Below are 230,686 nucleotides of genomic sequence, written 5' to 3' on the forward strand. Positions count from 1 at the left end.
ACCCGGCGACATCTGGCGCGCCTGCCAGACCAAGGACGCCGCCATCCTCGACTGGGTGAAGCTCGCGGTCAACCGCGCCCGCGCCTCGGCGACGCCGGCCGTCTTCTGGCTCGACGAGGGCCGGGCCCACGACGCGAACCTGATCGCCAAGGTCAAGGAGTACCTGGCCGAGCACGGCACGGACGACGTCTCGCTCGAGATCATGACGCCCGTCGACGCCACGGCCTTCACGCTCAAGCGCATCCGCGAGGGCGACGACACCATCTCGGTGACCGGCAACGTGCTGCGTGACTACCTGACCGACCTGTTCCCCATCCTCGAACTCGGCACCAGCGCCAAGATGCTCTCGGTGGTGCCCTTGATGAACGGTGGCGGACTCTTCGAGACGGGTGCCGGTGGCTCCGCTCCGAAGCACGTGCAGCAGCTCGTGAAGGAGAACCACCTGCGCTGGGACAGCCTGGGTGAGTTCCTCGCCCTCGCCGTCAGCTTCGAACACCTGGCGACGTCGACCGGAAACGCCCGTGCGCAGATCCTCGCCGACACGCTCGACCGCGCCACGGGAACGTTCCTGCTCGAGAACAAATCGCCCAGCCGTCGCGTCGGGGAGATCGACAACCGCGGCAGCCACTACTTCCTCGCCCGCTACTGGGCGGAGGAGCTTGCCAAGCAGGAGCAGGACGTCGAGCTCGCGCAGAGCTTCTCCCGTGTCGCCGAGGCCCTGACCGGGAACGAGGACACCATCGTGTCCGAGCTGCTGGCCGTCCAGGGTTCGCCCGTCGACATCGGCGGCTACTACCACCCCGACGTCACCAAGGTCACCCAGGTGATGCGTCCGTCGGCGAAGCTGTCCGAGGTCCTCGCGATCCTCGCCAAGTAGGCGCTTCCCACCTTTTCATCAGCCGGTGGACCGTTACGGTCCACCGGCTGATGAATTTAAGGCGATGCTATTTACAGTCCGCCCGACGCCGGTTTATGGTTGCCTCAGGTCTCAGCCTGGGGGGTACGTGCGATGAGGATGCAAAAGCGTCGGTCTCTCGCTACGTCCGTGCGTCTGACCCTCCTCACAGGAGCCGGGGCGCTGGGCTGGATGGCTCTGGGCGCCAGTGGAGCGTCGGCCGCCGAAGTCCCTTCCGATGCCGGGCTGCTCGGCTCGGTGACAGAGGCTGTCGAGAGCAGTTCTCCGGTGTCGTCGACGCTGTCCGCCGTTGTGGACCCTCTGCAGGCGGCGACGGCCGAGGCGTTACCGGCGGCGGGTCCATCCACCAGCCTCTCCGGTGCCGCTTCGCTGGTTTCCGATCTCGCGGCACAGGTGCCTCAGCTCACCTCCCAGCCGACCGGCACGATCCTGGTCCCGGTGACGTCCCTCGTCGACGAGGTGGTCGCCGAGGTGCCCATCGTGCAGTCGGTGTTACCTGCCGGGGCGCTCACGGAGGCTACCGCGCCGATCGTGGGTGCCGTCGACGGGACGGTCGGTGGCGTCACGGAACCGGTGCTCGAGGTGGTGGCTCCTGTCGTGGGCGTCATCGATCCGGTGGTCGACGTCGTAGTACCCGTTCCCGGGATCGACGCAGCCGTTCCGGTGGTGCCCCTCCCGTCGCCGGCGGCCGACGTCCTGCCCGATGTGCCGGGTGCCGGTGTGCCGGGTGCCGGTGCGTCGAATGATCCGGCTCCAGCAGCCGCTTCTGCTGCTGCCATTGCCGAACCGACTGCTGCCGGCGGAGCGACTGCCGGTCCCGTGGTCCCGGCGCTCTCCGACGGGGTGGTGACCGACGCGGGTAAGGGCGTTGCCACCAGGAGCGCCGGTCCCGGGTTCGCGGTGCAGGCGTCCACGACCTTTGCCGATGCCTCGGTCGACGTCGTCGTGCCGGCTGTTCTGGCGGGCGTCGCCCGGATGGCGCACGATCTTCCCGAACTCCCCGCGGCGCCCCTTGCGTCGTGGGCCGGAGCCCTGTCCTCCATCACGGGTGCCGGGACGGCGGGCCCTTTCGCCGCCATCGGCGGCGCAGCCCTCCTGGTCCTCCTGGGGCTTGTCGGCCCGGGTCACCGGGGGGCGGCGGCTGGTCTGCCCGCGGGCCCGGCGTTGGAGCCCGGTTCATCTCCTGATTAGTGGTTGCCCCGCCGCGCCTTCGTGCGTGGCCGACGGCTCATGGTGCCCCGGGCACCTCCAACCCACTTTGATCTACAGGAGAACATCATGCGTACATGCGTGCAGCGAGGGCTCTACGGCGTCCTCCTAGCCGGGGGCCTCGTAGTCCTCGGAGCAGGGGCGGCGACAGCTGCGGACCTGTCAACGACATCGGATGCAGAGGCTGCTTCGGGCCTCGGCGCCATCATCACCGCGCCCCTTGCGTCCGGAACGACGAGCGGGTCGAGCATTGAGGAGGCCGTTGTCTCCCTCGACGCCTCGCTCGATCTCGTCGCCGGAACTGGTTCCGGCGACGGCCTGCTGGGCGGTTCCCCCACCCTCGGCCTGCTCGACGGCGGAGTGGCGAATGCTGATCACGTCGCACCGCAAATCGCCGTACCGGTGAACGTGTCCGGGAACTCGGTGTCGGTGATAGGGGACTCGTCCTCCACCGGAACATCGGGTGCTACGGGCACGACCGCCGCCGATCCGAGCGGCACCGTGCCGGCATCGACCGATGGCGGGGCACTCGACGGGAACGTGGTCTCGCCCGAAGTCGTGGTTCCGGTGAACGTCTCCGGGAACTCGGTGTCGGTGGTGGGGGATTCGTCCTCGACTGGTGATTCGGGTGTGACCGGTGAAGCCACCGGTGGCAGCACGGGTGGTTCGACCGCAGGTTCCACCGACGGTTCCACAGGCGGCGTGCTGGACGGCGACATCCTCGACGGGAACGTGGTCTCACCCGAAGTCGTGGCTCCGGTGAACCTCTCCGGGAACTCGGTGTCGGTGGTGGGGGATTCGTCCTCGACGGGTGATTCGGGTGCGACCGGTGAAGCCACCGGTGGCAGCACGGGTGGTTCGACCGCAGGCTCTTCTGATGGCGGGCTGCTGGACGGCGGCATCCTCGACAGGAACGTGGTCTCGCCTGAGGTCGTGGCTCCGGTGAACGTCTCCGGGAACTCGGTGTCGGTGGTGGGGGATTCGTCCTCGACGGGTGATTCGGGTGCGACCGGTGAAGCCACCGGTGGCAGCACGGGCGGTTCGACCACAGGTTCCACCGACGGTTCCACAGGCGGCGTGCTGGACGGCGACATCCTGGGCGGGAACGTGGTCTCGCCGGAGGTCGTGGTGCCGGTGAATGTCGGCTGCAACACCGTGGCCCTGATCGGTGACAGCGCGTCGGATTGCACGACGGGTGCGACCGGTGGAACGAGCGGTGGCAGCGCGGGCGGTTCGACCGACGGCGACACCAACGGTTCCGTCGAGGGCGGCGTCCTCGACGGCGGCGTGCTGGACGGTGGCATCCTGGACGGGAACGTGGTCTCGCCTGAGATCGTGGTTCCGGTGACCGTCGGCTGCAACGGAGTCGCCCTGATCGGCGGCACCAGCACCGACTGTGCCGCCGCAAATCCTGCGGCTCCGACCGATCCTGCGGCTCCGACCGATCCTGCGACGCCGACTACGCCTGCGACGCCGACTACGCCTGCGACGCCGACTACGCCTGCGACGCCGACTACGCCTGCGACGCCGACTACGCCTGCGACGCCGACTACGCCTGCGACGCCGACTACGCCTGCGACGCCGACTACGCCTGCGACGCCTGCGACGCCGACTACGCCGACTACGCCTGCGACGCCGACTACGCCTGGGACGCCTGCGACCCCGACCGGTCCTGAGGCGCCTGCCTCGGGCGGTAACGGCGGGGCGGACACCGATGGATCCAACGTTGGTGGCTCGGACAATGGTGGTTTGGCGGGCACGCCCATCGGCACATCCGTCGGTATCAACCCGGCCGGCAACCCCGGCCTCAGCACCGGCGCAAGCACCGGCGTCAGCGCCGACATCAGCACCGGTAGGGTCTCGCTCGCAATCACGACGGTGAAGGCGGCCGCTCCCGCAGCGGTTCCTGCTGCCTCCGGGTCATCGACGCCGAGCACACTCGCCTCCACGGGCTTCGACCAGCAGCAGGTCCTGCTGTCCGGTGTACTCCTGGTCCTCAGCGGAGCGGTTGGCCTGCTGGTCGCCCGCCGGCCGAAGGCAGTCGCCTAGCCCTGTAGCCTCCCGGAAACGGAAAAGGACGGGTCTCCCGCGGCAGAAGCCGCGGGGGACCCGTCCTTCAGCACGGGACGAACCGGGGGAGGAGCTGGGAGGTGGAGGGGAACCGGTCAGGCGGCGGCGTCGTCGTTCGCGTAGCGCAGGCCGATCTGCCCCCGCACGCCGTCGAGCAACTGCATGGTCTTGACGGTGTCGCCGACCGGCATGGTGGGGCTCTCGGTCAGTCCCTGCTGGATGCAGCGCGTGACCTCGCGCAATTCGTAGGTGTACCCCTCGCCGACCTGCTCGAAACGCTCCACCCGGGCGTCGTCCTGGCCGATCCTGATGGTCAGTTCCTTCGGATTGTGGAGGTTGCCGCCTCCGGTCTTCAGCCAGCCCTTCGAACCGCTGACCGTCGCCTGGCCCGGGCATGAGGCGATGAGCGACGACGACAGCTGGGCGTATGCGCCGCCCTCATAGCTCAGGGTCACTGCGTTCTGCAGGTCGACGCCGTCGCTGTTGAGCGTTCCGACGGCAACGACGGAGTCCGGGAACCCGAGGGAGCCCAGGGCCCAGGTGAGCGGGTAGACGGTAAGGTCCATCAGGGCACCGCCACCGGCCTTCGGGTCCCAGAGACGGCTCGCGGGGTCTTCCGGCGCAGGGAATCCCAGGTCGCCCTGCACCCATCGGATGTCTCCTAGTTCGCCGGAGTGGATGATCTCCCACGCACGGTTGATGCTCGGCAAGAAGCGCGTCCACACTGCTTCCATGAGGAACAGGTCACGCTCACCCGCCAGCCCCGCGAGTTCTTCCGCCTCGGCGGCATTGATGGTGAACGGCTTCTCGCACAGCACGTGCTTGCCGCCGGTCAGCGCCGCCTTGGCCACGTCGTAGTGCTGGGCGTGCGGCGTCGTGATGTAGACGACGTCCACTTCGGGATCGTCCACGAGCTGCTGGTAGCCGGTCACACCGCCGTCGTTCCCGTAGCTCGTGGCGAATCCGAAGCGCTCGGCGAAGGCGGCGGCACTGTCCGCGCTGCGGGAACTGACCGCGTGGAGGACGGCGTCCTCGAGCAGGGCGATGTCCTGCGTGACCTTTGCGGCGATGCCGCCCGTGGCGATCACGCCCCACTTCAGTGGACGGCCTGTGGCCACGATCGGGCTGGGAGCTCCTGCTTCGGCGCAGGGGGGAACGGCAATGCGGTTCGGGAGGTTCATGATCCCATCCTTGCCGCTGTGGAGTCCCGCGTCCATCGCGTGCACGAGCGTTACACCGAACCCTGCAGCTGAACGACGAAGCGCCCCGGCCGGAGCCGGGGCGCTTCTGGTCCTGCTGCCGGAGGAGTCCGGCGTGGTGCTACTTGGTGAGAGCGGACAGCGTGGGGTCGTTCGCGTACGCTTCCGCTGCATTCTCCTTGGTCACGATCTGCGGATCGAGGAGGTAGGCGGGAACGGTCTTCACGCCGTTGTTGTAGGAGTCGGGATCGTTGATCTCGGGCTCCTCGCCGGCCTGGAGGTTGCCGACCATCTCGATGACGTGCTCGACGAGCGCGCGCGTGTCCTTGTTGATCGTGGAGTACTGCTTGCCCGCCATGATGGACTTCACGGACTCGACCTCGGAATCCTGGCCGGTGACGACCGGGATGGCCTTACCGGCACCCTCGACCGACGTCAGGATCGCACGGGCGAGTGTGTCGTTGGGGGAGAGGACGCCGTCGAGTTCTTCGGAGCTGTAGTTGCCGGAGAGCAGGGTGTCCATGCGCTTCTGGGCGTTCTCGGCCTTCCAGCCCTGGGTGACGGCCTGGTCGAAGGTCTTCTGGCCGGAGACGACGACGAGGTTGCCGTTGTCGATCTCGGGCTGGAGGATGCTCATGGCGCCGTCGAAGAAGACCTTCGCGTTGGCGTCGTCAGGCGATCCTGCGAAGAGCTCGACGTTGTACGGGCCCTCGGGCTTGGCGGCCTTCATGCCGTCGAGGAGGGCCTGGCCCTGGAGCTCGCCGACCTGGAAGTTGTCGTACGCCACGTAGTAGTCGACGTTCTCCGTGTTGGTCAGGAGGCGGTCGTAGGCGATGATCGTGATGCCGGCGTCGGCAGCCTGCTGCAGCTGGGTGCCGAGCTGCGCGCTGTCGATGGCGCCCACGACGAGGACCTTCACGCCGTTGGTGATCATCGAGCTGATCTGGTTCTGCTGCTCGGAGACGCCGCCGTTGGCGAACTGCACGTCCGGCTCGTAGCCGGCCTCGGTCAGGTCGTCGTTGAAGAGCTTTTCGGCGAGTACCCAGTTCTCCGACGTCTTCTGCGGCAGTGCGACGCCGATGGCCGACCCTTTCTCGAAACCGGAGGTGGCAGCGCCGCTGCCCTCGGCTGCGGGGGTCGCTTCTTCGCGACCGCATCCTGTCAGCGCCAGCGCTGATATCGCAGCGATGGCTGCGAAGGACTTTGCGAACTTACGCATTCTCGTTCTCTTTCTGTTGCTCTTGCTTCGGGGTGGTGTGGGGCGTTGGAGCCGGGGTGTCCCGGCTGTCAGACTTCGTGGGAGATGACTTCCTTCGTCCCGACAGCCTGCTCGGTGGGAGCGGGTTGCGGGGTGGGAGTGGGCGTCTTGCCGCCGCCACTGCCTCCGCCGAAGTTCCGGGTGAGCATGCCTATGATTGACGGCTTGCCCTGGCTCTTGTTGTAGACATCGAAGGCGACGGCGACGAGCAGGACGACTCCCTTGATGATCTGGGTGTCGTCGGCGCCGGCGCCGAGCAGCTGGAGGCCGTTGTTGAGGACGGCCATGACGAGGCCGCCGATGATGGATCCGACCACGGTGCCGACGCCACCGGTGACGGCTGCGCCACCGATGAAGACGGCCGCGATGGCGTCCAGTTCCCAGCCGACGCCGTCGGAAGGGCCCGACGCCGTCGAGCGGCCGACGAAGATCATGCCGGCGAGGGCGGCGAGGATGGACATGTTCATCATGACCATGAAGTTCACGCGCTTGCTCTGCACACCGGACAGCTCGGCCGCGTGGCGGTTGCCGCCAACGGCATAGACATGGCGTCCGAGGATCGTCTTGTTCGAGATGAACGCGTAGATGATCACGAGGATGCCGAGGATCAGGCCGGGAACGGGGAACGAGGTGCCGGGGCGGCCGGTCGCGAACAGGTAGGTCGCGTAGAGGATGACGGCGGAGAGCAGGACGACCTTGGTGACCGGAACCCAGGTGGGGGGCAGGTCGGCGTTGATCCTGGCCAGCTTGCGGCGGTTGCGGAATTCGCTGTAGATCACGAACGCCACCAGGGCCAGGCCCATCAGCAGCGTGATGTTGTTGTAGCCGGTGTTGGGGCCGACCTCGGGGAGGTAGCCGGCGCCGAGGTAGCGGAATCCTTCGGGCACCGGGACGGTAAGGGAGTTGCCGACGGACTGGTTGGCGCCGCGGAACAGGAGCATGCCGGCCAGGGTGACGATGAAGGCCGGTATGCCCACGTACGCGACCCAGAAACCGTGCCAGGCCCCGATGAGCGCACCGAGGACGAGGCCGAGCAGTGCGCCGAGGTACCAGGGGATGCCCCAGTCCCGCATGGCGATCGCGACCACGATGCCGACGAACGCCGCGACCGAACCGACCGAGAGGTCGATGTGGCCGGCGATGATCACGAGCACCATGCCGATGGCCAGGATCAGGATGTACGAGTTGCCGTTGAAGAGGTTCATCATGTTCACGGACGTGAGCGTCTTGCCGCCCGTGCGCCACTGGAAGAACACGACAAGCGCGACCAGGGCGAAGATCATCCCGAACTGGCGGGTGTCTCCGCCGAAGATTTGTTTGAGGGAATTCATGGTGTCTTTCCTAGGGAGCTACGGTCAGGCAGATTTCCTGCTGGCGGTCATGAGTTTCATCAGGGATTCCTGGTTCGCGTCGTCGCGGGTGACTTCTCCCGTGATCGCGCCCTCGAAGATCGTGTAGATCCGATCCGAGAGGCCGAGCAGTTCGGGCAGTTCCGAGGAGATGACGATGACGCCCTTCCCCTGGTCTGCGAGCTTCTGGATGATGCCGTAGATCTCGTACTTCGCACCGACGTCGATGCCGCGCGTGGGCTCGTCGAGGATCAGGAGTTCGGGATCGGTGAACATCCACTTGGACAGGACCACCTTCTGCTGGTTGCCGCCGGAGAGCTTCGCTACGCCCTCGTTGACGCTCGGCGTCTTGGTGCGCAGCGACTTCCGGTACTCCTCCGCGACGCGGAACTCCTCGTCCTTGTCGACGACGAGTCCGCGGGTGATCTTCTTCAGGTCGGCGGACACCGTGGTGGACTTGATGTCGTCGAGCAGGTTCAGCCCGAGCGACTTGCGGTCCTCGGTCACGTACGCGAGGCCGGCGCTGATCGCCTGCGGCACCGAGCGGAGCGTGACCTCCTTGCCGTTGATGAAGATCTGCCCGGACTTGAAGTTGCCGTAGGACCGGCCGAACACGGAGCGCGCAAGTTCCGTCCGCCCCGCCCCCATGAGGCCGGCGAAACCGACGATCTCACCCCGGCGCACGTGGAAGCTCGAGTTCTTGCAGACGAGGCGGTCGGAGACCGTGGGGTGGCCGACCGTCCAGTTGCGGACCTCGAAGAACGTCTCGCCGATCTTCGGCGTGTGCTCGGGGAAACGCGATTCGAGCGACCGGCCCACCATGCCGCGGATGATGCGGTCCTCGTCGACGCCGTCGTTCTTGACGTGCAGCGTCTCGATCGATTTGCCGTCGCGGATGATGGTGATCGAGTCGGCGATCTGCTCGATCTCGTTGAGCTTGTGCGAGATCATGATGCACGAGATTCCCTTGGAGCGCAGGCCCGACATCAGGTCCAGCAGGTGCTGGGAGTCGGATTCGTTGAGCGCCGCCGTGGGCTCGTCGAGGATCAGCAGCTTCACGGACTTGTTGAGCGCCTTCGCGATCTCGACGAGCTGCTGCTTGCCGACGCCGATGTCCTTGACCTTGGTGATCGGGTCCTCGCTGAGGCCCACGCGGGCCATGAGCTCCAGCGTGGTGCGGTTGACGTAGTCCCAGTCGATGACGCCGAAGCGGGTGGGCTCGTTGCCGAGGAAGATGTTCTCGGCGATCGAGAGTTCCGGGATGAGCGCGAGTTCCTGGTGGATGATGACGATGCCCGCCGCCTCGCTGGACCGGATGTCCTTGAACTGGACCTCCTTGCCCTGGAAGAAGATCTGGCCGGTGTAGTCACCGTGGGGGTAGAGCCCCGAGAGGACCTTCATGAGCGTGGACTTGCCGGCGCCGTTCTCCCCGCAGATGGCGTGGATCTCGCCCGCCTGGACTTCGAGGGATACGTCGGAGAGGGCTTTGACTCCCGGGAATTCCTTGGTGATGGAACGCATCTCGAGGATGGTGTGGTTATTCATGGAGCCTCCCGCGGTGACGGCGTTGTCTTGGTGCAGGCCCAACCACGGCCCGAAAGAATTGAACACGCTATATCGCCTTGTCGTCAACTGTTGAACGCAAAGCGCATGAAATAGAGACGCGAACGTTACGCGGAACTGGCCAGTCGCGGGGACAAACCGGGCTGGGCGAGGACGACGGCGGCGGCCCCCAGGGCCTCGGCGCGGTCGCCGAGGGATGACATGCACACGTTCGTCGTCTCGCCGATGATGGGCACGGCGTGGCGGGCCAGTCCGCGGCGGATGGGCTCAAGGAGGATGTCCCCGAGGCTGGTGAGCGGGCCCCCGATGACGATGGTCTCCGGGTTGATGAGGTTGGCCGTGTGGGCCAGCGCCCGGCCGATGGCGACGCCGGCGTCGTCGATCACGCGCAGAGCGGCCGTATCGCCGGCCAGGGCCCAGTCGATGATGCGCTGGGTGTCGACGGTCTCGTTGCTGCCGCGGCTGAGCAGCTCGATCATCGTCGACGTCGACGCGACCGTCTCGAGGCAACCGCGGTTTCCGCACCGGCAGACCACCCCGTGCTCGTTGATGGTCGTGTGGCCCAGTTCTCCGGTGACGCCGACGTTGCCGTAGTAGAGCGCTCCGTTGAGCACGAGGCCGGACCCGATGCCGGAGCCCACCTTCATGAACATCAGGTTGTCGACCGAACTGTGCGGACCCCAGGTCACCTGCGCCAGCGCCCCCAGATTGGCGTCGTTGTCGATGAAGACGGGCACCTGGAGCCGTTCGCTGAAGGTCTCGTGGATGTTGATGCCCACCCACTCGGGCAGGATGGCGCCCTGGACCACCGTCCCGGTCCGGCGGTCGATGGGCCCCGGGATGCCGATGCCCGCGCCGAGGAGCGCGCGCCGGCTGATGCCGCCGTTCTCGAGCAGCGAGTCGAGGAGGTCCGAGGCCGCCGTCAGTCCCTCCATGGCACTGTGTCCGAGGGGGAGTGCGACGGAGGCTTCCTGGACGACCCGGTAGTTGGGGCTCGCAAGGACGACACGGAGGTGCCGGCGGCCGATGTCGATGCCGGCCGCGACCTGTCCGTTGTCATTGAGGATCACCGAGAGGGCGCGCCGGCCCGAACTCGTGGTCGGCGCCGTGCTGACGATGCCCGTGGTCGCCATGACCTTGACGATGTTGGAGACCGTGGCGGTCGACAGCCCGGTCTGCCGCGACAATTCGGCCTGCGTCTGAGGGCCGCCGCTCATCAGTGCCGCGATGACCCGCTGCTGGTTCTGCTCGCGCAGGGCGGATTGGGAGCCCGGCTTCGGGAGCGCGGCGCTCAAGCGTGTCCTCGCCGTCGAGGTGGAGTCTACGGGCATGATCTCAAGGGTGCCGTAGGGCTCCCTTGTAGTCAAGAAGTTAACGCTTGACGATGTTCCTGTGCGAGGGTCCGATAGCGATCGGCGTTCGCCTTCACGGCAGCGACCTCGTCGTCGTCGAGTTCCCGGCGCACTTTCGCGGGCACTCCTGCGACGAGTGAACGGGGAGGAACGACCATGCCTTCGAGGACCACGGCCCCCGCGGCGACGAGGGAGCCGGAGCCGACGACGGCGCCGTTCAGCACCGTCGCGCCCATGCCGATGAGGCAGTCGTCCTCGATGGTGCACCCGTGGACGACGGCGCCGTGCCCCACGCTCACGCGGTCGCCGATCCTCGCCGGGTGACCCGGGTCCGCGTGCACCACCACGTTGTCCTGCAGGTTGGTGCCCTCGCCGATGGTGATGGGAGCGGTGTCCGCGCGGACGGTGGCGCCGTAGAAGACGCTGGCGAAGGGCCCCAGCGCCACCTCACCGATGAGGGAGGCCGTCGGGGCCGTGAATGCGGAATCGCTGATGTCGGGGGTGTTGCCCCGGAAGGGGATCAGGTGTGCCATGGCGCCAGCCTAGGCGACGCCCTCTCAGTTGAAGACGATGGTGCGGCGCCCGTCGAGGAGGACGCGGTGCTCCGCGTACCACTGCACGGCCTGTACCAGTGCGCGTCCCTCGAGCTCGCGTCCGATCGACGCCAGCTGGTCGGCGGTGCGGGCGTGGTCCACGCGGATGACCTCCTGCTCGATGATCGGTCCTTCGTCGAGGGCCGCCGTGACGTAGTGGGCGGTCGCGCCGATCAGTTTGACGCCGCGTGCGTGGGCCTGGTGGTACGGCCGGGCGCCCTTGAAGGACGGCAGGAACGAGTGGTGGATGTTGATGGCCCGGCCCCGCAGGTCCTCGCAGAGCGTGTCACTGAGGATCTGCATGTAGCGGGCGAGCACCACCAGTTCGATGTCGTGCTGGTCCATGAGGGCGCGCAGGGCGTCCTCGGCGTCGTCCTTGGTCTCCGGGGTCACGGGGATGTAGTGGAACTCGACGCCGTAGAAGGCGGCGAGGTCCTCGAGGTCGCGGTGGTTGGAGACGATGACGGGGATGTCGATGGCGAGCGTACCCGAACGGTGCTGGAACAGGAGGTCGTTGAGGCAGTGCGCGGCCTTCGACACCATGATGAGCGTCCGGGTGCGACGCTCGGACTCGACCAGCGACCACTCCATCCCGTACTCAGCGGCGACGGGCTCGAGTGCCGAGTGCAGGGCCTGCTCCGGGGAGGCCGTGCTCAGCGCCACCCGCATGAAGAACGAGCCCGTATCCGGGCTGCCGTACTGCTGCGATTCGGTGATGTTGGCCCCCACCGCGACCAGTGCTCCGCTCACGCCGTGGACGATGCCGGGCCGGTCGGGGCAGGACAGCGTCAGGGAATAGGAGCGGGGCGCATCGGGGGAAGTCACCCGGCAAGATTACCGGTAGCCCCGCTGTCCGCGATGCTCCGGAGTCTGCCGAGGGCCGCGGTTGCGGCGGCGCGGCCGGCCCGGGAGGCGCCGAGCGTCGACGCGGACGCGCCGTAGCCGACGAGCAGGAGGCGCGGCTCCTTCAGCACGTGCACGCCGTCCATCCGGATGCCGCCGCCCGGCTCCCGGAGGTGCAACGGAGCCAGGTGGTCCAGGGCGGCCCGGAAGCCGGTGGCCCACAGGACCGCGTCGACCGGCTCCTCGGAGCCGTCGGCGAAGACCGCGGACCGCTCGCGCAGCTCGGCCAGGGGGCCCCGGGACACCAGGATGCCGGCATCGATGCCCGCCTGGTACTGCGGGGTCAGGGACAGGCCGGTGACCGACACGACACTGGCCGGCGGGAGTCCCGCACTCGTCCTGGCATTCACCTCCGCCTCGACCTCCCGGCCCCATTCGGGGTCGAAGGGCCGGCGGGTGAATTCCGGAGGACGCCGTGTCGACCAGAGGGGCCTGGCGCCTGCTGCGTGGAGCTGGAGCAGGAACTGCACCGCGGACGTCCCGCCGCCGACGACGAGGACGCTCTGGCCCGGAAACTCGTCGGCCGAGCGGTAGTTCTGTGTGTGCAGCTGGCGGCCCGCGAAGACGTCGCGGCCGCGGTAGTAGGGCCAGTACGGGCGGTCCCACGTCCCGGTCGCGTTGATGACGACGTCCGCCACCCAGGTGCCGCCCGTGGTGGTCACGTGCAGGGGACCGCGGTCCCCGCCGTGCAGGTCCCGGGCGTGCAGGTCTTCGCGGTCCGGCGCCTCGTCGGATCCGGAGCCCACGCGGACCACGGAGACCGGGCGGACCACCGGGAGGTCGAACTCCCGCTCGAATGCCCCGTAGTAGCGGTTCACCACGGAGGACGCCGGCTCCTTGGGGTCCGGCGTACCGAGCGGGAAGCCCGGGAGGTCGTGCAGTGCGTGGGCGGCGTCGAAGGTGAGGGCGGGCCAGCGGTGCAGCCAGGCACCCCCCGGGGCGGGATTCGCATCGAGGACCACGAAGTCGCGGTGCGGCTCGAGCCCCCGGCGCCTCAGGTGGTACGCGCTGCTCAGCCCCGCCTGACCGGCGCCGATCACGACGACGCGAACACGGCGCACCGGTCCGTCCAGAACCTGTCCGGTCTGCCCTGCTGACAACCCGCGCATCTTCCGACCTTCCCCGGCCCTGATCCCGACTCTCGGAGCTGCGGCCCACCTGTTCCGAACACGTCGCGCGAACGCCGTATTCCGCCCTCCCGTCCGTCGCTGCCCGGGCAGGGCGGACGGGTGGATGTCCACGGGTCCGGATGCCGCGGCGTCGGTGGCGGCCCGGCCAGCGGTACGGCTAGCATGGGAGCGTCGCGACTGGCGTAGGGTGGGCAACCACCAGGAAGCGGCGTGGGGCCAGGGCTCTCCTTCGGGGCGTCCTGTGCTTCCGGTGCAGACCACGGATAGCACGCCTGGGCCGCGGGTCACGTTTCACGAGCGGCCGGGCGCGGACAGTCGATCCGCATCCTGCCCGCGACTCAAGCTGACCTCGACGCGAGACCCAGAGAAGGATCAACCGATGACAACGTCGCCCATGGCTCCATCCCACGCTGCCGCAGATTCCGTCACCAACGCCCCGCTGTCCGAGGTGGACCCGGAGATCGCCGCCGTCCTCCGGGACGAACTCGCACGGCAGCGCGACACCCTCGAGATGATCGCCTCGGAGAACTTCGCACCCCGCGCCGTCCTCGAGGCGCAGGGCAGCGTGCTGACCAACAAGTACGCCGAGGGCTACCCCGGACGCCGGTACTACGGCGGGTGCGAACACGTCGACGTCGCGGAGAACCTCGCGATCGAGCGCGTCAAGGCACTGTTCGGCGCCGAGTTCGCGAACGTCCAGCCCCACTCCGGCGCCCAGGCCAACGCCGCGGCGCTCGCCGCCATGATCAAGCCGGGCGACAAGATCATGGGCCTGTCCCTCGCGCACGGCGGACACCTGACGCACGGCATGAAGCTCAACTTCTCCGGTAAGCTGTACGAGGTCGCCGCCTACGGCGTCGAGGAGGACACGCACCGCCTGGACATGGAGCGCGTCCGCGAGCAGGCCCTGGCCGAGAAGCCGCAGGTGATCATCGCCGGCTGGTCGGCCTACCCGCGCCAGCTCGATTTCGCTGCCTTCCGGTCCATCGCCGACGAGGTCGGCGCCCTCCTGTGGACGGACATGGCCCACTTCGCGGGCCTCGTCGCCGCCGGCGTGCACCCCAGCCCCGTCCCGCACTCCGACGTCGTCACGTCCACCGTGCACAAGACCCTCGCAGGACCCCGCTCCGGCGTCATCCTCGCCAAGCAGGAGTGGGCCAAGAAGCTCAACTCGAGTGTCTTCCCCGGGCAGCAGGGCGGACCGCTGATGCATGTCATCGCGGGCAAGGCCACGGCGTTCAAGATCGCCGGATCGCCCGAGTTCAAGGAACGCCAGGAGCGCGTCCTCGAGGGTGCCCGCATCATCGCCGAGCGACTGACCGCGTCCGACGTCGCCGAGCACGGCGTCTCTGTCCTCACCGGGGGCACCGACGTGCACCTCGTCCTGGTGGACCTGCGCCACTCGTCACTGGACGGCCAGCAGGCCGAGGACGTCCTGCACTCCGTGGGCATCACGGTCAACCGCAATGCCGTGCCGTTCGACCCCCGTCCGCCGATGGTCACCTCCGGTCTCCGTATCGGTACCCCGGCGCTCGCCACCCGCGGTTTCGGCGCCGCCGAGTTCACGGAGGTCGCCGAGATCATCGCCGCAGCGCTCAAGCCGTCGCCCGACGTGGAGGCACTGCGCGCCCGCGTCTCCGCGCTCGCGGCGAACTTCCCGCTCTACCCGGGCCAGGAGGAGTGGTAGGGCCGTTGCCGCCAGGCGCCCTTCGATCGAAGGCTGCGGCGTCGACCGGCTTCGACATCCCCACCGAGGAGTGCTGCTTCACCGGCTGCTGCGACCGCGGCAAGGCATTCCTGCTCGAGCAACTGGACAAGCACTCCGAGAAGGACGAATCGCATGAGCACGACCACAGCCCGCATTCTTGACGGGAAGGCAACCGCCGCGCAGATCAAGGCCGAGCTCGCCGAACGCGTGACGGCACTGCGCGAGCGAGGCGTGACACCGGGCCTCGGGACGGTCCTCGTCGGGGACGATCCCGGCAGTCATTCCTACGTCGCCGGCAAGCACCGCGACTGCGCGCAGGTCGGCATCACGTCCGTGCGCCGGGACCTGCCGGACACGATCACGCAGGAGGAGCTCGAAGCGGTCCTCGACGAACTGAACGACGACGCCACCACCACGGGCTACATCGTGCAGCTCCCGCTTCCAGCGCATATCGACACGAACGCCATCCTGGGCCGCATCGACCCGGCGAAGGACGCCGACGGCCTGCATCCCACCAACCTGGGCAAGCTGGTCCTGAACGTCAACGCGCCGATGGATTCGCCCCTGCCCTGCACCCCGCACGGCATCGTGGAGCTCCTGCTCCGCCACGACGTCGACCTCAAGGGCCGGAACGTGCTCGTCGTGGGACGCGGCGTGACGGTCGGGCGTCCGCTGGGCCTGCTGCTGACCCGCAAGCAGATCAACGCGACCGTGACCCTCGCGCACACCGGGACGGTCGACCTCGCCGACCACCTCGGCCGGGCCGACGTCGTCGTCGCCGCTGCCGGCATCGCCCACATGATCAAGGCCGAGCAGCTCAAGCCCGGCGCGATCGTGCTCGACGTCGGTGTCAGCCGGGTCGAGGATCCGGCCACCGGCAAGGCGAAGCTCACGGGCGACGTCGACCCGGGGGCAGCGTCGGTGGCGAGCTGGCTCTCGCCCAATCCCGGAGGAGTGGGGCCGATGACGCGCGCCATGCTCCTGGCCAATGTCGTCGAGGCGGCCGAGCGCCAGGCGGCGCGCGCCTAGCCGTACCCCGTCCGAGAACTCCCGGTGGATTCTCCCACCGGGAGTTCTCGCCTAGGCTGGGCGGGTGTCGATAATTCCCGCCGGACCACCGGTGATCTCCGCCCGGAAGCTGAGCAAGCACTACGGTGATTTCCGGGCTGTCGACAAGATCTCCTTCGAGGTGCCGGCGGGCGAATCCTTCGGACTCCTGGGCCCGAACGGCGCCGGCAAGTCGACGACCATGCGCATGATCGGTGGCGTCTCGCAGCGCACCTCCGGCGAGCTCACCATCATGGGCCTGGACCCGGAGCAGCACGGCCCCGAAGTGCGCGCCCACCTCGGTGTCGTTCCGCAGCAGGACAACCTCGACGAGGAACTCCGGGTGCGGGACAACCTCCTCGTCTACGGCCGCTACTTCGGCCTGCCGATGAGCTACCTGAAGCCCAAGGCCGACGAGTTGCTCGAGTTCGCCCAGCTCACGGACAAGGCGGCGGCGAAGGTGGATGCGCTCTCGGGCGGCATGAAGCGACGCCTGACCATCGCGCGCTCCCTCATCAACGAGCCCAAGATCCTCCTGCTCGACGAGCCCACCACCGGCCTCGATCCACAGGCCCGCCACATCCTGTGGGACCGCCTGTTCCGCCTCAAGGAATCGGGCGTGACGCTCATCCTCACCACGCACTACATGGACGAGGCGGAGCAGCTCTGCGACCGCCTCGTGGTCGTCGACAAGGGCCGGATCATGGCCGAGGGGTCGCCGGCACAGCTCATCCGCGAACACTCGACGCGCGAGGTGCTCGAGCTGCGCTTCGGATCCGAACGCAACACCACCGTCGCCGCCGAGCTGCAGGGCATCGGAGAGCGCCTCGAACCGCTGCCCGACCGCATCCTGATCTACGCGCACGACGGCGAGGCGGCGCTGGAGGAGGTCAACTCCCGCGGGCTCCGGCCGATCACGTCCCTCGTGCGGCGGTCCTCCCTCGAGGACGTCTTCCTGCGCCTGACCGGACGGAGCCTCGTTGACTGACGAACCCGGCACTCGCCTGCAGGAGTCCACCCCGCCGTACCGCCTCTCCGCGCACCGGCCCGAGGTGTCCGCGCGTCGCGCCCGGAGGTTCGGCTCCTGGTACTACGCCGAGCACGTCCTGCGCGCCATGAACAGCTACCGCTGGACCCTGCTCGCCTCCAGCGTTGGTACGCCGGTCATGTACCTCTTCGCGATGGGGGTGGGCCTCGCCACGCTCGTCGACCAGAACTCCGCCGGTGCCTTCGGCGGCGTCAGCTACCTCGCGTTCATCGCCCCGGCCCTGCTGGCATCGGCGACCATCATGACCGCGGCGACCGAGTTCACCTACCCCGTGATGGACGGCTTCAAGTGGCGGCGGGTCTACTACGGTCCGCACGCCTCGCCCCTCAGCACCGACCAGATCGTCCACGGGCACATCATCGCCATCACCGCCCGGCTGACAGCCACCACCCTGATCTACTTCCTCATCGTCGCGGCATTCGGCGCATCCCCGTCGGCCACCGGCGTGGTCGCCGTCCCGGTGGCCGTGCTCAGCGGACTCGCCTTCGGCCTCCCGCTGATGGCCTATTCGGCCGGGATCGAGGAGGACAGGGGACAGTTCGCGCTCGTGATGCGCTTTCTCGTGACGCCCCTGTTCCTCTTCTCGGGGACCTTCTTCCCGCTCGACACCCTTCCGCTGTTCCTGCGCTGGATCGGCTGGATCTCACCGTTGTGGCACGGGACCGAACTCGGCCGCGCGCTGACCTACGGGTACGACATCCCGCCGGGGCTCGCCGTCGTCCACGTGCTGTTCCTGGTGGTCCTCGCCGTCGTCGGCCTGCGCAGGGCCCGCACCGTCTACGCGAGGAGGCTGGGCCGATGAGCGTCCAGCTGACCGCGAAGGACTACGCACTCAGCGGATCGAAGCGGCCGATGGCCGCGCTGTACTCGCGCAACGCGAGGGCCGTCATAGCGCGCGGACTCCTGGCCACCCGCAGCAGCAACTGGCTGATCATGGTGTCCGGCTTCTTCGAACCGGTCCTCTATCTCCTGTCCATGGGAGTGGGACTCGGTGCGCTGGTCGGCACGGTCACGGGACCGAACGGCGAGGAGATCAGCTACGCGGCCTATATCGCGCCCGCACTGCTCGCCGTGTCGGCCATGAACGGCGCCGTGTACGACAGCACGTGGAACGTGTTCTTCAAGATGAACTTCGCGAAGCTGTACCAGGGCATGCTCTACACCTCGCTCGGCCCGCTGGACGTCGCCATCGGGGAGATCTTCCTGGCCCTCCTGCGCGGCGCCCTGTACGCCACGGGCTTCACCGCGGTGATGGCGCTGATGGGGCTCATCACCACGCCGGTGGCCCTGCTCGTGATCCCGGCGTCGGTGGTGATCGCGTTCGGCTTCGCGTCCTTCGGCATGGGGATCACCAGCTTCATGAAGACCTTCCAGCAGATGGAGTGGGTCAACTTCGTGCTGCTGCCGATGTTCCTGTTCTCCGCCACCTTCTACCCCCTCAGCGTCTATCCGCAGGGCATCCAGTGGTTCATCCAGGCACTGCCGCTGTGGCACGGCGTCGAGCTGCTGCGCCAGATCAGCGTCGCCTCGTTCACGCCGGCTGCCGTCCTCCACCTCAGCTACTTCCTCGTCATGATCGCCGTGGGGATGCTGCTGACGACCCTGCGCCTGCGGAAGCTCTTCCTCAGATAGGGCCTCAGGAACAGGCCTCAGGAACAGGCCTCGTGAGTAGGCCTCGTGAGTAGGCCTCAGGGCACCAGGGTCGCGTAGACCACGTAGTTGTCGTCGAACAGCCCGGTGTCCGGGTTGTAGCCGTCGCAGGTGATGAGGCGCAGTTCCGATCCGGGCGTGTTCCCGTACACCGTCAGGGTGGGGAACCCGTCCTTCCGGTAGGCTTCGCCGCGCTGGAACTCGAACACCGCCGTCGTGCCGTCCTCGCGGGTCACGTTCATGCGGTCGCCGGACTTGAGGGCGCGGAGGTCGGCGAAGACGCCCTTGCCGCCGTCGGTGGCGTTGACGTGGCCGAGCATCACGGCCGGCCCGCGGTCACCGGGGGTGGGGGACCGGTTGTACCAGCCGGCGGGTGCACCGGGGCCGTCCGGCGGTACCTCGAGGCTGCGGTTCTCGCGCAGGCCCAGGCTGACCAGGTCGGTGCGCACGCCGATGGACGGGATCTCCAGGGTGACCGGTGCCGATGCGGGAAGCACTGCCGGCTGTGCCGGGGCCGCCGCGGGAGCGGATGGGGTTGCGGCGGGCGCGGCGGGCGCCGACGGCGCAGCCGCACTTGGGGCAACGGCAGAAGGGGTGGGGGCTGCCGTGGCGACCGAGGTGCCGGCAATGGCCGACGACTCCGGCGTCGCCGCCGGGGATGCCCCGCAGCCGGCGAGGAGGAAAAGGGCGGCCACCGCCGGAGCCGTGAGGCCCCAGCGGTGGCCGGTTACTTCACTGATCATCAGCTCAGTATTATGCGTTGGTCGCGCGGCGGCGCACTGCGTAGGTTCCACCGGCTGCAGCTGCCAGGACCAGGCCGCCACCGAGGGCGATCATGCCTGCAGTGTTGGAGGACGACTCCGTGGCGACACCGGTGTCGGCTCCGCCGGACGGCATGGCACCCATCTGGGTCGCGACGAGCGTGCCGCACAGTGCGGGCGAGGTCGCGCCGAGGGGCAGGTCGGGGGCGATCTCCGACGGGCTGGCGAAGACTTCCTCGGAGACACCGGCGGTGGCGGGATCCAGGCCGTGCACGACGACGACGGCGGTGCCGGCTTCGAGGGAGGCCTTTGTCGCGGCATCCAGGGTGATGGTGCGCTGGATGGAGTAGGTCCCGCCCTGGCCGCCGAGGGCGAGGTTCAGGCCCTCCGCGGGGGTCGTCGCACCGGAGGTGGTGAGCGTGGTCTGGATGTCGCCGTAGCCCGGGACGCCTTCGGCCACGTTGATGATGCCGTCGCCGTTGGCGTCATCGGCAGGCGTGGGGCACTTGCCCTGGGCGCCACCGTGGATGTGCTGGACGTGCGGGTACGGAGCGTCCATGAAGGTCTGCGCGAGGCCGGACACCTGGAGGTTGACCATCGCCTGGTCGCCGGTGACGTCGACGGTGATCGTGCCGGTACCCGTGGTGCCATTGAGCTGGCCCAGCGTGGACGAGTAGGAGCCGTCGGCTGCCATGGCGGGGGAGCCGGCGAGGGCGACGGCGCTGATGGCGAGGGCTGGTACTGCGAGGAGACGCATCTTCTTGTTCATTGGAAATTCCTCCGTTGTGCGAATGAGGCGCCGTGTGGGGCGCGTGACAGTACTTCGGGGTGAGCCCAGTCACGGATGGGAGGAGATGGGAGGAATCTTTGAGAACCCTGACAGTTCGCCCGCGGTGGAAGGAACGGAGGTAGTCCTGGGCATACGGAAGAATGGTCGGATGCAGTCACTAGGAAGTAATGGGCGGCCGGCGGGCCGGGGTTTGAGCATGCGCATGGGCAGTGCCGGGATGGGCATCATGCTCGTCGTGTTCCTGGTCGCCGTCGTCTTCGCGGCGAACCAGAACGACGTCGTCGGCTGGCTGGTGGTGATCATCTCCCTCGGCTGGCTCCTGGTCTTCAGCTTCGTGGTCATCAGCCTCCGCTCGGCGGCCCGGAAGGCCGCCGCACGTCTCCAGGGCAGCGGGTTCGGTGGGTCGGGGCAGTCCTCGACCGCGCCCATCGCCGCCGACCGGGCACGGGACATGAAGCTCGACCACAGCTTCAAGATCGTCCAGGTGCAGGTCGGCGTGGTCCGGGAGTACCTCGGCAAGGACGAGGGCATGGTGGAGCGCGCGCTCGAGACCATCGAGATCACCTCGCACAACGCCCGCTCGATGATGAAGGGCTCGACGGAAGGCCCCGTCGAGGGCACAGTCGTCGACTGACGCGCCCGCGTCCGGGATGAATCGGAAAACCCTCCGGGGTAAGGTGGATCGAGTGAGTCCGGCATCGAATCCTCCGCAGAAATCCCTGCGCATCGCGTCCGTCAACGTCAACGGAATCCGCGCCGCCTACAAGCGCGGCATGCAGGAATGGCTGGACGGCCGGGACGTCGACATCCTCTGCCTGCAGGAGGTCCGGGCGCCCGACGCCGTCGTCCGCAGCCTCCTGGGCGACGACTGGCACATCCTGCACACCGAGGCGGAGGCGAAGGGCCGGGCGGGTGTGGCGATCGCCTCACGCCAGGAGCCCACGGCGACGCGCACGACCATCGGTGACAGCTACTTCGACACGGCCGGCCGCTGGGTGGAGGCCGACTTCACCGTGGAGGGCTCGACCCTGACGGTCGTGAGCGCGTACGTCCATTCGGGCGACGTGGGCACCCCGAAGCAGGACGACAAGTACCGCTTCCTCGACGCCATGATCACCCGGCTGCCTCAGCTCCGGGACGGCGCGGACCACGCCGTCGTGGTCGGCGACCTGAACGTCGGCCACACCCAGCTCGATATCCGGAACTGGAAGGGCAACGTCAAGAACGCCGGCTTCCTGCCCGAGGAACGGGCGTATTTCGACCGGTTCTTCTCGGACGAGTGCGGATTCCTGGACGTGGCCCGCCTCCTCGCCGGCGACGTCGACGGTCCCTACACCTGGTGGTCCTGGCGGGGCAAGGCGTTCGACAACGACACCGGCTGGCGCATCGACTACCAGATGGCCACGCAGGCCCTCGCGAAGAGTGCGGTGACCGCCGACGTCGACAGGGCGCCGAGCTGGGACACGCGGTTCTCGGACCACGCGCCGCTCGTCGTCGACTACCAGATCTAGAGTGCAGGACAGCTTCCATGACAATCCCCCCGACTCCGGGTCCGAACCGGCGCCAGCGCATCCTCTCCGGGATGCAGCCGTCCGCGGGTTCCCTGCACCTCGGCAACTACCTGGGTGCCCTGGTGCACTGGGTACGCCTGCAGGACACGTACGACGCCGTCTTCTTCATCCCCGACCTGCACGCGATCACCGTGCCACAGGACCCGCAGGAACTGGCACACCGCACGCGGATCACGGCCGCCCAGTACATCGCGGGCGGCGTCGACCCCGACAGGGCGACCCTCTTCGTGCAGTCCCACGTCCCGGAGCACGCCCAGCTCGCGTGGGTGCTGAACTGCCTCACCGGGTTCGGCGAAGCATCGCGCATGACCCAGTTCAAGGACAAGGCGTCGAAGCAGGGTACGGACGCCGCCAGCGTGGGCCTCTTCACGTACCCGGTCCTCCAGGCCGCGGACATCCTCCTCTACCAGCCCGACGGCGTCCCCGTCGGCGAGGACCAGCGGCAGCACGTCGAACTGAGCCGTGACCTGGCCCAGCGCTTCAACTCGCGCTTCGGCGAGACCTTCGTGGTGCCGAAACCCTTCATCCAGAAGGAGTCCGCCAAGATCTACGACCTGCAGAACCCGACGGCGAAGATGTCGAAGTCAGCCTCGTCGGCCGCCGGGCTGATCAACCTGCTCGATGACCCCAAGGTCACGGCCAAGCGGATCAAGTCCGCGGTCACCGACGCCGGCACGGAGATCCGCTTCGACACCGCGGAGAAGCCGGGCATCTCGAACCTGCTGGCGATCTACTCGGCCCTGTCCGGCAAGGGCATCGCCGAACTCGAGGCGGACTACGCGGGCCGCATGTACGGGCACCTCAAGGTGGATCTCGCCGACGTCGTCGTGGAGGCCCTCACGCCGGTCCGGAACCGTGCGGAGGAACTGCTGTCCGACCCGGCCGAACTCGATCGCCTGCTGGCGAAGGGTGCCGCGAAGGCGCGCGAGCTGGCGGCTCCCACCCTCGCCGACGTCTATGCCCGTGTGGGTTTCCTCCCTGCCGCGGGAGCCCGCTGACCCATGTGTGCACCCACCGGTCAGACCAGCGGAGCGGCACCAGCCACGTCCCGTTCCGGCCTGAGCGGTAGCTGCGTGGGGATCACCATACCCATCCCGGAGCCCCTCGCCGGCGACCTGGAGGCGTGGAGGGCGTCCTTCGGCGACCCCCTGGCGGCGGTCGTCCCGCCCCACATCACCCTCATCACGACGACGCCGGCGTCGGACTGGGACGCGACCATCGACCATGTGCGGGCCGTCGCCCGGCAGCAACGGCCCTTCGAGGTGCGCCTGCGCAGCACCGGGTCCTTCCGCCCGGTGTCACCGGTGGTGTTCCTGAACCTCGTCGAGGGTTTCGACGAGTGCGTCGACCTGCACGCGAAGCTCCAGAGGGGCCCCCTCGAACGCGACCTGGATTTCCCCTTCCATCCGCACGTCACCGTGGCGCACGATGTCTCCGAGGCCGGAATGGACGCGGCGGTCGAAGAGCTCCACGCCTTCGAGGCCTCGTTCGAGGTGCGGTCCATGGGCCTGTACGAGCACGTGCCGTCGGGGCTCTGGAAGCTGAGGGAGGAGCTGCACTTTGGCCAAGTCGCTGACGGCTCCGAAGCCGCCGCAGGTTGAGCAGCCGTCCCCGGCCAGCCTGCCCGACCTCCGCCGCAAGGTCATCGACGCGCAGGTGCGCGTCGGACGGCTGACCCGTTCCGGAAGCGGGGGCACCGAGCTCCTGCTGGCTCGGCTCGATCTTGCGATCTGCCGTTTCTACACCCTGCGACCCATGAGAGTCGTCCTGCTGTACAACGAGCGGCGGGGCCCGCTGATGGCGGCCGGGCTGGCCTACCGCTTGTTCTTCGCCATCGCGGCGCTGCTCGTCGTGGGATTCGCCGCGCTCGGCATCGTCGTCGCGGGGGACGAAAACCTCCGTGAGCTCGCCGTGGACGCCCTCGACCGGGCGGTGCCCGGCCTGATCGACAGAGGGGAGGACGGCCGGGGCCTCGTGACCCCTGCCCGTCTCTTCGATGCGACCAGTGGGCTGGGCTGGACGATCGTCGTCTCGTCGGCCGTGATGCTCGTGACGGCACTCGGCTGGATCGGCGGGATGCGCCAGGCGATGCGCGGGATCTTCGCGCTCCAGCCCGTTGCGGCGCCTCCCGTCGTGCTCTGGCTGAAGGACCTGGGCACGCTCGCGGTGCTCGGCGTCATCATGCTCGTGACCACGGGACTGGGTATCGTCGCCACCAACTCGCTGGGCGCACTCCTGGCCCTCCTCGAGCTGGCGGCAGTGAGCCCGGTGCTGACGCAGGTGGCAGGCTTCGCCGTGATGATCCTGCTGGACATCCTCGTGGCCGTGGTGCTGTTCCACTCGGCGTCGGCCATCGAGATGCCGCGCAGGATCCTGCTGCAGGGGGCGGTCATCGCAGGGATCGGGACGACGCTGTTACGCACCTTCTCAGCCCAGATCCTCGGCACCTTCGGCAACAACCCGCTGCTGCTGTCCTTCGCCGTGATCCTCGCGCTGTTCATCTGGTTCTTCCTCCTCAGCCAGGTGTACCTGCTGGCCACGGCCTGGTGTGCCGTGGGTTCGGCCGACGCCGAAAACCGGGCGGAGCGCGAGCGTTCCGCGAAGGGCGGCACCCTGCGCCAGCGACGCCGCCGGAAGCCGGGCACCGGGAACCCTCCCACCTGACTCACCCGTCCTGCTGCTCGGCGGATTGCTCCTGGCACCGACGTGCAGGACTCCGGGAACCGGGAAGGGCGGCCCGCTGGTGCGGACCGCCCTTCCTGGCACATCGACGTGCGTGGTGTTCCTTATGGCGCCGGATCTTCTGCCTACGTCAGACCTTGCGGGTCAGGATGGCCTGCTTGACCTCGGAGATGGCCTTGGTGACCTGGATGCCTCGCGGGCAGGCCTCCGAGCAGTTGAAGGTGGTCCGGCAGCGCCAGACGCCTTCCTTGTCGTTGAGGATCTCGAGGCGCATGTCCCCGGCATCGTCGCGCGAGTCGAAGATGAAGCGGTGCGCGTTCACGATCGCGGCCGGACCGAAGTACTGGCCGTCGGTCCAGAACACGGGGCAGGAGGACGTGCACGCGGCGCACAGGATGCACTTGGTGGTGTCGTCGTAGCGGTCGCGCTCCTCGGAGGACTGCAGGCGCTCCTTCGCGGGCTCGTGGCCCTTGCTGATCAGGAACGGCATGATCTCGCGGTAGGACTGGAAGAAGGGCTCCATGTCCACGATCAGGTCCTTCTCCACGGGCAGGCCCTTGATGGGCTCCACGAGGATGGGCTTGGACGTGTCGAGGTCCTTCAGCAGCGTCTTGCAGGCCAGGCGGTTGCGGCCGTTGATGCGCATGGCATCGGAGCCGCACACGCCGTGGGCGCAGGACCGGCGGAAGGACACCGAGCCGTCATGCTCCCACTTGACCTTGTGCAGGGCGTCCAGCACGCGGTCCGTGCCGTACATGGTCAGCTGCCACTCGTCCCAGTGGGCCTCGTCCGAGACCTCCGGGTTGTAGCGCCGGACCTTGAGGGTGACGTCGAAGGTGGGGATCTCTCCGCCGGCGACGTCCTTGCTGAGCTCGATCTTCGAGGCCGGCTCTTTTTCCATCGTTTCGGTGCTCATCAGTACTTACGCTCCATGGGCTGGTATCGGGTGAAGATAACCGGTTTGGTCTCAAGGCGGACGCCGCTCGTCTCGGTGGCGCTCGGGTCCTTGTAGGCCATGGAATGGGTCATGAAATTCTCGTCGTCACGCTCAGGATAGTCCTCACGGAAGTGACCCCCGCGGGATTCCTTGCGGTGCAGGGCCGCCGCGGTCATGACCTTCGCCATGTCAAGGAGGAATCCGAGTTCGACGGCCTCGAGCAGGTCGAGGTTGAACCGCTTGCCCTTGTCCTGGACGGTGATGCGGGTGTACCGCTCCTCCAGCGTATCGATCACGCGCAGCGCCTCGAGCAGAGTCTGCTCGGTGCGGAACACCTGGACATTCGCGTCCATGACGTCCTGCAGCTCCTTGCGGATCTGCGCGACGCGCTCCCCGCCTTCCGAGCTGCGTGCCCGGTTGAGGAGCAGCTCGGTCTCGGCCGCGGGGTTCTCGGGGATCTCGACGAAGTCGGCCGTCAGGGCGTACTGCGCGGCGGCGATGCCGGCGCGCTTGCCGAAGACGTTGATGTCGAGGAGCGAGTTGGTGCCCAGGCGGTTCGAGCCGTGCACGGAGACGCACGCGACCTCGCCTGCAGCGTACAGCCCGGGGACCACGGTGTCGTTGTCGGCCAGGACCTCGGCCTGGATGTTGGTCGGGATGCCGCCCATGGCGTAGTGCGCCGTCGGGAAGACGGGGACGGGCTCCGTGTAGGGCTCGACACCGAGGTAGGTGCGGGCGAACTCGGTGATGTCGGGGAGCTTCGCATCGATGTGCGCGGGCTCGAGGTGCGTCAGGTCGAGGAGGACGTAGTCCTTGTTCGGCCCGGCGCCACGGCCCTCGCGGACCTCGTTCGCCATGGAACGCGCCACGATGTCACGCGGAGCGAGGTCCTTGATGGTGGGGGCGTAGCGCTCCATGAAGCGCTCTCCCTCCGAGTTCCGCAGGATCGCGCCTTCGCCGCGCGCCGCCTCGGACAGCAGGATGCCCAGGCCGGCGAGGCCGGTCGGGTGGAACTGGAAGAATTCCATGTCCTCGAGGGGGATGCCGCGGCGGAAGGCGATGCCCATGCCGTCGCCCGTCAGCGTGTGGGCGTTCGACGTCGTCTTGTAGACCTTGCCGACGCCGCCCGAGGCGAACACGACGGACTTCGCCTGGAAGATGTGCAGTTCACCCGAGGCGAGGTCGTAGGAGACGACGCCGGCCACGCGCTTCTGGATGCGGGTCACGCCGTCGACGGTGACTTCCTGGTCCACCATCAGCAGGTCGAGCACGTAGTACTCGTTGTAGAACTCCACGTTGTGCTTGACGCAGTTTTGGTACAGCGTCTGCAGGATCATGTGGCCCGTGCGGTCCGCCGCGTAGCAGGACCGGCGGACAGGGGCCTTGCCGTGGTCGCGGGTGTGGCCGCCGAAGCGTCGCTGGTCGATACGACCCTCGGGCGTGCGGTTGAACGGCAGGCCCATCCTCTCGAGGTCGAGGACCGCCTCGATGGCCTCCTTGGCCATGACCTCGGCGGCGTCCTGGTCGACGAGGTAGTCACCACCCTTGACGGTGTCGAAGGTGTGCCACTCCCAGTTGTCCTCTTCGACGTTGGCGAGTGCAGCGCACATGCCACCCTGTGCCGCACCCGTGTGCGAACGGGTGGGGTAGAGCTTCGTCAGGACGGCGGTGTGGGCGCGCTGCCCCGACTCGATGGCTGCGCGCATCCCTGCGCCACCGGCGCCGACGATGACGACGTCGTACTTGTGGACCTGCATGCTGGTCGCTCTTTCTGTTGAAACCGGTCGTGCATGAAGGGGCCCCGCGGGGCCGGTCATGCGGGAACTGCCGAGGTCCGGCAGGGCTTACGATGCGGGGCAGTAGTCCGCCACGTGCGCGACTCCGTCGATGACGGGGCACGGATCGAAGGTGAAGATCACGAGGGTGCCGAGGACCACGATGACGACGGTCGCCGTGTAGAGGACTCCCTTGAGCCACATCCGCGTGCTGTTCTTGTCGGCGTAGTCGTTGATGATCACGCGGACGCCGTTGGTGCCGTGGAGCATGGACAGCCACAGCAGTACCAGGTCCCAGACCTGCCAGATCGGATTGGCCCACTTGCCGGCGACGAAGCCGAAGTCCACACCGGTGATGCCGTCCCCGGCGACGAGGTTCACGTAGAGGTGGACGGTGATCATCACGAGGAGGATGGCGCCCGAGAGGCGCATGAACAGCCAGGCGACCATCTCGAAGTTGCCGCGCGACCCCGGCGTGCGCGAGTAGCCCGGGGTGACGCGGCCGGAACGGGGGCTATCGATGGTTGGGGTAGCCATGGTGTTAACCTCCGAAGACGTGCGTGAGATGGCGGATCGAGAAGGCGATCATGACGACCGCCCAGAGGCCTACGACGCCCCAGAGCATCTGGCGGTGGTACTTGGGGCCGTCCTTCCAGAAGTCCACGAGGATCAGGCGGATCCCGTTGAAGGCGTGGAACATGACGGCGGCGACGAGACCGAGTTCCCCGAGACCCATGATCGGGTTCTTGTACGACGCGATGACGGCGTCGTAGGCTTCGGGCGAAACGCGGACGAGGGATGTGTCCAGGACGTGCACGAGGAGGAAGAAGAAAATCACTACCCCGGTGATGCGGTGGGCCACCCAGGACCATTGGCCTTCCCGGCCACGGTAGAGGGTGCCTGCTGGTGTCAGTGTCTTCGGCATTGAAATTACCTCCCTGCATCGCATGGGCGTTAGCGCGTTATACGCAGGGATTACGCCGGTGCGACAGCACTCTTCCGATAAGAATAATCTAGGCCGGTGACACTTCCGGTTCAATTTAGGGGCCCCTCACATGTGACCTCGCACACCCGTCACCAGCAGTGTCGATAACTTATGTCGATACCCGCCGCGATGCCCGCGACTACCCGTCTTGACACCCGCGGATCCCCCTGATTCCGGGTCTTCACAGGCCGTGGGCAGGGAAAATCCGGGAGTCGCACTACCTGCGGCAGCAGGGGAGCGCGGGGACAGGACGCCGGTCTGGACGAATCCGGGGCGTGCAGGGTATGCCGTCTCCCGCCGGTCGTCGGTTACCGTGGATCGATGAGTACCGAGAGGGCGGCTGCCCGGACCCCTGACAACGTGCTGGACCGCTTCCATGCCGTCATCCCCGCCGGAGGCACGGGCACGCGCCTCTGGCCGCTCTCGCGTGCGGCGGCGCCGAAGTTCCTCCACGACCTCACTGGATCGGGCAGCACCCTGATCCGCGCGACCTACGAACGCCTCCGTCCGCTGTGCGACGGCCGCATCATGGTCGTCACCGGCATCGTGCACCGGCGCGCCGTCCTCGCGCAGCTTCCCGAGATCGAGGACCTGAACCTGGTGCTCGAGGCCGAGCCGAAGGATTCCGGGGCTGCGATCGGACTCGCCGCAGCGATCCTGCACCAGCGGGACCCGGGCATCATCATGGGGTCCTTCGCCGCCGACCATGTGATCGCGCCGGTCGAGGAGTTCCAGGATGTGGTGCGCGAGGCCATCCACACGGCCGCGCAGGGTTACATCGTGACCATCGGCATCAAGCCGACGCATGCCTCCACGGGCTTCGGCTACATCCGGGCGGGTGAGTCCCTCGCGGTCCAGGGGGCGCCCAGTGCCCACGCCGTCGTCGAGTTCGTGGAGAAGCCCTCGCAGGAGGTCGCCGACAGCTACCTCCAGGGCGGCAACTACTCATGGAACGCCGGGATGTTCGTCGCCCCGGTCGACCTGATGCTGAAGCACCTGTCCATCAACGAGCCTGAGCTCTACAGCGGGCTCATGGAGATCGCGGAGGCCTGGGACACGCCCCGCCGCGTCGAGGTCGCCCGCCGGGTCTGGCCCACCCTGCCCAAGATCGCCATCGACTACGCCGTCGCCGAGCCCGCAGCGGCTTCCGGCGACGTCGCGATGATCCCCGGCGACTTCAACTGGGACGACGTCGGGGACTTCGCCGCCATCGGCCGCCTGAACCCGGCGGAGGAGAACAGCGAGCTCAGGGTGATGGGGGAGGGCGCCCGCGTGTTCTCCGAGAACGCCTCCGGCATCGTCGTCTCCGACACCAAGCGGGTCATCGCACTGATCGGCATCGACGACGTCGTCATCGTCGACACCCCGGACGCACTGCTCGTCACCACCAAGGAGCACGCCCAGGAAGTCAAGAAGGCCGTGGAACGGCTGCGCGCCAGCGGCGACACCGATGTCCTCTAGCGCGCGTCCCTAGCACAATGACGTGTCGGCGTAGCGGTGGAAAGGCGACGGGCCCGCGGTCGGTACGCTGAGGGAGTGGAAACGTCCAGCAACCAGAGTCCGCCGGTCTCCCGTATCGGGGCAGCCCTCGCGCCGCTGCTCGGTGAGCTGACCGGGATCCGGCGCGAGATCCACCGGCACCCGGAACTGTCCTACAAGGAACACCGCACGACGGACCTGATCGTCGACAGGCTCGAGCGTGCGGGCCTCGCTCCCAAGCGCCTCGAGGGTACCGGTGCGTTCGTGGACATCGGCCAGGGGCCCCTCCGGATCGGCCTGCGCGCCGACATCGACGCCCTGCCCATCATCGAGGAGACGGGGCTTCCCTACGCGTCGGAGTCGACGGGCATCACCCACGCGTGCGGCCACGACATCCACACGACCGTCATGCTCGGCGTCGCGCTCGTGCTCGCGGACCTGAACTCCGACCTGCCGCTTCCCGGGACGGTGCGGATCATCTTCCAGCCCGCCGAGGAGATGATGCCCGGCGGAGCCATCGACGTCATCGCGCAGGGGGTCCTCACCGGCATCCCGAGGATCCTGGCACTGCACTGCGACCCGAGGATCGACGTCGGGCTCGTCGGCACGCGCATCGGAGCCATCACCTCGGCATCCGACACCATCCGGGTCGAGCTCAGCGGACGCGGCGGCCACACCTCGCGCCCGCACCTGACCGAGGACCTCGTGTTCGCGCTCGCCGCCATCGCCGTGAACGTCCCGGCCGTCCTCTCACGCCGTATCGACGTCCGCAGCGCGGTGTCCGTGGTGTGGGGGCAGATCCATTCCGGCTCCGCGCCCAACGCCATTCCCGCCCACGGCTTCATGTCGGGGACGCTCCGCTGCCTGGACGGGGAGGCCTGGGAATCTGCGGGCGAGATGCTCGACCGCGCCGTGCGCGAGGTAGCGGCCCCCTTCGGTGTCGACGTGAAGCTGGAGCATATCCGCGGGGTACCGCCGGTGGTGAACCAGGAGGCCGAGACGGGACTCCTCGAGGCCGCCGCACGCGCGGAACTCGGGTCGGAGGCCGTGGTCCTGACCCCGCAGTCGATGGGCGGCGAGGACTTCGCCTGGATGACGCAGGAGGTGCCCGGCGCCATGATGCGGCTCGGGACACGCGCGCCCGGCGGGGAGACGTACGACCTCCACCGCGGCGACTACGCGCCGGACGAGCGCGCCATCGAGAGCGGGATCCGCGTGATGACAGCCGCCGCACTGCAGGCCGTGCTCGGACGCCACTCCTGAACCGGCCCGTCCGCCACCGGGGGTCGGTGCGGCTCGGGGAGGGTGCACCGGAGGATAACGAAATCCGAACGATCGGGCCGGGCCGGACCTCCGTGTAGTGCTCCCCGTCACCTAACCTCTAGGATGTTCGCATACGTGCTGCACCGACGGTGTCGCGGCGCCACGGTCTTCCAGTGAAAACAGAGCCTCGGATCCATCTGACCCGTGTTGGACACTCACTGGCATTCGTCCCCGTGGCGTATTTCTCTCCTGGAGGCATTTTGAAGAACTCACTGCGCAAATTTTCGCGCGGAACAGGCCTGTCCGCCGCCGTTCTCGGCGTATCGGCCCTCGTCCTCTCCGGCTGCGGTGCGCCGCCTGCCGAGGATTCGGCCGGAGGTGGCGCGAGCGCCGAGGCGAACAGCGACTACCTGGGCTGCATCGTCTCCGACTCCGGTGGATTCGACGACCGCTCGTTCAACCAGTCCAGCTACGAGGGACTGAAGAAGGCCGAGGCGGACCTCGGCATCAAGATCAACCAGGCCGAGTCGCAGGCCGAGACCGACTTCGGCCCGAACGTCGACACGATGGTCCAGGGCGGCTGCAACCTGACGGTCACCGTCGGCTTCCTGCTCGCCGACACCACGAAGGCCGCCGCGGAGGCGAACCCGGAGTCCCACTTCGCGATCATCGACGACAACTCGATCGACCTGCCCAACGTCAAGCCGATCATCTACGACACGGCACAGGCCGCATTCCTCGCGGGCTACGCAGCCGCAGCGACCAGCGAGACCGGCAAGGTTGCCACCTACGGCGGTATCAACATCCCGACCGTCACCATCTTCATGGACGGCTTCGCCGAGGGTGTCGACCACTTCAACGAGGAGACCGGCGGCGACGTGCAGCTCCTCGGCTGGGACAAGGAGAGCCAGAACGGCACCTTCGTCGGCAACTTCGAGGACGCAGCCGCAGGCAAGACCAACACCCAGAACTTCATCAACGAGGGCGCCGACGTCATCATGCCGGTGGCCGGCCCGGTCGGGTCCGGAACGCTCGACGCCGTCACCGAGGCCAACGCCGCCGGCAAGGACGTCAAGGCCGTCTGGGTCGACTCCGACGGATACGAGACCGCCGGCAAGGCCGAGGAGTTCATCCTCACCTCCGTCATGAAGCTCATGGGCGGTGCCGTCGAGGACGTCGTCAGCGCCGATGTCGAGGGCACCTTCGACAGCACCCCGTACGTCGGCACCCTGGAGAACGGCGGTGTCGCACTGGCTCCGTTCCACGACCAGGAAGCCAACGTCCCCGCCGACCTGCAGACGAAGCTCGACGAGCTGAAGGACCAGATCATCTCCGGCGAGATCACGGTCGAATCCGCGGCCAGCCCGAAGTAGGCACCGCAGCACCACCGAACCGCCTTTCTCCTGCGGATCCCCGCGGGAGGAAGGCGGTTCGCGTTCGTCCCGGCTGCGTGCCCCGAAGCCGCAGCCGGTATCCTTGCCGGTGACTTCCACCGAAGACAACAGAACAGAACAGGCTGGGTTGTGAAACTCGAACTGATCGGCATCACGAAGCGCTTCGGATCGCTCGTTGCCAACGACTCCATCGACCTCGTCGTGGAACCGGGACAGGTCCACAGCCTGCTCGGTGAGAACGGGGCGGGCAAGTCCACCCTCATGAACGTGCTGTACGGACTGTACGACCCCACCGAGGGTGAGATCCGCGTCAACGACAAGCCGGTGACCTTCCGGGGCCCGGGGGACGCGATGGCCGCCGGGATCGGCATGGTGCACCAGCACTTCATGCTCGTGCCGGTCTTCACCGTCGCGGAGAACGTCGCCCTCGGCAATGAAGCCGTGAGGGGCGGCGGCATGCTGAACCTGCAGGAAACCCGCACCCGCATCCGCCGCATCTCGGACCAGTACGGGTTCGACGTCGACCCCGACGCCGTGGTCGAGGACCTCCCGGTCGGTGTGCAGCAGCGCGTCGAGATCATCAAGGCCCTCGTGCGCGACGCCGAGGTGCTGATCCTCGACGAGCCGACGGCCGTGCTGACGCCCAAGGAGACCGACGAACTGCTCGGGATCATGGCGCAGCTCACGGCGGACGGCAAGTCCATCGTCTTCATCTCGCACAAGCTCCGCGAGGTCAAGGCCGTGTCCGACGTCATCACGGTGATCCGTCGCGGCAAGGTCGTGGGGACCGCCGATCCCAGCGCGTCCACCACCGAACTCGCGTCCCTCATGGTGGGGCGCTCGGTCAGCCTGACGCTCGACAAGAAGCCGGCGACGCCGGGTGAGGTCACCTTCCGGGTCCGCGACCTCACCGTGCAGGCGGACAACGGCCAGCGCGTGGTGGACGGCCTGAGTTTCGACGTCGCGGAAGGCGAGATCCTCGCCGTCGCCGGTGTGCAGGGCAACGGCCAGACCGAACTGACCGAAGCCATCATGGGACTGCAGGACCACGTGACCGGATCGATCACCCTGGGCGGGAACGAGCTCGTCGGCCGCAAGGTCAAGGACGTCATCCGCGCCGGTGTCGGGTTCGTCCCCGAGGACCGCAGCGTCGAGGGTCTCGTCGGCACGTTCTCCGTGGCCGAGAACCTCATCCTGAACCGTTACGACGACGCCCCCTTCGCCCGGGGCCTGTCGATGTCCCAGGCGGCCATCGGGAAGAACGCCGACGAGAAGATCGCCGAGTACGACGTGCGCACGCAGTCGGCCTCCGCCGCCGCCGGCACGCTCTCGGGCGGCAACCAGCAGAAGGTCGTCATGGCCCGCGAGTTCTCGCGGCCGCTCAAGCTGTTCATCGCGTCGCAGCCCACGCGCGGTGTCGACGTCGGATCCATCGAATTCCTGCACCGCCGCATCGTCGCCGAGCGCGACGGCGGGACGCCGGTCATCATCGTCTCCACGGAACTCGACGAGGTCCTGGAACTGGCCGACCGCATCGCAGTGCTCTACCGCGGGCGCCTCATGGGCATCGTGCCCGGCACGGTCTCGCGCGATGTCCTCGGCCTCATGATGGCCGGCATGCCCGCCGACGAAGCGCTGGCGCAGGCCCACGACGTTCAAGGAGGAAACCTGTGACCCCGCAGGACGACCGGCCGGTACTCCCGGCTCCCGACGGCGGAGCTCCGCTGACCCGTCGGCAGGCGAAGGACACCGCGCGCCAGGACGAGGTACGCCTCGAGAACGCGGTGGAGACGGCCGGAGGGGAGCTCCCGCCGCCCGCCGTTCCGGCCTCGGCCGGCGCCGGCCCCGCGCCGGAATCGACGCTCCTGCAGCGCATCATGACGGGGAACGCGCTCGTCGCCTTCCTGTCCGTGGTGCTGTCCCTGGTCCTCGGCGGACTGCTCATCGCCCTGACCGATCCGAACGTCGCGCGGGCGTCGTCGTACTTCTTCGGCCGCCCCCAGGACACGCTCGGCGCGGCCTGGACAGCGGCGTCGGGTGCGTACATCGCGCTCTTCCAGGGCTCCGTCTTCAACGTCCGCGGGGGGTCCTTCTCCCAGATGATCTACCCGCTGACGCAGACCCTGACCGTCGCGACCCCGCTCATCTGCGCGGGCCTCGGCGTGGCACTGGCCTTCCGGGCGGGCCTGTTCAACATCGGCGCGCAGGGCCAGATCCTGATCGGCGCCACCTTCGCCGGCTGGGTCGGCTTCACGCTGCACCTCCCGGCCGGCATCCACCTGCTGCTCGTGATCCTCGCGGGCATGGTGGGCGGCGCGGTGTGGGCCGGACTCGTAGGACTCCTCAAGGCCCGCACCGGCGCCCACGAGGTCATCCTCACGATCATGTTCAACTACATCGCGACCAACCTGGTCCTGTACTTCCTGAGCACCCCCGCGTTCCAGCGCCCGGGCTCCACGAACCCGATCAGCCCCCAGCTCGACGCGTCGGCCCTGTATCCGCCGCTCCTGGGGTCCGGCTTCCGCCTGCACTGGGGCTTCGTCGTCGCCGTCCTGGCCACCGTCTTCGTGTGGTGGCTGCTCAACCGCTCGACGGTGGGCTTCGAACTCCGGGCCGTCGGTGCCAACGCCAGTGCGGCCCGCACCGCGGGCGTGAACGTCAGCAAGGGCTACATCCTCGCCATGGCCATCGCGGGGGCGCTCGCAGGACTCGCCGGGGTCGCCCAGGTGTCGGGCACCGAGAAGGTCCTCACCTCGGGCGTGGCCGCGAGCTTCGGCTTCGACGCCATCACGGTCGCGCTCCTCGGGCGTTCCTCGCCCTGGGGCACGTTCGCGGCAGGCATCCTCTTCGGCGCGTTCCGGGCCGGGGGCGTCGCGATGCAGGCCTCAACGGGTACCAGCATCGACATCGTCCTCGTGGTCCAGTCGCTCATCGTCCTCTTCATCGCAGCGCCGCCGCTCGTCCGCGCGCTGTTCCGCCTCCCGGCGCCCGGAGCCCCGCGCGCCGGCAAGGGCGGCACCACCACCCGCACGCCAGCCTCGACCGGAGCAGCAGCATGAGCACAGCAACCACCGCGCCCGCCCGCGGCACCGGCGACGCCACCGTGCGGAGCTGGAAGAACCCGATCATCCTCTCCGTCGTCGCCCTCTTCGCGCTCCTCGTGTTCGCGCTCGGGGCACCGGGCAACGACGTCACCTTCCGGCTGTCCGAGGAGAACGATCCGATCGTCCTGCCGTCGATCGTGGTGTCCGCACCGCTGATCGGGTGGCTCGCGGCGATCGCCATGATCGCCCTCGCCGTCCTCGCGATCCTGCGTACCCGCGCCGGGCGGAAGGTCCCCACCTGGGTACCGGCCGTCTTCGCGGTCCTGTTCCTCATCGCGTTCCTGACCTGGGTCGTGGGCAGCGCCCGCACTCCGAACGTCGCCCTCTACGGGCTGCTCGCGGGCTCCGTCACGCTGGCCGTACCGCTGATCTTCGGCTCGCTCTCGGGCGTCCTCTGCGAGCGGTCCGGCGTCGTCAACATCGCCATCGAGGGCCAGCTGCTCTTCGGCGCCTTCGCGGCGGCCGTCGCGGCGTCGCTGTCCGGCAGTGCGTTCGTCGGCCTGCTCGCCGCCGCCGTCGCGGGTGTCCTGGTGTCGCTCGTCCTCGCCGTCTTCAGCATCCGCTACGTCGTGAACCAGGTGATCGTCGGCGTCGTGCTCAACGTGCTGGTCTCCGGCCTCACGGGCTTCCTGTTCTCCGCCGTCCTCAGCGAGGACTCCGAGCGCTGGAACTCGCCGCCGCGGCTGCCCGTGATCGAGATCCCGCTCCTCGCGGACATCCCGGTGATCGGCCCGATCCTCTTCCAGCAGACCATCGTGGGCTACCTCATGTACGTCGCGGTCGCCGTCATCTACGTGGCCCTGTACCACTCACGCTGGGGCCTGCGGACCCGCGCCGTCGGCGAGCACCCGAAGGCCGCCGACACCCTCGGTGTGAACGTCAACCGGATGCGCTTCCTCAACGTGCTCCTCGCGGGAGTCGTGGCAGGCGTCGGAGGGTCCTTCTTCACGCTCGTGGCCGTCTCGGGCTTCGGCCGGGACATGACGGCGGGCCAGGGCTACATCGCGCTGGCGGCACTCATCTTCGGCCGCTGGAACCCCATCGGAGCGTTTTTCGCGGCACTGCTGTTCGGCTTCGCGACGAACCTCTCGAACGTGCTGAGCCTCCTCGGCACGCCGGTGCCGGACCAGTTCCTGCGCATGCTGCCCTACGTGGTCACGGTCTTCGCGGTCGCCGGCCTCGTGGGCCGGTCGAGGGCACCGGGAGCCAGCGGCATCCCGTACATCAAGGGTTAGGACCATCATGAGCGAGAACGACATCCCCTGGGACGACCTCACCGCCACGGCGAGGGAGGCCATGACCAGGGCCTACGTGCCCTATTCGAAGTTCCCCGTCGGGGTGGCGGCGCTGATCGACGACGGCCGGATCATCTCCGGCTGCAACGTCGAGAACGCCTCCTACGGCCTGACGCTGTGCGCCGAGTGCGCCCTCGTCAGCGCCCTGGCGATGAGCGGAGGCGGGCGCATCCGTGCCTTCGCCTGCGTCGACGGTGAGGGCAACGCCCTCATGCCGTGCGGCCGGTGCCGCCAGCTGCTGTACGAGTTCCGGGCGCCGGACATGGTGCTTCTGACCGTCAGCGGCATCCGCACCATGGACGAGGTCCTGCCGGACGCCTTCGGCCCGCAGCACCTCGCCTGATCCGGCGCGGCCCATCCCGCCGCGCCTTCCCATCCGGCTCCCACAAGGATCCGGACACCCCATCCGAACAACCCGAGGATCCTCCATGACCGAAGCCTTCGACGCCGTCGACATCATCCGGACCAAGCGCGACAGGGGAACGCTCTCGCCCGAGCAGATCGACTGGACCATCGACGCCTACACGCGCGGCGTCATCGCCGACGAGCAGATGGCCGCCCTCAACATGGCGATCCTGCTCAACGGCATGGACCGCGCGGAGATCTCCCGCTGGACGGCCGCGATGATCGCCTCCGGAGAGCGCATGGACTTCTCGTCCCTCGAGCGTCCGACGAGCGACAAGCATTCCACCGGCGGCGTCGGGGACAAGATCACCCTGCCGCTGGCCCCGCTCGTCGCCGTGTTCGGCGTCGCCGTGCCGCAGCTCTCCGGGCGCGGCCTCGGGCACACCGGGGGAACCCTGGACAAGCTGGAATCCATCCCCGGCTGGCAGGCGCACCTCAGCAACGAGGACATGCTGCGCCAGCTCGCCGAGGTCGGCGCCGTCATCTGCGCCGCCGGCACGGGACTGGCTCCCGCCGACAAGAAGCTCTACGCGCTGCGCGACGTCACCGGCACGGTGGAGGCCATCCCGCTCATCGCGTCCTCGATCATGAGCAAGAAGATCGCCGAGGGAACCGGGTCGCTCGTCCTGGACGTCAAGGTGGGCAACGGCGCCTTCATGAAGGACGTCGACCAGGCGCGGGAACTCGCGGAGACCATGGTCGCGCTCGGCAAGGACGCCGGGGTGAACACCGTGGCCCTGCTCACCGACATGAGCACTCCGCTCGGCCTCACGGCGGGCAACGCCATCGAGGTCGAGGAATCCGTGGAGGTCCTCGCGGGTGGCGGGCCGGCCGACGTCGTCGAGCTCACCGTCCGCCTCGCGGAGGAGATGCTCGCCTGTGCGGGCGTGCACGACGCCGACCCGGCCGCCGCCCTGAAGGACGGCCGCGCGATGGACGTCTGGAACCGGATGATCGAGGCACAGGGTGGGGACCCCCGAGCCACGCTGCCCGTCGCCCGGGAGTCGGACGTTCTCCTCGCGCCGGCCGACGGCGTGCTCGTGGGACTGGACGCCCTCTCGGTCGGAGTCGCGGCATGGCGCCTCGGTGCGGGCCGTGCACGCAAGGAGGACCAGGTGCAGGCGGGAGCCGGCGTGCGGATGCATGCGAAGCCGGGCGCCCTGGTGCGGGCGGGCGAGCCGCTGATGACGCTGCTGACCGACACCCCGGACAGGTTCGAGCGCGCGCGGGAGGCCCTGGCCGACGCCGTGGTCATCGCCCCCGAGGGCTCACGCCCGGCTCAGCAGCTCATCATCGACCGCATCGCCTAGGCGCCACCGGGCCCCTCACAGGGTCGACCCCTAGGGGATCCGCGGCCGGCCTCATCCCGAGGGGTGACGCCGGCCGCGGCGTAGATCGCCCTCAGGGGCGACGACCCGCGTGCGGCCGGCCGGTAGCGTCGTATGCAGACGCAGGCAGCGCATCGCGGCTCGACCCGAACCGCAGCACCCCGCGTCCGGCCCCGTGCCGGCCCTCGCCACCCCGGCGGCCGCCCGCACGGAGCGACGGCGGAGGAGCCCAGGATGGACGCGATCACCAGCGCACTCGGAGGCATCAGCGACTTCGTCCTCGCTGCCGCCGAACAGCCCTGGGTATACCTCCTCGTCCTCGTGTGCTGCGTGGTGGACGGGTTCTTCCCGCCGTTCCCCAGCGAGTCCGTCGTGGTCGGCCTCGCGTCCCTCGTCCTCACCCAGGGTGTGCTGAACCCCTGGCTGCTGATCCTGGTCGCGGCACTCGGCGCCTTCCTCGGCGACAACATCGCGTACGGCATCGGCAGGGGTATCGGCACCACGCGCTTCCGGTGGATGCGGCGCCCCCGGATGCAGCGGTCGTTCGGATGGGCAGGCGACGAGCTCGCGAAACGGGCGGCGTCGCTCATCCTCGTGGCACGCTTCATCCCGATCGGCCGCGTGGCCGTCAACCTCACCGCCGGCGCCACCGGCTACTCCCAGCGCCGCTTCGTCGCACTGACAGCACTCTCCGGAACGGTGTGGGCCGGCTACTCGGTGGGTATCGGCGCTGTCGCCGGTACCTGGTTCCAGCACAACCACCTGCTGGGCGTCGCGGTGGCCGTCGGGATCGCGGTCGTCATCGGCATTCTCGTGGACCGTGGAACCGCCTTCGTCCGGGGCGCCACCCCGCTCGAGGCTCCTGCCCTGCAGCTCCGGGACGAGCTCGAACCGGCCCGCGGGACGAACCCGTCCTGAGGCGCATCGCGTAGGCTTGGCAGCGTGACCCAGATCCCGAACGACCTCGTTTCAGACGCTGCCATCGACATCCAGACCCTGCCGAAGGTCTCCCTCCACGACCACCTCGACGGCGGCCTGCGGCCGGCCACCATCCTCGAACTCGCGGCCGCGATCGGGCACGAGCTGCCGGCGTCCGACCCCGAGTCGCTCGGTGCCTGGTTCCGCGAGTCCGCGGACTCCGGCTCGCTCGAGCGGTACCTCGAGACCTTCGACCACACCATAGCCGTCATGCAGACGCGCGAGGGCCTGATCCGGGTCGCCCGGGAATTCGTCGAGGACCTCGCGCTGGACGGCGTCGTGTACGGGGAGGTCCGCTGGGCCCCTGAGCAGCACACGCAGAGGGGCCTGACGCTCGACGAAGCCGTCGAGGCCGTGCAGGAGGGGCTCGATGCGGGCGCCGCCGCGGCCATCGCCGCCGGCCGGGTCGTCCAGGTGGGCCAGCTGATCACCGCCATGCGTCACGCCGACCGCGGCCAGGAGATCGCAGAGCTCGCCGTCCGCCACCGTGACCGGGGCGCGGTCGGGTTCGACATCGCCGGGGCGGAGAACGGCTTTCCGCCCTCACGCTTCACGGAGGCCTTCACCTACCTCGCGTCCGAGCAGTTCCCCGTGACGATCCACGCGGGCGAGGCCGCCGGCCTGGACAGCATCCAGGACGCGCTCGTCGCCGGACGGGCCCTTCGCCTCGGCCACGGGGTCCGCATCGCCGAGGACATCGAGATCGAGGAGTCCGCCGACGAGGAATCTCCCGACGGCGAGGAGGTCGGCATCGCGAACCTCGGCCGCATCGCCTCGTGGGTCCGCGACCGCGGCATCCCGCTCGAGCTGTGCCCGTCGTCGAACCTCCAGACCGGGGCGATCGAGTCCTTCGGGAACACCATCGACGCCCACCCCTTCGACCTGCTGTACCAGCTGGGGTTCAAGGTCACCGTCAACACTGACAACCGGCTCATGAGCGGTGTGACCCTGACGGACGAGTTCGAGCTGCTCGTCGACACGTTCGGCTACGACCTCGGCGACCTGCTCGAGCTCACCCTCAACGCGGTCGACGCCGCCTTCCTGCCGCTCGAGGACCGCGAAGCCCTGGCCGAGCACATCACGTCCACCTTCGACAGGGTCGCCCGCCAGGCGTCCTAGTGGACGCTCCCGCCCAGCGGCCCTCCGCCGTGCCCGGCCGCCCGCCGGGCTCGTCGGTCGAGCGCCTCGCCGAGGTGGTCGGCCTCCTCCGCCGGCACTGTCCCTGGACCGCGGCGCTGGACCACGCGGCCCTGCTCGAATACCTCGTCGAGGAGACCTACGAGCTCTACGAGGCCGTCGACGACGTCGCGAGGACGGACCACCCCGGCGCCGGCCTCCTCGACGCGCTGCGGGGCGAGCTCGGGGACGTGCTGTTCCAGGTGGTGCTCCACGCGCAGCTGCAGGCCGAGCGCGGGTCCTTCGGGCTCGCCGAGGTGGCGGACGGGCTGACCGCCAAGCTGGTCCGCCGCAATCCGCACGTCTTCTCGCCCGACGGCGCCCTCCTCGGGAGCTTCCCCGCCTCCGTGGAGGAGATCGTCGCCACCTGGCATGCGGTGAAGGCGCAGGAGCGGCCCGGGCGCACCTCGCCTTTCGAGGGGATACCGCACCACCTGCCCGCGCTCGCCCTGGCCGCCAAGACCCTCAAGCGCGCGGGGGAGGGCAGCGGCCCGGCCGCGGCCGCCCAGCCCGTCGGCGCAATCGACGTCCCCGGTTCCTCGGACGCCCCAGGGTCCTCGGACGCCCCCGGATCCTCCGACGCCCCCGAGGCAGCCGATGCAGCCGATGCCGAGGGAGCTCCGGACGCCGAGGCGCGTGTCGGCAGGGAACTGCTGGAGCTGACCCGGCGTGCGCTGGCGTCCGGGGTGGACCCCGAGCGTGCCCTCCGACGTGCGGTGCTGGACTACCAGCAGGACGTCGCCGGCGACTAGGGGCCGGCGGGATCCAAGCGCCGGCGTCACAACCGGGTGATCCAGCGCACGTCCGGACGCACGTGAACTAGGCTGTGAGCAACACCTCCGTTGCTCTGACAAAGACGTCCCAACAAGATGTGAACCCCTACACTCCAACGAAGAGGAGCAAATCCATGGCCATCATCGATGCCATCCACGCGAGGGAAATCCTCGATTCCCGCGGCAATCCCACGGTCGAGGTCGAGGTCCTGCTCGACGACGACACCTTCGGCCGCGCGGCCGTCCCCTCCGGTGCCTCCACCGGCGCATTCGAGGCCAACGAGCGCCGCGACGGCGAGAAGGACCGGTACCTCGGCAAGGGCGTCCTCCAGGCCGTCGAAGCCGTCATCGAGCAGATCCAGCCGGCCCTCCTCGGCTTCGACGCCGCGGACCAGCGCGCCATCGACCAGGCGATGATCGACCTGGACGGCACCGAGAACAAGTCGAACCTGGGCGCCAACGCGATGCTCGGCGTCTCCCTCGCCATCGCCCGCGCCGCCGCCGAATCCGCCGCGCTGCCGCTCTACCGCTACCTCGGCGGCCCGAACGCCCACGTCCTGCCGGTGCCGCTCATGAACATCCTCAACGGTGGTTCGCACGCGGACTCCGACGTCGACATCCAGGAATTCATGATCGTGCCGCTCGGTGCGCAGTCCTACTCCGAGGGCCTCCGCTGGGGCGTCGAGGTCTACCACGAGCTCAAGTCCGTGCTGAAGGAGAAGGGCCTGGCCACCGGCCTGGGCGACGAGGGCGGCTTCGCACCGAACCTGCCGTCCAACCGCGACGCACTCGACCTGATCACCACCGCCGTCGAGCGCGCGGGCTACACGCCCGGCACCGACATCGCGTTCGCCCTCGACGTCGCCGCGTCCGAGTTCTACAAGGACGGCTCGTACCACTTCGAGGGCCGCACGCTCAGCACCCAGGAGATGAGCGCCTACTTCGAGGAGCTCGTCCGCGACTACCCGCTGGTCTCCATCGAGGACCCCCTCGACGAGGACGACTGGGAGGGCTGGAAGCACCTCACGGACGCGATCGGCGACAGGGTCCAGCTCGTCGGCGACGACCTCTTCGTCACGAACCCCACGCGCCTGGCCAGGGGCATCTCCAGCCAGACGGCGAACTCGCTGCTGGTCAAGGTCAACCAGATCGGTACCCTGACCGAGACGCTCGACGCCATCTCGATGGCGCAGCGTGCCGGGTACACGACGATCACCTCGCACCGCTCCGGCGAGACCGAGGACACCACCATCGCCGACATCTGCGTGGCCACGAACGCCGGCCAGATCAAGACCGGCGCTCCTGCCCGGAGCGAGCGCGTCGCCAAGTACAACCAGCTGCTGCGCATCGAGGAGGAGCTCGACGACGCCGCACGCTACGCCGGTCGCAGCGCCTTCCCGCGTTTCACGGCCTAGTACGTCAGCAGTTGATCGGGCGGGCGGTTACCCTCGTTAGACGGGTTTCGGAAGAAATCCGACGCGACCAGACGCGACAGCATTGACGAGGAGCTTCATGACTGCCCGCCGCCCTAACGTGCCGCGAGCCGGCCGTCCTTCGCCCGCGGCGGAGGAACGGCCGGCCCCCGGAGCGGCCAAGGGCCAGACCCCTGCCGGCTCCCGGGCCGGCAGTTCCCCGACCGACACCGGTTCCGCCACGGGCACCCGCGGGGCGAGCCACGTCCCCGCCCCGTCCCGTCCCGCGCAGCCCCGCCCTGCCGGGTCCGGCCAGCGCAAGCCGTCCCCACCCCGTGCGGCCGGCCCTTCCGCCACGAAGGACCCGCGCTCGATGGGTTCGTCCGGGACGAGGGACGCCCGCGCAGCGTCAGGGGCGGCAGGGACGACGCCGCCGCGGACCGCGCGTCCGGCGACTGGACGGTCCACCCCTGCATCCCCTTCGGAGGCACGTGCCGCCGAGCGGTCGCAGCTCGCGGGAAGCATCCGCCGTGGACGGCTCGGTTCCAAGCGTGCCGAGTCGGTCATCGAGCCGGCCGAGGAGGCCACGCCCATCCCGGCGAAGTCCTTCTCGGGCCGTTTGCTCGCCCTCGCCGTCGTGCTCATCGCCGTGATCGTGCTGCTGGCGCCGTCGGTGAGCCGCTACCTGCAGCAGCAGGCGGAACTCGATGCCCTGCGCGCGGATATCGCCCAGCAGCAGCAGGAGCAGGCGGACTACCAGTCGGAGCTCGCCCGCTGGGATGATCCGGCCTTCGTCCGGCAGCAGGCGCGCGAGCGCATCTTCCTCGTGATGCCGGGGGAGACCCGCTACCTCGTCAAGGGTGGCGACGGGATCGAGGAGAGCACCGGCGAGGGATCGGCCCCCGAACCCGCCGACCTGCCCTGGGTCGACTCGCTCTGGAGCTCGGTCGCCCGCGCAGCGACAGATTGAGCGGCGGGGCGTTGCCGCGAGAGCGACCGCCCGCCGCGAACCGGACGCCCGGAGCGGCGTCCCAGGAAGGAACAGCGTGACCCAGCACGACCAGCACGACCAGCACGACGAGCACGATCGACCCGGCCGGGACGACCAGGACCCGCTGATCCCGAGCGGACGCGATCTCGACGTCCTCAGCCGCCAGCTCGGCCGGCCCGTACGCGACGTCGTCGAGATCGGCGCGCGGTGCATCTGTGGAAACCCGCTCGTCGCCACCACCGCTCCGCGCCTCTCGAACGGTATCCCGTTCCCCACGACCTACTACCTCAGCCACCCGGTGATCACGGCCGCGGTGTCGCGGCTCGAGGCCGAGGGCGTCATGACCGAGATGAGCGAGCGCCTGACCACCGACGCGGCACTCGCCGAGAGGTACCGCGCCGCCCACGAGGACTACCTCGCCGCGCGGGACGCGGTGGGCGAACGCGCCGGCACGGGGGCCGTGCCGGAGATCGCCGGAGTCTCGGCGGGAGGCATGCCGACCCGCGTGAAGTGCCTGCACGTCCTGGTCGGACACGCCCTCGCGGCGGGGCCGGGCGTGAATCCGCTGGGCGACGAGGCCATCGGCCGCATAGCGCAGTGGTGGACGCCCGAGCGGTGCTACTGCGAGGGCGCCTGGGACACGACGGGCCAGGCGCCGCACGCCGACCTCAGCAGGCACACCAGGACCCAGGGCCTGAGCCCCGAGGAACTCGAGGCCAAGCGGGCGGCACGGCGCGGAGATGCCGGGACCGGCGGGGCACAGGTAACCTCTCTGGGACCCGACGCATCCGAATCCACCGCGTCCGAATCCACCGCGTCCGACGAGGAGAACTAATGCGCACAGCTGCCATCGACTGCGGCACCAATTCCATCCGGCTCCTGATCGCCGACGTCGAGGACGGCGTCCTGACCGACGTCGAACGGCTCATGCGGGTGGTGCGGCTCGGCGAGGGAGTGGACGCGACCGGGCGCCTGTCGGAGGCTGCGCTCGCCCGCACGTTCGCCGCGACGGAAGAGTACGCAGCGCTCATCGAGAAGCACGGCAACCCGCCCGTGCGGTTCGTGGCGACCTCGGCATCACGCGATGCCGAGAACCGCCAGGACTTCGTCGACGGCATCCGCGCCCGGCTGGGCGTGGAGCCAGAGGTCGTCTCCGGCGACGAGGAGGCGCGACTGTCCTTCGACGGCGCCGTGAGCGTGCTGGAGACGGACCGCGACGAGACCGTCCTGGTCATCGACCTCGGCGGCGGAAGCACGGAGTTCGTCGCAGGCACCGCGGACGGACTGATCGCTGCACGCAGCACGGACATGGGCTGCGTGCGCTACACCGAGCGGTTCCTCACGGACGATCCGCCCAGCACCGCGCAGATCGAGGCGATGGAGGCCGAGGTCGGCCGGATGATGGATGAAGCCGCGGCCGAGGTGCCCCTGGACCGCATCACGAAGATCGTCGGGGTCGCGGGAAGCATCACCACCGTCACCGCCCACGCACTCGGACTCCCGGGCTACCAGGCCGAGCGCATCCACGGCGCCGAGCTGCCCATTCCCGTCCTCTCGGCGGCGGCGTCGGACCTCCTGCACCGGACGCGGGCCGAACGGGCCGCCCTGCCCTACATGCACCCCGGCCGCGTCGACGTCATCGGGGCGGGCGCCCTGATCTGGAAATCGATTCTCGAGCGCATCGCGGCGGTCACGGACGGTCGCGTCACGACAGCGATCACGAGCGAGCACGACATCCTCGACGGGATAGCCCTGAGCGTTGCGGAGCGGGAACGGTGAGCTGATGCTCTCCCGAGCGCGCCTCGCCGTCCGTGCGGGGGCTGCCGTCGTCGTGTGCCTCGCCGTCCTCCTGCCGGCCACCCCGGCCGCCGCGGACGACATCCGCGGCAAGGAGTACTGGCTCGAGGACTACGGCATCGAGGAAGCCTGGCAGAGCACGCAGGGCGAGGGTGTCACGGTGGCGGTGATCGACAGCGGGATCGACGCGACCCACCCCGACCTCGCCGGAGCCGTGATCGGCGGCACGGATGCCTCGGGTGCGGGCGATCCCGGCGGGCAGCGCGGCATCGGGGAAGTGCCGGGCCACGGAACCCTGGTCAGCACCCTCCTGGCCGGGCGTGGCCACACCGACCCCGCCGCGCCGAGGCCCTCCGGTTCCGGCAGGGCTCCTTCGCCGACCCCGGCGCCCTTCAGCCAGTACGGGAACGGTCCGGACGGGATCGTCGGCGTCGCACCGAAGGCCAACCTGCTCGCCGTCTCCCTCTGGATCGAGGGCCAGAGCAGCGGTCCCAATCCGGCCGGCGTGTCGGTCGACGAACAGGTTCCCTGGGCGGTCCGCTGGGCCGTCGACAACGGCGCGGACGTCATCAACATGTCGCTGGGGAGCACGAGTACCGCCTGGCCCGAGAGCTGGGACCAGGCCTTCCTCTACGCGGAGCAGCACGACGTCGTCATCGTCGCCGCGGCCGGCAACCGGGCCGGCGGGCTCACACAGGTCGGAGCGCCCGCCACGATACCCGGCGTCCTCGCCGTCGCAGGGCTCGACCGTTCGGGCCTGGCGAGTGCCGAAGCGTCCTCCGAGGGCATCAGCATCGCGGTCGCCGCCCCGTCCGAGAACCTCGTCGGGGGACTGCCCGGCGGCTTCTACGCGAACTGGTCGGGCACGTCCGGCGCGGCACCGCTGGTCTCGGGCGTCGCAGCCCTCATTCGCGCCCGCTATCCGGAGCTGACGGCCGCGCAGGTCGTCAACCGCATCGTGGACACGGCGCGTGACGCCGGACAGCCCGGTTTCGACACGCTCTACGGCTACGGCGTGCTCGACGTCGCCGCCGCCGTCGATGCCGACCTCGCGGTACCCGCGGAGAACCGGCTGGGCAGCATGGCCCAGTGGATCCAGACCTACCGGCGCGGCGGGCAGCCCCCGGCCTCCGCTCCGGCCCTGCCGAGCCATCCGCCGGCCGAGGTGATCCCGGCTCCGCCGGCGCCGCAGGCCGAGGACCCGCTCACCTCCGTGCACGACGTGCCCGCGCTCGTGGTGCTCGGATTCGGCGGGCTGATGCTCGCAGTGCTCCTCGGCGGGGCCCTGCACGTGGCCCGCGTCAGGAGGCGTACGCCAGCGCCCTCCGAGGGGAACGCGGGACGGATCGAGCACGTCCCGGGAGGCGGGAACGACCGGTGGTGACCGGGGCTCCGCCTCCTCCGCGGAGCTAGTGAAGATTTTCACAAACTCCGGTAGCATCGAGGAATGGCATCGAACCCACACTTCTCTGACCGCCCGCGCATCCTTGTCGTCGGCGGCGGTTACGTAGGCCTGTACGTCGCGCACAGGCTGCAGAAAAAGGTCAAGGACCACGGCGGAATCGTCACGCTGGTGGATCCCCTGCCCTACATGACCTACCAGCCCTTCCTCCCCGAGGTCGCCGCCGGGAGCATCGAGGCGCGCCACGCGATCGTGTCCCACCGCAAGCACCTGCGGAAGACCGAGCTGATCTCGGGCAAGGTCACGTCGATCAACCACGCCGGCCGGACCGCCACCATCGAGCCCACGGGCGGTGGCGAGTCCTTCGAGCTCGGCTACAGCGACGTCGTCGTCGCTGCCGGTTCCATCACGCGCACCTTCCCGATCGAAGGCCTCAAGGACCAGGGCATCGGCCTGAAGACCATCGAGGAAGCGGTGGCACTGCGCAACAAGATGCTCGAGCGCATCGAGACGGCCTCCGTCATGCCCGAGGGTCCCGAGCGTGACCGCGCCCTGACCTTCGTCGTCGTCGGCGGCGGGTTCGCCGGTATCGAGACCATCACCGAGATGGAGGACGCCGCCCGCGACTCCGTCAAGGCGAACTCCCGCCTCAGCCGCTCCGACCTGCGCTTCGTCCTCGTCGAGGCCATGGGGCGCATCATGCCCGAGGTCACGGCCCAGCAGGCCGAGTGGGTCGTCGGACACCTCCGTTCACGCCAGATCGAGGTCCTGCTCAACACGTCGCTCTCCAGCGCCGTCGACGGCACGCTGAAACTCATCAACATGCCGGACAAGACGCCGGCCGACGAGTTCGAGACCGACACCCTGATCTGGACCGCAGGCGTGCAGGCCAACCCCGTGGTCCGTTCCACGGACTTCCCGGTCGACGAGCGCGGCCGCCTGCGCGCCAACGCCGAACTCCGGATCACGGGCGACGACGGACCCCTCCAGAACGCCTGGACCGCGGGCGACGTCGCCGCCGTCCCCGACCTGACCGGTGGGGGAGTCGGAGGCTTCTGCGTCCCCAACGCCCAGCACGCCGTGCGCCAGGCCAAGCTCCTCGCCGCCAACATCCTCGCCGCCAGCTACGGCGTGGGTGAGGTCAAGGAATACCGCCACACCAACCTCGGCGCCGTGGCCGGCTTCGGCCAGTTCAAGGGTGTCGCGAACATCATGGGCTTCGGCATGAAGGGCTTCCCGGCCTGGCTCGCCCACCGTGGCTACCATGGCTTCGCGATGCCGATGTACGAGCGCAAGGCCCGCGTGATCGTCAACTGGAGCATGAGCTTCCTCTTCGGCCGCGACCTCGCTCCGCTCTCGGACCTGCAGAACCCGCAGCGCCAGTTCCGCGAAGCGGCGACCCCGCCGCCGAAGAAGGACACCGCGCTGCAGAGCCAGCCGCCGACGCCGGCAGGGCAGGCAGCAGCAGCGAAGGCCACGGCCTGACACCCGGCTGACACCGGGCTGACACGGCTTGAACCGACGAACGACGGCGACCTCCTTTCCGGGGTCGCCGTCGTTCGTCGTCTGTCCCCCGGTGAACGAGTCCGGTGCGTCCGCGGTACGCTGGACAGGCTGGCCGGCCCCAGTAGCCCAATGGCAGAGGCAGCAGACTTAAAATCTGTTCAGTCAGGGTTCGAGTCCCTGCTGGGGCACTTCCTCCCCGACGTGGTGCCGCTCCCGCGCGGCGTGGCCCAGATGGACAGCACTCTGAGTAGTGCCCGCTGTCAAGAGTGCGCTGCCACGGCTGTGACGAGCGTTACAAGGATGTAACCGGATTCCCTTATCTGAGACACATTTATCGATTAGCTTTTCCATAAGCCAGGAACACCTGGTGATCGCATCAAAGGCAGCAAGAGCCTTTCGGTCGAGGAGACTAATTCATGACTGCAACACGCAACTCCGCGCTGCTCGGCATCGGGGACAATGCCACGCGCGCGGGAAAGGTCGCTGCCCTGAGCCTGGGGATCGCGCTCTTTGCCTCCGGCTGCGGCGGCGGCGGAACCACGAGTTCCGAGGGCGCCGGCGACACCGAGACCACTGCTGCCGCCGCAACGTCGGCTCTGGCATGCCCCGAGAGCGAGGGTGGCGCCGGCGAGGAGCAGGGCGAGAAGGGTGACCCCGCCGCCGTGCCCGCCAGCAAGACCACGAGTCCTGCACCGCTGAAGCTCGGTTCCCTCCTGCCGACCACCGGGACGCTCGCGTTCCTCGGCCCGCCCGAGATTGCCGGCTCCACTCTCGCCGTCAACCAGATCAACGAGGCCGGTGGCGTGCTCGGCCAGGACGTCTCCATCACGCAGCGCGACTCCGGTGACACCACGACCGACATCGCGACGCAGTCCGTCACGGACCTGTTGTCCCAGGACGTCAGCGCCATCGTGGGTGCCGCATCCTCGGGCGTCTCGAAGACCGTCATCAACCAGATCACCGGCGCCGGCGTGGTGCAGTTCTCTCCCGCCAATACGGCGGCCGAATTCAGCACCTGGGACGACAAGGGCCTGTACTGGCGCACCGCCCCCTCGGACGTCCTCCAGGGCCGCACGCTCGGCAACTACATCATGACCTGCGGCGCTCAGACGGTCGGCATGATCACCCTGAACGACGCCTATGGCACCGGTCTGCAGGGCACCATCCAGGAGACCGTTGAAGCGGCCGGCGGCCAGGTCGTCGCCAACGAGATGTTCAACACCGGTGACTCGCAGTTCTCGAGCCAGGTGGACGCCATCGCCGCGGCCAAGCCTGATGCGATCGTCCTCATCAGCTTCGACGAGGCCAAGAGCATCGTCCCGCTGCTGGTCGCGAAGGGCATCGACGCGAGCACGCTGTTCATGGTCGACGGCAACACCTCCGACTACAGCGCGGACCTCGATCCCGGAACCCTCGAGGGAGCCCAGGGCACCATCCCCGGCCCCTTCACCGGCACCGGGTTCCAGGAAGCGCTCGCGACCGTGGACCCCAAGCTGACCAGCTATGCCTACTCGGGCGAGAGCTACGACGCCGTGAACCTCATCGCGCTCGCCTCCGAGGCAGCGGGAAGCGTGGAAGGCACCGAGATCGCGAAGCAGCTCGAGGCGGTCTCGAAGGACGGCACCAAGTGCTTCGACTTCGCCGGCTGCGTCACGCTGCTGCGCGACGGCGAGGACATCGACTACGACGGTGTGTCCGGTCCCGTGACCTTCGACAAGAACGGTGATCCCACCGAAGCCGCTATCGGTATCTACAAGTACGACGCCGACAACAAGCCCCAGCCGAGCCGTTCCGAGGTCGGACAGCTCTAGGGACTCGTCCGGAGCCCAGCTCCGGTAAAGCGTGCCGCAGTGGTTCACGGCCCCGGCCGCCCTTCCGACGGAAGGCGCGGCCGGGGCTTTCTGCTGTCCCCGCAGGCTCGTGCTGTCCGGGAGTTACGTGCTGTCCCTCGAGGATCGGGCAGGCTGGACTGTGCTCAGGCGTCACCCGGTTGGCGCCTGGAGACGGCGTAGGAGGGCTCGCGGACCCTGCGCGTCCAGTCGTAGGTCTGGGCGCCGGCCAAGGGGTGCAGGACGGCGTCGAAGCGCAGGTCCTTCTCCTCTCCCTCGGGGTCCAGGCGCAGCGTGAGGGTGCCGAAGTGCTGCCAGGCCCCTCGCGGAGTGGCGAAGTACAGGCCGAGCTGCCACGGAGAGGTCCCCAGGGCCCGCTCGAAGCCCCTCAGGGAGGACGGCAGTCGGGAAGGGGAGAGCGTCCGCGCCCCGAGCAGCACGGGGCCGTCCTCGCCGCGGTACGGCATCATCGTGGTCAGGGGAGCCCGCGAGGCGCGCAGCCGGGGAATCAGCGCGAAGCGACCCGGGAAGGACCAGCCCGTGGAGGACAGCAGGATGTCCGAGAACGTGGACGGCAGTGGCCCGGAGCCGGGGTGGTGGATCCGCACCGCGAGCCCGACGATGTCGGGCAGCCCGTCCGGGGTACCCACGGAGCGTGAGACCCGTGCGGTGGCAGGGGTCGCGTCCGGCCGGTCGATCCAGGCGATCCCGCTCCTCAGCCCGTGGTCGTGCACCACGGCCGTGCCGTCGAGCCTCAGCCCCCGGGAGTGGATGGGGCGGTGCCGCCGCAGGTGCTTCATGCCGCGGAACACCACCTCGAAGCCCTTGCCGATCGCATCACTCGCTCCTGCCATGTGCCGGCCGTCCTTCCCGTGGTCCTCGCTCCGTCTGCCCTCCCCAACGTAGCGGCCATTAAAAGGAAGTGGGCGGAACCGTTGCCGGTTCCGCCCACCCCTTGCGTTCAGCGCCTACGTTCCCTCCGGAAGTGCCTCAGGCGGTGTCGGCGAGGGTGCCGAGGTAGAGCTGGATGACCTTCGGGTCCTTCATGAGCTCACGCCCCGTGCCCGTGTACGCGTCCTTGCCCTGGTCGAGCACATAGGCGCGGTCGCAGATCTGCAGGCAGCGGCGGGCGTTCTGCTCCACCATGATCACGGAGACTCCGGCCCGGTTGATCTCGTGGACGCGGAGGAACGTCTCGTCCTGCTTGACGGGGGAGAGCCCTGCGGACGGCTCGTCCAGCAGCAGCACCGCGGGGTCCATCATGAGCGCACGGCCCATGGCGACCATCTGGCGCTCACCGCCGGACAGCGAGCCGGCCCGCTGCGCCTTCCGCTTCCCCAGTTCGGGGAAGAGGCCGGTCACGAAGTCGAAGCGCTCCTTGAAGTCCTTCGGCCGCTGGTACATGCCCATCTGGAGGTTCTCCTCGATGGTCAGCGTGGCGAAGACGTTGTTGTTCTGCGGCACGAAGCCGACGCCGCGGCTCACGAGCCGGTTCGCCTTCAGGCCGGTGAGGTCCTGGCCGCGCACCACGACGGTTCCCGAGTGGACCTTGACGAGGCCGAACATCGCCTTCAGGAGCGTCGACTTGCCGGCTCCGTTGGGACCGATGATGCCGATCAGCTCACCACGGCGTGCCTCGATGCTGCAGCCGTTCAGGATGTTCACGCCGGGGATGTAGCCCGCGACGAGGTCGGTGACCTTGACCACCGAGTCACCCTCGAATTCCTCTCTCACTTCGTCTCCTCATCCTTGTGGGGGCCAGCGGCGTGGGCGCCCCCGACCTCGGTGACGCCGTGGCCGAGGATGCCCTCGTTCTCGGTGCCGACGACCGACGCGTCGTCGTGGGCGAGCTCCTCCTCGAGGCGCTCGATGCCGGTCTCGTCACCGAGATCGACGTCGTGGTGGGCGCCCAGGTAGGCGTCGATGACGGCCTGGTCCTTCATCACGATGTCCGGTGGTCCCTCCGCGACGACCTTGCCTTCCGCCATGACCACCACCCAGTCGGCGATGTGGCGGACCATGTGCATGTCGTGCTCGACGAAGAGGACGGTCATGCCCTCGGCCTTGAGGTTCTTGATGTGGTCGAGGAGCGATTGCGTCAGCGCGGGGTTGACCCCCGCCATCGGCTCGTCGAGCATCACGAGCCGCGGCCGGACCATGAGCGCCCGCGCCATCTCGAGGAGCTTGCGCTGTCCGCCCGAGAGCGAGGCAGCGTAGTCGTCGCGCTTGGTGTCGAGCTTGAACTTCGCCAGCAGCACCTCTGCCTGCTGGGTGATCTCCCGCTCGCGCCCACCCCAGATGCCCTTGAAGAGGGCACGGGCCAGGCTCTCGCCGGGCTGGTCCGTGGCGCCCAGCCGCATGTTTTCCATGACGGTGAGCTTGCCCATGACCTTGGTGAGCTGGAACGTGCGGACCATGCCCATGCGGGCCACCTTGTGCGAGGCGACCTTGGCGAGGGGTTTGCCGTCGAATTCCCAGTCCCCGCTGTTCGGCACGTCGAAACCGGTCAGCAGGTTGAACAGCGTGGTCTTGCCGGCTCCGTTGGGGCCGATCAGCGCGGTGATCTTGTGCCGGGGGATCTCGAGGTGCTCGACGTCGACGGCATTGATGCCGCCGAAGGTCCGCGTGACGTTGCGGGCGACGACGATGGGGTCGCGCTTGCGGCACCCCGGTCCCGCCGCGTCGGTCGTGATGGGCTCGGAGTCCGTCGTGTGGTCGCGTTCCGGGGACACCGTGTCGCTCGAAGCAGAGTCATGTGAACCCGCGGCCCTGGGGGTGGCTCCTCCTGCTGCGTCGACCGGGGCGTCTGCCGCGTGGGCGCCGCCTGTACCCGGCGTGCCGTCGGTGCCGGGTGTGTTGTCGCTGTGGCTGGAGGTCATGCGAACGCCAACTCCTTCTTGTTACCCAGGACGCCCTGCGGCCTGAAGACCATGAGCAGCATCAGTGCCACGCCCACGAGGATGTAGCGCAGCTGGCCCGCCTGCGCGTTGGACAGGAACGTGATGGCGCCGACCTCGATCGCGCCGTACAGGAGTCCCTGCGTCAATGAGAGCACCACCCAGAAGATCATCGCCCCGATGACCGGTCCGAGGACAGTGGCCAGGCCGCCGAGGAGGAGGCAGGTGTAGAGGAAGAACGTCAGCTCGGTCGCGTAGTTGGCAGGCTGCACGGCGCCGCGGGGCAGCGTGAAGATGATGCCCGCGAGGGAGCCGAGCACACCGCCGATCACGAGGGCCTGCATCTTGTAGGCGTAGACGTTCTTGCCGAGCGAGCGCACGGCGTTCTCGTCCTCGCGGATGCCCTTGAGCACGCGGCCCCAGGGGCTGCGCATCAGGAGCCAGACGACGAGGCACGCGATGATGACGACCGACCAGCCGACGATGCGGATCCAGAAGTCCCGCTCGTTCATGCCCAGGGGGCCGATGTTGTACCGGCCCGGGGGGAACGGGTTGAGCCCGTAGAAGCCGCCTTCGAAGGCCGCCAGGCCGTTCGCGGAACCCGTGACGTCCGTGAGGCCGTTGGTGGTCACGATGTAGCGGATGATCTCTGCCGCGGCGATCGTCACGATCGCCAGGTAGTCCGCCCGGAGGCGCAGTGTGGGGATGCCCAGCACGATCGCGAAGACCACCGAGGACAGCAGCGCGACGAGGACGGCGACGGGCAGCGGGGCGTTGAAGCTGAGGGTCGAGATGGCGTAGCCGTACGCTCCGACGGCCATGAATCCGGCCTGCCCGAAGTTGAGGAGGCCCGAGTAGCCGAAGTGGACGGCGAGGCCGAGCGCGGCGAGGGCGTAGGCCGCCGTCGTCGGGCTGATCAGTTCGCCGAACGCGTTGATGAGGATGTTTCCGAAGTCCATGACGAGCCCCTAACCTATGCGCTCACGGCGGCCGAGGATACCCTGCGGCCGGAACAGGAGCACGAGAATCATGATCAGCAGCGCCCCCACGTACTTGAGGTCTGCCTCGAGCCAGATCGTGGAGATCTCCACGAAGAGCCCGACGATGATGGATCCGACGAGTGCGCCGAACACGGTGCCCAGGCCGCCGAGCGTGACGCCGGCGAAGATGAGCAGCAGGATCTGCTGGCCCATGTTGTACGAGACCCCGGGGCGGTAGTACGCCCACAGGATGCCGCCCAGGGCGGCGAGCATGCCGCCGATGACCCAGACGATGCGGATGACCCGGTCCACGTCGATGCCGGAGGCGGCGGCGAGTGCGGGGTTGTCGGCGACGGCACGGGTGGCCTTGCCGATCCGGGTCCGGAGCAGCAGGAACGCGACCACCAGGATGATCACGAGGCTCACGATCAGCGACGTCAGGTTGTTGCGGGAGATCGAGACGGAACCCATCTCGATGATCTGGCTCTGGGAACCGGGCAGCTGCTGCGTCGCGCCGCCGAAGAAGAACTGGATGATGTAGCGCAGCGCGAGGGCGAAGCCGATGCTCACGATCATCATCGGCACGAGGCCCGTGCCGCGGCGCCGCAGGGGCTTCCACAGCCCGGCGTCCTGCACGTAGCCGAGGAGTCCGCCACCGAGGACGGCGAGCACGATCGAGACCGCGATCGGGAGTCCGGCGCCCGCGAAGGCGAAGGCCAGGACGGCGCCGATGGTCACCATCTCGCCGTGCGCGAAGTTTGTGAGGCCCGTGGTGCCGAAGATGAGGGAGAGGCCGACGGCGCTCAGCGCCAGGAGCAGGCCGAAGCTGAAGCCTGCGAGCGCGCGCTCCGCGAGCGTGTCCAGGAAGGATGCCTGCTGGGAGACGATGCCCTCGCCGAAGAGGAAGAGCGTGGTCGCGCTGGACGTGTTGGCGAACGTCACGTCGCGCGGATTCTGCTGGCCCTCCGCGAGGGCGACGCCCTCGGGGAGCGTCTCCTCGTCGATTGCGACTTCATAGGTGCCCTGCTCGGGTACGTCGATGCTCCAAGCGCCGTTGGGGCCCGAGGTGGTCTCACCCTCGAAGCCGTTGCCTGTCGCCGTGACCGTCACGTCGGCGATGGGACCGTCGACACCGCGGAGTACGCCGCCGATCGAATAGTCGAACTCCTGGGTCTGGACGCTCGAGGCGGCCTGGATCTGGTGGATTCCAGGGACGGGCGGCTGGGGGGACGCGTGCGCCGCGGGGGCACCGAGCAGCACGGTGGCCAGGAGGCCGAGCACCAGCAGCAGGGGTCTCCTGATCCGCGCAGGCGTCAATAGGGGAAACAAGATGGGAACCTCCACGGTGGGGGCAGGCCCGGCGGCGGGCGCCGGGATCAACAGTTGTGACGAGTGTCACGGGCGTGGGGCTCATGTTACTAGCGGCATGTTTCGGCATTTCGCAAAAGCATCCGACAGAGGTAGCGATTCGGTAACGAAAGTTTTACACAGCCGCCTTGGTGTTGTAATTCCGCTTCGGGGTAGCATGCCGCCGGCGCCTGTCCGGGAACAAAAATCCGCTCGAACCGTTGGAATTGGTAGGGTTGCAGGACACTCAGCCCCCTAATGGAGGACTAACAGAAATGGCACTTGGCGGTAATCCGGTATTCAACGGAAAGACCTTCCGTTCCGCTACCCGAGGCAACCAGATGGCGGGATACGGCACTGCGACGTACGCGGGCCAGACGATCGCCAACCAGCAGCAGCTGGAGCACATGTACAACCAGCCGTCCGCAGGACCTGCGCAGACGGGACGCATGACGTTCGACGACGTCATCGTCAAGACACTGCTGTGCCTGGGTGTCGTGCTGCTGGGTGCCGCGGTTCCGGCGTTCCTCGTTCCGGGCCTCGCCGTTCCGCTGATGGTGGTCGGTGCGCTCGGCGGTTTCGTGCTCGGCCTCGTGAACTCGTTCAAGCGTGAGCCGTCGCCCGCGCTGATCCTGGCCTACGCCGGACTCGAGGGCCTGTTCCTCGGTGGGATCACCATGTTCCTCGAGGCCATGTTCCCCGGCATCGCCCTGCAGGCGGTGCTCGGTACCCTGATCGTCTTCGGCGTCACGCTGGCGCTGTTCAAGAGCGGCAAGGTGCGCGCGACGCCCCGGGCCATGAAGTTCTTCATGATCGCGATCGTCAGCTACGCGGCCTTCTCGCTGCTGAACCTCGGGCTCATGGTCTTCGGCCTGAACGATGACCCCTGGGGACTCCGCGGCGCGGACTTCCTCGGGACGGGCATTCCGTTCGGCGTCGTCATCGGCGTGCTCGCCATCGGCCTCGCGGCCTTCTCGCTCATCATCGACTTCACGTCGATCAGCGAGGGAGTGCGCCACGGTGCGCCGCAGAAGTACTCGTGGACAGCAGCGTTCGGTCTCACCGTCACGCTCGTCTGGCTCTACGTGGAGATCCTCCGCCTGCTCGCGATCCTTCGCGGCGACGACTGACACAGGACCACTGATACAGGTCGACTGATACAACCGGACCCGTTCCTTCCGGAACGGTCTCCGATCTGAAGCAGAACGAAGGGGCCCGCAACCGTCCGGTTGCGGGCCCCTTCGTGCGTCAGGCGGCAGGTGGGTGGTCCTCAGGCGATCCGGGCTGCACCCGCACCGGGCAGGACGCTGAAGATAACCGGCGCCCGGAATCCGGCAGCGGAGAACGCGTCCTCGACGGCCTCGCGGATGGCAGGCACGTCGTCGACCCGCGCCAGGGCGATGGCGGATCCGCCGAACCCTCCGCCGGTCATGCGGGCACCGAGTGCACCGGCGCCGAGCGCCGCCTCCACCGCCGTGTCCAGTTCGGCACAGGAGATCTCGAAGTCGTCGCGCATCGACGCGTGACTGGCGACGAGGAGTGATCCGAGGTCCGCCGGTCCCGTGGCCGTCAGGACCTGCACGGTGTCCTCGACGCGCGCGTTCTCCGTCACGACGTGCCGCACACGCCGGAACGTCTCCTCGTCGAGCACGCCGGCCGCTTCGGCGAGGTCCTTGACCGACAGGTCGCGCAGCGAGGGAACGCCCATCAGCTCGGCGCCCAGTTCGCAGGAGCGGCGGCGCGCCGCATATCCACCGGTCGCATGGGAGTGGCTGACGCGGGTGTCGATGACCATCAGCTCCAGTCCGGCACCCTCCAGGTCGAGGGGGACGAGCCGGGAGTCGCCGGATCGGCAGTCGAGGAAGACGGCGTGCCCGGGCTCACCGAGCAGGGACGCCGACTGGTCCATGATGCCGGTGGGCGCCCCGACCATGCGGTTCTCCGCGAGCTGCCCGATCACCGCGAGTTCCCGCCGGGACACGCCCGCCTCCGAGAGCTCGTTGACGGCGACGGCGACGGAGCATTCGAGCGCCGCGGACGAGGAGAGGCCCGCACCGACTGGCACGGACGAATCGACGAGGATGTCCATCCCGGGGCAGCGGTACCCCGACTGCTCCATGGCCCAGAGGACGCCGAGGGGATAGGCCGCCCAGCCCTTGACGCTGCCTTCCTCCAGGGCGTCGAGGTCGGCCGTGACGGGATCGTCGTCGGGTGCGAAGGTCGACGCGACCCGGACGGTCCGGTCGGGACGGACGGCCGCGGCGACCGTCGTCGAGTGGCGGATGGCGAACGGCAGTACGAAGCCGCCGTTGTAGTCGGTGTGTTCACCGATGACATTCACGCGTCCGGGCGCGGACCACAGGCCGTCCGGTTCGCTGCCGAAGCGGTCGGTGAAGGCGGCTGCGAGGTCGAGGGGGGTGGTCATGCGGAGTCCTTCCGGGCTGCGGGAGTTGCGTTGCGGAGTGCCTCCGCGACCTTCTCCGGGGTGGTGTCGTTGATGAAGGCCCCCATGGCGGCCTCCGAGCCCGCCAGGAACTTCAGCTTGTCGGCGGCCCTGCGCGGTGAGGTCAGCTGGAGGTGCAGGTAGCTGGCCGGCCGGAGGACGGCGTCGACCGGAGCCTGCTGCCAGGCCGCGATGTACGGCGTGGGTGTCGGGTAGAGGGCATCGAGCCTGCCGAGGAGGTCGAGGTAGACGGTGGTGAGCTCGTCGCGCTCCGCGTCCGTCAGGCCGGAGAGGTCGGCCACCTGGCGGTGGGGGACCAGGTGCACCTCGAGCGGCCAACGGGCTGCGAAGGGGACGAAGGCGCTGAAGTGCTCGCCCTCGATCACCATGCGCTCGCCGGAACTGCGCTCCGAGGAGAGTGCGTGGCCCATCAGCGTCTGCTTTCCCCCGGAGGCCTCGAAGAACGCGGCCGCCCTCTCCGCGAGCACCGCGGCGCGCGGCGGGATGAACGGATACGCGTAGATCTGCCCGTGCGGGTGCAGCAGGGTGACGCCGATGTCGGCGCCCCGGTTCTCGAAGCAGAAGACCTGCTTGATGCCGGGCATTGCGGACAGGGCCTCGGTGCGCTGGGCCCAGGCATCGACGACGGTCCGGGCCCGCTCGGGGCTGAGGGAGCCGAAGGAGCCCTCATGGGCGGAGTCGAACGCGACCACCTCGCACCGCCCGTACGCCGTCGCCGTCGTACCCCAGGAGGGATCGCCCGGGAGGTCGCCCAGGTCCGGACCGAACGAGGAGAAGCGGTTCTCGAACACCACGACCTCGTAGTCCGCTGCAGGGATCTCGGAGAGGTTGGCGGGAGTCGTGGGGCACAGCGGGCACTGATCCGCGGGGGGAAGGTGCGTGCGTGACTGGCGGTGCGCCGCGACGGCGATCCACTCGCCGGTCAGCGCGTCGTACCGTGCGGTACCGGCCGGGCCGCGAGGTGGCAGACCGCGCGCGTCGGCGGTCGCCGCCGCGTCGCGGTGCCGCGCCGCACCGCCTTCGCTCGCGTCGAAGTAGATCAGCTCGCGCCCGTCGGACAGGCGGGTCGGGGTGATGACAGTCATGGGCGCTCTTCCAGGTGGGTGTCGGGGACGGGGTCGCGGAGGATCCGGGTGAGCGCGGCGTACCGCGCGTCGGGCTGCTGGTCGGTGACGAGGGCTGCGGCGGCGTCGAGCGGGGCGACCCGGGCGAGGCTCACGACGCCGATCTTCGTCGCGTCCGCGAGGACGACGAGCTTGCCGCAGGTGCGGGCGAAGGCCTGATTGGTGTCGGCTTCCGCCAGGTTGGGGGTGGTGATCCCGGCGGCCGCGTCCACGCCGTGTGCTCCCATGAAGCACAGGTCCGCCCGGAGGGAGGCGATGGTGCTCGTGGCGAGGGGCCCGACGAGCGCCTTCGACGGCGTGAGTTCCCCGCCCGACAGCAGCACCCGGGGTGCGCCGTCCGGTGCCGATGCAGCGTTCAGGCGGTGGAGCTCGTCCGCCAGGGGGAGGGAGTTGGTGATGACGGTCAGTCCCCGCACGCGCGTCAGGAGGGGAGCCAAGGCGTAGGTCGTGGTGCCACCCGTGATGGAGACCGTCATGCCGGGAACCAGGAGGGAGACGGCCGCGGCCGCGATGCCCTGCTTCGCCTGGCCGCCCCGGCTCCGGTTGGCGTCGAAGCCGGGCTCCACGGAACTCAGGCTGCCCGGACGCACGGCTCCGCCGTGCACGCGCACCAGTGCGCCCCGGGACTCCAGGACGTCGATGTCCCGGCGCACGGTCATCTCCGAGACCCCCAGCGCGAGCGCGACGTCGCTGACCCGCACCGCGGACTGGTGGGCAAGGCGCTCGAGGATGGCTGCGTGGCGCTCTGCGGCGAGCATGATCCTCCTGACGGGCGGGCGGGCGGGCGGGCGGTGCGGGGCGGGGCGGGGCGGAGAGTACGAAATGAACGAGTCCGCACCAAAACGAACAAAACCTATCATAGAAGCATTGCCGCAGGAACGGAACCGCCCGGACCGCCCATCGGCAGCGGTAGCATCGCTCCATGACACCGTCGACTCCCCGTCCGGCAAGCGGCACCAACTTCACCCTGAGGGCCGGTTCCTCGACCGTCGTCGTCGCCAGCCTCGCTGCGGCCCTGAGGTCCTTCGAGTGCGGCGGTGTCGCCCTCACCGAGACCTGGGGGGACGGCGACATCCCTGCGGGCGGCGGCGGCATCCTCCTGGCGCCCTGGCCCAACCGCGTGGCGGACGGCCGCTGGACCCTGCACGGCAAGGAGCAGCAGCTCGATATCACCGAGCCGTCGAAGGGCAACGCCAGCCACGGGCTCCTCCGCAACACCGGCTACCGGGCCGTCGACACCGGTCCGTCCAGCGTCGTCCTCGAGGCCGAGGTGTTCCCGCAGCACGGGTACCCCTTCCACCTGCTGCATCGGGCCACCTACAGCCTCACCGAGGAGCAGCTCACCGTCACCCAGGAGCTGACGAACCTCTCGTCGGAGGCCGCTCCCTTCGCGCTGGGCGCGCATCCCTACCTCAAGATCTCCGACGTCCCCACCGAGGAGCTCACGCTGAGGATCCTCGCGGACGAGGTGTTCGAGTCGGACGACCGGTCCATTCCCACCGGCAAGCGTCCGGTGTCCGGGCAGGACGATCTCCGGAACGGTCGGCGGGTCGGCGACCTCCGGCTGGATGCGGCGTTTACCGGACTCGGGGTCGTCGAGGGTCGGCACGAGCACGTCCTGTCGGCGCCGGACGGCCGACGGGTCACCCTCTGGGCCGAGGAATCCTTCGCGTATGCGCATGTCTACGTGAGCACGAGCTACCCCGGCGTGAGCAGGGCGGTGGCCATCGAACCCATGACCGCGCCCGCCAACGCCTTCAATTCGGGGGAGGGCCTCCGCTGGCTCGATCCGGGGGCTTCCTTCTCCGCGAGGTGGGGCATACTGCCAGCTCTCGGATAGGGGCCCTCCAGTCTTCTATGGAAAGATTGGGTCATGCAGCGTCTCCGCGGAGCGAAACCCCAGCGCGCCCTCCAGCGTGCCGTGAGCCGCGGCGCTGCCGCGCTGCCGGAGCCGTTGCCACAGCAGCCCACCGCTCCCCGGCAGCCGCCGCGATCCGATGATCGTTCCGACGTCCCCTTCGCGCTGCGCGTCGCTGCGTCCTGGTCCTGGCGGCTGGGGCTCGTCGTCGTCGTCGGAGGCGTGCTGATCTACCTGCTCAGCCAGGTCTCCCTCCTCGTCATCCCGCTCATGATCGCCGGACTGCTCGCCGCCCTGCTCCTGCCGCTCAAGAACGCGCTCCGACGCCGGCGGGTGCCGAACGGGCTGGCGGTCGCCGCTACGCTCGTCGGGTTCTTCGGCCTCATCACGGCCGCCCTCCTCCTCGTCGGCAGCCAGCTCGCGCTCGGCCTGTCCAGCCTCTGGCGACAGGCCCGGGCCGGGAGCCAGCAGATGCTCGACTGGCTGGCCCAGGGGCCGCTGCAGCTCACCGCGACCCAGATCGACCAGTACCTCCAGGACATCGGGGACGCGGTCCAGAACAACAGCGCCTCGATCCTCAACGGGGCGCTGTCCTTCGGGACGACGGCGGGCCACGTGGGTGCCGGAACCCTGCTCACCGTGTTCGCCCTGATCTTCTTCCTGCTCGACGGCGGACGCATCTGGCGCTTCGTCGTCGGACTCGCGCCGCTCCCGGCCCGCGCGGCGCTCGACGGCGCCGGACGCAGGGGCTGGATGTCGATGGCCAGCTACGTCCGCGTCCAGATGCTCGTCGCGGCCGTCGATGCCGTCGGCATCGGTGTCGGCGCCGCGGTTATCGGCGTCCCGCTCGCCCTGCCCCTCGGCGTCCTCGTCTTCATCGGGTCCTTCATCCCGATCGTCGGCGCGCTCGCCACGGGATCCGTCGCGGTCCTGCTCGCGCTCGTCGCCAACGGGTGGGTCAACGCCCTCGTGATGCTCGCGATCGTCCTGCTGGTCCAGCAGCTCGAGGGCCACGTCCTCCAGCCGCTCATCATGGGACCGGCCGTCGCCCTGCACCCGCTCGCCGTCGTCCTCGCGGTTGCCGGCGGAACACTGCTCGCAGGCATCCCCGGCGCGCTCTTCTCCGTCCCGCTGCTGGCGGTCCTCAACACCTCCGTACGCTACATCGCGCAACGGGCCTGGGAATACGACCCGGTCGTCGCGCCGGAGCACCGGCTCGATCACGGAGGGTCCGGCATTAGCATGCCGGTGACCGCGGGACACCCTGCGTCGCCGGCCAGCACCCCGGACCCCTACCCCGCGCAGCCGGCGTCAGCCCTCCAGGAAGAGACCACCCCGTGACCGAGCAATCCGTAGTGAACCCCACGACCGACCCTGCAAGCACCGCGAGCGCCCCCGCGGCGACCATCGTGCCGGACTTCCCCCCTGCGACCGATCTTCCGGTGACCCTCGCCGATGTCGAGGCCGCGCACCGGACGCTCGAGGGCGTCATCGCCCGCACGCCCATCGAGCAGTCGCGCGCCCTCGGACGGCTCACCGGATCGACGGTCTCCTTCAAGTGCGAGAACCTGCAGCGCGCCGGTTCCTTCAAGGTCCGCGGCGCGTACAACCGGATGGCGAAGCTCAGCGAGGCAGAGCGTGCCCGCGGGGTCGTCGCGGCATCGGCAGGCAACCACGCGCAGGGCGTGGCGGTGGCCGCTTCCCGGCTCGGCATCTCCGCGCGCATCTATATGCCCCTGGGTGTCGCACTGCCCAAGCTCGCTGCGACGCGCGGACACGGCGCCGAAGTCGTGCTGCACGGCCACAACGTCGACGAGGCACTTGCCGAGGCGAAGAGGTACGCCGACGAGACCGGGGCGGTGTTCGTCCACCCGTTCGACAACGTGGACGTGGTGGCGGGCCAGGGGACCATCGGCCTCGAGATCCTCGAGCAGGTCCCGGACGTCGACACCATCCTCATGGGCGTGGGGGGAGGAGGACTCCTCGCGGGCGTGGCCGTGGCCGTCAAGGCCCGGGCCCGGGAGCTCGGCCGGGAGATCCGCATCATCGGGGTGCAGGCGGAGAACGCCGCCGCGTACCCGCCGTCCCTCGCCGCCGACGCCCTCGTGCCGCTGACCAAGGTGTCGACCATCGCGGACGGCATCGCCGTCGGGCGCCCCGGCCAGCTGCCGTTCTCGATCATCCGCGAACTCGTGGACGACGTGGTGACCGTCAGCGAGGATTCCCTCGCACGGGCGCTCATCTTCCTCCTGGAGCGCTCGAAGATGGTCGTGGAGCCGGCCGGGGCCGTGGGCGTGGCGGCCCTCCTCGACGGGAAGCTGACGGAGAACGGGGCGAACCCGGGTAACACCGTGGTGGTGCTCTCGGGCGGCAACATCGATCCGATGCTGATGCTCAAGGTCATCCAGCGCGGCCTTGCCGCAGCCGGCCGGTACCTCGTGGTGCGTATGCTGCTCGACGACCGGCCCGGTTCACTCGCCACCATCTCGCGGATCATCGCGGAATCGGATGCGAACGTCACCGGCGTGGACCACACCAGAGTGGGCGGGTCGATCAGCATGGGCGACGTCGCGATCACCATCAACATGGAGACCAAGGGCCACGAGCACTGCGAGCAGGTCCTCAGCAACCTGCGCGCCGAGGGCTTCCAGCCCGTGGTCATCCAGGGCTGAGGAGCGGCAATGACGCCCCTCGCGCGCCGGGCGCAGGCAGGCCTCGTGACCGTCGTCGGCCTCGCCGCCCTGATGTGGGCGGTGTTCCTGCTGAACCTCGTCCTCGGGAACGTCCTCGTCCGGACGTTCGGGATCGCGCCCCGGCGCGTGGACGGGCTCGACGGCGTCCTGTTCGCCCCGCTCCTGCACGGGGGGATCGGCCACCTGGCCAGCAACACGCTGCCCCTGCTCGTCCTCGGGTTCCTCGCCTTCCTGGAGGGGGCACGGCGCTTCCTGGTGGCCATCGGCACGAGCTGGGTCGCCTCGGGACTGGGGACCTGGCTGTTCGGCGGCGGACTGACCATCGGCGCCTCGGGCGTGGTCTTCGGCCTCTTCACCTACCTGATCACCCGCGGCTTCTACAACCGCGACTGGAGGCAGATCCTGCTCGCCGTCGTCCTGTTCGCCGGCTACGGGTCCATCCTGTGGGGCATCCTGCCGATCGTCGGATCCTCCATCTCCTGGCAGGCACACCTCTTCGGGGCGCTCGGCGGGATCCTCGCCGCGTTCCTGCTCAAACGGAAGCGGCCCGTCCCCGGAGGGACGGACCGCTTCCGTTTCGGTGCCTAGCGCTCAGCCGGCGTACGGCGTGGCCGAGAGGATCTCGACGGTGATCTGCCTGCCGTTGGGTGCGGCGTAGGTGACGGTGTCGCCGGCCTTCTTGCCCTGGATGGCCGCGCCCAGCGGGGACTTCTCGCTGTAGACGTCGATGTCCGTATCGCCGGCCACCTCGCGGCTGCCGAGCAGGAAGTTCTCCACGTCGCCCGCGATCTTCGCTGAGACCATCATGCCGGGCTCGACGACGCCGTTGTCCGCCGGAGCCTCACCGACGTGCGCGTTGTTCAGCAGGTGGGTGAGCTGGCGGATACGGGCCTCGGCCTTGCCCTGCTCCTCCTTGGCGGCGTGGTACCCGCCGTTCTCCTTGAGGTCGCCCTCGGAGCGGGCCTGCTCGATACGGGCGACGATCTCGGTGCGGCCGGGACCCGACAGGTGTTCCAGCTCGCTCTTGAGCCGGTTGTAGGACTCCTGCGTGAGCCAGGCGACAGGTGCACTGTTAGTGGACACGGGATAACTCCTTAGGTACGGCCGCCGCCGGCTTCGGCGGGGCTCATGGTCACTCGACCGGGCAATGGCGGGGCCATTGTCACCGGCAAGCAAACACCCCGCCTCGTGGGACCGGTAGGCCGGTACGCCGGTGAAGCGGGGCGATACGTATCCCTCAAGTCTAGAGGGGGGAGGGCCATAACCCAAGAAGCCTCAGCGGGCCCTGCTCAGTCCTCGACGATCCAGCAGGCGTTCACGCCGCCCGACACGGCGGGCGAGTCGGTACGCACGTCGGCGCGGTGCGCCGTGGTGCCGCCGTTGTTCGCGCCTTCGCCGGCACTGTTCGGTCCGATGGTCACGACCTTCCAGCCGACCACCGCATAGTTCTCGCTCAGCGCCTGCACGGCGCACTGGGCAGTGGCCGTGCGGTCCTTCGTCACCTCGAAGTCGACGCTCGCCCGGCCGTCCGAGGTGAGCGAGAACCCGACGTCCTTCGAGGAGACGCCCGGGCTTCCCGAGGTCAGGGCGACGGCGGCCACCGCAGCCACGGCAGCGAGGAGCACCGCAACCAGCAGCATCCGCACCCGGCCGATCGGCTTCTTCGGCTTTGGGGCGCCGTAGCGATTGGCTACTCTTGGTGTTGGCGTATAGGCGGAGCTCACGCTGTTATTTTACCGTCCGCCCGGCGCGGCCTCTCCCGGCCGCCGTCCTTCCCCGCAGAGCCAGGAGCACGTGTTGCCGAACCAGGATCATCCCCGCGTGTCCCGTGAGGGCTTCCGCCTCCTCGCGGTCCACGCCCACCCTGACGACGAGTCGAGCAAGGGCGCTGCCACCATGGCCAGCTATGTCGCGGCGGGAGCCGAGGTTCTGGTCGCGACCTGCACCGGGGGTGAGCGCGGCGACATCCTCAATGCGGCCATGGACAACGACTCCCATGCGAAGCGCGACCTCCCGGGCCTGCGAAGGATCGAGATGGCGCGTGCGGTCGCCGAACTCGGCGTACAGCAGAGGTGGCTCGGCTTCACCGACTCCGGGCTGCCCGAGGGTGACCCGCTCCCGGATCTCCCCTTCGGCTGCTTCGCCCTCCAGCCCCTCGAGCGGGCGGCCGCCCCCCTCGTGAAGCTCGTGCGGGAGTTCCGCCCGCACGTGATCGTCAGCTACGACGAGAACGGCGGCTACCCGCACCCGGACCACATCATGGCGCACCGCATCGCCGTCGAGGCGTTCGACGCCGCAGCGGACCCGGAACGGTATCCGGGAACCGGCGAGGCGTGGAGCGCGTCGAAGCTCTACTACGACCGCGCGTTCAACCCTGAGCGCTTCCGCGCGCTGCACTTCGCCCTCGAGGAGGCCGGCCTGCAGTCGCCCTACGCAGAGCGGCTCGCACAGTGGCTCGAGGCGGACGCCGAAGGCCACCAGCCCCCGCCTCCGGCCCACCCCACCACCACGCAGATCGACTGCGGCGACTACTTCGGGCACCGCGAGCGGGCCCTCCTCGCGCACCGGACGCAGGTCGACCCCGAAGGCTTCTTCTTCGCCGTGTCCGTCGAGCTGCAGCAGAAGGTGTGGCCGTGGGAGGACTACTCCCTCATCACGTCGCGGGTCGAGTCGCCGCTGCCCGAGGACGACTTCTTCACGGGCATCACGCCCTGATCCGTGGTCTCCGCGGAATTTCTATCCCGCGTAGAATTGCAGGCGGCGGGCCATCGGAATCCGCCGTGAGCTTCGAAAGTGGTGCATGCGTGGTGCTTACCCTCAACCTGGCTGCAACGACGACGCCGTCGGGGGACCCGACGCTGCGTCCGGACCTCGATCCGTCGTCCGTGACGCCCGGGACCCTGGGCTTCCTGGCGACACTGTTCGTCGTCGTCGTGGTGATCTTCCTGATCCGGGACATGACCAAGCGCATCCGCAGGGTCCGGTACACCGCCGAGGTGCAGCAGGCCCGGGTGCAGCGCGGCGCAGCGGACAGCGGGTCCGTTCCTCCTGAGGAAGCCGGCGACGCCGGACAGGGCCGCCTGCAGGGCCCGGACGGGAACGACCGGCCGATGCCCGGCGGGAAGCACGGACCGGACAACCGCTGAACGGACGCCATCCCCACGGACGCGGGGGAGCGTAGCCGGCCGGGTGCCGGTTCCGCCGACGGAGAGGATCGCAGCCGGTCAGGCGGGCGGTCGGCTGCGAGGGCGGCGACGACCGGATGCCGGTCGTCGTCCGGTGAGGCGGCGTCGGCCGGGTATCCGCGGGGAGGCGCGTGCTGCCGCTAGGCGTGGACCGGATGGAGGACGGCCAGCATGATCGCGACGAAGTGCGCGGCGAACGCTGCCACTGTGAAGGCGTGGAAGAGCTCGTGGAAGCCGAACACGCGCAGCGAGAAGTTGGGACGCTTGATCCCGTAGAACACCGCTCCGGCGATGTAGAAGGCCCCGCCGACGCAGATCAGTGTCGCGGCGAGGACGTTCGCGGCGAAGAAGTCGGGCATGTAGAACACGGAGCCCAGCCCCAGTGCCACGTAGATCGGTACGTAGAGCCAGCGCGGGGCGTCGACCCACAGGTTCCGGAACAGCACGCCGGCGATCGCGCCGCCCCAGATGATCCAGAGGAGAATCTCCGCCCTCCCGCGCTCCAGCAGGGCCCATGCCAGCGGAGTGTAGGAACCCGCGATCACGAGCATGATGTTCGTGTGGTCCAGGCGCTTGAGGACCACCTTCACGCGCGGGCTCCAGTTGCCCCGGTGGTAGACCGCGCTCACGCCGAAGAGCAGGACGCCGGTCAGGGCGTAGATGGCGGATGCGATCCTGAGTCCCGGAGTCGGGGCCAGGACCACCAGGACGGTGCCCGCAGCGACCGCGAGCGGAGTGGCGACGGCGTGGATCCAGCCGCGCCAGAGCGGCTTGGTCGCCATCGCATCCGCCAGGGGGCCTGCCACCGACTCGACGGCGTCCCCGAGTGTCCTGTCGCGGCCGCCGGCGGGTTCCGAGGGGCCCGGACCGGGGGTCGGATGGCGCGAGGTCATGCCCGGATTCTAGCCCAAGCGCAGAAGGGTCACCGCCCGATTTCCGCGGAGGATGAGGGAGCTCACAGGGCAGGAGACGGGATTGTCGACGGGGCCGACGACTATGGCCCGTACCGTCAATACGGCCTGTTGTCAGGCAACTGCCGGTACGGTAGGAAAAGGCATCCGGGGCGCAGGCGTTCCGCATCGAGAATTCCTCCGGCCGGGCCGGAGCTGGATCAGGGGAGGGCAGCCGGGCGTGACGTGGAAGTTCCCCGAAGTCGGCTACAGCTTCTACGAGCGCAGGTTGCAGCGAAATCTCGCCCCCGAGCGCATCCCGCACCACATCGGCGTCATGGTGGACGGCAACCGTCGCTGGGCGAAGCTCGCGGGCGCCCCCACGAGTCACGGGCACCAGGCGGGCGCCGACAAGATCCACGAGTTCCTCGGCTGGTGCGAGGAACTCGGCGTCGACGTCGTGACGCTCTACATGCTGTCCACGGACAACATGGGCCGGCCCCAGGAGGAGATCGACCAGCTCCTCGACATCATCGCCAACACCCTGGACAGGCTGGGCGAGAGCAACCGGGTGCGGGTCCAGCCCGTGGGTGCCCTCGACCTGCTGCCGCGGGACCTCAGCGAGAAGCTCACCAGCCTTGCGGCGTCCACGGAGAAGATCGACGGGCTCCACGTCAACGTGGCGGTGGGCTACGGAGGGCGGCGGGAGATCGTCGACGCCGTCAAGGAACTGATGCGCGACGCCGCGGGGAAGGGCATGTCGCTCGAGACCCTGGCCGAGGAACTGACGGACCAGCACATCTCGTCCTTCCTCTACACCCGCGGCCAGCAGGACCCGGACCTGGTCATCCGGACCTCCGGCGAGCAGCGGCTGTCCGGTTTCCTCATGTGGCAGAGCGCATACAGCGAGTTCTATTTCTGCGAGGCCCTGTGGCCGGATTTCAGGCGCGTCGACTTCCTGCGGGCCCTCCGCGACTTCGGCCGCAGGCAGCGGCGGTTCGGGTCCTGAGAGTTCACCAGTTCGTAACAATAACCAACGGAAAAAGAACTGCGTCGCGCCCCCCGACGGCGTAGGGTCGACCCATCGACGGGAGTCCGAATCCGTCGATGGAAGGCCGCTGATGACGCCGATGGTGCTGACAGGCATCTCGTACGAGTCGGGGAGGCCGCGCCCGGCCTCCAGGCCGGAGCGATCCACCCCAACCCTACGAATTCGGGGTGTGCTCACCCCGGAGCGGAGTCCACGTGGCTACAACCAACACCTCCCGGCAGGACGCCACCACCGGTACCCCCGACGCAGCTGGTGCCGCGTCGGCTGAGTACCACGACGCAGCGGCGGCCCGCCGCAGCTACGTCATCGACACCTCGGTGCTGTTGTCCGATCCCCGCGCCATCCTGCGGTTCGCGGAACACGAAGTGATCCTTCCCGTCGTCGTCATCTCCGAACTCGAGGGCAAGCGCCACGACCCGGAACTCGGCTACTTCGCGCGGAAGGCACTCCGGCTGCTGGACGACCTCAGGGTCGAGAACGGTGGACTCGACAGGGCCGTTCCCCTCGGGAACGAGGGCGGGACGCTGCGCGTCGAGCTGAACCACGTGTCGCCCGAGGTGCTCCCGGTGGGGTTCCGGAGCGGCGACAACGACTCACGGATCCTCGCGGTCGCCAAGAACCTCGCCGTCGAGGGGGGCGATGTCACGGTCGTCTCGAAGGACCTGCCGATGCGCGTGAAGGCCTCGGCGATGGGCCTGCAGGCCGACGAGTACCGCAACGAGTTCGTGAAGGACTCGGGCTGGACGGGCGTGGCGGAGCTCGATGCCACGACCGAGGAGGTCAACGCCCTGTACGACCACCAGGCGGTCTTCTCCCCGGCCGGCGCGGAGCAGCCCGTCAACACGGGCGTCATCATGCTCTCTCCGCGGGGGTCGGCGCTCGGCCGGGTCGGTGCGGACAAGCAGATCCGGCTGGTGCGAGGCGACCGCGACGTGTTCGGACTGCACGGACGCTCGGCGGAGCAGCGGCTCGCGATCGACCTCCTCATGGACCCCGACGTGGGGATCGTGTCCCTCGGTGGACGCGCGGGAACCGGCAAGTCGGCCCTGGCACTGTGCGCCGGCCTCGAAGCGGTCCTCGAGCGGCGTGAGCACCGCAAGGTCGTCGTCTTCCGTCCCCTCTACGCCGTGGGCGGCCAGGAACTCGGCTACCTGCCCGGCAGCGAGAACGAGAAGATGAACCCGTGGGCCCAGGCGGTCTTCGACACGCTCGGAGCCCTCGTGTCGCAGGAGGTCATGGAGGAGGTCATGGACCGCGGCATGCTGGAGGTGCTGCCGCTCACCCATATCCGCGGGCGCAGCCTGCACGACTCCTTCGTGATCGTCGACGAAGCGCAGTCCCTGGAGAAGAACGTGCTCCTCACGGTCATGAGCCGCATCGGGCAGAACTCCAAGATCGTCCTCACGCACGACGTCGCCCAGCGGGACAACCTCCGCGTGGGGCGCCACGACGGCATCGCGGCCGTGGTCGAGATCCTGAAGGGGCATCCCCTCTTCGGCCACGTCACCCTGACCCGCTCGGAGCGCTCGCCCATCGCGGCCCTCGTCACCGAGCTGCTCGAGGGGACGGAAATCTAGGAGGCGTCGGAGGCCCCGCTCCGGCGGGGCCCCCGGCTGTTCCGGTGGTCCTGGGTGGGAAGCACGGGAAGGGTCAGCCGACGACCCAGGGCACGTGCCTGCTGACGTCGCTCAGCTCCGGAGGAGCAGCCCGGAAGTAGTCATCGGTGAGGTACTCGTCCACGCCGAGGATGTGGAGGTCGTGCCCGGCACCCTGTGCGGGGCCGTCGAGGGCCGTCGTCGACACGCACACCGCGGTGCCGGTGTCGATGACCACGCGGGTCCGTCCCTCACCCACGAGCGGCCGGCCCGGCGCTGTGGGTTGATAGGACGCGTTGGGCCGGACGGTGGCGGCGAGGACGGGCCTGCCCGCGAACGCCTCCTCGGCGAGGTCCTCCACCTCGACGCGGTTCGCGCCGGGGAACACCATGGCGACCGGCGCATTGCCGGCGAGTTCCACGGGGTCGAGCATCGAGGACCAGCGCGGGTCGCCGAAGGCGGCCTCGCCGTAGGCCGCCTCGGGGCGCCGCCGGACGAGGCCGGCGTGGTCGTACACGGGGGTCACGAGCCGCGGAGGAAGGAGCCACGACTTCCGCGTCGCGCTCACGTACAGCGTGTCGCGGGAGGTCTCGGTGCCCGTCGTCGAGTGGAGCAGCGAGCCGTCCGCCGCCTCCACGCGCAGCGCCGCGGGCCTGCGCAGCCATGCCTTGAGGGGTGGCGGCGTATCGATGCCCTGGCTCGACGGCGCACGCCAGGTGATGGTGAACCGCAGGGTCTCCCAGCGCCAGGGGGAGGAGCGGCAGAGGGAGCGGAAGGTCTCCTCGGAACTGGTACCGGAACTGTTCTGGGCCGCCATTTCCACAGTGTAACCGGACCCCTGTCGCGGCATCAGGGCCGTCGCGTACCGTGGGCCGCGTGATCCCCGTCCTCGCCGGGTACCGGGGCGAAGAGCCCTTCGCCTTCGTCCTCCTCGCCGTCGCGCTCGCCGCTTTCGTCGTGGTCGGCGTGCGGTTGGGCCTGGTCGACTGGCGGACGCACCGGCTGCCCGACCGCATCGTCCTCCCGTCCTACCCCGCCGCCATCCTCCTACTCGGCGCCGCGGCCGGTGCCGCAGGGGAGTGGTACCGCATCGGAGGGATGCTCGCCGGGGGTGCACTCCTGGGGGCGGGCTTCGCGGGACTGCACCTGCTGCACCGGCGTGGACTGGGCTTCGGCGACGTCAAGCTCGCCGGACTGCTCGGCCTCTACCTCGGCTTCGCCGGCTGGCCGGAGGTGTGGTGGGGGCCTTTCCTCGCCGTCGTGCTGGGTGGTCTCTGGAGTCTGGCGCTCGTCACCGCACGCCGGGCAACACTCCGCTCCTCGGTCGCATTCGGGCCCTTCCTCATCGCCGGAACCGCACTGGCCCTTGCTGTACTAGGGTGAAAACCATGCCCACCCCGGAGTTCGTCGTCGCCCTGCGCCGCAAGATCGGCCACGATCCGCTCTGGCTCCCCGGCGTCGGGGGCGTGGTGTTCAACGACGAGGGGCAGGTGCTCCTCGGGCAGCGCTCGGACAACGGCCGATGGACCATCATCACGGGAATGGTCGATCCCGGTGAGGAACCCGCCGAGGCGCTGCGGCGGGAGATCCTGGAGGAGACCGGCGTCATCGTCGAGGTCGAGTATCTGCTCGACACGTCGGTCGTGGGCCCGATCACCTATCCGAACGGCGACGTGTGCACCTTCCTCACCCTCGACTTCCGGTGCCGCTGGATCAGCGGGACTGCTCGCGTGAACGACGACGAGTCCCTCGACGTCCGCTGGTTCCCGCTGGACGACCTCCCGGAGCTCAACGCGCGGCACCTCCGGCTGGTGCAGGGCGCGGGCGGCTTCGACGGCGTCACCCGCTTCGTCAGCTGACCGCCGCGCCCTCTTCCTAAACGCTCCCGGAACGCCCCCGGAACGTTCCCAGAATGCGGCCGGCCCGGCAGTCGGAGGACTGCCGGGCCGGAACTTCTCCGCTACGGACCAGGGAACCGCGGGCTGCGGCTCAGGCGTCGGAACGTCCCGCGGTCCCGCTTCCGGACGTGGTGCGGGAGCCCGCTGGTTCTCCCTGCAGGGAGGAGGCATCGGCCTGGTCGCCCTGTCCTCCGCCGGCTCCTCCGCCGGCCGACGCCGCGAGGCGCTCGCGCTCCAGCCGGACCGCTTCCTCGCCGCCGATCGCCTCGCCGCGCGCCACCATCCCGGCCGTATCGGACAGCGGGATCTCCCGCAGCAGGAGCGCGAGGATCAGGGCGAGAACGAGGAACGGCACCAGGTACAGGAAGACCGGTGCGAGCGACTCGGCATAGTCGCTCACGACGGCGTCGCGCACCTGGTCCGGCAGGGCGTTCAGGGCGGCCGGATCGAGCCTGGACGTCGCCTGCCCTGCCGCTTCCGGGCTGGCGCCGAAGGAGGCGAACGTCGCGTTCAGCCGCTCCGAGAGGCGGCTCGTGAAGATGGCACCGAAGACGGCGACGCCGAGGGACGCGCCCACCTCGCGGAAGTAGTTGTTGGTGCTGGTCGCGACGCCCACCATGGTCGGGGCCACCGAGTTCTGCACCACGAGCACGATGACCTGCATGATGAGTCCGAGGCCCGCGCCGAAGAAGAAGAGCATGGTGCAGATGACCCAGATGGGTGTGGTCGCGGCCAGGGTGGACATCCAGAGCAGTGTCGCGAGCGTCAGCGAGACGCCGATGATCGGGTACTTGCGGTACCGGCCGGTGCGCGAGATGGCGATGCCGGAGAAGATCGAGGTGCCCATGAGGCCCACGATCATCGGGACGAGGAGCAGGCCGGACACCGCGGCCGAGGTGCCCGACGCCATCTGCAGGAAGGTGGGCATGAAGGCCAGTGCGGCGAACATGCCGAGGCCCAGCGTGAGGCCAATGCCGGTGCTGGTGACGAAGGTCCGGTTGCGGAAGAGTTCGAGCGGAATGATGGGATCCTCCGCGCGGCGCTCCACCAGGACGAAGGCGATGCCGGCGAGGACCATGCCCGCGCCGAAGGTCCAGGTGAGCGGCGAGGTCCAGCCCTCGGCCGCGTCGCCACCGAAGTCCGTGAAGAAGATCAGGCAGGTCGTGGCGATGGACAGCAGCACGACGCCGGGGATGTCGATGCGCCGGGTGGCCTTCTTGGAGGGGAGCCGCAGCGTGAACCACGCGATCGTGAAGGCCGCGATGCCGACGGGGATATTGATGTAGAAGGCCCAGTTCCAGGTCAGGTGGTCCACGAAGTAGCCGCCGAGGAGGGGGCCGGCGACGGCGCTGAGGCCGAAGATGCCGCCGAGGGGGCCCATGTACTTGCCGCGCTCGTTGGCCGGCACGATGTCGGCGATGATCGCCTGGGACAGGATCATCAGGCCGCCGCCGCCCAGGCCCTGGATGGCGCGGAAGACCACGAAGGCCCAGAAGTCGGTGGCGAAGGCGCACCCGATGGAGGCGACCGTGAAGAGCGCGATCGCGAAGAGGAACAGGTTCCGGCGTCCGAGGACGTCGCCGAACTTGCCGTAGATCGGCATCACGATCGTCGTGGCGAGCAGGTACGCCGTCGTGATCCAGGTCTGGTGCTCGACGCCGCCGAGCTGGCCCACGATGGTGGGCATCGCCGTGGAGACGATCGTCTGGTCGAGGCTGGAGAGCAGCATCCCGGCGATGAGCGCCGAGAAGATGATCCAGATGCGCCTCTGGGTCAGGAGGAGCGGGCCGTCCGGCGCCGTCTTTGTGCTCATGCTGGTTCCTGGTTCTGGGAGGGTCGGTCGGAGAGGACCTGGGGAGCGGAGGAGGTGAAGAGGGAGTGCAGGGCATCCAGGTTGCGGCGGAAGACCTCTGCGTAGCTCAGGTCGTTGCCCTCGGCGAAGAACTCGTCCAGTGACCGGCGGAAGAGCTCTCCGAAGACGTGGACGGCGACCCGGGCGGTGGGGTGCCCCGGGGGCAGGCCTTCCCGCGTGGTGATGAGGTCGGTCAGGAGCTGGGACTTCGACTCGGCCTTCGCGAACATCCGGGCCAGGAGCTGCGGCTCCCGGTGGAGGACGGCGGACATCGTCTCGTACTCCTCACGGGAGATGCCGATCCTGTTGCCGAACTCGGCGAACAGGGTGGCGAGCGCGTCGAGGAGGGGGCGGGGCGAGTCTCCCCGGCCTGATGCGACGAAGTCGGAGAGCAGTTGCTCCGGAAGTCCCTCGTCGGAGGAGCCGAGGACGGCGTCCTCCTTGGAGGGGAAGTAGTTGAAGAACGTCCGGCGGGAGATGCCGACCTCGTCGCACAGCTGCTCGACCGTGAATCCGCTGAGACCGTGGTCGAGCGTCAGCCGCCGGGCGGTGGAGACGAGGGAGGCCCTGGTCTGTCGGCGCTTGCGCTCCCGCAGCCCGAGCTCACCTTTTGTTGCACTTATCGTCACGGAGTACATATTTGCACCGAACGTCCGATAGTGCAAATTCCCTGCCACGGGGCGGAAAAAGGAGGGCGCACCCCGTGGTGCGCCCTCCCCGAACCGGTGTCCGCTGCGGTCAGGCCTGCGGCGGCCGCGTCATCGACAGGACGTCGAGGGCGGAGGCCAGCTGCTCCTCGGTGAGTTCACCGCGCTCCACGAAGCCGAGCGCGACGACGGCTTCGCGGACGGTGAGGCCCTCGGCGACGGCCTTCTTCGCGATCTTGGCCGCGTTCTCGTAGCCGATGTACTTGTTCAGCGGCGTCACGATCGAGGGGGAGGCCTCCGCCAGGAAGCGCGCACGCTCGACGTTGGCGGTGATCCCGTCGATCATGCGGTCGGCCGAGACCCGCGTCGAGTTGCTGAGCAGGCGGATGGACTCGAGCACGTTGCGGGCGATCACGGGGATGCCGACGTTCAGCTCGAAGGCGCCGTTCGTCCCCGACCAGGCCACCGTGGCGTCGTTGCCGACCACCTGGGCGCAGACCATGAGGACGGCTTCGGCGATGACCGGGTTGACCTTGCCGGGCATGATCGACGAGCCGGGCTGCAGGTCGGGGAGTGCGATCTCGCCCAGGCCGGTGTTGGGGCCGGACCCGAGCCAGCGGAGGTCGTTGTGGATCTTGGTGAGGGAGACGGCGATGGTGCGCAGCATGCCCGAGACCTCGACGAGGGCGTCGCGGTTGGCCTGGGCCTCGAAGTGGTCGCGTGCCTCGGTGAGGGGGAGCCCGGTGTCCTCGGCGAGGAGCTCGATGACGCGTGCCGAGAAGCCGGCCGGAGTGTTGATGCCGGTGCCGACGGCCGTGCCGCCCAGGGGGACCTCCGCGACGCGGGGCAGCGACGCCTCGATGCGCTCGATGCCGTAGCGGACCTGCGCCGCGTAGCCGCCGAACTCCTGGCCGAGTGTGACCGGTGTGGCGTCCATGAGGTGCGTGCGGCCGGACTTCACCACGGTGCTGAATTCCTCCGCCTTGCGCTCCAAGGCCTCCGCGAGGTGTGCCAGGGCCGGGATGAGGTCCTTGACGAGTGCGGACGTCGCCGCCACGTGGACGGACGTCGGGAAGACGTCGTTGGACGACTGCGACGCATTGACGTGGTCGTTGGGGTGGACCGAGGTCGAGCTGCCGGCGGCTTCGAGCGCCCGGCTGGCGAGGGTCGCGATGACCTCGTTGGCGTTCATGTTCGAGGACGTCCCCGAGCCGGTCTGGTAGATGTCCACGGGGAAGTCGCCGTCGTACCGGCCGGAGGCGACGTCCTCGGCTGCCGCCTCGATGGCCCGCGCACGCTCTTCGTCGAGCACGCCGAGTTCGGCGTTGGCCGTGGCGGCGGCCTTCTTGATGCGGGCGAGCGCCTCGATGTGCGCGCGCTCGAGGGTGGTGCCGGAGATCGGGAAGTTCTCGACGGCACGCTGCGTCTGGGCCCGGTACAGGGCGTTGACCGGGACGCGCACCTCGCCCATGGTGTCGTGTTCGATGCGGTACTCCGCATCCTCCGTGCCGGGCGTCGCGCCGGTCGTGGAGCTGGATTCAGGGCTGGCTGCAGGCGTTGGAGTCATGCGGCAATTCTCACCGCTGGCGCTACAGTGCGCCAAATCCTGACACGAGCACGGCCTTGCCCTCGTCCAGGCGGTAGGAGACGCCGATGACGGCGACGGAACCGTTCTCCACGGCCTCCGCGATCACCCGCGAGCTGTCGACGAGCCGCCCCGAGGTCTGCTTCGTGTGCTCGATGACGGTGGTGTTGATGTCGGTGATGCCGGCCCTGCGCGCGGTGAGGACCGACGGCGTGATGCGCTCCACCAGGTCACGGATGAACCCGACGGGCATCTCCCCGGTCTCGACGGCGTTGACGGTCGCGGTGACCGCCCCGCAGCTGTCGTGTCCGAGGATCACGATCAGCGGCACGCCCAGGACGCTGACGCTGTACTCGAGCGAGCCGAGGACGGCGTCGTCGATCACCTGGCCGGCCGTCCGCACCACGAAGACGTCGCCGAGGCCGAGATCGAAGATGATCTCCGCCGCCAGGCGCGAATCCGAGCAGCCGAAGATGACGGCGAACGGGTTCTGGTTGTTCACGAGCGCGGTCCGGCGGGATGCATCCTGGTTGGGATGTGAGACGTCGGAGGCGACGAACCGGGCGTTGCCCTCCTGGAGCCGGCGCCATGCCGCGGCTGGAGTCAGTTGCTGTGTCACGCCGACCACTGTACTGGGCCCGGCCGTCCTCATCCGTCCGTGTCGGAAGATGACAGGCGCTCGGCCTCGTCGGCGGCATTCTGCCGTACGTCCTCGATGACGGCTGCGCCCATGGTGTCGAACTCGGTGAGGGAGGCCTCCCCGTTCAGGATCACGGTCGCGCCGTCGACGTCGGACGTCAGCACCGTGTCACCGTTCGGCGCGTCCAGGAGTTCCCACTCCAGGCCGCCGATGGTCCGTGTGCCGGACACCTGCGCATCGCCGATCCGCTGGGCCACCCAGGTGGGATTGGCGTCGTCAGTCTGCGTGAGCTGGATGAAGCCGCTGTCCGAGGTGAGGAACCCGACCTCCCAGAAATCCACGCTGTCGCTGCGGCCGGTGACCCAGCGGGCGAAGTTGGAGGACCAGCCCTCGGGAAGGCCCGGTGACGCCGGAAGGTAGCCGGCGTCGCCCGCGGCCTGGCGTGCCACGGTCTCGACATCGATGTCGCGCTTGTACGTCTCGGCGGTGTAGGTGGGGTTCAGGAAGTAGACGGGCAGGACGACGGCGATGGTCGCCCCGGTGGCGATTAGCATCCCGCGGGCCGTCGAGCTGGCACGCTTCGCCTGGCTCGCCGTGAGCGTGATGGGAGGCGCGTCGTCGTCCAGGTCGTCGTCCCGGTCGGCGTCGGGACGGGGGCTTCCGGCCGGCCGTTCGACGGCTCGTCCGCCCGCATGCTGCACGCCGGAGCCTGCCTCGGTTCCCGGGGTCGCCCGCTCTTCGCCTGAATTGCTCACCCCTCCATTTTCGCTGATGCCGGCCGCGCCACCTAACCGGAAGGGGCTTCATCGGCGGGCACGTATGCAGCATCACAGGGACGCCGGCGCCCAGCCCGCTTATGATGACAGCACGGACAGGCACGCCCGCGCAGTGCCTGAACACCTTCGACGATGAGGATAGACGTGTCCCAGAACGCTAAGAATGCCCAGTACTCGACACTGTCACCGGCTCTGGCCGTCGGGGATGACGAGCCGGACCGGAACCTCGCGCTGGAACTCGTCCGCGTCACGGAGGCCGCGGCCATCGCCGGCGGCCACTGGGTCGGCTTCGGCGACAAGAACCTGGCCGACGGCGCCGCCGTGGACGCCATGCGCTCGCTCCTGCAGACCGTGCACTTCAACGGTGTCGTGGTGATCGGTGAGGGCGAGAAGGACGAGGCGCCGATGCTGTTCAACGGTGAGCGTGTGGGAGATGGCAGCGGACCCGAGTGCGACGTCGCCGTCGACCCGATCGACGGGACCCGCCTGACCGCCCTGGGCATCAACAACGCCCTCGCCGTCCTCGCGGTCGCCGAGCGCGGTTCGATGTTCGACCCGTCCGCGGTGTTCTACATGGAGAAGCTCGTCACCGGCCCCGAGGCCGCCGACATGGTGGACCTGCGCCTGCCGGTGAAGCAGAACCTGCACCTCATCGCGAAGGCCAACAGCAAGAAGGTCAGCCAGCTCAACGTCATGATCCTGGACCGCGACCGGCACAAGCCGCTCGTGGAGGAGATCCGCGCGGCCGGCGCGCGCACGAAGTTCATCATGGACGGCGACGTCGCCGGAGCGATCGCGGCAGCCCGTGAGGGCACCGACGTCGACGCCCTCATGGGCATCGGCGGCACGCCCGAGGGCATCGTCGCAGCCTGCGCCATCAAGTCCCTGGGCGGCGTCATCCAGGGCAGGCTCTGGCCCACGAGCGACGAGGAGAAGCAGAAGGCCCTCGACGCCGGCCACGACCTGGACCGTGTGCTGTCGACCAACGACCTCGTCACGAGCGACAACTGCTACTTCGCGGCGACCGGCATCACCGACGGCGACCTGCTGCGCGGGGTGCGCTACAGCAAGGACAAGGTCCTCACCCAGTCCATGGTCATGCGCTCCAAGTCCGGCACCATCCGGGTCGTCGACGGCGAGCACCAGGCCCACAAGTGGGAGACCTACGCCCGCATCAAGGAGTAATCAAGGAGTAGGAGCACACCGGGGGAGTGCGGCGCACCGGCCGGGCACGGACAGGCGGTGCGCCCCTATAGGCTGGTCGAATGACCCTTTCCGTATCGCCCTGCTTCGACCGTGCCCTGTGGGACACCACCGTCAACCAGCTGGGAGGCCATCCCCAGCAACTGTGGGGATGGGGCGAGACGAAGGCGGCGCACGGGTGGAGCGCCGACCGCGTGATCGTCGCCGAGGACGGCGTGGTCGTCGGCGCGGCGCAGATCGTCTGCAGGCCCCTGCCGCTTCCGCTGCGGAACCTGGCCTACATCCCCCGTGGTCCCCAGACTGCCCCGGGACGCGAGATCGAGGTCCTCGAGGCCGTCGCGGGCTACGTCCGCGCCGCCCACCGCTCGGTCGCACTGTCCATCGAACCGGACTGGGACGCCGCAAGCGACGCCGTCCGTGCGCTGCCCGCCGCCGGATGGCAGGCGAGCACGAACACCATCCTCATCGGACGGACGCTCATCCTGGACCTGAGCCGGTCGGAGGACGATCTGCTGGCCGACATGACCAAGAAGCACCGCCAGTACATCCGGAAGTCCGGGCGGGAGGGCCTCGAGATCCGGCGGGTCGTCCGGAGCGAGATCGGCGCGTGCCTCGACGTCTACCGGCTGACGGCGGAGCGTGCCGGGTTCGGCATCCACGAGGACTCCTACTACTTCGACATCTTCGACAACCTCGGTGACGCCTCGCCGGTGTATGCGGCGTTCTCCGGGGACGACGTCGTCGCCTTCCTGTGGCTGTCGACGACGGACACCACGTCCTTCGAGCTCTACGGAGGCATGACGGACGAGGGCGAGCGCCTCCGTGCGAACTACGCCCTCAAGTGGTTCGCGATCTCCGAGATGAAGGCGCGCGGCGTGGTGCGCTACGACTTCAACGGACTGCTCAACGACGGCGTCTCCCGCTTCAAGATGGGCTGGGCGAAGCACGAGGACCAGCTCGCAGGCACCTGGGACCTGCCGCTCTCGCCGTTCTACCCGCTGTTCAGCCGGGCCCTGCCGCTCGCGAAGCGCAGCATGCAGGTGGCGCGCAGGCAGGCCGGACGGGTCCTCGGCGCGGTGCGGCAGGCGCGGGCGAGCCGCCCCTAGAGCGCCGGTGCCCCGCCGCCGGTCGTGACGGCGAAGGCCAGCACGGGGCCGTCCGTCGCGCCGTGCTCGTCCACGGCCGGACGCACGACGAGCGGCGCCTCCGAGGCAGCGACGAAGGCGCTGCCTCCGCGGGGAACCTCGAGGGTCGAGTTGGGGGTGTCGAGCAGGATCGGCCCGCTGACCGCCAGGACCAGCACGGGACCGTTCTGCAGCACGGGGACGTGCGCCGGCGTGAGGCTCTCGCCCGCCGGCAGCGGGCTGTCCTCGTGGCCGTTGTCCGCGCCGTCCGCCGGTTCGCCCTGCGGTCCCGCCGCAGGGTCGCCCAGGACGATCCGCTGGAGCTGGAACTCCTCGAACGGCGGGCGGTACAGCTCCTGGTCGAGGAGCGTGTACTCGGGCGCGAGCGCGGGCGGAGCGATGGGCTCGAAGACCACGGTGGAGAGCAACTCGGCCGTGTCGACGTGCTTCGGCGTCAGGCCGCCACGCAGCACGTTGTCCGACGACGCCATGACCTCGATCCCCAGGCCCTGGAGGTAGGCGTGGATGTTCCCGGCGGGCAGGTAGAGGGCTTCCCCGGGCCGGAGCGAGACGCGGTTGAGCAGCAGCGCGACGAGCACCCCCGGGTCGCCCGGGTACTGCGCGGACAGCTCGGCGACGGTCGCGAGATCGGCGGCCACGGCGTCCGCCTCCTCGGCGCTGGTGGCCTGGGCCGGGCCCGTTGCGCCGGCGGCGGCTGCCACCACGGCGTCGACGGCCTCCGGCGCTGCCTCGAGCAGCAGGGTGAACGCCGACCGCAGCGCCGAGTCCGCGCCGGACGACAGCTGGGCGGCGACGGAGTCGAGGAGTTCATGCGTCCAGGAGCCGGGCTCGACGGCGGACGCGAGGGCCGTGAAGGTACGCAGAGCCTCCGGCAACGGCCGGAATCCGCACAGCGCCTCGAACGGGGTGAGCGCGTAGATCATCTCGGGCTTGTGGTTCCGGTCCCGGTAGTTGCGGTGCGGTGCATCCCGCGGGACACCGGCAGCCTCCTCGGCGTCGTACCCGGCGGCAGCCTGTTCCAGGCTCGGATGCACCTGGAGGGACAGGGCCGAGCCTGCGGCGAGGACCTTCAGGAGGAAGGGGAGGCGGCCGTCGAAGCGCGCTGACGTGGCCTCGCCGAGAAGCCCCTCGGGGTCCTCGGCGATCAGGTCCGCGAGGCTGCGCCGGCCGCCGCCCGGCTGAACGGCCTGCGAGGGCGAGTCGGGGTGGGCGCCGACCCACAGCTCGGCCTCGGGTCCGCCGGACGGCTCCCGGCCGAGCAGGTCGGCGATGGCGCGTTCCGACCCCCACGCGTAGGGGCGGAGGGTGTTGTCCAGGAGGTACATCGTCGGATCCTTCGGCTGGGAGGTCGTCGGGCTTGCAGTCCGGGCGGGGTCAGGCGGGGGAGCACTCCCCGTTGTTCGCCAGCAGTTCACCGAGGGTGGCGTCGTCACCGATGGTGGCGAGTTCCTGCAGGTATTCCTCGGTGATGCCGTCGTCCGTGGTCTCCGCCGGCAGTTCCTCCAGGAGAGCAGCACGGTCGAGCTGCAGCGGGCCCGCCGCGCCCGGTTCTGCAGCACCCTGCGCCAGGGTCTCCTGCACTCGGCTGTGGATGAGGTCGAAGTCGGGGTAGGTCACGAAGTTCTCCGCAGGCGTGCCGAAGTCCGGGGGGCCGATGGTCAGGCGACGGGTCTCCTGACCCTTCGCCTTCAGCCCGAGGTCCACGAAGCTCGCCAGCTGGTCCTGGGGGATGTCCGTCTCGACGATCTGGGTGCCGGCTGCCGCGATGGACTGGAACCGCGTCAGCACGGTGGCGGGATCGAGCTGGGCGATCATGGCCTGCTGGACGCACTGCTGGCGCGAGATGCGGTCGTAGTCGGTCACGAACTCCCGCGACCTCGCATACCAGAGGGCGTGGTAGCCATCGAGTGTCTGGACCCCCGGCTTGATCCACCCGTCGGGCGGAAAGTGACGGATGGGGTCCGAACCGGGGATCTCGCCGGCCGTGATCGGGACCCAGCCGCCTGCGTCGATCCTGATGCCGCCCATGGCGTCCACCAGCTGCTCGAAGCCGTTCATGTCGACGAGGAGGTAGGCCTGGACCTCGATCCCGAGGACGCCGCTCGCGGCGTCCATCATCGCCTCGGCGCCCGGATCCGCAGCGTCCGGGTACAGGTCGGCGTAGTTCTGGGTCACGTCGGTGTAGAGGCTGTTGATGATGCAGGGGTCTCCGCAGTTGTACCCGTCGGGGTAGGCCTCCCAGAGTGGGGAGTCGTCGGAGAACTGCGCGTTCTGGAAGTTGCGCGGGATGCTGAAGGTCACTGTCGAGCCCGTCTCGGCATCGACGCTGATGACCGAGATGCTGTCGGGCCGGCGGCCCGTGCGGTCCTCGCCGGCGTCCCCTCCCATGAGCAGGAAGTTGTAGCGTCCGTCCACGGGGTCGAATGCCGGTCCGGTCTGGAAGATCGATCCGACGGTCGACCGGCCGACCCCGAGCACGTAGGCACCGTAGGTCAGGGATCCGCTGGTGAGTGCCATGAGCAGGGCCAGGGTGCCGGCCACGAGGGGGCGTATGCCGCGGTCGAGCAGGGGCATCCTGATGAGGCGCAGGGTGTTGATGAACAGGAGGGCCCATCCCGCGGCCATGCCCAGCAGCGCGACGATCAGCAGGAGGGACCACCAGCGGTGGGTGACGACGCCGACGGCGAGGCTGCGGTCGGTCAGGGCGAGGACCAGCCCGAGGAGGACGAGCGCCCAGCAGGTGAAGGTGGTCCTCAGCGCCCGGCGGCCCAGCCGGCGGTCGCCGGCCACGACCTGCGCTGACCCCGGGAGGACGAGCGTCAGAGCGAGGAGGACGAAGGCGCGCTTGGTGCGGACCGGGGGCGATGCGGCCTCCGGGTACCTCACGGGATTGGTGAGGCCGGTCGTGCCCCCGCCATCCGTGTCCTGCACGCGCGTGCCGGTCATCATGAATTCTCGGCGGTCGACGCCGCGATGCGGTCGCGAAGGGCCGCGCCCTTGTTCTCCGCGGTCTCCCGGAGCGCGCCAGCGAACTCGACGAGCTGCCTGCGCAGTACCTGCGCCTGTTCGTCCGTGCCGGCCGCGAGCATCCGGACGGCAAGGAGGCCGGCGTTGCGGGCCCCGCCGATCGACACTGTAGCGACGGGAACGCCTGCCGGCATCTGCACGATCGACAGCAGGGAGTCCATGCCGTCGAGGTAGCGCAGGGGGACCGGCACGCCGATCACGGGAAGCGGAGTCACGGAGGCGAGCATGCCGGGCAGGTGTGCTGCTCCGCCTGCGCCGGCGATGATGACGCGCAGGCCCCGCTCGTGCGCGGTCCGGCCGTACTCGATCATGGCGGTGGGCATGCGGTGCGCGGAGACGACGTCGGCCTCATAGGGGATGGAGAACTCGGCCAGCGCCGCCGCTGCGGCCTCCATGACCGGCCAGTCCGAATCCGAGCCCATCACAAGGCCTACCTGAGCGTTCGTCACTGCATTCCTCCGGTTGATCCTTGGTAATCCTGCGTAATCCGGGCGATCCTCGTCCGGTGATCCGGGCCGGTGATCCGGGCCGGTGATCCGGGCCGGTGATCCCGGCCCGTCGGTCCTGGCCGGGTTGTCAGGCGCCGTCGCGGAGTATCGCGGCAACCCTCGTGGCCCTGGCGCGGACGGCCTCGAGCGGTTCCTCCGGGGCCGCCAGCGCATTGACGTGTCCGATCTTGCGGCCGGGACGCACGTCCTTGCCGTAGAAGTGCACTTTAGCCGATGGTCCTGAGGACAAAGCCGACTGGTACGCCGCATAGATGTCGGTGTTCGGTCCGCCGAGGATGTTCTTCATCACGGTGTGCCGGCCCACGGGGTCCGTCGCTCCCAGCGGCAGGTCGAGGACCGCGCGCAGGTGCTGCTCGAACTGGCCCGTCACGGCGCCGTCCATGGTCCAGTGGCCCGAGTTGTGGGGACGCATCGCGAGCTCGTTGACCAGGTACCCGGCACCGAGGCCGGGCGTCTCGAACAGTTCGACGGCCATGACGCCGGTGACATCGAGGCTCTCGGCGAGGCGGAGGGCGGCGGCGGTGACGGCAGCGGCCACGTCGTCGGGCAGTTCCGGTGCAGGTGCGATCACCTCGTCGCAGACGCTGTTCACCTGGATCGACTCGACGACCGGCCAGGTGACGGCTTCGCCGGACGGGCGGCGTGCCACCAGCACGGAGAGCTCCCGGCTGAACGGGACGAACTGCTCCACCAGCAGTTCTCCGCCCGTGAACCAGGACTCCGCGGCCGAAAGCCCCTCGGCGTCGCGCAGGACGAGGACTCCCTTGCCGTCGTACCCGCCGCGCGGGGTCTTTAGGACCACGGGCCATCCCGTCTCCGCCGCGAAGGCCTCGACGTCGGACGTGCCGCTGACGGCCCTCCACCGGGGATTCGGCAGGCCCAGCTCCTCCACGGCCCGTCGCATCACCAGTTTGTCCTGGGCATGGCGGAGCGCAGCCGGCGAGGGATGGATGGCGACGCCCTCGCGGGCGAGCTCGTCGAGGAGCTCGCCCGGTACGTGCTCGTGGTCGAAGGTCACAACATCGACCCCGGCGGCGAACGCCCGCAGGGTCTCGGGGTCCCGGTAGTCGCCGACGCTCGAGTGGGCCACGGCGGCCACCGCGGACACGTCGGGTCCCTCCGCGAGGACGTGGAGCGTGAGCCCGAGTTCGACTGCGGGACCGGCCATCATGCGCGCGAGTTGGCCGCCGCCGACCACACCTATTACTGGAAAAGTCACCATCACAGGGTACCCACCGAGCGGCCCGCTCCCGGCATCGCTCCCGGACCGCACCTCCTCCGGGCGGCCCCGCACCGGTCCGCTACCACGGATTCCCGGCGGACTCTCAGGCTGCCGGAGTCCGTTCGGCAACCCTGCCGCGGCACCCACACCGTAAAATAGGACGAAACACGCCATGCAAAGGTCAGCCGGGGTGGCTCGCTCTGCTGGCCCCTGTCGCGGTTAGTCCTGCAATCGCCGGGGTTTCCACCCCGGGATTCACGGCGTTCTCACCCAGACCGTGGAGGTTGTAGTGGCAGGACTCATGGATCGGATGCGGGGCCTCGCATCCCTCTTCTGGCGCGAAGTCGCGAAGTTCGGCGCGGTCGGCGGAGTGGCATTCGTCATAGACAACGGCCTGTACTGGTACCTGATCCACGGTCCCATGAGCGGTAGCGAGGTGAAGGCCCGCTTCGTCTCCGCCGGCGTCGCGACGATCTTCGCCTGGGTGGCGAACCGCTACTGGACCTTCCGGCACCGGCGGCAGCCCAACGCCGCCCGCGAGCTCGTCATGTTCATCTTCATCAACGTCATCGGCATGGGCATCGCCGCCGGCTGCGTCTGGGTCGCCAAGTACGTCTTCGACGTCACGGAGCCGAGTCCCCTCTTCCTTGTCGGTATCTTCGGCACCGCGCTCGCCACCCTGGTGCGCTTCGTGGCCTACCGCTTCTGGGTCTTCAGCGCCGAGCTCGACGCCGAGCCCGAGTTCAGCCGCGACCAGGAGATCATCCACCCGCGCGGCACGGAGTCGGGCGACCACCGGGTCGCCGCGGGCGAGCCGGCCGACCAGCCCGTCGAGGCGGGCGAGCCGGTCAGGCAGTCTCCAGCCGGCCCGTGACCCGTTCGCCGGCCAGCAGACGGTCGGTGACGGGGACGCCCTCTTCCACGAGGACGAGCGTGCCGTCCTGCTGCCACACGGTGAGGGCGGCAGCGAGCGCGCGGAGGAGGTCCGTTCCCGGTTCGAGGAGCAGCGTGGGAGCATCACCGGAGTCCCCGTCGGACGGCAGCGTCACGAGGCCCGTGAGGTCCTCGGCCGCCAGGGACCGGCCGCCGGTGTGGACGAGCGGTGCGTCGTCGGCGTGGGCGGGCTCTCCGAGGTAGACGTCGCCGTGGGAGCGGACCTCCGCCGCGAAGTCCACTGCACCGCGGGGCAGCGGACCATCCCACCGGAGCGCGAGGGACCCGAGAGCCACGCAGACGAGCAGGCGGGGTGGAGCGACGTCGGCACCCTCGCGCGATGACAGCACGATGTCGGGCCCCTGCAAGTGACCGGGGGAAGCCGGGGAAGCAGGGTCGGGGAGGACTCCGTCCTGCAGAACGGTGACGGCGCCGACCTGCCAGCATGCAAAAGCGAGCGCCACGGACTTCCAGTGCACGGGGAGGTCGAACTCGACGAGGGTGCCATCGGCCGCGTCGAGTTCGTCCACGAGGAGGTTCGAACTCTTGGCCACCCAGTTGTCGAACACGCGCCCCGAGAGCTCGATCCGGCCGTCCCGGCCGTGCCAGACGAGGCGGGGCGAGGAGGGATTCACGGACCTCAGCCTGGCCAGGATCCCTGCAGGTGTCTGTGGCATGATGGCCCTTCCGTTTTGGGTGACGAGACTACTTGGATTCGCCGCCAAAAGCAGGTAGTCGAACAGGTAGTCAAATCGGCGTGGCGCCCGTGAATGTCTGCTTCCGAGTCTATAAGATTCCCTCCCCGCTTGACGGGTCGGACTTACACACGTGTAATTAGCTCATCGGATTTGTTCCAGCAGCGGGGCGCGAGGGTCGACCCATGCTGATGTTGGAACGGCAACACCGGGAAGGCTGAGCATGGGGCAGGCAGAACGCATTGAGGAACGACCAGACATCGCAGCGCAGGCATCGGCCCGCTACGGCTCACGGGGCGTTCCTGCCGACTGGTTCCTGGACCCCGCAGACCCCCTCGCAGGGGAGCGGTACCTCGAAGAAACCCGTTCCGTGCTCGAGGACCAGGCAACGGCCTTCCTCGCCGCGCATGAGGCGCTGACCTCACTCCCCGACGTCGAGGACCGTCCGAGCAGCCTGTTCGTCCTTCCCAGCTTGGATCCGGAAACCTCCAGCATCCTGCCGGATGAACTCGAGGACGCACGGCCGCAGTCGGCCCCCGCCGGGCAGCCGGTCTGGGTCGGCCTGCCACTGGCTCCGGGCAACCCGGACGACGACGGCGAACTGTCCTGGCAGGCCGACGCGCTGTGCGCGCAGACGGACCCGGAAGCGTTCTTCCCCGAGAAGGGCGGCTCCACCCGTGACGCCAAGAAGGTCTGCGGCGCCTGCATCGTGAAGTCCGAATGCCTCGAGTACGCGCTGGAGAACGACGAGCGCTTCGGTATCTGGGGTGGCCTCTCCGAGCGCGAGCGGCGCAGATTGCGGAAGCGAGCAGTCTGATTCAGCTCCACCTCCGTGTCACCGCCATCGTCGTAGCCCACAATGGCGCCCAGTACCTCCCGCGAACACTGGAAGCCCTCGAACGCCAGACCCGACCGGCCGACTTCTGCGTCGGCGTCGACAGTGGATCGACGGACGAGTCCGCCTCCATCCTCCAACTCCACCTGCCGACCGGGAGCCCGGTCGTCGGAGCGCCGGCACGGGCTGGGTTCGGCACCGCCGTGCGGACCGCTGTCGCCGAGATCCCTGCGCACCGGGCCTCGCAGGACGGGAGTACGCAGCACTGGCTCTGGCTCCTCCACGACGATTCCGCGCCCGAGCCCGACGCGCTCGCCGAACTCCTCCTCGCCGTGGAGCGTGCGCCCTCGGTGACTGTTGCGGGAGCGAAGCAGGTGGCCTGGGACGACCCCCGCGAACTCGTGGACGTCGGCCTGTCCATCAGCAGGTGGGCCGAGCGCCTCACGCTCATCGACGTCGACGAGCACGACCAGGGGCAGTACGACGCCCGGAGCGACGTCTTCGCCGTCAACTCCGCGGGAATGCTCGTGCGCCGCGACGTGTGGGACGCCCTCGGTGGATTCGATCCCGCCTTCCACGGCGTGGGCGACGACGTCGACCTGTGCTGGCGCAACCGCCTCGCGGGCAACCGGGTGGTGGTGGTACCCCACGCTGTCCTGCGCCACGCGAGTTCCAGGCCGCATCCCGCGTCCACTCCCCATGCCGCCCGTGCCGCCGAGGTGTACCTCAGGCTCAAGCATGCGGCCCCCTGGAACGTGCCCTTCCTCGCCGTCGGAGCCGTGCTCGGGGGGCTGGTCCGGTTCCTCCTCGGGCTCCTGGCGAAGGACCCCGCGCACGGCACCGGACAACTGCTCGGGAGCCTCGGCGGTGTCTTCCGGCCACTCAACCTCCTGCGGTCCCGCCGCTCCGCCGCCCGCAGCAGGACACTGCCGCGGTCGATCGTCCGGTCGCTGATCACGTCCCGCCGTGAGGTCTGGTCTCACCGCAAGTCCGTCCTCGACGCCTTCACCTCTCGCGGGGGCTACAGCGGACCGGAGGGACTACAGGCCACGGAGGAGTACATACCGTCGGGCGACAGCCACGACGACTTCGCCGCCCTCACAGCTCCGGCCCGGCCCTGGGTCGGCGCGGGCGCCGTCGTCGCCGTCGTCGTCCTGCTGGCCGCGGCCCTCCTGGGCCTGCACCGGCTGGTCGGAGCGCCGGCCCTCGCGGGCGGTGCATTGCTGCCGGTGGCGCAGGCACCCGGCGCCGTCTGGGACAGCGCGACGGCGTGGTGGACCGGCCTCGGCACCGGATTCGCCGCGCACGGCTCCCCGTTCTCCTACGTCCTCTGGCTCCTCTCCCTGCTGGGACTGGGCTCGGCGAACACCGCCGTCGTCGTCACGATCATCTGCGCCCTGCCGCTGGCGGGGCTCTCCGCGTGGTTCGCCTCCGCGGCCTTCACACGCTCGCGCGGCCTGCGCCTGTGGGCCGCCCTCTTCTGGGGAGCGGCACCGGCCCTGCAGGTGGCGCTGGGCAGCGGGCGCCTCGGCGCCCTGATCGCCCACCTCCTGCTGCCGCTGGCGCTGCTCGGGATCGTCCGAGCGGTCGGGGGTGCGCTGGCGGCACGTGCGCTGCCCGAGGGCATCATCAAGCCGGGCATCAACGGCACCCGGAGCTGGACCGCCGCGGCGGCCGCCGGGCTGGTCCTTGCTGTCGTCACCGCCTCCGCGCCGTCCCTTCTCCCTTTCGTGCTCGTCGGGCTCGCCCTCGCCCTGGTAGCGGGTCGACGCCGCGCCCGCACTCTGTGGTGGACGCTCCTGCCGGTCGTGGCACTGCACCTGCCGTATGCCCTGTCAGCGCTGCGGGACCCGCGCGCACTCCTGGGTGATCCCGGCGTCCCGGTTCCCTTCCCTCCGGCTGCCCCGTGGCAGCAACTCCTCGGTTTCCCCGTGTCCTTCCAGCCCCTGCTCCCGCCGGCATCGACCGGTGTCCTCGGGATGGGGCCGGCGCTCGTGGCCGCCGTCGTCATCGGCGGACCGGTTCTCGTCCTGGCGGCCGCCGCGCTGTTCAGCCGGGGCGGGCACCGCACCGTTGTGCGCTTCTTCTGGCTGCTCACGGTCCTCGCCCTCGCCCTGGCGGCTGCTGCACCGGCGCTGCCTGTCGCGGTGGGCGCCACCTCCCTGATCCAGCCCTTCTCCGGTCCGCTCGTGTCGGTGATGGCTCTGTGCCTCCTGGCGGCCGCACTCTCGGGGCTGCCCGGTCCGCAGGACGGGGAGGCGCCGGCTGCACGTCCCGGCGCCCGCCGCCGACTGGTCCGGATCGCCGGCGGCGTCGTCCTGGCCGCAGGACCGCTGCTCAGCCTCGGTCTGTGGCTGGCCCCCGAGATCGCCGGTCCCCCCGCCGTGGCCGCCGAACCCGTGGTCCTTCCGGGCGCCCCTGCGGAGGAGGCGCCCGACACCGGGGCCGGCACCACCGACTTCGGCACGGGCCTCGTGCTCGAACCCGCAGCCGAGCGCCCCCTGCCCGCCACCGCCGCGGACCGGGGCACCGGACCCGACCGCACGCGAACGCTCGTCATCACCGTCGACGACGACGACACCGTGGGCGCCTCCCTCATGCGCGGATCCGGGACCACCCTGGATGCGCTGAACCCGATGTTCGCCGCCCGCACCCTGCAGGGAAGCGGAGACGCACTGCGCGAGGACAGCGAGTCCGCGCGGATCCTCCGAACCACCGTCGCCGTGATCGTCGGCGCTACCGGTGCCGACCCGCGGGAGGACCTCCGCGACCTCGGGGTCGGGTTCGTGGTCCTCCAGCAGTCCGGCACGGCGGGTGACTTCCTCAGCGGCCGCATCGACTCCGTCCCGGGCCTCACTGCCGTGGGCGACACGGACGCCGGGCGGCTGTGGCGCGTCGCCCCTGTGCTCGACGACGGCACGGAGGACGCCGGCAACCGCACGGCACGCGTGCGGGTGGTCGACACGGACGGCCGCACGGAGGCTTTGGTGGCGTCCGGAGCGGTCAACGCAGGAGGCACCATCGTGGCGGGGGCCGAGGGCAGGACCCTCGTCCTCGCCGAGGAAGCCGACCCCGGCTGGCAGGCGACCCTCGACGGGCGCAGGCTGGAGACGACGTCGGCAGGCTGGCACCAGGTCTTCGCACTGCCTGCCAACGGCGGAACGTTGGCGGTCTCCTACGTGAGCCCCTACCAGCCCTGGGTAGAGGGCGCGCAGGCGATCATCCTCGGGCTCACCGTGCTCCTGGCGATTCCCATCCCGTCGCGACCGCGGGTCGTCCGGCCGACGGGCGGCCGCCGCCCGAACTCCTCCGACCGGCGTCGTCCGCCGTACCCGGACGACCGCGCCGGCCCAGCCGTCTTGACAGACCCAGCCGGCCGGGCTGACGAGGCCGTCCTGGCGCGTCCCTCTCACCGGGCCGACCAGTCCGTCATGACGAGCCACTCCGACCGGAGCGACACGACCGACCGGGTCGTCCTGGCGGGCCCCTCCGACCCGGCCGTCCCGGCGGACCCCTTCGACCCGACCAGCGGATCGGGCGCAGAGGCCGACGGCCTGGAGGACGATCCCCAGCCCGTGACCAGTGGAAGAGGCCGCCCGTGATCCGGGGACGCAAGCGCGACAGAACGGCGGCGAGCGCCGGGCCGCAGGACCGCGACAGCACGGCGGCGAGCGCCGGCCCGCACGACCGTGACCGGAGTGGCGAGCCCGGTGCCGGGACCCCCTCGGAGGAGTCCGTCGATACCGCCGTCGCCGCCCGGGCAGTCGCCCGCGACAAGGCGGCAGGGACCGGCGCCAGCGCAGTGCGTCGGGCCCGGGTCGGTACCGCGGTGGGCGCGGCGACGGGTGTCGTCCTCCTCGCGGCGACAGCCGCCCTCGCTTCGGGCACTGTCACGGATGCTCTCGTCCCGCCGTCCGACACCGTCCGCCCCGTGCCGGTGGCCGCAGTGCCTGCCGGCGACTACACCGCGGTCTGCCCCGCCCCGCCCCGCCTGCTCGAGGCAGCCGTGAAGGGTGCGGATCCCGAGTTCAGCCCGGCGTCCGCCACCGCGAAGACGACCGTGTCCGGGATGGTGCTCAGTGACCTGAGTGCAACGCTGACCGGAAGCGGGCTGCTGCCGGTCGGAGGGGGCAAACCGCTGTCGCTCATCGAGGAGTTCGCACCCGAGGCGTCCCTGGCCGACCGTCCTGCCAGCAGCGGCACGGACGGCCTGACCAATCGCGTCGCCGGTGTCTCCCGGGGCGTCCGGGTCACGGACGCGGCGGTCTTCCGCGCACAGCCACAAGGCGGCCTCACGCCCGTCGCCGCTGCCACCTCCACCTACACCGCCAGCGACGGAGACCTTCGCGGGCTCGCAGCGACGGCCTGCCAGGTGCCCTCGAGCGACTTCTGGCTCGTCGGTGCCGCCACCGCCGTCGGCCAGTCCTCGGTACTCCTGCTGACGAACCCGACCGGGACGCCGGCCACCGTGACCCTCGAGCTGTACGGACAGGACGGACCCATCGAGGCAGCCGGCACGCGCGGGCAGCTGGTCGCGCCCGGCGAGACCCGCAGCATCGTGCTCGCAGGACTGGCCGGCGACCAGGACCGCGTGGCCGTCCGCGTCCGCAGCGACGGCGGACGCATCGCAGGCGTCATCCAGCAGAGTGTCCTCCGCCGCCTCACGCCCGGTGGAGTGGAACTGCTCTCGCCCAGCGCGCCTGCCGGCACGACGCAGGTGGTGCCCGGCGTCGCCGTCCAGGACGCCGCGACGGCGCGCCGTATCCGTGAACAGAAGGGATATGCGGCCGCCGCCCCCGAGCTGCAGGTGCTCGTACCCGGATCGAGCGACGCCGTCCTCAACATCAAGGTCTACGGCCCCGACGGGGAAGTCGAGCTGCCCGGCGGGGGAGTCGTGACGGCGACCGCCGGATCCGTGGCCGCCGTACCCCTGACGTCCCTGCCCGAGGGCAGCTACACCATCGCCATCGCCTCCGACGTCTCCGTGGTGGCATCGGCGCGCGTCACGCGCGGCATCGACGACGGCGAGCCCGTCGACTTCGCTTCGGCCCCCGCCGCCGTCCGCCTGGGGAGCGATTCCGCCATGTCCCTCGCCGAGGGCGTGGACACCTCCCTGGTGCTCGGCGCGCCGAGCGGCAGGGGCGAGGTCACGCTCACCCCCGTCGGCGCCGGTGGCGCACTCGGGACCCCGGTCATGATCGGGATCGCGGGAGGCACCTCGGTGTCGGTCCCGTCGTCGTCACTCGGCCGGGCACCTGCAGCCGTCCTCATCGACGCGACGGGTGACCCGGTCTACGGTGCCCAGGTCATGACACTTCCCGGGGCGCGGGCCGGGATCTCGGTGGCAGGCGTGCCGGCCGGTACCACCGGCCCGCTGAGCATCCCGGTGGAACTCGGCTACTAGCCGGGCCGTTCGGCCGGCGGAGGACGCTGCGGGCTCAGGCCTGGGAGCGACCGTAGGCGGGGTCCACGGCCTCCGGCGCCAGTCCCATGAGCTCTGCGGTCTGCTCGACGACGACGTCGTGGATGAGTTCGTTGACCGGCATGAGGGACTTGGCCGCCATCAGCACGGGATGCCGGTAGATGGTGATGACCGCCGGTTGCCCGGGCGATGCGGGGGAGCAGGACCCGAGCAGGCCCCGCAGGGTTTCGGGCGTCATGTCCTCGAGCCCGTCGGGAATCTCCTGCACCACGATCTGCAGGTCCTGGATGCGCTCACCCCACAGCCGCTCGAGCCGCTGCGCCGATTCCATCACCCAGTCGTCGAACTGCTCCGACCTCGAGCGCGAGCCGGGCAGGTGCGGGGGGAGCAGTTCGCCACGCATGCCGCGCCCACGGCGGTTCCGCCGACGCTCGTAGAACGACCTCGCCGAACGGCCTTCCGAGGCCGTCGGATCGGTCAGGTTGACCGAAAAAGTGGAAGCATCGTGCATGTAAAGAACTGTAAGCCTTGAACCTCCCGCCTGCACGCCCCGAAAGGCGTTGTCATCGCGGGATGCGCGGACCCCGGAGCGCGTCACGGGGCCGCGGGCCGCAATCCCCGGTAGGCTTGCCGATCGTGGGATCACTCCGTCAATGCTCAAGATCAGCCTGCCAGCGGTCGGCGGTCGCCACCCTCACCTATGTCTACGCAGACTCGACGGCGGTGCTCGGTCCCCTCGCGACGTACGCCGAACCCCACACCTACGACCTCTGCGCGGTCCATGCCGAGCGCCTGACCGTACCCAGGGGATGGGAAGTGGTCCGCCTGACGCTTCCCGACGTCGCGCCGGAGCACAATTCGGACGACCTCCTGGCCCTCGCCGACGCGGTCCGGGAAGCCGCGGCGGAGCCCTCGACGGAGCAGCCCACGACCACCCAGCGTGGAAGCAGGGCACCCATGGAGCCCCCGGCCGGCGTCACCGGGCCGCGGCGCGGCCACCTGAGGATCCTGCGGGACCCCTGACATCGCGTCGTCCAACATCGCGTCGTCCGGCACCGATTGAGGCTGCCGAACCCCATCGCGGTAGAATGGGACGCAGAATCCCCATCTCCCGAGCGAAAGCTTTCCCATGGCGAACCTCCCACAACAGCTGCTCGACGTCCTGCGGTGCCCCGTCACCGGGTCCAGGCTGGTCCAGGAAGGCGCCGTCCTCCGCTCCACCGCCGAGGGGCCCGACGGCGGGGCACTGACCTACGAACTCGACGAAGGCATTCCCGTGCTCCTCCGCACCGAACTGCGTGCCGTCCGCGCCTCCTAGGGCAGCAGCGCACGCACTGCCCCGCATCCTCCGAACTCCAGCTAGGAACAGCACACCATGACGTTCGACTACAAAGTTGCCGACCTTTCGCTCGCCGAGGCGGGGCGCCACCAGATCCGCCTCGCGGAGCACGAGATGCCCGGGCTCATGGCGCTGCGCCGCGAATTCGCCGACACGCAGCCCCTCGCGGGTGCCCGCATCGCCGGCTCCCTCCACATGACCGTGCAGACGGCCGTGCTCATCGAGACCCTGACCGCCCTCGGGGCCGAGGTCCGCTGGGCATCCTGCAACATCTTCTCCACCCAGGACGAGGCCGCAGCGGCCGTCGTCGTCGGCAAGGGCACCGTCGAGGAGCCCGCCGGCGTCCCCGTCTTCGCCTGGAAGAACGAGTCGCTCGAGGACTACTGGTGGACCGCCACCCAGATCCTCACCTGGCCGGGACAGGCCGAGGGCCTCGGCCCCAACATGATCCTGGACGACGGCGGCGACGCGACCATGCTCGTGCACAAGGGCGCGGAGTTCGAGGCCCTGGGCGCAGTGCCGGCGAACCCCCAGGAGGGCGACGCCGACTACTCCCACGAGTACACCGTGTTCCTCGACACCCTGCGCGCCACGATCGAGTCCGAGCCGCAGAAATGGTCGGCCATCGCCGCCGGTATCCGGGGCGTCACCGAGGAGACGACGACGGGCGTGCACCGCCTGTACCAGCTCGCCGCGCAGGGCAAGCTCCTCTTCCCGGCCATCAACGTGAACGACTCCGTCACGAAGTCCAAGTTCGACAACAAGTACGGGATCCGCCACTCCCTCCCCGACGGGCTGAACCGCGCCACGGACGTCCTCATCGGCGGCAAGGTCGCCGTCGTCTGCGGCTACGGCGACGTCGGCAAGGGCGCTGCCGAAGCCCTCCGCGGCCAGGGTGCCCGCGTCATCGTGACGGAGATCGACCCGATCTGCGCCCTGCAGGCCGCCATGGACGGCTACCAAGTCGCGAAGCTCGAGACCGTCCTCGGCCAGGGCGACATCTTCATCACCACCACGGGCAACAAGGACGTCATCATGGCCCGCCACATGGCAGGCATGAAGCACCAGGCGATCGTGGGCAACATCGGCCACTTCGACAACGAGATCGACATCGCCGGACTCGCCCGCATCCCCGGTGTCGAGAAGATCGAGATCAAGCCCCAGGTCCACGAGTGGGTGGTTCCGGCGAACGAGGCCGAGGGCGTGGAGAAGCACTCGATCATCATGCTGTCCGAAGGCCGCCTGCTGAACCTCGGCAACGCGACCGGACACCCGTCCTTCGTCATGAGCAACTCCTTCGCGAACCAGACGATCGCCCAGATCGAACTCTTCACCAAGTTCGAGAAGGAGGACGCCGAGGGCAACCGCGAGTACGAGAACGAGGTCTACGTCCTGCCCAAGATCCTCGACGAGAAGGTCGCCCGCCTGCACCTCGACGCCCTCGGCGTCGAGCTCACGGAGTTGACCAAAGGCCAGGCCGAGTACCTCGATATCGACGTGGCCGGGCCGTACAAGCCCGAGCAGTACCGCTACTAGATCCCACCGGGCGCCGTTCCTTCGAGCGCTTTCCTTCGGCCGCTACCGGACCCGTACGAGGCCGCCGGTAGCGGCCGAATCGTTGTCAAAACTGCACCCCGCCTGCCCGGCGGGGCCTGCCCTGTCGCGTAATATCGCTTCCGGGCAGCTACGTGAGGGGCGGATGCATGCGCATGAAGCAGGAATCGAACGAGGCCGCGGCACGCCGTAAGGGCTGGAAGATCGCCGCCATCGGAGCCGCGGCGGTCGTCGTCGTCGGGGGCGGTGTCGGGATCGCCACGGCATCACCCTGGAACGACGCATCGGCCGGCGGCTCGTCGTCCTCCGCCTCGCCGTCGTCGGCCCCGCAGTCGGCCCCGGCCCAGACCCCTCCGGCAGCTCCGCAGCCCGCGGTGTCCTCCGGTCCCGCCGGCGAGTACACCCTGGGCGTCACCCCCACCGACCAGGCCTATGGGGTCAACCCGGCCACGGTCGCGGCCGTGACGGTCGAGGGTGCCACACTCGATGCCGTCGAACTGGTACCCAGCGCGGGCGGCACGCCGGTGGCTGGGACCATCTCCGCCGACGGCGCGAGGTGGACCGCCACCGAGCGGCTCGCCTTCAACACCCAGTACACGTTCTCCTACACGGTGATCGACTCCGCGGGCCAGGCCCAGAACACGATATCGACGTTCGTGACCGTCGAACCCGCCAATGCGGCCGACGCCTCCCTGTTCCCGCTCGACGGCAGCACGGTCGGCACCGGCCAGCCACTGGAGTTCACCTTCAGCGAGCCCGTCACGAACCGTGATGCGGTGGAGAAGGCCATCACGGTGACCAGCACGAGCGGCCAGCCCGGTGCCTTCTACTGGTTGTCCGACACCAAGGTGCGCTACCGTCCCGAGACGTTCTGGGCGCCGAACAGCACCATCACGGTGAAGCTCAACCTCTTCGGGGTCGATCTCGGCAACGGCATGATCGGCAATGCCGACAGGACGATGACCGTGAAGACCCACAACGCGCGCATCGCCGTCGTCGACAACGCGACCAAGACCATGAACGTGTACCTCGACGGGAAGCTGGACCGGACCTTCCCCATCACGCTCGGCACCGAGGAGTGGCCCTCCACCGAGGGGTACATGGTGGTGATGGAACACTACGAATCCACCCAGTTCAGGGCGGAATCGATCGGGCTCAAGCCCGGCGACGCGGCCTACTACCCCCCTACCGTCGTGAACCACGCGAGCCGCCTGAGCAACGGTGGCGCCTTCGTCCACGAAGCACTGCCCGGGGCGCAGGTCGCCCTCGGCAGCTTCAATGTCTCCCACGGCTGCATCGGGATGTCGCCCGAGGGTGCGGAGTACTTCTACAACACCTTCGGTCCGGGCGACGTGGTGAAGATCCTGAACACGGGGTACGGACCCATGTACGTCTGGGACGGATTCGGTGACTGGAACGTCCCCTGGAACGAGTGGGTCAACCAGCCGTAGGCGGACCGTCGACGCGGGATCCGGGCGCTAGCTGAACGGCAGCGTGTGGAGCCTCGCCGCCGTCGCCTCCGTCCGTTCCCGCTGCCGCATCATCGCCGCGTAGTCACGGTCCCGGCGCGCGGCGATGACCGCGTGCAGGAAGTCCTCCGGAGGCGTGTTCCCGGGCGGCGGGGGCCAGACGTGGTGGCTCGCCTCGGAGGCGAGATCGAGGGACAGCGTGTGCCGCGCCTGGGGCGTGAGCTTCGGCGCGGAGGCGAGGAACTGCGACATCCTGCGGGCGAGGGCATCCGGGAGGCGGCCGAAGTCGGCGGTCTCCGACCACTGCTGCAGCCCCGGCGGCATCACGGCGAGTGCGCGGGGCCGGACGACGACGCGCTCCCGCATCGCATAGGTCCCGGCGAGGAGGTCGCCGAGGCGCTTGGACTTCTCGTTGAACAGGGACACGATGAACGCGAGCGATCCGCCGAGCATGTAGATCTCCAGGATGGCGAGCATGCCGCGGATGAAGGCGTGGCGGAAGCGGATCGCACCGCCGTCGTCGCGCACGATCCGCAGGCCCATCACCAGGCGTCCCAGCGACTTCCCGCGCGTGAGGGTCTCCACGGTCACCGGGAGGACGACCAGGAGCAGGACCACGACGACGAGCAGGAGCGCCCTCGTGAGCGCGGCGTCGAGGATGCCGTCGAAGACGTTCCCGATCAGCAGCAGGAGGAGGACCGCGAGGATGACCTGGGCGATGATGTCGATCAGGATGCTCAGCCCACGGGCGGCGAAGCCGGCGGGTCTGAGCTCCAGGACGACTGCTTCACCGGTGACGACCGAACTCATGATGTTCCCCCTGGGCAGCTGCTGCTGGTGCGATTCCGGTGTCGGGGCGGATAGCTGCCCCGCGACGCCGTGCCCAGCCTATCGCCGGCGGGAGCGGACTATAGGGTTAGGCGCATGGACGTGGACGCATTCATCGCCGTGCACCGCAGCGACTGGCAACGCCTGGACGACCTCGTGCGGCGGCGCAGGCTGGACGGCGCGGAATCGGACGAACTGCTGGTCCTCTACCAGCGGGTGTCCACGCACCTGTCCATCATCCGCTCGGTCGACCCCGAGAGCGCGCTGTCCGGGTCACTGTCCACGCGCCTCTCGCGAGCCCGGACGCGCTTCACCGGGGCGAGGTCCAATGTCATGGAGGACGTCGCCTCCTTCTTCGTGTTCTCCCTGCCGGCCGCCTTCTACCGCATCCGGTGGCTCACCGTCGTGGTGGGCGTGATCTTCCTCGCCGTCACGTGGCTCTACGCGCAGTGGGTGGTGGGGACTCCCGGTGTGATCCAGGCGCTCGGAACGGAGGAGGACCTCCGGCGCTATGTGGAGGAGGACTTCATCGACTACTACTCGGAGAACCCCGCGGCCTCCTTCTCAGGCATGGTGTGGACCAACAACGCCTGGATCGCGCTGCAGGCGGTCGCCTTCGGAGTGACGGGCATCTGGCCGGCCTTCATCCTGTACCAGAACGCGCAGGGCCTGGGCGTGGCCGCCGGCATGATGGCCGCCCACGACAGGCTCGACGTCTTCTTCTTCTACATCCTGCCGCACGGCTTCATGGAGCTCACCGCGATCTTCATCGCCACGGCGGCCGGCCTGCGCATCTTCTGGGCATGGGTGGCGCCGGGACGCAGGCTCCGCTCCGTGGCACTGGCGGAGGAAGGGCGTGCACTGATCACCGTGGCGCTCGGCCTGGTCCTGGTGCTGCTCGTCTCCGGCCTGGTCGAGGGCTTCGTGACACCGAGCGGACTGCCGCACTGGCTCCGCCTCACGATCGGCCTCCTCGTCCTCGCCGCGTACTGGGCCTACACGCTGGTCCTCGGCCGGCGGGCCGTCGCCGCGGGGTACCGGGGGGACCTGGGAACCGTCGACCGGGGTGCCGCCGTCATCACGGCGTGAGGTGACCGGGCGCGGCCGGGCACGGTGTGACGTGATCGGATGCGCCGACACGGCCTGACGAGAACGGGTGCTGCTATCACGCGCGACCGGAGGGGTGCCGGGGAGTCTCCCGGCCGGTCGCCCGCCCGGCCGGTAATGTCGGAGATGCCGGGGCCAGCGCCGGTGGCGACGAACGAGGAGACAGCGCAGTGTCAGAGACCGACAGCACACGTTCAACCGCTTCCGGCGGGCACCGCCCGGACATCGACGAAGCGGCGGCAGGCCGGTCGGGCGCTCGCGCGGCAGTGCCGGGCGATGTCCCGGTATCGGGCGTCGCCCAGCGCCACAACCTGCCGATGCGGAAGGCGGGCACGCTGCCCGAGGTTTCCCGGCCGGGGGAGGACCCGGAAGAGCGTCCCGGCTCCGAGGAGGGCAGGCGTGCCGACGGGGGCGAACCCGAGACCCGGATGCTGCCTGTTGTGCAGGACGGCCGAATCGACGACGCCGAGGCGAGGTCCGCGCGTCCTGCCCATTCCTTCGGTGGTGCCTCTGGGTCGAACGGAACCGTCGACGAAACTGATGCCACCGGAACCCTTGCTGATGGACCCCACTCCGCCGGCACCCATTCCGCTGATGCTCTGCATCGAGGAGCGCATGTCGCCCACGATGGATCGAACCGGGACGTGAACCCAGACCCGGACCCAGCTGCAGAACCTGCAGATCGGCCGGACGCCGCCGGTGCCTCCACTGGTGCCGGGGCTGCACTTCCGTCCCCGGTGGCGCATGCATCAGTTGACGACCAGCACTCTTCCGGCGACGAGCTTCCCGCCAGCAGCCGGCCCTCCGCCGGGGCCCAGAGCGGCGGGAGCCACGCGTCCACGGTCCCCAAGGAGCCCTCGACGGACACCGGCGCGCTCTCCGTACGACCGCCGGACAAGGACGCGGCACGCCGGGCCGCGGTACGGGACCAGGCCGTGGCTGCGAAACCTGCCCTTCCGCGTTTCCTGCAGGTCGTCGTCGCGCTCTTCTTCCCCGTCATCGTGGTGGCAGCGGCGGTCCGTGCCGTCGCGACGTCGTCGTTCCTGTGGCTCGAATACCACCGGCCGGGTTTCCCCGCCGACCAGTTCGGTTTTTCGCTGGACGACCGCATGACCTACGGCTCCTACGCGCTGGACTACGTGGTGAACCTCGCGCCGCCGCGGTATCTCGGGGGCCTCGTGACCCCGGAGGGTGATCCGCTGTTCCTCGAGTCGGAGGTCGACCACATGGCGGACGTGAAGGGCGTGCTGGGTCTGTCCTTCCTCATCGCCCTCGTGCTGTTCGTGCTCGCAGTGCTCGCCTGCGTCTACCTCGCGCGGAAGTACAAGGGCGGAGTGCGGCGCGCGCTGTTCTCGGGTGCCGTTCTCACGCTCGTCGGCATCGCCGTCCTGACGGTCCTCGCGGTCCTTGCCTGGGAGACCTTCTTCACGCAGGTGCATGCACTGTTCTTCGCCAACGGCACCTGGACCTTCCGCATCGACGACACGCTGATCAGGCTGTTCCCGGAGCAGTTCTGGACGGACTCCGCCGTCACGATCGCGGTGCTCGTCCTGGCGGCGATCATCCTCACGCTCGCCCTCACCTGGCCGACCCGGGCACGGCGGGAACGCTCGATGCTGGCGCAGGAAGCGGCACAGGCCCGGTACCGCGAGGCCCTCGAGGCTTCCTGACGGGCGGGCCGCCGCGCCCTTCTCAACGGGCGGGCCGCCGCGCCGGGTGCCCAGACCCGGTGGGAATGTTCCGCGAATCGGGGCCGCCGCCCCGGGTCTGCGCACTCGCGGGGCTGGGAGATGTACCGCGCCCTTCTTAGCGGGTGGGCCGCCGCGCCGGGCGCCCAGACCCGGTGGGAATGTTCGGGGAATCGGGGCCGCCGCGCCGGGTGCACGCCCCCGATGGAGGCACAGCCGCACCTAGGGGCTAGCGCTTCCCCTTGCTGTACAGCTCGTCGAGGGCATCCGCGTAATCGGCGACGACGGCGGCGCGCTTCAGCTTGAGGGTGGGCGTGAGGTGCCCGGACTCCACGGTGAATTCGACGTCGAGGACGGTGAAGCGCCGGATCTGCTCGGCTTGGGAGACGGTGGCGTTCGCGGCGTCGACGGCGGCCTGCAGTTCGGCGAGGACCTCGGCGTCGGTGGCGGCCTGCTCCGCGGTCAGGCCGGGCTTCCCGTGCGCATCCGCCCAGGGTCCGAGCGCCTCGCGGTCCAGCGTGATGAGCGCGCCGATGAAGGGCTTGCCCTCGCCCACCACGACGGCCTGTGCCACGAGCACGCTCTCGCGGAGTTTCTCCTCGAGGGGACCGGGGGCCACGTTCTTGCCGCCGGCCGTCACTAGCAGGTCTTTCTTGCGGCCGGTGATGGTCAGGAACCCGTCCTCGTCGAGGACGCCGAGGTCACCGGTGCGGAAGTACCCGTCGGAGGTGAAGGCCTCGGCCGTCGCCTCGTCGTTGCGGTAGTACCCGGCGAAGATGGCGGCGCCCTTCACCTGCACCTCGCCGTCGTCGTCGATCCTGACGCTCATGCCGGGCATGGGGATGCCGACCGACCCGACCCGCGTCAGCCGCACGGTGTTCACGGTGCAGGGAGCCGTGCTCTCGGTCAGGCCGTAGCCCTCTTGGACCAGGACGCCGGCGCCCCGGAAGAAGTGCGTGAGGTGTTCGCTGAGCGGACTGGCCCCGGACACCGTGTACCTGACCTCGCCGCCGAATACGGCACGCAGCCGCGGGTACAGGATGCGGTCGAAGAGCGCGTGCGCCGCCCGCAGGACGGGGGAGGGGCCGCGCCCTCCCCGTCCACGCGCATCCACGGCACGCGAATAGGCGACGGCGGTGCGCTCCGCTGCCGCGAAGAGCCGGCCTTTGCCGGTCTCCGCGGCACGCCGGCCGGCGGTGGCGTGGATCTTCTCGAAGATCCGGGGGACGGCGAGGAGGAACGTGGGTCGAAAGGTCGTCAGGTCCTCGAGCAGCTGCGCTGCGGAGCCCGAGTGCGCCAGCTTGATGCCGCCGGTAAAGCACACGACCTGAACGGCACGCGCGAGCACGTGGGCGAGCGGCAGGAACATGAGCGTCCTGGCGTCCTCCTGCTTCAGGAACTCCGGCAGGAACTCCAGCGTGTTGACGGCGAACAGCGCGAAGTTGCCGTGGGTGATGACGCAGCCCTTCGGCCTGCCCGTGGTGCCGGAGGTGTAGACGATGGACGCCGCGTCGGCCAGGCTGCGGGACGAGCGCGCCGCTTCCAGCGCAGCGTCGGACACGGCGGTGCCGGCCCCGGTGAGCGACATGAGGGTGGCCCCGTCGCCGGGGTCCCCGGGCGCCAGGCGCACCACCGTCGTCGTGTCCGCGCGGCCTGCCCGGCCGGCCGCGTCGAGGACGATCTCGGCCTTCTGCCGGTCCTCGACGAAGACGACGGCGGGACGCGCGTCCTCGAGGATCCAGGCCACCTGGTGGGCGGAGGAGGTCTCGTAGATCGGGACGGTCACGGCGCCGGCGAACCAGATGGCGACGTCGGCGAGGGTCCACTCGTAGCGTGTGCGGGACATCACGGCGACGGCGTCGCCGGGCTGGACGCCGGAGGCCAGCAACCCCTTGGCGAGCGCCGACACCTGCTGGAGGAACTCCTCGGCCGACAGGTCCCGCCACTGCCCGCCCGTCTGCAGCGCGTACAGCGCCCGCCCGGGGTCGGCGTCGTGCGTCCTGAGGAGGAGGTCGGTGATGTTGCCGGCCGGCGGGAGGTCGACCAGGAGTTCCGTGATGGCTTCGCGCACCAGTGCTCGCTTTCGTTCCGGGGGACCTCGTGGACCTGCCCTAGATCCAGCTCGGCAGCCACATGCGGATGCGCCACTGGTCGTAGGGGATGATCTCGGCTGTCCAGATCGGGAGGAAGTAGGCCGACAATGCCACGGAAGCGGCCAGGAAGACCCCCACCAGCACGATACCCCTTCGGCGCCGGGCCCGGTCCGAGCCCGGACCGCCCAGCACGAGTCCGAGGCTGTAGACCAGCGACAGGACGAGGAACGGTTCGAAGGCCACCGCGTAGAAGTAGAACGTGGTCCGTTCCGGGTAGAGGAACCAGGGGAGGTACCCGGCAGCGATGCCGGTGAGGATGGCCGCAGCACGCCAGTCGCGCCGGCCGAGCCAGAAGAACAGCAGCACGATCAGGGACAGCGCGGCGCTCCACCAGATGAGCGGATTGCCGAGCACGGTGACGGCCTGCGAGCAGGCGTCGGCCCCGCAACCGGTCGGCTTCTGGTAGTAGAACGACGTCGGCCGGCCCATGACCAGCCAGGACCACGCGCTCGCCTCGTAGGGGTGGTCCGAGCTGAGTCCCTGGTGGAACGTGTAGGCGCTGCGGTGGTACTCGGCCAGGGACCGCAGGCTGTCCGGCACCCAGCCCCACTGCTCCGACGGGTTCCGCTCGGCCCACGTCCGGTCGTAGGCGTTCTCCGAGAGGAACCAGCCCGTCCACGTGCCGAGGTAGGTCAGCAGCGCCACGGGGATGATGCACGCGAAGGCGAGCAGGCCGTCCCGAACCGCGCCGCCGAGGAACCAGTGGTGCACACCGGCGATGCGCCGGGCGCTCATGTCCCACGCCACGGTCATCAGGCCGAACGCGGCGATGAACGGGAGGGCGGACCACTTGGTGCCCAGGGCCAGCCCGAGGCACACACCGGCGACGAGGCGCCAGGGACGGAACCCGAGGAAGGGCCCCCACGACAGCTCGGCCCGGGTCGGCAGGCCGTCACCGTTCCGCCCGGCGAGAGCGGCGAGGCGACGAGACAGGCGTCGTCGCCCGTCGTCGCGGTCACGTAGGAGAGCCGCGAACGCGGTGAGGAGCCAGAAGCTCAGGAAGATGTCGAGCAGCGACGTGCGCGACTCCACCAGGTGGTGGCCGTCGACGGCCAGGAGGAGCCCCGCGGCGGCTCCCAGGAGTGCCGAGCCGAACAGGCGCCGGGCGACGACGGCGAGCAGGAGAACGGACAGGGTCCCGACCGCCGCCGCGGAGAACCGCCAGCCGAAGGCGTTGTCGGAGCCGAACAGCAGCATGCCGAAGGCGATCATCCACTTGCCGACGGGCGGGTGGACCACGTAGTTCGGGGCGTCGAGCAGCACATCGGGGTTGCCGGCGTTGAAGGAGTCGTTCGCGTTGTCGGGCCATTCCCGCTCGTAGCCCGACTGCAGCATCGAGTAGGCGTCCTTGACGTAGTACGTCTCGTCGAAGACGAGCGAACCGGGTTCGCCGAGCCGGACGAAGCGCAGCACGCCGCCGAGCAGGGCCAGGACGAGGGGGATGATCCAGCGGAGGGACCCTCCCGCGGAAGTGGCACCGAGGAGGCGGGCGGTCAGGGCATCGCGTGTGTAGGCGTATCCGGGAGCAAGGACCCAGGACCCGCCGTACTGCGGACTGTCCCCCCGGGGACGGACGGCGGTGTAGCTCACCCTGTCATGCTACCGGCGGTGCCTGTGCAGGCTCCGCATGACGCCCGGCTGTTCCATGGGTCCCGCCCACGATGGCGGCTAGGCTGGACCGGTGAGCCAGCCATACGACGACGCCGCCCCCGACCTCAGCCACGAGGACCCGTCCGGGCGCCCGGACGAGCACCCCGAAGAGCGCCCGGACGAGCATCCCGAAGAGCGCCCGGACGATCACTTCGAAGAACACTTCGAAGAGCACCCGGAGGAGACTCCCGACGATCAGGCGGAGGCCCGCGCCCCCCTGACGGCGTACCGGGGGACAGCAGGGGATGACAGCGGGCGCGGGCGCATCGTCCTCGCAGCCACCCCCATCGGCAACATGGGCGACGCGACGGAACGGCTGATCGGCCTGCTCCAGTCCGCCGACGTCGTCGCGGCGGAAGACACGCGCCGCCTCCACCGCTTGGTGCAGGCGCTCGGCGTGACGGTGGCGGGCCGGGTCATCAGCTACCACGAGCACAACGAGGCGGAGCGGACGTCGGAACTCCTCGACCTGGTCCGCGATGGCGCCACCCTCCTGATGGTCACGGACGCCGGCATGCCCTCGGTCTCCGACCCGGGCTACCGCCTCGTGGAGGCAGCTGTCGCCGAGGGCCTGGACCTGACGGCGGTGCCGGGCGCCTCCGCCGTCCTCGCGGCGCTGGCACTGTCCGGCCTGCCCACGGACCGGTTCTGCTTCGAGGGTTTCCTCCCGCGGAAGCCGGGCGTGCGGGCCGGTCGTCTGGCGGATCTCGCGGCCGAGCGCCGCACGATGGTCTTCTTCGAGGCACCGCATCGCCTCGAGCCGATGCTGCGCTCGCTGCAGCAGGCCTTCGGGTCCGAGCGGCCGGCGGCGGTGGCGCGGGAGCTGACCAAGGTGCATGAGCAGGTCATCCGGGGATCACTCCTCGAGCTTCTCCAGTGGGCCCAGGCCACCGAGGTGCGGGGCGAGATCGCCGTCGTCGTCGCCGGTGCGCCGGAGGCAGCCCCGTCCCGTCCGGAGGACCACGTCGCAGACGTCAACGCGCTGATCGAGGGCGGCATGAGACTCAAGGACGCCGTCGCTGCCGTGTCCGCCGAGACCCGTGTCAGCAAGCGGGAACTGTACGCGGCGGTGATCGCAGCGCGCTGAGCCGCGCTGTGCACTCGTCCAAAGGAAGCGCTACTTCGCGGTGCACCCTTCACTGGACACTCCTTCGCCGCCGGGTCTAGCGTGAGCGGGAATGTCCCCATCGGGGAATGCCCCGGAAACTTCGCGAAGGAGCTCAGTATGGCTGTCACGGCCGACCAGGAGAAGGCAGTACTCGACAAGGTGCCCACAGGGCTCTTCATCAACGGGGAGTGGCGGGCATCGTCCTCGGGCGCGACGTTCAACGTCGAGGACCCGGCGACGGGACGCACCCTCCTCACGCTCGCCGATGCCACACCCGAGGACGGTATGGCCGCGCTCGACGCCGCCGCCGCGGCACAGGCCGACTGGGCACGCACCGCTCCCCGCGAGCGTGGCGAGATCCTCCGCCGGGCTTTCGACATGGTCACCGCGCGTGCCGACGAGTTCGCCCTGCTGATGACCCTCGAGATGGGCAAGCCGCTGGCGGAGGCCCGCGGGGAGGTCGCCTACGGCGCCGAGTTCCTGCGCTGGTTCTCCGAGGAGGCCGTACGCACCTCCGGCCGGTACTCCATGTCGCCGGACGGCAAGTCGCGGCTGCTCGTGAACAAGAAGCCGGTGGGCCCGTGCCTGCTCATCACGCCGTGGAACTTCCCACTGGCCATGGCCACCCGGAAGATCGCCCCCGCGGTCGCGGCGGGCTGCACCATGGTGCTCAAGCCGGCGAACCTCACGCCGCTGACGTCCTCCCTGTTCGCGACGGTCCTGCAGGAGGCCGGCCTTCCCGCCGGCGTGCTCAACATCGTCAACACCACCACCGCGGGTGCCGTCACCGGCCCGCTCATCGAGGACCCACGCCTGCGGAAGCTCTCCTTCACGGGTTCCACGCCGGTGGGGCGCAACCTCCTCGCAGCGGCCTCGAAGAACGTGCTGCGGACCTCCATGGAACTCGGTGGCAACGCTCCGTTCCTGGTGTTCGAGGACGCCGACCTCGACGCGGCGGTCAACGGTGCCATGCTCGCGAAGCTCCGGAACATGGGCGAGGCCTGCACCGCGGCCAACCGCTTCATCGTCCACGAGTCCATCGCGGACCGCTTCGCCGAGTCGCTCGCCGAGCGCATGAAGGGCATGACCACCGCCCGGGGCACGGAGGACGAGTCGAAGCTCGGCCCCCTGATCGACCAGAAGAGCCGTGACAAGGTGCACGAACTGGTCACCGCGGCCGTTGGCGCCGGCGCCGAGACCGTGACCGGCGGATCGCCCGTGACGGGCGACGGCTACTTCTACCAGGCCACCGTGCTCAAGAACGTGCCCCGCACCTCGCGCATCCTGCAGGAGGAGATCTTCGGCCCGGTCGCGCCGATCGTCACCTTCCGCACGGAGGACGAAGCGGTGGAGCTCGCCAACGACACGGAGTACGGGCTGGTGGCCTACGTCTTCACACGCGACTTCAACCGCGGGCTCCGCATGGGCGAGCGCCTCGAGACGGGCATGATGGGCCTCAACGCGGGCGTCGTCTCCAACGCCGCCGCTCCCTTCGGAGGCGTGAAGCAGTCCGGCCTCGGGCGTGAGGGCGGTGCCGAGGGGATCGAGGAGTACCTCTACACCCAGTACGTAGGGATCGCGGACCCCTACGCCTCCTAGGCGTCCTCCGGGACGTCCTCTCGGGTGTCCCTCCTGTTGAACGCGGGGTCCATCGGGGCGGCCACGTCCTGACCGCATGAAACCCTCGCCCGCGGCGGCGTCGTTCACGAACGACGCCGCCGCGGGTTTTTCCTGTGCCGGATCAGGTGCTCCTCGGGGAGCTTCCGACCCGGCTGCCGAAAGGGGTTCGCCAGGCTTCCCAGCTCCCGCGCGTTCCTCAGCGGCGGACGCTGCTCCGGAAGCGGTTGAGGAGGGACTGCGGGAACAGACGCGCCCGAATCCTGGTGCGCCGGGAACTGCCGCTGCGGAGCGCGCGGGTGAGCGTGTCCACGTCGTCCCACCGCGGAAGCACCGTGGGCCGTGCCATGGTCGCCGACGGCCGAAGGCCTCCGGACGAAATTTCGGGAACCTGGATTCCCGCGCCGTGCCCGGCGTACTCCTCGTACTCGAAGGCCGACTTCAGCCGCGCGAGGGACGTGGCCGGTTCTGCTGCCAGGGCGGCGTCGCGGGCGAGGCGCCCGGCGAAGGTACGCGGCGTGTCCGTGGGCTGGAGCGGGTAGCCGTAGTCACCGGCGATCTCCGTCGTCTCGGCCCACGCCGCGGTCGCCGCACCATCGGTGTCAGCGAAGGCGCCGGTTCCGGCCACGGCCCGTCGACGCGATCGCGTCCTGGCCGTGCGGGCGAGGAACGGCAGGAACGCCAACAGTGCGATGCCCGTGACGGCGAGCAGGCCGTCCACGGGCCGCGCGTCGTCGGAGGCCCCGTTCGCCCCGGCATTGTCGGCGGCGTCCGACCCCTCCGCCGTCGATCCTGCCTGCCCGGTCACGTCGGGGAGGCTGCCGGGGTTGAGCGCGTCGGTGTCGTCGGCGCGGGGCCCCACCGGCGCGAACGCCTGCTGGGCATAGGTGGGAACGACGCCGCGCGACGGGGTCGGTTCGAACTGGACCCATCCCACGCCCTCGAAGTACAGCTCCGGCCATGCGTGGGCGTTGCGGGAGTCGACGATGAATTCGCGCAGCTCCGTGCCCTCGGGGCCTTCCTCCGTGTTGCCGGTGGGGCTGCCCGGTGTGTAGCCGATGGCGACGCGGCTGGGGATCCCGGCCGCGCGGGCCATGACGGCCATGGTCCCCGCGTAGTGCACGCAGTACCCGGACTTCGACTCGAGGAACCGCGCCATCACGTCCATGCCGCTGCCGTCGTACCCGCCGTCGACGGGTGCTTCCACCGAGTAGGTGAAGTCGGGCCCGCGCAGGAAGTTCTGGATCGCGAGCGCCTTGTCGTAGGGATTCACGAACTCGCCGGCGATCTCCTCGGTCGTGGTGCGCACGATGTCCGGGGTGTCGTCGGGCAGCTGCGTGAAGATCTCCGGGACGGCGTCGGGGTCGGAGGGCCGGATGGCGCCGAGCCCGTCGCGCGTCAGCTCCGCCGCCCGGCTCTCCACGAGATATCGCTGGCGCGCCGTGGAGCCTCCGTCCGTGGCGAGGATGGACAGGTTGGCCGGATCCCAGGCCCACGTCCCCAGGAGGTTCGAGATGCCCACCGGCGAATAGGGTGCCAGGAGCCAGGGGCTCGCGTAACTCTGCGTGGTGATGCGGGTGAAGACGGTCTGTGCCTCCGGTGCGTCTTCAGGCGCGCCCCGTTCCTCCCCGATCTCGGTGACGCCGCGGTCACGGTCTCCGATCCTCTGGTCGGGCTCCCACCGCCTGCCGCTGAAGTCCTCGAGGGTGACCGCGCGGAGGTACAGGGGGCTGTCCGAGTTGGTGGAGTAGGCGATCCGTCCGAAGCCCGTGGGATTGCGGAGGTCGTTGCCGAGCGTCACGGCGGGATTCAGTCCGGTGGCGTTGCCCCACACGTTCAGGCGCGCTCCCTGGGGGAAGGCGCCGGAGTTGAAGCCGGGGACGAACAGCGGCAGGACCACGGTCACGGCGAGGGCTGCCGCGCCGATGATCATGCTCCGGCCCGCGAAGCCCGACGATGCCTGCGCGCCGCCCGATGCGAGCCGGTTCTCGCGCCACTGCGCCACGGCGAGGAGCAGCAGGTAGGCCATCACGGTGGCGAGGAAGGCGAACATCCCGACGCCGTTCGGCTTCACGATGGCCGGCGCGACCATGACGGCGAGGAGCCCGAGGCCGCTCGCGGCCGGCATGCGCATGGTCACCGCGAAGAGATCCACGATGATGGCGATGAGCCCGAGGGCTGCGCACATGACGAGGAAGATCCCGGCGCCGGGCAGCACCGGAGCCACCTGGGAGACGACCGTCTCCTCGGCCTGGGCGAGGAGGCGCTGGAGCTGGAGCGAGGTGCCCGGCCCCGGCACGACGCCGAGGATGCTCTGCCGCGGGAAGAACTGGGCCGTGAGGGTACCGACGAGCGCGAGCACACCCGCGAGGGGGGCCAGCACGGCACTCAGGCGGAGGGTCCGCGTCAGTGCCATGGCCAGCAGCACGGGGACGAGTGTGCGGACGACGGGCGGGAGCCACGTCCACGGTTCCACGACGCCGTTGAGGCTCGTCGCCGCGGCGAGCACGGCGAGGAGGGAGGCGCCCGTGACGGACCAGTGCCAGGGATCGGCGGCGGGGGCCGCCTGCGCCTGCGTAGGGGGCACCGGCGCGGGGGCGGGTGCCGGGCGGGAGAGTGTCGAGGTCATGCCGGTCCTCTGTGCGAAGTGTCTCGGGAAGGGTGGGCGCGGTGCGGCGAGCGGGCCGGTGCCGTGCTGGAAGAAGAAGAGGAGGAAGTGGAGGACGTAGCGGAGGCGGCGGATGCCTGGCCGACCGCGTGTTCGAGCCCTGCCCAGACTGCCGGCAGGTCCGCTGCGGGGGACGCGGCCGCCGCATGCCAGCCGGCGTCCCGCAGGATGTCGAGCTGCCGCCGGGAATCGGCGGGCCGCTCGGACGAGATGATGGCGTACGACGCCGACCCGTAGTCGGACGCGGACGCCAGTGCCCTGGCCTCGTCCAGGGTGATGAGGCCGAGGACGGCGATGAGGGGTCCGCGGTTCCGGGTCGCGACCAGCTTGTCGAGCAGGTCGTCACCGAAGGCTGCGTGGGAGACCCCCTGGGACGTCTCGGCCGTCGTGCGGCGGATGCGGCGTGCGGCAGTCCGGGCCGCCTCGCCGGCCCGGATCACCGTGCTCCCGTGTTCCTCGGTATGCGCGCGGCGTCCCGTCTCCGGAGCGAGTTCGAGGGCCGCAAGACCCTCAGCGATCCCGGCGACGGCACCGGGTCCCTGGTGCTCCTCATCGGCCGGGAACGGCGCGGACGAGGAGTGCAGCAGTGCCGGCGCGCCGTGCTGGTCGAGGAACCGCAGGGCATAGTTGCGCTCCAGTAGGTGGGCACTGATGGACATGACCGCGGTGACGGCCCATTCGAAGGTCGGGGAGCTGGAGAGGCCGTTGCCGCCGGTTCCGTCGCTGCCGAAGGCCACGCTGAAGCCCGTACTGAAGCTGTGGTGCCGCTGGTCCATCAGCAGGGTGGCCTGCGGTGTGGTCACGGATTCCTCCTGCCGCACCATGAGTTCGCTGTGCCGCGCCGTCGCAGCCCAGTGGACGCGCCGCATCGAGTCACCGTGCCGGTACTCACGCGTCATGACGTCGTCGTCGCTCGGGTTGGCCTGGCGGTGGGTGGTCGCCATGCCGTCGTTGCCGCGGGACCCCGAGAGCGCGGAGGCCAGCAGCTCGACGGGAGCCGGGGTGACCACGAGGGCGTCCGTGCCGCCGAGTACGTGCCGTGACTTCCCGAGTCCGAACGGGTCGGTGAACTCCGCGGTGACCGGGCCGATGTCGTAGACCCCGCGCGAGGTGGAGCGGATCCGGTACTCGTAGAGGGAGACACCGTTCCGGGGATTGCGCGAGGGGTAGGTGAACTGGGGTGCCTGACCGAAGCGGGCGGGCAGCTGTTCCTCCATCGAGATGCTCGCACCTCCGGTGATCGCGGCGGTGAGGGAGAGCGTGACCGTCGTCGTCGAACCGATCTCCATGGACTGCGGCTGGAATCGGCGGGCCACCGTGAACCGGGGCTTGACGAGCCTCAGCACGATGAGCGAGGCCAGCGGCAGCGCCAGGAGCAGCACGCCCACGTACAGGAGGTCGCGCCGGCCCAGGACCTGCGCGAACAGCAGTGCCACGACGGCGGTGAGGATGAAGCCCCAGCCGCGCACGGTCAGGATCCGCGTGGGGAGCTTGTCGAGAAGGACCATCAGGTATCCGTGGGCTAGGAAAGACAGGGGGAGGGCGGCGTCATCGCCGGTGGACCTCGCGGGCCACCGGGACCCGTGAGAGGACGTCGTGCACGATGCCCGACGCGGTGTCGCCGGCGCTGGTGGCCTTGCGGTCCAGCAGGAGCCGGTGGGCGAGGACGGCGTCGGCGGTGGCCGCGATGTCATCGGGAAGGACGAAATCGCGGCCCTCGAGCGCTGCTCCGGCCTTCGCAGCCCTCAGGAGCTGCAGCAGCGACCGTGGGCTCGCGCCGAGCCGCAGTCGCGGGTGCTCGCGGGTGGCGCGTCCGATCGCCACGGTGTAGTCCTTCACGGCCGGCGAGACGTACACCCCGCGCACCTGCCGCATCATGCCGGCGATGTCCGCCACGCTCGCCACCGGACGGATGGTCTCCAGCGGGGAGACGGACTGGTGGGTCTCGAGCATCGCGGCTTCCGCGTCCGCATCGGGGTAACCCATGGAGATCCGGGCCATGAAACGGTCGCGCTGTGCCTCGGGCAGGGGATAGGTCCCCTCCATCTCGATCGGATTCTGCGTGGCGACCACCATGAACGGTTCACCGAGCGTGTGGGTGTGCCCGTCCACGGTCACCTGGTGCTCCTCCATGCATTCGAGGAGTGAGGACTGGGTCTTGGCCGACGCCCGGTTGATCTCGTCGCCGATGACGATGTTCGCGAAGACGGGGCCGGGCCGGAATTCGAAGCGCCGGGAATCCTGGTTGAAGATCGATACCCCCGTGACGTCGGAGGGCAGCAGGTCGGGCGTGAACTGGATGCGGTTGACCGTGCAGTCGATCGTGCGGGCGAGCGACTTGGCGAGCAGGGTCTTGCCGACGCCGGGTACGTCCTCGAGGAGCAGGTGGCCCTGGGCCAGCAGCACGGTGAGCGCGAGGCGCGCCGCTTCCGGCTTGCCGTCGATGACCGTCTCGATGGTATGGAGGATGCGGGTGCTGATGTCGTGGAAGGTCGCGCCGGGAACGTCGGGATCCGCCGGTGCCGCCAACCGGGAATCCGCAGGAGATTCGGCGATGTTGTGCTGGACGTCCATGGGCGCCTTCCATGTGCGGCTGCGGCGGCAGACGTCGGCCGGAGGACCGGTGTTCATCGTCACGCAGGTAACGGCCGCAGCCCGTCCGGCTCGGGGCAGGACGGGCAGGGCTGACAGATTCAACAGATTACTAGCTCAACCTGCTCCCGGCGAGATAAGTTCCGCGTGCTGGCTAGGCTTGAACCATGTGTAACAGCGCAACCCATGCCGCCCACCCCTACGCGGTGGGGGAGACCCCGCCGGCCTATCGGGAGCCGGACGGCACGGACGCCGCAGACACGGCGGACGGCGCGCCGGCCGAGCGGCGACGGCGGAAGGGCGGGTACCCGCCGCTGCCGGAACCGTTGCCCGTTCCCGTGATCGACAACCACACGCACTTCGACTTCCGGGAGGGGCCGGTCGAGGTGTCTATTCGGCAGGCCCTGGACGCCGCCGAGGCCGCGGGGGTTCGGGGAGCGGTGCAGGTGGGCACCGACCTGGCCTCCTCACGCTTCACCGCCGACGTCGTCGGACAGGACGCCAGGCTCCTCGGAGCCGTGGCCCTGCACCCCAACGACGCACCGCTCCTCGAGGAGGCGGGCACCCTCGACGATGCGCTCGCCGAGATCGAGCAGCTCGCCACCGGTCCGCGCATCCGTGCGCTGGGGGAGACGGGCCTCGACTACTTCCGCACCGGAGAGGAGGGCAGGGGCGGCCAGCTCCGGTCCTTCCGCCACCACATCGACATCGCGAAGCGACTGGGCAAGGCACTGCAGATCCATGACCGCGAGGCGCACGACGACGTGGTGGCCACCCTCCTTGCCGACGGGGCCCCGGAGCGCGTGGTGCTGCACTGCTTCTCGGGTGACGCGGAGCTGGCACGCACCTGCAACGAGCACGGCTGGTACATGTCCTTCGCGGGAACCGTGACCTTCCGGAATGCCGGGAACCTGAGGGAGGCGCTGCAGGTCGCCGATCCGGCCCTCGTGCTGACGGAGACCGATGCGCCGTTCCTGACTCCGCACCCCCACCGGGGCCGCCCCAACGCCTCCTATCTGGTCCCCTACACGGTGCGGGCCATGGCCGGGATCCTCGGGGCGGACCTCAACTCCCTCTGTGCCCGCCTGACGGCGAACACGGAGGCCGTGTACGGCAGCTGGGACTGAACCCGGCGGGTAGTTTCCCGACGCCGTCCGAGTGCCCGCCCGGGGAAGTCGGGTGAACGGCACTCGTGCCGGGGCAGGGACTTCTCCGTAAGGTCTTTCGAGGAGGAAGCACTGCCCGCCCGCCACCCCACGTGGCCGGAGGGCCCCTCCCGCCGCCCTTCTCCTGAGACCGGAGGGCGGCAGTGCACCGGTAGTTTCCTCCCCAGCAGGGAAGCTGCCCCCCAGCGAGTCGGCGGCGCCGGGAGCTCTCCTGAGACCAGGGCTCCCAGCAGTGCGCCGCCGGCTCGCGACTGAGGTGCCGCCGGCCGCAGCGGAGCGCACCAGCGGGACGGATACGATGATCGGGTGACCACGCCCCCTGACGCCGGACAGCCAGCCCCTCTCTTCGGAGCCGCAGACATCCGCCGGCTGGCGGCCGAGGTGGACATCCGGCCCACCAAGACCCTCGGGCAGAACTTCGTGATCGACGGCAACACCATCCGGAGGATCGTCGCCGCCGCGAACCTGGGGACGGACGAGACCGTCCTGGAGGTGGGGCCCGGACTCGGTTCCCTGACCCTCGGCCTGCTCGACGCCGCCGAGCGCGTCGTCGCCGTCGAGATCGATCCCGTCCTGGCCGCCAAGCTACCCGGCACCATCGCCCAGTGGCGGCCGGAGCGCGCGGCCGCGCTCGACGTCCTCCTCGAGGACGCCCTGCGTGTGACGGAACTGCCGCACCAGCCCACGTCGCTCGTGGCCAACCTGCCCTACAACGTCGCCGTGCCCGTGGTCCTCAACCTCCTCGAGCGGTTCCCCTCCCTCCGCCATGGCCTCGTCATGGTGCAGGACGAGGTGGCCGACCGGCTCGCGGCTCCTCCGGGGTCGAAGACCTACGGGGTCCCGTCCGTCAAGGCGGCGTGGTACTCGAGCATGGCCAAGGCCGGGGTGATCGGCATGAACGTGTTCTGGCCGGCGCCGAAGATCGCCTCGGGCCTGGTCCGTTTCACCCGCAGGGAACCGCCGGCCACCACCGCGACCCGCGAGCAGGTCTTCGCCGTCATCGACGCGGCCTTCGCCCAGCGGAGGAAGACCCTGCGCGCGGCGCTCGCCGGCTGGGCCGGGAGCCCCGTCCTGGCGGAGCAGGCACTGCGCGCCGCCGGGGTGGACCCCACGGCCCGAGGCGAAGTCCTCGACGTCGCCGCCTTCGCGCGCATCGCGGAGGCCCGAGCGGAAGCAGCGGATCGGCCCGGCGTGATCTGAGCCGGTGGGCTAGGTTGGTGGGTATGGTCTCGGGCAGAACAGTCGACATCCGCTCCGGCGCGCGCTCGGTGCGCGTGAAGGCCCCCGGGAAGATCAACGTCGCCCTCAAGGTCGGCCCGCCCCGCGAGGACGGCTACCACGGGATCGCCAGCGTGTTCCTCGCGGTGTCCCTCTACGAGGAGGTCACCGCCACCGAGGCCGCGGGCAGCGGCATCAGTGTGACGGTGAACGGGCAGGGCACGCTCAACCTGCCCGCCGATTCCATCCCGCTGGACAGGACCAACCTCGCGGTGCGTGCCGCCGAGCTCCTCGCCGACGTCAGCCCCGGCCGGACCGGCGTGCACCTCGACATCACGAAGCGCGTGCCCATCTCCGGCGGTATGGGCGGCGGCTCGGCGGACGCCGCTGCGGCCCTGCTCGCCTGCGACGCCCTCTGGGGCAGCGGCTTCTCGCGGGACGAGCTGGCCAAGATCGCCGTCGACCTCGGAGCCGACGTGCCGTTCGCGCTCGTCGGGGGCACCGCCGTCGGACTGGGCGTGGGGGACCAGCTCACCCCGGCCATCTCGAAGACGCCCCTGCACTGGGTCCTGGTGACCTCGGAGTACGGGCTGTCCACCCCGGAGGTCTACCGCACCCTTGACGAGATCCGCCTGCGCGACGGCGTGGACGCCGATCCCCAGCCCTCCATCGACCCAGCGATCCTCGGCGCCATGCGCGCCGGGGACGCGCTCGGCCTCGCTCCGCTGCTGCACAACGACCTCCAGCAGGCCTCGCTCGAACTCGCGCCGGCATTGGGCGATATCCTTGACAGGGGAAAGGCCGCCGGTGCACTGGCCGGCATCGTGTCCGGTTCCGGTCCCACCATCGCCTTCCTGACCCAGAGCTCCGGCCACGCCGCCGAGCTGGAGACCCTCCTCGAGTCCGAGGGACTGCAGGCGGCGTCCGTGCACGGTCCGGCGCACGGGGCTCGGATCACTACAGACTTCGCGGGCTGACGCCCGTTCCAACCGAAAGCAGCATCTCCTTGGCACACCTCCTCGGCGCGGAAAACCTCAGCGTCGCCTTCGTTACCCGCACCATCCTCGACAACGTGTCCCTCGGCCTCGAGGACGGCGACCGCATCGGCATGGTCGGCCGCAACGGCGACGGCAAGTCCACCCTCATGCGACTGCTCGCCCAGCGGAGCACTCCCGATTCCGGCCGCGTCACCAAGCGGCGCGATGTCTCCGTGGGCTACCTCGACCAGTCGGACGTGCTCGACGGCGACCTCGAGGTGGGCCAGGCGATCGTCGGCGACCAGGCGGACCACGAGTGGGCCTCCAATCCCAAGATCCGCGACGTCATGGGCGGCCTCGTCTCCGAGGTCGACTGGCACGCCAGGGTGTCCTCCCTCTCCGGGGGGCAGAAGCGGCGCGTGGCCCTCGCCAAGCTCCTCATCGGCGACGACGACGTCATCATGCTCGACGAGCCCACCAACCACCTCGACGTCGAAGGCGTGGCCTGGCTGGCCACCCACCTCAAGCAGCGCTGGCGTGCCACCGAGGGCGGCCTGCTCGTGGTCACCCACGACCGCTGGTTCCTCGACGAGATCTGCAACCACACGTGGGAAGTCCACGACGCCATGGTGGACGACTTCGATGGCGGTTATGCCGCCTACGTCCTCGCGCGTGCCGAGCGGGACCGGATGGCCTCCGTGGTCGAGTCCAAGCGCGTGCAGCTCGTCAAGAAGGAGCTCGCGTGGCTGCGCCGTGGTGCTCCGGCTCGGACCGCCAAGCCGAAGTTCCGCATCGAAGCGGCCAATGAGCTCATCGCGGACGTCCCCGAGCCGCGCGACTCCCTCGCCCTCAGCAAGATGGCCATGTCCCGGCTCGGCAAGGACGTCCTGGACCTCGAGGACGTGAGCCTGACCCTCGACGACGGCGAGGACCGGCAGCTGTTCAACAAGATCACGCTGAGGCTGGCGCCGGGCCAGCGCCTTGGGCTCGTCGGGGTCAACGGATCCGGGAAGACCACCCTCCTGCGGCTCCTCAACGGAGAGGTGAAGCCCTCGGCCGGCAAGGTGAAGAAGGGCAAGACCGTCCAGACCGCCGTGCTGTCGCAGGAGGTGCGCGAGCTCGACGACGTGAGCAACAGCCGGGTCATCGAGGTCATCGAATCCGAGAAGCGCGTCTTCGCGGTCGGCGGCAAGGAAGTCTCCGCGAGCCAGCTGGTGGAGCAGCTCGGGTTCACGAACGAGAAGCAGTGGACGCGGGTCAGCGAGCTCTCCGGCGGTGAACGACGGCGCCTCCAGCTGCTCCGGCTCCTCGTCGGGGAGCCCAACGTGCTGATGCTCGACGAGCCAACCAACGACCTCGACACGGACACTCTGTCCGCGATCGAGGACGTCCTGGACGGCTGGCCGGGAACCCTCGTGGTGGTCTCTCACGACCGCTACCTGCTGGAGCGCGTCACCGACAGCCAGATGGCGCTCCTCGGCGACGGCAGGCTGCGGGACCTGCCCGGCGGCGTCGACCAGTACCTCGAGCTGCGCAAGGCGGCAGGTCCGCTGACGGCCACCGGGAGCGCCGCCTCACCCGCCATCAGCGGCGGATCCACGGGGAACTCCTCCGAGGCGGAGCTGCGGCAGGCCCGCAAGGACCTTGCCCGCATCGAGCGGCAGATCACCAAGGTCGACGCGCAGAAGGGCAAGCTGCAGGAGCAGATGAACGACGCCGGCGCGAAGCCGGACGCCGACTTCGAGCACATCTCCGGCCTCAACCTCCGCCTGCAGGAGCTGCAGGCGGAGATCGAGGACCTCGAGGCCCAGTGGATGGAAGCCGCAGAGGTCCTGGGGGAGTAGGGCCCATGCCGGCGACTGGAAGGACGCCCGGAATACGGAGGGCTGTCCTGGTCCTGGCTGCGGCGCTCATCGCCTGCCTGGCCGTCGTCCTGTTCCTGCCCGGACAGCAGGACAGGCAGGAGGGCAGGCAGGAGAGCGGGTCGGAGGACGGCCAGACGAGCGGACGGCAGGGCGGGCAGGAGGGGGCGTGCGGGAACGCGGACGGCGGGCCAACGGCTGTCGGTGCCCTGCCTGCTCCCAGCGGTCCGGGGCTTGCCGGTCTTCCAGCCATCAGCGGAAAGCGTCCCGCCTTCGGGATCGCGACGGAGGGCGGGTTCGGTTTGCCGGGGCAGTGGGACGAGGTCGCCATCGCCCTGGGTGAGAGCCCGTCCCTGATCATGGCCTACTCGAACTTCACCGAGCCCGTGCCCTGGGCCGGCCTGGAGGCAGTCGCCGCCCGGGGCGCCACGCCCGTCGTGACGTGGGAACCCTGGGATCCCGCAACGGGTCCGGACCAGACGCGCTTCGCGCTGAGCACCATCACGGCGGGTCACCACGACGCGTACCTGCAGCAGTGGGCCGGTGCCCTACGGGCCTACGGCAAGCCGGTCCTTCTCCGCTTCGCGCATGAGATGAACTCCCCCTGGTACCCCTGGGGAGCCGATACCAACGGCAATGCGCCCGCCGACTACGTGGACGCGTGGCGCCACGTGCATGACCTGTTCGCCGACGCCGGCGCGACCAACGTCTCGTGGGTCTGGAATCCCGAGGCTCCGGCCTGCGACTCCCTGCCGCTGAAGGCCTTCTACCCCGGCGACGGGTACGTGGACGTCGTGGCGCTGGACGCCTACAACTGGGGCACCACGCGGGAGAACGAGGCGTGGCGCAGCGCGCGGGAGCTCTTCGCGGAAGGACTGCGCCAGCTGCGCGAGGTGGCTCCGGGCATCCCCATCGTGATCGGCGAGACGGCCTCGACGGAATCGGGCGGATCGAAAGCGGAGTGGGCGGAAGGGCTGGTGGCCTACCTCGCGGCGCAGCCCGACGTCCAGGCGTTCATCTGGTTCGACTACCGGAAGGAGTCCGACTGGCGCATCGACAGCAGCGACGCCTCACGCGACGCCCTGAGGTCGGCCCTCTCCGCGCGATGACATCCCCTCGTTCGCATCCGGGCCATCAACGGGCGCCGACCCTCGCTGCCTCAAGCAAGTAGTCCTGCAGAGAAGACAAGTAGGGGGTGTGCGAGAACACTCTCGTTTTGCCCGATGCCGTCCTGTTAGCTGGGAAAGAGTGGTCAAAGACGAGCATGACGTGGGGAATCTATGAGCTACGGTCTTGGGATCGATGTAGGAACCATCTTCACGGCCGCCGCTGTCGTCCGTGCCGGCACCTCCGGGCCGGACACGCCGCAGATCCTGCCGCTGGGAAGCCGGTCCGCATCGATTCCGACGGTCGTCTTTCTCGGGGAGGACGGCACCCGGCTGGTCGGTGAGGCCGCAGAACGCCGCGGGCTCTCGCAGCCGGAATGCGTCGCCCGGGAATTCAAGCGACGGATGGGCGACGACGTCCCCTTGATCGTGGGCGGCAGGGAGGTCCTGCCGGAAGAACTCTTCGCTGCCGTGGTCACGTGGGTGGTCGAGGTGGCCACCGAACGGGAGGGCGGACGTCCCGACGTGGTCACCCTGACACATCCCGCGAGCTGGGGTGGGCACAGGACGTCCCTCCTGACGCGGGCACTGGGCGAGGCGGGCATCGGCGACGTCGTCCTGATGACCGAGCCCGAGGCGGCCGCTCTCTCGTACGCCTCGCGGGAGCACGTCGCCGACGGCAGCACCCTCGCTGTCTACGACCTGGGCGGCGGCACGTTCGACGCGACGGTCGTCCGGAAGACCGACGCGGACTCCTTCAGCGTCCTCGGGGTTCCCCAGGGGCTCGAACGCCTCGGCGGGGCTGACTTCGACCAGGAGATCTTCCACCGCGTCCTCGACAGCGCCAAGATCCCCACCGCGGACCTGGACCCAGCCGACCCCGACGTCGTCGCGGCACTCAATCGCCTGCGCAGGGAGTGCGCCGAAGCCAAGGAGGCGCTGTCATCGGACTCCGAGGCGACCGTCTCCGTGATGGTCCCCGGAACCCACTCCTCCGTGCGCCTCGTGCGGTCGGAGTTCGAGGCGATGATCGAACCCGCCCTCGCCGAGACGATCGACACACTGCATGCGGCCCTCGAGAGCGCGCAGGTCAGCGCTGAGGACCTGACCGCGATCCTGCTGGTCGGCGGATCGTCGCGGATTCCGTTGGTCGCACAGCTCCTGTCCGGCGAATTCGACCGCCCGCTCGCCATCGATCTGGACCCCAAGGCGTCGGTTGCCCTCGGTGCGGCCTTCGCAACAGCCGCCCTGGAGGACGCCCCCGACCAGGAAGCAGCAACTGCTGCCGGTACTGCTGCCGGGACTGCTCCCGAGGGCGTCGCCTCCGACGGCCCGCACGGGGCCACCGCGGGCACCAACGCGGCCGGATTCGGATTGCCGTCCAGGGTTCCTGCGCCGCGCCACGGACCGGCGGCCATGGCGTCGAACAAGCGGCTCGGACTGCGCGCCGGGGCCATCGCGGCAGCCGTGGCGTTGCTGGGCATCGCGACCGCATCAGCCACCAATTCTCCCAATCCGCTGGCAGCCCTCTCGGCGCTGGCGGGGGACCCGCGGGCAGAGGCGGCCGAGGCGCCCGTGACCGCTGAGGCAACGGAGGGTGCCACCAATCCTGCGGAGGCAGACGGCATCGAAGGGATGCTCGGGCCGTTCGTCGCCCCTGGTGACAGTTCGAACTTCCTGGACCGAGCGGGAATCCTGGTCTCGGAACCAACGGCAGCGGGGGCGAAGAGCGCAGAAGCTGGTTCTTCCGCCTCGCCCGAGCGCACGAGCCGGACCACGAGCAAAGCTACGGGCGCTGCAGGTCAGGGAGCCAAGACCTCCCAGGAGTCGCCCGACAGTACCCCGCTGGGGAACGGCCCGGCACCGGCTCCGTCCTCCTCCGCAGCGGCCCCTCCCGGTGCTGTCCAGAAGCCGGGCACGAGCCCGGTCGACCCCACGCCGCCGGTTCCCTTCCCGCCGTCGAGTCCCACTCCGACCCCCACGGGTCCCCTCCCCGAGGTTCCTCCGTCGGACCCCGCTCCGGAGCCCACCCCGGACCCGACTTCTCCACCGGAACCTCCCGTCACAGACCCTCCGGTGACGGAGCCTCCTGTCACAGAACCGCCTGTCACAGAACCGCCTGTCACAGAACCGCCTGTCACAGAACCGCCGGTCACGGAACCTCCCGTCACGGATCCCACCATCCCACCGCCTGTGCCTGACCCGACCGTAGGCGCCACGACACCACCTCCCTCGCCGGGACCTCTGCCAAGCAGCACCGAGCCTGCTCCCGCGCCGACGGCGGGGGAGCTTCCTCCCCCGGATCCGGCGCCCACGGGCGAGGTTTCCCCGTCCTACGCCGCGCCGGAGTCCTGATCATGGTCCGCAACTATTCCGAGACAGCCGTGCGCCCGGTACCGGCCACCCCCCACCTCGACCTGGATGCTGCGACCTACGAAGTCGTCCTCGCCCTGTGCGTCGGGTTCTCGATACCAGGCCTCGTTCCTCCGCTGCTGCACAGTGAGGGCGCGCCGCCCGGGCAGCTGGTGGACCGCGCGAAAAACGCCGGAGCGCTGCACACCGACGGACGGCCCTCGCCGGAGCTGCGCGCTGCCGTCCTGAGGGACGCCGACGTGCACCAGCTGCGACGGCTGCAGCGTGCCCTCGTCGATGCGTACTGTGCCGAATCACTGCCACTGGGCACACTCGCGCGTCAACTCGCTGCGGATGGTTTCGTGGACGAGCGCCTCGCGCGCGTGCTCGATGACAAGGGAACCGCCCTCCTCGGCTCTGATCCCGGCGACGCTCTGGAACTGCTCGAGCTTGCGGTCGGCGCCGGTGCGGACGCACTGTGCACGGCGCCGCGTCGGGCCGAAGCGGCGCTGGGCACCGGCGACCTGGATGCCGCCTCCAGGATCCTGGACACCTACTTCGGGCATCAGCCCCCTGATGCCGGCCTGGCGCTCCCGGATTTCGCCCGGGCGGTACGCGTGTCCTGCGCGCTGTGGGCACACCGCGGCATGATGTCCCGTGCGGCGGACGTGCAACGCTGGGCGGCAGGGCTGCGTCCACCAGGGACCGATCCCCTCGGTGCGGTGGCACTCCTGGCCGCAGGTGATGCCGTGGGAGCGCAGTCGCTGGTCGAGGGCGGAGCTCCCGCGCCGTCCCCCTCACTCCACGACGTCGGGCACATGCTCCTGGCTGAGGGAGCCCTGCTCTCCCTAAGTCCCGAACCCCACGGCGCCCTGCCCATGCTCATCCGTGCCTCCGACACCGTGAACGCGACCCGGACGGCCGTGCCGGCTCCCGATATGCCTGCCGGCTTCGCCGCGACCGTCGCGCTCCTGGGCGGCAGCGCGCAGACGGCGCTCTCCGTGATCCAGGCGGCCCTGGTCAGTGGCCAGGGGGGCCACGTCGCGCGAACGCGTCTGTGCCTCCTGGGCGGCTGGGCGGCCATGCTCCTCGACCAGCCGGCCCTGGCGCGGACGTTCATCGCTGAAGCAGCGGTGCACGACCAGAAGCCCATTCCCCGCGACGAGTTGCTGCTGCAGGCACTCGAAGTGGGACTGGCCAGGCGGGCAGGGGACGCCGCCGCATTGGTGCACGCGTGGCAAGGGGCCCGTGAGGCATTGCTGCACGTGTCCGTGGACCTGCTGACCGTCCTGCCCCTCACTGAACTCGTCGTCGCGGCGGCCCGGCTCCGTGATCTCGAGGGGCTCAAGCCACACCTCGAAGAAGCCTGGCTGCTCCTCTCGAAACTCGGGAATCCCCCTCTCTGGTCCGTGCCTGTGCAGTGGTCGGCGGTGCAGGCCGGCCTCCTGCTCGAGCGGCCGGACTACCTGGCTCCGCATGCCGCTGCGATCGTACGCCAGGCGAGGATCTATCCACTGGCGGCCACCTTCGCGGTCGCGGGCAAGGCCTGGGTGTCGGTCCTGGCCGGACGGTTCACTGTCGACGCGGTCGAGGCTGCTGCGGTGGGCCTCGGAGCCGCGGGTTTCGGCTGGGAGGGAGCGCGGCTGGCGGGACATGCGTCAGCGCGGGCGGCGGACCGCAAGGACATGACGCGGCTGCTCTCCTGCGCCCGCGACCTGCGCCCCGCTCGTGAGCGGGTGCCGGAGCCGGCCGGACCCCGGCGGGAAACTCCGGACGAGCACGCGCGCACCGTGGCGCGGTCCGACGGAGCGGGCGGCGTACGTGCCGCTTCCCGGGACGACGCGCGGCCGCCTGGAGGGCCGGCCCTCAGCGGACGGGAACGCGAGATCGCGCAGTTGGTCCTCCGGGGACGGACGTACCGGGAGATCAGCGAGGAGATCTTCATCTCCCCCAGGACGGTGGAGCACCACGTCGCGCGGATCCGGCGCCGCCTCGGGGCCGGGTCGCGCTCCGAGTTGCTGGCGCGGCTCCGCCTCTCACTCGACCCGGCCGCCGGCGGCAGCACGACACCCGGGGGTGCTCCCATCAGGACCCCTAACGGAAGCAGCCGAAACCCCTAATGGGCAGCCGCGGTTAGGGGTGGAACTACCGATGCCGTGGTACCACCACCGCTCCTACTTTGAGAACATGCCAGGCAGAGCCGCCGGCGAACCCACACACCGAAGGAACATCGCATGACTACTCTCGCTTCAGACCTCCTCGATTTCCTCATGAACCTCTTCAACGACCAGGAAGCGGCCAGCGAATTCATCAGCGACCCGGAGGGAGTCCTTGCTGCCGCGGGCCTCGGCGATGTCTGCATGGACGACGTCGACGCGGTCATGCCCGTGGTCATGGATTACGCTCCGGTCACCTTCGGCGGCGGGAACGCCAGCTCGTTCGACCGCAACTACGACACGGGCGGCAACTCTTCGGGCGACGTGACCCCGGGTGTCGCTGTGCCGGTACCTGTGACCCCCGGAACAGGCGGCGGGGTTGTCACGCCGACGCCGGGAGCGCCCTCCACCGGCGGAACGCCGACGCCGGGAACGCCGGGGCCGGGAACGCCTTCAACGGGCGGAACGCCGGGAACGCCTGCCACGGGCGGGGATGACAACGACCACGGGAACGCGGTCCAGCAGATCATGCACGTGGTCAACAACTACTCGTACACCTCCTCCGTCGATGACCGCGACACCATCACGGACCAGTCCGTGAACCAGAACATCTGGGCCAACGGTGACGTCAACCAGATGTTCGACAACGATGCCTTCATCGCCTCGGGCAACGGCGCGGTCGCTGCGAACGGCGACGCCAGGGTCGACAACTCGGTGGACAACTCCGACGACCACTCGCAGGACAACTCCACCAATGTCAGCGCTGGTGGCTCGGCAAGCGTCGCCATCGGGAACACCACCGACTCCTACAACGACAACTCGGACAACTCCGACAACTCCGACAACTCGGACAACTCCGTCTCGGACTCCTACAACGAGGACTCCTACAACGACAACTCGGACAACTCGGACAATTCCGATAACTCCGACAACTCCGACAACTCGGACAATTCCGACAACTCGACGGACAACTCCGACAACTCCGACAACTCGGTCGACACGGACATCGACGCGGACATCGATGTGGACATCGAGGATTCCCTGAACACCGACAACTCGGACAACTCCGATAACTCGGACAACTCGGACAACTCCGACAACTCGATCGACACGGACGTCGTCGTGGAGGATTCCTTCAACACGGACAACTCGGAGACGACCACCGTCACCGACAACTCCGTGGACGCAGACCTCGATGTCGAGATCGAGGACTCGTTCAACACCGACAACTCCGACAACTCGATCAACACCGACGTCGCCGTCGAGGATTCCTTCAACGACAACTCCGACAACTCGATCAACACCGATGTGGCGATCGAGGACGCGTTCAACGAGACGGCGGTCGTCACCGACAACTCCGACAACTCGATCAACACCGATGTGGCGATCGAGGACGCGTTCAACGACAACTCGGAGAACGCATACACCGAGATCGACGATTCGGCGATCTTCGTCGACAACGAGCTGGACGTGGCGGTCGACACCGATCTCAACGTGGAAGACAATAACTTCTAATTCCAGTACGCATCAGGCAAGCCCGACGGGGAAATCTCCCCGTCGGGCTTGCCTGCGGTCTCATTCAATGACGAACGGGGAGCTTTGCATGGACGACCTCATCACGCTCGTGAACAGCGGACTCGGCCTGGTAGCGACCGGTGACCGGGCGGACCTTCGCCAGAGGCTGGATCAGACCCTTGCCCGACTGGCGAATCCCGACATCCGCGTCATCGTGGTGGGGGAGTTCAAGCAGGGCAAGAGCAAGCTGATCAACGCCCTCGTGAACGCCCCGGTCTGTCCCGTCGACGACGACATCGCGACCTCCGTCCCCACCGTCGTCAGCTTCGGAGACCCTGCAAGCGCCGCCGTCCTGGTACCCCGGGAGGGCGGCGGCCCGGAGCAGGACCCTGCAGCGTTCGAGCGCCGGCCCGTCGCGCTCGAGGACATCGCCGGCTTCGTGTCCGAACGGGGCAACCCGTCGAACCGGCAGGGCCTCGCATCGGCGGAGGTCCGGCTTCCCCGGCGGGTGCTGGCCGACGGACTGTCGGTCATCGATTCGCCGGGCGTGGGCGGCCTCGAGTCCGCCCACGCGCTGACCACCCTCACCGCACTGCCCACAGCCGATGCCATGATCCTCGTGTCGGATGCCTCCCAGGAATACACCGAGCCGGAGCTGCGCTTCCTCAGGCAGGCGCAGAGGATCGTCCCCAACGTGGGCTGCGTCCTGTCCAAGATCGACCTCTACCCGCAGTGGAGGACCGTCGCCGACCTGGACAGGGCCCACCTGGCGCAGGCCGGCGTCGGAGCTGTCCAGCTGCTACCCGTGTCGTCGGACCTCCGCCTGGTCGCATCGCAGACGAAGGATGCCGAGCTGAACCGCGAGTCGGGCTTCCCGGAACTCGTCGGCTACCTCAGGAACGACGTCGTGGGCAGGGCGCAGACCCTGCGCAGGAATTCCGTCGCGCAGGACCTGCTGTCCACGACCGAGCACCTGCGCCTGTCGGTGACGTCCGAACTCCAGGCGCTCCAGAATCCCGAGGGAGTACCCGTCCTGCTCGCCCAGCTGGAGGAGGCCAAGGCGAAAGCGGACCAGCAACGGAAGCGTTCCTCACGCTGGCAGACCACGCTCAACGATGGCGCCTCCGACCTGATCTCCGACATGGAGCACGATCTCCGCGACCGGCTCCGCTCGATCCAGCGGGAGGCCGAGGCAGCCATCGACGACGGGGACCCCGGGCCCGTCTGGGACCAGTTCGCGGAATGGCTCGAGCAGCGGGTCGCCTCCGCGGTGTCGGATACGTTCGTGTGGACGAATGAGCGCTCACGATGGCTTGCCGAGCAGGTGGCGGAGCTGTTCGCGCTCGACGAGGTGCCCCTGCCGCTCCTGGAGGTGTCCAGTACCGACGGCGTCCTCGCACCCGTCGAGGAGGTGCCACACCTCGATCCCGGACGCGTCAGCGCGGCCGGGAAGGTACTCATCGGCATGCGCGGGAGCTACGGCGGAGTGCTGATGTTCGGGCTGCTGACCGGCATCATCGGCATGTCACTCATCAACCCGCTCTCGGTCGGCGCCGGCCTGCTGCTGGGGCGCAAGGCCTACCGCGAGGACAAGGATGCCCGGCTCAAGCGCCGCCAGGCGGAGGCGAAAGCCCTCGTCCGGCGGCAGATGGACGACGTCGTCTTCCAGGTGGGCAAGCAGCTGAAGGACCGATTGCGCCTCGTCCAGCGCGAGATCCGCGACCACTTCGGGGACATCGCGGAGGAGCACCACCGGTCGCTCGCGGACTCGGTGGCCGCCGCCCAGCGGTCCGCCTCGACCTTCCGCCAGGAACGCGACGAGCGGGTCACGGCCCTGAAGGCCCAGCTCGCCCGGATCGACCAGCTGCATGCGCAGGCGAAGCGGCTCCTCCCCGACGCTGCGCCGGTTCCGCGTAGATCCGCGGACGTGGGCGCGGGAGCATGAGGGACGGCGGCGCCGTCGAAGCCCTCCTCCTGGAGGCGGTGCAGGTGTACGACGACGACCCGGCGTTGCGCACCGAACTCGAGGGCTATGCACGGCGCTTGCGGGAGCCACTGCGAGTCGCCGTCGCGGGCATGGTCAAGGCCGGCAAGTCCACGCTCCTCAACGCGATCATCGGGGAGGAGATAGCTCCGACCGACACGGGGGAGTGCACCCGTATCGTCACCTGGTACCGCCATGCAGCGACGCCCCGCATCACTGCGTACCCGATGGAGGGGGAACCACGGCTGCTCCCCCTGAGGAGGGTCGACGGCCGGCTCGTGTTCGACCTGGGCGGGCAGCAGGCCGACGAGGTGGCCCGGCTCGTCGTCGAGTGGCCGGCCGAGAACCTGCGCGCCATGACCCTGATCGACACCCCCGGCATCGGCTCGCTCTCCGCCGAGGTATCGGCTCGCAGCACGCAGTTCCTCACCCCGGAGGATGCGCCGTCCGAGGCCGATGCCGTGATCTACCTGATGCGGCACCTCCACGGCTCGGACCTGAAGTTCCTCGAGGCCTTCCGTGACACCAGTGCCGCCTCCTCAGGGACGGTCAACGCGCTCGCGGTCCTGTCCAGGGCCGACGAGGTCGGGTCGGGACGCATCGACTCCCTGATCTCCGCCTCGCGTATCGCCGATCGCTACCGCGCCGATCCGTCACTGAGGTCGCTGGTACTCGATGTGCTCCCCATGGCGGGTCTGCTCGCGCAGAGCGCCCGGACACTGCGGCAGGCCGAGTACGAGGCGTTCGTCGCCCTCGCTGCGCTGGGGAAGACGGAGCGCGAACGCATGCTGCTGTCCGCCGATCGCTTCGTCACAGGAAGCGCCGCCATCGGCATCCCCCCGGAGGACGCAGCGCGGCTCCTGGACCGCTTCGGCATGTTCGGCCTCCGGCTGGGACCCGCGCTGGTCCGCGGCGGCACCAACAACCCGACGGCGCTGGCGCACGAACTCGCCCGGCGCAGCGGACTCGATCACCTGATGACCCTCGTGACGCGGCAGTTCAGCGCACGGGCCACCACCCTGCGGGTTCGGACGGCGCTGACCGGACTCGAGGCGCTGGTCCGCGGCAACCCGCGGGAGGCCGGCGCCGGGCTGCTGGCAGGCGTCGAGAGGGTCAAGGCCAATGCCCACGAGATCAATGAACTGAGGCTGCTGTCTGCACTGCGCTCGGGCGGTGTCCCGCTGCCTGCACGGGTGGCGGAAGAGGCAGAGCGGCTGGTGGGAGGTTCCGGGACCGGCGCTCTGGAGCGTCTCGCCCTGAACTCGGGGGCCGACGTGGAAGACGTCCGGTCAGCCTCGCTCGGGACGCTCCACCGCTGGCGGGTGCTGGCGGAGAACCCGCTGACCGATCGGGGGGCCCTGGAGGCCTGCCAGATCGTGCTCCGCTCCTGCGAGGAACTGGTGGTGCTGGCGGGCTCGGTACCGCAGGGCACCGAGCCGGCACGGGGTCGGCACAGGGCGGCGAGCTGACACCGCGTCAGCGAGCGGGTGCCGGGCCGACACCCGGCTGACGCCGCATCCGCAGGCCCAGCAGTCAGCGCCGGGGACGCCGCTCCCGGAACCAGCGGGCAGCGGGCGGCAGCAGGGTCAGGACGAGGGCCACGACGGCGAGCAGCAACTGGGCCACGGCAAGGTGCGGAACTGGCTGGAACCCGGGGGAGTCGTTGCCGAGGAACGCCAGCACCAGCAGCACGGCGCCTGCATTGAGGACCACCGTTCCGAGGAGCACCCAACGGGCCCAGCCCTGGCCCCGAAGCAGTGGCTCGACCAGCAGCGCCTCGACCAGCAGGACGAGCGCAAATGCCCCCATCGTCCCCCACAGGGCGATCGAGACCACCTCGTCCACCCGGGCAGCGTCCAGCTGGCTGTCGAGGGTGAGCGCGGTCTCCCGGAGATCGTCGAGGTGCGCTCCGCGGTCCAGGAACGCGAAGACGAGCGAGACGGCTCCGGTCACCACGCCGAGGAGCCACAGACCGCCCGCGACGCGGAGCAACGGGGGAGGCCGGTGCCGCCTGACGATAGGCGGCGGAACAGCGTTGGACATCTCCGGCCGGGTAGGACGCATGCTCGTAATGTAGCCTCCGCTGCCGACGGGCTTCAATGGACCAGCCGCAGTTATCCCTGGTTCGGGGTCACGACCTGTGGAAGGGGTGCGCGCACGAGCACGGCTTCGGGGCACCGAGTCCATGCTGCTGCTGCGGGACGGGGCAGATGCAGGCGACACGCCCGCGGAAGATCCTGTCCAGTACCCGGTCGACGAGCCCGGGAGCCACCCCGGGGGAGGAGTGGCCGCAGAAAGGGCAACCGCCGCCTGCGGAGGGAGCGCCAGTCCTTCCGTCACCGTTCCGGCGTGGCGCTGCATGTCGTTCTTGCGCATTGCGCACGGGCGTAACAGCCACAGATCTTCCCCGGGATAGTGGAACAAGGACAGCAATATGCTAGCTGGTCGGTCAATGGCCGGCCCCGCGAAGTCGCTGCCGTCGGAACTCCATGGCAAACTGGATAACCGTGCGCAGGTGCTCCTCATCGGAGGTGCTGCTGCCGCATGGTCCGCCCTGGTGTAACGGCAGCACCCCAGCCTTTGGAGCTGTGGAGTATAGGTTCGAATCCTATGGGCGGAACGGCGCAAGCCCCGGCCACGTGTTCCCCCTGGGACGCGGGGCCGGCCACGAGACCACAGGTAGGAGTGCCCGCTTCGTGAGCCCCCAGAGCGAAGAGACCACGATGACGTCCCAGCACACCCCTCCGGCGGCGGTCATCGTCCTCGCCGCTGGTGCCGGCACGCGGATGAAGTCCCGTACCCCCAAGATCCTCCACACCCTCGGTGGACGCTCGATGGTCGGACACGCCCTTGCGGCAGCGAGGGGCATCGCTCCCCGTGAGCTTGCCGTCGTCGTCCGCCATGAACGCGACCTCGTCGCGAGCCACGTCGCCGCGATCGATCCCGAGGCGGTGCTCGTCGACCAGGACGAGATCCCCGGTACCGGGCGGGCCGTCCAGGTGGCGCTCGACGCGCTCGACGCGACGGGCGGGACCATCGAGGGCACGGTCGTCGTCACCTACGGGGACGTCCCCCTGCTCGAGGCGTCCACGTTGAGGGGCCTCGTCGAAGCCCACACACAGGCCGGCAATGCCGTCACCGTCCTCACCGCCGAACTCGACGACGCCACGGGGTACGGGCGCATCGTCCGGGCCGCGGACGGCACGGTCCTCGGCATCGTCGAGCACAAGGATGCGGATGAGGGCCAGCGTGCCATCCGCGAGGTCAACTCCGGCATCTACGCCTTCGACGCGGCGGTCCTGCGCACCGCACTGGGCCGGATCGATGCCAGCAACGCCCAGGGCGAGCTCTACCTCACGGACGTCCTCGGTATCGCCCGCGCCGACGGCGGACGCGTCGCCGGCCTCCTGGTGCAGGACCGCTGGCAGGTCGAGGGCGCCAATGACCGGGTGCAGCTCGCCCACCTCGGTGCCGAACTCAACCGCAGGATCCTCGAGCGCTGGATGCGTGCCGGCGTCACCATCCTCGACCCGGCCACCACGTGGATCGACGCCTCGGTCGAGCTCGACGAGGACGTCACCGTGCTGCCCGGGACCCAGCTGCACGGCGCCACCGTCATCGCCCGCGACGCCGTCGTCGGTCCCGACACCACGCTGACGGACGTCGTCGTGGGCGAAGGCGCGCACGTGGTCCGGACGCACGGGAGCGGTGCGCGCATCGGTGCCGGTGCGAGCGTCGGCCCCTTCACCTACCTGCGTCCCGGAACGGTCCTGGGCCAGGACGGGAAGATCGGCGCGTTCTACGAGACGAAGAACGTGACCATCGGACGCGGCTCCAAGCTCTCGCACCTCGGGTACGCGGGTGACGCCGAGATCGGCGAATACACCAACATCGGCTGCGGAAACATCACGGCCAACTACGACGGCGTGAACAAGCACCGCACGGTCATCGGTTCCCACGTCAGGACGAGCTCCAACACCGTCTTCGTCGCCCCGGTCTCCGTCGGTGACGGCGCGTACACGGGCGCCGGGGCTGTCATCCGCAAGGACCTCCCCGCCGGGGCGCTCGGCCTCAGTGTCGCCCCGCAGCGCAACGTCGACGGGTGGACCGCCGCCAAGCGGCCGGGCACCGCATCAGCGGAGGCAGCGGCCGCAAGCACACCGGAAACCTCTCCAGCACACATCCAGGAACCACAGGAAAGCGGTCAGTCATGAGCGAGATCACGGCGCACGGCGAAAAGAAACTGGTGCTCGCCTCAGGGCGCGCGCACCCCGAACTCGCCGAGGAGATCGCCTCCTGGCTCGGCACCGAGCTCCTTCCGGTGTCGGCGTACGACTTCGCGAACGGCGAGATCTACGTACGGTCGGGTGAGAGCGTCCGCGGCACCGACGTCTTCGTCATCCAGGCGCACCCGGCCCCCCTGAACAACTGGCTCATGGAGCAGCTCATCATGGTCGACTCCCTGAAGAGGGCGTCGGCGAAGCGCATCACGGTGGTCTCGCCGTTCTACCCCTACGCGCGCCAGGACAAGAAGGGCCGCGGCCGCGAGCCGATCTCGGCCCGTCTCGTCGCGGACCTCTACAAGACCGCGGGCGCCAACCGCCTGATGTCGGTGGACCTCCACACGTCGCAGATCCAGGGCTTCTTCGACGGACCCGTGGACCACCTCATGGCGATCCCGCTGCTCGCGGACTACATCCGCACCCGGGTCGACGCGGACAACGTCACGGTCGTGTCCCCGGATACGGGGCGCGTACGGGTGGCCGAACAGTGGGCGGAGCGCCTCGGTGGCGCGCCCCTGGCCTTCGTGCACAAGAGCCGTGACCTCACGGTTCCCAACCAGGCAGTGTCCAAGCAGGTCGTCGGGCAGGTCGAGGGGCGCACCTGCGTGCTCATCGACGACATGATCGACACGGGCGGGACGATCTCCGGTGCCGTGCAGGTGCTGAAGAACGCCGGCGCCAAGGATGTCATCATCGCCGCGACGCACGCGGTCTTCTCGGAGCCCGCATCGCGGCGCCTTGCGGAGTCGGGTGCCCGTGAAGTTGTGGTGACGAACACCCTGCCGATACCATCCGAGAAGCGCTTCCCGCAGCTCACGGTCCTGTCGATCGCACCGCTGATCGCCCGTGCGATCCGCGAAGTATTCGACGACGGATCAGTGACGAGCCTGTTCGACGGCAACGCCTGAGAAACCCTGCTTTCGTCAACACTCGGCCCCCGCTACGTGGGACGGCGGGGCGCGTGAGCACGCGGGATACCCTATACGAGCCTCGCCCCCGCCGAGTACAGTGCACCCGAAAACGAGTAGTGCGGACCGGCGCCACGTAGGAGATTCAAGTAAGAGACCTGACGATTCCGTAGCCGCCACTCGTGCCGCGTCACGTTTCCCTTCCTAGGCTGACTTTCAGAAACCTGTCACAAGCTGGGAAGAAGCTGATCTTTCATGCGGTCTCACAATCTCGTCCAGTCCCATCCACTCCCTCCCGCTACCCAGCCCCTGCGGGTGGCGGCTCCCCGGCCCGACCAGTCGCCGGTGCACGGGCCCTTCATCGGGCGTGCGGAGGAGATGACGGGCATACTGCGCGCGGTGCGGGAGCCCGGCTCGGCCGGCGCCGTCGTGGTGGGTGCGCACGGCGCCGGGAAGACCGCCGTGCTGCAGCACGTGCAGCGGTTCCTGGGGGACACCTACCTCATCCACGTCCGCGGGCTGCACTCTGCCGCACCCTTCCCCTTCCGGGCCCTGAGCTTCCTGCTCTCGGAACTGGCCGCCACGGTCACGCACCCGGCACTCGTGTTCGGCGCCGTGTCGACCCACCTCCAGACGGAGGCCGGCGGACGGCGCGTGGTCTTCGCCGTCGACAACGCCGAACACCTGGACAGGTCGTCCTCCGCGCTGATCGGCCAGCTCGTCGCGGGGAACGTGGCGTCCGTGATCCTGACGGTCACCGACTTCGCGAAGGCAGATCCGGCCTTCATGACGCTGTGGCGCAACGCCTCCCTCCGGCGTTTCGACCTTCGCCCCTTCACCTTCGCGGACACCGGGCTCTTCGTCGAGTCGGAGCTCGGTGCTCCAGCCAGCAGGGAATGCATCGAGGCACTGTGGGCCGTCGGCGGAGGCAACCTGCCGGCAACCCGCGCCGCTCTCAAAGGCTTCGTGCAGCGCGGTACCCTCACACGGCGCGGAGAGGCCTGGGTACTCCTGCCGGACCGGCTGGGCACCGGACAGGAAGTGGTCGGCAACTCGCCGCTGCTCCTCGCACTCACGCCCGACCAGCGCAACATCGTGAACCTGGTAGCCCTCGCAGGAGCGCTGGACTGGTTCGACCTCGCACGGCGCGCCGACCCCGCCGACCTCGACACGCTGCAGGACGCCGGCATCCTCGTCGTCGACTCCGAAGTGGAGCCCCGGGTACGCCTCGCGACACCCGGGCTGTCGGTCGCCGTGGCCCAGGCCATCGGTACCGCAGAGGCACTGGACCTGTACCAGCACCTCCAGGGGCTTCCGGCAGCGTCCCGGCAGATCGCAGCCGACCCGGCCCGCCTGGTGGCGTGGTTGCTGCGGGCCGCTCTCCCTGTGGGCGAGGATCAGGCTGTGGCCGCCGCCACTGCCCTGAACGACGACGGCCACTATGCCCGGGCCGCGGAACTCATCGCCACACTCGGCACGGCTCCCGGTTCGCACCGGCTGGCGTACCAAGGGGTCGTGGCCGCCCTCGGCCAGGGCGACCTCGAGGCTGCCACAGCCCATCTGGCGGTCCTCGCCGCGGTGGAGGACCGGCTCGACCCCGCAGCATGGACCCTGTACAAGATCGAGGAGTCCCGGGCGCGGCGACTGCGCCCGCCCGCCGACGCGGCCGAACCGCTCACCGAGGCCGCGGAGAGGCTGGCCGGCTGGCAGCGCGACGCGCAGACGGACGGGGACGAGCGGGCAGCGGCGGAACTGGCCCGGCTCGGCCGCAAGGTGTTCCTCGCGCGTGCAGAACTCGCGTCGTTCGAAGGGCGCTACCGCGACAACCTGGAGACCCTGCCAGGCCTCGTGGAGACCGATGCGTCCGCGTCCGCGGACCGCGAGGACCGCGAATTCCAGGTCGTGGTCCAGTCACTGCTCCTCGAAGCGCAGGCCACGGTGGACCAGCGGTCGGCGGGCTATGACCTGGCGCGATCGCTGGTACGTCGGCTGGCGCATCCCGACGTGTCCTATCGGGTCGCAGATGCTGCGCTGCTCCGCGTCGAGACCGCGTTCCTGCTGACGGGCGGCTGGAGCGAGGTGGCCGAGCTCCTGGAATCGATCCGGCGTTCCTCCGACCGGTGGTCGTTCAGGCGGGGCTCGCTCACCCAGCTGTCCGAAGGCCTGGCGATGGTCGGGCTCGGCCGTGCCCGTGACGCCGTGAGCGTCCTGGAACCGGTGGTCGAGCAGTTGCGCGTCACTGATCCGCACGGGATCCTGCCGCTCGCAGGAGCTGCGCTCACCTATTGCCACGCGCTCGCCAGTCCACTGGAGCACGTGATCGCATACCTTCCCTTGTCCGAGCCGGGCCGCGGGAACTCGTGGGTGGTGCGCCGTGCTGCGCGGCACTACCAGCTCCTGGCGTCGGCCCGTACCGAGAACCGCGGAGAGGCTGCACGCAGGTTGCAGGAGCGTGCCTCGAAGGACCTGCAGGATGGGGCGAGCATCTGGGCCCTCGTGAGCCTGGCCGCCGCGGTGCGCCTCGGCCGCCAGGAAGCCGTTGCCGACCTCGGGGCGCTTGCTGCCTCATTGCAGGGACCGCTTGCACGGGCCTGCACCCTGTACTCACGGGCGCTCCTGCACTCCGACGTCGGGCTGCTGATCGAGGCGATGGAGTGCGCCGCAGCCTCGGGCGACTACCGCCTGGCGGCGGACATCGCACAGTCCGGCATCAACGCCACCACCCGCAACCAGGACCGGTCGGGGTTGCGGATCATCCAGCGACGGCTGAAGGAACTGCTACCCGATGCACCACAGGCCACCGCCGCCGCTGCGAACCTCGACCTCCTCACCGCCCGCGAGCGTGAGGTCGCGGCGATGGCTGCAGCCGGCAGCAGCAACCGGGTGATCGCCCAGAAGCTGTTCGTCTCCGTTCGGACGGTGGAAGGCCATCTGTATCAGGTGTACTCGAAGCTCAACGTCAGTACCCGGACCGAACTCGCTGAACTCGTTCCGGCGGAGAGCGACTTCTGATGTTCTCCGCACTGTCCGGTGATGTTCCCCTCGTCGGCCGGAGCACGCTGCTCTCGGCCATCGAGGAGACGCTCGGGCAGGATGATGTGTACGGTGCCTTCGTCTACGGGGACACCGGCACGGGCAAGAGCGTCATGGCGCGGCACCTCCTCAAGCGCCTGCAGGGTCAGTTCGCCCCGTTCCTCGTGACACCGGCTTCCGCCCTCGGCGCCATCCCGTACGGTGCCCTCGGCCCGTTCCTGACGGACGCGACCGCGGAGGACATGGCCTCACCGCTGTCCGTCCTTCGCATGGTGATGTCGTTCCTCCGGGGAAGGGCCAACGGGCGCCCGATCCTCGTCATCGTCGACGACGCCCACCTGCTCGACGACGACAGCAGCCACCTGCTGGCCCAGCTCGTCACGTCGCGGACCGTCCGGCTTGCCGTGTTCTCCCGGTCCGTCACGCCGGTGTCCGACGAACTCGTGTCACTGTGCCGCGACGGCCTGCTCGAGAGGTACGACGTCGCACCGCTGGGCTATGTGGACGCGCGGGAACTGTGCACGCAGGTCCTCGGAGCCGGCATCGTCCGGGGGGCGAGTGACCGCCTGTGCGACGAGGCCTCCGGGAATCCGCTGTTCCTCAAGGCGATCCTCGACGAGGCGCTGATGAACGGGAGCCTGACCAAGCCCGAGGGCGTCTGGACCCTGGCCGACGGCGAGCTCAATGTGCCGGCCGCACTGATCGACCTCGTGCGCGCCATCACCTTGGAACTGGACGACCTCCAGCGGAAGGCGTTCGACGTGCTCGCCCTGGGCGAGGTGGTCGCCTTCGCGGACCTCGTGAGTGTGAGCAGCGAAGAGGCCGTGTTCGCGCTTCTCTCCGAGGGGCTCATCCAAAGCGCACCCGACAATCCAGCGTTCGCCATGCACATGCACGACCTCTACGCCCGCATCGCGCGCAAGCTGATCCCGGTGGGCCGCAGCAACGCACTCCACCGGGAACTGCGGTCGAAGAGCCATCTGCTGCCCCTTCCGCCGCGGGCACAGATCAGGCATGCGCTGTGGAGCCTGGACTGCGGCGAACCCGTGGCGGACGAACAGCTGCTCGAACTGGCCGGCCTGGCGCTGACCCTTCTGGATCCCCGATCGGCACTGAGGCTCGCGAGCGCAGTGCGGGCAGAACGCCTCGCGACGGGAGCGCAGGTGAACCGCGCGATCGCCCTGTTCGAACTGTCCCGGCTCGAGGAGTCCCGGAACCTGTCGAAGGGGCTTCTCGAGAAGGGCGGGACTCCCGGCCTGATCGCCGCTGCGGGTGTCCTCGAGGTGAGGCAGCTTCTCGCCGCCGGCGAGGACGTCGCGGGGACGGAGGACGTCGTAGCCCGTTGGTCCGATGCGCTGAACGCCCTGGGGCCGGACTCCCCGGATTCCTCGACTTCCCCCGAGGCAGAGGACTCCGCGCCGGGAACGCCGCCGGGTACTTTCGCCGCAGACCTGCCCACGAGCGAGCAGCACCGTGTCGTGATGCAGGGATTCGGCTGGAACCTCATCGGGCGCTACGGCGAGACTGTCGAGACTCTCCGCCCACTCGTCGCAGCCGGCAGCAGCAGCCACCGCGTGATGGTCCTGGCACACGCTTTCCTGGCCGAAGCACTCGGTGCGCTCGGGCGGGGCTCCGAGGGGCGGCAGCACTCCGCCACCGCCCTGACCCTCGCGGAATCGCACGCGCCACCCATGCTGGACCTGCATCGGCTGGTGTTCTTCCGCCACGTGAGCCTGCTCGTGCACAGCGGGGATTTCCTGGCGGCCCAGCAGGCCGTGGACGAGTACGCGCCGGGGGCGGGCCGTGACTACTCGTTCATCAGTGGGAGCCTCGCTGTCCTCGACGCCGCAACCGACATCCGTCGCGGGCAATTCTCCAGCGGCCTCGGGAAACTGCGTCCCGCCCTGGCCTCCCTGCGTGTCAGCGATCAGGACGCCCTCCTGCCCTATGCCCTCGGTGTCACCGCCTGGGCTGCAGCTGCCCTGGGCCAGCCGGATCTCGTGTCCCTCTGTTCGGCGGAGCTGGCGCACATCCAGCACCGGGGGAGTCGTCAGTATTCACTGCTCGGCAGGGCGTTCGACGACGCCGCCCAGACACTCCTCCTTCGGGGTGCCAGGGAGTCGGCCCTCCTGGAGTTTGCCGCCGAGGCCCACGGCAACGGGTGGTTCAGCTGCGAGAAGGACATCCTCGAACTCGCGACGGCGCTCGGCAACGAGCGGTCCCCGGAGCTCTTGGCGCGCGTGTCCGGCACGCTCGAGGGAGCGGAGGCGGACGTCCTGCACGCCTACGCCTCGGCGCTGGTCTCCCATGATGCGGCCGGCTTGGCCGAAGCAGGGGATCGCGCCGAGTTGTTCCAGAAATACCTGCTCGCCACGGATGCCTGCCGCCGGGCGATGGAAGCATATGCCGAATTGGGGGATGCGCGGTCGCAGCGTGCGCTTGCCGCCGTCGTTCGCCGGCGCCGTGGCATGATCGACGGCGGCCTGCTCGTGGAGCCCGTGGAACTCGAGGGTTCCTCGCCGCTCACCTCGCGGGAACGGGAGATCGCCCTGCTTGCCCTGCGGGGACTGTCCAACAAGGAGATCGCGCGGAGCCTGACCGTCTCCACCCGGACCGTCGAGGGGCACCTTTACCGCATCTACGTCAAGCTGGGAATAGGCCGGCGCGAAGAGCTTGCGGCCGAACTCGAACCACTGTTGCGCGGTACGTAGCAGGGGCCGTCCGGATAAGTAATCCCGGGGTTTATCTGAGTAGTTCCCGATTTGATTAGGGTCTGGATTACTCGTGATGGCCCCCCATCATCCGCCTAGAGTTGTCTCAGTCGAAGATGGCGAAACCGGAGATCCGGACACCATCTACGGCCCATGTTCTGGGTCGGCGGCGTAGGAGTTCTCTTGAGACCAGGACTTCGTCCCCAGCCGTCGCCGACCCTCATAGTTGCTCCGACGGCACCTCGAGAGGTGCCAGGGAGCATCGGATAGCGGATCGGCCCTCCAACGACGGGGGGCCGATTCGCTTTAATAGGCAGTTCGTCGGCCGGGCGGAGCTCGCTGTACCCCACAGCAGAGGCCCCGGGCGGGATGCCCGGGGCCTCTACGGAACGTCGGAGACGGGGAGTCTCAGGCCGCGATGTCCTTCGGGCGGTGGCGGGAAGCGGCCAGGGCCGCGGTGCCAAGTGTCAGGGCGCCGATCCCGGCGGCCCCCCACAGGGCGGTCGAGTCATCGAGACCGGTGCTGGCAAGGCCGCCGGCAGGGCCCTGACCGGTCGTGGGGGTCTGGGCCACACCATCGACGACAGATACCTGGGCTGTGGCCGTCGCGCCCGACCCTGTTCCAACGGCGGTGAGCGTACAGGCCCCGGGAACGTTCAGAACGGCGCGATAGGTGAAATTGCCCTGTGCATCGGCGACGACGGTGGCCGACTCGATCGATGAATAGTCACTCCCGTTGCAGGTGACAGTGATCGTCACGGATTCCCCGGGGGTCATGCCAGAACCGGTGAACGTCGCGGCCCCTCCGGGAGAGACGGTGCCGGTATCCACTCCTCCCCGGGCGGGAGCGGCAGGGTAGTCGAGGGCAGCAGCAGCTGTAGCACCCGAGAGGGTGAGGGCGCCGGCGATGGCGACAGTAGCCATAATTCTCTTCATGAGTTCTTCCCAACGTAGAGGTGACCGAGAGAGACCGAAAGTTCTCCAGCTCGATTCTTTCCACGCCGAGCGCCCTTGTCCGGGGAGTGAGGAAGAACGGGTAAGTACTCGTGAAAGGCAGGTAGGGCGCACCGGGCGGGACGTAGCGCCACGAGTGATGAAGCCCGAGGATCGTCGGGTCACAGGTGAGTGCGGCGTCCTACTCGATCCGCTCGCGTACATGGCCTGCCGGCTTAAACGAACGAAGCGGACAGGCCGGGAAGAGCCTGTCCGCTTCGTTGTTGGTGTGCGGGAGTTATGCTCCGGCGCCTGCGCGGCGACGCGATACCACGATGCTGCCGGCGCCCAGGCCGAGTGCACCGATGCCCGCTGCGCCCCAGAGGAACATTGCGGAATCGATACCGGTGTTGGCGAGGCCGCCCTGGCCGGTGGTGGTTCCGCCGGTGGTTCCGCCGGTCGTGCCCGTGGTGGTTCCGTCTGCAGCGTTGGCCGAGTCGACGACGACGGTCTGGGTCAGCGACTTGCCTGCGGCGTTGGAAGCGGTCAGCGTGTAGACGCCCTCTTCCTGGAGCTTGACGGAGTAGGAGAAGTTCCCCTTCGCGTCAGCCTTGACCTGTTCGGTCAGAACAACAGCGTTGAGCACGATGAGGCCGTTGCGGGCCGAACCAGCCCCCCGGGGACTGAACCCGGGGCCGCCCGGCCTGCCGTTGGAGCGGTCAACGGTGATGGTGATTGTTTCGAACGGACCGAAGAAGCCATCGACGCCGGTGAAGGTGACGGTTGCGCCCGGCGTAACGGTGCCGTCGCTGACGGCACCGCCCTGTGAGGGTACGTAGGCGGGGGTGGACACGGGTGCTGCCTGCGCGGCGCCTGCTCCGAGGAAAGTAAGGGTCCCGGCGATGGCCAGGACGGAGGCGGTTTTGTTCATGATGGCTCCCCAGAAAGTTTTTGAGACGAGAGAAAAACAGGTGAAGTGACCGGGCTTTCGTTCCCCAAACGCCCTGAATCTACTTCCCGTACCCTATAGCACTGCCGCGAAATACTCTAATGACCGACACGTACTACTTGGATGAGAAGCATCTCCACTCACAAATTAGCAGTGCTGCTCGAGTATGAGAAGGAGCGCCGGGCGTATCAGCAAGATGTAACGCACTGTTAACCTTGGCGTCCAAGGGTCTCTAGGCGCACGCCCCTGTGGACTCCAGAGGGAGGACGACGTCTGCGGGATCCTGCACGGTGGGGGTGACGTCCAGGGCGGGTTCGTTCTCCTGGACCACCTTCGTGAAGTCCATCTCGATCGTCGCTGTGTCGCCCGGGCCCAACTCGGTGGTCAGGACGCCTACCGGCCGGTTGCCGTGCGCGAAAGACCCGAGGGGGATGTCCTTGCCGTTGAGCCGGGCGGTCTGCAGGAGTGACTGCGCTGGGCCGTAGGCGACCGTGTTCGTCTGCACTCTGCCAGGAGCGACGCCGAAAGCGCCGGCGCCGGTCACGTAGGCCGGCAATGACGTGGCAGCATCGGCCGGAGCGCTGTTCGCGAGCGTCACCCGAACCGTGTACTGCGAGTACCCGTCGTCCGAGCACTCCCGCAGAAGTTGTACTGTCCTGCGGACGTAATAGTCCATCTTGGCGCCAGTGCCGTCGTTGAAGTAGACACCGAAGGAGGCGCCGCCCACCATGGGGCCCGTTGCCGCACCGGCTATCCCGGTTCGCGCAATGAGCTCCTGCTCGGCAGGAGCGGCGGACCAGAGGTAGAGCCGGCCCTGGTCCGAACTCGTGACGAGGGCCTCCACCAGTTGCTCGCTGTCGCCCTGACCGCCGGCGAGGGCGCCGAAGACCTTGCCGGCCACCGCTGCGAAGTACTCATCCTGCAGGGCGGGTTCCTCGATCTGTGCATACACATCCGACAGGAGCGTGGGAACCACATTGGTGGAGTCGAGTGCCGTGGGCAATTCGGTCTCGGCGAGCAGAGCGTCCACTTCCGGGTCGTCGAAGGTCCCCAGTTCCACTGGTCCTGTAGCCCGGAGAATATTGGCGAGCACCACCGGATCCAGGGCGATCACCCCGTCGATGCGGGAGCCTTCGTGTCGCTCTTCCCACATGGTCTTCGCCGTCTGGGCGGCTGTGGGGAAGTCGGGGGTCAGGTTGACGCTCTGGATGTAGGCCCCCATGCGGTACGAGTAGATCTGTTCCTGTTCTGTATCCACCTCGACGGGCGGGTCGAACTTCCCCATCTCACTGGAACTGCCCTGGTCGGTGAGGGCAATGCGACCATCGTCCGCAGTGAGCACGGCGAGGGCACCGGAAATCCCACCTGTCGCGCGAGTCTCCGCGCTGTTCTGGACCAGCACCAGGTAGTTCCGTGGGCCGTCGGCCCCCATCATGGCGGGGAGGAGCTGCGCGGCACGGGAGGCACTGTTCAGCGGTGCGCGGACGTCGTCGAGCTCGCCGACAGCCTGCTGGAGGGGGCCAGCAACCTGAGGTAAAAGCCTGGTGTTGTCGATGCCGTCCAGCCGGTCGTAGGACAACTGAACCGTGGTCGCGGCCGAGGCGAGTGTCGGCGCGATGCCCGCTAACGGGGCAACATCCACCCGGCCATTCGCGGGAGTGAGCGCATCCCAGTCGAGGGTTTCCACCTTGTCGAGCATTGGAGCCACGGCACGGTTGACGACGTCGTCCGCCGAGACGGTGACCTCGCTGATGGCCGAAAAGTTCGCACCGATCAGCGGCAGGATGCCCGCGGCCTTCCACAGCGGGTCCGTACCGGCAGTACGGGCGTCGGTGGTATGACGCTCGACGTCGTCGAGCGTCATACCCGCCGCGGGCAGGTCTCTGGCGGTCACCTGCTCCTGAAGCGCGGGGAGGAGCACCATGGCGGACTCGAGGTTCTGCTTGATCTGCACCGCGCGAAAGGCGAGCCAGCCACCGCAGATGGCGAGGAGGAGGACGGCGATGCCGGCGCCCAGCAGCACTCGCCGCAGGACAAGGCGGCGCGGGTTTCGAGAGCGCCGGGTGCGGGGAGACTGCTGGTTCTCCTGTGCTGGTCCTGCTGGCGACGCGCTACTGGGTGTCACTCACGGTCCTATCGTGCGGCGCCGCTATGGCGTAGGGGTGAAAGCGGGGATCTAGACAGCGCCATGGCTGGCGAAGACGGCCTTGAAGGTCTTGAGCAGGATGACGATGTCCTGCATCAGCGACCAGTTCTCCACGTAGTAAAGGTCCAACTTGATGGACTCCTCCCACGTGAGGTTGGAGCGTCCGCTGACCTGCCAGAGACCGCTCATGCCCGGGCTGACGTACAAGCGGCGGTGGGCTGCGTCGTCGTACAGTGCCACCTCACCCGCGCGTTGTGGTCGTGGGCCCACCAGGCTCATGCTGCCCCGAAGGACATTGATCAGCTGTGGGAGTTCGTCAAGGGAGTACTTCCGGAGGACCCTGCCCACAGGGGTGATGCGGGGATCGTCCTTCACCTTGAACAAGGGCTTGTCAGCGCTTCCCTGGGATGCGAGTAGCGTCGCGAGTTGCGCGTCGGCATCCTGCTTCATCGAGCGGAACTTGAACATATGGAAGGTGGAGCCACCGACACCGATCCGCTCCTGGGCGTAGAAAACGGGCCCGGGGCTGCTGAGCTTTACCAGGATGGCCAGGGCAAGCAGCACCGGTGAGAGGAGCAGCAGCAGGGTGGCGCTTCCGGTGATGTCGAATAGCCGCTTCAGCACCCTCGAACCCCCGGTGAGCTTCGGTGTGGAGACGTGGACCAGCGGCAGGCCGGCGACCGGCTGCGTGTGAATGCGTGGTCCCGCGACGTCTGTGAGGGCCGGCGCGAGGATCAGGCGCGTTTCGCGCGCCGCCAAGGCCCAGCCGAGTCTGCGCAGAACTTCCGGATGGAGGTTCGAGCCGGCGGACACAGCAACGGAATCTGCCTTGCTGGCGTCGATCGCGCTGATGATGGAGTCGACATCGGAACCGAAGCCCACGATCGGAACATCCCGGTTCATGGGCAGGTGGCTGCTGGTGCCGCTCGTGACGTAGGCCGCCACCGGGCTGTAGCCGGCGAGGGGATTCTTGCGCAGGGAGGTGGCCAGGTGGTCAACCGCGCTAGCGCCGCCAAGGATGAGAATTTGCGATGAACTCTTCCCGTGGCGGCGTTCCGCGCTCAGGATCTGCCGTACCATCCACCGCGCAACGAGGAGGCCGAGCACCCCGGCGGGGAGGGCCAGGCCCACGTAGCCGCGCGCGGTGTCGTAGCGAAAGGCGTAGGAGAGGATCGCGATCAGCCCAAACAGCCAGAGGGAAGCGCCGAAGACGCGCTTGTATTCCTCGGCTCCCGAACCGAGGACGCGGGGGCTTCGTGAATCCCAGACTCCCAGCATGATCCACCAAACCAGGCTGAGCACCACGCTGAAGACGGCATAGGTCTGGAGCGATTCCGCACCGGCGTCATCGACCAGCCGGAATCGGATCAGGAATGCTCCGGCGACGGCCCAGAGCACCACTAGGCCGTCCACGATTGCCAGACGCCGCGGATAGCGCCTCATCCAGGTGAGAGGTTGTCCCACGTTGTGCTCCTTCCCCACAGCGGGAGCGTGACGCAGCATTAGTCGTGTGCCGCTCGGCGGGTTGGTTGTGACGCCAGACCCAGTACCTCATCGAAAGATTGTCTCGACCTGGATGGAGTAGATGCTGGAGCAGCGGGCTGGTCCTCGACTGCCAGGTGCGAGTCGGGGTGCGAATCATACGAGTAGTAGCTGTAGGAGTATGCGTCAGGGCCCTTGGTCGGAAGGAAGTTCATGACGACGCCGAGCAGGTCCGCGTTGACCATTTGGAGGTTCCCAAGCGACTTCTGCAGATCAGGCAGCTTCACCTTCGAGGAGCCGATGACGAGTACCACTCCGCCTACCTGCTGCGCTAGGACGGCTGCGTCCGTCACCGGGAGGAGTGGAGGGGCGTCGATGATGACGGCGTCGAACTTCTGCTCCAGGCGCGTGATCAACTGCTTCATGGCGTCCGACCCGAGAAGCTCACTGGGGTTGGGCGGAATCTGGCCGGCAGTGAGGATGTACAGCTCGTCGGCTCCCCAGGGCTGGAGAAGATCCTCGACGTCGGCACGGCCGATTAGTGCTGTCGTGAGTCCCGCGTTTCGCTCAAGTCCAAGATACTCGTCCACGCGCGGTCGCCGAAGATCCGCATCGACGAGGACGACTGACTGGCCAGCCTGCGCGATGGCGATCGCGAGGTTGGTGGCCGTGGTGCTCTTGCCCTCACCGGGAAGCGACGAGGTCACCAGTACGGCCTTGGATTTGTGACTGACGTGGGCGAACTGAAGGTTTGTCCTGATCTGGCGGAAAGATTCGGCGCGAGGGCTCTGGGCTGGTGCCTGAGTCAGCAGGGGCTTTTTCTGGGCATCAGTATCGAAGGAGATGCCGCCCAACAGGGGAGTATCGCTGACCCGTCGAATGTCGGACTCACCACGCACCCGAGTATCGAGCGTGGTCCGCAGGACAGAAGCGCCCACTCCGAGCGCGAGACCCACCAGCAAGCCCAGGACTAGGTTCAACCGAGTATTCGGAGCGGAGGGCTCCGAGGGTGCTGTAGCGGGCGTGATGACCGTGAGATTCACAGGAGAATTACCTCCTTCAGCCGGGCTCTCAAGACTCTCAACGGACTGAACGAGACTCTCAGCTGTCGCCTGAGCAATGGCAGCCGCCTGTACCGGGGAGGTGTCTTCAACAGTGATAGTGATGATGACAGTGTTCAGGTCGGCAGTAGCGGCGATTTTTCCCGCAAGTTGAGCAGCGGTGAGCTCGAGACCCAGAGAGTCGACGACTGGCTGTAGAACTAGAGGTTCGTCGACTGTCTCGACGTACGACTGCACCCGTGCCTGAGTGAAAGTATTCCCCTGCTGCAACTCCTGGACGCTGCCCGAACTCTGGATAGCGACGAACAGCTTCGTCTCTGCCGTGTAGGTAGGACGGACGCCAAACGATGCGATCGCCCCGATGAGTAGCCCGATGATGGAACAGACGGTGATGAGCAGCCAGTTGCGCCGCAGAATTCGTAGGTAATCGCTCAGCTCCAAAGGAGACCTCTCTAGATGCTTTTCGTGCGTACGCGGTCAGTGGCGAGCATAACGGAGACGCCGCCACACAAAGTGGTCGTGAGGCCTAGACGCGCAAGCTGGTTTGGTGTGCCCGGTACCAGTCGACGGTATTCCGCACACCCTCTTCAAGACTGATCCTCGCGGTCCAGCCTGCCTTCGCGAGCTTCGACACATCCAGGAGTTTTTGGGGGGTTCCATCGGGCTTGCTAGTGTCCCACTCCATTTTTCCCTCGTACCCCACCGCTTCAGCGACGGTTTCGGCGAGTTCCCGGATGGTCACGTCGGACCCCGTACCAACATTAACCTGGTCCGGTCCGTCATAGTTTTCCAGCAGGTGAAGGCATGCTTCTGCCATGTCATCCACGTGGAGGAACTCACGACGTGGAGATCCGGTGCCCCAGTTAGTGACGGAGCCAACCTCGTCACGTGCTGCCTCGTCGTATCGCCGGATCAATGCCGGAAGCACATGCGAGCCTTCGGGTGAGAAATTGTCCCCTGGCCCATAGAGGTTTGTGGGCATAGCCGAAATCCACGGCAGTCCGTACTGCCGTCGAACAGCCTGGACGTGCATGATGCCCGCGATTTTCGCGATTGCGTACGCATCATTGGTGGGTTCCAGATGCCCGGTGAGCAACGAATCCTCTCGGATGGGCTGCGATGCGAACTTGGGATAGATGCAGGACGACCCGAGGAAGAGAACGCGCTCCACGTTCTGTTCCCGCGCGGCGTCCAGCACATTCACCTGTATCTGCAGATTCTCGGTCAGAAAGTCCACGGGGTAGGTATTGTTCGCCATAATGCCGCCCACCTTTGCAGCGGCGAGCACCACGTAGCGCGGCTTGATCCTTGCCAAGTACTCGAAGACCGCAGAGCGGTCCTTCAAGTCGAGCTCGCCAGACGTCTGTCCGTGCAGATTAGTGAAGCCTTCCGACTCCAGTTTCCGCCAGATCGCGGACCCAACGAGCCCCCGATGTCCGGCGACGTAAAAGGCGGCGTCGCGGTCGAGTGGACCAGGTGCGAAAGCAGTCACGTCATGCCTTCCAGCAGTCGAGGTCGACGGTGTCGATCCAGCTGCGTCCCGCGTGCTTCAGGGCTTCAATATCGGCATTGACCATAAGTCGGGCGAGGTCTGGGGTGTGGATCGTGGCCTTCCAGCCCAGCTTCATCTCGGCTTTGGAAGAGTCTCCCACCAGGGCATCGACCTCCGTAGGCCGCAGGTACCGCTCGTCGAACTTGACGTGGTCCTCCCAGTTCAGGCCCGCGTGGTCGAAGGCGATATGGAGAAAATCACGCACCGTGTAGTTTCCACCGGTAGCTAGGACGAAGTCATCGGGTTCATCTGCCTGGAGCATTCGCCACATGCCCTCCACATACTCGGCCGCGTAGCCCCAGTCGCGCACCGCGTCGAGGTTGCCCATGTAGACGTGTTCCTGCTGGCCGGCCTTGATAGCGGCTACTGCGCGGGTGATTTTGCGTGTTACGAAGGTTTCACCGCGGCGGGGCGATTCGTGGTTGAACAAAATGCCGTTGACCGCGTACATGCCGTAGGCCTCACGGTAATTCTTCGTTATCCAATAGCTGTAGACCTTAGCCGCGCCGTAGGGCGATCGTGGGTAGAACGGCGTCTCCTCGTTCTGGGGCGGGGGGGTGGCCCCGAACATCTCCGACGATGACGCCTGGTAAAACTTCGTCTCGATACCGGCAAGCCGCACGGCCTCGAGGAGGCGGACAGTGCCCATACCTGTCGTATCCGCAGTGTGCTCGGGTTCGTCGAAAGACACCCGAACATGGGACTGCGCGGCAAGGTTGTACACCTCCTGCGGGCGGATATCCGCGAGGAGGGTCACGAGGCGCGAGCCGTCGCTAAGGTCCCCGTAGTGGAGGAAAAGTTTGGCCGACGGGTCGTGCGGATCCACGTAAAGGTGGTCCACGCGGGAGGTATTGAAGGTGGACGCACGACGTATGAGGCCGTGTACTTCATAGCCCTTCCGCAACAGAAGTTCGGCGAGGTAGGAGCCATCCTGGCCCGTGATGCCGGTGATGAGTGCGCGCTTAGGCATGTTATTCCCCAGGGTGATTCTGCCGTTATTCCGGGTGAGGGCCGGCGACGAGGTGCGTGAGGTACTGATGATACTGGGCTACGGCGTGATTCTCCGACAAGGTAGTCTCCATGAACAACCGCCCATTGCGAGCAAGGCGAGAGCTGAGCTCAGGATCGGCCGCCAAAGCTTCTGCACCTGCCACTAGTGCTTCGGGAGTACCCGGATCCACACGCAAACCAGCTTGCGCATTGGCAAGCTCAGCGGCCGTGACGCTCCCCGCATCCGTCGCCGCAAGCACGGGAATGCCCGCACTGAAGTAGGACGTGAGCTTGCTTGGCACGGACATTTCCTTGACCCCTGGCAACTCATTAACCAGGAGCACGTCAGCTGCTGCAAGGGCCTCTTGAAAGCGTTCGCCTGGCAAAGAGTCGATAAAGCTGATTGCGACCGAGCCCTTCGCCATCTGCTCAAGCCGCGGCCTTTGATTGCCATCCCCAACGAGGACGAACCGTACGCGACTACCTCTGCGTTCGACAACGCGGGCGGCCTCAACGACATTATCCAGTCCCTGTTTCGCACCCATGTTGCCAGCATGAAGCACGATTATGTCATCCGAATTCCATCCCAGGCTGACACGCGATGCTGCACGATCTTGGAGGACGAACGGCTTCAAGTGCGTCCAGTTGCGAACCACCTTCACCCTCGCGGCATCCACATTTAGATGGGTTTCAAGATAGGTGCGAAAGCGGTCATGGATGACGACGACTCCATCCGCTGAGCGCAATACCGCTGATTCAACCCATCGCATTGCTCGCGCCCCCGCAGCGCCAGACTCGCCGGTTTCAGTCATCCCTAGGCTGTAGATGTCCTGAACCCAAACAACCACAGGAGCTTTCTGGCGCGTAAGCCGAGCACGCAACAGGGCGAGTCCCGTCGAGAAAAGCGCCGGACTAACTAAAACCACTGTCTGTGGTCTACCCCACCGCGCCGTTGCAAGGCGAAGGCCGAACGACACTTCCATCCACAGGCGGGCGAGCCCCCTTGGGTTTGACGGCACGAAGTGGTTGAGTCGTCGGACGGGCACCCCGTCAATCTGCTCCGACATCTCCCATCCGTCGTAGCCTTCACGGCGCCTCCATTCCGGGTAGTGAGGGAAGCCGGTGATGACTTTGGTCTTCACGCCTCGCTGAACTAGACCGGACGCAAGCCCGGACGTGTACGGCGCGTTGCCCGTTGGCTCTGGAGAATAATGAAGGCCTGCGATCATCAAGTTCGTAGATTCTGAAGTCACAGATGTAAGACTAGGCGAGGCGACAGAGCGCTCCGCTCGCACCGCCCATCGGAGGTCTCAATGAGCAAGTTCAGTAACGAAACCACCACGCCCGACCCTGTCAGCGTCATCAACCTCGCTGAAGCCCCTGGCGAGCGGGAAGCGTGGGGTAGACCGCCGCTCGTGGTGTACGTCTGGGCAGCCGTCGAGTTGCTTGTCATCTACAACCCATGGCAAATCAGTTCGGCGCTGCGAGTCGCGGTACTGCGAGCGTTTGGTGCCAGTATCGGAAAAGAAGTGCTCATCCGACCGCGAGTGCGGATCAAGTTCCCTTGGAATCTGAGCGTTGGCGATCGATGCTGGATTGGCGAGGGAGCGTGGATCCACAATCAGGACAAGGTGACAATCGGTTCCGATGTCGTGATTTCGCAAGAGGTATTCATCACAACCGGTAGCCATGCGATTTCCGCAGACATGGCGCTCATTACTCGCCCAGTTTCCGTTGAGGACGGTGTTTGGCTGTCAACGAGATCCATGATTCTCGGCGGGGTGACCGTGGGTCGGTCGGCGGTTGTTTCTCCGAACACCGTGGTCCCCCCGAATATGCGCGTGGGCGAGAACGACGTGCTCGGACTAACGACCCCGAAAGTGACACGCAAACGATTTCAGTGAGGGCTTGATGAGCCGATCGACATGATGTCGCTGTTTCCAGGAGTAGCGTGCTATCGCTCTTAACCACGCACCCGGCCGGTCGCTGGCGTTTCTTGCAAAGCGTGGAAGGATTTCAGGGAACCAAAGCGCTCGATAGAGCCGACGAGTTCAACTGCGGAACGCCTAGCGCCACCCGCTTCGCCCTTGAGGAAGACCAATGAGAATACTTTATGTGGGGCCAATCTGGCTTGGCAGCAACGCGCTTTCTATGGCTAATGGGATGCTTGAAGCAGGCCATGACTTGACGGTGATTGATACAAGCCCCATCAATCGGCTTAAGAAATACAGCAAGAATTGGGCTATTCAGAAAGTGACGAGACACCGCCCCATATCCCTCGTCCGCCAGATCGATGCGATGATTGAGAAAGAAGCGCGATCTTCCAAGTACGACGTACTATTTTGCTACAAAACAATCTACCTTTCGCAAGAGAACCTCTTAGCGTTGCCCATCGAGACGAAGATCCATTACAGCGCAGACGACGTTTCAAATCCCGCGAATATCTCAGCGAATTATCTGCGCAGCGAGTCGCAGTGGCATCGAATAGTAACCACTAAAAGGCATAATGTACGAGAAATATCTGCCCGCGGTGGCACGCCGTTCCTCGTGATGAGCGCTTATGATCCTGCGTGGCATTACCGGCAAGTCGCACCGTTGGGGGAGACGTATAAGTTCGGGTTTGTCGGTAATCGGCGACCTGACCGGGTGGATCTCGTCAGACGACTGAGCGCGCGTTTTGGGCCCAACATGGTTGTCAGCGGGGAGGGATGGACCTCCGACCCCAAACTCAACCGCTCGGGTGCTGTTGTCAAAGCCGCCGCATACGGACCACAATACTCCCGAATGATCGCCTCAATCGGAGTCAACCTCGTGCTGCTCAATTCCGAGAATCGGGATACTCACACTTGTCGAAGTTTCGAGGTGCCCGCAAGCGGTGGACTTTTTCTGGGGCCCAGGACCTCGGAGCATCAAGAACTTTTAGACGATGGAAGAGAAGCCTTGCTGTACTCATCCGAGGATGAATTTGAGTATCACATTGAACGACTTCAGCGAGGAGGTGTAGACATTTCGAAGATGGCGCTCGCTGGTCACAGGCGGATTACTACATCGAGAAACACCTACAGGGATCGCGCGACCGAAATTCTGGGGCTCGTGTGACAATTTCCCGTTTACTGAAGGACATCTAGACATGGCATGGCTTACAGTCGGTGCCATCATGGTGACGCTTGTTGCTCTAGCAATTTCAGCATTTGGCATGTCGGCGATACCGAGAATTATTGTCATTGCGCAGGCAATCTATTGGACCATTTCGTATGTTGTTCGACCGCTCTTTCTCCTGGCCTTTCAACCCAACCCGCCGGTTCGGGACGGAATTTCCGACCAACGACTGTCGGCGGGAGGGTACGAGGACGGGGTATATGAGGTTTTGAAACCGATTCTATTCGGTCTAATCGTATACATGGTGCTGATCCTGCTGGTATCGCGTTATCTTTCTGGCAAGCGATTCCCGTTGAACTCACCTTCCTTTGTCCGATCGCAAGGCCAAACGACACTTTTTGCTCTCCTCATCGTAGTTGGATGGATATTCCGAGGAATGTCGGTCGTTCTCGGAGGGTCTTCGCTGACGTCAACGATGCAACTTCTTGCCATTGTCGGTTGCGGCGGCCTCATCATATACTCGCCAAAGCGCCCGAGGAACGGCGAGCGGATGCTCCTATATGCTGCGATTGCGTCCGAAGCGCTTTGGACCTTCGTGTCCGCATCGAAAACCCCGCTCATCGCGGCAATCATTTTCGTCGTGATGAGGTTCTCAATCGCTGGTTGGACGCGAAAGCGGGTCGCTTTTGTTCTAGTGGCTGCGTTGGTGATGATAGTGGGATTTGCCTCGTTCCAGCAGTTCAAGCTTTCACAGATATCCGCCGACTCCGTTTCTGACTTCTCGAAGTCGGACTACCCTCGGTGGTCGCGGCCTCTTCTTCCTATCGTGCAGCGTTTCGACCAGTTCTCCGCGGTGACAGACGCTCGGCTCGCTGGCGAGTCAAGCTGGTTGACCGGTCCCGAAATGATCACGCACGCCTTCGGCACGTTCTTGCCACAGACCTTGAGCGGGGAGAAAGTGAGCGCGGGTCTCCTCTGGAATACGGAAGTGCGCGCGTACAGCCTGCAGGACGCTGAGTACTCAAGCGTCTCGCTCGCCGAGGGCTTCGTGGCTGAGGGATATGTCGCGGGTGGATATGGTGGGATCGCCTTGGAAGCGATCTGGATACTCGTGGGACTGGTCCTCGTGTCGATGCTCCTGGCCCACGGTGGAGTCTTTTCCAGGTCTCTCGGAGTTCTGTGTATCGGTTTCCCGATCTTGTTTGAGCGCGGGTTCCTAGGTGGCGTCGAAACGATCAGTAAAGGGATCCAAGTGAGCGCTTTGATTTACGTCGTCTGGATCCTATTCGTCATCAAAGCTGAGAAGGTTGGCCCCCACGCTAGGACAATAACCTAATGATCGTAGAAGTTGATTATAACGAACTGGTGCGCCAAGTGCGGCGACATGCCAGCTTTTCCTCCCCGGCGAATGGAGATGTGTGATGGAACCAAGGAGATTGCTGCGGGCGGCAGTTCGGCGGTCGAGAGCGGCCGCTCTAGAACTTTGCCTTGCGGTGCGAAACCGGTGGTCAAGCACTCTTATCATTGGGTCTGAGAATGTTGTCGTTTCCCTCACTACCCACGGAGATCGACTAAGCCGAGTATATCTGACAATTGAGGCGATAGGCAGTGGCAAAGCTAGACCACGGGAGATCATTCTGTGGGTGGACGATCCTTCCTCTTTCTCGGATTTGGGCAAGCCTCTTGAGCGCCTGCGAAAGAGGGGCCTTTCAGTGCTTCTTACCGAGAATTACGGTCCCCATACCAAATATCTCCCATACGTCTTGGGCCGTCTCGACCCGGCACTGAATCTTGTTACCGCCGATGACGACGTTCTGTACCCCCGTCAATGGCTCGAGGGACTTGTGGGTCAGGCAAGACATTTCGAAGAGCGCACTATTCCATGTTACAGAGCGCATGATGTGGCACTAGGTCAAGACGGCCTCGCTCCGTACAACAATTGGCAGAGTTGCCGTTCGACCACGCCATCTTTTGCCCACTTCGCAACGGGTGTGTCCGGTGTTCTGTACCGACCGGAGTTCCAGGAAGAGTTACAGAAGCGGGGGCTTGAAGGAGTCAGAAAGGCTCCTACCGCCGACGATGTTTGGATAAATTCGGTCGCCGTGGATGCAGGGTGGCGAGTCACTCAGATTCAAGCGAAAGCACGAGACTTTCCCGTGCTGCGTGGCTCCCAGAAGAGCGCGTTGCGGGTGGCTAATGTGGCTGGCCAGCGGAACGACCTCCAAATCGTTGCCTGCTATGACGCGGACTCCGTCGAAAAGATCAGAAACGCTGTTTTGGGTAGGGCGAATGCCCAGGGGTAACGAAGACGGCAGAGAAAACAAGTGAGCCTCCGTAGTGGCGCCGGCTTGGGCCGCGACGCCTTCCTAATGACCCTCGGACGCTACGGGCAGTTTGGCGTGACGTTGATCACTCTGCCCATAATCGCCCGGTCGCTGAGCGTCGCCGAATTTGGTGTGTACGCGGTCGGCAGCGGGCTTTACTTCTTGGGGTCGATCTTTACCGACTGGGGCTTGTCATTGCCGCTAGGGGCGAAAGAAAGATCCATAGGGGAAATTGAAAGCCGGGCGTTACGGGGAGATTTTCTAACTTTCCGGCTGATCTCTGTCTTGCTGGTGGTTGTAATTCTCGGGGCGACGGTGGTGCTCGGTGGCAGCGGTGTGCTGGCGCTCGCTTTCTTGGCAGGTTGTGTGTCGTCTCTCGGCGAAGAGTGGCTACTCACGGCACGAGGTAAGTTCCTGTCCATCATCTACTGCCAGTGGGTTGGCCGCGCCTTTTACCTGGCTGTTGTATTCTTCGTACTTCCGTTCCGAGAGTCGGTAGTCGTACCGTTCATTGGACTCCTTGGCGGTGCGGTTCTGTCAACGGTCCTATCCTGGCGTTCTGTGGGTCGCCCCCGAGTTGCAGATGCCTCCGGGTATTCTGCTATCTGGTCGCTTTTGAGGTTGGGCTTACCATCAGTGATGGCCAAGGTTCTCACCAATATGTCCGGGACAAGTGTCTCTGTACTGTTATCCATGAAATTCCCATTGCAGGTCATCGGTGTATTTAGCGGGTCGGACCGCTTAGTTCGCGCCGGTGTATCGGCTTTGGACAGCGTCGTCGTCGCCCAGTTCCCCCGGATAGCGTCGGACGTACTTGTACAGGGCTACTCGTGGAAGATTTTTGCCCGGGTCTGTGGCCTGGCTCTTTTGTGCGGCACAGTTGCTTGTGGTGGTCTTTGGGCTTGCGCTCCACTAATAGAGAAGCTGCTTTATGCAGATGCCCTTCCCGGTGTTGTGGACGTCTTAAGGGTCGCGTCGTTCCTAATTCCGGCGTCCGCCCTGGTCAGCACAATAAACACTAACGTTTTCAGCGTGCAGCAGCGGACTGGCCCCATGCTGACAAGCGCTGCCGCGGCGGCGGCGGTCCTGGTGGGTATGCTCGGGTTCGCGCCTCCGTCTTCCTCTGCCGTGTACGTCGCTGGGTGCGTGGTTGTATCCGAGTGGTGTGGCGCGCTGGTTGCTTTAGGGCTCGCTATACGTTCGCTTCGGCGTTACCATGCGACGAGTTTCGTAGCGTCACCGTGATCTGTAAAAGCGTGGGCGCGGGCCGCGCAGATAATTGAAAGGGCTCAATGCGTATTCTTCGCGTAGTTGTACTGCTGAGTAAGACCGGCAAATATGGAGGGCCCGCTGATACAGCTCTAGCGCAAGCTCGCTTAGCGGCTAGCGCAGGAAACGAAGTGGCCGTTCTCGGGGGGTTCCTCAAAGGCGACGACCTGGTTCCTCAAGAGATCAGTGGCGTGCGAATTCGGACCGAACTGGTCAGGCCGTTAGTTCCTAAAGTGTTCTTTCCAACGCTGTTCTCGCTCCGGATTGCGAGAGCACTGGTAGGAGAAATACGCCGTGCTGACGTGGTGCATGTCAGCATCAGCCGTGAGGCTGTCTCATTGCTGGCGGCTTGGATGACGCTCATCGCTAGAAAACCTCTAGTGCTTCAACCGCATGGGATGCTGACGGCGCGTGCCTTCGGTCTTTCGCGATTGCTTGATTTCCTCATAAAGCCGCTTATGCATATGGCGGCTGAAGGAATTTCGCTGACACATGTCGAGCAGAGTGCTTTGGCTCGCCTGTACGGGCAGGAGATGAAAAATTTCAGCACGATCGGTAATCCGTTAGTTGCGGCATTGCCACCGTCTGGCGCGGCTTCAGAACCCCATTTTTCTGCTATTTTCATAGCACGCTTGCACGAGCGCAAGCGGATACGAGACTTTGTTGGGGCAGCTCTGTGGTCAGCAGACCAAGGATGGCCTGATAGGTACCACTTTGCGGGGCCGGACCAAGGTGAGCTCGAGGAGGTGCAGGCTCACGTAGAAGCCCTGCCGACTCTTTCGTACGGCGGCGTTCTTAGCCGCCAAGCAATTCCAGAGGCTCTCCTCAATGCAAGGGTATTCGTCTTATGCTCGTCTAATGAGCCGTGGGGGAACGTCCTCGTGCTGGCACTGTCTCTCGGCATCCCTTGCGTAGTGACCCGGTCAACTGCTCTAGCGCAAGACATCGAGGCGGCTGGCGCGGGGATTATCGTTGACGACGGTAGTTCGGAGCAGATCGCCAGGGCCGTTCATGCAATTGCCAGTTCTCCAGAGCGTTGGTCGCAGCTCAATGCAGGGGCGCTGGCTTTAGCGGAGAGACGTTTCTCTGATTCTGGGGTCCGCGAGCAACTCCTCGCAACCTATTCTGCGGCAGTCCGTGGAAGAACGGATATAAGTTAGTGGCCGAAGGTCCGGTCGAGGCTGAGCTGGCTAAGCTGAGCTACGGCTGGGGCCAGCTGTTGCGCCATGCGGGCGTAGATTTCATCATCGCGCCTATACGGGTCCACTACATCATCCTCGCCATTTGCTCTGGGATTCGATGAGCGTGCACGCAGTGCTCGTGGGATCGCTGCACGCCACCGATCCTGTCCCCGCAGTGCTTCATCGAGTTCTAGTTTCGGCAGTAGACGTGCGAATTCGCGCAGAGTAAATGTCTTATGCAGCATTACTGGTGACATCTCCACGACTCTGCTTCGATGCTCGCGAGCTAGTGCGAGCACTAAGTCTGCGGTGTTTAGTACGCCTGGAGACAGCTGCCGCGCGGCGAAGTTCTCGGAATTGCCGCCTAGTTCCTCAATGAAACCCGCAACACGGGCGTCGATCGGATTTCCCACCAAGGCACCCGTCCCAGCGCTCTCCACAATGAACTCGCCGGGAAAGTGCGCGTCCAGCCCCGTCTGCAGCAGTCGCTCTGCCATTGGTGAGCGGCAGATGTTGCCCGTACACACTGTGAGGATCCGAAAAGGGGATGTCTCGGGTTGTATCTCAGCGCGGATGTCGTTCACTGTCTATGGCCTTCCGATTCCCTTGTAGTTCCAGCCCGCCGCACGCCAGGTCAAAGGGTCCATCACATTGCGGCCGTCGAGGATGTTCCTTGTGCGCACGAGGGAATTGACCTGCTCCGGCATGAGGTCCCGGTATTCCTGCCATTCGGTCAGGAGGAGAAGCGCGTCGGCCTTCTCCATGGCCCGGTGCATGTCCTCTTCGTATGTGAGCTCGGGGAACCGGTTCCGGGCGCCCTCGATGGCTTCCGGATCGGTCACCGTGACGTCGGCGCCCTGCAACTGCAGCTGAGCGGCGATGCTGAGGGCGGGGGAGTCGCGGACGTCGTCGCTGTTGGGCTTGAACGCCGCTCCGAGGACCGTGATGCGCTTGCCGAGGAGGGAACCGCCGACGAGGAGCCGGGTCAGCTCGACCACGCGGATGCGGCGCCGTACGTTGATGTCGTCCACCTCGCGCAGGAAGGTCAGTGCCTGGTCCGCACCGAGCTCGCCGGCGCGGGCCATGAAGGCGCGGATGTCCTTCGGCAGGCAGCCGCCGCCGAAGCCGATGCCCGCATTGAGGAACTTGCGTCCAATGCGCTCATCGAGGCCGATCGCGTCGGCGAGGACCGTCACGTCCGCGCCCGTCACCTCGCAGACCTCCGCCATGGCGTTGATGAAGGAAATCTTCGTGGCCAGGAAGGAGTTCGCTGCCGCCTTCACGAGCTCGGCCGTGGCGTAGTCGGCTACGAGGCGTCGGGTCCCCAGGGAGAGGGGCGTGCTGTACACCTCGTCGAGGGCGGCGGTGGCTCGGGCGCCCGACTCGCCCTCCGGTACTCCGTAGACGAAGCGGTCCGGAGACAGGGTGTCCTTCACTGCGAAACCCTCGCGGAGGAACTCGGGGTTCCAGGCCAGGACGGCGTCGGGGTGCTGCTCGGCGAGCTCGTCCGCAAGGCGAGCGGCAGTGCCGACCGGCACTGTGGACTTGCCGACGATCACGTTGCCCGGCTCGAGCGAATCCAGCAGTGACCGGAAGGCGCTGTCGACGTAGCGCATGTCCGCGGCGTACTCACCCTTGCGCTGGGGAGTGCCGACGCACAGGAAGTGGACTTCCGCTCCCTTCGCATCTGCCATGTTGGAACTGAATTTCAGCCGGCCGGTGGCCAGCACGTCGTCGAGAAGTTCGGGCAGACCCGGTTCGAAGAATGGCGCGCGGCCGGCCTGCAGGTCATCGATCTTCCGTGGGTCGACGTCGATACCCACTACGTCATGGCCCAATTTCGCCATGCACGCTGCGTGTACTGCCCCCAGATAGCCGCAACCGATCACGGAAATACGCATATGTGTTTGTCCTCAAAAGAAGTTCCCCAGTCCAGCCGATTCTAGTCTTGCGGCGGTGATCAAAGGGGCAGGTGGGACCCGTGTGGTGTTAACAGATTGTGAATTACCGGGCGCGGTGGCGTCCCCGCAGCTGCAGGTGCGCCCACCCGAGCGCCGCTCCGGTCAGCGCGCCGATCGTGTTCGCGAGCACGTCGTACGGCGTGGCGAAGCGCTGCGGAAGCAGAACGAGCTGCGTGGCCTCGATGAGGACGGAGAGGGCACATCCCGCCGCGACGCCCCACCACCGCCAGCGATACGGGGCAAGGATGAACCAGAACAGGCCGAACGGGACGAACATCAGGACGTTGGACGTGAACTCCACGACGTTGTACGTGATGAACGAGGGAAAGCCGTGCTGGTGCAGGAATCCCAGCCCGCGCCGCAGGATGCCGGCCGCGTCGTGGTCCACCGGCGTCGGCCACAGGACGATGAACGCGACGGCGACCACCCAGGCGGCGCACAGGCTCGCGGTCACGGTCTTGTACCGGCGGGAGGGCAACGGCGCAGTGCTCAGGGGGAGATCCTTCGAGGAAGGGGCCAAAGGGCTGATGAGGTGTCCCTATTATCACCGACCCCGCTGGGGGACAGCCTGCGGCGCGGATCCTGTACCATTGAACGCGATGCCTAGGCGAGGGAGCGGGCCGGATTGCAGGAATTCCGGCCGTACTCCGTGATCGACGGTGGCTAGCGACTCAACTGGTTTCTAGACGACTGCTTCCACGTGCGTGTTCCTTCCGCCCCGGCAACGTCCCAGTGCTCCCGCAAACAGCGCCGAGCCGCAACGTCCAGGAGAAACCATGTCCGAGCAGAAGCTCGCAGCACACGTCCGCACCGAGTTCGGCAAGGGCTCGGCCCGCCAGGCCCGCCGCGCCAACATGATCCCCGCCGTCGTCTACGGCCACGGTGCAGACCCCATCCACGTCCTGCTGCCCGCCAAGGCCACCACGCTGGCAGTCCGCACCCCCAACGCCCTGCTCACGCTGGACATCGAGGGCGAGAACCACCTTGCGCTCGTCAAGGACATCCAGCGCAACCCCCTCAAGCAGATCGTCGAGCACCTCGACCTCCTGACCGTCCGCCGCGGCGAGAAGGTCCAGGTCGACGTCGCGATCCACGTCGAGGGCGAGCCCGCCGCGGACGTCGTCGCCAACCTCGAGGCCAACACGGTCCTCGTCGAGGCCGACGCCACCGCTCTTCCCGAGACCCTCACGGTCAGCATCGAGGGCCGCCAGGTCGGACAGCACGTCCACGCCTCCGACATCGTGCTTCCCTCGGGCGTCGTCCTCCTCGTGGATGCCGACACCCTCATCGTCAATCTCGCCGGCGAGAGCGATCAGGACCTCGGCGAGGCTCCCGAGTCCGACGCCGACACCGAAGGCACCTCCGAAGGCGCGACGGCTGCTCACGCTGACGCCGACGCCGTCATCACCGACGCCGACGAGCAGTAAGCAGGCTCCGCACGGTGTCTGACACCTGGCTAGTAGCCGGGCTCGGGAATCCCGGGCCCGGCTACAGCGGTAACCGCCACAACGTGGGCCAGATGGTGCTGGACCTCCTCGCCGATCGCCTCCGCGGCCGGTTCACGTCGTCGAAGGCCCAGGCCGTGACGCTCGAAGGACGGCTCGGCATCGGAGGGCCCCGGGTGGTCCTGGCCAAGCCGCTCACCTACATGAACACCACGGGTGGCCCCGTCTCGACGCTCGCCCGCTTCCACGACGTGGCGCCCGACCACGTCATCGCCGTCCACGACGAGATCGACATCCCCTTCAACACCCTCAAGCTCAAGCTCGGCGGGGGAGAAGGCGGTCACAACGGGCTGCGGGACATCAGCAAGGCCCTCGGCACCAAGGACTACTACCGCGTGCGGGTCGGCGTCGGACGCCCACCCGGCCGCCAGGATCCCGCCGACTTCGTGCTGAAGGACTTCGGCACGGTCGAGAAGAAGGAACTCCCGTTCCTGCTCGACGACGCGGCCGACGCCGTGGAGCAGCTCATCACCGAGGGGCTCGTGGCAGCCCAGCAGCGCTTCCACGCTGCGAAATAGTACGCAGGCTGCGTGAACCCTGTGCTGATACTGCGCCCCTACCCGCCGGAACGACCGGCCAGCGGGAGTCCCGGGCTGTAAAGTGGGGCTCCAGAGGACAAGTGCTGTGGGGCGGAACTTCATGCTGAGCTGGAAACGTGGGCCCGGTCCCGAGCCGGGGACGTCGGTGTTGCAACCGGCCAGGACCGCGCTCGGACGTGCCCTGTGACGGTTATCGACGGGCGCTGGCCCTTCGCCGGTCGCGACACGGACGTCGCTTCCATCAGGGCTGTCCTCGCCGAGGAGTCCGGCCGCGGCGTGGTGCTCGTGGGACCGTCGGGCATCGGGAAGACGATGATCGCCCAGCACGTTGTCGGCGGGCTGTCGCGGCACTTCGACCACATCTACCTCCGCGGATCGGCAGCCCACGCCACCACTCCCTACGGTGCCCTGAACGTGCTGCTGGCGGAGCTCGACGAGGACACCGCCCGCAGCCCGCTCCTGGTCCTGGGTGCGCTTCAGCGGATGTTCGAGGGCAATTCCGCCAAGCGTCGAACCCTCATGCACATCGACGGTGTCGAGGAGATCGACGAACTCTCCGCCACGGTGATCACCTACCTGGCCCGCGTCGGCGCGGTCCGCCTGCTTGTGACCTGCGAGGACCTCCTGCGCGCTCCGGGCGAGTTCTTCGATCTGTGGAAGGACAGCGTCCTCGAGCGGTTCGACATCCAGCCGCTGGCCCTCGACGATGCGACCGAACTGCTCACCACGGCGCTCGGTGCGCCTATCTCCCGTTCGGCGGCACAGGAGCTCTGGGCGTCCAGCGGGGGAAACCCGAAGTACCTCCAGATGGCGACTAAGACCTCCGTAGCCTCCGGCCACCTGTTCCCGTGCGACGGTGTCTGGGTCTCCCGTGACGCTCCCCGCCCCGACTCGGGCCGCTCCGTGGCGGACTGGAGCGCCGCGGAGCTGGCCGCCCTGCCGGCAGAGGACCGCGCGGTCGTCGAGGTTCTCGCCGTGGCGGGACGTGTGCCCCTGGCCGTCCTGCTCACTGCCGTTTCCTCGACGTCCCTCGACGCCCTGCAGGGCGACGGCGTGGTGACGCTCGATCAGGAGGGTGTCCCTCTGGTGAGGCTCACGTACGAGGTGTTCGCGCACGTGGTGCGCGCACAGTTGCTCTCCGCCGGCGGCCGGGAGGCGCTGGCGACGGTCAGCGCGGTCCGCGGCGACCCCGCGATGCCCGTGCAGGGGAGGATCGCCCTCGCAGTCTGGGCGCTCGACCGGGGCGGGTCCTTCGATGCAGCGGAACTCGTGGTCCTTGCACGCCTGGCGAACGATCACCGGATCGACGGCGCCGCCGAACGTTTCCTCGATGCGCTACCGGGTACGGAGACCGGCGGCAGGGTACTGATCGAACGCGCCCGGCAACTCTGCACGGACGGCCGCGTGGCCGAGGCCCTCGGAACGGTCGAGGAACTCCTCGGGCAGAAACCGTCGGAGGATGTCCCGCTGGAGGACTGGGTGGACGCGCGCCTTCTTGCCGCACGGTTGAGGGCCCGCACGCACGGCCGGGAGCAGGACGCCGAGGGATTGCTCGACGATGTCGTCGTGCGCCTCCAGCAGGAGCCGGCATCCGAGGCCACCGCTGACCTGATGGGCAAGGCGGAAGTGCTCCGCATGGAGCTGCATGTCTTCGAGGGGGAGCTCGACCGTGTGTTCGAGCGCGCCGCCGCAGTACTCGCCTCGAGCGCGGGCAACGCTCGCTGGAGCATCAGGATACGAAGTCTCCAGAGCGTCGCCCAGGCGACGATGGGGGCCCAGGAGCAGGCAGTCGCGGGCGTCAGGAACGTCGACGCGCGCCTGGCGAACGCCCCAACCGGCCCCTTCGACCGGGAGGCGGCCTCGGTGCACCTGTGCGAGGTGCTCCTGATCGCGGGCTACTGGTCGGAGAGTCTCGACCGGGCGGGGATTTCCGGGGACACGACGACGGCGCACCTGTTCGGCGGATCATTGTCGGAGTTCGCAGAGGGCGTGCTGCTCGCGTACCTGGGCAGGAGCGGCGCGGCCCTCGAGAAGCTGGTTCCCGCCATCAGCCAGTTGCGGATCCGGGACCGGCATGGTTTCCTGCCGCTGGCCGAAGCCGCCGCGGCCTATGCCCAGGTCCTCGAGGACGCTCCCGACGCCGCGGAGGACCACCTGCGCGGCATCGACCTGACCGGGCAACGCTACTCCTGGCACTTGCGGCAGGCGGTGCAGTACTTCCGGCTGCTGACCGAGGCCTGGCTCGATCCGTCGGCCGTCGTCGCCGCCGAGTTCCTGGAGCGGGCGATCGACCTCGGCAGCCGGGGGTACCGGGGCATCGAGCTCTTCTTCCTCAGCCAGGCCGTTCAACTCGGGCAGCACGAAGCGGCGGACCTGCTCGCAGCCACGGCCGCCGCGTCCGAAGGTCCGTTCGCGCGGCTCGGCGAGGACTTCGCCAAGGGGCTGGCCTCACGCGACCCCGCCGCACTGAAGGAAGCTGCTCGGCGCGCGCTCGACAGCGGGAACCACAATCTCGCGGGCGACATCGCATCCCTCAGCATCGAGCACCTCGCCGAGACGGACGACCCGATGATCCGGGTACATGCAGAGCAGATCCTGCGCAAGACCTCCACGCCGGCCCGCCGCCACGTGCGACGGAAACTGCTCAGCGAGCGCGAGCGGGCCATCGCGCGCATGGTGGCACAGGGCGTGCCGAACAAGGAGATCGCGCAGAAGGAGCACATCTCGCCGCGAACAGTGGAGGGGCACGTGCACCAGGTCATGTCCAAGCTCGGCCTGTCGAGCCGCAAGCAGCTCTCGCTCATCTTCGGACAGCAGCAATGACCGCCGCGGGATCCGCCGTCGACCTCGTCGGTCGCGCACCACTCGTCAAGGAAATCGTCACCGCTCTCGGCGACACGGGCGGCTTCGGCGCCATGATCGTCGGCGGGGCCGGAGTGGGGAAGACCGCTGTGGCACGATCGGTCGTGGAGCACCTGCGCTGGACAGCGCCGGTGCTGCGCGTGACCGGCGGCGCTTCGCTGCGCAGGATACCCTTCGGCGCCCTGGCACCCTACCTCCACACGCTCTCCGGTTCCGAGGCGGCATCGCCCGTCGCGATCCTTCGCGCCATGATGGGGCACCTGTCGCCAGGAGGGACGGGCCGTGCTCAGCACCCGGCCCTGCTGGTGATCGATGACGCGCACGAACTCGACGACAGTTCGAGCGCCCTGCTGGCCCAGCTGGTCAGTGCGCGTCGTGCCAAGGTGCTCCTGATGATCCGGCACACCCTGACGGCGCCTGCCGAGTTCCGCAACCTGAGCGCCGACGGCCTCCTGACGCGCTTCGACCTCGGGCCGCTGGATACGGATGCCGTCACAACCCTCTGTTCCCAGGTGCTCGGCGGACCCGTCCTGACCGGCACCACACACGCGCTGGCGCTGGCGACGGGCGGAAATCCGCTGTTCCTCCGGACGCTGGTGGAACAGAGCCTGGTGGGAACGGGTTACCTCGTCCGGCGCAACGGTGTCTGGCGTCTTGCCGATGAACAGCCGAGGGTACACCTGCGGCTCGGCGACCTCATCCGCGCGCAGCTCCGGCTGCGCAGCGCCGCCGACCTGAAGGCACTGGAGGTCGTCTCCCTCGCGGAACCGATCGCTCTCGACGCCGTCGCGCAGGTTGTCGATGCCGACGCCCTGCAACGGTTGAGGGACGATCGCCTGATCGTCGTCGGACCGGGGCCGGAGGCCCCCGTCTCTCTGGAGCATCCTCTCTACGGTGAGGTTCTCCGCTGCCAGGTACCCGCTGCCCGCAGCCTGATGATCCGCCGGAGAGTGCTCGACGTTCTGGACCCGGGGTCGCAGTCCCTGGAGGGATTCCTGCGGACAGTCTCCTGGGGACTCGATTGCGGTGTTCCTCCCGATGACGAGGCCCTCCTCAAGGCCGCCGTCATTGCCAACGGGCTCCGGCACCACGACCTCGCCCTCCGGGCTGCCCGTGCGGTGTCCGCCCCGGGGCTTCGCGAGCGTGCCCTCCTCGAGGTGGCCCGAGCGGAGGGCGGTAGGGGCAAGCTCGCCTATGCGCAGGAACTCGTGGACGAGGCGATGCGGCGCTGCACCGACCTGCGCCTCGCGAAGGACGCCACACTGTTGTCCCTAGAACTCAAGCTGAAGTCCCGAGCCTCGGACCAGGGACTGCGCGACGACGTGGACCGCTGGAGGTCGCTCATCAGCCGCCTGCAGCTGGGGGAGGACTCCCGGGTGACGGCGGAAGGCATTGCGCAGTCCCAGCTCGGGTGCCGGATCCTCGAATGCCACCTCCGTCTCCACGAGGGACGCTTCGACGGCGCCGAGGATGAACTGCGCGCCATCATCGCCGATCCCCAGGGAACTCCCGAGACGCGGGGAGGAGCCATGATCGTGCTCGCCGAACTGCTCGGCAGCATGGGGCGCTCCGTGGAGGGCAGTACCTACTCGGGCATGGCGCTGGACATCATCGAGGCCGAGGGCGCTGACCTGCTGGGATACCGTGGATTCGCCGTGGGCCGACACCTCATCACGCTGTCCCAGAGCGGGCGCGGGGCGGATGCGAGGGCCGTGATCCAGGCGCACTCGGGGGCCCATCCGTTCAGCATCGTCTACTTCGCGGGGCTGGGCGACGTCGCCGACGGCATCACCGCGCTCCGGGCCGCCCGGAACATCGAAGCGCGGGACAAGTTCCTGCTCGCGCTGGAGGCGCTCAGGGATTCCGACGTCACACAGGTGACGACGCTCCTGCTGGGGCTGGGGGCATACGCCTGCGCGCTTGCCGGCGACACTACCCGCGCATCCGCCCTGGTGGAGGAGTTCGAGCGGGTGCCGAAGGGGGGCTCGCGCACGATGCGCCTAGGCGGGCGCATCTTCGCCACCGCGGCCGCGGCCCTGCTGGGCGACGGTCCCGGTGCGCGCGGCGACCTGCTCACTCTCGCCGCGACGGCTGAGAAGGACCAGATGATGGAGCTGGCAGTCACGGCACTTCGGCTGTCCCTCCTGCTCGGCGACATGGATGCCATTGCCCCCCTCATCAGGGTCCTGCAGGGCTTCGAGGGCCCAGGAGCGAAGGACCTGCTGGATTTCGCAGTGGCAGCCGAGGCGAAGGACGCCGATGCGATGGCCCGCGCCGCCACCATCGCGGGTGAGCACGGGAACGTGGCCTTCGAATTCGTCGGCCTGTCCCTCGTCCTGCAGCTCACGGGTGAGCAGGGCTCGACCCGCCATGCCCGTGCGATCCAGCGCCGTCTGGTGACGCTGGGGGAGCAGCGGGAAGGACCGGTCTCGCTTCCGCTCGCATCGACATCACCCGCACTGGCCACCTCCCGCCTCACCCCGACGGAGCGCACGATCGTCGCGCTCGTGAACGAGGGTTACTCGAACCGCGAGATCGCGGACGCGAAGAGCGTCTCGGTTCGAACAGTCGAAGGCCACCTTTACCGGATCTTCGCAAAGCTCGGGGTCAACCGCCGAGAGGACCTGCGCGAGCCCTGATCGGCCCGCAGCACGTAGTCCGAGTGCCCCTGCGTAATGCCCGCGCGTAGTCTAAGTGCCCCTACGTAATGCCCACGCGTAGTACGCAGGTAGTTCTGCTCTAAGCCCCCCGGATCAGTCGCGTAGGTCTTACTCGTGTGCAGCTGAAACCCCCTCCCTAGGATTTTCGCAAGAGCTTTGGAAACAAAGCTGGGGAAATTCCGAAGAATCGGGTCTCACACATGTGTCGTCCATTGTGCAAAATTCGCCGCCTATTCCAAGTAAAACCCCTCCAGGGAATGGTCATCGCTTTCCAGGGGGGTACACCGTGACGCAGATGCACAGCGCCTTCGGTGGATTCACTGCGGTCCCAGGGATCGCTGCGGCCCATCAGCCGGCGGCCCTGTCGGGCACCGCCTGGCGCCGCCGCTACCAGGTCTCGCTGCTGGCCTCGGACTCCGTGCTCATCGTGGGGGTCCTGCTGCTGGCGGTGAACGTCCTGACACTCCACGCCGGCATCGAGACACTCACGGACGTCCTCGGACTCGGCGGCACGATGGCGGTCGGCTGGCTGACGATGATGTCGCTTTTCCGGACCCGTGACGCCCGCCTGGTCGGCACAGGCGCCGGCGAGTACAAGAAGGTCATCCGCGCGAGCAGTGCCACCTTCGCCGCGGCGGCAGTCGCCGTCGTCCTCCTGGACCTCGAGCACTTCCGGGGCCTACTCGTCCTCGCACTGCCGTCCGGCACGCTCCTCCTGCTGTCCAGCCGTTGGCTGTGGCGCCAGTGGCTGGTGCACCAGAGCAGGCTCGGGCATTACCTCTCGAAGGTCGTGGTCGTCGGACGGCCCACGGACGTCCGTTATGTGGCCGCCCAGCTGGCGAAGAACTCCGGCGCCGCCTACACCGTGGTCGGTGCCGTCTACGAGGGCAGGACCAACCCGGCAGCGCTGCAGACGGGAGACCGAGTGGTCCCCGTGATCAGCGGGCTCCGGAAGATCGAGGACTTCGTCGCTCTTACGGGAGCGGACGCCGTCATCGTCGCCGGGCACCTGCGCAAGGGCAGCTCCTACATCCGGGAGCTCGGGTGGCGCCTCGAGGGGTCCTCGACCGAACTGGTGCTCGCGTCCGCTCTGACCAACGTCGCCGGTCCGCGCATCACCATGCGGCCGGTCGAGGGCCTGCCCCTCATGCACGTCGAACTCCCGCACTTCACCGGGGGCCGCCACGTCCTCAAGAGGGCCATGGACATCGTTCTCTCGGCCACCGCGCTGGTAGTCCTGGCGCCGCTGTTCCTCGTCCTGTCGGTCGCCATCCGGCTCGATTCACCGGGCCCGGCGTTCTTCGTCCAGGAGCGGGCAGGCAAGGACTCGGCAGTGTTCCGCATGGTCAAATTCCGATCCATGGTTACCACGGCCGAGGACGAGCTCGAGCTCCTGAAGGAGCAGAACGAGGGCAGTGGTGTGCTGTTCAAGATGCGGGATGACCCACGGGTCACCCGGATCGGACGCATCATACGGAAATACTCGCTCGACGAGCTCCCCCAGTTCTGGAACGTGCTGCGCGGTGACATGTCCCTCGTGGGGCCGCGGCCGCCGCTCGTCAGCGAAGTCTCCGGTTACGAGGAGCACACGCACCGTCGCCTCCTGATCAAACCCGGACTCACCGGTCTGTGGCAGGTGAGCGGACGTTCGGACCTCGACTGGGAGGAAAGCATCCGGCTCGACCTCTACTACGTGGAGAACTGGTCGGTCGCCGGAGACCTGATCATCATGTGGCGCACGTTCAAGGTGATGCTTCAGCCTGTGGGTGCGTACTGATGTGCCCCTCTCCGTCAAGGAACCACGCGCCTCGGTCGGCAGCTCCTCCCGCGGCCGGCGGCAGCAGCCAAGGAGGCTCCATGGGAATCCGGATCGGGTATGCGGCCGGTGCATTCGACCTGTTCCACATAGGACACCTCAACCTGCTCCGGCATGCCAAGAGCGAGTGCGACTTCCTCATCGCGGGTGTCGTGTCCGATGAACTGCTCGAGAAGAACAAGGGCAAGCGTCCGGTCATCCCCCTGATCGAACGGCTCGAGATCGTGCAGAGCGTGCAGTTCGTCGATCGTGCCGTGGCCGAGGCCGCCCCCACGAAGCTCGACATGTGGAAGCAACTCGGGTTCAACGTCTTCTTCAAGGGCGACGACTGGAAGGGCACTCCCCAGGGGCTTGCCCTCGAGGAGACCTTCGCCCGGGTAGGTGTCGAGGTCGTCTACTTCCCGTACACCGTCCACACCTCGAGTACGTTCCTGCGGCGGACCCTGGAGCTCCTCAACGCTCCGGTGGCCCGCGAATCCACACCCTGAACTACACCGCCACCTGACCGACGTGCTTGCACCGACCGACTGGAGTCCATCATGTATCTGCTGTCGTCTCACCAGAAGCCCCTCCGCATCGCACTTGTCGGAACCCGCGGGGTGCCGGCCCGTTACGGAGGATTCGAGACCTGCGTCGAGGAGGTCGGGCAGCGTCTTGCCGCGCGCGGTCACGAGGTGATCGTGTATTGCCGGACCACGGAGGATACGACCCATGCCGCGACCGAGTACAAGGGCATGACACTCGTCTACCTCCCCGCGCTCAAGAAAAGGTCGCTCGAGACACTCAGCCACACCGGGCTTTCGGCAGGCCACCTGTTCTTCAAGCGCGCGGATGCTGCAATCGTGTTCAACTCGGCGAACTCCCCCTGGCTGCCCGTCCTGCGCGCGGCAGGCATACCGGTCGCGACCCACGTGGACGGCCTCGAGTGGAAGCGCGCCAAGTGGGGGACGCTGGGCAAGAGGTACTACCGGGTCGCCGAGTCGCTCGCGGTCCGATGGTCCGATGCGCTCATCGCGGATGCCGCCGGCATCCAGGACTACTACCGCCAGGAGTTCGGCGTCGACAGCACGTACCTGGCGTACGGGGCTCCGATCCTCGAGGGCGGAGCGTCGCACCGCCTTCCGGAGCTGGACCTCACCCCACGCGGATACCACCTCGTGGTGGCCCGTTTCGAACCTGAGAACCACGTCCACGTGATCGTCGACGGGTATGTCCGCAGCAAGGCCGAGCTGCCGCTGATCGTCGTCGGCTCCGCCCCGTATTCCGACGACTACACGCGGCTCGTCACCTCGCTGGGTGACGAGCGGGTACGTTTTGTCGGCGGCGTGTGGGACCAGGAGCTCCTCGATCAGCTGTACGCCAACGCCCGCATCTACTGGCACGGGCATTCGGTCGGCGGCACCAACCCCTCACTCCTGCGAGCGATGGGTGCGGGCGTCGCGACGAATGCCTTCGATGTGAACTTCAACCGCGAGGTTCTGGGCGCCAACGGAGAGTACTTCGCCGATGCCGCGGCGATCCCCGCGCTCGTACACGCCGCGGAAGCCTCGGTCTCGGACACGATGCTCCGCGGCAAGAAGTCCCAGGCGGACGCCCTGGCCTACGACTGGGATCGGGTTGCGGAGGGTTACGAGCAGCTCTGTTTCGACCTCGTAGGCCGCCGTGGGGCACGGGGCCGACGCTCCGGCGCGTTCCCGCTTTCCCACACCGTTTCCTGATACCGAGCGGCCGGCCTTTGCAGCCACTACGTGAAATCGCAATGGTTCGAACAGGGATTCCGGAGGGGTTCAGGTAGTTGCTACTCGTGTCTTTCTGTTCGACGAATTCTAGGCTTTCCGCAGTTTGTTCGTCCGACTGGGACGTATTCAAAGATTGGTCTCACATGAATAACCGATATATCGCTCGCGGCCGGCCCAGGACAATGTCCCGTGGTGCCGGGAGAGTATTCATCGTCCTGGCACTCACCGCCTTGCTGTCCGGATGCAGCAGCGATCCGGAAGCCGGCGAAGCGCCGTCAGGAAACGTCGGTCCCGAGGCGTCAGCTTCGGCGAGCCCTGTGGACCCGAAGCCCACGCCAGACCCCGGCGAGACCGGAGGGCCGGCGGGTGGACCGGCATTCGAGCCGGCGTCGACCGGTGCACCCGAAGTGAGCCGCGACGGTGAGACAGCGCTCCGCGAACTGACCGTTGCTCCGGTCAGTTTCGCGGAGGAGGCGGCGTGGAGTGACGGGCTGCGAGCGAGTACCCGGGGCTTCTCGCGGGGGACCATCACGGCGACCGGTGCTGGAGCGATATCGGGTGCTGCCTATGTCACGGTCGAAGTCGAGCTGCAGAACCGGTCCGAGAGCGATGTCGTTCTGGATGCGGTCGTCGCAACTCTTCTGGTCGGTGAGGATGCACTCCCTGCAGCTCCTACGTATGACATCGAGGAGGCAGCGGATCTTTCGGGAGTGCTGGCGCCCGGCGCCACGGCAACCGGCAGCTACGCCTTCCAGGTCGGTCCGGACGTCAACGAGGGTACGTTCTATCTGGACGTGGACGGCGATCATGTGATCGCCACGTTCAGCGGCTCCTTCCGATGAGGCTCGGCATCCGGCGGCTCCTGCCGGCCGGGCTCGCAGTAGTCGCTCCCTGCACCCAGGCCGTCGGCAGCATGTTGCTGATCCTGGTTGCGAGCAGAACCATGGATCTTGCCGACGTCGGTCTCTTCAGTCTTCTGTACGGCTTCTTCGTCCTCGGTTCCGGCCTGGTCAGTGGGTTCGTAGGAGACAGCGTCACCGTGCTGGACCGATCCGCCCGGGATATCCGTGCAGCGCTTCAGGCGTGGTTCCTTCTCCTTGCCGGCTCGAGTTCCGTGCTCCTCGCCGCGGCAAGTCATGTCCTAGGTCTCACCGGTCCGGCCCAGTCGCTGATTCTTGGGCTGGCGGCATTCGCCTTCATCAGCGAAGAGATCGTGCGGCGCCTGCTGATGATCGACCTGAAGTTCGGGAGGGTCACCCTGGTCGATCTGGCGATGATCCTCGGGACGGGACTCGTTCTTCTGGCTGCCGCCGGGAACGGCCTACGCCTGATTGATTTCATCGTCTCGGTCCTTATCGGGCAGGCAGCCGGAGCCGTGGCGGGGGTCCTCCTGCTCCCTCGGTCAGTGCGGTACGTCGTGCCGATGGGAGGACCAGCACTTCGTGAGGTAGCAGGATTCGGCATCTGGCGAGCGGCCCAGCAGGGGTTGAGGCCCGCGCTGCTGGCGGGTATCCGCTTCGTCGTCATACTGTCCATCGGCCTTGCTGCCGCGGGCGAACTGGAGATTGCCAGGGTGTATGCCGCACCGGCCCTCCTGCTCGTCGGGGGTTTCTCATCGTTCCTGTTCTCCTCCTACGCGCGGGATCCGTCCAGGCCGCTGCCCGAACTCATCCACCGTGCGGACCGGGCCGTGATCGCCCTCGCCGCAATCACCATCCTCGGCTCGGTTGTCGCACTTCTCCTGCTGCCGGTGGCTGGGCCGATGCTCACGGGGCGAATGCCGGATCCGATGGCCGTGGCCGGCTGGTTGTGCCTGTCCCTCGGCATCAGCGCCAGCATCCCCTACGGCTCGCTTGCAGCCGTCCGGGGGAGGGCTGCGTCCGTCTTCGGCGTTCGATTGTGCGAAAGCCTCCTGTCGCTCGCTCTCGCCACTGTGGCCGTCGCACTGTCGGACTCCTTCGTCCTCGCCCCGCTGTGCGCTGCGGTCGGCTCCCTGACCGGTGCCGCCATCCTCCGTTCATTCATCCTTGCACCGTCCCGAGCAGTATCGCTCCAACCCATCCTCCACTCCGCAGAGAAGGCGAGCTGAGACGCATGTCTGAGCCCAGAGCACTCCACAACAATTCGTCCCGTCCCTGGCTCGTGTCCCGCATGGCCAGGGCCATCGCCACGATCTCCGCGGGCGTGGTCCTCGCTGCATCATTCGCTGCCGTGCCGGCTCAGGCCGTCGAACCAGCAGTTCCACCTGCGACGCTTCCAGCCACGGTCAGCGCCGACCTCCTGGTGGCGCCACAGATCAATGGGGTGGTCTGGTCCACCGCGGTCGACGGCAATACTGCGTACGCCGTGGGCAGCTTCACCAGGGCGCGCCCGGCGGGTGTGCCGGCCGGAGGTGCGGGAGAAGTGGTGCGCAACAACGCCATGGCCTTCAACATCGACACCGGAGCGATCCTCCCCTGGGACCCGAACCTGAACGCCCAGGCACGGGTCATCGAGTTGACGAGCGACCGGAAGCAGTTGTTCGTCGGGGGTGACTTCACCGTCGTGAGTGGTCAGGCACGGAGCAAGATCGCCTCCTTCAGCACCGCCACCGGAACCCTTGATCCCTCCTTCAAGTCCTCTGCATCGGGGAGCATCTACGGGATCGCCGTGACGACGGACCGGGTCTACTTCGGTGGATCATTCTCCACCGCGGGGGGAAGCACGCGATCGAACGTCGCGGCCGTTGCACGCACCACGGGCGCCCTTCTTCCCTGGGCCCCCACCCCGAACGCACAGGTGCAGTCCATCGTCGCGGCGCAGGACAACAGCCGCGTCGTCCTCGGCGGGCGATTCCAGCAGCTCAACGGTGTGCAGAAGATCGGGATCGGAGCGGTCGACGGCATCAGCGGAGCCAGCCAGGCCTGGTCGAGCACCCCTATCCCTGCAGCGAAAGACGCCAGTTCGTCCTGGGTGACCCAGATGATCCTCCGGAACGGCGTCGTCTATGCGGGGGCGAACGGCGACGGAGGCCACTGGTTCGATGGGCGGTTCGCCGCCGACTTCATGACGGGTGATCTCGTGTGGCTCGACAACTGCTACGGATCCACGAGTGACGTCTCGGTCATGGGGGACATCATGTACTTCGTCTCCCACGCGCACGACTGCTCCTCGGTCGGGAGTTTCCCCGAGGAGAACCCCACGATCTGGCGCCGGCTCATGGGGAACACGATCTATGCGACGGGGACCGATCAGGCACCCCCCAGCCAGAACAGCCTCTACTCGGGTCAGCCGACCCCTTCCCAGGTCCACTGGTATCCGTCGATCAACACCGGGTTCTACACGAACCAGTTCCAGGGCGGCTGGGCCATGGACAACAACGGAACCAAGATCGTGGTGGGCGGGGAGTTCACTACCGTCAACGGCGTGGCCCAGCAGGGGCTTGCGGTCTTCGGGTCGAGGGCGGTCGCACCGAACAAGGTCCGGCCCGAGTACACGACGGCGATGAAGCCGACCGCGGTCTCCTTGGACGCCGGCTCGGTCCGTATCGCATGGCCCACCACCTGGGACTACGACGACGAGACGCTGACCTACGACCTGTTGCGGGACAACAGCCTGACGCCCATCGCGACACTCCAGCAGGCCTCCAGCTGGTGGCGGGTCAAGACCCTGGGGTACCTCGACAGCGGGCGGACAGCAGGCGCGACGCATACCTACCGCGTCCGGGTGAAGGATCCCGCAGGCAATGAATACATCGGGCCCAGGTCCGACTCGGTAACCGTGGGTTCAGCGGCGCGCAGTGCCTACGCGGACCTGATCGCCAGGGATGGAGCGGTGGCGTACTACCCACTGAACGAGAGCGCGGGCACCTCCTTCATTGACAACATCGGCTTCAATGATGCGACGGCCGGTACGGGGCTGACCCGTGGCGTGGACGGTTTCATGCCCTCCACGACCACGACCCGCTTCGACGGCACCGCGGGAGCCTTCGGGGCGACCAGGACCGCGGAGACCGCGCCCAATACCTTCACCGCCGAAGCCTGGATCCGCACCGAGACGACGACCGGCGGCAAGATCATCGGGTTCGGAAATGCGCCGACCGGGGATTCCGGCAGCTATGACCGACACGTGTACATGTCCAATGATGGACGCATCACCTTCGGCGTTCGCCCCGGATCCACCGTGACGATTCGCAGCGCCGGAGCATTCAACGACGGCAAGTGGCACCTGGTCACCGCGTCGCTGGGCGCGGACGGTATGAACCTCTACGTCGACGGGGTCCGCGAAGCGGCACGTTCCGAGGTCACAGCCGGGCAGGCATACACGGGCCGCTGGAGGATCGGCGGTGACAACCTGGGTGGCTGGCCCAACACGCCGTCCTCCAGCAGGTTCACAGGCGACATCGACGAGGTCGCGATCTACCCCACTGCCCTCGACCGCCGCGTGATCCTGGGCCACTTCACGGCCAGCGGGAGGACCGCCGACGTGCCGCCGGCACCGACCGATGCGTACGGCAAGGCGGTCGACCAGGACGACCCGGCCCTGTTCTGGCGCCTGGACGACTCCGGTTCTGCCAACGCCGCCGATTCCTCCTCCTCGAGGACCGAGGGACTGGTGAGCGGCAACGTCACGCGTGAGGCCGCCGGGGTGGTGAAGGGGACCGCCACCAAGGCGTTCACCTTCGACGGAACGAGTGGTATGACCGCTGCGAACAAGCAGTCAGAGAACCCTCGGGTCTACTCCATGGAGGCCTGGTTCAAAACCGACACGACCCGGGGCGGAAAGATCATCGGCTTCGGTAATACGAGTGCAGGATTGTCCGGGAGCTACGACCGGCATGTGTACATGGAGGATTCGGGGAAGCTCATCTTCGGGACGTTCACGGGTCAGATGAACACGATCCAGACGCAGCGGACCTACAACGACAATGCGTGGCACCACGTCGTCGCCAGCCAGTCTCCCCAGGGGATGAAGCTGTACGTCGACGGGACGCTGGCCGGCACGAATCCCCAGGCGGGCGCTGAGTCGTACACCGGTTACTGGCGTATCGGCGGGGACCGGACATGGGGCTCCAGCAGCGCGTTCTTCAAGGGGTCCATCGACGAGGTCGCCGTGTATTCCCGGGAGTTGTCCGCGGAGCGGGTGAAGGCGCACTACGACATCGTCGTGCCCCCCAACCAGCTCCCGGCGTCGGCGTTCTCCTCGGAGGTGACCGATCTCAACGTGGTACTCGACGGCGGTGCAAGCACTGATCCCGACGGCACGGTCACGCAGTGGAACTGGTCCTTCGGGGACGGGACCACCGCGGAGGGTGCGCGGGTACAACACGCCTACACGAAGAGCGGATCGTACGAGGTGTCCCTGACGGTGACCGACAACCGCGGAGGGAAGGCGACGACCAGCAAGACGATCTCGGCCACGACACCGAACGCCCTACCTGTGGCGGACGTCCAGGCCACGCAGGCCGGCCTGTCCGTGACGTTTGACGCCTCCGGATCCAAGGATGCCGATGGCTCGATCGCCTCGTACAGCTGGAACTTCGGTGACGGGACGACTGCCGAGGGACCGACGCCGACCCACCAGTTCGGACGGGACGGCACGTACACGGTGACCCTGGTCCTCATCGACGACCGCGGTGGCCGCACGAGTCTCGAGCGCCAGATCCAGGTGAGCAACTCCGCGCCGACGGCGACGTTCGCCGGAACAAGCGTCGGACTGGATGCGCACTTCGATGGAACCGGTTCGACGGATGTCGACGGGACTATCCGCACCTATGCCTGGGACTTCGGGGACGGTTCGACCGGATCGGGTGCCGTCGCCAACCATCGGTACGCAGCGTCCGGTTCGTACACCGTCACGCTGACCGTGACCGATGACAGAGGACTGACGGGCGCCTTCACATCGACCGTCAACGCCACGAAGGTCAACCAGTCGCCGACCCCGGGTTTCCAGGTCACGACCACGGACCTTCTCGTCCAGGTCGACGGGTCGGAAGCCAAGGATGCGGACGGTACCATCACGGGCTACGCGTGGACCTTCGGGGACGGTGCTGTGGCGAGCGGACGGACTGCCCAGCACGCCTATGCGGCGGCGGGATCCTATGACGTGACGCTCACGGTGACGGACAGTGACGGCGCGTCGGCGACGGTCACGAGGACGGTCACGGTGCAGGTCGCACCGCCGGCCAGCCCGACTGCTTCCTTCACCGCGCGGACCGACAACCTCACCGCGACGTTCAGCGGGGCGGGAAGCTCGAGCCCGAATGGGGCGATCACGACCTACGCGTGGTCCTTCGGTGACGGATCCACCGCCACGGGCGTCTCGCCGTCCCATGCCTACCGAGCGGCCGGGACTTATGACGTGAAGCTGACCGTGACCGATGTGCGAGGCGCGCAGGCGTCGACGACACAGTCCGTCTCGGTATCGGCTCCGCTGGTCGCCGCCTTCGAGGTGACGACGCAGGGCAGGCTCCTCTCCGCGGACGCCACCTCCACCGGTGGGAGTGGCGTCGGCTATGCCTGGGACTTCGGGGACGGGACGACCGCGACCGGCGTGACATCCAGCCACCGGTACACCAAGGACGGTGCCTACACCGTTCTCCTGACGGTGACCGACGCCGCGGGCCGCACGGCGTCCACGGCCAAGACCGTCACGGTTGCCAACAGCCTGCCGACCAGTTCCTTCACACCGGCGGTGTCGGGATTGGACCTGACGGTCGATGCCACTGCGTCGAAGGACGCCGAATCCACGGCGCTCTCGTACACCTGGTCCTTCGGCGATGGCACGGCGGCGACTGGTCGGGTTGCCACCCACACCTACGCTGCTGCGGGCACCTACACGGTCACACTCGTCGTCCGTGATGAGGATGGCGGGGAGGCACGGTCGGAGCAGCGCGTTCTCGTCGAGAAGGCGGTGACCGAGCCGCGCACCTTCGCCAGGGACGCCTTCTCCAGGACCGTCAGCTCCGGATGGGGTAGCGCGGAGGTGGGCGGCGCGTATTCCTACTCCGGAACGCTCTCCAACTTCTCCGTGGCGAACGGCAAGGGCCTGCTTCGATTGGGCTCCGCAGGAGCGGGACCCTCCGCCTACCTGAACTCCGTGTCCTCAACCGACACCGAGGTCCGTGCAAACATCTCGATCGATAAGGCAGCCACGGGGGGAGGAGTGCACCAGTCGTTCCTGCTGCGCGACGTGTCCGGTGCAGGTGCATACACCGCCAAGCTGCAGTTCCAGCCGAACGGGTCGGTCACGGCATTCCTGCTGCGCAACGAGACCATCCTCGTGAACCAGACGGTCATCTCCTCCCTGAGCTACGCCCCGGGGAAGGAGTTGGTGGTCCGGGCTCAGGTGGTCGGGACCTCGCCGACCGTCATCCGCATGAAGGTGTGGGCGGCAGGGACCCCCGAGCCCGCGAGCTGGCAACTGTCGACGAGCGACGGGGCAGTCGATTTCCAGAAGGCGGGGCGTGTGGGTTTCCAGTCCTATCTCTCGGGATCGGCGACGAACGCACCGGTGATCGTCCGCTATGACGACCTCTGGGTCGGGGAGGCTCGTCCGTAGCGTCCGGGACCCGTACCATTCGCAAGATATCGGCCGGACAGCGTTTGAAAGTCCGCTCAATAAGGAAGTCCGCTCAATAAGAAGGAAAATCATGACAATGCGACCTGGGGCGCAGTTGGAATTCCGCCAAGCACTGGACTCTCTCGCCAGTGCACAGAAGACATCGAAAGGAGCCCCCGCTTACTCGAGGTACATCAACAGGAGACTGGGTAGGGTCTTTGCCGCAGCAGCCTATTCCCGCAATCTCACCCCCAACCAGGTCACGGTCATCAGTGCCGTCGCCACGTTCTCCGGACTGGCGCTGCTGGTCCTGACGGATCCGACAACCGGCACCGCACTTCTGGTGACCGTCCTGCTGGTGCTGGGTTATGCGCTCGATTCGGCGGATGGTCAGCTCGCACGACTGACGGGGAAAGGGTCTGCGGCAGGGGAGTGGCTGGATCACACCGTGGATGCCTTCAAGGAGGGGAGTCTTCACCTCTGCGTCCTCATCTGCTGGTGGCGGTATCTGGACCTCGAGACCGCGTGGTTGATCGTCCCGATCGTGTTCCAGGTGCTTGCTACGGTGCACTTCTTCTCGTCACTCCTGATGGACCAGTTGCGGAGGGCCCAGCGAACCAGGAGCAGCGTGCCTGCAGTGGAGCAGTCGACGTCGTCGGCCCTGTACTCCCTCGCCGTGCTGCCGACGGACTTCGGTCTGATATGTGTCCTGTTCGTCCTGCTGCTCGTCCCTGGAATCTTCGTGGGTGCGTACAGCCTGCTCATGCTCGCCAACGCCGCATTCCTGGTGCTGGCCCTGCCCAAGTGGTACAGGGAGGTGAAGACATGGAGCTGAACGAATACGGGCGCATCTTCCGGCGCCGGTGGATCCTGATCCTCGTCTCGACCCTGGTCGGTCTGATCGTCGCCGTCGTGGCGACGGGTCTCACCACCCGCACCTACGACGCGCAGGCCGGCCTCTTCATCAGGTCTGATTCGGAGGGCGGTTCCAGTTTCGAGAATTCACGGTTCGTCCTGGAGCGCGTGAAATCCTATCCGGACCTGGTCGACAGTCCCCAGGTGCTCACGCCGGTGCTGCAGGAGTTGAACTCGACGCTGACCCTGGCCGAGATCAGGCAGCAGGTGAGCGCGAGCAACCCCGAGGAAACGGTGTACGTCAACGTCACTGCCTCCGCCGCGACCGCGCAGGATGCTGCCGAACTGGCCAACCTGGTGGCACAGAACCTGAGTGACGTGATCGGTGAACTGGAGGGGGAAGACACCGCGGGGAATGCGGCTATGGAGGCTTTCGTCGCCGTGCCTGCCGTCGCCCCGGCTGCACCATCCTCTCCCAACACCGTCCTGAACCTGGCGATAGGGCTGCTGGCCGGACTCGCCGTAGGGCTCGTCGTCGCCGTCGTGCTGGGATCCGGACATCGGAGGATCCGAAGGCGCGGGGATCTGTCCCGTTCGGTCGGCCTAGAGGTGCTGGTATCCGTCGCCGACGGAGCGCCCAGCGCCACGGGTGTCCTCTCCCAGGAGACGGAACTCCAGTACCGGGAGTTGATGACCACGCTCCTGGTCAGGCGTGGTGGCCACCTGCCCAAGCTCCTCATGGTGACGGCAGTCGGACAGGCGAACGGCACCCAGGGCGCGTTCGGGTACCAGTTCGCCGGCTATATCGGCGATTCAGGTGCGCGGACGTGTGTCATCGATGCGACGCAGCACCAGGCGCCAGGTGATGGGGCCGGCTCCGGGCAGACCGGAACGGACCTCGGTTTCTCGGACGTGCTCGTGGGCGAGGCGACGCTGGACGACGTCCTCTCCGCCACTGAATCGGGAACGTATCGCATCCCCATCGGCGCCTCCACGGAGAAGATCAGCCGTTCCCGGGCGGCGCGCGAGGGCGCGAGCATCCTCAAGGAGCTGGGCGACTCCTTCGATGTCACGCTCGTCAAGGCCTCCTACGATTCGCACCCACTGACGACGTGGACCGTCGCACCGGTAGCAGAGGCAGCCTTGGTGCTCGTGTCGTACGGCACCCGGGCGACAGACCTGGTGGACTCCGTACGTGAGCTCCGGGCGGTAGGTGTCGAGCCGCTGGGCGTGGTGCTGCTGGGTGGACGGCGGCGGTCGGGAGGTCGCGGACGGGGACGTGCCCACCTCAAGGTCCGGACCTCCGGTCTTGGCTGAGGCGAAGGCCCGCACCGCGAGCGCCATCATCATCTGGATCGTCCTGATCGTCAGTGTCACGGCGTGGCGGCGGGGTGCCTACTTCGAGGGGGCCTTCGACACCGTGGTCGTCGCCAAGGCCGCACTCCAGGGAGGGGCTTTCGCGATGGCCCTGTTCCTGAGGAAGGTATCTCCGACGGTGTACCCCGTCGCCGGCGGGCCGTTGCTGGCGGTACTCGCTGTGCTGGCGGTCTCCATGATCGGGGCGCTTCAGGCGGGCGGCACTACTGCCTCCGCGGTCCTCGTCGTGCGGATCGTCCTCCTGATGGCGACGGTGGTGCTGCTGGTGTCCCTGTTTCCACGGGAACAAGTCCTCAGGCAGCTGGTCATCGCCATAGGTGTGGTCGGCGCCGTCCTCGCGATCACCGGGGTCAGCACGGTCGGAGCCGGTGGCCGTCTGGAGGGGACCCTGCTCCCCATCAGCCCCAACGAACTCGTCCTCCTCTGTGCGGTCCCCGCGCTCGCGGCGATCCACCGGGTCCTGTCAGGGCGTGCGACGATCGGTGCGGTCGTCGCAGCAGTCGCCTATACCCTTGCCTGTGTAGCGACCCAGTCACGAACGGCCTTGCTCGGCGTGGCCGTGGCAATCGTCGTTCTTGTCCTGAGTATCCGAGTCATCCAGCGGTACGTCGTCGTCGTGATGATCGCGTCCGTGCCCGCGCTGTTCGTAGTCGCCGCGTACACCCCGATCCTCGGGTCACTCCTCAACCGGGAGGGGAGCACGTCCAACCTCACCCTGAACTCACGCACCATTGCATGGCAGGTCGTGCTGCAGACTCCCTTCGAGTCCCTGCAGAAGTGGGTCGGGGCGGGGATGTCGGTCAAGACCGTGCACGTGAGGGGACAGTACTGGAACGAGCAGGTCCTCGATTCCAGTTGGATCTCTGCGCTTGCGCAGACGGGGGTCATCGGCACCGCGATCCTCGCCGTACTCGTCACAGCAGTCCTGGTCGCCACGATGCGAGGCGGACGTAGGAATGCGTTACCCGTTGCTCTCCTCGTCTTTCTCCTGATCAGGGCATTCCTCGAGACCGGGCTCGTGGACGCCAGCGTCACGTTCATCGTCCTCATCGCCCTCGCGTCTGCTTTCGTACCCACATCGAACCGGCGCCAGGAGGAGTGCGGTCATCGCACCGCCGGGCTCCAGCCGGCCCCTCAATCCGCTACGGGACCCACCAGAAGGGTTCCTGTCGGAACTCCCAGCAACCGGGCGATCTGATCGGGTAGCGGCTGGGCGACTCCAGCCGACCGCACTGGGGTGCTCACCTGGAACGTCTCCGGATCGACAATGTCCACGCCTGTCAGCTCCATGTCATGCGCCGCCTGTCCCGTCGCATTCCTGAAGCGGCCGAGAGTGGTGAACACCGCCGGATCCCCGGTTCCTCGTGACCAGACCACGAGCCAGTCCGGAGTGGAGACCGAGGCGCGATGGAAGACATTGCCCGATGTCGTCACGCCCATGGCTTCCGCAGACAATCGATGGGAATAGTCCTCGACACACAGCAGGCAGTTCGCCGTAGTGCCCGTTATCACGTTGTTCCGAAGGGCAATCCGCCCGTTGATCCACGTTATCAGCGGATCGGGAAAGAGCTGCCGTGGGTCGTGTCCGGGCGTACGGCCGTCCGTGGCGCGCCGGGAGTCCTGCACGATGTTGATCGGACGCCCGTTGTCGATGAACGAGTTGTTCCAGATCGCGACGTCACTCGTATTGTTGATCTTCAGACCGTGGCCCTCGTTCCCCGCAATGACGTTGTTTGCGACGACCGCGCGGGCGGAGATCTCTACCGCCAATCCATGGCCGCTGTTCCCGATGAAGTCGTTTCCCGAGGTCGTGATATCGACCACCGACTCGTCGAACCACAGTCCGGTCCCGTTGTTCGCCCTGAAGATGCTGTCCTGCACCTGTACAGACCGGGTCCGGCCGATCTTGAACCCCCCGGCCACCGGCGAATGATGAAAGCCTTCGGTATTGTTGTCCGTCACCTTGAGGCCGGCCGCGGACAAACCGTCCGCGTACGTCGCGGACGCACCGAGCATGCCGTTCTGCGTGAGGGTTATTCCTAGCAGCCGGGCGTCCGTGCCGGACACCGCGAGTCCGGTCGTCGAGGTCTGCTCGACGACGACGTTCTCGATCGAGATCCCCGTGCTCTCGAGAGTCACCGCGGCCATGTGCGGAACGGATGGAGAAAACCGACGGACGCCGATCCCCTTGACGGCCGATCCCGCCGACTGTATCGAGATCGCCTTGGCGATCGAACTTGCTCGGACGTTCTTGCCGGATGGATCCGACCCGAGGAACAGCCGATCGCTGTCATAGTCGACGAGGAAGGAGCCGGCAGTCAGTTCGTCCAGTGAGGCCACTTGTTGTTGTGCTGTGCCGTCGATCCACACCTGATCCGGGTGCGACGCCATGGGATGGTCGGGATCGACGAAGGTCCAGCCCGGGGTCGTACCGTCCGCATCTCCCCACGAATACGTCGGACTCGCGTCGAACTCGGCCGTCCATCCTTCGGCGACGAATGCCCGTCCATCGGGCTCGAACCCGGTCACCGGGACACTGCCGTCGAGCCACACCTCCTCATGGGGGAACGCCTGCAGGGTGATCTTCTTGGTCGGGGGGATCCGGACCCCTTCGTGGAACGAACCGCTCCTGAGGACGATGGTCTGCCCGCTGCGGGCCTTGGCGACAGCGGCCTTGATGGTCTTCAGCGGCGAGTCCTGTGCCCCACGCGCGGTGTCGCTTCCGTCGCGGGCAACGAAGAGCGCATCCTCGGGTACGGCGTACGCCGTCGTGCCCACAGGTGCGGCACCCGCAACGGAGCGCTCTTCAGGCGCGGACGATCCCGTCACCGCTCCTGGTGCCGGGGCCCTCGAGTACGACCGGAGCGCCTCGGCGAAGAAACTGTCGGAGGACGACGCCCGGCGCTCGCTCGACGACGAGAAGCGAGTGCTGTCCGCGCCGGCGCCCGTGTCGGATGGATGCTGCGCTGGTGGAAGAGCGCATGCCGCCAGCAGCACGACGGCGCCGAGCGCACCGGAGCGATAGCTGAGCCGGACAAACGAATTCACGGTCGGTAGCACTCCCTCGCGATTGCGCGTTCTGCCACACCGTCTGGAATGCAGTCCGAATCGGATGCCATCGTTCCCAAGCGATGCGGTGGGCGCAACGTTACCGGACTGAGGAAGCGGCAGGCGGGCGTAATTCTTCCAGTCGGTCTCCCGACCGCGAGATCACATCCAAATGAGCCTGCGGCGTCTCCGATAATTCGAGTCGATACATCTAGGATTGAAACCACCGATCGGAAGGAATTGCGCCGAACAATTCCGGATCCTTTGATCGCAACCGGCTAGCCGAAGGTTTTCATGGACTTGACTGGGCAGAAAATCGTCATCGCACATCCCTCGGCCGATCTGTACGGCTCGGACCGGATGATGCTCGAGACCCTCGAAGGGCTGGTGTCTTCCGGTGCGGAGACAACCGTCGTGGTGCCGACCAGTGGACCGCTCCTGGCGCGGGTCGGTGAGACAGGTGCCGCCTCTGTGGTGGTGAAGAGCCTGGTCCTGAGAAAGAATCTCCTGTCCGCGAGGGGGGCCCTGTCACTGCTTGCCCAGAGCGCGAAGTCCTCGATCGCAATTGCCGCATTTCTCGCCCGGAACCGGCCCGATACCGTCTACGTGAGTACGTTGAGTATTCCTTTGTGGACCGTCATCGCGCGTTTGTCCGGATGCCGGGTCCTGGTTCATGTCCACGAGGCAGAAGGCCACGTGCGTCCCATCATCCGGCACCTTCTGGCCCTGCCGATCCTGTTCTCGACGGAGGTGATCGCGAACAGCCGGTACACCGTGAAGGTGTTGGGCCAGTCCTTGCCACGGAAGGCTTCCCGGGCGCGCATCGTGTACAACGGGGTCGCCGGACCCGAGTCCGTGAGCAATCCTCGGGACGAGCTCTCCGATGCCGTACGGCTCATCTACTTCGGTCGGATATCCCACCGCAAGGGCGTGGATCTCGCAATCGACACTGTTGCCGAACTCAAGCGCCGAGGGATAGTGAGCACATTGGACGTCGTCGGCGCGGTGTTCGCCGGCAATGAAGAATACGCTCGCGAACTCACGGACAGGATTCGACGGGAGGGCCTCCAGGATTCTGTTCGAATGCTGGGATTTCGGGAGGACGTCTGGAGTTCCCTCGATGACGCCGATATAGTGCTGATCCCGGCACGGCTCGACGAATCATTCGGGAACACTGTGGTCGAGGCCATGCTGGCGGCCCGTCCCGCCGTCGTCTCAGCGATGCCTGGACTATGTGAGGCAGGTGATGGCTACGGCAGTGTCCAGTTCGTCGCACCGGACGACGTCGGTCAGCTTGCCTCGGCCGTGGAGACCATCGTGGACGATTGGCCCCGGTGGCGGGGGCTCGCCGTGAAGGACCGGTCCCGCGCCCAGGAACATCATGCTCCGAGCAAGTATCGACGGGAGATCGTCGCTTCGATCGCCGGGACGGCCTCGCAGGGGTAGCTCCGGCAGGTCCTCCGTTCTTAGGTAGCACTGGGATGCCGGACGCAGGACGGAGTGGGACGATTAGATCAGAGAAACCTTGCGTTATTGCCGCAGGGGTCCCCGATCCGAGGAGCTTCCGTGCCCGTGGTTGAAACGCCCGTCACCCTCACCCCTGCCTCCGCGGGGCTGACCGATGCCGAGGTGCACCGCATCCGCAACGACTTCCCGATCCTCGGCACCGAGGTCAATGGCAAGCCGCTCATCTACCTCGACTCCGGTGCCACCTCCCAGAACCCCCTGAGCGTGATGGAGGCGGAGCAGGAGTTCTACGAGCAGCGCAACGCCGCCGTCCACCGCGGAGCCCACACGCTCGCCGTCGATGCCACCGAGGCCTACGAGGACGCCCGCACCGCCGTCGCCCGCTTCATCGGTGCCAGCACCAATGAGCTGGTCTGGACGTCGAACGCGACCGAGGGCATCAACCTGGTGGCCTACGCCATGTCGAACGCCGCGCTGGGACGCGGGGGAGCGGCCGCCCGGCGCTTCGCCGTCGGGCCGGGTGACAACATCGTCGTCACCGAGATGGAGCACCACGCCAACCTCATCCCCTGGCAGGAACTCGCCGCCCGCACCGGCGCCGAACTCCGGTTCCTTCCGGTCGGTGATGACGGCTCGCTGCGCCTGGAGGACGCCGACGCAGTCATCACGCCGTCGACCCGGCTCGTGGCGTTCTCGCATGCCTCCAACGTGCTCGGCACCATCAATCCCGTCCGGGAACTCGTGCAGCTCGCCCAGGCCGTCGGTGCCCTCACGCTGCTCGACGCGTGCCAGTCCGTGCCGCACCTCCCGGTCGACGTGAAGGACCTCGGCGTCGACTTCCTCGTGTTCTCCGGCCACAAGATGCTCGGCCCCACCGCCATCGGAGCGCTCTACGGCCGCGCCGAACTGCTCAACGCCATGCCGCCCTTCCTGACCGGCGGCTCCATGATCACCACCGTGACCATGGAGCGGGCAGAGTACCTCCCGTCGCCGAACCGCTTCGAGGCCGGGACCCAGCGCATCTCGCAGGCCATCGCCCTCGGCGCCGCGGCGAACTACCTGTCCGAGACCGGCATGCAGCACATCGAGGCGTGGGAGTCGAAGCTCGGCGCGAGGCTCGTCGAGGGCCTCGGCGCCATCGAGGGCATCCGCGTCCTCGGGCCGGCAGCGGGCCTGCCGCGCATCGGGCTCGCCGCGTTCGACGTCGACGGCGTTCACGCGCACGACGTCGGTCAGTTCCTCGACGACCAGGGCATCGCCGTGCGGGTGGGCCACCACTGCGCCCAGCCGCTACACCGCAGGTTCGGCCTCACCGCCACCACCCGCGCCAGCACGTACCTCTACAACACGACGGACGAGGTGGACGCGTTCCTGGACGCCGTCGCCCAGGTCCGTCCCTTCTTTGGAGCACAGAGATGAGCACCGGTCTCGAACAGCTGTACCAGCAGATCATCCTCGACCACGCGAAGGCGCGGCACGGCTCGCCCCTCAGGGAGTACGACGGCGCGGGCCGGGCCGGCGAATCACATCAGCTCAACCCCGTGTGCGGTGACGAGATCACCCTCCGGGCCGGGGTCGCCGACGGGACCGTCGCGTCCGTGACCTGGGACGGTGCCGGCTGCGCGATCTCCATGGCGTCGGCCTCCGTCCTCACCGACCTGGTGCAGGGACTGCCCCGGGACGAGGTGATCTCCCTCGTGGATGCGTTCCGCGAGGTGATGCGCTCTCGCGGCAGGATCGAGGCGGACGAGGAAGTCCTCGGGGACGCCGCAGCGTTCTCGGGGGTCTCGCGGTTCCCGGCACGGGTCAAGTGCGCCATGCTGGCGTGGGTCGCCCTCGAGGAATCGCTGCTGGCCGCGAACAGCTAGTCGGACTGGACCGCGGACTCCTTCAGCGCCTGGCACAGGTCGACCACGTCCCTGGTGGTGTTCCTCAGGATCTCCACCGAGTCGGGCTCGACAGCGTTTTCGTCCTCCGAGAGGCGGATTTCCAGCGTCAGCTTTCCGCGCTCGAAAATGAAGATCTCCGGCAAACCCGCTCCGGCCAGCGCTGCGGCCTCGACTTGACTGCCTGTCGGATAGACGATCGAGGGCCCCTGGAGTTTTACCACGATTGTCGACTCGTCCGCCGAGGTGCGCACGCTTCCCCGTCCGGAGATGTCGAGTTCGTCAAGGAAGGCTCCCTTCGGGAATGCTGCTCCCGGGGTCTTATCCGGAGCCACGGACACATCTACGGTGGCGCCGCCCCGGTATGTCACGACCGTCTCCCCGTCATGCTTCACCTGAACCTTGTTCTGTACATCCCGGACGTCCCCGGACGTCAGGGTCAGGGTAGTGCCGCACGCCGAGACCGGGGGGAAGTCGTAGTATTCGTCGGGCACGGGAACGTACCCGCGAGTTTCCGCGGGCGGCCAGGGTGCGGGGGTCTCCTCCTCCGTGGCCGTGGCGGCGGACGCCGATCCGGCGACGAGGGACAGCGTGGCGAGAACCGAAAGGCACAGCGTGTTCTGGGTTGTCATATCAGGCTCCTGGACATGGCAGGAGCGCAGCCGTAGTGCGTCCTGCCCGGGTATGCGTTGGATGCCGTGAAGGCGACAGGTCCACTGGACCGGCGCTGCGTGTCCGCCGACCCGGGCACGTTGCGTCAACCTACGCCCGCATTTTTCGGGCTGTCAATGGCAGTGGACGCCGTTCCGCTACCCCATCGAAAGTAGGGGGTTTCGCCCGCCCTGCGGTGACGTTCCCGAGCACCAGCCCTCCGCTGGAGTCCCTCATGGATGCAGCTCGTTCCGCCGCCCCGCGGGGACGATGGAGGCCGCGGTCACCGCGGAGGCTGGGGGATGAGGATCGTGAAGCACGTTCCCTGACCGGGCTCGCTCCGGACCGTGATGGATCCGCCGTGCTCACCGACGATGCTCTTGGTGATCAGCAGCCCCAGTCCGACCCCCGGCACCGCCGTCGTACGGACCGACGGTGAACGGAAGAACCGGTCGAACACGTGGTGCAGTTCCTCCGCCTCGATACCGATGCCGGTATCCTCCACCGCGACCGTCAGCCCGTCGCCGTTCAGGGACGCATCCAGCGTGATGCTGCCGCCCCTCCTGTTGTACTTGACCGCATTGGTGAGCAGGTTGTCGACGGCCTGCGCGAGCCGGACCGGATCCGCCACGGCGGGCAGGCTCGACGGCGCGCGGTTCACGAGGTGGAGACCGGACCGGGTGGCACGCACGGAGGCCGATGACGCCGCCTCCGCCAGGATCCTGCCGACGTCGGTCGCAACCGGGTTCACCTCGAAGGTGCCGGCGTTGATGGCCAGCAGGTCCTCCACGAGCTGCTCGAGCCGCTCGGCGTTGCGCCGGGCGACCTCCAGGTGGTGGACGACGTCGCCGGGCAGGCTGTCGCGGAGTTCGAGGGTCAGTTCGAGGTACCCGAGGATCGAGGTCAGCGGCGTCCGGAACTCGTGCGACACATTGGAGAGGAAATCGTCCTTCGCCTGCAGCGCGAGCACCAGTTCCGTGACGTCGTTGAAGGACACCACCGTCCCCGCGTACGCCCCGTCGTCGTGCATGGAACGGGAGGAGATGCTGAAGGCCCGCTGGGAGCGCGGTGGGCCCAACCAGATCTGCACTCCCTCGAGGTCCTCGCCCCGGATCGCGCGGAGCACCGGGCGTTCCTCGGGAGGGATGGGGGTCACGCGGTCGGGGCCGAAGATCAGCAGCTCAGCCTCGTTCGGGTCGTCGTTGCCCACGGGGGCGGCCGCCAGGTGGTCCCTCCGCTGCCGGGCGTTCATGAGGATGTCGTTGCCGTCCGCGTCGACCGCGAGCAGCCCCACGCTGACCGTGTCGAGCACGGTGTTCAGCAGCCGCTCGCGGATCCGGCCGGCCTCGACACTCTCCCGGAGCGCTGCCTGGGAGACGCGCAGCGCCTCCTGCCGCCGCCGGTTGTCCTTCGACAGGGCGCTCACGAACCACGCCATGCCCGTGAGCATGATGGGCAGCAGGATCGGGTCGATCAGGGCGTCGGCGGTCAGGGGTTCGGGACGCAGTACGAGCGGCAGCCAGATGATCGCGAGCGACGCGGCGATGGTGACGGCGACCGCGGTACCCGTCCGGACACGGGACGCGGCGATCCAGACCACAGGGAATGCGGCCAGCAGCCCTACTCCGCCGAGGGCCTCACCCGCGGCCGCACGGGACAGGCCGACGGCCACGAAATCGACCAGTGGAACGAGGATCACCCAGCGGCTGGGGATGCGCGACCACGGCAGGACGCAGCACAGGGCCAGGACGAGCAGGTTGAGCAGCCACCCGGAGAGGAAGATCGCCGTCGACGCGAGGTCCCCGCGTTCCGCGACACCGAGCACCATGGCAAGCGTGAACGTGATCGTCAGCGCAAGTTCGCTGAAGATGATGCGCCGGCGGTGACGGGCCCGCCGTCCGCTGCGGCCCGAGTCAGCGGGAGTCCCCCCGCCCGGCGCCAGTCCACTTTCCCCCATGGAGAGGATCCTAGTTCCCGTGGTCTTCGAAGACGTCGGGGATGCCGTCCGCGTCGGCGTCGATTTTTTCTTCTTCCTCGATGCGGCGGTAGCGCCTGTTGCGTAGGCGCAGGACCACGCTGGAGAGCAGGGCTGCGGTGAGGGAGGCGGTGAGGATGGCGACTTTCGCGTGGTCGTCGTGTTCGGTGCCGGTGCCGAAGCTGAGGTCGTTGACGAGCAGGGACACGGTGAAGCCGACGCCGGCGAGGATGCCGACGCCGAGCAGGTCCCACCAGCTCAGGCCCGGGTCCAGGTGCGCCCTGGTGGTTTTGGTGACGAGGAACGTGGTGGCGAGGATCCCGAGGGGCTTGCCGAGGACCAGGCCCAGGACGATGCCGATGAGGACCGGGTCGGTGAGGGCGGATGCGAAGCCCTCGGGCCCGCCGATGGCCACGCCGGCGGAGAAGAACGCGAAGACGGGGACGGCGAATCCGGTGGACAGGGGGCGGAAGCGGTGCTCGAGGACCTCGGCGAGGCCGGGTTTCCCGGGCCTTGGCATCGCCGGTTTCCCGTCGGACTTCCGCAGCACGGGCACGCAGAAGCCCAGCAGGACCCCGGCGACGGTCGCGTGGACTCCGGAGGCGTGCATGAGGGCCCAGGTGGCGATCCCGAGCGGCAGCAGGATCAGCCAGGGCCCGTGCACGGTGGTGCCGAAGAACTTCGGTCTGCGTTGGGCGAGGAGGGCGAAGAGTCCCAGCGGCAGGAGCATCGCCAGCAAAAAGGCCGGGCGGACGTCCTGGGAGTAGAAGAACGCGATGATCGCGATGGCGATGAGGTCATCGACCACGGCCAGGGTCAGCAGGAAGATCCGCAGGGCGCCGGGCAGGTGCGAGCTGATCACGGCGAGCACGGCCAGGGCGAACGCGATGTCCGTCGCGGTCGGGATCGCCCACCCCCGCAGGGTGTCGGGGGAGGATGCGTTCACGGCGGCGTAGATCAGGGCGGGGACGACGACGCCGCCGAAGGCCGCCGCGACGGGCACGATGGCCCGGCTGATCCGCCGGAGGTCTCCGGCGACGAACTCGCGTTTGAGTTCGAGTCCGGTGAGGAAGAAGAACACCGCGAGCAGCCCATCCGACGCCCACGTCCCCACGGACAGGTGCAGGTGCCAGGGCTCGTAGCCGAACTCGACATCCCGGACCGCGAAGTAGGAGTCCGCGAACGGGGAGTTGGCCCAGATGATGGCGATCGCACTCGCGATCAGCAGCAGGATCCCGCCCACGGTCTCCTTGCGCAGGATCTCCGTGATCCGCAGGTACTCCGGATAACTCGACCGCTGCAGGACGACGGGGTGCGTCCCCTTCGCGGACTCGTCGCCTGCCATGTGCTGTCCTCTCGATCGGCCGCTGCCGTACGTACGGTATGTGCGGACCTCAGCCGATGAGGGCCCGCACCCCGATCACGGCGGTGGCCGCACCGAGGATCATCGACGTCGAGATGAGCATGAGGTGCACGGTCAGGAACCGCGTCGCTGCGCCCTTCTCGTCCCGCGCCCGCGGGTCCTTGAGGACACGGCGCAGGAAGGGCGGCCAGACGATCAGCGTCCAGACGCCGGCGAGGATCAGGATGAGGGCAAGGGGTGTGGGGAGCTGCACGGTGCGAGTCTTTCGGGTGGGGTGAACAAAGGTGCGGAGCGGAACGGGATCAGTGGTTCTCGAGCCACTTCCGGGCCTCGACGGCCTGCACATTGAGGGCCTTGCCGATCATGGGCTCGGCCGCACCGGCGATCTTCCCGCCGAGGAACGGGATGGACGAGGTCACGTTGCCCTGGAGATCGACGACCGTGGAGGTGCCCTGGGTGACCAGGCGCTGCACTGCGGTGACGTTCAGGGGGACTCCGGCGACCGTCATGTCGAGCGAGGCCCGGCGCGAGCCGTCCGCCTCGGGGGCCTCCCAGTGCTCGGTCTGCGTGACGGAGAGAGTCTCGCCGACGAACTTGCGGGCCATGTCCGGCAGCCGGTTGGTCGGCATGGTGCGGACGGCGGTGAGCGTGAACGCGCCGGCGGTGTCGCCGTCGAGCGTGAGGGACTGCAGGGAGCCTCCGACGTACTCGCTCATGTGGCGCACGAACCCTTCGTCGGTGAAGACGCCGAGGACGGTGGCGGTGTCGTAGGGGAGTGTGGTGGACGCGTTCAGTGCCATGGTTCCTCCGGGAAATCAGCGCGGTGCCGCACGGGCGGCAGGACAGGGGTCTCCAGCAATCCTACGGCCTGACCCTCTAGGGAGGTCGGCCGGCGCCGGGCGGCCTCCGGGTGTCAGGGCCGCTTGGTAGGCTGGAAACATCCCCGGGAACAGTTCATCTTTTCCGGGCTTTTGTGCTGTCTCCGCCCTGTCGCGCACCTGCTGGATGCGGGAGATACGGGCGGAGGAACCCACGCCTGAGGAGTTCCCATCATGAGCCTGAACGGATTGCGCGCAGCGCTTGCCGAGGACGCGTCGTACGCCCGCGTACGGACCAACGCCTCACGGCCTGTCGAGCAACGCAGCGCGGACCTGCAGATCGGCGCACCCGCCGGCATGCGGGCGCCCCTGATCGCCGAGATGGTCGACGGCCTGGCCGGGCTGGCCTCCGCCGACGGCGGGGCCGCGCCGGTGGTCCTCGCCATCACAGCCACCGGACGGGAAGCCGAGGACCTCGCCGCCGCCCTGCGGAGCTACCTGCCCGACAGCGCCATCGAGGAGTTCCCGAGCTGGGAGACCCTGCCCCACGAGCGCCTGTCGCCGCGCTCCGACACGGTGGGGCGGCGCCTGTCGGTCCTGCGCAGGCTCGCGCACCCCGAGGGTGTGCCGGTGCAGGTCATCACCGCCCCCATCCGCGCCGTCGTGCAGCCGCTCGTCGCGGGCCTCGGTGACCTCGAGCCCGTGTCGTTGAAGGTCGGCGACGAGGTGGCCTTCTCCGACGTCGTGAAGGCGCTCTCGGATGCCGCCTACGCGCGGGTCGATATGGTCACGCACCGCGGCGAGTTCGCCGTACGTGGCGGCATCATCGACGTCTTCCCGCCCACCGAGGACCACCCCATCCGCGTCGACTTCTTCGGCGACGAGGTGGACCAGATGCGCTGGTTCGCCGTCGCCGACCAGCGCTCGCTCACGTCGGGCGAGCCACCGGTGGCCCTGTACGCCCCGCCCTGCCGGGAGATCCTCATCACCCCGTCCGTCATGTCCCGGGCCGCGAAGCTGCAGTCCGAACTGCCGGCCGCGGCGTCGATGCTGGAGAAGATCGCCGGGGGCATCGCCGTCGAGGGCATGGAATCGCTCGCGCCGGTGCTCGTGGACGCCATGGTGCCGTTCGCCGGTGAACTGCCGGCAGGATCGATCGCCGTCGTCATCGAACCCGAGAAGGTCCGCGCCCGCGCCCACGACCTCGCCGCGACCAACGAGGAGTTCCTCGCGGCGGCATGGTCGACGGCGTCCGAAGGCGGCGCCGCACCCCTCGACCTCAGCGGCGGCCTCGGCACCGACCTGCAGGAAGCCAGCTTCCGCTCGCTCGCCGACACCCGGGCGACCGCGCTCGCCCACTCGGTCGCCTGGTGGGGCATCACGTCGTTCGGTGCCGACGAGGAACTGAGCGACGTCGACAGCTTCACGCTGCACGCGCGCGAGCCGCGCGGCTACCAGGGCGACGTCGCCGAGATGATGGACTTCATCGGCGGACGCGTCCGTGACCAGTGGCGCGTCGTCGTCGCCACCGAAGGCCCGGGGCCGGCCCAGCGCCTCGCCGAGCTCTTCCACGACAACGACATCCCCACGAGCCGCGTCGACTCGCTCGACGCTCCGCCGCAGCCCGGCATCATCGAGATCACGACGGCCTGCGCGGGCCGCGGCTTCGTGGTGGACGGCCTGAAGATGGGGCTGCTGACCGAGGCCGACCTGCTCGGGCGCACGAGCGCCTCGGGCACGCGGGACATGCGCAAGATGCCCTCGCGCCGCCGCAACGCCGTCGATCCGCTGCAGCTCAAGGAAGGCGACTTCGTCGTCCACGAGCAGCACGGCGTGGCGAAGTTCGTCGAGCTGATGCAGCGCTCCACGGGCGCCGGACCCACCCGGACCACGCGCGAGTACCTCGTCCTCGAGTACGCGCCGTCCAAGCGCGGCGCACCCGGCGACCGCCTCTTCGTGCCCACGGACCAGCTCGACCAGGTGACGCGCTACGTCGGCGGTGACGCGCCGGCCCTGAGCAAGATGGGCGGCTCGGACTGGAGCAAGACCAAGAACCAGGCACGCAAGGCGGTCAAGGAGATCGCCGGCGAGCTCATCCGTCTCTACTCGGCACGCATGGCCTCCCGCGGGCACGCCTTCGGGCCCGACACCCCCTGGCAGCGCGAGCTCGAGGAGGCCTTCCCGTACGTCGAGACGCCCGACCAGCTGACCACGATCAACGAGGTCAAGGCGGACATGGAGCGGGAGATCCCCATGGACCGCCTCGTCTCGGGCGACGTCGGGTACGGCAAGACGGAGATCGCCGTGCGGGCCGCCTTCAAGGCGGTGCAGGACGGCAAGCAGGTGGCCGTGCTCGTGCCCACCACGCTCCTGGTGCAGCAGCACTTCGAGACCTTCTCGGAGCGCTTCTCCGGGTTCCCGGTACGGGTCCGCGCACTGTCGCGCTTCCAGACCGCCAAGGAGTCCCGGGAGACGGCGGAGGGCCTCACCTCGGGGGCCGTCGACGTCGTGATCGGCACGCACCGCCTGCTGTCGAAGGAGATCTCCTTCAAGGACCTCGGGCTCGTGATCGTCGACGAGGAGCAGCGGTTCGGCGTGGAGCACAAGGAAGCGCTGAAGAAGATGCGCACCAACGTGGACGTCCTCGCGATGAGCGCGACGCCGATCCCGAGGACGCTCGAGATGTCCCTGACCGGGATCCGCGAAACTTCGACCCTCGCGACGCCGCCGGAGGAGCGCCACCCCGTGCTCACCTACGTCGGTCCCTACACCGACAAGCAGGCCTCGGCGGCGATCCGCCGTGAACTGATGCGCGAGGGCCAGGTGTTCTTCGTCCACAACCGCGTCTCGTCGATCGACCGCACGGCCGCGCACCTCAAGGAGCTCGTGCCCGAGGCGCGCGTCGCCGTGGCGCACGGCCAGATGACGGAGTCGCGGCTCGAGCAGATCATCGTCGATTTCTGGGAGAAGCGGTTCGACGTCCTGGTCTGCACCACGATCATCGAGACGGGCCTGGACATCTCCAACGCCAACACGCTGATCGTGGACCGGGCCGACTCCTACGGGCTGTCGCAGCTGCACCAGCTCCGCGGCCGCGTGGGCCGCGGACGCGAGCGCGCCTACTCCTACTTCCTGTACCCGTCGGAGAAGCCCCTGGGCGAAGTGGCGCTCGAGCGGCTCAAGGCCGTCGCGTCGCACAACGAGCTCGGCGCCGGCATGCAGCTGGCCCTGAAGGACCTCGAGATCCGCGGCGCGGGCAACCTGCTGGGCGGCGAGCAGTCGGGCCACATCCAGGGCGTCGGCTTCGACCTCTACATCCGCCTGGTCGGCGAGGCCGTCGCCAACTTCCGGGGCGAGGCCGAGGAGAAGGCAGCGGACATGAAGATCGAGCTGCCGGTCAACGCCCACCTGCCGCACGACTACGTGCCGGGGGAGAGGCTGCGCCTCGAGGCCTACCGGAAGCTCGCCGCCGCGGCCACCGACGAGGCGATCGACGCGGTCGTGGCCGAGCTCAAGGACCGCTATGGCGAGCCTCCTGCCGCTGTCGAGAACCTGGTGGCCGTGGCGCGCTTCCGGGTAGCGGCCCGGCACCTCGGCCTCACGGACGTGGCGCTGCAGGGCAACTTCATCAAGTTCGCCCCCGCCGAACTGCCCGAGTCGAAGCAGATGCGCCTCACCCGGATGTACCCGGGCGCCGCGGTGAAGCCGGCCCTCAACGCGGTGCTCGTCCCCAAGCCGAAGACCGCGAGGATCGGCGGCCGCGACCTCGTCGACGCCGAGATCCTGGACTGGGCGAAGAACGTGCTCGAGGCGGTGTTCACGCCCTAGCCGTCCTGAACCGTCGTGAGTCATCCCGGGCCCCGCGCCCCGGGACGGCGGCGCACGGCCGGAGACACGAAGAGGCCGTCCCCGTGGGGACGGCCTCTTCGTGCAGGTGGACGGCGGCGCCATGGCGCCGCCGTGGTCAGGAGTTGACGCCCGCGGACGTCTCCTTCTCGGCGGTCCGGTTGCCCTCGGCAAGGTTGTAGCCCGTGTCGGCACGCCCGAGGATGCCCTGGGGGATGAAGAACGCGAGGAACGCGAGGACGACCAGCGCGGCCATGGGCCAGACGTTGTCGAGCGAGAGCCAGCTCACCAGGTACAAGCCGAGCAGGAACATGCCGAACATGATCACGAACACGAGGACGTTCCCGACGAGGTGCCCCTTGCCGGCGTGGGCAGGTGAACTCCCGGCGTCGCTCCTGGTGGAAGCTTCATGTGACATTGGATCTCCTTGCGTGCGTGGTGTGACTGCTGCGTCGTCAGTAGCCTGCGGCGCCCTGTTCTCCCTTAACGATAGCGACTCCCGAGCTTGCGCCGATACGCGTTGCTCCGGCGGCGATCATGGCTCGGGCGTCCTCGAGGGAACGGACACCGCCGGACGCCTTCACGCCGAGGTCCGGACCGACGGTCTTCCGCATCAGGGCCACGTCCTCGATGGTGGCGCCGCCGCCGTTGAAGCCGGTGGAGGTCTTCACGAAGTCGGCTCCTGCCTCGACGGCGGCCTCGCAGGCAAGGACTTTCTGCTCGTCGGTGAGCAGCGACGTCTCGATGATGACCTTCAGGATGGAACCGTGTTCGTGGACGGCGTCGGCGACGGCGAGGATGTCCTGGACCAGTGCGTCCCTGTCTCCCGCCCGCGCCGCGGCGATGGTGATGACCATGTCGATCTCGTCGGCGCCGTCGGCCACGGCGCCGCGGGCCTCGAAGACCTTGACCTCGGTGGTTGTGGCGCCGAGCGGGAAGCCGATCACGGAGCAGGTGAGGACACCGGTGTCCTTCACCGCCGTGCGTACGGTGCTGACCCAGACCGGATTCACGCAGACGGACTTGAACGAGTACTCGACGGCCTCGCGGCACACCGTGAGGATCTGCTCACGACTGGCTTCGGGCTTGAGGAGCGTGTGGTCGATGAAGGAGGCAAGGGATACGTCGGTAGGCATGGTCCCCATCTTTCCATGACGGCGAGGGCGCATCGAGAGGTTCACTCGTGGCTCTCCCACCCTGGGGAGAGGGAAGACTCGACCTTGCTCCTCGAGGCAGGATGGCTGAAGGAAGCTGACTCGATGAGCAGCACCATGTCTCGCCCCGACAAGCTACGCGAAGGCGTCTACGGGGCCGCCCGGCAGATGACCCGTGCCTGAAGAACGAGAAGATCGCTCCTCGGGTGAATCCGGCGGCCCAAATGATACCCGGCAGCAGTCCACGCCCTCGTGTCCAGATGCTCAGACCCACGGTATCCGCGCAGTGTCATCGTCGTGGTCATGGTTGTTGGCTCGAGTTGAACAGTGATCGCGGTTCACCCGCTGCAGTATTTGATGTTGACGCCCTTTCTCCGCAGACTTGGACTTCCTTGAATCGCCTGAGGTGGAGTTGTAGCGCGAGGACTTGGGATTGAATTGGATTACGGTTCGCCCCGCACGCAGGCCGCTCGAGTCTTGAAGTGCCAGATTGCGAAGGGTTAAGGCTTTTTTACCGCAATGGCCCTTTACCGTGCTGTGCGTCACCTATGCTGTGCCTGTGCGCAACGGGGGATTTTCTGCACAACTCCAACAGCCTGCCAGGACGAAGTCTCGGTCTCACGGTTGGTGTCGTTCTTACCTCTGACCTGCCACAGATAGACGCGCTCACATATCCAGAGCGTGCACCCCTTGCTCTGCTGGAGACGGGGTCCTATGACAGCTAGGAGCATTTGATGCTTGGATCAACCCGCGGCGCGCCGCAGAAACTGGGGCTCGCTGCCCTCGTGGGGATGTTGGTTGCAGCCACGATCTCACCTGCAGCAAATGCAGTGGAACAACCGCAGGACGGGCAGAACGCTGCCGCGGCAGCTCAATTCCGTGACATCGCCGGGAACGAGCACCGGGCCGCCATTGAGTGGCTGGCCGCTCAGGGACTGACGACCGGTTACCCGGACGGTACGTACCGCCCTCTCGGGTCGGTGAATCGTGACGCGATGGCCGCGTTCATCTACCGCCTTGCTGGTGAGCCGACCTTCACCCCACCTGCCCGGTCCCCGTTCTCGGACGTTCCGACGACCATGAAGTTCTACAAGGAAATGGCGTGGATGAACGCCCAGGGTATTGCGACGGGTTTCAGCGACGGCACGTACCGCCCCCTGACCCCGGTGAAGCGTGACGCAATGGCCGCGTTCATGAACCGCTACGCCGGCGACTACTGCAACATCGCGATCGCAGAGAACTTCCCGAAACCAACCGTCGCACCGTTCGCCGACGTCCCGGTCACCCTGCAGTTCAGCACGGAGATCGCATGGATGAAGGACTCCGGAATCAGCCGAGGCTGGACCGAGAAGAACGGCACGAACACCTACCGTCCTCTACTGCCTGTCGCCCGTGATGCGATGGCGGCGTTCATCCAGCGCCTGGACGTCTACGAGAACGCCAACGGCGGCTGCAAGCCGGACCTCTTGGATGAGCAGCCCTGGAGGAACCCCGACCTGCCTTCGGCGGAGCGCGCATCTCTGGTCGCAGCAGCGATGACCCTTGACCAGAAGATCGCCTTCCTGCAGCAGGATGACGGCCGGGGAGTACCCGAGTTCGGACTTCCTCCCATCCGGGCGAAGGACGGTAGCTCCGGTCTGACCACTGGGGCTACACCGACCACAGCGCTTCCATCAGGCGTCGGACTTGCATCGACCTTCGACCCCGTGCTGGCTCGCGCGTACGGGACCGTATCGGGTGAGGAAGCACGTGCCACGGGCTGGAACCACCTCGCCGGTCCGACCATGGATCTCACCCGCACACCGTTCAACGGACGTATGTGGGAGGGGTTCGGCGAGGACCCCCTCCTGAACGGGACCACTGCAGCGGCCCAGGTTCAGGGTGAGCAGAGCGCTGGTGTCTCCGCCCTGGTGAAGCATTACAACCTCAACAACTTCGAGACCCGACGTGGTCACGTGAACGTCCAGGTGGACGAGCGGACCCTGCAGGAGGTGTACACGCGCCCGTGGGAGAAAGTGGTTAAGGAAGCCGATCCTGGCGCGGTCATGTGTTCCTTCAACCTAGTGAACAGTTCCCAGTCGTGCGGTAGCGACCTGCTCCTGAATCAGATCCTCAAGAAGCAGCTGGGATTCAACGGCTACGTGTCCTCGGACTTCAACGCCGGCAAGAGCCTGTCCGACTACGCAGCCGGTCTTGATACCTCCGGTCCTCAAATGGCGTACTCCGGAGCGAACCTGAAGCAGGCAGTTCTCAACGGCACCGTCCCCGAGGCCCGGGTCACCAACGCTGCAGAGCGTGTCGCCTACGCAATGTTCGACAACGGCATCTTCGACAACCCTCCGGTAGGATCCTTCGACTACCCGCGACAGGCCGAACCAGCCATTCCTGCGTCCATGCTCGACGCGCACGCTGCGATCGCCACGGAGGTCGCCGGCGACTCGGTCGTCCTGCTCAAGAACGAGAGCTCGGCGCTGCCACTGGCGTCTTCGACTCCCAGTGTTGCTGTCATCGGTTCGGATGCCGATCACTACATCGCCGCCGGTGGAAGTGGTACCGTGCCCAGGCCTGCACAGTTGACGACCATCCTCGATGGCATTACCGCCCGAGCGGGATCGGCGTCCGTTGAGTACGCTGCCGGCACTGATCCGGCATCACTGGCCGACACGTTGCCTGGACCCGCACCCATCCCGAGCACCGTCCTGACGAACGTGCAGGCCCAGTACCGCATGGGGCTGAACAACTTCGGTGGAAACGCGATGATCGCAAGGTCCGAGCGCCAGATCAACCTGCGCACCGGACTGTCGAACGATGTCATCAACAGTTCCCAGGTGCCAGGCCTCGGCTTCCCACTGGTGACCAGCCAGATGTCGGCTGTCTGGACGGGAACATTGGCCGCGCCGACGACCGGTACCTACAAGCTCTCACTGTCGCACCTGGGCACCGCCCGTCTCTTCATCGACGGCCGGCAGCTTCTCGCTGATCCCGGCGTCACGTACGGCACCCAGGAAGTAGCGGTCAGCCTCACGGCCGGTAAGCCTGTTGCCGTTCGTGTCGAGTACGTCACCGACGCACCGGACCAGTTCAACGGCTCGCTGAACGACCAGCCCGGGGCGATGATCCGTCTTGGCTGGACACCACCGGAAGGAGTTTTCTCCCCGGCCATCCAGGAAGCGGTCGCCCTTGCAAAGCGATCAAGCGTCGCCGTCGTCGTGGCTCGGGACTACACCGGAGAAGCAGCGGACCGCGGTTCCTTGAAGCTCCCGCAGGATCAGGACCGTCTGATCAAAGAAGTATCCGCAGCGAATCCGAACACGATCGTCGTCCTCGCAACGAGCGGTCCGGTCACCATGCCGTGGATCGATCAGGTTCCCGCTGTCATCGAGGCCTGGTACGCCGGACAGGCACAGGGCACCACCGTTGCCGGCGTCCTCTACGGTGACATCAACCCCTCAGGGAAGCTCCCCATCACCTTCCCTGTCAGCGATCAGCAGGCCACAGAGGTCGGAGTCGACAACCCCTTCGACTTCGTCGAGACCGTGAGTCCGGTCGTGTCCTACGATGAGGGGGTTTTCGTCGGCTACCGCGCGTACTCCACGCAGAACGCGACCCCGTTGTTCCCCTTCGGTCACGGTCTTTCCTACACCAGCTTCCGCCGCCTCAACGTGGACCTCCCGGCCACCGCCGCGGCGGGTCCTGCAGGGCCGGATGCGACAGTGTCGGTGCAGGTAAGGAACACCGGTACCCGAGCCGGTGAGGAAACAGTACAGGTCTACGCCGGATTCCTTCCCGGCACAGTTCCCACCCCGGCTCGTCAGCTCGCCGGATACGGAAGCCTCACCCTCACACCGGGAGCGACCGGGTCCGTCGACATCAAACTGGATCCTCGCTCCCTCCAGTACTGGGATGCAGGAACCGATGCATGGGTCACTCCCACCGGTCCTGTGCCGATCTACGTGGGCAGCTCCGTCGCGGATGCCCAGCTCGCAGGAACCATCACGCTCGGCTGACAGCTGATACCAGATGAATGAGAGAGCCCGGGAGCCACAGGTTCCCGGGCTCTCTCATGTGCCCAGCGCGTAGCTAACCGACCAGATCAACCGGAGTGCACCATCACTACTTCATCCCAACTCTCCCGACGACAGCTCATCCGGCTCACCGCAAGCGTGCCGGTAGCCGGACTCCTTGCTGCCTGCTCCGTCGAGGATCGAAAAAATACTGCCTCCGCTGACACCACTAAAAGGCCCCAGGAGCCGGGTTGGCAGACTGTCTGGGAGGACCGCTTTGACGGAAGCTCACTCGACATGGCCTCGTGGACCGCCCTGGACTACGGGGGGAACCGCGACCTCGGCGAACAGCACTACAACGACCCGTCGATGGTCAGCCTTGAGGGCGGCAACCTGGTCCTGAAGGCACGGAAAAGCCCGCGGGATGGTTTTGAGTATCTTGCGGGAAGCATTTCCTCCAAGGGAAAAGTAGCCCTGGGACCGCACGGACGCCTCACCACCCGGCAGTACATCAGCCCAGGCGACGGAATCGGGGTCGGTGTCTGCTTGTACGGGTCGAACATCGATGAGGTGGGCTGGCCTGCCTGTGGTGAGATTGACGCTACGGAAATTGCTGTGGCCCGAGGGGAATCCCCCTTCGCATCGATCCATGGGCCTGGATACTCAGGCGGCTCCCCGATCTCGGCGACGCGGCAGGGCGACACACTGATCGGACGGTGGGCCGAACATACGCTCGAGTGGGAACCGGACCGCATCTCATGGGCCATCGACGGTGAAACGTACCACGTTGCAGAAGCAACAAATCCCAGGGCCGTAAACGGCTGGCCTTTCGAGCAGCCCTTCTTCGTCACCATCGTCATGACCGTCGGCTCAGGGCTATCCGGTCCCGTCGACGAATCAACGTGGCCCCTCAGTGAACAGGGAATGAAGGAGGACCCCTACGCCGTCTTCGAGTTCATCCGCTTCGAACAGAAAGACCAGGAGGGCCAGGAACACCCATGACTCCTCAATCGGCGCCACCGTCGCGCTTCTCCATCGTCTCCTAGCTGCGCGCCTCCAACGGGCAAGCATGAGGGCTACTAACCGACTCGGCCGAGATGCAGCGGTGCGCTGTCGCGTCGCGAAGTAGCCTACGGGCGGGCGTGAGCGTCCATGTGGTTTCTATCGGTGAGAATGGAGAGCGTGAAAGTAGCAGTGTTGGGAGACGTAGGCCAGCCCGTGTACCACGTTGGGGACGAGGCAATGACCCATGCTGCGGTTGATGAGCTGAGGGCTCGGGGCATCAATGACATCGTGGTCTTCACCCGGAGCGTGGCGGATTCACGGTCAGCGTTCGACGCTGAAGCTGCTCCTACTCTGGCTTTTCCCGGGCCTCCGCAGGAGCGTTCCGATTACCTGTGGAAGGTGCTTGCTGCCGCAGAAGGGGACCGGACTGTTCTTCCCGAAACAGATCCTGTGTGGGAGTTCATGGGGGAGTTGAGTCAGTGCGATGCCCTCCTTGTTGCTGGTGGAGGCAACATGAACTCGTTGTATGGGTGGCTGCTGTACGAGCGCGTCGCAGCCGTCCGGATCGCCAAGCTCCTAGGATTGAGTGTCGTCGTGTCTGGGCAGACCCTGGGCCCGGACCTTTACGGCCCTGATCGTGAGGCAGCACGCACGCTTCTCGAAACAGCCGATATGGTCGGCGCCCGGGAAGCCTCTTCCCTGCAACTCATGCAGGGACTGACGCCAGCAGCACACTTGGTGCGCCCATGCCTTGATGATGCTTCCTTCTTCGCCGCCGCGAGCCCACCAGCGCCTGCAAATTCTTGCGAGACCACAGCGAATCGGGACGAGGAGGTCCCTGTTGGCCCCTTCATTGCTGCGACCTTCTCACCCGGTCATGGGGAGGTGGACCGGGATACTTACCTGTCCACCTTGGCTGCCGTGCTGGACGACGCTTCCGAGCTCACGGGGTACCCGGTCGTTTTCCTTCCACACATGGCCACACCGACTGGTACGGCGCCGGCCGGGAAAACTTGTGCGGGGAGCGCGACAGGATCTGCTGAAGTGGCCACTGACACAGGGCAGCGAAAAGCGCAGGCGTTCGACGTAGACGAACACATGCACCATGAAATTGCCGCCCGCATGGAGAGCAATTGCGCGGTGCTGCTGCCCATCCAGAGCGCCTACCGGACGGCCGAGCTCACTCGGCGCTCGGCTTTGGTCATCACGTCCCGATACCATCCGGTGGTCTTCGCTCTCGACGCCGGGATCCCGGTCGTAGCTCTCGTGCCGGAGGGATACAGCGACGCGCGCATCCGGGGGGCCCTGGAAAACTGGGGACTGGGCAATCTGGCACTGCCACTTCCCTCTCTGTTCGATGGCAGCCTCACCCGAGCCATTACTGACATATGGGCCCAAAGGGACGCCCTGACCTCGTACCTGACGGACATACGGGCTTCCCGGGTGAGCCAGCACCACCAGTGGTGGGACAACGTCGTTTCCGTTCTGCAGGGCGGACAGGTACCGGATGACCAATCTGCGCCCACGAAAGCGTTGCCACTACCGGTCCTTGACCCGCTCTGGCAAGCACAGGCCGCATCATCCGCCCTGGCCTTCCTGCCCATGTCATCGGCTTTGACTGCATTACGGTTGGAAAACGAACACCTGCGCGGGCAGTACCAAACCGTCCGCAGGGAACGAGACCACGCCAGAGACGACTTGGCGTCCTGGCTCGGATCAAAATCATTTAGGCTCGCTAGGAAAATAGCAGCAGCGGCAGCACTTGTGAGATGGAGCAAATGAATCAGCAACTCCCGGCGGCAGAGGTTGCCGTCATCATGCGTACCAAAAACCGGAGCGTCCTACTGAAGCGTGCCGTGGAAGATGTTCTGAAGCAGAGCCTGCAGGACTGGCACCTGGTCATTGTCAACGACGGCGGAAACCCGACCGACGTGGATGCCCTTGTCGCTACCAGATCTGATCGGCTACGGGACCGGGTCACCGTCCTTCACCACGATAAGAGTCGGGGCATGGAAGCCGCATCGAACGCAGGTATTGCTGCCAGTACCTCGACGTACGTGGCCATACACGACGACGACGACTCGTGGCACCCTGATTTCCTCTCCCGCACGGTGGACTACCTGAACACCAGGTCTGATGCCGGCGTGGGCGTCCGCACCGAGATAGTTCACGAGAGGATCGAGGACGACCGGATCATCGAGACCGGCAGGGACCCCTTTTCACCCGAGATCCGGGAGCTCATGCTCAGCGATGCGCTCCGCTTCAACCGGTGCGTCCCCATCGGCCTGCTCTACCGTCGGGAACTCCATTCAGAGGTCGGCGGTTACGACGAAAGCCTCGGCGCGGTCGGTGACTGGGAATTCCAGTTACGTGTCCTTCAACACCACACTCTCGGCTTCATCGACGGCGAACCGCTGGCCTTCTGGCACCACCGCCACGGGACCGAAGGCGACAGCGGCAATAGCTTTCTCGCCGGGAAGAACGACCATCTCTACTTCGACAAGTACGTTCGGGAACGCCACCTCCACGAATACGCAGCCACTCACGGTCTGGGTGCCCTGCTGTATCTTGCCGGCGCCGGTAAGGAGCAAACGGACCAACTCCATCACCGGATGAACTACTCCGAAGAACTGCTCCGCGACCTTCAGGCGCGCTCCCACCGCACAGAAGAAACCCTCCGCCACCTGGAGGCCGCCATAAGCGACGCCAGCCTGGTGAGTTTGCTCCGCCGCCGATACCGCCGGTTCAAAGACCGCCTGCGCCCTCCGAGGTCCTAACGTCGGCGCCCTAACCTCAACGACTTGGACGCCGTCCTGCCTGACCTCTGCGCGTAGCTTTGCGGGCTCGTCGCGGCTTTGCCAATTGGCCAAACCCACTCGGTGTATTCCTGGTCGCACTCATCCCGGGGAGTGATGACGGCCAGCACGGCGGACGGCTGCGGCCGTGCGCAGATCTGCGCACGGCCGCGGTTCGTTCCCACTACCCGAGCGTGGACAGCTGCACTGACCCGCCAGGGTAGAGCGGATTTCAGGGTTTTCCGTTGGCGCGGTATAGGAACGCGGCCATGGCGTCCCGGTTGACTGGTTGCAGGGCACGGTAGGTGCGGGTCCCGTTGGGTTCGGCCCATCCGGTGCTGATGCCCTGGGCGGCGAGCCAGGACATCTCCTTGTAGAACAACTGGGTTGTGGCCACGTCCGCGAACGGTGACACGGCCGGGGGCGTGTAGGCGGGGGAGCCGGCGGCGCGGTAGAGGAACGCGGCCATGGCATCCCGGTTGACCGGTTGCAGGGCACGGTAGGTGCGGGTCCCGTTGGGTTCGGCCCATCCGGTGCTGATGCCCTGCGCGGCGAGCCAGGACATCTCCTTGTAGAACAACTGGGTCGTGGCCACGTCCGCGAACGGTGACACGGCCGGGGGCGTGTAGGCGGGGGAGCCGGCGGCGCGGTAGAGGAACGCGGCCATGGCATCCCGGTTGACCGGTTGCAGGGCACGGTAGGTGCGGGTCCCGTTGGGTTCGGCCCATCCGGTGCTGATGCCCTGCGCGGCGAGCCAGGACATCTCCTTGTAGAACAACTGGGTCGTGGCCACGTCCGCGAACGGTGACACGGCCGGGGGTGTGTACGGCGCCAGGGTGGTCTTGAAGGTGGTCGTCCAGCTCGCCGTGGTACCGGAGGCGAGGACATAGTCGGCCTTCGCGCGGGCGGTGACCGTGACGGTTCCGGTGCCGGGGTAGGTGCCGGCGGCCTTCATGGTCCCGCCGACCAGGTACTCCACGCCCTCGGTGGCCGGGATCGTGTAGGTGTCGTCCTTCGTGCCGTCCGCATCCGTGAACACCACAGCCGCTGGGGACACGGAGATGGGGGTGGTCTTGAAGGTGGTCGTCCAGCTCGCCGTGGTACCGGAGGCGAGGACATAGTCGGCCTTCGCGCGGGCGGTGACCGTGACGGTTCCGGTGCCGGGGTAGGTGCCGGCGGCCTTCATGGTCCCGCCGACCAGGTACTCCACGCCCTCGGTGGCCGGGATCGTGTAGGTGTCGTCCTTCGTGCCGTCCGCATCCGTGAACACCACAGCCGCTGGGGACACGGAGATGGGGGTGGTCTTGAAGGTGGTCGTCCAGCTCGCCGTGGTACCGGAGGCGAGGACATAGTCGGCCTTCGCGCGGGCGGTGACCGTGACGGTTCCGGTGCCGGGGTAGGTGCCGGCGGCCTTCATGGTCCCGCCGACCAGGTACTCCACGCCCTCGGTGGCCGGGATCGTGTAGGTGTCGTCCTTCGTGCCGTCCGCATCCGTGAACACCACAGCCGCTGGGGACACGGAGATGGGGGTGGTCTTGAAGGTGGTCGTCCAGCTCGCCGTGGTACCGGAGGCGAGGACATAGTCGGCCTTCGCGCGGGCGGTGACCGTGACGGTTCCGGTGCCGGGGTAGGTGCCGGCGGCCTTCATGGTCCCGCCGACCAGGTACTCCACGCCCTCGGTGGCCGGGATCGTGTAGGTGTCGTCCTTCGTGCCGTCCGCATCCGTGAACACCACAGCCGCTGGGGACACGGAGATGGGGGTGGGTGTATTGGTGACGGTGAGGGTGGCGAGAGTCTGGAAGAAGGTGGACTCGTTGCCGAGGGTGTCGGTCAGGGGGTAGAGGGTCACTTCCCACTGGCCTGTTGCCGAGCCCTGAGGGATCGTGACGGAGCGTTCCCAGATGCCGTCCTGCACAGTCCCGGAGACAAGGTTCATGCGCCCGAATCCGAAGCTCTGGTCGGTGGTGGTGTGGCTGACCGTGAGCACGGGCGCTTGGACGCCGGTCTGATCAACCAGATGAACGGTGATCGTCGCGGTCGTCGGTCCACTCTCGAGGTTCAGGGTCGTGGGAGTGACGGAAGAACTCACCAACACCGGCCCACGCGTATCCGAAGCCGGGCCGGTGACGGTGAGGGTGGCGAGAGTCTGGAAGAAGGTGGACTCGTTGCCGAGGGTGTCGGTCAGGGGGTAGAGGGTCACTTCCCACTGGCCTGTTGCCGAGCCCTGAGGGATCGTGACGGAGCGTTCCCAGATGCCGTCCTGCACAGTCCCGGAGACAAGGTTCATGCGCCCGAATCCGAAGCTCTGGTCGGTGGTGGTGTGGCTGACCGTGAGCACGGGCGCTTGGACGCCGGTCTGATCAACCAGATGAACGGTGATCGTCGCGGTCGTCGGTCCACTCTCGAGGTTCAGGGTCGTGGGAGTGACGGAAGAACTCACCAACACCGGCCCACGCGTATCCGAAGCCGGGCCGGTGACGGTGAGGGTGGCGAGAGTCTGGAAGAAGGTGGACTCGTTGCCGAGGGTGTCGGTCAGGGGGTAGAGGGTCACTTCCCACTGGCCTGTTGCCGAGCCCTGAGGGATCGTGACGGAGCGTTCCCAGATGCCGTCCTGCACAGTCCCGGAGACAAGGTTCATGCGCCCGAATCCGAAGCTCTGGTCGGTGGTGGTGTGGCTGACCGTGAGCACGGGCGCTTGGACGCCGGTCTGATCAACCAGATGAACGGTGATCGTCGCGGTCGTCGGTCCACTCTCGAGGTTCAGGGTCGTGGGAGTGACGGAAGAACTCACCAACACCGGCCCACGCGTATCCGAAGCCGCCTGCGCCGAGCCTGCCGTGATCAGCGCGGAGACCAAGGCGCTCATTACTAGAAGGATGATGAACGTTAAGGACGATGTCCTACGCGTTAAGGACATGAGGTTCCCCTTGATTGCGATTGCTGATTTGGTAGCTTTCCGCCACCTAAGACCAAGGTAAATGTACGGCACGTTTGGGATGTAACCGCTGAGGAATTGCCGAGCAGAACTCAACGGATTCACGTTCCTCGGTGGTGGAGGGACATCAAAAATGCGTGGATCAGTGGCAATGGGTGCCACGAAGTAACGGCGTGGATGTGGTTGCATTCCCGCCGGCAACCCGTTGCCATCGCAGGGGTGCCCTGTCGCTTACAGTGTCATAGGGTAGCGCCCCGAAGTATGTCGCATGCACGCCCTATCGAATTGGGAACTCACAAAGGCACTCACCACCTATCGGGACTCCCTCACCGCCCAACCAGCCGCCGCCGCTTGACCAATATAGGAGCATCCCTCGTTCGTGAAGAGCCCGATAAAGGCCGTTCAGCTAGCTGAACGGCCCTTATCAGAGCACGTGACGAATGGCGCTAGTGGCAGGATTTAGGGCTTGCAACCACCGTTATCGGTTTCGTAGCTGTCGAGGCGCTGGATGAACGCGGCCATCGCATCACGAGCGACAGGCGCCACCGGACGGTAGGTGCCGTCCGCCCAGCCGGTACTGATGGCGGAGGCTTTCATCCACGAGATCTCGCGGGCGAACTGCAGATTGACCGGCACGTCCCGGAAGGACGCGGTGGACGGGTTGGTGTAGTTGCCCGCGTCGGCGATGTTGCAGAATTCCCCAGCGAAACGATTCATGAACGCGGCCATCGCGTCACGATTGACGGGAGCGAGCGGACGGTAGGTGTCGTCGCTGTAACCCGTCGTGATGCCGGTTTCGGCAAGCCAGGACATCTCCTTATAGAACTTGGTGTTCGGGGTGATGTCCTTGAAGGGCGACGTCGATGGAGCCGCATATGCCGGCTCTCCCGCGAGGCGGTAGAGGAAGGCAGCCATGGCGTCACGGTTGACCGAACCGAGAGGACGGTACGTGCCGTCCGGGTAACCGGTGGTCAGTCCCGCGTCGGCCAGCCAGTTGATGGCGGCTTCGTGCTGGTTCCCTGCGGTATCCGGGAAGCGAAGCCGGCCCTGCTGGATCGCAAGGACCTCGTCGCGCGCACCGGAGGCGTTGTGGTGGTGCAGGAAGAGGCCCTTGCTGGTCGTGTTGCCGGCAGTGCGGTGGACACGGAGCGAGGATCCGTCCGTAACGATGAAGCTGGTGTCGGCAGAATCCCCCTCGAACCAGAAGGCAGGTTCGGAAACGCTGAAGTCGATCCAGTCCGTGGTGTCCACGGGCACGTTCTGGCCTTCGGCGTCAACGCTGTACTGGCTCGATGTGCTGACGCGGTACGAGATGTCGGCGCCTGCTGCAAGGTTGAGGCCCATTTTGGCCACGGGCAGCGGCAGGGTCACGACGTTCGTATCGAGCAGGTTGGTGTCGACGTCTCCGAACACATTGTTGGCAATGCCGCCGTCCACGGGTTCTGCGCTGATCGTTCCGTCGTCGCTCACGGCGTAGAGGTTGACGAGGACCAGATCCAGTTCTTCCGCGCGGCCGGTAGCGGCGATGAAGTCGGCTTCGTCATTGTTGTCCGCGTCGATTTCGATCTGGATCTGGGGCGCGCTCGAGAGCGTGTTCCAGTTCGCCCACGTGCTGATACCGAAGGACAGGTAACCGGCGAGGGGGTCCCCGCCGGCCTTCACCAGTCCGGGGACGGTCGAGGATGCACCGACCGACTTCAAGTCGAGTGCGTACAGCGACTCCAGTGCCAGTGATTCCCTACGAGCACTCTCGGTGCCGAGGACGAACGGCGATGCGATCGACGCGTACAGCGAATCCTCCCCGCCTTGCAGAAGGCCGCGGCCCGTGAAGGTGAGATCGCTTTCAAGGTCCGACGGGGTGTCGAACGGGATGTTCGTGCCGGCGGTGAGGTCCGCGGTCGGCTTCGGAGCGGCGTGGACCGGTACCCGGAGAGTCGAAGCGGTCGTACTGGTGAACTGCACACGCCCGGAAGCGTCTGCGATGTATTGGCGTGGAACTTCCTGCTGGAACCTTTCGGCGGCAGGGTCGATGCTCTTGGCCAGGGCGGTGGGATCAGCGATGGACAGGACGACGTCGAAGGTTGCTCTACCGTTGGCTGGCACGTCGGCCGTAGCTGAGCTAGTGCCGGTCGCGGTGACCGAGATCTCTACGCCGGGCATTGCTGTTGCTTCGAGGTATTCGGCCGTGTAGGCCACGACGGTGTCGGAGCGGTTTTCCACGGTGATCTGCCTGGTCAGGGACACTGGGTCCGCTGCGAGCTCGAGGACACCGAAACTGACCGTGGTCAGCGCCGGATCCGCGGTGGCGTAGGCAAGCGACCGGGCATCTAGGGCATTGAGTGCGTCGACGCGGCCTGAACCGGTGCGGTTGGGAGCGTGGATGACGCCGTCTGCTGTGAGGATGTCGTGCGTCGCGGTGTTCATGATGACGCTCTTGATCTGGTACGGGTTGTAGTCCGTCGCTCCGACCAGGAGCGCGGCGATGCCGGCTACGCGAGGGGCGGCCATCGATGTGCCGGTCTGCGCGGACGCCAGGGTGCCGGAGCCGGACTGGACCGAGCCGATGGACGTGCCGGGGGCGGCGACGTCGGGCTTGACCACCCCGTTGGAGCCGTGGACGCCACGCGAGGAGCTGGGGCTCAGCGTGTCGAGGGCGTCGGAGGCGCCCACTGCGGTGCCTTGCAGGTCGGGATCGAGGCGGACCTGCAGTGTTCCGTCTTCCGCAGCCGCGCGAAGGCTCTGGGAGAACCGCGCGTTGAACTGGACGCCAGGGATGGTCGCGTTTCCGGCGATGCCGGCCTCGAAAACCGAACGAGGAGAGTCAAGTATGACGCCTTCCGCGCCTGCGGCCTCCGCGTTGTTGAAACGAACGCCGGAACCACAGGGGAACGCGCCGTTTTCCTCCCACTGAAGCCAGACCCACTTGCCTTCCAAGGAGCCGGCCTCGAAAGGGTTGCAGCCGAAGCGGTTGGCCGCAGGGCCCACCACGACCTCGCCCGTCAACTGCTCCTCGGTGGCGGAGGTGTAATCGAAGTTGGCGCTGTATTGGCCGGCTGCCCGACCCGCGACGTCCGCCGGGGCGAGGACGTCGATGCCGTCCAGGGTCACCTGGGATCCGACGGAATTCGCGACGGTCAGCGCTGATGCTGCGCTGCCTGGGGATCCTCCATTGTCGAAGACATCACCGCCGTTGCCGGAGGAAACGACGGAGAGGACGCCCTGCGCGGTGAGGCTGTTGACGATGTCGATTTCCGGATCATCATATGCGGGGAAGTCTGAACCGAGTGACATGTTGACCACGTTGGCGCGATCGGAGAAGTCGCCGTCGCGGTTGGGATCGAGCACATAGTCGAGGGCCAGACCCACGACCTCGCTTGTGCCTTCACACCCGAAGACGCGAAGGCTGACCAGTCCGGCCTTCGGTGCGCTACCGGGTCCGATGCGCATGGCGTTGACCTCCGCGGCGGTCAGGCTGGTGTAGTCGCCCTTGAAGGTGCTTCCATCCGCGTTCACGCCGTAGCCGGCGGCGGTGCCGGCTACGTGGGAACCATGGCCTTGGCAGTCGAGGGGGTTGGCGTCGGGTACAGGAACGGGACTGTAGGTATCGGAGGCCGGGTCTGGGTCGTAGGCGTCGCCCACAAGGTCGAAGCCGCCGATGAACTTGGCCGGGTCGTACAGGCCCAAGCTCTCCTCCGGAATGGTGGCAGAGGCCTTGGCAGTATTGAAGGCCTCGATCGTGCCGGGCCCTCCGAAGCCGGCGTGCGTATAGTCCAGGCCGGTGTCGAGGACGGCGATGGTGACGCCGTCGCCAGTCTGATCCCTCTGCACCCAGGATTCCAGGGCGCGGGTGTCGATAACGCCGCCCTTGTTATCAAGCGTCTTGGGAACGATGCCCGTAATTTTCTTCACGTCCGGGCGCGCAGCCAGGGCGCGGATCTGCTCCGCGTCGCCTGTCATGGCCACGCCCGGGATCGTGTTGGTGGTGGTGTAGAGACTGGTGGCCGACGCCTCGGCTGCCACGTCCTCTGCCTTCGCCTCGATTTCCCCGCGGATGTTCTGGACCTCGGCGACTTTCCTTACCGGAGCGGCCAGACCCGACCGGACACTCTGCGGCTGCGTCCGCTCAAAAGCTCCTGCACCTTCGAACTGGACGAACACCGACACCTGCCCTGTCCTGGTGCGCAGGTCCTGCGAGACCTTGACCTCGGGCGGAACCTGCGAACCGAGGCCCTGCGCGGTTGGTTCCCCCTGCGCTGACCCCTCTACTGCTGAGGCGGGCGTCGTCATGCTGGAAGCCAGGACGATGCTGGTTAGCGTTGCAAGCGCTGCCGATGCGGCCCTCCGACGGTATGACTTACTCATACTTCTCCTTTTTGAGGATCGATCAGGCCGACCAGTCAGGAGCCGAAACCCCTGCAGTCGCTGGTGCGACCATGAAAGATGCGAGTGTTTCCTTATGAAGTAAGGAGCGTTACCAGCGGCGACCGGACTCCCCCGCGGAACGGGCGAAGCTCAGTGCTATCACTTTTGTGACTTCAAGGAGGGGAGTCAATGGGCCCTGTGGTTGCGGACCGCATTCGTCATAACGATTCTATTACGGCCCTAAACGGCAGTCCCTACCCAATCTGCCGATCGCTGCCATTCCTGCCAGGAATGGCAGCAATCGGGCTGTTCTTCTATTCCCTGCGTGGCAATCGGTTCTTGAACCGGCGGTACCGTCGACGAAGCAAGCTGATGACACTGGCATCATCGAGCAGGTTTTGCTTCCCTTGTCCGCCCGTGGGCTTGTTACCGGTGAGATCGTGGCGCATATCGAGGAGGGCTACGAAGCCACAGTTCTCAAGGGCGCCGTCTTAAGGGGCTCATCGTTTTTGAGGGATGCTCCTATATTGGTCACGCGGCGTGAATTAGTCCCGATAGGTGGTGAGTGCGTCGCGGTTGGCTCGTTGTCTTCGTTCGAGGTAGGACAGCGAGTTCGGGGACAGCCGAGGTCGGTGGCGGCTTGAGCCAAGGTGAGGCCGGCGGCGTGGCGTAGTGGTCGAAGAACGCGAGCACGTCCGCGGCGCGTTGTTTCAGGGTCCGGCCCAGACGCGTTCTGTTTCTCCGTCAGCAGGTCCGCGCCGGTGTGCAGGGTCCGTCGGGCCCGGTAGAGCGGGTCCCTGGAACGACCGCGGTGCCCGTAAGTTCCATGTTGGAGTGTCCCTCGACCATGTCCAGCTGCCGTGCCGGGCCCTTCTTTTCGCGGATCGGGGTCAGATCAATGATCACTCTCACGTACTTGTCGCCCTTGCGAGTATGCCGCCAGACGTGCTCATCCACGCCAATCGCGGACACCCCATCGAACATAGTCGGGGCATCGATCAGGCGGCGCTTGCCTTCCGCAAGAACAGCGTCGTTCGCGGCACTCCAGGACACTTGCGAGCCCGGCCGCGACCCGGGTTACGGCGTCAGGACACCTCGCGGGCAGCCCCGCCTCGGGCGAAGATCTCGCAAGAACCCCTTATCGTGCACCTCCCACCCGGCATCCTGCGGGTTCCACAGGCCCATTATCCGCTACACGTCGCGCCCACGCCGCCGGACCGGCGCTCAGAGGCCGAGCGCCTCCCCGACGTCGCGCTTGACCGCGTCGAGGCGCGTACGGGCCGCGGTCTTGGCGTCCTCGAGCTCCGCCGTGGACCCGACGGGCTCCACGACCTCCAGGTAGCACTTGAGCTTCGGCTCGGTGCCGCTAGGCCGGATGATGACGCGCGTCTCGTCGTGCGTCAGATACAGCAGCCCGTCCGTGGGCGGCAGGTGCGCCGACCCCTGGGCGAGGTCCTCCGCGACGCTCACCGGCGAGCCGGCGAAGGACGACGGCGGGTTCTCCCGAAGCCGGTTCATCATGGCGCCCAGCAGGCCGAGGCTCCCCACGCGGACGGAGAGCTGGTCGGAGGCGTGCAAGCCGTGGACGAGGAAGGCGTCATCCAGCAGGTCGAAGAGCGTGCGGCCGGCCGCCTTCGTCGCGGCGGCCAGTTCCGCCAGCAGCAGCCCTGCTGAGATCCCGTCCTTGTCCCGCACGAGTTCGGGTGCCACGCAGTAGCCCAGGGCCTCCTCGTAGCCGAAGGAGAGGTCGTGGACGCGGGCGATCCACTTGAAGCCCGTCAGGGTCTGGGCGTGGTCGATCCCGGACATCCCGGCGATGCGCCCGAGGAGGCGGGAGGACACGATCGAGTTCGCGAACACGCTGCGGCGGGCAGGGTGCCCCGCGGCTCCGTCCCGGGCAACCCCGTCACGTGCGTCCGCCGTGAGGCGCGCCGCCAGGTGCAGGCCGAGCAGTGTCCCCACCTCGTCGCCGCGCAGCATGCGCCACGCGCCGGTGGACGGCTCGCGTGCCGCGAGTGCCACACGGTCGGCGTCGGGGTCGTTGGCGATCACGAGGTCGGCGTCCACCTGTGCGGCGGTCTCCAGGGCGAGGTCCAGCGCCCCCGGCTCCTCCGGGTTGGGGAAGGCGACGGTCGGGAAGTCGGGATCGGGATCGGCCTGCCGTTCGACGACGGTGACGTCGGAGAATCCGGCGGCAGCCAGCACGGCCTGCGCCGTCCGCCCGCCGACGCCGTGCAGGGGAGTGAGGACGATCCGGAGGTCACGGGCCGTGATGGCCGGGTCGGCGAGGGCCGAGACGGAGGCTAAGTAGTCCGCCTCGACGCTCTCGGGCAGCACCGTCCAGCCCGCGGACGCGAGCCCGACGCTCTCGATGGCGCCGACCTCGTCGATCCGGGCGGCGATGCCGGCGTCATGCGGGGCGACGATCTGGACACCGCGCGCATCCTCCTCCACGGCACGCCCGCCCAGGTACACCTTGTATCCGTTGTCCTGCGGCGGGTTGTGGCTGGCCGTGACCATGATGCCCACCTCGCACTCCAGGGCGCGGATCGCGTAGGCCAGCACCGGGGTGGGGAGTTCGCGCGGCATCAGGAAGGTCTCGATGCCGGCCGCGGTGAAGATCGCGGCGGTCTCCTCGGCGAAGATCCGGGAGTTGTGGCGGGCATCGAACCCGACGACGGCGCGGGGTGCGTAGGCACCGGCGGCGAGGTCCAACGCGTGGGCGGCGACACCGGCAGCGGCGCGGCGCACCACCACGCGGTTCATCCGGTTGGGGCCTGCGCCCAGGGCAGCGCGCAGGCCAGCGGTGCCGAAGGCGAGCGGCCCGGAGAAGCGGTCCCGCAGTTCCTGCTCGGAGACGGCGGCCGACCCGTTCCGAGCCCGGACGGATCCCACGAGCGCGCGGAGTTCCTCCGCCGTCTGCGGGTCCGGATCCGCGGCCGCCCACGAGTCGGCGGTGGAGAGGAGGGTGTCCAGTTCAGAGGTGGTCATGCGTGTCCCTTACGTGGATCGGCGGTGGGTGTCCGGCGGTCGCCGGGCATGCCTGCTGGAGGTCCGGCGGTGCGGAGGAGCCGGGGTCGGATGGTGGCTAGATCGTGGCCACGATGTCTGCGAGCAGGCGCGAGATGCGCGGTCCTGCGGCATGCCCCGCCTCGAGGACCTCGGTGTGGCTGAGGGGCACCGGGCTGATGCCGGCCGCCAGGTTGGTCACCAGCGAGATGCCGAAGACCTCCATGCCCGCGTGCCGGGCGGCGATGGCCTCGAGGGCGGTGGACATGCCGACGAGGTCGGCACCGATGCGCTTCGCGTACTGCACCTCGGCCGGGGTCTCGTAGTGCGGGCCGGTGAACTGTGCGTAGACGCCCTCGTCGAGTGTCGGGTCCACGCTGCGTGCGAGGCTGCGCAGGCGTGAGGAGTAGAGGTCGGTCAGGTCGACGAAGGTCGCCCCTTCCAGCGGCGAGGACGCCGTGAGGTTGATGTGGTCGCTGATGAGGACCGGGGTGCCGGGCTGCCAGTGTTCCTGCAGGCCACCGCACCCGTTGGTGAGGATCATGGTCGTCGCGCCGGCGGCCGCTGCCGTCCGCACGCCGTGCACCACGGCCCGCACTCCCTTGCCTTCGTAGAAGTGCGTCCGGGCACCGAGCACGAGGGCGCGCTTGCCGTTCGCCGTTCGGATGGAACGGACGGTGCCGGTGTGGCCGACGACGGCGGGGGCCGAGAACCCGGGGATGTCGGCGGCGTCGAGGGTATGCGTCGTCTCGCCGATCAGCTCGGCCGCCTCGCCCCAGCCGGAGCCGAGAACGAGGGCGGTGTCGTGCCGGTCGATGCCGGTAGCGCGGGCGATATGGTCGGCAGCGTCGCGGGCCAGGTCAAAAGGATCGGAAGTCACCGGTTCAACTTACCCTCTGCGTACGGGGCCCGGCACCGGGCATGGCGCCCTTCCGCGCCGCGCAGCCGCGGGCCTACGGTCGTTACGGCGTGTCAGTGGCATGGGCGATAATCAAATCGTGACCAACCAACTCGATTTCAGTTCATTGCGCCTGGCGATCCTGGGCGGGGGCCCCGGCGGCTACGAAGCGGCACTGGTGGCGGCCTCGCTCGGTGCGAAGGTGACCGTCGTCGAACGGCAGGGCCTCGGCGGATCGGCGGTCCTCACGGACGTCGTGCCGTCCAAGACCCTCATCGCCACGGCGGACACCATGACACGCTTCACCGACGCGAGCGGGCTGGGTGTCCACTTCTCCGCGGACAGCAGGGTCTTCGCGGACCTGGACAAGGTCAACCAGCGGCTGCTGAAGCTCGCCGTGGAGCAGTCCTCGGACATCCGCGCCACCCTCGAACGCCTCGGCGTCCGCGTCATCATCGGTACCGGGAAGCTCCTGGACAACCACCGGCTCGAGGTCGAGTCCGACGGCGAGACCACGATCGTCGAGGCCGACGCCGTCCTCCTCGCGGTTGGTTCGACGCCGCGCGAACTGCCCAGCGCGATGCCCGACGGCGAGCGCATCTTCAACTGGACGCAGCTCTACAACCTCCGCCAGATCCCCGAGCACCTGATCGTCGTCGGCTCCGGTGTCACCGGCGCGGAGTTCGCGAGTGCCTACAACGGGCTCGGGTCCAAGGTCACGCTGATCTCCAGCCGCGACCGTGTGCTGCCCGGCGAGGACGCCGACGCCGCCGAGGTGCTCGAGGGCGTGTTCAAGGACCGCGGCATGACGGTCCTCTCGCAGTCGCGTGCCCAGGCCGTCGACCGCACGGACGACGGCGTGATCGTCCACCTGGCGGACGGACGGACCGTCGAGGGCACCCACTGCCTCGTCGCGGTCGGCGCCGTCCCGAACACCGCGGACATCGGCCTCGAGGAAGCAGGTGTCGCCGTCAACGAGTCCGGCCACATCCGCGTCGACGGCGTCTCCCGCACCACGGCCCCGAACGTCTACGCGGCGGGGGACTGCACGGGCGTCTTCGCCCTCGCCTCGGTCGCGGCGATGCAGGGCAGGATCGCCATCGCCCACCTCATGGGCGATTCGGTCAGCCCCATCAAGCTCAAGCAGGTCGCCTCGAACATCTTCACCTCCCCGGAGATCGCCACGGTCGGCGTGACGGAGGAGGACATCGAGTCCGGGCGGTACCAGGGCGACGTCGTCAAGCTCTCCCTGCACACCAATGCCCGCGCGAAGATGATGAACGTCAAGGACGGCTTCGTGAAGGTGATCTCGCGCAAGGGCTCCGGCACCGTGATCGGCGGCGTCGTCGTCGGGCCGCGCGCGTCCGAGCTGATCTTCCCGCTCGCGCTCGCCGTGACCAAGAAACTGCACGTGGACGACGTCGCCAACACGTTCACCGTGTACCCGTCGCTGACCGGGTCCATCTCGGAGGCGGCGCGGCGCCTGCACGTGCACATCTAGCGCTTTCGCCGGCACCCGAAACGGTGCCGGATGCCGTTACCGGCGTCCACATGGTGGACACGCTTATCCACCCAGTGGACGCCGGTGATCTGATATTGGGGTTCAAACTGAAGCACGGGCGCCGTGCTGCAGGGGCCCTCGTGCACCTGGTGGTCGCGCCTCGTCCGAGAAAGCCGACCCATGACCTCCTCCACGTCCGCTGGTGCCAGCGGAACCACCAAACCGCTGAACTCGCGGGGCAAGGTGATCTTCGCCAGCCTCATCGGCACGACGATCGAGTTCTACGACTTCTACATCTACGCCACAGCCGCCGTACTGGTGTTCCCCGCGTTGTTCTTCCCCAACCAGACCTCTGCGAACCAGCTGCTCAGCTCCTTCGCCGTCTTCGGCGTGGCCTTCGTCGCCCGCCCGCTCGGATCCATCATCTTCGGTCACTTCGGCGACAAGATCGGCCGCAAGGCCACCCTCGTGGCTTCGCTGCTGACCATGGGTATCGCCACGTTCCTCATCGGCCTGCTTCCGTCCGCCACCACCGAGGGGTGGGTGCTCCTCGCGCCCCTGCTGCTCGTCGTGCTGCGTTTCCTCCAGGGACTCGCGCTGGGTGGTGAGTGGAGCGGCGCCGCCCTGCTGGCCACGGAGAACGCCCCCGAGGGCAGGCGCGCCATCTACGGGACGTTCCCGCAGCTCGGAGCTCCGATCGGGTTCATCCTGGCCAACCTGCTGTTCGTGCTGCTGAGTACCACGCTGACCCCGGAGCAGTTCCTGGAGTGGGGCTGGCGTGTGCCGTTCCTGCTGAGCGCCGTGATGGTGGTCATCGGTCTGTACGTACGGCTGAAGCTGATCGAGAGCGCCTCCTTCCAGAAGGTCCAGAACGAGGGCAAGGTCGTGAAGGTGCCGCTCGGCACCACGTTCCGTCGCCACTGGCGCGCACTGATCCTCGGCACGTTCATCATGTTCGCGACCTACGTGCTCTTCTACTTCATGACCGCCTTCACCCTGACCTACGGGACGGCGCCGTCGAGCGTCGAGCAGGCGCAGGCCCGCGCGGCAGCTGCCGGCAAGGAGTTCACCGAGGCGCAGGCTGCAGCGTTCGTCCCCGGCCTGGGCATGGCGCGCACCGACTTCCTGTGGATGCTGATCATCGGTGTCGTCTTCTTCGGGATCTTCACCCTCGTGTCGGGACCGCTCGCCGAGCGTTTCGGCCGGCGCAAGATGCTCCTCGCCACCACCGTGGGCATCGCCGTCTTCGGTCTGCTGTGGGCTCCGCTCTTCGGGGCAGGAACGGTCGGCGCCATGATCCTCCTGATCGTCGGCTTCACGCTCATGGGCCTCACCTTCGGTCCGATGGCCGCGGTGCTGCCCGAACTGTTCCCGGCGAACGTCCGCTACACGGGGTCGGCTGTGGCCTACAACGTGTCGAGCATGATCGGCGCCGCGCCCGCCTCCTTCATCGCGGTCGCGCTCTGGCAGGCCGCGGGTGGAAGTACGGTGCTGGTCGGTGCCTACCTGAGCGTGGCGGCCGTCCTGACGTTCATCGCGCTCTTCATCTCGCGCGAGACACGCGACCACGACTACGAGAACAACGTCGCCTGATCTCTGCACGCGTCCACGCGACGGCGTCGTACCCCACCCGGGTGCGGCGCCGTCGTCGTCTCGGGACTCCTGCTTGCGTCCTCTCGCGGTGCCACCCGTACACTTGAAGCACAGCAGGCTTATCACATCCGCGGCGGTGCGCGGAACAGGTGTGCCCGAAGCCGGGTGACAGGACAGCGGAAGTGGACGATATGGAGAAGCAGGCGCTGGCCGGGCGGTACGCACTGGAGGAGCGTGTCGGGACGGGCGGCATGGCCGAGGTCTTCCGGGCCCGTGACACACGGTTGCAGCGGGACGTCGCCCTCAAGCTCTTCCGGCCCGGCACCGCCGACGGACTCGAGCGGGGATCGGCCGAGGCACGACTGCTCGCGGGGCTCGACCACCCGGGCCTGGTGCGGGTCCTCGACATGGACACCGGCGAAGAGACCGGCGACAACGCCTATCTGGTGATGGAACTGGTCAACGGTCCGGACCTCGGAGTTCTGTTGCGGACCAGGGGACTGCTCGGGTGCGAGGATGTCCGGCTCATGGCGCTGGATCTCGCCCGCACGCTCCAGTACATCCACAGCCGCGGCATCGTGCACCGCGACATCAAGCCGTCGAACATCCTGACCCGGCGGACGGATCCGCACAGCGGCTACTTCGGCTACCTCCTCACCGACTTCGGCATCGCCCGGTTCTTCGACGGCGGACGCATGACGGCGACCGGCCAGGTCATCGGCAGCGCCGCGTACTTCAGTCCCGAGCAGGCCCGCGGCGACGGCGTGGGGCAGCCGTCGGACATCTACTCACTCGGGCTCGTGATGATCGAAGCCCTGACCGGGGAGCGTCCCTTCCCCGGCACAGGGGTCGAGAGCGCCCTCGCGCGCCTGCACCGTAGCCCCTCCATCCCGCACGTGGCAGGTCCCGCACTGTCCGCGCTGCTGGTGTCCATGACCCTGGGAGATCCGGCGGACCGCCCGGACGCGGCGGACGTGGTGGACGCCCTGGTAGCGATGGGCCCGCAGCAGCGCGTCGACCCCCGGACGACCGTGCTGCCGTCCGCCGTCCCGCCGACCCAGGCGATCTCCCTGCCCGCCGGTCCCGGGCCGCTGCACTCCCCGGAACCGGGAGACGGAGGGCCGGACACATCGAGGCTCACGCAGGCGGTCGATGCGACGCGTCCGGTGGCGCATGCGGCAGGTCCCTCCGACGTCGATACCGCCGTTGCCACTGTTACAGCGACTTCCCACCTCGATGGCGCGGCGGGCACGACGTCGAACGCCCGTCCTGGCGGAACGCCGGTTCGGGGACCTGGTCACGCCGGTGGTGCAGCGACGAGCAGCCTCCAGCCTGCCGTGAAGCAGGATGCGGGGCCTTCCCCGCTCGACGGCCCGACGGCATCCGAGTCTCCGGTCCGGACGGCCCGGCCGGCTGCGCCCGGGAAGCCTTCCGCACGGCGCCGCCGCCACGTGCTCCCGTGGCTCGTCTCGGTCCTCGTGCTGGCCCTGGTGGCTGCAGCACTGTGGGCCTTCACAGCGCCGGTGCGGGATGCCGCACCCGCCGTCGAGCCCCTACCTGCCGTCTCCGGCGAACCGGGGGAGAAACTGCAGGAACTCTACGAAAGCGTGAAGCGATGACGACAGCACTCAGGGTGAGGCTGCCGCTCCTGGTCGCAGCCGGACTCCTGCTGACCGGATGCGGTGGGGAGGCCATCAACGCCGCCACGGCCGGGGATTTCCAGGCCGAGGTGAGGACCATCGCCTCGACCGCTGCCGCAGGGGACTCCGCCGGAGCTGTCGCGCTCGCGCAGAGGCTGAAGGCGGAGGTCGACAGCGCCCGGGCGGCGGGCAGCGTCTCGGAAGACCGGGCCACGCTCATCGGCATGCGCATCGACGCCGTGATCGCGTCGCTGGAAGCCGCACAGGCTCCCGTCGGAGATCCACCGTCCGGTGAGGTGACTCCGAGCGCCGTGCCGTCCGATGACGCGCCGGCCGAGGAAACGCCTGCGGAGGAGGTGCCGGCCGAGGAAACGCCTGCCGTGGAGACGCCAGCGCCAGCCGGTCCACCGGCCGATCCAGCGCCTCAGCCCGCGGAGACCTCTCCGGCGCCGGTGGAGCCCGCACCTGCTCCGGCGCCCGATGGCGACGCCTCCGACGACAGCGGCGATACCGGAACGGGCGCCTCCGAGGAGGACGCCGCGGCCCCTGGAAACGGCGGCGACGAGGTGGGCGACCAGGCAGGGGAACAGCGGGAAGCCGCTCAGAAGGCAGCGGAAGAAGCACGCGACAGGGCAGGGAAACAGCGGGAGGCCGCTCAGAAGGCGGCAGAAGAAGCGCGGGACAAGGGCAAGGGCAGCGGCGGGAAGGACAAGTAGCGCCCTGCCCCGGAGCCCCTCCCGAGACCTGCTAGTCCCGGATCGTGGCGATGACGGAGCCGGCTGAGACCGTGTCACCCGGAGCGGCCGTGAGGCCCGCCAGTGTCCCGGACTTGTGGGCCGTCAGGGGCTGCTCCATCTTCATGGCTTCGAGGACCACGATGAGGTCTCCCTCCGCCACGGCGTCGCCGTCGGATGCTGCGACCTTGACGATCGTGCCCTGCATGGGAGAGGTCAGTTCGTCGCCACTCACGGTGGCCTTGCCGGCACGTGCCCGGGAGGACTTCTTCGACTTGGCCGGCGCGCTGGCCTTGCCGTTCGGCGCCGCACCCAGGCCCGCAGGCAGGACCACCTCGAGGCGGCGCCCGCCGACCTCGACGGTGACGCGGTGGCGGGACTCGTCGTCCGACGTCGGGTCCGCCGCACCCTTCCAGGGCTCGATCGTGTTGGAGAACTCCGTCTCGATCCAGCGCGTGTGGATCGAGAACGGCCCCTCGACCGGAGCGAAGGCAGGGTCCGCGACGACGGCCGCGTGGAACGGGAGCACGGTGGGCATGCCGTCGATCACCATCTCGGCGAGGGCCCGGCGGGCCCGCTGAAGGGCCTGCTCCCTGGTGGCGCCGCTGACGATGAGCTTGGCGAGCATGGAGTCGAAGTTTCCACCGACGACCTCGCCGGCCTCGACGCCGGAGTCCACCCGGATCCCCGGGCCGGTGGGGAGCTTGAGGGTCTGCACGGTCCCCGGCGCCGGCATGAATCCGCGCCCGGCGTCCTCCCCGTTGATGCGGAACTCGAAGGAGTGTCCCCGCACTTCGGGGTCGCCGTAGCCCAGTTCTTCACCCCGGGCGATGCGGAACTGCTCGCGGACGAGGTCCAGGCCCGTGACTTCCTCGGAGACGGGGTGCTCCACCTGGAGGCGCGTGTTGACCTCCAGGAACGAGATGGTGCCGTCCTGGCCCACGAGGAACTCGCAGGTGCCGGCGCCCTGGTAGCCCGCCTCGCGGAGGATCGCCTTGGAGGCCTCGTAGAGCCGTGTGTTCTGCTCGTCCGAGAGGAAGGGGGCGGGCGCTTCCTCGACGAGTTTCTGGTTGCGGCGCTGCAGCGAGCAGTCGCGGGTGGAGACGACGACGACGTTCCCGTGCGCGTCGGCGAGGCACTGCGTCTCGACGTGGCGGGGAGCATCGAGGAACCGCTCCACGAAGCACTCTCCGCGACCGAAGGCCGCTGTCGCCTCGCGCACCGCCGAATCGAACAGTTCGGGGATCTCCTCGTGGCTGCGGACCACCTTGATGCCACGACCGCCGCCACCGAAGGCCGCCTTGATCGCGATGGGTAGCCCGAACTCCTCCGCGAAGTCGACGACCTCCTGGACGGACTCCACCGGATCCTTGGTCCCGGGCACGAGCGGCGCTCCGACACGCTCGGCGATGTGGCGTGCCTGCACCTTGTCGCCCAGCTGTGAGATGGACTCCGGGGACGGGCCGATCCAGGTGATGCCGGCATCGATGACGCGCTGCGCGAACTCGGCGTTCTCGGACAGGAAGCCGTATCCGGGGTGGATGGCGTCTGCCCCGCTGCGCCGTGCCGCCTCAAGGATGCGGTCCATGACCAGATAGGAGTCGGCGGCCGTCTCCCCACCCAGCGCGAAGGCCTCGTCGGCCATGCGCACGTGCAGCGCGTCGCGGTCCGGGTCCGCGTACACGGCGACGGACTCCATGCCCTCGTCGCGGGCGGCACGGATGACCCGGACGGCGATCTCCCCACGGTTCGCCACCAGGACCTTCGTCACCGGGCGGTGCTGCCGCGCGGTGCCGTTGCTGCGGACGGAGGATTCGGACGGGGCAAGGGGGGACTGGCTCATGGGGCGTTGGACTCCTTCTTCTCAGTTCGGAGCCTAACCCGCTTTTGGAGCTTCCGCGCATGAATCGTGCTGGAGGGGAGTGTTGGAGGGCGATCCTTTGTAGGTAACCTACAACGCTGGCGCCGGCGCCCAGAAGTCCGTGACGGAGACCCCGGCCGACTGCAGGAGGCCGCGCAGCATGGAGATGCTGAGCCCGACGACGGCATGCGGATCGCCGTCCACGCGGTCGATGAAGGCGCCGCCGAGTCCATCGATGGTGAAGGATCCCGCGCAGTGCAGGGGTTCACCGCTCGCGACGTAGGCCTCGACCTCGGCGTCGGACATGGCTCCGAAATACACGGTCGCGGACGAGACTGCGCCGATGGTGGCGCCGGATCCGCCGTCGCGGGTGTCCACGAGCCAGTGGCCCGTGTGCAGGACGCCGGAGCGACCCCGCATGCGGCGGATCCGTTCGATCGCCACCGCAGATTCGTAGGGCTTGCCGTGCGCCTCGCCGTCGAACTCGAAGACGGAGTCGCAGCCGATGACGAGTGCACCGTCGGTTTCCTCCAGGGCGGCGACGGCCTCGGCCTTGGCGCGGGCCAGAAGGAGGGAGGTGTCGTGCGCGTCGAGTTCGCCGTAGGAGGCGACGACGGCGGGTTCGTCGACGTCGGACACCAGTACCGAGTGGCGGATGCCGGCTTCCGTCAGGAGCTTGGTGCGGGCGGGGGATTTCGAAGCGAGGATCAGGCGGAGGGTCATGCTCCAGCCTAGGCAGGCGCCGGTCCGCCGGCGCAATTCCGGCGGGCCGGTTGGACCTGCCCGGTCCCGTCACCACTTCGGGATGGGACCGGCAGGGATCTGTCACCAGCTGTGTGCGACGTCGACCACCACCCTCGACCCATTACCGGGACCGGGTACCACGAAGACGCGGACTGGAAGCCGCCCCCGCACCCCGATTCCGAAATCCGTATAGCCTTCGAAACTTCCAGCCTTCACGACTTGCCGGAAGGTGGAGTAGCCTGCAACGTTCACGAGTTCGCGGCTATTGGCGGGCATGTACGTCGCACTACCCGCGTAGTTGTAGGCGGGAGCGTTGACTGTCACGGAGAGACGCGCCCCACCGCGTAGAGGAATCGAGTGCGGGGAACCATACGGGTTGTAATTATCGACGTACCTCACGGTGTACCCGGAGACACGACCGTTGACATCGATGACGAGGCGATCGAAGCAAGGATGCTGGCCGGACCGGACGTTGGTGATGGAACCGGAGTAGGTAGGGGTGTAGGCGGCTTTCGCCAACGAACCCCACGTGATGCCGCAATAGGCGGCGGATGCCGGTGGTCCCCCCGCGAGGCCGAGGCCTGCGGTGAGGGCGAGGGCGGCGAGTGTGGCGGAGAGTTTCCCCGTCATGCGCGTTTTGTTCATAGCGCACCACCTTGTTGGAACGGATAGGTGCTTTCATACTGCTCCGGCGTGCAAGGAAAAGCGCCGCCGTCGTGCTGAACGGCACTGAATCGTTAGAGGTACACCGAATCGTTAGGCAATCGCCGACGGCCGTACATATTCGGATAGCGCCGTCGGGTGCAGGCGGGCGGAAATTTCTTCCCGGACCGCCTGCACCGAACGACTCCGTCAGGACACCAGTGCCCGACGCAGCGTGTCGAGACCCACCGACCCGAGGTTGAGGGCCCGTGTGTGGAAATCTCGCAGGTCGAAGCTCCCGCCCTCGCTGGCCCGGACCTCGTCGCGGATCTGCTCCCAGAGCCGCTGGCCGATCTTGTAGGACGGGGCCTGTCCCGGCCAGCCGAGGTAGCGGTTGTACTCGAAGTTGAGCTGGCCCTCGCTGATGGCGATGTTCCGCTTCAGGAAGCCGTAGCCCTTTTCCGGCGTCCAGGTGCCCTCACCCCAGCGCTCGGGGATCTCGAGCTCGAGGTGGACTCCGATGTCGAAGACGACGCGGGCCGCGCGCATCCGCTGGGCGTCGAGCATGCCGAGGCGGTCGCCCGGATCGGCGAGGAACCCGAGTTCCTGCATGAGGCGCTCGGCGTAGAGTGCCCAGCCCTCGCCCTGGCCGGAGACCCAGATGGCGTTGCGGCGCCACGGGTTGAGCAGTGCGCGCTGGTAGGTCGCCGTCGCGATCTGCAGATGGTGGCCAGGAACGCCCTCGTGGTACACGGTGGTCGTCTCCTTCCAGGTGGTGAAGGAGTCCTCGCCCTCGGGCACGGACCACCACATTCGTCCCGGACGGGAGAAATCATCACTGGGGCCCGTGTAGTAGATGCCGCCCTCGTTGGTCGGTGCGATCCTGCACTCGAGGCGGCGCATCACCTCCGGGATGTCGAAGTGGACCCCGGCCATGGCGTCGACCGCCCTGTCCGAGAGTTCCTGCATCCACGCCTGGAGCGCATCGGTGCCCTGCAGCTGACGGGCCGGGTCCTCGTCGAGGATGCGGATGGCCTCCTCGATCGATGCTCCCTCCCGGATCTCGTTCGCGACGGCTTCCTGTTCGGCAATCACGCGGTCGAGTTCCTCGACGCCCCACGCGTACGTCTCCTCGAGGTCGACGGCGGACCCGAGGAAGAGACGCGACATCAGGGCGTAGTGTTCCCTTCCGACGGCGTCCTTCTCGGGTGCTGTGGGGAGGAGGTCGTCCTGCAGGAAGGACGCGAGCGAGCGGTAGGCGCCGCGTGCAGCGTCCGCACCTGAACGGAGCTGCTGCTGCACCGAGTCGGGGAGGTCGGCGTCGTCCGAGTGTGCGGTGGAGCCGAGGGTGTCGAAGAAACCGCCGTCCTCGGCGTACTTCGTAGACTGCTCGATTACGATGCCCACCTGCCGGCGGGCGGCGACGAGACCGCGCTCGCGGCCGGCGCGGAGGGATGCGATGTATCCGTCGATGGCGCCGGGGACATTGGCCATGCGCCCGGCGATATTGCCCCAGTCCTCCGCCGTGGCGGTGGGCATGAGGTCGAAGATCGCACGGATGTTCTGGGCGGGGCAGGCGATGTTGTTGAGTTCGGCGTACCCGAGTCCGGCGTCATGGATCTCGAGGTCGAGTCCGAGCCTCTCGCGCATGGCGTCGAGCGTCACCGCATCCACGTCATCGGCGGGCTGGAGACCGTCGAGCAACCTCAGGGTGTTGCGGGCGGCGTCGGCGAGGGCATCGATGCCTGCCGGGGAGTAGTCCTGGTACTCGGTCTCATGGCCGGGGATGCCGAGTTCGGTGGCGAAATTCGGCATCAGTTCGAGCAGGGTCTCGTAGTAGGACGTGGCGACGGCATCGACGGCGGTCGAGTGCCGTGCCGGCTGCTCGCTGGAGGAGGGGGCGGAAGCTGGGGTGTCTTGGGTCACGTCCAGAGCCTAACCCCAGCGGTTGCCGGAGGCTACTGACTGGCGGCCACCCGGCTCCGCAGGAAGGCAAAGCGCCGAGCGTCGCAGTCCACCGGAACGCAGGTGATCCTCGGCCGCTCTGGATCCACCCGGTGACGGGGCCTACCGTGGGAGCACGACGAGGGGGAATCGGGTATGGAGCACCATGGACAGCCGACCACGCACGGACGCCTGGGCCGGACCGCCACAGCGACCGCGGCCCTGGCCTTGCTGACCGCGTGCGCGGGATCCGCGCCGGACCAGCAGACGGCACCGATCGAGCGCGTCGTCGTCGCCCAGGGCGAGTTTGCGGAGGCCGAGGACGCACTGCTCCGATCCGCCTTCCGCCTCGGCGCGCTCATGACCTCCGATCCGGACGTCAACCAGGTCACCAGCCCGCTCAGTGCCCTCTACGCGCTGTCGATGCTGCGCGCCGGAGCCGGGACGACGACCGCCGCTGAGATGGACGCGGTCCTGGGTCTGCCGGCCGAGCATCGTGACGAGGCGATGAACGCACTCCTCGCAAGCGTCCAGCGCTTCGACGGGAACCCGGGCGACGTCGACGAGGACGATCCGCCCGAGGCTCCCGTCCTGCACCTCGCCAACGCGGTCTTCGTCCCCGAATCCGGCGGCATCGGCGAGGAGTACCTAAAGACCCTGGCCCGCCAGTACGGCAGCGGCGTCTACCCCGTCGATTTCAGCGACGGCGCGACGGCGGGTCGCATCGACGACTGGGTGTCGAAGGAGACCGGCGGCCGGATCGAGAAGGCCCCGATCGAGGTCGGTCCGGGCACGACGCTGTCCCTTCTCAACGCCGTCTACTTCGCAGCGGCCTGGGACGAGCCCTTCGATCCTTCCGGCACCTCGGACCAGGACTTCCTGCTGGTCGATGGCAGCAGGGTGGACGTCCCGATGATGCACGGCACGCGAACGGAGCGGTACGTCGAGGGGGACGGCTGGAGTGGGATCGACCTGCCCTACGGTGACGGCTTCTTCCTGCGGCTCATCCTGCCTGCGGAAGGATCACCGCCGCGGTGGACCGAACAGGAGCTGCTCGACATAGCCTTCCTGCTCGATACAGCCAAGGATGTCCGGGTGGAGCTGAGCTTGCCGAAGTGGGACCACGAGTTCGAGCAGGACCTCCTGGAACCGTTGGCTGCTGCGGGACTCGACGAGTCTTTCGGGTCCGACGCCGACTTCCGTGCCATTCGACCGGGCTCCTTCGTCGACGGCGCTGCCCAGGTGGCCAACATCACGGTCGCGGAGAAGGGCACCGTCGCGGCGGCCGTCACGCAATTGACGATGACGACGGGCGCTCCGATGCCACCCGAGGCGAGCATCTCCTTCGATCGGCCCTTCGGCTACCAGATCGTCCACGAGGAGACAGGACTGCCCGTGTTCCTCGGCACCGTGGCGGATCCGCGGTAGGTGAGCCCGAGAGATGCTTGGAGCCATGCCCGAAGCCAGCCCCGAAGGCTCATGCTGCACTCGCCTCTGAGCGGGGCTAGGTGATGGTGGGCCTTACGGGTCCTCGCGAGGCTCCTGCTGTCTGCGGCCTCGGCAGGCAGAGGTCCGTGATCAGGCCGGTTCCGGCGCACTCACGGAGGGTCCGGATCCCCGCTACGGCCGCCGCCTTGTCCGGGAACGGTCTGGACACGGCAATGACCGCCCCTTCCGGTGTCTTCAACCGGAACCTGAAGGCGTCGTCCCGATCATGGAAAAGCTCGATTATCGCGGCCATGGCTACCCCCTGTAACCGCCCGGCAGAAGGACCACTCGGGCTCGTCGTCGACGCCGAGTCGCAACGCTGCGTCCCGGCTGGCCCGGTAACGGGACGGGGCTTCCCCCATGTGACCCCAGCCACACCCATTTCCCCATGGTAGGGAGCCCGCTGCGTACTGGCGAGTAAGCCGGACGAGGGGTGCTGGACGCGAGGGTTGCGTCAGCGGACGCTGCGGCGCCAGGAGCCGGGTCCCGGCGTTGGGCCCAGCCGCAGCATGGCGCGGCGGACCCAGGACCTGCCGTGGTTCGGCGCCTCGTCCGCTTCCCCGCTTCCCCGCAGGGCGACGACGACGGCGGTGAGGGCCGCCAGTTCTTCCTCCGTGGGGTTGCCGGAGACCACGGAGAGGAGGGCCGGGCTCTCCTGGTCGACGTGGTCGGGCGTGCTGTCCTGCGCGGTCACAGCGGGATGTTCCCGTGCTTCTTGGCGGGGTTGGCAGCCCGCTTGTCGCGCAGGGCGCGGAGCCCCCGGACGATCTGCAGCCGGGTCTCCGACGGCGCGATGACAGCGTCGACGTAGCCCAGTTCGGCTGCCTGGTACGGGTTCAGCAGTTCTTCTTCGTACTGCTGCACGACGTCCGCGCGCGCGGCCTCGACGTCCCCGCCCGCCTCGGCGACGGCCTTGAGCTGCCCGCGGTACAGGATGTTGACGGCGCCCTGGGCGCCCATGACGCCGATCTGCGCCGTGGGCCAGGCGAGGTTGAGGTCGGCGCCGAGCTTCTTGGACCCCATGACGATGTACGCGCCGCCATAGGCCTTGCGGGTGATGACCGTCAGTTTCGGCACGGTGGCTTCGGCGTAGGCATAGAGCAGCTTGGCGCCGCGCCGGATGATGCCCTGGAACTCCTGGTCCTTGCCGGGCAGGAAGCCGGGGACGTCTACGAGGGTCAGGATGGGGATGTTGAAGGCGTCGCAGTGCCGCACGAAGCGGGCCGCCTTCTCCGACGCGTTGATGTCGAGGGTGCCGGCGAACTGAAGGGGCTGGTTGGCCACGATGCCGATGGTGTGGCCCTCGACGCGGGCGTAGCCCGTCACCACGTTCGGCGCATAGAGCGCCTGCATCTCGAGAAAGTGGCTGTCGTCGACGATCGCGTCGATGACGGCGTGCATGTCGTACGGCTGGTTTGCGGCATCCGGAATGAGTTCGTCGAGGGCGAGGTCCTCGTCCGTCACCTCGGCCTCCTCCACGAACTCCGTCAGCGGCGCCTCCGCGAGGTTGTTGGACGGGAGGAAGTCGAGCAGTTCGCGGACGAAGCCGATGGCGTCCGCCTCGTCGGTCGCGAGGTAGGCGGAGGTGCCCGTCGTCGTATTGTGCTGCCGTGCACCGCCGAGGGTCTCCATGTCCACGTCCTCGCCGGTCACCGTCTTGATGACGTCGGGGCCCGTGATGAACATGTGCGACGTCTTGTCCACCATCACCACGAAGTCCGTCAGCGCGGGGGAGTAGGCCGCTCCTCCGGCGCAGGGACCCATGATGAGCGAGATCTGCGGGACCACTCCGGACGCGTGGACGTTGTTGCGGAAGATGTCCGCGAACATCGCGAGCGACGCGACGCCCTCCTGGATGCGGGCGCCGCCGCCGTCGTTGATGCCGATGACCGGGCACCCGTTGCGGAGCGCGAACTCCTGCACCTTGACGATCTTCTCGCCATTGACCTGGCTGAGGGAGCCGCCGTACACGGAGAAGTCCTGGCTGTAGATCGCGATCAGGCGCCCGTCCACCGTCGCGTAGCCGGATACGACGCCGTCGCCGAGGGGCTTCTTCCTCTCCATGCCGAAGGCGGTGGAGCGGTGCACCGCGAAGGCATCGAACTCGACGAACGATCCCTCGTCCACGAGGAGGTCGATCCGCTCGCGGGCGGTGTTCTTGCCGCGGGCGTGCTGCTTCTCGATCGCTTCGGGGCCGGAGGGCTGCTCCGAGAGCGCCTTGCGCCTCCGGAAGTCGGCGAGCTTCCCGGCCGTCGTTGTCAGGTCGAGCTGCAGGTCCTGGTGCATGGAGTCTCCGGTCGGCGGGTGGCATGGGACCGCGCCTCACTGGGCTGCGCGGAGCTCCCAGCCGAGACTGGAGGATTCCGACAAAGTGCGGCGCGTTTTCCCAAGTCTAGTGAGGATCAAAGGGCTTGCCGTTGTAGGACGTCTACAGTTTCCGAGGCCAACGCTTAGCCGGGGCTCCGATGTTACCCGCGAGTAACATCGGAGCATCGCGAGCTGCCGGGCGGCCCCCGGTGCTTATGGTGGGGCCATGACTGCACGCAATGACGCTCAGGAATCCTCCGCTCCGGACGCCCGCCCCGGACACCGATCGCTCGCCGGGCGCACTCTCCTCCTGTCGGGGGGAAGCCGTGGGATCGGCCTCGCCATCGCCCTGCGGGCCGCCCGCGACGGAGCCAACGTGGCCATCCTGGCGAAGACCGGCGAGCCGCACCCGAAGCTCGAAGGGACCGTCTACACCGCGGCTGAACAGATCGAGGCCGCAGGTGGCCACGCCCTGCCCCTGGTCGGCGACGTGCGGCACGACGACGACGTCCGGGCCGCCGTCGATACGACCGTCGGTACCTTCGGCGGCATCGACGCCGTCATCAACAACGCCTCGGCGATCGACCTCTCCAGGACGCCCGACGTGGACATGAAGCGCTACGACCTCATGGCGGACATCAACGTCCGCGGCACCTTCCTGCTGAGCAAGTCCTCCCTCGAGGCGCTGAAGCGTTCGGACAACCCCCACATCCTCACCCTCTCGCCGCCCCTGAACCTCACGCCGGAATGGGCGGGCAGGCATCTGGCCTACACCATGGCGAAGTACGGGATGAGCCTGACCACCCTCGGCCTCGCCGAGGAGCTCAAGGACGACGGCGTCGCCGTGAACTCCCTGTGGCCCGCGACCCTCATCGACACGGCGGCCATCCGCGCCATGCCCGGCGGGGACCGCATCGTCCAGGCGGCTCGTAGCCCGCGGATCGTCGCCGACGCCGCGCACGCCGTCCTGGTCCGCCCGGCACGCGACTGCACCGGGAACTTCTACACGGACGAGGAGGTGCTCCGCGAGGAAGGCGTCACCGACTTCACGCCGTACAGCCTCGGCGCACCCGAGGACCGGCTCGTCCCGGACATCTTCCTCTGAGGTCACGCGCTCCGGGGCAGGGAGCGCGGGGCCGGATAAGATCGATGGCATGTCCTCCCGCTACTCCAATCTCGAGCGCCCGGGCCTGAACCTCGGCGCACTGAGGACAGCCCTGTGCATGCCGTCGGGCCCGTTCTCCCGCCTCGACATCGTGGCACGGACCGGATCCACCAACACCGACCTCGTGGAGCACGCCCAGCGGGAGGCAGCAGGGTGGCCCGACCTGAGCGTCCTCGGTGCCGAAGTGCAGACCGCAGGACGCGGACGGCTGGACCGCAGCTGGATCGCGCCCGAGCGGTCATCGCTGTTCGTCAGCGTGCTCCTGCGCCCGTTCAACCGGCACGGGCGGCCCGTGCCCACCACGGCCTACTCCTGGTTCTCGCTCCTCGCCGCCCTGGCGCTCGCGGAGAGCGTCGAGGATCGCACGAAGATCGCCCCGCAGCTCAAGTGGCCCAATGACGTCACGGTGGACGGCCGGAAGCTCGCCGGTGTCCTGGCGCAGTTCGTGCCGGGCGCGGGTGCAGAGCCGCCCGCCGTCGTCGTGGGGATCGGCCTGAACGTCAGCCTCACCGACGACGAACTCCCGGTGCCCACGGCCACCAGCCTGCTGCTCGAATACGCCGGCACCACGGACCGCAACATCCTGCTCAAGTCCTTCCTGCGCACGTTCGCCGATTCCTACCGTGCCTTCTGCGACGTCGACGGCGACGCTTCCGCGGCGTGGGACAACGGGCCGTCCCTGCTGACCCGGGTCGGGGCGCGCATGGCGACGCTCGGCCAGGACGTCCGGGCCGAACTGCCCGGCGGCGCCCTGCTCAGCGGACGCGCGCTCGCCCTCGATGCCCAGGGCGCGCTGATCGTGCGCGACGACGACGGCGAACGCCACACCATCTCCGCAGGCGACGTCGTGCACCTGCGCCCGCAGGCGTAGGCCATGCGGATCCAGCTGCTGCCCGGCGAACGCGTCCTCGTGCGTACGCGGCCCAACCCGCTGCCGATCGTGGGACCGGTGCTCGCAGCTTTCCCCCTCCTGGCCGCCGGAGGCTTCGGACTGGGGTACCTGGGCCGGCGGGACCTGCCGGGCGGGCTCCCCGCCTGGCAGCCGGTGCTGCTGCTGGTGGCGCTCGCCGCCATCGTGGTGGTGCTGCTCCGGGTGGTGGTGCGCCCCGTGATCCGCTGGTCGAGCAACCGGTACGTGCTCACGAGCCTGCGGCTCATCCACCGGCGTGGAGTCACCCGGCGCACCGAGCACCAGATCAGCCTGTCCGCCGTCTCGCAGCTGCAGACGGAGCAGGGACTGGTGCAGCGCATGGTCGGCAGCGGCACCCTGGTCGCGGACCTCGGGTTCGACCGCGCGCACGCCTACCGGGACGTTCCGCAGATCGGCACGTTCAAGAAGTACGTGGTGCAGGCGATCGGCGACCTGCCCCTGACGCGCATGTTCGATGGAGTGGATATGGAAATCGATCCGCAGTACGCCCGCGGTGGGAAGCCGCGGGTGCAGCAGGAATGGACGGGTGAGCAATCGTGACAGTGGAGGACCGCCACGAGTCCGGGCAGCCCGCCCGCTCCGACGACGGGGGAGCCGACTCGTCCACGGACGCGAGGGACGCGGACGCGATGGACACGGGTGCAATGGACGCGGGTGCGGCGGATGCCGCCGCGATGGATACGGGCGCGATCGATGCGGCGTTGATGGACGCGCCCTCGATCGGTGCGGGACAGCCCGACGACGCACTCGGGGCCGCCGTGTCGACGGCCTCGAAGGCCGTGTGGCAGCTGCAGCCGGACATGGCCGCTGCAGTCGATGACGCGCCGACCTCATCGGTTACCGGCCCCATCGAACTCGACAGGGAGAGCATCCGCCGACTCGAACGCGAGCTTCTCGGCGCCGAACGCACGCTCAAGCGCCGGGACATCGCCGCCG

Annotated in this window: 181 protein-coding genes, 2 tRNA genes and 1 pseudogene (2 of these 184 cut by a window edge); 108 read left to right on the top strand and 76 right to left on the bottom strand. The window is 67.9% G+C overall.

The genetic code is table 11. From position 1 onward, the window contains the following. From P5G52_RS16425 to P5G52_RS16435, 3 genes are all read left to right on the top strand, one after another. Positions 1 to 877 carry the end of an NADP-dependent isocitrate dehydrogenase gene (locus tag P5G52_RS16425; RefSeq protein WP_301229502.1) on the top strand. The gene continues 1,346 nt to the left of window position 1, outside the view, so 877 of the gene's 2,223 nt are visible here — the last part of the coding sequence; its start codon lies off the left edge, out of view; the stop codon is at positions 875 to 877. 168 nt (positions 878 to 1,045) lie between these two features. After that, positions 1,046 to 2,107 (top strand): hypothetical protein, encoded by a 1,062-nt coding sequence (locus tag P5G52_RS16430; RefSeq protein ID WP_301229504.1) that lies wholly within the window; start codon positions 1,046 to 1,048, stop codon positions 2,105 to 2,107. An 87-nt stretch (positions 2,108 to 2,194) separates the two neighbouring features. After that, positions 2,195 to 4,174 carry a hypothetical protein gene (locus tag P5G52_RS16435; RefSeq protein WP_301229506.1) on the top strand — a complete coding sequence of 660 codons (1,980 nt, stop codon included), beginning with the start codon at positions 2,195 to 2,197 and terminating at the stop codon, positions 4,172 to 4,174. Between the two features lie 116 nt (positions 4,175 to 4,290). On the opposite strand, the gene P5G52_RS16440 is transcribed toward P5G52_RS16435, so the two are convergent. From P5G52_RS16440 to P5G52_RS16475, 8 genes are all read right to left on the bottom strand, one after another. Further along, positions 4,291 to 5,376 carry a Gfo/Idh/MocA family protein gene (locus tag P5G52_RS16440; RefSeq protein ID WP_301229508.1) on the bottom strand — a complete coding sequence of 362 codons (1,086 nt, stop codon included), beginning with the start codon at positions 5,374 to 5,376 and terminating at the stop codon, positions 4,291 to 4,293. A 139-nt stretch (positions 5,377 to 5,515) separates the two neighbouring features. Further along, a complete protein-coding gene (locus P5G52_RS16445; protein WP_301229510.1) occupies positions 5,516 to 6,613 on the bottom strand; it encodes a substrate-binding domain-containing protein in 1,098 nt (365 codons plus the stop codon). Between the two features lie 68 nt (positions 6,614 to 6,681). Next, the gene (gene mmsB, locus P5G52_RS16450; protein WP_301229512.1) at positions 6,682 to 7,983 is read right to left on the bottom strand and encodes a multiple monosaccharide ABC transporter permease; all 1,302 of its coding nucleotides are present in this window, start codon (positions 7,981 to 7,983) and stop codon (positions 6,682 to 6,684) included. A gap of 24 nt (positions 7,984 to 8,007) precedes the next feature. Further along, complete coding sequence (gene mmsA, locus P5G52_RS16455) at positions 8,008 to 9,546, bottom strand: multiple monosaccharide ABC transporter ATP-binding protein (protein ID WP_301229514.1); 1,539 nt, start codon at positions 9,544 to 9,546, stop codon at positions 8,008 to 8,010. Between the two features lie 125 nt (positions 9,547 to 9,671). Then, positions 9,672 to 10,895: an ROK family transcriptional regulator gene (locus tag P5G52_RS16460; protein WP_301230176.1), complete on the bottom strand. Its 1,224-nt coding sequence runs from the start codon at positions 10,893 to 10,895 to the stop codon at positions 9,672 to 9,674. A 32-nt stretch (positions 10,896 to 10,927) separates the two neighbouring features. Further along, positions 10,928 to 11,449: a gamma carbonic anhydrase family protein gene (locus tag P5G52_RS16465; RefSeq protein WP_301229516.1), complete on the bottom strand. Its 522-nt coding sequence runs from the start codon at positions 11,447 to 11,449 to the stop codon at positions 10,928 to 10,930. Positions 11,450 to 11,473: 24 nt separating this feature from the next. After that, complete coding sequence (purU, locus tag P5G52_RS16470; RefSeq protein WP_301229519.1) at positions 11,474 to 12,334, bottom strand: formyltetrahydrofolate deformylase; 861 nt, start codon at positions 12,332 to 12,334, stop codon at positions 11,474 to 11,476. After that, the gene (locus tag P5G52_RS16475; protein ID WP_301229521.1) at positions 12,331 to 13,521 is read right to left on the bottom strand and encodes an FAD-dependent oxidoreductase; all 1,191 of its coding nucleotides are present in this window, start codon (positions 13,519 to 13,521) and stop codon (positions 12,331 to 12,333) included. The genes purU and P5G52_RS16475 overlap by 4 nt, the downstream gene beginning before the upstream one ends. A 400-nt stretch (positions 13,522 to 13,921) precedes the next feature. On the opposite strand from P5G52_RS16475, the gene glyA reads away from it, so the two are divergent. The 6 genes from glyA to P5G52_RS16505 all read left to right on the top strand — a co-directional run bounded on the left by glyA (position 13,922) and on the right by P5G52_RS16505 (position 18,977). Then, positions 13,922 to 15,229, top strand: a complete 1,308-nt coding sequence (gene glyA / locus P5G52_RS16480; protein ID WP_301229523.1) for a serine hydroxymethyltransferase — start codon at positions 13,922 to 13,924, stop codon at positions 15,227 to 15,229. Positions 15,230 to 15,234: 5 nt separating this feature from the next. Further along, positions 15,235 to 15,411, top strand: coding sequence for a hypothetical protein (locus P5G52_RS16485; protein ID WP_301229525.1), 177 nt, complete (start codon positions 15,235 to 15,237; stop codon positions 15,409 to 15,411). Further along, positions 15,383 to 16,279 (top strand): bifunctional methylenetetrahydrofolate dehydrogenase/methenyltetrahydrofolate cyclohydrolase, encoded by an 897-nt coding sequence (locus P5G52_RS16490; protein WP_301229527.1) that lies wholly within the window; start codon positions 15,383 to 15,385, stop codon positions 16,277 to 16,279. The genes P5G52_RS16485 and P5G52_RS16490 overlap by 29 nt, the downstream gene beginning before the upstream one ends. A gap of 64 nt (positions 16,280 to 16,343) precedes the next feature. Further along, on the top strand, positions 16,344 to 17,285 hold the full coding sequence (locus tag P5G52_RS16495; protein WP_301229529.1) for an ABC transporter ATP-binding protein: 942 nt from the start codon (positions 16,344 to 16,346) through the stop codon (positions 17,283 to 17,285). Further along, positions 17,278 to 18,147, top strand: a complete 870-nt coding sequence (locus P5G52_RS16500; RefSeq protein WP_301229531.1) for an ABC transporter permease — start codon at positions 17,278 to 17,280, stop codon at positions 18,145 to 18,147. Before P5G52_RS16495 ends, P5G52_RS16500 begins: the two co-directional genes overlap by 8 nt. Further along, positions 18,144 to 18,977, top strand: coding sequence for an ABC transporter permease (locus tag P5G52_RS16505; RefSeq protein ID WP_435868711.1), 834 nt, complete (start codon positions 18,144 to 18,146; stop codon positions 18,975 to 18,977). Before P5G52_RS16500 ends, P5G52_RS16505 begins: the two co-directional genes overlap by 4 nt. 56 nt (positions 18,978 to 19,033) lie before the next feature. On the opposite strand, the gene P5G52_RS16510 is transcribed toward P5G52_RS16505, so the two are convergent. Together P5G52_RS16510 and P5G52_RS16515 are read right to left on the bottom strand one after the other, a co-directional pair. Continuing rightward, complete coding sequence (locus tag P5G52_RS16510) at positions 19,034 to 19,738, bottom strand: sortase domain-containing protein (protein WP_301229533.1); 705 nt, start codon at positions 19,736 to 19,738, stop codon at positions 19,034 to 19,036. 10 nt (positions 19,739 to 19,748) lie between these two features. Next, a complete protein-coding gene (locus tag P5G52_RS16515) occupies positions 19,749 to 20,525 on the bottom strand; it encodes a CHRD domain-containing protein (RefSeq protein ID WP_301229535.1) in 777 nt (258 codons plus the stop codon). Positions 20,526 to 20,694: 169 nt separating this feature from the next. On the opposite strand from P5G52_RS16515, the gene P5G52_RS16520 reads away from it, so the two are divergent. The 5 genes from P5G52_RS16520 (at position 20,695) to P5G52_RS16540 (ending at position 24,781) form a co-directional block, all read left to right on the top strand. Beyond that, on the top strand, positions 20,695 to 21,180 hold the full coding sequence (locus P5G52_RS16520; RefSeq protein WP_301229537.1) for a hypothetical protein: 486 nt from the start codon (positions 20,695 to 20,697) through the stop codon (positions 21,178 to 21,180). 43 nt (positions 21,181 to 21,223) lie between these two features. Beyond that, positions 21,224 to 22,057, top strand: coding sequence for an exodeoxyribonuclease III (locus P5G52_RS16525; protein WP_435868712.1), 834 nt, complete (start codon positions 21,224 to 21,226; stop codon positions 22,055 to 22,057). Positions 22,058 to 22,074: 17 nt separating this feature from the next. After that, on the top strand, positions 22,075 to 23,115 hold the full coding sequence (gene trpS / locus P5G52_RS16530) for a tryptophan--tRNA ligase (protein WP_301229541.1): 1,041 nt from the start codon (positions 22,075 to 22,077) through the stop codon (positions 23,113 to 23,115). Between the two features lie 75 nt (positions 23,116 to 23,190). Further along, complete coding sequence (locus P5G52_RS16535; protein WP_363321916.1) at positions 23,191 to 23,718, top strand: 2'-5' RNA ligase family protein; 528 nt, start codon at positions 23,191 to 23,193, stop codon at positions 23,716 to 23,718. Then, positions 23,678 to 24,781 (top strand): YihY/virulence factor BrkB family protein, encoded by a 1,104-nt coding sequence (locus P5G52_RS16540; protein WP_301229546.1) that lies wholly within the window; start codon positions 23,678 to 23,680, stop codon positions 24,779 to 24,781. The genes P5G52_RS16535 and P5G52_RS16540 overlap by 41 nt, the downstream gene beginning before the upstream one ends. Positions 24,782 to 24,929: 148 nt before the next feature. On the opposite strand, the gene P5G52_RS16545 is transcribed toward P5G52_RS16540, so the two are convergent. From P5G52_RS16545 to sdhC, 4 genes are all read right to left on the bottom strand, one after another. Continuing rightward, positions 24,930 to 25,715 carry a succinate dehydrogenase iron-sulfur subunit gene (locus P5G52_RS16545; protein ID WP_301229548.1) on the bottom strand — a complete coding sequence of 262 codons (786 nt, stop codon included), beginning with the start codon at positions 25,713 to 25,715 and terminating at the stop codon, positions 24,930 to 24,932. Beyond that, on the bottom strand, positions 25,715 to 27,493 hold the full coding sequence (gene sdhA / locus P5G52_RS16550) for a succinate dehydrogenase flavoprotein subunit (protein WP_301229550.1): 1,779 nt from the start codon (positions 27,491 to 27,493) through the stop codon (positions 25,715 to 25,717). The genes P5G52_RS16545 and sdhA overlap by 1 nt, the downstream gene beginning before the upstream one ends. 87 nt (positions 27,494 to 27,580) lie before the next feature. Further along, complete coding sequence (locus P5G52_RS16555; RefSeq protein WP_301229552.1) at positions 27,581 to 28,048, bottom strand: succinate dehydrogenase hydrophobic membrane anchor subunit; 468 nt, start codon at positions 28,046 to 28,048, stop codon at positions 27,581 to 27,583. Positions 28,049 to 28,052: 4 nt separating this feature from the next. Beyond that, on the bottom strand, positions 28,053 to 28,436 hold the full coding sequence (gene sdhC / locus P5G52_RS16560) for a succinate dehydrogenase, cytochrome b556 subunit (RefSeq protein ID WP_301229554.1): 384 nt from the start codon (positions 28,434 to 28,436) through the stop codon (positions 28,053 to 28,055). 381 nt (positions 28,437 to 28,817) lie between these two features. Between sdhC and P5G52_RS16565 the strand changes: the two genes are divergently transcribed. The 19 genes from P5G52_RS16565 to P5G52_RS16655 all read left to right on the top strand — a co-directional run bounded on the left by P5G52_RS16565 (position 28,818) and on the right by P5G52_RS16655 (position 50,610). Then, positions 28,818 to 29,957: a mannose-1-phosphate guanylyltransferase gene (locus tag P5G52_RS16565; RefSeq protein WP_301229556.1), complete on the top strand. Its 1,140-nt coding sequence runs from the start codon at positions 28,818 to 28,820 to the stop codon at positions 29,955 to 29,957. 75 nt (positions 29,958 to 30,032) lie between these two features. Further along, the gene (locus tag P5G52_RS16570; protein WP_301229558.1) at positions 30,033 to 31,238 is read left to right on the top strand and encodes an amidohydrolase; all 1,206 of its coding nucleotides are present in this window, start codon (positions 30,033 to 30,035) and stop codon (positions 31,236 to 31,238) included. Between the two features lie 260 nt (positions 31,239 to 31,498). Continuing rightward, positions 31,499 to 32,611 (top strand): BMP family lipoprotein, encoded by a 1,113-nt coding sequence (locus tag P5G52_RS16575; protein ID WP_301229560.1) that lies wholly within the window; start codon positions 31,499 to 31,501, stop codon positions 32,609 to 32,611. 150 nt (positions 32,612 to 32,761) lie between these two features. Beyond that, positions 32,762 to 34,306 carry an ABC transporter ATP-binding protein gene (locus tag P5G52_RS16580; RefSeq protein WP_301229562.1) on the top strand — a complete coding sequence of 515 codons (1,545 nt, stop codon included), beginning with the start codon at positions 32,762 to 32,764 and terminating at the stop codon, positions 34,304 to 34,306. Beyond that, complete coding sequence (locus tag P5G52_RS16585) at positions 34,303 to 35,691, top strand: ABC transporter permease (protein ID WP_435868713.1); 1,389 nt, start codon at positions 34,303 to 34,305, stop codon at positions 35,689 to 35,691. Before P5G52_RS16580 ends, P5G52_RS16585 begins: the two co-directional genes overlap by 4 nt. Next, positions 35,688 to 36,971, top strand: coding sequence for an ABC transporter permease (locus P5G52_RS16590; protein WP_301229564.1), 1,284 nt, complete (start codon positions 35,688 to 35,690; stop codon positions 36,969 to 36,971). The genes P5G52_RS16585 and P5G52_RS16590 overlap by 4 nt, the downstream gene beginning before the upstream one ends. 7 nt (positions 36,972 to 36,978) lie before the next feature. Beyond that, entirely contained in the window at positions 36,979 to 37,374 is a 396-nt protein-coding gene (locus P5G52_RS16595; protein ID WP_301229566.1) for a cytidine deaminase, read from the top strand. 85 nt (positions 37,375 to 37,459) lie between these two features. Continuing rightward, entirely contained in the window at positions 37,460 to 38,746 is a 1,287-nt protein-coding gene (locus tag P5G52_RS16600; RefSeq protein ID WP_301229587.1) for a thymidine phosphorylase, read from the top strand. Positions 38,747 to 38,998: 252 nt separating this feature from the next. Continuing rightward, a complete protein-coding gene (locus tag P5G52_RS16605; RefSeq protein WP_301229589.1) occupies positions 38,999 to 39,682 on the top strand; it encodes a DedA family protein in 684 nt (227 codons plus the stop codon). Positions 39,683 to 39,706: 24 nt separating this feature from the next. Next, positions 39,707 to 40,861 (top strand): adenosine deaminase, encoded by a 1,155-nt coding sequence (locus tag P5G52_RS16610; RefSeq protein WP_301229591.1) that lies wholly within the window; start codon positions 39,707 to 39,709, stop codon positions 40,859 to 40,861. Continuing rightward, positions 40,861 to 41,670, top strand: a complete 810-nt coding sequence (locus P5G52_RS16615; RefSeq protein WP_301229593.1) for a MazG nucleotide pyrophosphohydrolase domain-containing protein — start codon at positions 40,861 to 40,863, stop codon at positions 41,668 to 41,670. Before P5G52_RS16610 ends, P5G52_RS16615 begins: the two co-directional genes overlap by 1 nt. A gap of 155 nt (positions 41,671 to 41,825) precedes the next feature. Continuing rightward, entirely contained in the window at positions 41,826 to 43,106 is a 1,281-nt protein-coding gene (gene eno / locus P5G52_RS16620) for a phosphopyruvate hydratase (RefSeq protein ID WP_301229595.1), read from the top strand. Positions 43,107 to 43,203: 97 nt separating this feature from the next. Beyond that, the gene (locus P5G52_RS16625; protein WP_301229597.1) at positions 43,204 to 44,073 is read left to right on the top strand and encodes an FtsB family cell division protein; all 870 of its coding nucleotides are present in this window, start codon (positions 43,204 to 43,206) and stop codon (positions 44,071 to 44,073) included. Between the two features lie 145 nt (positions 44,074 to 44,218). After that, a complete protein-coding gene (locus tag P5G52_RS16630) occupies positions 44,219 to 44,929 on the top strand; it encodes a DUF501 domain-containing protein (protein WP_301230182.1) in 711 nt (236 codons plus the stop codon). After that, positions 44,929 to 45,873 carry a Ppx/GppA phosphatase family protein gene (locus P5G52_RS16635; protein ID WP_301229599.1) on the top strand — a complete coding sequence of 315 codons (945 nt, stop codon included), beginning with the start codon at positions 44,929 to 44,931 and terminating at the stop codon, positions 45,871 to 45,873. Before P5G52_RS16630 ends, P5G52_RS16635 begins: the two co-directional genes overlap by 1 nt. Positions 45,874 to 45,877: 4 nt before the next feature. Next, on the top strand, positions 45,878 to 47,275 hold the full coding sequence (locus P5G52_RS16640) for a S8 family serine peptidase (protein ID WP_301229601.1): 1,398 nt from the start codon (positions 45,878 to 45,880) through the stop codon (positions 47,273 to 47,275). Between the two features lie 63 nt (positions 47,276 to 47,338). Continuing rightward, on the top strand, positions 47,339 to 48,778 hold the full coding sequence (locus P5G52_RS16645; protein WP_301229603.1) for an NAD(P)/FAD-dependent oxidoreductase: 1,440 nt from the start codon (positions 47,339 to 47,341) through the stop codon (positions 48,776 to 48,778). A gap of 136 nt (positions 48,779 to 48,914) precedes the next feature. After that, positions 48,915 to 48,987, top strand: a tRNA-Leu gene (locus tag P5G52_RS16650). A gap of 228 nt (positions 48,988 to 49,215) precedes the next feature. After that, positions 49,216 to 50,610 (top strand): ABC transporter substrate-binding protein, encoded by a 1,395-nt coding sequence (locus P5G52_RS16655; protein ID WP_301229605.1) that lies wholly within the window; start codon positions 49,216 to 49,218, stop codon positions 50,608 to 50,610. Between the two features lie 164 nt (positions 50,611 to 50,774). Here the strand turns inward: P5G52_RS16655 and P5G52_RS16660 are convergent, their stop codons facing one another. The 5 genes from P5G52_RS16660 to P5G52_RS16680 all read right to left on the bottom strand — a co-directional run bounded on the left by P5G52_RS16660 (position 50,775) and on the right by P5G52_RS16680 (position 55,834). Next, positions 50,775 to 51,482 (bottom strand): hypothetical protein, encoded by a 708-nt coding sequence (locus tag P5G52_RS16660; protein ID WP_301229607.1) that lies wholly within the window; start codon positions 51,480 to 51,482, stop codon positions 50,775 to 50,777. Positions 51,483 to 51,618: 136 nt separating this feature from the next. Further along, on the bottom strand, positions 51,619 to 52,362 hold the full coding sequence (locus tag P5G52_RS16665) for an ABC transporter ATP-binding protein (protein WP_301229609.1): 744 nt from the start codon (positions 52,360 to 52,362) through the stop codon (positions 51,619 to 51,621). Next, positions 52,359 to 53,507 carry an ABC transporter ATP-binding protein gene (locus P5G52_RS16670; protein ID WP_301229611.1) on the bottom strand — a complete coding sequence of 383 codons (1,149 nt, stop codon included), beginning with the start codon at positions 53,505 to 53,507 and terminating at the stop codon, positions 52,359 to 52,361. Before P5G52_RS16670 ends, P5G52_RS16665 begins: the two co-directional genes overlap by 4 nt. Continuing rightward, the gene (locus P5G52_RS16675) at positions 53,504 to 54,484 is read right to left on the bottom strand and encodes a branched-chain amino acid ABC transporter permease (RefSeq protein WP_301229613.1); all 981 of its coding nucleotides are present in this window, start codon (positions 54,482 to 54,484) and stop codon (positions 53,504 to 53,506) included. Before P5G52_RS16675 ends, P5G52_RS16670 begins: the two co-directional genes overlap by 4 nt. A 9-nt stretch (positions 54,485 to 54,493) precedes the next feature. Continuing rightward, positions 54,494 to 55,834, bottom strand: a complete 1,341-nt coding sequence (locus tag P5G52_RS16680) for a branched-chain amino acid ABC transporter permease (protein ID WP_301229615.1) — start codon at positions 55,832 to 55,834, stop codon at positions 54,494 to 54,496. 293 nt (positions 55,835 to 56,127) lie between these two features. Between P5G52_RS16680 and P5G52_RS16685 the strand changes: the two genes are divergently transcribed. Next, a complete protein-coding gene (locus tag P5G52_RS16685; protein ID WP_301229617.1) occupies positions 56,128 to 56,982 on the top strand; it encodes a Bax inhibitor-1/YccA family protein in 855 nt (284 codons plus the stop codon). A 140-nt stretch (positions 56,983 to 57,122) separates the two neighbouring features. On the opposite strand, the gene galK is transcribed toward P5G52_RS16685, so the two are convergent. Genes galK through P5G52_RS16700 form a run of 3 tightly spaced genes read right to left on the bottom strand, consistent with a single transcriptional unit; the run spans position 57,123 to position 60,198 of the window. Then, positions 57,123 to 58,277, bottom strand: coding sequence for a galactokinase (gene galK, locus P5G52_RS16690; protein WP_301229619.1), 1,155 nt, complete (start codon positions 58,275 to 58,277; stop codon positions 57,123 to 57,125). Further along, on the bottom strand, positions 58,274 to 59,401 hold the full coding sequence (galT, locus tag P5G52_RS16695) for a galactose-1-phosphate uridylyltransferase (protein ID WP_301229621.1): 1,128 nt from the start codon (positions 59,399 to 59,401) through the stop codon (positions 58,274 to 58,276). Before galT ends, galK begins: the two co-directional genes overlap by 4 nt. Next, positions 59,398 to 60,198, bottom strand: coding sequence for a DeoR/GlpR family DNA-binding transcription regulator (locus tag P5G52_RS16700; RefSeq protein WP_301229623.1), 801 nt, complete (start codon positions 60,196 to 60,198; stop codon positions 59,398 to 59,400). Before P5G52_RS16700 ends, galT begins: the two co-directional genes overlap by 4 nt. A 164-nt stretch (positions 60,199 to 60,362) precedes the next feature. On the opposite strand from P5G52_RS16700, the gene P5G52_RS16705 reads away from it, so the two are divergent. The 4 genes from P5G52_RS16705 (at position 60,363) to P5G52_RS16720 (ending at position 64,579) form a co-directional block, all read left to right on the top strand. Beyond that, complete coding sequence (locus tag P5G52_RS16705; RefSeq protein ID WP_301229625.1) at positions 60,363 to 61,280, top strand: aldose 1-epimerase family protein; 918 nt, start codon at positions 60,363 to 60,365, stop codon at positions 61,278 to 61,280. Positions 61,281 to 61,313: 33 nt separating this feature from the next. Then, positions 61,314 to 62,639, top strand: a complete 1,326-nt coding sequence (locus P5G52_RS16710) for an AI-2E family transporter (RefSeq protein WP_301229627.1) — start codon at positions 61,314 to 61,316, stop codon at positions 62,637 to 62,639. A 68-nt stretch (positions 62,640 to 62,707) separates the two neighbouring features. Beyond that, complete coding sequence (gene ilvA, locus P5G52_RS16715) at positions 62,708 to 63,970, top strand: threonine ammonia-lyase (RefSeq protein WP_301230184.1); 1,263 nt, start codon at positions 62,708 to 62,710, stop codon at positions 63,968 to 63,970. Between the two features lie 9 nt (positions 63,971 to 63,979). Continuing rightward, positions 63,980 to 64,579, top strand: a complete 600-nt coding sequence (locus tag P5G52_RS16720; protein ID WP_301229629.1) for a rhomboid family intramembrane serine protease — start codon at positions 63,980 to 63,982, stop codon at positions 64,577 to 64,579. Between the two features lie 3 nt (positions 64,580 to 64,582). Here the strand turns inward: P5G52_RS16720 and greA are convergent, their stop codons facing one another. Together greA and P5G52_RS16730 are read right to left on the bottom strand one after the other, a co-directional pair. After that, on the bottom strand, positions 64,583 to 65,074 hold the full coding sequence (greA, locus tag P5G52_RS16725; RefSeq protein WP_301229631.1) for a transcription elongation factor GreA: 492 nt from the start codon (positions 65,072 to 65,074) through the stop codon (positions 64,583 to 64,585). Between the two features lie 206 nt (positions 65,075 to 65,280). Next, a complete protein-coding gene (locus P5G52_RS16730; RefSeq protein WP_301229633.1) occupies positions 65,281 to 65,715 on the bottom strand; it encodes a DUF4307 domain-containing protein in 435 nt (144 codons plus the stop codon). A gap of 73 nt (positions 65,716 to 65,788) precedes the next feature. On the opposite strand from P5G52_RS16730, the gene mca reads away from it, so the two are divergent. Continuing rightward, entirely contained in the window at positions 65,789 to 66,706 is a 918-nt protein-coding gene (gene mca / locus P5G52_RS16735) for a mycothiol conjugate amidase Mca (protein WP_301229635.1), read from the top strand. A 65-nt stretch (positions 66,707 to 66,771) separates the two neighbouring features. Next, positions 66,772 to 67,137, top strand: coding sequence for a hypothetical protein (locus P5G52_RS16740; protein ID WP_301229637.1), 366 nt, complete (start codon positions 66,772 to 66,774; stop codon positions 67,135 to 67,137). A gap of 179 nt (positions 67,138 to 67,316) precedes the next feature. Here the strand turns inward: P5G52_RS16740 and trhA are convergent, their stop codons facing one another. After that, positions 67,317 to 67,958 (bottom strand): PAQR family membrane homeostasis protein TrhA, encoded by a 642-nt coding sequence (trhA, locus tag P5G52_RS16745; RefSeq protein WP_301230186.1) that lies wholly within the window; start codon positions 67,956 to 67,958, stop codon positions 67,317 to 67,319. A gap of 349 nt (positions 67,959 to 68,307) precedes the next feature. Here trhA and P5G52_RS16750 point away from each other — a divergent pair, with 349 nt between their 5' ends. Both P5G52_RS16750 and phoH2 read left to right on the top strand, forming a co-directional pair. Next, the gene (locus P5G52_RS16750; protein ID WP_301229638.1) at positions 68,308 to 69,075 is read left to right on the top strand and encodes an isoprenyl transferase; all 768 of its coding nucleotides are present in this window, start codon (positions 68,308 to 68,310) and stop codon (positions 69,073 to 69,075) included. Between the two features lie 236 nt (positions 69,076 to 69,311). Continuing rightward, complete coding sequence (gene phoH2 / locus P5G52_RS16755; protein WP_435868714.1) at positions 69,312 to 70,694, top strand: RNA 5'-3' helicase PhoH2; 1,383 nt, start codon at positions 69,312 to 69,314, stop codon at positions 70,692 to 70,694. A gap of 73 nt (positions 70,695 to 70,767) precedes the next feature. Here phoH2 and P5G52_RS16760 read toward each other — a convergent pair whose 3' ends face one another. Continuing rightward, positions 70,768 to 71,529: a hypothetical protein gene (locus P5G52_RS16760; RefSeq protein WP_301229640.1), complete on the bottom strand. Its 762-nt coding sequence runs from the start codon at positions 71,527 to 71,529 to the stop codon at positions 70,768 to 70,770. A gap of 59 nt (positions 71,530 to 71,588) precedes the next feature. On the opposite strand from P5G52_RS16760, the gene P5G52_RS16765 reads away from it, so the two are divergent. Together P5G52_RS16765 and P5G52_RS16770 are read left to right on the top strand one after the other, a co-directional pair. Beyond that, entirely contained in the window at positions 71,589 to 72,095 is a 507-nt protein-coding gene (locus P5G52_RS16765) for a prepilin peptidase (protein WP_301229642.1), read from the top strand. A 5-nt stretch (positions 72,096 to 72,100) separates the two neighbouring features. After that, positions 72,101 to 72,571, top strand: coding sequence for an NUDIX hydrolase (locus P5G52_RS16770; RefSeq protein WP_301229644.1), 471 nt, complete (start codon positions 72,101 to 72,103; stop codon positions 72,569 to 72,571). 130 nt (positions 72,572 to 72,701) lie between these two features. Here the strand turns inward: P5G52_RS16770 and P5G52_RS16775 are convergent, their stop codons facing one another. The 5 genes from P5G52_RS16775 to P5G52_RS16795 all read right to left on the bottom strand — a co-directional run bounded on the left by P5G52_RS16775 (position 72,702) and on the right by P5G52_RS16795 (position 78,089). Further along, a complete protein-coding gene (locus P5G52_RS16775) occupies positions 72,702 to 74,423 on the bottom strand; it encodes an MDR family MFS transporter (protein ID WP_301229646.1) in 1,722 nt (573 codons plus the stop codon). Beyond that, entirely contained in the window at positions 74,420 to 75,091 is a 672-nt protein-coding gene (locus P5G52_RS16780) for a TetR/AcrR family transcriptional regulator (protein WP_435868715.1), read from the bottom strand. The genes P5G52_RS16775 and P5G52_RS16780 overlap by 4 nt, the downstream gene beginning before the upstream one ends. Before the next feature lie 109 nt (positions 75,092 to 75,200). Beyond that, positions 75,201 to 76,676, bottom strand: a complete 1,476-nt coding sequence (locus P5G52_RS16785) for a class II fumarate hydratase (RefSeq protein WP_301229650.1) — start codon at positions 76,674 to 76,676, stop codon at positions 75,201 to 75,203. 22 nt (positions 76,677 to 76,698) lie between these two features. Beyond that, the gene (locus P5G52_RS16790; RefSeq protein WP_301229652.1) at positions 76,699 to 77,313 is read right to left on the bottom strand and encodes a carbonic anhydrase; all 615 of its coding nucleotides are present in this window, start codon (positions 77,311 to 77,313) and stop codon (positions 76,699 to 76,701) included. Positions 77,314 to 77,342: 29 nt separating this feature from the next. Beyond that, positions 77,343 to 78,089, bottom strand: coding sequence for a DUF4245 domain-containing protein (locus P5G52_RS16795; protein ID WP_301229654.1), 747 nt, complete (start codon positions 78,087 to 78,089; stop codon positions 77,343 to 77,345). A gap of 153 nt (positions 78,090 to 78,242) precedes the next feature. Here P5G52_RS16795 and glpX point away from each other — a divergent pair, with 153 nt between their 5' ends. Further along, on the top strand, positions 78,243 to 79,295 hold the full coding sequence (gene glpX / locus P5G52_RS16800; protein ID WP_301229656.1) for a class II fructose-bisphosphatase: 1,053 nt from the start codon (positions 78,243 to 78,245) through the stop codon (positions 79,293 to 79,295). 80 nt (positions 79,296 to 79,375) lie between these two features. Beyond that, on the top strand, positions 79,376 to 80,419 hold the full coding sequence (locus P5G52_RS16805; protein ID WP_301229658.1) for a lipid II:glycine glycyltransferase FemX: 1,044 nt from the start codon (positions 79,376 to 79,378) through the stop codon (positions 80,417 to 80,419). Here the strand turns inward: P5G52_RS16805 and manA are convergent. The 4 genes from manA to P5G52_RS16825 form a co-directional block, all read right to left on the bottom strand. Next, positions 80,416 to 81,783: a mannose-6-phosphate isomerase, class I gene (gene manA / locus P5G52_RS16810; RefSeq protein ID WP_301229660.1), complete on the bottom strand. Its 1,368-nt coding sequence runs from the start codon at positions 81,781 to 81,783 to the stop codon at positions 80,416 to 80,418. The genes P5G52_RS16805 and manA overlap by 4 nt on opposite strands. 49 nt (positions 81,784 to 81,832) lie before the next feature. Then, a complete protein-coding gene (locus P5G52_RS16815) occupies positions 81,833 to 83,404 on the bottom strand; it encodes an LCP family protein (protein ID WP_301229662.1) in 1,572 nt (523 codons plus the stop codon). Further along, positions 83,404 to 83,907 (bottom strand): 5-(carboxyamino)imidazole ribonucleotide mutase, encoded by a 504-nt coding sequence (purE, locus tag P5G52_RS16820; protein WP_435868724.1) that lies wholly within the window; start codon positions 83,905 to 83,907, stop codon positions 83,404 to 83,406. Before purE ends, P5G52_RS16815 begins: the two co-directional genes overlap by 1 nt. Before the next feature lie 154 nt (positions 83,908 to 84,061). Continuing rightward, on the bottom strand, positions 84,062 to 85,216 hold the full coding sequence (locus P5G52_RS16825; protein WP_301229666.1) for a 5-(carboxyamino)imidazole ribonucleotide synthase: 1,155 nt from the start codon (positions 85,214 to 85,216) through the stop codon (positions 84,062 to 84,064). Between the two features lie 310 nt (positions 85,217 to 85,526). Here P5G52_RS16825 and P5G52_RS16830 point away from each other — a divergent pair, with 310 nt between their 5' ends. Beyond that, entirely contained in the window at positions 85,527 to 86,090 is a 564-nt protein-coding gene (locus P5G52_RS16830; RefSeq protein WP_301230190.1) for a GtrA family protein, read from the top strand. Here the strand turns inward: P5G52_RS16830 and P5G52_RS16835 are convergent. After that, the gene (locus P5G52_RS16835; RefSeq protein WP_301229669.1) at positions 86,065 to 86,826 is read right to left on the bottom strand and encodes a TIGR03089 family protein; all 762 of its coding nucleotides are present in this window, start codon (positions 86,824 to 86,826) and stop codon (positions 86,065 to 86,067) included. The two genes, P5G52_RS16830 and P5G52_RS16835, sit on opposite strands and share 26 nt — an antisense overlap. Before the next feature lie 241 nt (positions 86,827 to 87,067). Here P5G52_RS16835 and P5G52_RS16840 point away from each other — a divergent pair, with 241 nt between their 5' ends. From P5G52_RS16840 to P5G52_RS16850, 3 genes are read left to right on the top strand one after another with little or no spacing between them, the layout of a single operon-like run. Next, positions 87,068 to 87,661: a WhiB family transcriptional regulator gene (locus P5G52_RS16840; protein ID WP_301229671.1), complete on the top strand. Its 594-nt coding sequence runs from the start codon at positions 87,068 to 87,070 to the stop codon at positions 87,659 to 87,661. Beyond that, complete coding sequence (locus P5G52_RS16845) at positions 87,565 to 91,281, top strand: glycosyltransferase family 2 protein (RefSeq protein ID WP_301229673.1); 3,717 nt, start codon at positions 87,565 to 87,567, stop codon at positions 91,279 to 91,281. Before P5G52_RS16840 ends, P5G52_RS16845 begins: the two co-directional genes overlap by 97 nt. Next, positions 91,278 to 93,083, top strand: a complete 1,806-nt coding sequence (locus P5G52_RS16850; RefSeq protein ID WP_301229675.1) for a DUF5719 family protein — start codon at positions 91,278 to 91,280, stop codon at positions 93,081 to 93,083. Before P5G52_RS16845 ends, P5G52_RS16850 begins: the two co-directional genes overlap by 4 nt. 34 nt (positions 93,084 to 93,117) lie before the next feature. On the opposite strand, the gene P5G52_RS16855 is transcribed toward P5G52_RS16850, so the two are convergent. Beyond that, a complete protein-coding gene (locus P5G52_RS16855; protein ID WP_301229677.1) occupies positions 93,118 to 93,612 on the bottom strand; it encodes a metallopeptidase family protein in 495 nt (164 codons plus the stop codon). A gap of 125 nt (positions 93,613 to 93,737) precedes the next feature. Between P5G52_RS16855 and P5G52_RS16860 the strand changes: the two genes are divergently transcribed. From P5G52_RS16860 to P5G52_RS16875, 4 genes are all read left to right on the top strand, one after another. Beyond that, on the top strand, positions 93,738 to 94,124 hold the full coding sequence (locus tag P5G52_RS16860; protein WP_301229679.1) for a DUF3499 domain-containing protein: 387 nt from the start codon (positions 93,738 to 93,740) through the stop codon (positions 94,122 to 94,124). A 106-nt stretch (positions 94,125 to 94,230) separates the two neighbouring features. Further along, complete coding sequence (locus tag P5G52_RS16865; RefSeq protein ID WP_301229681.1) at positions 94,231 to 94,419, top strand: Trm112 family protein; 189 nt, start codon at positions 94,231 to 94,233, stop codon at positions 94,417 to 94,419. Between the two features lie 57 nt (positions 94,420 to 94,476). Then, the gene (ahcY, locus tag P5G52_RS16870) at positions 94,477 to 95,976 is read left to right on the top strand and encodes an adenosylhomocysteinase (protein WP_301229683.1); all 1,500 of its coding nucleotides are present in this window, start codon (positions 94,477 to 94,479) and stop codon (positions 95,974 to 95,976) included. 173 nt (positions 95,977 to 96,149) lie between these two features. Beyond that, positions 96,150 to 97,445 (top strand): L,D-transpeptidase, encoded by a 1,296-nt coding sequence (locus tag P5G52_RS16875; protein ID WP_301229685.1) that lies wholly within the window; start codon positions 96,150 to 96,152, stop codon positions 97,443 to 97,445. A gap of 27 nt (positions 97,446 to 97,472) precedes the next feature. Here P5G52_RS16875 and P5G52_RS16880 read toward each other — a convergent pair whose 3' ends face one another. Next, a complete protein-coding gene (locus P5G52_RS16880; RefSeq protein WP_301229686.1) occupies positions 97,473 to 98,273 on the bottom strand; it encodes an RDD family protein in 801 nt (266 codons plus the stop codon). A gap of 114 nt (positions 98,274 to 98,387) precedes the next feature. On the opposite strand from P5G52_RS16880, the gene P5G52_RS16885 reads away from it, so the two are divergent. Next, on the top strand, positions 98,388 to 99,380 hold the full coding sequence (locus tag P5G52_RS16885) for a stage II sporulation protein M (protein ID WP_301229687.1): 993 nt from the start codon (positions 98,388 to 98,390) through the stop codon (positions 99,378 to 99,380). Positions 99,381 to 99,592: 212 nt separating this feature from the next. On the opposite strand, the gene P5G52_RS16890 is transcribed toward P5G52_RS16885, so the two are convergent. Continuing rightward, positions 99,593 to 100,015, bottom strand: a complete 423-nt coding sequence (locus P5G52_RS16890) for a hypothetical protein (protein WP_301229689.1) — start codon at positions 100,013 to 100,015, stop codon at positions 99,593 to 99,595. Positions 100,016 to 100,135: 120 nt separating this feature from the next. Between P5G52_RS16890 and P5G52_RS16895 the strand changes: the two genes are divergently transcribed. Continuing rightward, positions 100,136 to 101,068, top strand: a complete 933-nt coding sequence (locus P5G52_RS16895) for a TIGR01906 family membrane protein (RefSeq protein ID WP_301229691.1) — start codon at positions 100,136 to 100,138, stop codon at positions 101,066 to 101,068. A 247-nt stretch (positions 101,069 to 101,315) separates the two neighbouring features. On the opposite strand, the gene P5G52_RS16900 is transcribed toward P5G52_RS16895, so the two are convergent. Together P5G52_RS16900 and P5G52_RS16905 are read right to left on the bottom strand one after the other, a co-directional pair. After that, entirely contained in the window at positions 101,316 to 103,157 is a 1,842-nt protein-coding gene (locus tag P5G52_RS16900; protein WP_301229693.1) for an AMP-dependent synthetase/ligase, read from the bottom strand. A gap of 40 nt (positions 103,158 to 103,197) precedes the next feature. Further along, positions 103,198 to 104,829: a dolichyl-phosphate-mannose--protein mannosyltransferase gene (locus P5G52_RS16905; RefSeq protein WP_435868716.1), complete on the bottom strand. Its 1,632-nt coding sequence runs from the start codon at positions 104,827 to 104,829 to the stop codon at positions 103,198 to 103,200. Between the two features lie 277 nt (positions 104,830 to 105,106). Between P5G52_RS16905 and rsmI the strand changes: the two genes are divergently transcribed. Both rsmI and P5G52_RS16915 read left to right on the top strand, forming a co-directional pair. Then, positions 105,107 to 105,976 carry a 16S rRNA (cytidine(1402)-2'-O)-methyltransferase gene (gene rsmI / locus P5G52_RS16910; protein ID WP_301230193.1) on the top strand — a complete coding sequence of 290 codons (870 nt, stop codon included), beginning with the start codon at positions 105,107 to 105,109 and terminating at the stop codon, positions 105,974 to 105,976. 138 nt (positions 105,977 to 106,114) lie between these two features. Then, the gene (locus P5G52_RS16915; RefSeq protein WP_301229695.1) at positions 106,115 to 107,596 is read left to right on the top strand and encodes an NAD-dependent succinate-semialdehyde dehydrogenase; all 1,482 of its coding nucleotides are present in this window, start codon (positions 106,115 to 106,117) and stop codon (positions 107,594 to 107,596) included. A gap of 217 nt (positions 107,597 to 107,813) precedes the next feature. Here the strand turns inward: P5G52_RS16915 and P5G52_RS16920 are convergent, their stop codons facing one another. The 3 genes from P5G52_RS16920 to P5G52_RS16930 are packed head-to-tail and all read right to left on the bottom strand — an operon-like array spanning position 107,814 to position 112,856. Next, entirely contained in the window at positions 107,814 to 110,243 is a 2,430-nt protein-coding gene (locus P5G52_RS16920) for a transglutaminase TgpA family protein (RefSeq protein ID WP_301229697.1), read from the bottom strand. Continuing rightward, the gene (locus tag P5G52_RS16925; protein ID WP_301229699.1) at positions 110,240 to 111,790 is read right to left on the bottom strand and encodes a DUF58 domain-containing protein; all 1,551 of its coding nucleotides are present in this window, start codon (positions 111,788 to 111,790) and stop codon (positions 110,240 to 110,242) included. Before P5G52_RS16925 ends, P5G52_RS16920 begins: the two co-directional genes overlap by 4 nt. Before the next feature lie 40 nt (positions 111,791 to 111,830). Next, positions 111,831 to 112,856 carry an AAA family ATPase gene (locus P5G52_RS16930; RefSeq protein WP_301229701.1) on the bottom strand — a complete coding sequence of 342 codons (1,026 nt, stop codon included), beginning with the start codon at positions 112,854 to 112,856 and terminating at the stop codon, positions 111,831 to 111,833. Between the two features lie 185 nt (positions 112,857 to 113,041). Between P5G52_RS16930 and P5G52_RS16935 the strand changes: the two genes are divergently transcribed. The 10 genes from P5G52_RS16935 to P5G52_RS16980 all read left to right on the top strand — a co-directional run bounded on the left by P5G52_RS16935 (position 113,042) and on the right by P5G52_RS16980 (position 128,679). Beyond that, positions 113,042 to 114,001 (top strand): TatD family hydrolase, encoded by a 960-nt coding sequence (locus P5G52_RS16935; protein ID WP_301229703.1) that lies wholly within the window; start codon positions 113,042 to 113,044, stop codon positions 113,999 to 114,001. Between the two features lie 345 nt (positions 114,002 to 114,346). Next, on the top strand, positions 114,347 to 115,240 hold the full coding sequence (gene rsmA / locus P5G52_RS16940; protein WP_301229705.1) for a 16S rRNA (adenine(1518)-N(6)/adenine(1519)-N(6))-dimethyltransferase RsmA: 894 nt from the start codon (positions 114,347 to 114,349) through the stop codon (positions 115,238 to 115,240). 23 nt (positions 115,241 to 115,263) lie between these two features. Further along, on the top strand, positions 115,264 to 116,235 hold the full coding sequence (locus P5G52_RS16945) for a 4-(cytidine 5'-diphospho)-2-C-methyl-D-erythritol kinase (RefSeq protein ID WP_301229707.1): 972 nt from the start codon (positions 115,264 to 115,266) through the stop codon (positions 116,233 to 116,235). A gap of 29 nt (positions 116,236 to 116,264) precedes the next feature. After that, the gene (locus P5G52_RS16950) at positions 116,265 to 118,079 is read left to right on the top strand and encodes an ABC-F family ATP-binding cassette domain-containing protein (RefSeq protein WP_301229709.1); all 1,815 of its coding nucleotides are present in this window, start codon (positions 116,265 to 116,267) and stop codon (positions 118,077 to 118,079) included. Between the two features lie 5 nt (positions 118,080 to 118,084). Continuing rightward, the gene (locus P5G52_RS16955) at positions 118,085 to 119,206 is read left to right on the top strand and encodes a glycoside hydrolase family 26 protein (protein WP_301229711.1); all 1,122 of its coding nucleotides are present in this window, start codon (positions 118,085 to 118,087) and stop codon (positions 119,204 to 119,206) included. 171 nt (positions 119,207 to 119,377) lie between these two features. After that, entirely contained in the window at positions 119,378 to 121,558 is a 2,181-nt protein-coding gene (locus tag P5G52_RS16960; protein WP_301229713.1) for an Hsp70 family protein, read from the top strand. A 2-nt stretch (positions 121,559 to 121,560) separates the two neighbouring features. Further along, positions 121,561 to 123,675 (top strand): helix-turn-helix transcriptional regulator, encoded by a 2,115-nt coding sequence (locus tag P5G52_RS16965; RefSeq protein WP_301229715.1) that lies wholly within the window; start codon positions 121,561 to 121,563, stop codon positions 123,673 to 123,675. Positions 123,676 to 123,789: 114 nt separating this feature from the next. Further along, on the top strand, positions 123,790 to 125,226 hold the full coding sequence (locus tag P5G52_RS16970; protein ID WP_301229717.1) for an IniB N-terminal domain-containing protein: 1,437 nt from the start codon (positions 123,790 to 123,792) through the stop codon (positions 125,224 to 125,226). Between the two features lie 88 nt (positions 125,227 to 125,314). Continuing rightward, positions 125,315 to 127,171 (top strand): dynamin family protein, encoded by a 1,857-nt coding sequence (locus P5G52_RS16975; protein ID WP_301229719.1) that lies wholly within the window; start codon positions 125,315 to 125,317, stop codon positions 127,169 to 127,171. Then, entirely contained in the window at positions 127,168 to 128,679 is a 1,512-nt protein-coding gene (locus P5G52_RS16980) for a dynamin family protein (protein ID WP_301229721.1), read from the top strand. The genes P5G52_RS16975 and P5G52_RS16980 overlap by 4 nt, the downstream gene beginning before the upstream one ends. Before the next feature lie 64 nt (positions 128,680 to 128,743). On the opposite strand, the gene P5G52_RS16985 is transcribed toward P5G52_RS16980, so the two are convergent. After that, on the bottom strand, positions 128,744 to 129,202 hold the full coding sequence (locus P5G52_RS16985) for a hypothetical protein (RefSeq protein WP_301229723.1): 459 nt from the start codon (positions 129,200 to 129,202) through the stop codon (positions 128,744 to 128,746). A 556-nt stretch (positions 129,203 to 129,758) separates the two neighbouring features. Between P5G52_RS16985 and P5G52_RS16990 the strand changes: the two genes are divergently transcribed. The 5 genes from P5G52_RS16990 (at position 129,759) to P5G52_RS17010 (ending at position 138,145) form a co-directional block, all read left to right on the top strand. Continuing rightward, positions 129,759 to 129,830 (top strand) — tRNA-Gln (locus P5G52_RS16990). A 103-nt stretch (positions 129,831 to 129,933) separates the two neighbouring features. After that, positions 129,934 to 131,424, top strand: coding sequence for a bifunctional UDP-N-acetylglucosamine diphosphorylase/glucosamine-1-phosphate N-acetyltransferase GlmU (glmU, locus tag P5G52_RS16995; protein ID WP_301230195.1), 1,491 nt, complete (start codon positions 129,934 to 129,936; stop codon positions 131,422 to 131,424). Then, positions 131,421 to 132,401, top strand: a complete 981-nt coding sequence (locus P5G52_RS17000; protein WP_087074781.1) for a ribose-phosphate diphosphokinase — start codon at positions 131,421 to 131,423, stop codon at positions 132,399 to 132,401. The genes glmU and P5G52_RS17000 overlap by 4 nt, the downstream gene beginning before the upstream one ends. Before the next feature lie 255 nt (positions 132,402 to 132,656). Continuing rightward, positions 132,657 to 135,413 (top strand): helix-turn-helix transcriptional regulator, encoded by a 2,757-nt coding sequence (locus P5G52_RS17005; protein ID WP_301229726.1) that lies wholly within the window; start codon positions 132,657 to 132,659, stop codon positions 135,411 to 135,413. Then, positions 135,413 to 138,145: a helix-turn-helix transcriptional regulator gene (locus tag P5G52_RS17010; protein ID WP_301229728.1), complete on the top strand. Its 2,733-nt coding sequence runs from the start codon at positions 135,413 to 135,415 to the stop codon at positions 138,143 to 138,145. The genes P5G52_RS17005 and P5G52_RS17010 overlap by 1 nt, the downstream gene beginning before the upstream one ends. A gap of 408 nt (positions 138,146 to 138,553) precedes the next feature. Here P5G52_RS17010 and P5G52_RS17015 read toward each other — a convergent pair whose 3' ends face one another. The 8 genes from P5G52_RS17015 to P5G52_RS17050 all read right to left on the bottom strand — a co-directional run bounded on the left by P5G52_RS17015 (position 138,554) and on the right by P5G52_RS17050 (position 148,487). Further along, positions 138,554 to 139,081, bottom strand: coding sequence for a hypothetical protein (locus tag P5G52_RS17015; protein ID WP_301229730.1), 528 nt, complete (start codon positions 139,079 to 139,081; stop codon positions 138,554 to 138,556). Between the two features lie 295 nt (positions 139,082 to 139,376). Then, positions 139,377 to 140,009 carry an LPXTG cell wall anchor domain-containing protein gene (locus tag P5G52_RS17020; protein ID WP_301229732.1) on the bottom strand — a complete coding sequence of 211 codons (633 nt, stop codon included), beginning with the start codon at positions 140,007 to 140,009 and terminating at the stop codon, positions 139,377 to 139,379. 250 nt (positions 140,010 to 140,259) lie between these two features. Further along, positions 140,260 to 142,152, bottom strand: a complete 1,893-nt coding sequence (locus P5G52_RS17025) for a DUF4012 domain-containing protein (RefSeq protein WP_301229734.1) — start codon at positions 142,150 to 142,152, stop codon at positions 140,260 to 140,262. A gap of 51 nt (positions 142,153 to 142,203) precedes the next feature. Next, positions 142,204 to 143,637, bottom strand: a complete 1,434-nt coding sequence (locus P5G52_RS17030) for a sugar transferase (RefSeq protein WP_363321917.1) — start codon at positions 143,635 to 143,637, stop codon at positions 142,204 to 142,206. Positions 143,638 to 143,675: 38 nt separating this feature from the next. Further along, positions 143,676 to 145,157, bottom strand: a complete 1,482-nt coding sequence (locus tag P5G52_RS17035) for a tyrosine-protein kinase domain-containing protein (RefSeq protein ID WP_301229736.1) — start codon at positions 145,155 to 145,157, stop codon at positions 143,676 to 143,678. Positions 145,158 to 145,242: 85 nt separating this feature from the next. Beyond that, the gene (locus P5G52_RS17040) at positions 145,243 to 146,208 is read right to left on the bottom strand and encodes a GDP-L-fucose synthase family protein (protein ID WP_301229738.1); all 966 of its coding nucleotides are present in this window, start codon (positions 146,206 to 146,208) and stop codon (positions 145,243 to 145,245) included. A 1-nt stretch (position 146,209) separates the two neighbouring features. Beyond that, the gene (gene gmd, locus P5G52_RS17045; protein ID WP_301229740.1) at positions 146,210 to 147,238 is read right to left on the bottom strand and encodes a GDP-mannose 4,6-dehydratase; all 1,029 of its coding nucleotides are present in this window, start codon (positions 147,236 to 147,238) and stop codon (positions 146,210 to 146,212) included. A 25-nt stretch (positions 147,239 to 147,263) separates the two neighbouring features. Further along, on the bottom strand, positions 147,264 to 148,487 hold the full coding sequence (locus P5G52_RS17050) for a glycosyltransferase family 4 protein (RefSeq protein ID WP_301230198.1): 1,224 nt from the start codon (positions 148,485 to 148,487) through the stop codon (positions 147,264 to 147,266). Between the two features lie 84 nt (positions 148,488 to 148,571). Here P5G52_RS17050 and P5G52_RS17055 point away from each other — a divergent pair, with 84 nt between their 5' ends. The 5 genes from P5G52_RS17055 (at position 148,572) to P5G52_RS17075 (ending at position 155,110) form a co-directional block, all read left to right on the top strand. Then, positions 148,572 to 149,162, top strand: a complete 591-nt coding sequence (locus P5G52_RS17055; protein WP_301229742.1) for a DapH/DapD/GlmU-related protein — start codon at positions 148,572 to 148,574, stop codon at positions 149,160 to 149,162. A gap of 196 nt (positions 149,163 to 149,358) precedes the next feature. Then, positions 149,359 to 150,357: a CgeB family protein gene (locus P5G52_RS17060; protein WP_301229744.1), complete on the top strand. Its 999-nt coding sequence runs from the start codon at positions 149,359 to 149,361 to the stop codon at positions 150,355 to 150,357. A gap of 31 nt (positions 150,358 to 150,388) precedes the next feature. Next, positions 150,389 to 151,693, top strand: coding sequence for a hypothetical protein (locus P5G52_RS17065; protein ID WP_301229746.1), 1,305 nt, complete (start codon positions 150,389 to 150,391; stop codon positions 151,691 to 151,693). 988 nt (positions 151,694 to 152,681) lie between these two features. Next, the gene (locus tag P5G52_RS17070) at positions 152,682 to 153,926 is read left to right on the top strand and encodes a lipopolysaccharide biosynthesis protein (protein WP_301229748.1); all 1,245 of its coding nucleotides are present in this window, start codon (positions 152,682 to 152,684) and stop codon (positions 153,924 to 153,926) included. Positions 153,927 to 153,973: 47 nt separating this feature from the next. Then, complete coding sequence (locus P5G52_RS17075) at positions 153,974 to 155,110, top strand: glycosyltransferase (RefSeq protein ID WP_301229750.1); 1,137 nt, start codon at positions 153,974 to 153,976, stop codon at positions 155,108 to 155,110. Here P5G52_RS17075 and P5G52_RS17080 read toward each other — a convergent pair. From P5G52_RS17080 to P5G52_RS17090, 3 genes are all read right to left on the bottom strand, one after another. Further along, the gene (locus P5G52_RS17080) at positions 155,107 to 155,715 is read right to left on the bottom strand and encodes an arsenate reductase/protein-tyrosine-phosphatase family protein (RefSeq protein ID WP_301229752.1); all 609 of its coding nucleotides are present in this window, start codon (positions 155,713 to 155,715) and stop codon (positions 155,107 to 155,109) included. The two genes, P5G52_RS17075 and P5G52_RS17080, sit on opposite strands and share 4 nt — an antisense overlap. A 3-nt stretch (positions 155,716 to 155,718) precedes the next feature. After that, positions 155,719 to 157,032: a UDP-glucose dehydrogenase family protein gene (locus tag P5G52_RS17085; protein ID WP_301229754.1), complete on the bottom strand. Its 1,314-nt coding sequence runs from the start codon at positions 157,030 to 157,032 to the stop codon at positions 155,719 to 155,721. A 103-nt stretch (positions 157,033 to 157,135) separates the two neighbouring features. Then, positions 157,136 to 157,570, bottom strand: coding sequence for a VanZ family protein (locus tag P5G52_RS17090; RefSeq protein ID WP_301229756.1), 435 nt, complete (start codon positions 157,568 to 157,570; stop codon positions 157,136 to 157,138). A gap of 298 nt (positions 157,571 to 157,868) precedes the next feature. Between P5G52_RS17090 and P5G52_RS17095 the strand changes: the two genes are divergently transcribed. The 13 genes from P5G52_RS17095 (at position 157,869) to P5G52_RS17155 (ending at position 179,182) form a co-directional block, all read left to right on the top strand. Then, positions 157,869 to 158,519 (top strand): 50S ribosomal protein L25/general stress protein Ctc, encoded by a 651-nt coding sequence (locus P5G52_RS17095; RefSeq protein WP_301229758.1) that lies wholly within the window; start codon positions 157,869 to 157,871, stop codon positions 158,517 to 158,519. Between the two features lie 14 nt (positions 158,520 to 158,533). Further along, positions 158,534 to 159,115 carry an aminoacyl-tRNA hydrolase gene (gene pth, locus P5G52_RS17100; protein ID WP_301229760.1) on the top strand — a complete coding sequence of 194 codons (582 nt, stop codon included), beginning with the start codon at positions 158,534 to 158,536 and terminating at the stop codon, positions 159,113 to 159,115. Positions 159,116 to 159,319: 204 nt separating this feature from the next. Next, positions 159,320 to 161,959, top strand: a complete 2,640-nt coding sequence (locus tag P5G52_RS17105) for a LuxR C-terminal-related transcriptional regulator (protein WP_301229762.1) — start codon at positions 159,320 to 159,322, stop codon at positions 161,957 to 161,959. Then, on the top strand, positions 161,956 to 164,637 hold the full coding sequence (locus P5G52_RS17110) for a helix-turn-helix transcriptional regulator (protein ID WP_301229764.1): 2,682 nt from the start codon (positions 161,956 to 161,958) through the stop codon (positions 164,635 to 164,637). Before P5G52_RS17105 ends, P5G52_RS17110 begins: the two co-directional genes overlap by 4 nt. Before the next feature lie 316 nt (positions 164,638 to 164,953). Continuing rightward, positions 164,954 to 166,435 (top strand): sugar transferase, encoded by a 1,482-nt coding sequence (locus tag P5G52_RS17115; protein WP_301230199.1) that lies wholly within the window; start codon positions 164,954 to 164,956, stop codon positions 166,433 to 166,435. An 80-nt stretch (positions 166,436 to 166,515) separates the two neighbouring features. After that, entirely contained in the window at positions 166,516 to 166,962 is a 447-nt protein-coding gene (locus P5G52_RS17120; protein ID WP_301229766.1) for an FAD synthase family protein, read from the top strand. 51 nt (positions 166,963 to 167,013) lie between these two features. Then, on the top strand, positions 167,014 to 168,192 hold the full coding sequence (locus tag P5G52_RS17125; protein ID WP_301229768.1) for a DUF1972 domain-containing protein: 1,179 nt from the start codon (positions 167,014 to 167,016) through the stop codon (positions 168,190 to 168,192). A 164-nt stretch (positions 168,193 to 168,356) separates the two neighbouring features. Continuing rightward, complete coding sequence (locus tag P5G52_RS17130) at positions 168,357 to 169,055, top strand: hypothetical protein (protein WP_301229770.1); 699 nt, start codon at positions 168,357 to 168,359, stop codon at positions 169,053 to 169,055. 101 nt (positions 169,056 to 169,156) lie between these two features. Further along, positions 169,157 to 170,302 carry a hypothetical protein gene (locus tag P5G52_RS17135; RefSeq protein ID WP_301229772.1) on the top strand — a complete coding sequence of 382 codons (1,146 nt, stop codon included), beginning with the start codon at positions 169,157 to 169,159 and terminating at the stop codon, positions 170,300 to 170,302. A 5-nt stretch (positions 170,303 to 170,307) separates the two neighbouring features. Then, entirely contained in the window at positions 170,308 to 175,752 is a 5,445-nt protein-coding gene (locus P5G52_RS17140) for a PKD domain-containing protein (RefSeq protein WP_301229774.1), read from the top strand. A gap of 91 nt (positions 175,753 to 175,843) precedes the next feature. Next, complete coding sequence (locus P5G52_RS17145) at positions 175,844 to 176,587, top strand: CDP-alcohol phosphatidyltransferase family protein (protein ID WP_301229776.1); 744 nt, start codon at positions 175,844 to 175,846, stop codon at positions 176,585 to 176,587. After that, positions 176,578 to 177,924, top strand: coding sequence for a Wzz/FepE/Etk N-terminal domain-containing protein (locus P5G52_RS17150; protein ID WP_301229778.1), 1,347 nt, complete (start codon positions 176,578 to 176,580; stop codon positions 177,922 to 177,924). Before P5G52_RS17145 ends, P5G52_RS17150 begins: the two co-directional genes overlap by 10 nt. Continuing rightward, positions 177,917 to 179,182 carry an O-antigen ligase family protein gene (locus P5G52_RS17155; protein WP_301229780.1) on the top strand — a complete coding sequence of 422 codons (1,266 nt, stop codon included), beginning with the start codon at positions 177,917 to 177,919 and terminating at the stop codon, positions 179,180 to 179,182. Before P5G52_RS17150 ends, P5G52_RS17155 begins: the two co-directional genes overlap by 8 nt. Here P5G52_RS17155 and P5G52_RS17160 read toward each other — a convergent pair. Further along, positions 179,119 to 181,032, bottom strand: a complete 1,914-nt coding sequence (locus P5G52_RS17160; protein ID WP_301229782.1) for a right-handed parallel beta-helix repeat-containing protein — start codon at positions 181,030 to 181,032, stop codon at positions 179,119 to 179,121. The two genes, P5G52_RS17155 and P5G52_RS17160, sit on opposite strands and share 64 nt — an antisense overlap. Positions 181,033 to 181,332: 300 nt before the next feature. Between P5G52_RS17160 and P5G52_RS17165 the strand changes: the two genes are divergently transcribed. From P5G52_RS17165 to sufU, 3 genes are all read left to right on the top strand, one after another. After that, the gene (locus tag P5G52_RS17165; protein WP_301229784.1) at positions 181,333 to 182,478 is read left to right on the top strand and encodes a glycosyltransferase family 4 protein; all 1,146 of its coding nucleotides are present in this window, start codon (positions 181,333 to 181,335) and stop codon (positions 182,476 to 182,478) included. 120 nt (positions 182,479 to 182,598) lie between these two features. Next, positions 182,599 to 183,918, top strand: coding sequence for a cysteine desulfurase (locus P5G52_RS17170; RefSeq protein WP_435868717.1), 1,320 nt, complete (start codon positions 182,599 to 182,601; stop codon positions 183,916 to 183,918). Further along, entirely contained in the window at positions 183,915 to 184,367 is a 453-nt protein-coding gene (sufU, locus tag P5G52_RS17175; RefSeq protein WP_301229786.1) for a Fe-S cluster assembly sulfur transfer protein SufU, read from the top strand. The genes P5G52_RS17170 and sufU overlap by 4 nt, the downstream gene beginning before the upstream one ends. Here the strand turns inward: sufU and P5G52_RS17180 are convergent. The 5 genes from P5G52_RS17180 to P5G52_RS17200 all read right to left on the bottom strand — a co-directional run bounded on the left by P5G52_RS17180 (position 184,364) and on the right by P5G52_RS17200 (position 189,174). Further along, the gene (locus P5G52_RS17180; RefSeq protein WP_301229788.1) at positions 184,364 to 185,017 is read right to left on the bottom strand and encodes a hypothetical protein; all 654 of its coding nucleotides are present in this window, start codon (positions 185,015 to 185,017) and stop codon (positions 184,364 to 184,366) included. The two genes, sufU and P5G52_RS17180, sit on opposite strands and share 4 nt — an antisense overlap. A 302-nt stretch (positions 185,018 to 185,319) precedes the next feature. Continuing rightward, positions 185,320 to 186,993: a sensor histidine kinase gene (locus tag P5G52_RS17185; protein ID WP_301229790.1), complete on the bottom strand. Its 1,674-nt coding sequence runs from the start codon at positions 186,991 to 186,993 to the stop codon at positions 185,320 to 185,322. A 10-nt stretch (positions 186,994 to 187,003) separates the two neighbouring features. Continuing rightward, the gene (gene nhaA / locus P5G52_RS17190; RefSeq protein WP_301229792.1) at positions 187,004 to 188,356 is read right to left on the bottom strand and encodes a Na+/H+ antiporter NhaA; all 1,353 of its coding nucleotides are present in this window, start codon (positions 188,354 to 188,356) and stop codon (positions 187,004 to 187,006) included. Between the two features lie 49 nt (positions 188,357 to 188,405). Then, positions 188,406 to 188,627 (bottom strand): SCO4848 family membrane protein, encoded by a 222-nt coding sequence (locus P5G52_RS17195; RefSeq protein ID WP_087071689.1) that lies wholly within the window; start codon positions 188,625 to 188,627, stop codon positions 188,406 to 188,408. Positions 188,628 to 188,676: 49 nt separating this feature from the next. Continuing rightward, positions 188,677 to 189,174 carry a DUF2505 domain-containing protein gene (locus P5G52_RS17200; RefSeq protein ID WP_301229794.1) on the bottom strand — a complete coding sequence of 166 codons (498 nt, stop codon included), beginning with the start codon at positions 189,172 to 189,174 and terminating at the stop codon, positions 188,677 to 188,679. A gap of 252 nt (positions 189,175 to 189,426) precedes the next feature. Here P5G52_RS17200 and mfd point away from each other — a divergent pair, with 252 nt between their 5' ends. Next, positions 189,427 to 193,020, top strand: coding sequence for a transcription-repair coupling factor (gene mfd / locus P5G52_RS17205; protein WP_301229796.1), 3,594 nt, complete (start codon positions 189,427 to 189,429; stop codon positions 193,018 to 193,020). 136 nt (positions 193,021 to 193,156) lie between these two features. On the opposite strand, the gene P5G52_RS17210 is transcribed toward mfd, so the two are convergent. Continuing rightward, positions 193,157 to 193,456 carry a hypothetical protein gene (locus tag P5G52_RS17210; protein WP_301229798.1) on the bottom strand — a complete coding sequence of 100 codons (300 nt, stop codon included), beginning with the start codon at positions 193,454 to 193,456 and terminating at the stop codon, positions 193,157 to 193,159. A 37-nt stretch (positions 193,457 to 193,493) separates the two neighbouring features. After that, positions 193,494 to 194,174 carry a deoxyribose-phosphate aldolase gene (deoC, locus tag P5G52_RS17215; RefSeq protein ID WP_301229800.1) on the bottom strand — a complete coding sequence of 227 codons (681 nt, stop codon included), beginning with the start codon at positions 194,172 to 194,174 and terminating at the stop codon, positions 193,494 to 193,496. Positions 194,175 to 194,926: 752 nt separating this feature from the next. Here deoC and P5G52_RS17220 point away from each other — a divergent pair. The 4 genes from P5G52_RS17220 (at position 194,927) to P5G52_RS17235 (ending at position 201,978) form a co-directional block, all read left to right on the top strand. Then, positions 194,927 to 198,199, top strand: coding sequence for a glycoside hydrolase family 3 C-terminal domain-containing protein (locus P5G52_RS17220; RefSeq protein ID WP_301229802.1), 3,273 nt, complete (start codon positions 194,927 to 194,929; stop codon positions 198,197 to 198,199). Between the two features lie 294 nt (positions 198,200 to 198,493). Continuing rightward, on the top strand, positions 198,494 to 199,198 hold the full coding sequence (locus P5G52_RS17225) for a glycoside hydrolase family 16 protein (RefSeq protein ID WP_301229804.1): 705 nt from the start codon (positions 198,494 to 198,496) through the stop codon (positions 199,196 to 199,198). A gap of 180 nt (positions 199,199 to 199,378) precedes the next feature. Beyond that, positions 199,379 to 200,983: a polysaccharide pyruvyl transferase family protein gene (locus P5G52_RS17230; RefSeq protein WP_301229806.1), complete on the top strand. Its 1,605-nt coding sequence runs from the start codon at positions 199,379 to 199,381 to the stop codon at positions 200,981 to 200,983. Continuing rightward, the gene (locus P5G52_RS17235) at positions 200,980 to 201,978 is read left to right on the top strand and encodes a glycosyltransferase family 2 protein (protein ID WP_301229808.1); all 999 of its coding nucleotides are present in this window, start codon (positions 200,980 to 200,982) and stop codon (positions 201,976 to 201,978) included. The genes P5G52_RS17230 and P5G52_RS17235 overlap by 4 nt, the downstream gene beginning before the upstream one ends. Before the next feature lie 250 nt (positions 201,979 to 202,228). Here P5G52_RS17235 and P5G52_RS17240 read toward each other — a convergent pair whose 3' ends face one another. From P5G52_RS17240 to P5G52_RS17260, 5 genes and pseudogenes are all read right to left on the bottom strand, one after another. After that, positions 202,229 to 204,862, bottom strand: coding sequence for an S-layer homology domain-containing protein (locus P5G52_RS17240; protein ID WP_301229810.1), 2,634 nt, complete (start codon positions 204,860 to 204,862; stop codon positions 202,229 to 202,231). Between the two features lie 528 nt (positions 204,863 to 205,390). Further along, positions 205,391 to 209,293, bottom strand: a complete 3,903-nt coding sequence (locus tag P5G52_RS17245) for a S8 family serine peptidase (protein ID WP_301229812.1) — start codon at positions 209,291 to 209,293, stop codon at positions 205,391 to 205,393. 727 nt (positions 209,294 to 210,020) lie between these two features. Beyond that, positions 210,021 to 210,374, bottom strand: a pseudogene (locus P5G52_RS17250) (hypothetical protein); the annotation flags it as partial. 143 nt (positions 210,375 to 210,517) lie between these two features. Then, positions 210,518 to 212,284 (bottom strand): phospho-sugar mutase, encoded by a 1,767-nt coding sequence (locus tag P5G52_RS17255; RefSeq protein WP_301229814.1) that lies wholly within the window; start codon positions 212,282 to 212,284, stop codon positions 210,518 to 210,520. Between the two features lie 97 nt (positions 212,285 to 212,381). Then, positions 212,382 to 213,182, bottom strand: coding sequence for a purine-nucleoside phosphorylase (locus tag P5G52_RS17260; protein ID WP_301229815.1), 801 nt, complete (start codon positions 213,180 to 213,182; stop codon positions 212,382 to 212,384). 118 nt (positions 213,183 to 213,300) lie between these two features. Between P5G52_RS17260 and P5G52_RS17265 the strand changes: the two genes are divergently transcribed. From P5G52_RS17265 to P5G52_RS17280, 4 genes are all read left to right on the top strand, one after another. Next, positions 213,301 to 214,701: an NAD(P)H-quinone dehydrogenase gene (locus tag P5G52_RS17265; protein WP_301229817.1), complete on the top strand. Its 1,401-nt coding sequence runs from the start codon at positions 213,301 to 213,303 to the stop codon at positions 214,699 to 214,701. 180 nt (positions 214,702 to 214,881) lie between these two features. Beyond that, positions 214,882 to 216,294: an MFS transporter gene (locus P5G52_RS17270; RefSeq protein WP_301229819.1), complete on the top strand. Its 1,413-nt coding sequence runs from the start codon at positions 214,882 to 214,884 to the stop codon at positions 216,292 to 216,294. A 191-nt stretch (positions 216,295 to 216,485) separates the two neighbouring features. Beyond that, positions 216,486 to 217,913, top strand: a complete 1,428-nt coding sequence (locus P5G52_RS17275; RefSeq protein WP_301230203.1) for a serine/threonine-protein kinase — start codon at positions 216,486 to 216,488, stop codon at positions 217,911 to 217,913. Continuing rightward, positions 217,910 to 218,650 (top strand): hypothetical protein, encoded by a 741-nt coding sequence (locus tag P5G52_RS17280; RefSeq protein ID WP_301229821.1) that lies wholly within the window; start codon positions 217,910 to 217,912, stop codon positions 218,648 to 218,650. The genes P5G52_RS17275 and P5G52_RS17280 overlap by 4 nt, the downstream gene beginning before the upstream one ends. Positions 218,651 to 218,681: 31 nt before the next feature. Here the strand turns inward: P5G52_RS17280 and P5G52_RS17285 are convergent, their stop codons facing one another. The 4 genes from P5G52_RS17285 to P5G52_RS17300 all read right to left on the bottom strand — a co-directional run bounded on the left by P5G52_RS17285 (position 218,682) and on the right by P5G52_RS17300 (position 223,841). After that, positions 218,682 to 220,511 carry an acetyl/propionyl/methylcrotonyl-CoA carboxylase subunit alpha gene (locus P5G52_RS17285; RefSeq protein WP_301229823.1) on the bottom strand — a complete coding sequence of 610 codons (1,830 nt, stop codon included), beginning with the start codon at positions 220,509 to 220,511 and terminating at the stop codon, positions 218,682 to 218,684. A gap of 108 nt (positions 220,512 to 220,619) precedes the next feature. Next, positions 220,620 to 221,252: a Maf family protein gene (locus P5G52_RS17290; protein ID WP_301229825.1), complete on the bottom strand. Its 633-nt coding sequence runs from the start codon at positions 221,250 to 221,252 to the stop codon at positions 220,620 to 220,622. A gap of 102 nt (positions 221,253 to 221,354) precedes the next feature. Then, positions 221,355 to 221,903: an AMIN-like domain-containing (lipo)protein gene (locus P5G52_RS17295; protein ID WP_435868725.1), complete on the bottom strand. Its 549-nt coding sequence runs from the start codon at positions 221,901 to 221,903 to the stop codon at positions 221,355 to 221,357. A gap of 222 nt (positions 221,904 to 222,125) precedes the next feature. After that, positions 222,126 to 223,841: a DUF885 domain-containing protein gene (locus tag P5G52_RS17300; protein WP_301229828.1), complete on the bottom strand. Its 1,716-nt coding sequence runs from the start codon at positions 223,839 to 223,841 to the stop codon at positions 222,126 to 222,128. A gap of 174 nt (positions 223,842 to 224,015) precedes the next feature. Between P5G52_RS17300 and P5G52_RS17305 the strand changes: the two genes are divergently transcribed. Then, positions 224,016 to 225,287 (top strand): serpin family protein, encoded by a 1,272-nt coding sequence (locus tag P5G52_RS17305; RefSeq protein ID WP_301229830.1) that lies wholly within the window; start codon positions 224,016 to 224,018, stop codon positions 225,285 to 225,287. 76 nt (positions 225,288 to 225,363) lie between these two features. Here P5G52_RS17305 and P5G52_RS18340 read toward each other — a convergent pair whose 3' ends face one another. The 3 genes from P5G52_RS18340 to P5G52_RS17320 form a co-directional block, all read right to left on the bottom strand. Further along, positions 225,364 to 225,729 carry a YegP family protein gene (locus P5G52_RS18340; RefSeq protein ID WP_363321918.1) on the bottom strand — a complete coding sequence of 122 codons (366 nt, stop codon included), beginning with the start codon at positions 225,727 to 225,729 and terminating at the stop codon, positions 225,364 to 225,366. 72 nt (positions 225,730 to 225,801) lie between these two features. Further along, positions 225,802 to 226,041 (bottom strand): acyl-CoA carboxylase subunit epsilon, encoded by a 240-nt coding sequence (locus P5G52_RS17315; RefSeq protein ID WP_301229834.1) that lies wholly within the window; start codon positions 226,039 to 226,041, stop codon positions 225,802 to 225,804. Further along, positions 226,038 to 227,621 (bottom strand): acyl-CoA carboxylase subunit beta, encoded by a 1,584-nt coding sequence (locus tag P5G52_RS17320; RefSeq protein ID WP_301230205.1) that lies wholly within the window; start codon positions 227,619 to 227,621, stop codon positions 226,038 to 226,040. Before P5G52_RS17320 ends, P5G52_RS17315 begins: the two co-directional genes overlap by 4 nt. 259 nt (positions 227,622 to 227,880) lie before the next feature. On the opposite strand from P5G52_RS17320, the gene P5G52_RS17325 reads away from it, so the two are divergent. The 4 genes from P5G52_RS17325 to P5G52_RS17340 form a co-directional block, all read left to right on the top strand. Further along, entirely contained in the window at positions 227,881 to 228,759 is an 879-nt protein-coding gene (locus tag P5G52_RS17325) for an SDR family oxidoreductase (protein WP_301229836.1), read from the top strand. A 49-nt stretch (positions 228,760 to 228,808) separates the two neighbouring features. Next, the gene (locus P5G52_RS17330; RefSeq protein ID WP_301229837.1) at positions 228,809 to 229,690 is read left to right on the top strand and encodes a biotin--[acetyl-CoA-carboxylase] ligase; all 882 of its coding nucleotides are present in this window, start codon (positions 228,809 to 228,811) and stop codon (positions 229,688 to 229,690) included. A gap of 3 nt (positions 229,691 to 229,693) precedes the next feature. After that, positions 229,694 to 230,290, top strand: a complete 597-nt coding sequence (locus tag P5G52_RS17335) for a PH domain-containing protein (protein WP_301229839.1) — start codon at positions 229,694 to 229,696, stop codon at positions 230,288 to 230,290. 164 nt (positions 230,291 to 230,454) lie between these two features. Further along, a protein-coding gene (locus P5G52_RS17340) for an adenylate/guanylate cyclase domain-containing protein (protein ID WP_435868726.1) crosses the window boundary here: on the top strand, positions 230,455 to 230,686 show its beginning. 956 nt of this gene lie beyond the right edge of the window; only the first 232 of its 1,188 coding nucleotides appear in the window; the start codon lies at positions 230,455 to 230,457; its stop codon lies beyond the right edge, outside the window.

Source organism: Arthrobacter burdickii, from assembly GCF_030433645.1.
In the GTDB taxonomy this organism is placed as follows: Bacteria; Actinomycetota; Actinomycetes; order Actinomycetales; family Micrococcaceae; genus Arthrobacter_D; species Arthrobacter_D burdickii.

What these genes read in the sequence shown, in the direction of transcription:
- P5G52_RS16435 (WP_301229506.1), top strand. Translation starts at nt 2,195, where the DNA reads ATGCGTACATGCGTGCAGCGAGGGCTCTACGGCGTCCTCCTAGCCGGG.
- P5G52_RS16440 (WP_301229508.1), bottom strand. Translation starts at nt 5,376, where the DNA reads ATGAACCTCCCGAACCGCATTGCCGTTCCCCCCTGCGCCGAAGCAGGA.
- P5G52_RS16445 (WP_301229510.1), bottom strand. Translation starts at nt 6,613, where the DNA reads ATGCGTAAGTTCGCAAAGTCCTTCGCAGCCATCGCTGCGATATCAGCG.
- mmsB (WP_301229512.1), bottom strand. Translation starts at nt 7,983, where the DNA reads ATGAATTCCCTCAAACAAATCTTCGGCGGAGACACCCGCCAGTTCGGG.
- mmsA (WP_301229514.1), bottom strand. Translation starts at nt 9,546, where the DNA reads ATGAATAACCACACCATCCTCGAGATGCGTTCCATCACCAAGGAATTC.
- P5G52_RS16460 (WP_301230176.1), bottom strand. Translation starts at nt 10,895, where the DNA reads ATGCCCGTAGACTCCACCTCGACGGCGAGGACACGCTTGAGCGCCGCG.
- P5G52_RS16465 (WP_301229516.1), bottom strand. Translation starts at nt 11,449, where the DNA reads ATGGCACACCTGATCCCCTTCCGGGGCAACACCCCCGACATCAGCGAT.
- P5G52_RS16475 (WP_301229521.1), bottom strand. Translation starts at nt 13,521, where the DNA reads ATGCGCGGGTTGTCAGCAGGGCAGACCGGACAGGTTCTGGACGGACCG.
- glyA (WP_301229523.1), top strand. Translation starts at nt 13,922, where the DNA reads ATGACAACGTCGCCCATGGCTCCATCCCACGCTGCCGCAGATTCCGTC.
- P5G52_RS16490 (WP_301229527.1), top strand. Translation starts at nt 15,383, where the DNA reads ATGAGCACGACCACAGCCCGCATTCTTGACGGGAAGGCAACCGCCGCG.
- P5G52_RS16505 (WP_435868711.1), top strand. Translation starts at nt 18,144, where the DNA reads ATGAGCGTCCAGCTGACCGCGAAGGACTACGCACTCAGCGGATCGAAG.
- P5G52_RS16510 (WP_301229533.1), bottom strand. Translation starts at nt 19,738, where the DNA reads ATGATCAGTGAAGTAACCGGCCACCGCTGGGGCCTCACGGCTCCGGCG.
- P5G52_RS16515 (WP_301229535.1), bottom strand. Translation starts at nt 20,525, where the DNA reads ATGAACAAGAAGATGCGTCTCCTCGCAGTACCAGCCCTCGCCATCAGC.
- P5G52_RS16520 (WP_301229537.1), top strand. Translation starts at nt 20,695, where the DNA reads ATGCAGTCACTAGGAAGTAATGGGCGGCCGGCGGGCCGGGGTTTGAGC.
- trpS (WP_301229541.1), top strand. Translation starts at nt 22,075, where the DNA reads ATGACAATCCCCCCGACTCCGGGTCCGAACCGGCGCCAGCGCATCCTC.
- P5G52_RS16545 (WP_301229548.1), bottom strand. Translation starts at nt 25,715, where the DNA reads ATGAGCACCGAAACGATGGAAAAAGAGCCGGCCTCGAAGATCGAGCTC.
- sdhA (WP_301229550.1), bottom strand. Translation starts at nt 27,493, where the DNA reads ATGCAGGTCCACAAGTACGACGTCGTCATCGTCGGCGCCGGTGGCGCA.
- P5G52_RS16555 (WP_301229552.1), bottom strand. Translation starts at nt 28,048, where the DNA reads ATGGCTACCCCAACCATCGATAGCCCCCGTTCCGGCCGCGTCACCCCG.
- sdhC (WP_301229554.1), bottom strand. Translation starts at nt 28,436, where the DNA reads ATGCCGAAGACACTGACACCAGCAGGCACCCTCTACCGTGGCCGGGAA.
- P5G52_RS16565 (WP_301229556.1), top strand. Translation starts at nt 28,818, where the DNA reads ATGAGTACCGAGAGGGCGGCTGCCCGGACCCCTGACAACGTGCTGGAC.
- P5G52_RS16590 (WP_301229564.1), top strand. Translation starts at nt 35,688, where the DNA reads ATGAGCACAGCAACCACCGCGCCCGCCCGCGGCACCGGCGACGCCACC.
- P5G52_RS16595 (WP_301229566.1), top strand. Translation starts at nt 36,979, where the DNA reads ATGAGCGAGAACGACATCCCCTGGGACGACCTCACCGCCACGGCGAGG.
- P5G52_RS16600 (WP_301229587.1), top strand. Translation starts at nt 37,460, where the DNA reads ATGACCGAAGCCTTCGACGCCGTCGACATCATCCGGACCAAGCGCGAC.
- P5G52_RS16605 (WP_301229589.1), top strand. Translation starts at nt 38,999, where the DNA reads ATGGACGCGATCACCAGCGCACTCGGAGGCATCAGCGACTTCGTCCTC.
- eno (WP_301229595.1), top strand. Translation starts at nt 41,826, where the DNA reads ATGGCCATCATCGATGCCATCCACGCGAGGGAAATCCTCGATTCCCGC.
- P5G52_RS16625 (WP_301229597.1), top strand. Translation starts at nt 43,204, where the DNA reads ATGACTGCCCGCCGCCCTAACGTGCCGCGAGCCGGCCGTCCTTCGCCC.
- P5G52_RS16635 (WP_301229599.1), top strand. Translation starts at nt 44,929, where the DNA reads ATGCGCACAGCTGCCATCGACTGCGGCACCAATTCCATCCGGCTCCTG.
- P5G52_RS16640 (WP_301229601.1), top strand. Translation starts at nt 45,878, where the DNA reads ATGCTCTCCCGAGCGCGCCTCGCCGTCCGTGCGGGGGCTGCCGTCGTC.
- P5G52_RS16645 (WP_301229603.1), top strand. Translation starts at nt 47,339, where the DNA reads ATGGCATCGAACCCACACTTCTCTGACCGCCCGCGCATCCTTGTCGTC.
- P5G52_RS16655 (WP_301229605.1), top strand. Translation starts at nt 49,216, where the DNA reads ATGACTGCAACACGCAACTCCGCGCTGCTCGGCATCGGGGACAATGCC.
- P5G52_RS16660 (WP_301229607.1), bottom strand. Translation starts at nt 51,482, where the DNA reads ATGGCAGGAGCGAGTGATGCGATCGGCAAGGGCTTCGAGGTGGTGTTC.
- P5G52_RS16670 (WP_301229611.1), bottom strand. Translation starts at nt 53,507, where the DNA reads ATGACCTCCAGCCACAGCGACAACACACCCGGCACCGACGGCACGCCG.
- P5G52_RS16675 (WP_301229613.1), bottom strand. Translation starts at nt 54,484, where the DNA reads ATGGACTTCGGAAACATCCTCATCAACGCGTTCGGCGAACTGATCAGC.
- P5G52_RS16685 (WP_301229617.1), top strand. Translation starts at nt 56,128, where the DNA reads ATGGCACTTGGCGGTAATCCGGTATTCAACGGAAAGACCTTCCGTTCC.
- galK (WP_301229619.1), bottom strand. Translation starts at nt 58,277, where the DNA reads ATGACCACCCCCCTCGACCTCGCAGCCGCCTTCACCGACCGCTTCGGC.
- galT (WP_301229621.1), bottom strand. Translation starts at nt 59,401, where the DNA reads ATGACTGTCATCACCCCGACCCGCCTGTCCGACGGGCGCGAGCTGATC.
- P5G52_RS16700 (WP_301229623.1), bottom strand. Translation starts at nt 60,198, where the DNA reads ATGCTCGCCGCAGAGCGCCACGCAGCCATCCTCGAGCGCCTTGCCCAC.
- P5G52_RS16705 (WP_301229625.1), top strand. Translation starts at nt 60,363, where the DNA reads ATGACACCGTCGACTCCCCGTCCGGCAAGCGGCACCAACTTCACCCTG.
- P5G52_RS16710 (WP_301229627.1), top strand. Translation starts at nt 61,314, where the DNA reads ATGCAGCGTCTCCGCGGAGCGAAACCCCAGCGCGCCCTCCAGCGTGCC.
- P5G52_RS16720 (WP_301229629.1), top strand. Translation starts at nt 63,980, where the DNA reads ATGACGCCCCTCGCGCGCCGGGCGCAGGCAGGCCTCGTGACCGTCGTC.
- trhA (WP_301230186.1), bottom strand. Translation starts at nt 67,958, where the DNA reads ATGGCGACCAAGCCGCTCTGGCGCGGCTGGATCCACGCCGTCGCCACT.
- P5G52_RS16760 (WP_301229640.1), bottom strand. Translation starts at nt 71,529, where the DNA reads ATGGCGGCCCAGAACAGTTCCGGTACCAGTTCCGAGGAGACCTTCCGC.
- P5G52_RS16770 (WP_301229644.1), top strand. Translation starts at nt 72,101, where the DNA reads ATGCCCACCCCGGAGTTCGTCGTCGCCCTGCGCCGCAAGATCGGCCAC.
- P5G52_RS16775 (WP_301229646.1), bottom strand. Translation starts at nt 74,423, where the DNA reads ATGAGCACAAAGACGGCGCCGGACGGCCCGCTCCTCCTGACCCAGAGG.
- P5G52_RS16785 (WP_301229650.1), bottom strand. Translation starts at nt 76,676, where the DNA reads ATGACTCCAACGCCTGCAGCCAGCCCTGAATCCAGCTCCACGACCGGC.
- glpX (WP_301229656.1), top strand. Translation starts at nt 78,243, where the DNA reads ATGAGGATAGACGTGTCCCAGAACGCTAAGAATGCCCAGTACTCGACA.
- P5G52_RS16805 (WP_301229658.1), top strand. Translation starts at nt 79,376, where the DNA reads ATGACCCTTTCCGTATCGCCCTGCTTCGACCGTGCCCTGTGGGACACC.
- manA (WP_301229660.1), bottom strand. Translation starts at nt 81,783, where the DNA reads ATGTACCTCCTGGACAACACCCTCCGCCCCTACGCGTGGGGGTCGGAA.
- P5G52_RS16815 (WP_301229662.1), bottom strand. Translation starts at nt 83,404, where the DNA reads ATGACCGGCACGCGCGTGCAGGACACGGATGGCGGGGGCACGACCGGC.
- purE (WP_435868724.1), bottom strand. Translation starts at nt 83,907, where the DNA reads ATGGGCTCGGATTCGGACTGGCCGGTCATGGAGGCCGCAGCGGCGGCG.
- P5G52_RS16825 (WP_301229666.1), bottom strand. Translation starts at nt 85,216, where the DNA reads ATGGTGACTTTTCCAGTAATAGGTGTGGTCGGCGGCGGCCAACTCGCG.
- P5G52_RS16830 (WP_301230190.1), top strand. Translation starts at nt 85,527, where the DNA reads ATGCGGGGCCTCGCATCCCTCTTCTGGCGCGAAGTCGCGAAGTTCGGC.
- P5G52_RS16835 (WP_301229669.1), bottom strand. Translation starts at nt 86,826, where the DNA reads ATGCCACAGACACCTGCAGGGATCCTGGCCAGGCTGAGGTCCGTGAAT.
- P5G52_RS16840 (WP_301229671.1), top strand. Translation starts at nt 87,068, where the DNA reads ATGGGGCAGGCAGAACGCATTGAGGAACGACCAGACATCGCAGCGCAG.
- P5G52_RS16845 (WP_301229673.1), top strand. Translation starts at nt 87,565, where the DNA reads ATGCCTCGAGTACGCGCTGGAGAACGACGAGCGCTTCGGTATCTGGGG.
- P5G52_RS16855 (WP_301229677.1), bottom strand. Translation starts at nt 93,612, where the DNA reads ATGCACGATGCTTCCACTTTTTCGGTCAACCTGACCGATCCGACGGCC.
- P5G52_RS16865 (WP_301229681.1), top strand. Translation starts at nt 94,231, where the DNA reads ATGGCGAACCTCCCACAACAGCTGCTCGACGTCCTGCGGTGCCCCGTC.
- ahcY (WP_301229683.1), top strand. Translation starts at nt 94,477, where the DNA reads ATGACGTTCGACTACAAAGTTGCCGACCTTTCGCTCGCCGAGGCGGGG.
- P5G52_RS16875 (WP_301229685.1), top strand. Translation starts at nt 96,150, where the DNA reads ATGAAGCAGGAATCGAACGAGGCCGCGGCACGCCGTAAGGGCTGGAAG.
- P5G52_RS16880 (WP_301229686.1), bottom strand. Translation starts at nt 98,273, where the DNA reads ATGAGTTCGGTCGTCACCGGTGAAGCAGTCGTCCTGGAGCTCAGACCC.
- P5G52_RS16885 (WP_301229687.1), top strand. Translation starts at nt 98,388, where the DNA reads ATGGACGTGGACGCATTCATCGCCGTGCACCGCAGCGACTGGCAACGC.
- P5G52_RS16890 (WP_301229689.1), bottom strand. Translation starts at nt 100,015, where the DNA reads ATGCGCTCCTCGATGCAGAGCATCAGCGGAATGGGTGCCGGCGGAGTG.
- P5G52_RS16915 (WP_301229695.1), top strand. Translation starts at nt 106,115, where the DNA reads ATGGCTGTCACGGCCGACCAGGAGAAGGCAGTACTCGACAAGGTGCCC.
- P5G52_RS16920 (WP_301229697.1), bottom strand. Translation starts at nt 110,243, where the DNA reads ATGACCTCGACACTCTCCCGCCCGGCACCCGCCCCCGCGCCGGTGCCC.
- P5G52_RS16925 (WP_301229699.1), bottom strand. Translation starts at nt 111,790, where the DNA reads ATGGTCCTTCTCGACAAGCTCCCCACGCGGATCCTGACCGTGCGCGGC.
- P5G52_RS16930 (WP_301229701.1), bottom strand. Translation starts at nt 112,856, where the DNA reads ATGGACGTCCAGCACAACATCGCCGAATCTCCTGCGGATTCCCGGTTG.
- P5G52_RS16935 (WP_301229703.1), top strand. Translation starts at nt 113,042, where the DNA reads ATGTGTAACAGCGCAACCCATGCCGCCCACCCCTACGCGGTGGGGGAG.
- P5G52_RS16945 (WP_301229707.1), top strand. Translation starts at nt 115,264, where the DNA reads ATGGTCTCGGGCAGAACAGTCGACATCCGCTCCGGCGCGCGCTCGGTG.
- P5G52_RS16955 (WP_301229711.1), top strand. Translation starts at nt 118,085, where the DNA reads ATGCCGGCGACTGGAAGGACGCCCGGAATACGGAGGGCTGTCCTGGTC.
- P5G52_RS16960 (WP_301229713.1), top strand. Translation starts at nt 119,378, where the DNA reads ATGAGCTACGGTCTTGGGATCGATGTAGGAACCATCTTCACGGCCGCC.
- P5G52_RS16965 (WP_301229715.1), top strand. Translation starts at nt 121,561, where the DNA reads ATGGTCCGCAACTATTCCGAGACAGCCGTGCGCCCGGTACCGGCCACC.
- P5G52_RS16970 (WP_301229717.1), top strand. Translation starts at nt 123,790, where the DNA reads ATGACTACTCTCGCTTCAGACCTCCTCGATTTCCTCATGAACCTCTTC.
- P5G52_RS16975 (WP_301229719.1), top strand. Translation starts at nt 125,315, where the DNA reads ATGGACGACCTCATCACGCTCGTGAACAGCGGACTCGGCCTGGTAGCG.
- P5G52_RS16980 (WP_301229721.1), top strand. Translation starts at nt 127,168, where the DNA reads ATGAGGGACGGCGGCGCCGTCGAAGCCCTCCTCCTGGAGGCGGTGCAG.
- glmU (WP_301230195.1), top strand. Translation starts at nt 129,934, where the DNA reads ATGACGTCCCAGCACACCCCTCCGGCGGCGGTCATCGTCCTCGCCGCT.
- P5G52_RS17000 (WP_087074781.1), top strand. Translation starts at nt 131,421, where the DNA reads ATGAGCGAGATCACGGCGCACGGCGAAAAGAAACTGGTGCTCGCCTCA.
- P5G52_RS17005 (WP_301229726.1), top strand. Translation starts at nt 132,657, where the DNA reads ATGCGGTCTCACAATCTCGTCCAGTCCCATCCACTCCCTCCCGCTACC.
- P5G52_RS17010 (WP_301229728.1), top strand. Translation starts at nt 135,413, where the DNA reads ATGTTCTCCGCACTGTCCGGTGATGTTCCCCTCGTCGGCCGGAGCACG.
- P5G52_RS17015 (WP_301229730.1), bottom strand. Translation starts at nt 139,081, where the DNA reads ATGAAGAGAATTATGGCTACTGTCGCCATCGCCGGCGCCCTCACCCTC.
- P5G52_RS17020 (WP_301229732.1), bottom strand. Translation starts at nt 140,009, where the DNA reads ATGAACAAAACCGCCTCCGTCCTGGCCATCGCCGGGACCCTTACTTTC.
- gmd (WP_301229740.1), bottom strand. Translation starts at nt 147,238, where the DNA reads ATGCCTAAGCGCGCACTCATCACCGGCATCACGGGCCAGGATGGCTCC.
- P5G52_RS17050 (WP_301230198.1), bottom strand. Translation starts at nt 148,487, where the DNA reads ATGATCGCAGGCCTTCATTATTCTCCAGAGCCAACGGGCAACGCGCCG.
- P5G52_RS17055 (WP_301229742.1), top strand. Translation starts at nt 148,572, where the DNA reads ATGAGCAAGTTCAGTAACGAAACCACCACGCCCGACCCTGTCAGCGTC.
- P5G52_RS17060 (WP_301229744.1), top strand. Translation starts at nt 149,359, where the DNA reads ATGAGAATACTTTATGTGGGGCCAATCTGGCTTGGCAGCAACGCGCTT.
- P5G52_RS17065 (WP_301229746.1), top strand. Translation starts at nt 150,389, where the DNA reads ATGGCATGGCTTACAGTCGGTGCCATCATGGTGACGCTTGTTGCTCTA.
- P5G52_RS17075 (WP_301229750.1), top strand. Translation starts at nt 153,974, where the DNA reads ATGCGTATTCTTCGCGTAGTTGTACTGCTGAGTAAGACCGGCAAATAT.
- P5G52_RS17085 (WP_301229754.1), bottom strand. Translation starts at nt 157,032, where the DNA reads ATGCGTATTTCCGTGATCGGTTGCGGCTATCTGGGGGCAGTACACGCA.
- P5G52_RS17095 (WP_301229758.1), top strand. Translation starts at nt 157,869, where the DNA reads ATGTCCGAGCAGAAGCTCGCAGCACACGTCCGCACCGAGTTCGGCAAG.
- P5G52_RS17110 (WP_301229764.1), top strand. Translation starts at nt 161,956, where the DNA reads ATGACCGCCGCGGGATCCGCCGTCGACCTCGTCGGTCGCGCACCACTC.
- P5G52_RS17115 (WP_301230199.1), top strand. Translation starts at nt 164,954, where the DNA reads ATGCACAGCGCCTTCGGTGGATTCACTGCGGTCCCAGGGATCGCTGCG.
- P5G52_RS17120 (WP_301229766.1), top strand. Translation starts at nt 166,516, where the DNA reads ATGGGAATCCGGATCGGGTATGCGGCCGGTGCATTCGACCTGTTCCAC.
- P5G52_RS17125 (WP_301229768.1), top strand. Translation starts at nt 167,014, where the DNA reads ATGTATCTGCTGTCGTCTCACCAGAAGCCCCTCCGCATCGCACTTGTC.
- P5G52_RS17130 (WP_301229770.1), top strand. Translation starts at nt 168,357, where the DNA reads ATGAATAACCGATATATCGCTCGCGGCCGGCCCAGGACAATGTCCCGT.
- P5G52_RS17135 (WP_301229772.1), top strand. Translation starts at nt 169,157, where the DNA reads ATGGATCTTGCCGACGTCGGTCTCTTCAGTCTTCTGTACGGCTTCTTC.
- P5G52_RS17140 (WP_301229774.1), top strand. Translation starts at nt 170,308, where the DNA reads ATGTCTGAGCCCAGAGCACTCCACAACAATTCGTCCCGTCCCTGGCTC.
- P5G52_RS17145 (WP_301229776.1), top strand. Translation starts at nt 175,844, where the DNA reads ATGACAATGCGACCTGGGGCGCAGTTGGAATTCCGCCAAGCACTGGAC.
- P5G52_RS17150 (WP_301229778.1), top strand. Translation starts at nt 176,578, where the DNA reads ATGGAGCTGAACGAATACGGGCGCATCTTCCGGCGCCGGTGGATCCTG.
- sufU (WP_301229786.1), top strand. Translation starts at nt 183,915, where the DNA reads ATGAGCACCGGTCTCGAACAGCTGTACCAGCAGATCATCCTCGACCAC.
- P5G52_RS17180 (WP_301229788.1), bottom strand. Translation starts at nt 185,017, where the DNA reads ATGACAACCCAGAACACGCTGTGCCTTTCGGTTCTCGCCACGCTGTCC.
- P5G52_RS17185 (WP_301229790.1), bottom strand. Translation starts at nt 186,993, where the DNA reads ATGGGGGAAAGTGGACTGGCGCCGGGCGGGGGGACTCCCGCTGACTCG.
- nhaA (WP_301229792.1), bottom strand. Translation starts at nt 188,356, where the DNA reads ATGGCAGGCGACGAGTCCGCGAAGGGGACGCACCCCGTCGTCCTGCAG.
- P5G52_RS17200 (WP_301229794.1), bottom strand. Translation starts at nt 189,174, where the DNA reads ATGGCACTGAACGCGTCCACCACACTCCCCTACGACACCGCCACCGTC.
- mfd (WP_301229796.1), top strand. Translation starts at nt 189,427, where the DNA reads ATGAGCCTGAACGGATTGCGCGCAGCGCTTGCCGAGGACGCGTCGTAC.
- P5G52_RS17210 (WP_301229798.1), bottom strand. Translation starts at nt 193,456, where the DNA reads ATGTCACATGAAGCTTCCACCAGGAGCGACGCCGGGAGTTCACCTGCC.
- deoC (WP_301229800.1), bottom strand. Translation starts at nt 194,174, where the DNA reads ATGCCTACCGACGTATCCCTTGCCTCCTTCATCGACCACACGCTCCTC.
- P5G52_RS17220 (WP_301229802.1), top strand. Translation starts at nt 194,927, where the DNA reads ATGCTTGGATCAACCCGCGGCGCGCCGCAGAAACTGGGGCTCGCTGCC.
- P5G52_RS17225 (WP_301229804.1), top strand. Translation starts at nt 198,494, where the DNA reads ATGGCCTCGTGGACCGCCCTGGACTACGGGGGGAACCGCGACCTCGGC.
- P5G52_RS17235 (WP_301229808.1), top strand. Translation starts at nt 200,980, where the DNA reads ATGAATCAGCAACTCCCGGCGGCAGAGGTTGCCGTCATCATGCGTACC.
- P5G52_RS17240 (WP_301229810.1), bottom strand. Translation starts at nt 204,862, where the DNA reads ATGAGCGCCTTGGTCTCCGCGCTGATCACGGCAGGCTCGGCGCAGGCG.
- P5G52_RS17245 (WP_301229812.1), bottom strand. Translation starts at nt 209,293, where the DNA reads ATGAGTAAGTCATACCGTCGGAGGGCCGCATCGGCAGCGCTTGCAACG.
- P5G52_RS17255 (WP_301229814.1), bottom strand. Translation starts at nt 212,284, where the DNA reads ATGACCACCTCTGAACTGGACACCCTCCTCTCCACCGCCGACTCGTGG.
- P5G52_RS17270 (WP_301229819.1), top strand. Translation starts at nt 214,882, where the DNA reads ATGACCTCCTCCACGTCCGCTGGTGCCAGCGGAACCACCAAACCGCTG.
- P5G52_RS17275 (WP_301230203.1), top strand. Translation starts at nt 216,486, where the DNA reads ATGGAGAAGCAGGCGCTGGCCGGGCGGTACGCACTGGAGGAGCGTGTC.
- P5G52_RS17280 (WP_301229821.1), top strand. Translation starts at nt 217,910, where the DNA reads ATGACGACAGCACTCAGGGTGAGGCTGCCGCTCCTGGTCGCAGCCGGA.
- P5G52_RS17285 (WP_301229823.1), bottom strand. Translation starts at nt 220,511, where the DNA reads ATGAGCCAGTCCCCCCTTGCCCCGTCCGAATCCTCCGTCCGCAGCAAC.
- P5G52_RS17290 (WP_301229825.1), bottom strand. Translation starts at nt 221,252, where the DNA reads ATGACCCTCCGCCTGATCCTCGCTTCGAAATCCCCCGCCCGCACCAAG.
- P5G52_RS17295 (WP_435868725.1), bottom strand. Translation starts at nt 221,903, where the DNA reads ATGACGGGGAAACTCTCCGCCACACTCGCCGCCCTCGCCCTCACCGCA.
- P5G52_RS17305 (WP_301229830.1), top strand. Translation starts at nt 224,016, where the DNA reads ATGGAGCACCATGGACAGCCGACCACGCACGGACGCCTGGGCCGGACC.
- P5G52_RS18340 (WP_363321918.1), bottom strand. Translation starts at nt 225,729, where the DNA reads ATGGGTGTGGCTGGGGTCACATGGGGGAAGCCCCGTCCCGTTACCGGG.
- P5G52_RS17325 (WP_301229836.1), top strand. Translation starts at nt 227,881, where the DNA reads ATGACTGCACGCAATGACGCTCAGGAATCCTCCGCTCCGGACGCCCGC.
- P5G52_RS17330 (WP_301229837.1), top strand. Translation starts at nt 228,809, where the DNA reads ATGTCCTCCCGCTACTCCAATCTCGAGCGCCCGGGCCTGAACCTCGGC.
- P5G52_RS17335 (WP_301229839.1), top strand. Translation starts at nt 229,694, where the DNA reads ATGCGGATCCAGCTGCTGCCCGGCGAACGCGTCCTCGTGCGTACGCGG.